A 226,034-nucleotide genomic window follows, 5' to 3' on the forward strand; every position below is an offset into this window, starting at 1 on the left:
CTGTTGTAGTGCTCCGGGTTCAGGCCCACGAGTTCGAGGAGTTCCTGGACGCGGTGTTTGACGCCGCCGGGTGGGGTGATCCGGTTGACCTGCAACGGCATCGTCACGATCCGCCCGACCGTGTGGCGGGGGTTCAGCGACGCGTACGGGTCCTGGAAGATGATCTGCAGGTCCTGCCGCAGTCCGCGCAGCTCACCGCGTTTGGCGTGGGTGATGTCCCGCCCCGCGAACGCGATCGACCCGGCCGTGGGCTCCAGCAGGCGCACCAGCATCCGCCCGGTCGTGGTCTTCCCACACCCCGACTCCCCCACCAGGCCGAGCGTCTCGCCCGGCCGTACGTCGAAGTCCAGCCCGTCGACCGCCCGCACCGCACCCGTGGCGCGCAGGCCCTGCCGGACCGGGAAGTGCTTGGTCAGGCCCCGCACGGACAGCAGCGGCTCGCCCGCGAGCCGGGCGGCGTCGCCCGGGTCGTTTCCCGCCCCGGAGCCGCCCACCACCGGCGCCTGCCCGTTCGCCACCACGTTCATCGGGCCACCCCCACGTGCGCGACCTCGTCGCGGTAGATCCGCTCCCGCGCCGCGACCGGCAGGTGACACGCCGCCAGGTGACCCGCCGCCCCTGCCGCAACCAGCTCAGGCACCTCGGTGCGGGACCGGTCGCCGTTCACCCCGGCCCACCGGCACCGCGGATGAAACGCACACCCCGACGGCAGGTTGATCAGACTGGGCGGGTTACCCGGAATCGGCACCAGATCCGCGTCCGCGTCACCGTGCAACGACGGCACACTCGACAACAACCCCCACGTGTACGGATGCTGCGGCGCCCGCAACACCCGCTGCACACTCCCGTGCTCCACCGCCCGGCCCGCATACATCACCAACACGTCATCAGCCACCTGCGACACCACACCCAGGTCATGGGTGATCAACACGATCGCCGACCGGAACTCCTCCTGCAGATCCGCCAGGAGATCCAAAATCTGCGCCTGCACCGTCACGTCCAGGGCCGTCGTCGGCTCGTCCGCGATCAGCAGGTCAGGGTCGTTGACGAGCGCCATCGCGATCATCGCCCGCTGCCGCATCCCACCCGAGAACTCATGCGGATACTGATCGAACCGCTTGGCCGGCTGCGGAATCCCCACCCGGCCCAACATGTCCACCGCCCGGCTGCGCGCCTCCCGCTTCCCTGCCCTCGGATGATGCACCCGATACGCCTCCGCGATCTGCCTGCCCACCGAGTAGTACGGATGCAACGCCGACAACGGATCCTGGAAGACCATCGCCATGTCCCGGCCCCGCAGCCGCCGCACCTCCTCCTCACCCAGGCCCACCAACTGCCGTCCACCCACCCAGATCTCCCCCGAGATGGTCGTCCGCTTCGCGTTGTGCAGACCCAGAATCGCCAGCGACGTCACACTCTTACCGGAACCGGACTCCCCCACGATCCCCAGCGTGCGACCCCGCTCGACAGCGAACGACACCCCGTCCACGGCCCGCACCACACCGTCCTCGGTGTCGAACCGCACCCGCAGGTCCCTGACCTGGAGATAGGGCCCGTCGCCGGAGCGCTGCTCCGGCACCTCCGGGCGGTCCGGCTCCCCGGACGGCACCGCCTCCGACCTGCCCATTGACCGCCTCCCCTTCGGTGATGAAGAGAACTTACAGGAAATCCCCAGAGGCGAAAATAAGCTACATCGAGCGGCCTGTCAGCGGCCTGAGCGTAACGACTGGGTTTCCGTCTCGCACCCCCGTCACCTGGGACATCCACGCCCGCGACTGGCCGTCGTCGCCTCGTCGCCGCACTTGTGGTGCGACGATGGTCCCGGCGACGAAGGGACGATTCCCGTCGGCACGAGGTGGAGGCGACGATGACCGCGGCGGTGTTCGGCCACGACGGCCCGTGGACCGAAGAGGAGTACCTCGCCCTCGGCGAGACGCGGCAACGCGTCGAACTCTTCGACGGGAGCCTGCACGTGACACCGGCACCGACCCCGCGGCACCAACGAATCCAGCGGAACCTCGGCAACCTGCTGGAGGCCGCGGCCCGGCACGTCGGCCTGGAACTGCTGGAGACGGTGAACGTCCGGCTCCGGCCAGGCCGCATACCGATTCCCGACCTGGTCGTCACCGAGCCGATCGACTTCGACCAGCCGATGATCGAGGCGCGGGACGTACGGCTCGTGTGTGAGGTCATCTCACCGGGCAACGCGGCAACCGACAAGGTGCTCAAGATGCACTACTACGCCGCCGCGGGGATCGAGTGGTACCTGCTGGTGGAGCAGGAGACCGGCACGCTGCACCTGCACCGGCGGCAGGGTCGGCACTACCGCGAGGTGTCGGTGACCAAGCCCGGTTCCGCGCTGGAGCTGACCGAGCCCGTCCGGGCCACGATCCGGCCGGCGGATCTCGTCCCCTGACGGATGTCGGTGCGCTCGCCTAGGGTCGGGCGCATGAGCGAGCGTCGAGCGACCCATCAGGACAGCGCATGAGCGAGTTCGACGCGGCGACCGCCGCCGTCCAGGCCGCTCTCGACGCGGGCGCCCGCTACGCCGACGCCCGGGTCATGCACCGCCGCTACGAGTCGATGTCGGCCCGCAACGGCGACATCGAGGAGCTGAGCCAGGACGAGAGCATCGGGCTGGGCGTACGCGCGCTCGTCGGATCGGGGTGGGGCTTCCACGCCGTACCCGATCTGTCCGACGCCGCGGCCCGCGACGCCGGCCGGCGCGCCGCGGCGATCGCCACCGCGAGCGCGCGGGTGCCCGGCCCGCCGATCGACCTGGTGCCGGCCGAGGCGACGGTGGCGAGCTGGGCCTCGGACTGCGCGGTCGACCCGCTCGGGGTGCCGCTGTCGGACAAGGGCGACCTGCTGGTCCGCGCCACGGCGACGATGCGCGAGCACGGCGCCGACCTGGCCGAGGGGCTCTACCAGATCTGGGACACCTCGAAGTGGTTCGTCTCCAGCGAGGGCCACCGGATCGACCAGCGCATCCGGGAGTGCGGTGGCGGCATCTCGGCGACCTCGATCGGTGCCGGCGAGACGCAGCGGCGGTCCTACCCGAGCTACCGCGGGCAGTACGGCACCACCGGCTGGGAGCTGGTCACCTCGCTCGACCTGGCCGCGCACGCCGCCCGGATCGCCGAGGAGTCCCGCGAGCTGCTCACCGCGCCGCTCTGCCCGTCCGGCGAGACCGATCTGATCCTCGGCGGCGAGCAGCTCGCGTTGCAGATCCACGAGTCCGTCGGGCACGCCATCGAGCTGGACCGCATCCTCGGCTGGGAGGCGGCGTTCGCCGGCACGTCCTGGCTCGACCTGGCCCGTCTCGGCTCGCTGCGGTACGGCTCCGAGCTGATGAACGTGACGATCGACCCGACCATCCCGGGCGCGCTCGGCAGCTTCGGCTTCGACGACGAGGGCTCACCGGCGGTCGCCCGGGACGCGGTCCGCGAGGGGCGGTGGGTCGGGGTGCTCGCCGGCCGTGACTCGGCCGCCGTCGCCGGCCTCGACTACGGCGGCAGCGTACGGGCCGACGGCTGGGCCCGGCTGCCGATGGTGCGGATGACGAACGTGGGCCTGGAGCCCGGCCCGCACACGCTCGACGAGATCATCGAGGCGACCGACGACGGGGTGCTGATGGACATCAACCGGTCCTGGTCGATCGACGACAAGCGGCTCAACTTCCAGTTCGGCTGCGAGGTCGGCTGGGAGGTGAAGAAGGGCCACCGGGGGCGGATGCTGCGCAACCCGACCTACACCGGCATCGGGCCGGTCTTCTGGCGCTCGATGGACATGCTCTCCTCGGAGACGGTCGCCTGGGGCACGCCCAACTGCGGCAAGGGGCAGCCCGGTCAGGTCGGGCACACCGGTCACCCGGCCGCGCCGGCCCGGTTCCGCGGCGTCCGCGTGGGGGTGCGGGCGTGAGCGCCGAGCTGGAGATCGCCACCGGGGTGGTGGACCTGGTCCGGCACACGGCCGGTCCGGGCGCCGAGGCCGAGGTGCTGGTGACCCGCACCGACCTGGCGCTGACCCGGTTCGCCAACTCGTTCATCCACCAGAACGTGTCCGAGACCGGTGTCGCCGTACACCTGCGGTTGCACGTGGACGGGCGGACCGCGACCGGCAGCGGCAGCCGGGTCGACGCCGACGGGCTGGCCGCACTGGTCGAGCGGACCCGGGCCGCGGCCCGGCTCGCGCCGCCCGACCCGGCCTGGCCGGGGCTCACCGCCCCGACGCCGGTGCCGTCCGGCCCGGCCGTCGACGAGGCCACCGCGTTCGCCTCGCCCGACGAGCGGGCCGAGCGGGTACGCGCGTTCGTGGACGCGGTCGACGGGCTGGAGGCGGCCGGCTACTGCCGCACCGCGTACCGGTCGGGGGCGTTCGCCAACTCGGCCGGGCACACGGCTGCGGGCCGGGCGGCCGAGGCGGCGATGGACGGCATCGCCCGCGCCGGCGGCGCCGACGGGGTGGCCCGGCTCTGCGCCGACCGGCTGGCCGATCTCGACGGCGCGGCGCTCGGCGCCCGTGCGGCGGCGAAGGCACGCGCCGCCGCCGACCCGGTCGAGCTGCCGCCCGGGCACTACGAGGTGGTGCTCGAACCGGCGGCCGTCGCCGACCTGCTGCAGAACCTGGCCTGGTACGGCTTCAACGGCAAGCGGTACGCCGAACGGCAGTCCTTCGCCGAGCCGGGGACCGCCCAGTTCGACCCGGCGGTGACGCTGGTGGACGACCCACTGCACGCGAGCACGCTGCCGTTCGACCTGGAGGGCACGCCCCGGCGGGCGCTGCCGCTGGTGCAGGGCGGCAGCACAGGGGCGGTGGCGTACGACAGGCGCGGCGGCGCCGAGGCGGGCACCGGGTCCACCGGCCACGGTATGCCGGGGAGCGCGACGTTCGGGCCGATCCCGCACAACGTCCGCCTGCTGGCGGCCGGCGCTGATGCGGGCGCGGGGTCGGCCGCCGCGGCGGTGAGCGCTGGCGTGACCGGGGCGGTGGGCGACCCGGACACCGCCGCGCTGGTGTCCGGGATGCGGCGCGGGCTGCTGGTGAGCGACTTCTGGTACACCCGGGTGCTGGACCCGAAGCAGCTGGTGGTCACCGGGCTGACCCGCAACGGCGTGTGGCTGGTCGAGGACGGCGGCCCAACCAGCGCGGTGCGCGACTTCCGGTTCACCGAGTCGTACCCCCTGGCGATGGGGCCGGGCCGGGTGCTCGGCCTGGGCCGGACGGCGGTCCGCCAGCCCGCTCGCGTCGACGGCTCCTGGTACGAGACCCCGGCACTGCGGCTGTCCTCCTGGCACTTCACCGGCGGCGCGTCCGGGTGACCCGGGCCGCCGGCGGGCGCGTCACGGCACCGGTCGGCGCACCGTTCGGCCGACCCGCCACATTGATCATGAACTGACTCTTTCCAAGCTGCGGGACACACGGGACACTGCGTTGCGCGGCCGGGCCGTGAAGATCGGCGTAACGTGTGTCACTTAGCCGCACCGGTTCGCCGGTGTGGCCTCGCGCGTGCGCAGGACGTGACAGTGACGTCAGGGAGATGACTCGAATGACAACTACGTCGGCCAGGACGCCGAGACCGCAGCCGCGGGGAGGGCGGGCACGCGCCGCCATCGCGGCGAAGACGTTGCGGACCGACAGATGGTGGATCGCCCCGCTGATCACGGTGGTGGGGCTCAGCGCGTGGGTCATCTACGCGACGGTCCGGGTCTTCATGCACAAGTGGTACTGGGTGGAGCAGTACCACTACCTGACGCCGTTCTACTCCCCCTGCGTCACCGACCGCTGCGTCGAGGGCTCCTCGCACTTCGGCCAGTTCCTGCCCGGCTGGTGGATCATCCCGGACGCGGCGCTCACCCTGCCGTTCCTGCTGCTGTTCCGGCTGACCTGCTACTACTACCGCAAGGCGTACTACCGGTCGTTCTGGCTGTCGCCGCCGGCCTGCGCGGTCCCGGACGGGCACCAGTCGTACAGCGGCGAGACGCGCTTCCCGCTGCTCGGGCAGAACCTGCACCGCTACTTCTTCTACGCCGCCGCGATCATCTCGCTGATCAACACCTGGGACGCGATCCTGGCCTTCCACTCCCCCGAGGGCTTCGGCTTCGGCCTGGGCAACATCATCCTGATCGGCAACGTGGTGATGCTGTGGGCGTACACGATCTCCTGCCACTCCTGCCGGCACATCATCGGCGGGCGGCTCAAGCACTTCTCCAAGCACCCGATGCGCTACAAGGCGTGGACCGGGGTGTCCTGGTTGAACGTCCGGCACATGCAGCTCGCCTGGATCACCCTCGGCACCCTGGCACTCACCGACTTCTACGTGATGGCGGTCGCCGCCGGCTGGATCAACGACCTGCGGTTCATCAACTGAGAGCCTGGACATGACTGAGACGCGAATCGAACGACACCACTACGACGTCGTCGTGATCGGGGCCGGTGGCGCCGGCCTGCGCGCGGCGATCGAGGCCCGGCTGGCCGGCAAGAAGACCGCGATCATCTCGAAGTCGCTGTTCGGCAAGGCGCACACGGTGATGGCCGAGGGCGGCGCCGCCGCCGCGATGGGCAACGTGAACTCGCGCGACAACTGGCAGGTGCACTTCCGGGACACCATGCGCGGCGGCAAGTTCCTCAACAACTTCCGGATGGCCGAGCTGCACGCCAAGGAGGCGCCGCAGCGGATCTGGGAGCTGGAGACGTACGGCGCGCTGTTCGACCGCACCAAGGACGGGAAGATCTCGCAGCGCAACTTCGGCGGCCACGAGTACCCGCGCCTGGCGCACGTCGGCGACCGGACCGGCCTGGAGCTGATCCGTACGCTCCAGCAGAAGATCGTCTCGCTCCAGCAGGAGGACAAGCAGGAGTTCGGCAGCTACGACGCACGGATCCGGGTCTTCTCCGAGACCACGATCACCGAGCTGCTGCTCGACGGCGACCGGGTCGCCGGCGCGTTCGGCTACTACCGCGAGTCCGGCGAGTTCGTCCTGTTCGAGGCGCCCGCGGTGGTGCTCGCGACTGGCGGCGTCGGACGATCCTACAAGGTCACCTCGAACTCGTGGGAGTACACCGGCGACGGGCACGCGCTGGCGCTGCGCGCCGGGGCGACGCTGATCAACATGGAGTTCCTCCAGTTCCACCCGACCGGCATGGTCTGGCCGCCCTCGGTGAAGGGCATCCTGGTCACCGAGTCGGTCCGCGGCGACGGCGGCGTGCTGAAGAACTCCGAGGGCAAGCGGTTCATGTTCGACTACGTCCCGGACGTGTTCCGCAAGCAGTACGCGGAGACCGAGGAGGAGGCGGACCGCTGGTACACCGACCCGGACAACAACAGGCGTCCGCCGGAGCTGCTGCCCCGCGACGAGGTCGCCCGCGCGATCAACAGCGAGGTCAAGGAGGGCCGGGGTACGCCGGCCGGCGGCGTCTACCTGGACATCGCCTCCCGCAAGTCGGCCGAGGAGATCCGCCGCCGCCTCCCGTCGATGTACCACCAGTTCAAGGAACTGGCCGACGTCGACATCACCAAGGAGCCGATGGAGGTCGGCCCGACCTGTCACTACGTGATGGGCGGCGTCGAGGTGGACCCGGACTCCGGCGCGGCGTACGGCACGGTGCGCGGGCTCTACGCCGCCGGTGAGGTGTCCGGCGGCATGCACGGCTCCAACCGGCTCGGCGGCAACTCCCTGTCCGACCTGCTGGTCTTCGGCAAGCGCGCGGGCGGGCACGCGGCCACGTACACCGATCAGCTCACCACCCGCCCGGCGGTGTCGGTGGCGGCGGTCGAGGCCGCCGTGGAGACGGCGCTGGCGCCCCTGCAGCGGGACACCGGCGAGAGCCCCTACCAGCTCCAGCAGGATCTCCAGGCGGTGATGGGCGACCTGGTCGGCATCATCCGCCGGGAGAGCGAGCTGGCGGACGCCATGCGCAGGCTGGCCGAGCTGCGGGAGCGGGTGGCGAAGGTCAGCGCGGCCGGCGGCCGGCGCTACAACCCGGGCTGGCACCTGGCGCTGGACCTGCGCAACATGCTCGTGGTCTCGGAGTGCACCGCGATGGCGGCGCTGGAGCGGCAGGAGTCGCGCGGCGGGCACACCCGGGAGGACTACCCGGCGATGGACCCGAAGTGGCGCCGGGTCAACCTGGTCTGCTCGCTGGACGGGGACGCGGTCCGGCTCACCGAGAAGCCGCTGCCGAAGATGCGGCCGGAGCTGATCGGGCTGTTCGACCGGGCCGAGCTGGCCAAGTACCTGACCGACGAGGAACTCGCCGAGTTCGACGCCCTCACCGAGGAGGCGAACAACTGATGGGAAGTAAGCGCCAGTTCCGCATCTGGCGGGGCGACGAGACCGGCGGCGACCTGAAGGACTACACGGTCGAGGTGAACGAGGGCGAGGTGGTCCTCGACGTGATCCACCGGCTCCAGGCCACCGAGGCGCCCGACCTGGCGTGCCGGTGGAACTGCAAGGCCGGCAAGTGCGGCTCCTGCTCCATGGAGATCAACGGCAAGCCGCGGCTGGGCTGCATGACCCGGATGTCGACGTTCGAGGAGTCCGAGACCGTCACCGTCACCCCGCTGCGCACCTTCCCGGTGATCCGGGACCTGGTCACCGACGTCTCGTTCAACTACGAGAAGGCCCGGGAGACCCCGGCGTTCGCGCCGCCGGCCGACGTGGCGCCGGGCGACTACCGGATGCAGCAGGTCGACGTCGAGCGCTCGCAGGAGTTCCGCAAGTGCATCGAGTGCTTCCTGTGCCAGAACGTCTGCCACGTGATCCGTGACCACGAGGAGAACAAGCCGGCGTTCTCCGGTCCCCGGTTCTTCATCCGGGCGGCCGAGCTGGACATGCACCCGCTCGACGCGCGTACCGACCGCCGGGAGTACGCGCAGTCGGACATGGGGCTCGGGTTCTGCAACATCACCAAGTGCTGCACCGAGGTCTGCCCCGAGCACATCAAGATCACCGACAACGGGATCATCCCCATGAAGGAACGGGTCGTCGACCGCAGGTACGATCCCCTTGTGTGGCTCGGTAACAAGATCTTCCGGAGGGGTCAGGTGCCTCAGACCAGCGCGACCAGCGGGCATTCCAGCGGTGCCGTCACGTCCGGAGGGGCGCAGGGCGGGGCGCACGCGCACGGCGGCGGTTCGCACGCCGGCGGGGTGCACTCGCACGCGGGCGGCTCGCACGACAGTGCCGCCGAGCGTCAGGCGCAGCAGGGCGTCAACTGGCACCGCGAGGTGCCGCACCCGACCGCCCCGGCGGTGGACGCCAACGGCAAGCTGCCGCTGACCGAGCTGACGTTCAACAAGGCCGCCGCGCCGTCGCCGTTCGGCGACGACGTGACGTTCCCGCTGCCGCCCGAGCACCTCAACTTCGCTCACCCGCAGCAGGACGAGCCGAAGCACTGAACAGCAGCGCGACGACGACGGGGGCCAGCGGCACACGCCGCGGGCCCTCGTCCCGTTTCTGCCCGGCTGTCCGGTCGACCGGACGGCCCGGCTCGCGCCGCGATCGTTCAGGGGGCGTCGAGCAGCGGGCGCAGCGCGGCCACGATCGGCACGTCGGCCGGCAGCCAGTCGACGCTGTCCAGCTCGCCGGCGGACAGCCAGCGCAGCTCGGCGTGCTCCAGCGCCTTGGGCTCGTCGCCGTGCAGCAGGCGGGCGGCGTAGACGCGCAGCACGGACCTGCCGTGCGCCATCCGTACGTCCCGGCCGACGCGCGCGCCGACCGCCACCCGTACGCCCAGTTCCTCGGCACACTCCCGGGCCAGCGCGTCGGTCTCGGCCTCACCGGGCTCGACCTTTCCGCCCGGGAACTCCCATCGCCCCGCCACCTCGGGGGGCGCGGAGCGCTCGCACGCCAGCACCCGGCCGCCCTCGATGATCGCCGCCCCGACGACCACCTTCGGCTCCCGCCGGTCGGCCTGCCCGCTTCCGCTAACCCGTTCGGTCCGCACGGGCCACCAGCGTGCCAGATCAATCGGCGGTTTGGGTAGCTGCGTCGACCGTCAGGTCAGCAGAACACGGAAGTGTGGGCGTGGACACACCATCTGAGTGGCGAGAGACTAGAGGGCGTCGACTGGGACACGGGATGGCGACGATTTGGCCACAAGCCGGCAACGACGCCTGGGAGGTGCGGTGATGCGCGTGCTGTTCAGCGGCCGGGCGAAGCACGACTACCTCAGCGACGCGCTCGCCCTGCTGTCCGGATGGACGCGCGAGGGCGAACAGATCCGCCGCACCATCGTCCTCGACGACACCCAGCACGCGGCGCTCACCGAGCGGGTGGCGGTGGTGGCCGACGCGTTGCGGCTGCGCCCCGAGATCAGCCGCCGGGCCGACCGTACCCAGATCCGGCTGGGCCACGGCGACGGCGAGCCACTCACCGAGGGTGAGGTTCTGCTGGCCGCGCGCATCGAGGACGCGGTCCGCGCGGTCACCGAGTCCTGAGCCGCTGGCACGCCCCGCCTACCCTCGGGTGCATGTCTGGCCCCACGTACGACCGCAAGGAACAGTTCCAGCAGATCCAGAGCGGGTTGCTGCCCGGCGAGCAGATCATCGCCGTCTACGACGCGATCGGCACCGGCACCGGCTTCATCGGCCTGACCGACCGGCGCGTGATCGTCCAGGACCGCTCCTTCGTCGGCAAGCGGTACGCGATCACCAGCATCCCGTACTCGAAGATCACCAGCGTGAGCGTGGTGAGCAACAAGTCCTGGGGTGGTTCGTTCTTCTCCACCGGGTCCATCGCGGTGCACGTCGGCACGCACACCTACGAGGTCGAGTTCCGGGGCGCGCAGAAGAGCCACCACGTGCACAACGTGATCCTGCAGTACATCTCCTGACCCGCCTGGCACAATCGCCGCCATGCGAGGGCTGACGGCGCGATGGCGGGCCTGGCGGGGCGACCATCGACGGGCAGTACGCCTGCTCCGCCGCCTCCTGGTGCTCGCCACCGCCGCCGTGGTGCTGCTCGGCGCCGCCACGGTCGCCGGCGCGACCTGGGTCCGCGGCGCCGCCGAGGGCCGCCTGTTCGACGCCGCGGACGCGCCGGAGACGCCGGTGGCCCTCGTGCTGGGCACCAAGGTGGAGCCGGACGGCACGCCGGCGCCGTTCCTGGCCGCCCGGCTGGAGATCGCCCGCCAGTTGTACGCCGCCGGCAAGGTCCGCGTGCTGCTGCTCTCCGGGGACCACATGAACTGGGACTACGACGAACCGGACGCGATGCGGCGCTGGCTCGTCGACCGGGGCGTCCCGGCGGAGAAGACGGTGCTGGACCACGCCGGGTTCGACACGTACGACTCGTGCGTCCGCGCGTACCGCGTCTTCGGGGTCCGGCGGGCCACAGTGGTCACCCAGTCGTTCCATCTGCCGCGCGCGGTGGCCCTCTGCCGGGACGCCGGCATCGACACCGTCGGCGTCGGCGACGACACCGCCCGCCGGTACGCGGGCCAGTGGCGGATCAGCTCCGTCCGCGAGTACGGCGCGTGCGTGAAGGCCGCCGCGGACGTGCTCACCGGGCGAGACCCGGTGCACCTCGGCCGCCGGGAGACCGGTGTGGACGACGCGCTGCGGACGTAATCCGGTTGTCCCTCCGGCACCGTTGCTGGTCTGCTGAACCCCTCGAAGCCGACCGGAGGGAGCACCGCCATGCCACACGCTGCGAAGCCCAGCCGACCCGTCGTCACCCTTTCCGAAACGAGGCTTCGTGTTGTCGTACCCCATTCCGGCGGAGGTCACTGACCTCGCGCCGCGTCGCGTCCCGTCCACCCGGCGGGAGGGCGCGTGATGTCCGTCTTCGACGATCCCGGCCTGTTCGGCCGGCTCTGGGCCGCAACCTACGACGGCCCCGGCAACCCCGACCCGGCCCCGGCCGTCGACTTCCTCGCGCCGCTGGCCGAGGGCGGCCCGGTGCTCGAACTGGCGATCGGCACCGGCCGGGTCGCCCTGCCGCTGGCCGAGCGCGGCCTGACCGTGGAGGGCGTCGAGGCGTCCCCGGAGATGGTCGCGCACCTGCGCGCCAAGCCGGGCGGCGCGGACATGCCCGTCACCGTCGGCGACATGGCGGACGTGCCGGTCGCCGGGCCGTACCGTCTGGTGTTCCTGGTGTTCAACACGCTGTTCAACCTGGTCTCGGAGGAGCGCCAGGCGGCGTGCTTCCGCAACGTCGCCCGGGTGCTCGCGCCCGGCGGGGCGTTCGTCATCGAGACCTTCGTGCCCGACCCGGCGGACTTCGACCGGGACGAGCAGGTCCAGGTGCGGGAGGTGACCGAGGACTCGGCCACCATCCGTATGCATCGGTACGACCGGGCGGCGCAGACGTTCGTGCGCCAGACCGTCACGTTCGACGCCGCCGGCGTGCACCTCAAGCCGTTCGCCATGCGGTACGCCTGGCCGGAACAGATCGACGAGCTCGCGGAGCGGGCCGGGCTGCGGCTCACCGAGCGGTACGCCGACTGGGACCGGTCGCCGTTCGACGCGGACAGCCGCTCGCACATCTCCGTGTACCGGCGGCGGTAGCGCTCACGTCGAGGGGCCGGGCATCACGTCCCGGCCCCTCGGCGCGCGACTACGCTGACGACCGCCGGTACGGGGAGGGGGAACCGATGACAGTCACCGTCGCCGCGATGGACGATGCGCACGCCGACGCCGTGCTGGAGATCTACCGCCTCGGCATCGCCGAGGGCAACGCCACGTTCGAGACCGAGCCGCCGGGCTGGACGCGGTTCACCGCCACCCGGCTGCCCGGCCACCGCTGGGTGGCGCTCGACGAGGCGGGCGACGTGGTCGGCTGGGTGGCCTGCTCGGCGGTCTCCGACCGCTGCGTGTACGCCGGCGTGGTCGAGCACTCCGTCTACGTGCACCCGAGGGGGCGCGGACGCGGGGTCGGGCGGGCCCTGCTGGAGGCACTGATCGCCTCGACCGAGGCGGCCGGGATCTGGACCATCCAGTCCGGTGTCTTCCCGGAGAACACCGCGAGTCTCGCGCTGCACGCGGCGTGCGGCTTCCGCGTCGTCGGCACCCGCGAGCGGGTGGGCCGCCACCACGGCACCTGGCGCGACGTGACCTTGATCGAACGCCGCAGCCCCGAGATCTGACGTTTCCTCCGGGCCACCCTTGCCCCGATGATCAAGGAGTCTGTGTCCGGCCGGGGCGGCCCGGGTGACGCAAACCCCTTGATCACCGGGTTGGTCAGGCGCCGACCAGATGGCGGCGCACCAGGGCGTCCCGCTCCAGGATCAGGTCGACCATCTGCCAGAACTCGGCGAGCCGGGGATGGGCGAGGCCCTCCTCGCGGCTGAGCTTGCGGCCGAAGATCGGGCTGTCCCCCGCGACCTCACCACCGTTGACGAGCGTCGCGGCCGGCCCCGGCGAGCCGGCCACCGGCCCGACCCGGCAGCCGAAGGTGACGTGGTCGTCGAAGTCGTCGCGGCCCCAGCTGCCCAGGATCGCGTCGATCCAGACCTCGTGCACGCCGTCGTGGTGGTAGCAGCTCGCGAAGTAGACGGCCTCCGTCGCGTCGCCGGTGCGGATGTGGGCCCAGGTCCGCTCCGTGGCGGTGTCGCAGCAGCCGCAGACGAACTCCCGTACCTGGCGGGTGCCCTCGTCGATCCTCAGTGTCACGGCGCGAACCTTAGCGAGCACTTGACGGTTCCGCCGCCCGGTGCGATGGCTAGTTACATGAGTAATGAACCAAGGAACCGGGATGGATGACCGCCCTGATGGCCGAGCTGGCCGCGCCCGGCGGCATGGCGGTCGTCTGTGCGACGGTTTCCGGGCTCTCAGCGCCTGGTCTCGTACCTGGCCAGGAGCACGCCACCAGGGAACGTCCGGGTCTCCACCAGGGCCAGGTTCACCCAGTTGTCGAGGGCCGTGAAGAACGGCTTACCGCCACCCACCAGCACCGGATGGGTGACGAGCACGTACTCGTCGATCAGGCCGCCCCGCATGGCCGCCGAGGCGAGGGTGGCGCCACTGATGTCCATCGGACCACCGTCCTCGGCCTTCAGCCGGCTGATCTCGGTGACCGCGTCGCCGGTGACCAGGCGGGTGTTCCAATCGACCGGTCTGGTCGTCGAGGAGAACACCACCTTCGGCATGTCCCGCCAGCGGCGGGCGAACTCGGCGTGCGCAGGTGTGACGTCCGGCTGCTGATCGGCGGTCGGCCAGTGGGAGCTCATCGCCTCCCACAGTCGCCGCCCGTAGAGCGCCGTGCCGGTCGCCGCCACCCGGTCGGACCACCACTGGAACAACTCGTCGCTCGGCACACCCCAGCCGAGATCGTCGCCGGGCGCGGCGACATAGCCGTCCAGGCTCACGTTCATGCCGAAGGTCAGTTTGCGCATCGTGCCCGCCTCCCGTGGGTCGGTACTCGACGTACAGACCAGCACGGCACCGGGAAGACATCGGTCAAGCCACACCGAGGGGCCGGCCCACGAGTGTCCCGCGTCCGAATGCGGGGCGGATGAGCTGAGCGGGCCCATCTCGGGCTCACGCCATTGATCGCTGGTTGCCGACGTCTCACGCTGTCTTGTGCCCCGTGTGTGCCCCAGGACCCGGTAATTGGTTTTCGGGCCGTTGGTACTTCCTGGCGCCTCGGATGCCCGCGCCCGTCAATCCCCCGCCAACTGCGCACAAGGTCGGAGCAGACAAAGGCCAACCAGCTTCGGGCACGTACGGCAAAGTCATGGCGAGCCCGGTGACCGCCATCAGCGCACCGACCATGGCCAAGCGCAGGTACATGAGGCGTCGCCTACGCATCGGACCAGTAGAGCAGGCATCGCCGCCCCGGCCACCAACCAGCTTGTCACCCACCTGTGGCTACGACCGGGTGTCTTCGGGCCGAGGATCCGCCAGGGCGTGGCCCGCCCCACCCGCCACCCTCGCGAGAGTGCGTAGCTTCCGTGCCACAGCGAGGGCGTCCTGCTGGGTGTCCTCCGCGGACCGACCAACGGAGATCGCATCTGCTAGTGCGGTCAACTGGGCGGCCGGGAGCATGGCGTCCCCGAACGCGTCGATGTCCAACGTCAACTCCCTGCCGGACCTCGGGTCAGTGGCAGTCAGGACCGACGATCGGTCGTCGTAGCGGACCGTGGCGAGGCTGAGGTCGACCTGCTCTCTCCGATAAGCGACGAGAAGGATCATCGTCGATCCCCGCAGCCAACCGGAGTACGTGACGTGCGCAAACGCGTAGAACGCGCCGACGCAAAGAATATAGATCGCGACGACAAGCAGCCCGTAGATGAGGACGCCCGCGAAGGCCTGCTGCCACCGCGGCTCACCCCACTGCTGCCAGACGAGAGTTCCAACGAGCACCAGGAACGCCGCAGCTAGCAACGGAATCAGGCCCACGCAACCGAGAAGCACCCTCGCCGTGGGCGGCAGACCGACAGACAGCCGTTTCCTGGCGGGGCGAGCCACACCGTGAAACTAGTTCCCACCGGCAACCTGCGGGAGCCCTGCAGTTCATAGGGCTCGGGCTGCCTGACCATCACGCTGGCGGTCGTCTCGTGCCATCGGTCGGCCCCGAACGGGTTCAGGTTCCCGTCGACGTCCAGGAGGAGTAGGGGCAGACCGATGACACGGCTGCCGCAGTACGGAATGTTGAGTCCCGGCTGCCGTGCCAACGGGTATGTAGCGGGCATGCAGCTCCGGCACCGTCCGGCCGAAGCACCCCGGCCGCGGCCAGCAGGTCAGGGCAAGGCCACCGAGATCACGGCGCCAACAGCTGCGTGACCAGCCGCCGGGAGGCTTCCGGCAGGGCGAACACGCTTTCCGGGTTGCGCGGCGCATACTCCGAGCCAGGCACGCCCGCCGCCCACAGCACGTGTCCCCAGAAGTTCACCTCGTCCGAGACTGCGGCCGCCGCCACTCGCTCAGTGTCTCCGGTTGCGCCGAGCGTGCGCATCGCCGCGGCGAGCAAGGCCACTGCTTCCGGGGTGTCTGCGTCCTTGTCGCCGAACGCAGGGGCGAGAAGCATCAGGGTCTGCGCACGCCGGATCGGGTCGGGCTGGCGTCCGGCGACGGCCACCAGATCCGTCCAGGAGAGTCCGGGGCCGGTCTGGTGCCCGTCCAGTGCGGCGATCTCGATGGCGTCCCGGCCGCCCTCAGGCAGGACCAGGAAGTCGACCCCGCGGTCCTCGTCGAGGTTACGAAACACCACGGCGAGCTCGGCTCCGCCGCCCAGGCCCACTCGCAGCACCTGCCAGGACGCCGAGTCGAGAAGGCCGTCCAGGTCGCCGCCGGTGGCTCCCCAAACCTCGGAGAGCAGGTCGTCCTCGTCGGGAAGCAGGAGTTCTCGCCAGTATTGGGCCCAGAACCCGGGCCGCTCTGCGAGATGCCAGCCGTCCGTGGTGAGCGTGGTGACGTCGACGTCCTCGGGGAATCGATCCTGGTAACCGGGGATGAGCATGACCGCACGGTAGCGGACGGCCGTGGATGATCCCGCCGTCCCGCGAAGCTGTCCGTAGTCATCCCCGCGGAGTGCGATCGATCCGCCGATCGTGCGGGGGGCCGCCTGGTTCTGGGGCACCTGTCACACATCACCTGGCGGATCTGCGCGGCACATCAGCTGTCGAATCACATCGGTTCAGACGTTGAAGCGGAACTCCACTACGTCGCCGTCCTGCATGACGTACTCCTTGCCCTCGATCCGGACCTTGCCGGCGGCCTTGGCCGCCGCCATCGATCCGGCCTCGACCAGGTCGTCGTAGGAGACCACCTCGGCCTTGATGAAGCCCCGCTGGAAGTCGCTGTGGATCACCCCGGCAGCCTCCGGCGCGGTCGCGCCGACCGGGACGGTCCAGGCCCGCGCCTCCTTGGGGCCGGCCGTCAGGTACGTCTGGAGCCCGAGCGTCCGGAAGCCCACCCGGACGAGCTGGTTCAGGCCGGGCTCGGACTGCCCGATCGACTCCAGCAGTTCGCGGGCCTCGTCCTCGGGCAGGTCCACCAGCTCGGACTCGATCTTGGCGTCCATGAAGATCGCCTCGGCGGGCGCGACGAGGCCGCGCAGCTCGTCGAGGAACTCCTCGTTGCCCAGCTCCGCCTCGTCGACGTTGAAGACGTAGAGGAACGGCTTGGTGGTGAGCAGGTGCAGCTCACGCAGGTGTTCCAGCTCGACCTTCGCGGCGGCGGCGCCCGCGTACAGGGTCACGCCGTTGTCGAGGACCTCGACCGCCTTCTTGGCCGCCTCGACCGCGGCGGCCCGGTCCTTGCGGAGCTTGGCCTCCTTCTCCAGCCGGGGAAGCGCCTTCTCCAGCGTCTGGATGTCGGCCAGGATCAGCTCGGTGTTGATCGTCTCGATGTCGTCGGCCGGGGAGACCTTGCCGTCGACGTGCACCACGTTCGGGTCGGAGAAGGCGCGCACCACCTGGCAGATCGCCGAGGCGTCCCGGATGTTGGCGAGGAACGCGTTGCCCCGCCCCTGCCCCTTGGACGCGCCCCGGACCAGGCCGGCGATGTCGACGAACGAGACCGGCGCCGGCAGCACCTTCTGCGAGGAGAAGATCTCGGCCAGCTTGGCCAGCCGCTCGTCGGGCAGCCCGACCACGCCGACGTTCGGCTCGATGGTGGCGAACGGGTAGTTCGCGGCGAGCACGTCGTTCTTGGTCAGCGCGTTGAACAGGGTGCTCTTGCCCACGTTGGGCAGGCCGACGATGCCGATGGTGAGACTCACGACGAACCAGCTTACGCGCTTCGCCGCCCGTGCCGGGCAGGCAGGTCCGCGAAGCCGTTCACTCCGACGCGGCGGACAGCAGGCGCGGCTCGATCCGGGTCTCCCGGGCTGTGCCGTCCTCGGCGCGGACCAGCTCGTATGCGGCCACGCCGGGACGGTCCGCCACCGCCTCGGCCAGCCGGGTGCCCCGGTAGATCAGGCCCACCCCGTCGTCGGTGCAGTGGCTCGCGGGCAGCGTGCCGTCGGCGACCAGCCGGTGCATCAGCGGGCGGCGCTGCTCCTCGCTGTCGTAGTGCACGCCGTTGCCGTACGGGAGCCAGCCCAGCCCTTCGGTGAAGGGCCGCAGCGTCGGGCCGTAGCTGTCGGTGGCGCCGCCGGTGTGCCAGCAGATCGAGCCGGCGGACACTCCGCCGAGCACCACGCCGGCCTGCCAGCACTCGTGCAGGATCTCCGGCAGGCCGTGCACCCGCCAGACCGCGCAGAGGTTCGCCACGCTGCCGCCGCCGACCCAGATGACGTCCTGCGCGAGCAGGTGCGCGCGGATGTCCTCGACGTTGGGCATCGGGTAGAGCGCCAGGTGAGAGGCGCGGAACCGGGTGCCGGCGAAGGCGCCGTAGAAGACGGTGAACCCGGTCGGCTGGTCGCCGGTGGCCTGGCCGAGGTAGCAGACGCGGGGCGCGTCACCGGCCCCGGCCAGGTCGGCCATCAGGTCGAACAGGGCGCTGGGCCGCGCGTCCCAGGGGCCACGGCGACGGCTGGCGAAACCCATGCTGGTGGCGACGATCGTCGGTTCGGTGGCGGGCATGGGCGTCCTTCCGGGCGGTGGCGGTGCCGATCATTGTGCCGGATCCGCGGGCCCGGCCTCGGCCGCCGCGAGCAACGCGCGCAGCAGATCGGCCAGCCGGTCCTGGTCGGCGGGGGGCAGCGCGTCGAGGATCCGCCGCTGCACGGCGAGCCCGGCCTCGGCCGACTCCTCCACCACCCGGCGGCCGGTGTCGGTGAGCGTCACCCGCAGCGCCCGCCGGTCGGCCGGGTCGGGCGAGCGCCGTACCAGGCCGGCCCGTTCGAGCCGGTCGAGCCGCCCGGTCATGCCGCCGGAGGTGAGCATCAGCGAGGCGGCGAGCGCCTTCGGCGCCAGCGTGTACGGCGAGCCGGAGCGCCGCAGCGCTGCGAGCACGTCGAACTCGCCCCGGCCGATGTTCCAGGCCGCGTACACCTTCTCCTGGCCGTCGCCGACCAGGCGGGCCAGCCGGTAGATGCGGCCGAACACGGCCATCGGCTCGGGCCGCATGCCGGGGCGTTCCCGCCGCCACTGCTCGACGATCGCGTCCACCTCGTCGCCTGTCACGGCTGCCGATTGTGCCGCACGTCCCACTTCCCCTTTTCGCTCGACCCTGATTAGCTTAGCACTAAGATACTTAGCGCTGAGAAAGAGGCCGACATGAACCCCCGCTGGACCGACGTCGCGCTCACTGCCGCCGCCCCGATCACCTGGGGCACCACCTACCTGGTCACCGCCGAACTCCTGCCCCCGGACCGGCCGCTCTGGGCCGGGGCGATCCGCGCCCTCCCGGCCGGTCTGCTGCTGCTCACCCTGACCCGCAGACGACCACACGCCCTCTGGTGGGGGCGGGCCGCCGTCCTCGGCGCGCTGAACATCGGGGTGTTCTTCCCGCTGCTGTTCCTCGCCGCGTACCGGCTGCCCGGCGGCACCGCCGCCGTCCTCGGCGCCGCGCAGCCGCTGCTGGTGGCGGTGCTGACGGTCGCACTGCTCCGCGACCGCCCCACCCGGCCGGCGCTGGTCGCCGCCGTGGCCGCCCCGCTCGGCGTCGCCCTCGTGGTGCTGCGGCCGGGCGCCGGCCTCGACCCGCTCGGCGTCGCCGCCGGGCTCGCCGGCGCAGTGGCGATGGCCGCCGGGCTGGTGCTCACCCGCCGCTGGGGCCGGCCGCCCGGCGTGGGCGTCCTCGCCGCGACGAGCTGGCAGCTCGTCGCCGGCGGCCTGATGATCGTGCCGGTCGCCGCCGCCGTCGAGGGCGCGCCACCAGTGCCCGACGGGCCGGCCCTTCTCGGGTACGCGTGGCTCGGGCTGGCCGGCACCGCACTGGCGTACGTGCTGTGGTTCCGGGGCGCGGCGCGACTGCCGGTCTCCCGCGTGTCGGTGCTGGGCGCGTTGAGCCCGCTCACCGCTGCGGCGCTCGGCTGGGTGGTGCTCGGTGAGGCGCTGGACCCGGTCCAGCTCACCGGATTCGCGGTCGCAGTGGCGGCGATGGTGCTGGCCCAGTTGCCGGACCGGGCGGCGATCCAACCCGGCGGTCAGCCGGCTCGCAGCCGGCGCCAGTCGTCCGGCCACGCCTCGGCGGCGACGCCCTCGGGCAGCGCACCGGCCGGTAGCTGCGCCGCTGCCGCGAGCGGAAGCGTGAACCGGTGCGCGGCGGCGGGCCCGGCCGCGTACGACCGGTCGAGCAGCCACCGCACCTCGTCGGCGGTCCAGCCCAGGCCGGAGCGCGCGGCGATCTCGCGGACCAGCCGCAGGCCGACCCGGGTGTCGTCGTCGTAGAAGCGCATGCACCAGTGGTGGGCCCACATGCCGAGCGCGCGCAGCCCGTCCGGGTCGAGGGAGCCGGCCAGCCGCCCGCAGGCGGTGTCCGCGAAGGGGCGACCGGGGTCACCGGCCCGATCACGCTCGATCGCGCCGTACGCGGCCGGCGCCACCACCCGCATCCGCTCGTAGAAGCCCTCCACCACCGCGGCGTCCAACGGTGCTCGCCCCGATCGCATCAGCGGACACCCCGCCCGGCCACGCTCGCCATGCCCCGCACCTCTTCTTGAGTTGGTGGCGGGACGCTACCGACCACTTACGACACTTTCTCGGGTCCGTCGGCCATGATCCACGCCACCTCGGCGGAGTTGCGATGTCCCGGGGCCGGGGATACCGCCACTTCCCCGAGCCGGCGCGACTGCCGCACGTCATGTCTGAATCCCGCCAGCCGAGCCCGGGAGCTGCGAGGCAGGATCGTGGCATGGAACTGGACTTCGAGCGGTGCTACCGAGCCGTCGACAGCCGCGACCCGCGGTTCGACGGCTGGTTCTACACCGGTGTGACGTCGACCGGGATCTACTGCCGGCCGTCCTGTCCGGCGATGACACCCAAACGGCGCAACGTCCGGTTCTTCCCGTCCGCCGCCGCCGCGCAGGGTGCCGGGCTACGGGCGTGCCGCCGGTGCCGGCCGGACGCGGCACCGGGCTCGCCCGAGTGGGACGTCCGGGCCGACCTGGTCGGCCGCGCCATGCGGCTGATCGCCGACGGCGTGGTGGACCGGGACGGGGTGCCCGGGCTGGCCACCCGGCTGGGTTACACCGAGCGGCACCTGCACCGGATGCTCCGGGCCGAACTGGGTGCCGGCCCGCTGGCGCTGGCCCGGGCCCAGCGCGCGCAGACCGCCCGGATCCTGATCGAGACCACCGGCCTCGGCCTCGCCGAGGTGGCCTTCGCCGCCGGGTTCGGCAGCGTCCGGCAGTTCAACGACACGGTCCGCGAGGTCTACGGCGGCACCCCGTCCGAGCTGCGGGCCGGCCGTCGTGGCCCGGCCGCGGCCACCGGTGCGGGCACGCTCTCGCTGCGGCTGGCATACCGGCCCCCGCTGCACGCGGGCGCGCTGCTGGACTTCCTCGCGCTGCGCGCGCTGCCCCGCGTCGAGGTGGTCCGCGACGGCACCTACCACCGGGGGCTGCGCCTGCCGCACGGTCCCGCCACGGTGGCGCTGACCCCCGCCGACGGCCACATCGACGCCACGCTGCGGCTGGCCGACATGCGTGACCTGGCTCCCGCCGTGGCCCGCTGCCGCCGCCTGCTCGACCTGGACGCCGACCCGGTAGCGGTGGACGCCACACTGGCCGCCGACCCGGCGCTGGCCCCGGCCGTCGCGGCCGAGCCCGGCGTCCGGCTGCCGCACGCCGTAGACGGTTTCGAGCTGGCCGTTCGCGCCGTCGCCACCCAGCAGGTCTCGCTGGCCTCGGCACGGACCACGCTCACCCGCCTGCTCTCCGCCACCCGGACGGCGAGCGGGGCGGGTGCCGACGACCCGGCGGACGGCCTGGTGGCGTTCCCCGGTCCGGCGGAGGTGCTCGCGGCGCCGGACACGGCGTTCCGGATGCCGGCGGCCCGCCGGGAGACGCTCCGCGCGCTGGCCCGCGCGGTCGCCGACGGCGAACTCGACCTGGAACCCGGAGGCGACCGGGAGGAGACGGTCCGGCTCCTGGCCGCGGTGCCCGGCATCGGCCCGTGGACCACCGGCTACCTGGCCATGCGCGCACTCGGCGACCCCGATGTCGCGCTCACCACCGACCTGGGCGTGCGCCGTGGCGCAGCAGCGCTCGGCCTGTCCGACGACCCGAAGACCCTGTCCGCGTACGCCGACCGCTGGCGCCCCTGGCGGTCGTACGCGACCATCCGACTCTGGAGAGCAGCATGAGCACTGTGGACAGCACCGTCATCGACACCCCCGCCGGCCCGTTGAGCGTGCTCGCCGGCCCCGACGGGGCGGTACGCGCGGCGGGCTTCACCGCCGACCCGGCGGTCCTGCTGCCGCTGACGCATCCGAGCCTGCGCGGCGAGCTGCGGGAGCGGGCCGACCTCGGTCCGGTGACCGCTGCCGTCCGGGCCTATCTGGACGGTGACCTGGCCGCCATCGACACGGTAGCGGTGGAGCAGCACACCGGCGGCGCGTTCCTGACGCACGCCTGGGAGGTGCTGCGCGACGTGAAGGCCGGCGACCCGGTCACCTACACCGGGTTCGCCGCGCTGGCCGGGCGACCGGCGGCGATCCGGGCCGCCGCGGCAGCCTGCGCGCGCAACGCCGCCGCGCTGTTCGTGCCCTGCCACCGGGTGCTGCGCACCGACGGCACGCTGGGTGGATACCGCTGGGGGCTGGACGTGAAGAAGTGGCTTCTCGGGCATGAGGGACGGGTGACGGCTAGCTGACAGCCGGACTGTCACCCCCGGCGGCTACCGTCGGGTAGTGCCCGCGTCCAGCGACGGCAACCCCGCGGCGCATACCGGCGCCCGGTCCCAGCCGCTGCGCAACCTCTGGCGGCTGCGGCCCTACCTGCGCCCGTACGCGATGGAGTTCGCCTGGCTGCTGATCGCGGCGCTCGCGGCGACCGCGGCGAGCCTCGCCGTTCCGCTGGTGGTGCAGCGGGTGGTGGACGGGCCGGTGGCCCGGCACGACGAGGCCGGGCTGCTCCGGCTCGGCGCGCTGGCGCTGCTGCTCGGTGTGGCCGAGGCGGTCCTCATCTTCATCCGCCGCTGGACGCAGTCGTCGTCCTCGGTCGGCATGGAGGCCGCCATCCGCGCCGACATCTACGCCCACCTGCAACGGCTTCCGGCCGGTTTCCACGACCGCTGGCAGTCCGGCCAGTTGCTGTCCCGGATCACCAGCGACCTGTCGGTGATCCGGCGGTTCCTCTCCTTCGGGCTGCTGTTCCTGGTGCTCAACCTGGTCACCTACGCGGCGGTGGTGGCGCTGCTGATCCGGCTGCACCAGTGGCTGGGGCTGCTGGTCGCGGCGAGCGCCGTACCGCTGTTCCTGATCAGCCGCCGCTTCGCCCGCCACTACCACGCGGCGTCGCGGCGGATGCAGGACCAGCAGGGCGACGTCGCCACGCTGGTCGAGGAGACCGCGCTGGGGTTGCGCACCATGCGGGCGTACGGGCGAGGGCCGGAGCTGGCTGCCCGGTTCGCCGTCGGCGCGCGCCGGCTGCACGACACCGGGATCGGCAAGGCCCGGCTGCTGGCCCGGACCTCCGCGCTGTTCGACCTGGTGCCCAACCTGACGCTCGGCGCGGTCCTGGTGGCCGGCGCCGCGGCGGTCGCCGACGGCGCGCTGTCCATCGGTGAGCTGGTCGCGTTCGTGAGCCTCCAGCTCATGCTGATCTGGCCGGTGCAGTCACTGGGCTGGATCATCGCCAACGGCCAGGAGGCAGCGACCGCCGCCGACCGGATCCAGGAGGTGCTGGACACACCGCCGACCATCGTGGACGCTCCGCACGCCGGGTCGCTCGACCGGGGTGAGGTACGCGGCCGGCTCAGCTTCGAGGGGGTGGGCTTCAGCTACCCCGGCACGTCCGGCCCGGTGCTGCGCGACCTGGATCTGGCGGTCGAGCCGGGCGAGACGATGGCGCTGGTCGGTGCCACCGGGTGCGGCAAGAGCACGCTGCTGTCGCTCGTCCCCCGGCTGCACGAGGTGACCGGCGGCCGGATCACGATCGACGGGTACGACGTACGTGACCTGCGGCTGGACTCGTTGCGCCGGCTGGTCGCCGTGGCGTTCGAGGAGCCGACGCTGTTCTCCATGTCGATCTGGGAGAACCTCACGCTGGGCCGGCCGGACGCGAGCGAGGACGAGGTCCGCGCCGCGCTGACGCTGGCCCAGGCGGACTTCGCGTACGAGCTGCCGTGGGGGCTCGCCACCCGGGTCGGTGAGCAGGGGCTGTCGCTGTCCGGCGGGCAGCGGCAGCGCCTCGCGCTGGCGCGTGCGGTGCTCGGCCGGCCCGCGGTGCTGGTGCTCGACGACCCGCTCTCCGCGCTCGACGTGCACACCGAGGCGCTCGTCGAGGCGGCCCTGCGCCGGGTGCTGCGGGACACCGCGACCACGACCCTGCTGGTGGCGCACCGCCCGTCGACGGTGGCGCTGGCGGACCGGGTGGCCCTGCTCGACGACGGCCGGATCGTCGCCGTCGGTACTCACTCGGAGCTGCTGGCCCGGGTGCCCGCCTACCGGGCGGTGTTGTCCGCCGAGCCGGAGCGCCGGAGCGACGGCGTCGGCCTGGTGCGCTCGTGACCGGCCGCGCGCCGCGGGTACCCAGGCCCCGCGACGCGCGCAGCGGTGCCGGGGCGACCGGCGCGCGCCACGGCGACGGTGACGACCTGTCCCGCTGGCGGGGGCGGGCCACCGACCCGGACGCCGACCGCAGCCGGGCCGAGGACTCGTCCCCGGAGGCGGTGACCCGGCTGCGCGCCCGCAGCCGGCTGCTGCTGCGCCGGCTGCTGCGCCCGCACCGGCGGGCGCTCGGGCTGGCGGTGGCGCTGCTGCTGGCGCAGAACGCCGCCGCGATGTCCGGGCCGTACCTGGTCATGCTCGGCATCGACAGGGGCATCGGGCCGCTGCGGGCCGGTGATCCCGGCCCCCTGGTCGCTGTCGCCGCCGCGTTCGTGGTCGCCACTGCTGTCGAGTACGCGGCCCGGCGCGCGTTCCTCACCCTCGCCGCCCGGATCGGCCAGGCCGTCCTGCTGGACCTGCGCCGCCGGGTGTACGGACACTTCCTGCGCCTCGACGTCGGGTTCCACGAGCGCTACACGTCCGGACGGATGGTGTCCCGGCTGACCAGCGACCTGGAGTCGATCGCCGAGCTGGTCGACGGCGGCATCGACAAACTGGTGATGGCCGGGCTCTCCGTGCTGTCGGTGGCGGGCATCCTGCTCTGGCTGGATCTGCCACTGGCGGCGGTGACGCTGCTCGCCTTCCCGTTCCTGTTCCTGCTGTCGCGCTGGTTCGCCCGCGCGTCGGCCGGGGCGTACCGGCGCACCCGGGAGGCGGTGGCGCTGGTCATCGTGCACTTCGTCGAGTCGCTGCGCGGCATCCGGGCCGTGCAGGCGTACCGGCGGGAGGACCGCAACGACCGCATCTTCGGCGCGGTGAACGACGACTACCGGCGCTCCAGCCTGAGCGCGTTCCGGCTGATCGCGATCTACTCGCCGGGCATCCGGCTGATCGGCAACCTGACCGCGGCGGTGGTGCTCGGCTACGGCGGCTGGCGGGTGCTGGGCGGCGGCGTGGAGGTGGGCGTGCTCGCCGCGTTCCTGCTCTACCTGCGCCGGTTCTTCGAGCCGATGGAGGAGCTGAGCCAGTTCTACAATTCGCTCCAGTCGGCGACCGCAGCGCTGGAGAAGCTGGCCGGGGTGCTGGACGAGCGCCCGGCGGTGGCCGAGCCGGCGCAGCCGGTGCCGCTGCCGGCCGGTCCGCCGCGCGGGGCGGTGACCTTTCGTGCCGTCGACTTCGGCTACCGCCGCCGGACTCCGATCCTGTCCGGCCTCGACCTGACCGTGCCGCCGGGGCAGACAGTGGCGCTGATCGGGCCGACCGGTGCCGGGAAGTCCACTGTCGCGAAGCTCGTCGCCCGATTCCACGACCCGGACGCGGGCACGGTCCGGCTGGACGGGGTGGACCTGCGCGACCTGGCAGACGCCGAGCTGCGCCGGGCTGTGGTGCTGGTGACCCAGGAGACGCACCTGTTCAGCGGTTCCGTGGCCGACAACATCAGGTTCGGCCGTCCCGACGCCGACGACGAGGCGGTGGTGGCGGCGGCGCGGGCGATCGGCGCGCACGACTTCATCGCCGCGCTGCCCGACGGGTACGCCACCGACGTGCACCGGCGCGGCGGGCGGCTGTCCGCCGGGCAGCGGCAACTCGTCGCGTTCGCCCGGGCGTTCCTCGCCGATCCCCGGGTACTGATCCTCGACGAGGCGACCTCGTCGCTCGACGTGCCGACCGAACGGCTGGTGCAGCGGGCCCTGCACAACGTGCTGCGCGACCGCACCGCCCTGGTGATCGCCCATCGGCTGTCCACGGTGGAGACGGCGGATCGGGTGCTGGTGCTCGACGACGGCCGGATCGTGGAGGACGGCCCGCCGGCCGAGCTGATCGCCGCCGACGGCCGCTACGCCGCCCTGCACCGCCAGTGGCGCGACTCCCTCCTCTAGCCCTCTCCCCTCCGACCTCCCTCCGACCTCGTTGATCTTGCACTTGCGGCCCGAGGGATGCCGGGAATGCGGCTTGTGCCGGGGCGGTAAGTGCAAGATCGACGAGGACGCGCAGGGTGGGGAAAGTCGTGGAGTGCGGCCGGGTGGCTGCCTACCATCGGCTGATGACCGACACGACGAGGAGCGCCCGCGGCGGCGTCCCCGAGCGTCCGAGCCTGGACGGCCTCGAGGAGACCTGGGCCCGCCGCTGGCAGTCCGACGGCACGTACGCGTTCGACCGCACGAAGGAGCGGTCGGACGTATACGCGATCGACACTCCCCCGCCGACCGTGTCGGGCGAACTGCACATGGGGCACGTCTTCTCGTACACGCACACCGACACGGTGGCCCGGTTCCAGCGCATGCGCGGGCGGACCGTCTTCTACCCGATGGGCTGGGACGACAACGGGCTGCCCACCGAACGCCGGGTGCAGAACGTGTACGGCGTGCGACCCGATCCGTCGCTGCCGTACGACGGGGACTGGCACCCGCCGTCGGCACCTGTGGACGACGCGGCCCGGAAGAACCCGACGGCGATCTCCCGGCGCAACTTCATCGAGCTGTGCGAACTGCTCACGGTCGAGGACGAGAAGGCGTTCGAGGCGCTCTGGCGGCGGCTCGGGCTGTCGGTGGACTGGTCGCTGACGTACACCACCATCGGGTCGGCGGCCCGCGCGGCGAGCCAGCGCGCGTTCCTGCGCAACCTGGCGCGGGGCGAGGCGTACCAGGCCGAGGCGCCGACGCTGTGGGACGTCGGGTACGGCACCGCCGTCGCACAGGCCGAGCTGGAGGACCGGGAGCGGCCCGGCGCGTACCACCGGCTGCGGTTCACCGGCCCGGACGGCCGCGAGGTGCTCATCGACACCACCCGGCCGGAGCTGCTGCCGGCCTGCGTGGCGCTCGTCTGCCACCCCGACGACGAGCGGTACGCGGACCTGGTCGGCGCCGCTGCGCGTACCCCGGTGTTCGGGGTCGAGGTGCCGGTGCGCGCGCACCCGCTGGCGGACCCGGCCAAGGGCACGGGCATCGCGATGGTCTGCACGTTCGGTGACCTCACCGACGTGACCTGGTGGCGTGAGCTGCGGCTGGACACCCGCGTGGTGATCGGCCGGGACGGACGCCTGCTGCCGGAGCCGCCGGCCGGCGTGCCGGCGGAGCCCTACGCGGCGCTGGCCGGGCAGACGGTGAACGGCGCCCGGCGGACGCTCGTGGAGCTGCTCGCGGACGCGGGTGACCTGGTCGGCGAGCCGCGACCGATCACCCATCCGGTGAAGTTCTACGAGCGCGGCGACCGGCCGCTGGAGATCGTCTCGACCCGGCAGTGGTATCTGCGCAACGGCGGCCGCGACACCGGCCTGCGCGAGGAGCTGCTGGCCCGGGGGCGGGAGCTGCGCTGGGTGCCGGAGCACATGCGGCACCGGTACGAGCACTGGGTGGGTGGTCTCACCGGTGACTGGCTGGTCAGCCGGCAGCGGTTCTTCGGCGTGCCGGTGCCGGTGTGGTACCGGCTCGACGACACTGGCGAGCCGGACTGGTCCCACCCTCTCACACCGGACGAGGCGATGCTCCCGATCGATCCGACGAGCGAGCCGCCGCCCGGATACGAGGAGTCGCAGCGCGGCGTGCCCGGCGGTTTCACCGGCGACCCGGACGTGCTGGACACCTGGGCCACCTCGTCGCTGACCCCGCAGATCGTCGGCGGCTGGGAGACCGACCCGGACCTGTTCACCAGGGTCTTCCCGATGGACCTGCGCCCGCAGGGGCACGACATCATCCGCACCTGGCTGTTCGCCACGGTGGCCCGGTCCCACCTGGAGCACGGCGCGCTGCCGTGGCACACCGCCGTGCTCTCCGGCTGGATCCTCGACCCGGACCGCAAGAAGATGTCGAAGTCCAAGGGCAACGTGGTCACCCCGATGGCGCTGCTGGAGCGCAACGGGTCCGACGCGGTCCGCTACTGGGCCGCGAACGGCAAGCCGGGCATGGACCTCGCCTTCGACCCGGCCCAGGTCAAGGTGGGCCGCCGGCTGGCCACCAAGCTGCTGAACGCGTCGCGGTTCGCGCTCGGGCTGGGCGCCGCCGACGCGCTGCGGGCCGCGGCGACCCAACCGCTCGACACCGCGATGCTCGCCGAACTGTCCGGCGTGGTCGCGACCGCGACCACCGCCTTCGACGGGTACGACCACACGGCCGCCCTGATGGCCACCGAGGCGTTCTTCTGGCGGTTCTGCGACGACTACATCGAGTTGGTGAAGGAGCGCGCCTACGGCACCGGGCCGGCCGCCGACTCGGCCCGGGCGGCGCTGGCGACCGCGTTGTCGGTGCAGTTGCGTCTGTTCGCGCCGGTGCTGCCGTTCGTCACCGAGGAGGTCTGGTCGTGGTGGCGGTACGGCTCGGTGCACCGCTCACCGTGGCCGACCACGTACGAGGTGGGCCGCGCCATGGAGGCGCCGGGTGACCCGGAGCTGCTGCGGCTGGCCGCTGATGCGCTGGGTCAGGTGCGCCGCGCCAAGTCTGAACGGAAGCTGTCGATGAAGGCGGACGTGCCGCTGGCCGAGGCGCTCGGACCGGCGGCGGTGCTCGACCGGCTCGGCACCGTCGCCGACGACCTGCGCGCGGCGGGCCGGATCGCGAAGCTGGACCTGCTACCGGACCGCACCACCGAACTGGTCATCGCCTGCGCGTTCTGACCACCGATGTAAGGAAGGGCCCCTTCTTAACGCCTGGCGTTGTAGAAGGGGCCCTTCTTAACACCTCGAAGGGCCAGCCGGGCCGGCCCTTCGAGGTACGTGCCTCACTCGGCCGCGCAGGCCGCCTTGAGCTTGTCCCGGGCGGCGGTGAGATCCGCCTTGCTCGGTGCCTTACCCGGCGCCTTGGCCCAGGTGTCGGCGAGGTCGGTCATCTCGGTGGCGACCCCCTTCACCGCGGCGTTCACCTCGTCGCTGCTGGTGAAGGCGTGCGTGTAGAGCGTGGCCGCGCCCGCCGAGTACTGGGCGCTGACCGCCGAGTGGCCGGCCGGCGGTCCGATCTTCTCCGCGTCGGCCACCTCCTTCAGGGCTGCCGTGATGTCCTTCTCCGCCGTCGCGCAGGTCTTCCGGGTGGCGTCGTCGAGGCCCGCCGGGGCCGGGGTCACCGGCGGCACGGAGGTGGCGGCGGGGACGGAGGGCGCCGCCGGCCCGGCCGAGGGCTTGTCGTCGCCGTCGCAGCCGGACATGACGATCAGCGCCACCGCGGCCGGGGCCAGCAGGGCGAGTCGAGCTGAACGCAATGTGTCTCCCCGTGTCGGTGTTCGTAGCCGCCGCAAACTAGCAGACCGGACACGGCGGGGCGGAACCCGTTTTCCGGCGTCCACGTCGGAAAACGGGTTCCGCCCCGGGTTCAGCTCGTCTCGCCGGCCACGCTGAACGAGCGCAGGCGGTCGATCGCCAGCACGGTGAACCCGACCGCCACCAGCCCGGTGAGCACCGCCGCGACCGGCACCGAGACGGTGGTGCCGAGCAGCGGCGTCGGCGCCATCCGGTCGGCCAGGGCGATCACCCACTGCTGGATCGACAGCACCCGGGTGCCGCCGACGAACCGGCCCAGCAGCCCCTCCCAGATCAGCACGTAGACCAGGCCGAGCAGCACCGGCCGCCGGGTCACCAGGCTCAGCGCCAGGAACAGCGCCGAGTACGCCAGCGCGCCCGCCGCCGAGGCGGCGACCAGAGCGAGTCCGAGGCGTACCGAATCGGCGAGCACGCCCGCGACGTAGATCGGGACGCCGACGGTGACCGCTGTGACGCCGGCCGCGACCGCCAGCTTCGGCAGCACGATCTGCCAGCGCGGCAGCGGCTTGGTGAGGATGTGCACGACGGTGCCGTCGTCGATCTCCGCGCCGAGTACGCCGGTGCCCACGATCAGCGCCACCACCGGCAGCACCACCGCGAGGCCGAGGCCGACGAGCACCGGCGGCCCCCACTGGCCCGGGTCGACGCCGAGCGACCGGCAGAGCACCGCCAGGCCGATCAGGACCAGCGGCAACGGCAGCAGCATGAGGAACCGGCTCCGGCCGAACAGGCCACGCGCGGTGATCCAGGTGACTGTCGACATCATGCCTCCACCAGATACGAGAAGACGCTCTCCAGCGACTCGTCCTCCGGCAGGAGCTGCCGGACCCGGATGCCGTGCCGGAGCGCGATCCGGGGCAGTGCCCGGGTGAACGCGCCGTAGTCGCCGGCCTTGACGGTCAGGCCGGTGCGGTCCAGTTCGACGCCGGAGACCGACGCCTCGGCCATCAGCGCCACCGCCAGCGCCCGGTCGTCGGTGGAGCGGACCGCGAACACGTGCGGCCGGTTGGTCATCAGGCGGCGGATGGTCCGGTAGTCGCCGGAGGCGGCGAGCCGGCCGGCCACCATCACCTGGACCGTGCCGGAGACCTGTTCGACCTCCTCCAGGATGTGCGAGCTGAACAGGATGGTCCGCCCCGCGTCGCCGAGCCGGTGCAGCAGCGCCATCATGTGCAGCCGCTGGCGCGGGTCCATCCCGTTGAACGGCTCGTCGAGCAGCAGCACCTGCGGGTCGTGCACGAGCGCGGCGGCGACCCGGGTGCGCTGCCGCATTCCCTTGGAGTAGGTGCCGATCCGCCGGGTCTGCGCGTCCTCCATCTCGACCAGCTCGATCGCCCGCTTCGTGGCGGCCTCCGGGTCGGGCAGCCGGTGCAGCCTGGCGCTGGCGAGCACGAACTCGTACGCGCTGAGGAACGTGTGCACCGCCTCGCGCTCGCTGACCAGGCCGAGCCGCCGGTAGACGGCGGGGTTGCGCCAGGTCGGCTCCCCGTCCAGCGTCACCGTGCCGCGCGACGGGGACAGGAAGCCCGCCATCATGTGCAGCAGCGTGGTCTTGCCGGCGCCGTTGGGGCCGAGCAGGCCGGTGACACCGGGACCGAGCCGCATGGTGACGTCGTTGACCGCCACCACGTTGCCGTACCAGCGGGAGACGCCGGCCAGGTCGAGCGTGCTCGTCGCGGCGGCGGGCGCGCCGGCCGTCGACTGGGTGCTGATCGCCGTCATCGGGCGGCCACCTTCCGGTATCGCAGGAGCAGCAGGCTGACGCAGGCGGCGACCAGCAGCACGGCCACCACGGCGTAGACCGGCCCGAAGTCGCCGATCGGCATGCCGCCCCGTCCCTGGGTCAGCCGGTCGCCGAGCGCCCAGTTGCCCACGCCCCCGACGAGCGTCGGCGGGGAGGCCACGAAGGCCAGCTCGTTGATCGTCTGCGAGGGCAGGATGGACAGCACGCCGACCACCGGCGTGGTCATCAGGAAGACCGCAACGATGCCGCCGGCGGCGAACGCGCGCTTGCCGGTGAGCGAGGCGACGAGCAGGGCGATCGAGGCGAACACCACCGCCCACAGCCCGGCGTAGAGCAGCCCGGGCAGCAGGTCGAGCAGTTCGTCCCACACCCCGCCGATACCCCGCTTCGTGGTGAACGCGGCGCCGAGGAACATCACCAGCTGCGGGCCGCCGAGCAGCAGCCAGAGCGCGGTGACCAGCGCCAGCAGCTTGGACAGGGCGTAGTCGCCGCGCGGCAGCGGCCGGGAGAAGTACAGCGGCAGCACGCCGCTGCGCAGGTCGCGGGAGACCAGCTCGGGCGCGGCCACCGCGGCGAAGAAGATGACCAGCCAGCTCATCGCGTCGGCGAACTGGGCGTACGTCATCACCACCTCGCCGATCTGGCTCCGCACCGCGGTGACCCCGGCGGCCACCACTGTGACCACGGAGACGACCAGCCACGGGAAGATCTTGGCCTTGGCGCTGCGGCCCAGCCCGAAGACGGTACGCACGCCGTGCAGGAAGAGCGCGCCGAAGACCTGACGGCGGCCGAGCCGCGGGCCGGTGTAGCGCTGGTAGCCGATGTCGTGGATGACCCCGGTCGCGTCAGACATGGCTGGGCTCCCTCGCGGCGAAGAGTTCGGCCACCCGGTGCCGCCGCTGGTCCAGCCGGTGCAGCGGCAGGTCCAGCTCGGCGACCGCGCCGAGGATCTGGTCGTAGGTGGCGTCGTCGGCGAGCGGGACGAGCAGCAGCCGCCCGTCGCGGGTCACCGGCAGGTCGAGCGCGGCGAGCCGGGCGGCCAGTTCCTCGGTGCCCTCGCTCACCTCGACGGCGAGCACGTCGGTGGCGGTGGTCATGGCGGACACCCGGTCGGCGCGCAGCAGCCGGCCGCCGTCGATGGCGACGAGCGTGTCGCAGATCCGCTCCACCTCGCCGAGCAGGTGCGAGCAGACCACCACCGAGATGCCGAACTCGGTGCCGATCCGGTGGATCAGCGCGAGCATGGCGTCCCGGCCGGCCGGGTCGAGGCCGTTCGTCGGCTCGTCGAGCAACAGCAGATCGGGATCGTGTACGAGCGCCTGGGCGAGCTTGACCCGCTGCTTCATGCCGGTGGAGTAGCCGCCGACGGCCCGGTGCCGCTCCTCGTGCAGACCGACGTGGCGCAGCGCCTCGGAGGCCCGCTCGCGGGCGACGGTGCGCGGCAGCCCGCTGATCCGGCCCAGGTGGGTGACCAGTTCGGCGGCGGACAGGTCGGGCGGGAGGGCGTCGTGCTCGGGCATGTAGCCGACCCGGGCGCGGACCGCGGCGGGATCGGTGGTGGGGTCGAGGCCGAGCACCTGTACCCGGCCGCTGGTCGGCGGGAGCAGACCCAGCAGGATCTTGATCAGAGTGGATTTGCCGGCGCCGTTCGCGCCCACCAGCCCGATGATCCCCGGCTCGACCGACACGGTGAGGTCGGCCAACGCGGTGACCCGGCCTCCGTACGTCTTGGTCAGCGACTCGGTCGCGAGCAGTGTCACGCCGTTCAGCGTAGAACTCCGGTGCCTCGCCGGAGCCTCTCCTGACCCCTGCGATCCCCTGATCCTCGGCCGCCGCAGCCCCTAGGTGGCCGCCGGTCCCGGGGCGGTGGGAGCGGACGACGGGTCCAGGGGCGGACGCTGACCGTCACCGTCGACGGCCACTCGCGCAGCCGTGACGAGCCGCTGCGCCGGGTGGAGGACTCGCGCCGCCTCCCGTCCCGGATCCGTCGCGCGTCCGTCGGGTACGGGACCGGTTGCTCGGCCGGTCGGCGCGCTCCGGCAGCCGTTCGCACGATCGACCGGCGGCGGCCCGCCGGTAAGGATTCGGTGACCCCGGTTCGTCCTCGGCGCGGTCGCCGGACACGCGATCACCGGGAGGCGGGTGGCGCTCTCGACCGATCGCCGGTGGGCTGCGAAACTGTGTGCCGGCCGGCGAGTTGGGGGTTCGATGAGCAACGGGTGGCTGCTGCCCGAGGACGTTCTGCGGGATGCGCCGTCGTACGCGCCCAGATCCGCTGAGCTGGCCGATCTCCAGTTGTTGCTGAGTGGGGCGTACGCACCGCTCACCGGTTTCATGAGCCGGGCCGACCTGGCCTCGCTGAACCGGCGCGGCCGGCTGGCCGACGGCACGCCGTGGCCGGTGCCGGTGACGCTCCAGGTGCCGGCGGCGCTCGCCGACGGCCTGGACCCGGCCGACCCGGCCCGCCGGGCGGTGGTGCTCACCGACGGTGAGGGCGCACCGGTGGCGGCGATGGACGTGACCGACGTCTGGCCGGGCCGTGAGGGCATGGTGGGTGTCGGTGGCGCGGTACGCCGCCTGGGCGACGGCGGCCACGGGCCGTTCCAGCGGCTGCGGCGCGGCCCCGACGAGGTACGCGGACTGCTGCCGCCGGGCCGGGTGCTCGGCGTGTTCGCCGACCGTCCGCTGCACCGGCCGCAGCTGGCGCAGATCGCGCACGCGGCCCGTACGCTCGGCGCGCACCTGCTGGTGATGATCCCGATCGGCGAGGAGTCGATCGCCGGACTGCCGGCCGAGGCGCTGGTGCGCAGCGTGTTCGCCGCGCGCGACCGGATGCCCCCGGCGACGCTGGTGGCGGTGCCGCTGGCCCGGCGGCGCGACGAGATCAGCGACGCGCTGCTGCGGGCGCGGGTCGCCGCCGCGTACGGGGTGACCCACCTGCTGTCCACCGAGGGCATGCTCTCCGGCGCCGGCCTGCGCGTGCTGGTGCCGCGCGAGCTGGCCTACGACAACCGGGACGGGCAGTGGCGCTGGCGTGAGGACATCCCGCCGCGCAACCGGCGGCTGGCGCTGAGCACGCGGGAGATCGACGACCTGCTGGACCGGGGTTTCCCGCTGCCCGAGTGGCACACGCCGCCGGCGGTGGCGAAGGAACTGACCCGGGCGCGCCCGCCGCGGCGGCACCGGGGTCTGGTGATCTTCCTGACCGGCCTGTCCGGCTCGGGCAAGTCGACCATCGCCCGCGGGCTGGCCGACGTGCTCCGCGAGCAGGGCGACCGCACGATCACGCTGCTCGACGGCGACGTGGTGCGGCGGGAACTCTCCGCCGGGCTGGGGTTCAGCAAGGCCGACCGGGATCTCAACGTACGCCGGATCGGCTGGGTGGCCGCGGAGATCGCCCGGCACCGGGGCGTCGGCATCTGCTGCCCGATCGCGCCGTACGCGGCGGCCCGCGCCACCGCCCGGGAGATGGCCGAGACGGCCGGGGCGGGTTTCCTGCTGGTCCACGTGGCGACGCCGCTGGCGGTCTGCGAGCAGCGCGACCGCAAGGGCCTGTACGCCCGCGCCCGGGCCGGCCTGATCACCGGGATGACCGGCATCGACGACCCGTACGAGGAGCCCACCGACGCCGACCTGGTGGTGGACACCTCGGATCTGAGCGTCGAGGAGGCCATCGGGAAGGTGATGGAGCACCTGACCGAGACCGGCTGGGTGGAGCCCCGCCTCCAGCCCGCCTGACCCCCGACCGCCGGACGCGTCCGGCCTGTGCCCACCTCGACCGCCGTCGTCCGGCCTTCCGGACGGCGGCGGTCTCGCATCGCCCGTCGCTGCGCGGTAGTGTTCGTCTTTGTTGGAACACGTTCGACCGCGTGGAGTGCCCGCGCGGTCGGTGAGGCGCGGAGGTGAGCCGGGGATGCTGGCGCGGCAGCGGCAGACGGCGATCCTGGAACGACTGCGCCGCGCCGGCGGCGTCCGGGTCACCGAGTTGGCGGCCGAGTTCGGCGTCTCCGACATGACCATCCGGCGCGACCTGGACACGCTGCACGAGCAGGGACTGCTCGCCAAGGTGCACGGTGGCGCGACGCCGGCCGGTCCCGGCTCGACCGACGAGCCCGGCTTCCACGCCAAGTCCGTCCGCCAGTCCGCCGAGAAGGCCGCCATCGCCGAGTACGCCGCGGGACTGGTCCGGCCCGGCGCCGCCATCGCGCTCTCCGCCGGCACCACCACCGCCGAGCTGGCCCGGCGGCTGGTCGACGTGCCCGGCCTCACCGTGGTCACCAACTCGCTGCCGGTGGCGGAGGCCCTGTACGTCGGCGGGCGGCCGGACCAGACCGTGGTGCTCACCGGCGGCGTCCGCACACCGTCGGACGCGCTCGTCGGCCCGCTCGCCGTGGCCGCGATCGCCGCGCTGCACCTGGACCTGCTCTTCCTGGGCGTACACGGGATCAGCGAACGGGCCGGTTTCACCACCCCCAATCTGATGGAGGCGGACACGAACCGGGCGCTCGTAGCCGCGGCGGACCGGCTCGTGGTGCTCGCCGACCACACCAAGTGGGGCACCGTCGGCATCTCGTCGATCGTGCCGCTGGAGGCGGCGGACGTGCTGGTCACCGACGACCGGTTGGCACCCGAGGCCCGACGGGTACTCGACGACAGGGTGGGTGAGCTGGTGACGGTGCCCACGACGAGGGGGGCGGAGTGAAGCGCACGCAGATCGCGCTGGCCGACGGCCGCGAGCTGATCTACTTCGACGAGCGGGACGACGCGGTCCGCGACCAGCCGGACCGGCGGGATCTGCCCCCTCCCCCGCCCGCCTCGCAACTGCGGTACGACCCGCTGACCGACGAGTGGGTGGCGGTGGCGGTGCACCGGCAGACCCGCACGTTCCTGCCCCCGGCCGACCAGTGCCCGCTCTGCCCGTCCCGGGGCGAGCGGCACAGCGAGATCCCGGCGCCCGACTACGACGTGGTGGTCTTCGAGAACCGGTTCCCGTCGCTGAGCCAGCGGGTGGCCGACGAGCCGGCCGAGATCACGCCGTTCACCCCGGTACGCCCCGGGCGCGGCAGGTGCGAGGTGGTCTGCTTCACCGACGACCACAACGCCTCGTTCGCCCGGCTCTCCCCGCGGCGGGTCCGGACGGTGCTCGACGCGCTCGCCGACCGCACCACGGCGCTGAGCGCGCTGCCCGGCGTGGAGCAGGTCTTCCCGTTCGAGAACCGGGGCGTGGAGATCGGGGTGACGCTGCACCACCCGCACGGGCAGATCTACGCGTACCCGTTCGTCACGCCGCGCACCCGCACCATGCTGGCCGCCGCCCGCCGGTACGCCGACCGCACCGGGGGCAACCTCTACGCCGACGTGCTGGCCACCGAACGCGCCTCCGGGGACCGGGTGGTGACGAGCAACGAGCACTGGACCGCGTACGTCCCGGCGGCGGCGCGCTGGCCGTTCGAGGTGCACGTGGCGCCACACCGGCCGGTGCCGGACATCCCGGCGCTCGACGACGCCGAGCGGGACGCCTTCGGGCCGCTCTACCTGGATCTGCTGCGCCGCTTCGACGGGCTGTTCGACCTGCCGATGCCGTACATCGCGGCGTGGCACCAGGCGCCGGTACGGATCGACAGGGAGCTGGGCCACCTGCACCTTCAGCTGTTCAGCATCCGGCGGGCCAAGGACAAGCTGAAGTACCTGGCCGGGTCGGAGTCCGGCATGGGCGTGTTCATCAACGACATCGCCCCCGAGAGAGCCGCCGAGCTGCTCCGCACCGCGTGAAAGGAAGGGCCCCTTATTAACGCCTGCGGTAGAGGAAGGGCCCCTTCTTAACAGCCGCGACCGGAGCATGGGGCGCGGGGGGCCCGGGACAGGACCCCCCGCAGGGAAGGGACGGCTGGCTGCGCTCAGCAGCCTCGAAGGTCAGCCGGCCGGCGCGCGGCCACGGCCCACCTTCATGGACGCGACTGGCATCTCGTCCACCCTGTCAACGAGGGCGCACCGAACGAGGTCACGCCGTCCCGGCGGGTCTGAGGTGTTAAAAAGGGCCCCTTCTACAACGCGAGGCGTTAAGAAGGGGCCCTTCCTTGCACGTCAGGCGGCGAGCTTGCGCGCCAGGTTCTCGTCGAGCGCGTTCATGAACTCGTCGGTGGTCAGCCACGGGGCGTCCCGCGAGATGAGCAGCGCGAGGTCCTTGGTCATCTGGCCACCCTCGACGGTGTCCACGATGACCTTCTCCAGCGTGTTCGCGAACTCGGTGACCGCCGGCGTGCCGTCCAGCTTGCCCCGGTGGGCCAGGCCCCGGGTCCAGGCGTAGATCGAGGCGATCGGGTTGGTCGAGGTCTTCTCGCCCTTCTGGTACTGCCGGTAGTGCCGGGTGACGGTGCCGTGGGCGGCCTCGGCCTCGACGGTGCGGCCGTCCGGGGAGAGCAGCACCGAGGTCATCAGGCCGAGCGAGCCGAAGCCCTGCGCGACGGTGTCGGACTGCACGTCACCGTCGTAGTTCTTGCAGGCCCAGACGTACCCGCCCTCCCACTTGAGCGCGGCGGCGACCATGTCGTCGATCAGCCGGTGCTCGTAGGTGAGGCCGGCGGCCTCGAACTCGGCCTTGAACTCGTTCTCGAACACCTCGGCGAAGATGTCCTTGAACCGGCCGTCGTACGCCTTGAGGATGGTGTTCTTGGTGGACATGTAGACCGGGTAGTTGCGGTCCAGGCCGTACCGGAACGAGGCGCGGGCGAAGTCCCGGATCGACTCGTCGTAGTTGTACATGCCCATGGCGATGCCGCCGCCGGGGAAGTTGGCGACCTCCATCTCCATCGGGGTGCCGCCGTCGGCCGGGGTGTAGGTGATGGTCACCGTGCCCGGGCCGGGGACGACGAAGTCGGTGGCCTTGTACTGGTCGCCGTGCGCGTGCCGGCCGATGATGATCGGCTTGGTCCAGCCCGGGACGAGCCGCGGCACGTTCGACATGATGATCGGCTCGCGGAAGACCACGCCGCCGAGGATGTTGCGGATGGTGCCGTTCGGCGACCGCCACATCTTCTTCAGGCCGAACTCCTCCACCCGGGCCTCGTCCGGGGTGATGGTGGCGCACTTGACGCCGACGCCGTGCTCCTTGATGGCGTTGGCGGCGTCGACCGTGACCTGGTCGTCGGTGGCGTCACGGTGCTGGATCGACAGGTCGTAGTAGTGCAGGTCGACGTCGAGGTAGGGCAGGATCAGCTGCTCCCGGATCTGCTTCCAGATGATCCGGGTCATCTCGTCGCCGTCGATCTCCACGACCGGGTTGTTTACCTTGATCTTCGCCATCGGCCGGCGCTCCTCTCGGGGGACACGTGCTCAAGCAGTACGAGCGTACTGGAAACTGGCCGGCAGTCCCCAGGCGGCCCGGGTGGGCCGCCGGAAAAGCGGGCTGCGCCGCGCCTCGGGCCGCTGGCATCATCGTCCGATGCCGCGCAGCCGCACCATCGGGTCTATCATGGTCACCGCGCTCTCCGACGGCGAGGGGCCCTTCTTCCAGCCCCGCGGCGAGGCGTTTCCCGGTGCCACCCAGGCGCACTGGGCGGCTGCCGACCGGCTCGATCCGGGTGCCGTCACCGACGACGGCAGGTGGTGGCTGCGGTTCCGCGCGTTCGCGGTGCGGGCCGGCGACGGGCCGGTCACGCTTGTCGACGCCGGTATCGGCCCGGCCGACTCGCTCGCCGCGAGCTGGGCGCCGGTGCCGGGCCGGCTGCCGGCCGAGCTGGCCGCCGCCGGGATCGACCCGGCCGACGTCCGCACCGTGGTCCTCACCCATCTGCACACCGATCACGTGGGCTGGGCCGGCGCGCTGTTCCCGAACGCGGACCACCTGATCCAGCGCGCCGAGGTGGACGCGCTGGAGCTGTTCCACCCGGAACTGCCGGCCCGGCTGCTGACGCCGCTGCGCGCCGCCGGCCGGCTGCGGGTGGTCGACGGCGACACGCCCCTCACCCCGGGGGTACGGCTGCTGCACACGCCCGGCCACACGCCGGGTCACCAGTCGGTGCTCATCGAGGCGGATGACGAGCGCCTCCTGATCACCGGCGACCTGCTGGTGCACGCGATCCAGTTGGTCGACCCGGAGCTGGCATACGCCCACGAGGTGGACCCGGACGAAGCCCGCCACTCCCGCACGACCCTGCTGGCAACCCTCTCCCCCGCCGTCCTGGCCACTCCCCACCTGACCGCTCCCTTCACCCCCCACCCCGGACCGGGTCGATCATGAGGTTGGCGGCGGAATTGGAGATCGAATACGCCGTCAACCTCATGATCGACGGGGAGAGCGGGGGGAGCGGGGGGAACCGTGGCGGGACGGCAGAAGGCCCGCCGGCGGAGCCGGCGGGCCTTTCGACGCTGTGGGACGGGCGTCACATGCTGGCGACGTCGCCCTGCTTGGCGCGGACGGCCTCGGCGGCCTCCTTCAGCGCGGCCAGCTCGTCGGCGTCCAGGTCGGTCTCGACGACCCGCTTCACGCCCTCGGCGCCGATCTCGGCCTCGACGCCCAGGTAGACGCCGGAGATGCCGTACTCGCCGTCGACCCAGGCGCAGACCGGCATGACGGCGCCGGAGTCCTCGGCGACGGCCTTCGCCATCCGGGCCGCGGCGGCGGACGGGGCGTAGTACGCCGAACCGGTCTTGAGCAGCGCGACGACCTCGGCGCCACCGTTGCGGGTCTTGACGACCAGCTCCTCGATCTGCTCGGCCGGCATGACGTCACGCAGCGGCTTGCCGTTCACGGTGCTCTTCGACGGCACCGGGACCATCGTGTCGCCGTGCGAGCCGAGCGTCAGGGTCCGTACCGACTTCACCGGTACGCTCAGCGCCTCGGCGACGAAGTTGGTGAAGCGGGCGGTGTCCAGCATGCCGGCCTGGCCGAGCACCCGGTTCTTCGGGAACTGGGTGGCGAGCTGGGCCAGCGCGGTCATCTCGTCGAGCGGGTTGGACACCACGATGACGACGGCGTTCGGAGCGTACTTGGCGACGTTCTCGGCGACCTGCCGGACGATCTTGGCGTTGGTCTCCAGCAGGTCCATCCGGCTCATGCCCGGCTTGCGCGGCAGGCCGGCGGTGATGACGACGACGTCCGAGCCCTCGATGGCCTCGTAGCCCTCGCCGTTCGGGCCGGTGGTGACGCCCACGACCTTGGTCTCGAAGCCCTCGACCGCGCGGGACTGGTTGAGGTCGAGCGCGAGACCCGCCGGCTTGCCCTCCACGATGTCGGTGATCACGACGGTGTCGAAGACGTCGTACTCGGCCAGGCGCTGTGCGGTGGTCGAGCCGTAGAAGCCGGCGCCGACGACAGTGACCTTCTTACCCATGGTCGTCCCACTCCCTGATACCAGTCGGTTTTCCGGACCGTATCAGCCATCCTGGCACCGATCGGGTCAGGGGCGGACGGTTATGACCTGGGTGGGTGTCAGGCGGTCCGCTCGGCCCGTTCGACCACGTTCGTCAGCAGCATCGCCCGGGTCATCGGACCGACGCCGCCGGGCATCGGCACCAGCTTCCCGGCGACCTCGGCGACTTCCGGGTCCACGTCGCCGGTGTAGCGGCCCTTGCCGTCCTCGCCGATGACCCGCGTGATCCCGACGTCCACCACCGTCGCGCCCGGGTTGATCATGTCGGCGGTGAGCAGCCCGGGCACACCGGCGGCGACGATCACGACGTCGGCGGCGCGGGTGTGCGCGGCCAGGTCGAGCGTGCCGGTGTGGCAGAGCGTCACGGTGGCGTTCTCGCTGCGCCGGGTCAGCAGCAGGCCCAGCGGGCGGCCGACCGTGTTGCCCCGGCCGACGACGGCCACGTTCGCGCCGCGCAGCGGCACGTCGTGCCGGCGCAGCAACTCCACGATGCCGCGCGGGGTGCAGGGCAGCGGCGCGTCGTACCCGAGGACGAGCCGGCCCAGGTTGACCGGGTGCAGCCCGTCGGCGTCCTTGTCCGGGTCGATCGACTCCAGCGCGCGCTGGGTGTCGAGGTGCCCGGGGAGCGGGAGCTGGACGATGTAGCCGTGGCAGGCCGGGTCGGCGTTCAGCTCGGCCAGCGCCGCGTCGAGCTGCTCCTGGGTGGCGTCCGCGGGCAGCGTGACCCGCAGCGAGGCGATGCCGACCTCGGCGCAGTCGCGGTGCTTGCCGTTGACGTACGCCTGGGAGCCGGGATCCTCCCCCACCAGCACGGTGCCGAGGCCGGGGGTGATGCCGCGTTCCGCGAGCGCCTTGACCCGGGCCCGTAGCTCGTCCTTGATCTCCGCCGCGGTGGCCTTGCCGTCCAGGATCGTCGCCGTCACGTCGTGATCGTCTCACGCCCGCGGGCGGGCCCGGACGACGACGGTCGACGATCACGCTCCGCAACGTGCCTTAACTCACGGAGAGTGACCAGTCACCGTGACACGGAGGCCCTGACGCGCCCGGATGGGCAGGGACCGGACAGGCGGGCCGGACGTCGCGGACGCACTCGACCGGGCCTCGAACGGACCACCAGGGGCGAATAAAAGGCCAGGTTGGGGCGGGGTTTAGCACGCGCGGACAGCAGCGGCAAGGCTCGCCGAACACGATCCGTCATCAGTTGACCGCGCATCGGTTGTCGACGGGCCGGATCGCGACCTACCGTTACCGCTCGTTGCGCAGTGTCACCCAACGTCGGGACGACCGCGCAGCGTGAGGAGATGAGGAGACTCCATGCGTGTTCGTAGGCTCGCGGCCTGGGCCGCGCTCCCGCTCGCGGTGACGCTGGGCCTGACGGCCTGCGGCTCGGGCGGTGGCGGCGGCGGTGCCGGCGACTCCGACGCGGCCGTGCGGATCGAGATCGCCGAGCCGCAGCACCTCGTGCCGACAAACACCAACGAGACGAGCGGCTCCCAGGTCCTGTCGGCCCTGTTCAGCCCGCTCGTCGACTACGACGAGGCGAACAAGCCGCACGAGGTGGCAGCCGACTCGGTCACGACGTCCGACAACAAGGTCTGGACGATCAAGCTGAAGCCCGGCTACACGTTCCACAACGGCGAGAAGGTCACCGCCGACAACTACATCGACGCCTGGAACTACGGTGCGTACGCGCCGAACGGCCAGAACTCCAGCTACTTCTTCGAGAAGGTGGCCGGCTACGACGACCTCCAGGGCGAGAACCCGAAGGCGACGACGCTCAGCGGCCTGAAGAAGGTCGACGACCTGACCTTCACCGTGACGCTCAGCCAGCCGTACGTGGACTTCAAGTCGATGCTCGGCTACACCGCCTTCTACCCGCTGCCCAAGGCGGCCTTCTCCGCCCCGGGCGTGCTCGCCGAGGGCTACGAGCAGGCGCCGATCGGCCAGGGCCCGTTCAAGATGAAGGGCAGCTGGCAGCACGACGCCAAGGTCGAGGTGGAGCGCTACGACGCGTTCCCGGGCCAGCAGCCCAAGGTCGGCGGCGTCGAGTTCCGCATCTACCAGCAGCCGACCGCGGCGTACGCGGACGTGCTGTCGGACAACCTCGACGTGATCAAGACGATCCCGACCGAGAACCTGTCGACCGCCGCGACCGACCTGGGCGACCGCTTCCAGCAGAGCCCGGCCTCGTCGCTGCAGGTGCTGGCCTTCCCGACGTTCCAGGAGGAGTTCAGCAAGCCCGAGGTGCGCAAGGCCATCTCGATGGCGATCGACCGGGACGAGATCACCAAGTCGATCTTCAAGGACTCGCAGCAGCCGGCCCGCTCGTTCGTCTCGCCGGTGGTCGCCGGTTACCGGGAGAACACCATCGGCACGGCGGGCGCGTTCGACCCGGTCAAGGCCAAGGCCATGTACGAGGCCGCGGGCGGCCCGAAGAAGATCGAGCTGTCCTACAACGGCGACGGCGGCCACAAGGACTGGATCGACGCCACCTGCAACCAGCTCAAGGCCAACCTGGGCGTGGAGTGCGTGGGCACCGCCGAGCCGAAGTTCGCGGACCTGCTGACCAAGCTCAAGCAGAAGCAGCCGGTCGGCCTGTTCCGGATGGGCTGGGTCATGGACTACCCGTCCATGGAGAACTACCTCGGCCCGCTGTACAGCACCACCGGCTCGTCGAACTACTACGGCTACAGCAACCCGGAGTTCGACAAGCTGCTCGCCGAGGGCGCCCGCGCGGCGACCGAGGACGAGGCGATCAAGAAGTACCAGGCGGCGGAGGACCTGCTCGCGCAGGACATGCCGGTGATCCCGCTGCGGTACGGGCAGAACAACTTCGGCCACTCGACCAAGGTCAAGAACGTCCACGTGGACCTCTTCGACCGGGTGGACCTGCTGAAGATCGAACGCGCCTGACACCCCGCTGACGGGCCGGGCCACCCCCACCGGGTGGCCCGGCCCTCGCATTGGCACGCATTTAGCTCGGTTTCGGCAGACTTGCCAGCATGCTCCGCTTCATCCTGCGGCGACTGCTCCAGATGGTCCTCGCCTTCTTCGGGACCACGCTGATCGTCTACGCGCTGATGTTCGCCGGGCAGGGCGACCCGATCCAGGCCCTCGCCGGGGAGCGGCCGGTGACCGCCGCGCAGCGGGCCTACCTGACCGAGAAGTACCACCTGGACGCGACGGGTGTCGGCGGCTTCTTCTACCGCTACTTCGACTACCTGGGCGGCCTGGTCCAGGGTGACCTCGGGCAGTCGCTGACCGGGCGGCAGATCAGCGACATCCTCGCCGCCGCCTGGCCGGTCACCGTGAAGCTCGCCGTGATCGCGATGGCCGTGACGGTGATCTTCGGGGTCACCGCCGGCGTGATCGCGGCGATCCGCCGCTCCGGCGTGTTCGACCACGCCACGCTCGTGCTCACGCTGCTGGTGCTCGGCATCCCCACCATCGTGCTGGCCCCGCTGGCGCAGTACTTCCTCGGCGTACGCTGGCCGATCTTCCCGCCCACCGCCGGAGCGCAGCCCTCCTTCTACGCGCTGCTGCTCCCCGGCATCGTGCTCGGCTCGTTGTCGCTGGCCACCGCGCTGCGGCTGACCCGTACCTCGGTGACCGAGAACCTGCGCGCCGACTACGTCCGCACCGCCCGCTCCAAGGGCCTGCGGCGACGCCGCATCGTCGGCGTGCACGTGCTGCGCAACTCGCTCATCCCGGTGGTCACCTTCCTCGGCGTCGAGCTGGGCAACCTGATGGGCGGCGCGATCATCACCGAGGGCGTGTTCAACGTCCCGGGCGTCGGCTTCAACCTGTTCCGCGGCATCCGCACCGAGGACGGCCCGCTCGTCGTCGGCATCGTCAGCGTGCTCGTCGTGGTCTACCTGCTGTCCAACCTGGTGGTGGACGTGCTCTACGCCGTACTCGACCCGAGGATCCGCTATGAGTGACTTCGAGACGGTGGCGGCGACCGAGAACCAGGCCGCGCGGCGCGGCGTGTCAGGCGAACCGGGCACGCCCGGGCGGGCCGGGCGGCCGGACCGGGCCCGCAGCCTGGCCGGGGACGCGTGGCGGGATCTGCGCCGCAATCCGGTCTTCTGGATCAGCCTGCTCCTGGTGGTGCTGGTCGCCGCGATGGCCGTGGCGCCGGGACTGTTCGCCGCCAACGACCCGCGCGACTGCGTGCTGTCGCGGCAGCACGCCGGGCCGTCCGGCGGGGCCATCTTCGGGTACGACTTCCAGGGCTGCGACACGTTCGCCCGCGCGGTCTACGGCGCCCGTGCCTCGCTGCTCGTGGGCGCGTTCTCCGCGCTGATCACCGGTGTGATCGCGCTCGTCGTCGGCATGCTCGCCGGCTACTTCGGCGGGTGGGTCGACGCGGTGCTGTCCCGGGTGATCGACATCGTGCTCGGCATCCCGCTGCTGCTCGCCGCGATCGTGCTGCTCAAGCGGGTGAGCACGAGCGGCGAGACGGTACGCCTGTTCGCGGTGATCCTCGTCCTGGCGCTACTCGGGTGGACCACCGCGGCCCGGGTGGTCCGCTCCTCGGTGATCACCGCCCGGGAGCAGGACTACGTGGCGGCCGCCCGGATGCTCGGGGCCGGCAACGGCCGGATCATGTGGCGGCACATCCTGCCGAACGCGCTCGCCCCGGCCATCGTGGTGCTCACCATCGCGCTCGGGTCGTTCATCGCGGCCGAGGCGACGCTGAGCTTCCTCGGCATCGGCCTGAAGGCGCCGACCATCTCCTGGGGCATCGACATCGACGCCGGTCGCGTGCACATGCGGGAGTCGGCGACGCCGCTGATCGTGCCGTCGACGTTCCTCGCCCTGACCGTGCTCGCCTTCATCATGCTCGGCGACGCGATCCGCGACGCCTTCGACCCGAAGCTGCGGTGACAACCCATGACCCAGTCGTCGGTCCGGCCCACGCCGGCCTCACCCACCCCGCCCGGCGGGCACCTGCTGGAGGTACGGGATCTGCACGTCGAGTTCCGTACCCGGGAGGGCGTGGCCCGCGTGATCAACGGGGTGACGTACCACCTGGACGCCGGTGAGACGCTCGCGGTGCTGGGCGAGTCCGGCTCCGGCAAGTCCGTCACCGCCCAGGCGATCATGGGCATCCTGGACACCCCGCCCGCGTACGTGCGCGCCGGGCAGATCCTCTACCAGGGGCGGGATCTGCTCACCCGGCCGGAGGAGGAACGCCGGCAGATCCGCGGCGCCGAGATCGCGATGATCTTCCAGGACGCGCTGTCGGCGTTGAACCCGGTCTTCCCGGTCGGCTGGCAGATCGGCGAGTCGCTGCGCGAGCGGGCCGGGATGTCGCGGGCCGACGCGCGCAGGCGCACCGTCGAACTGATGGACCTGGTCCGGATCCCGGCCGCGGCGAAGCGGCTCGGCGACTACCCGCACCAGTTCTCCGGCGGCATGCGGCAACGCGTCATGATCGCGATGGCGCTGGCGCTGGACCCGAAGGTGCTGATCGCCGACGAGCCGACCACCGCGCTGGACGTCACGGTGCAGGCGCAGATCATGGACCTCCTGGCCGACCTGCGCCGGGATCTCGGCATGGCGCTCGTCCTGATCACCCACGACCTGGGCGTGGTCGCCGGTGTGGCGGACCGGATCGCGGTCATGTACGCGGGCCGCATCGTCGAGCACGCCGACGTGCACGCGCTGTACCGGGCGCCGGCCCACCCGTACACCAAGGGGTTGCTGGAGTCGATCCCGCGCCTGGACGTGCGCGGCCAGGCGCTGTCCAGCATCCGCGGGCTGCCGCCGAACCTGATGGCGATCCCGTCCGGCTGCCCGTTCCACCCCCGGTGCCCGTACGTCCAGCCGGTCTGTGTGGACGAGGTGCCGCACGACCTGGTGCTCGGCGACGGGCGGACCAGCGCGTGCCACTTCGCCCAGGAGGTGCACGATGACCGCGACGGCTGAACCCGCCAAGGTGCGCGGCGAGACGATCCTCGCCGTCGACCAGTTGGTCAAACACTTCCCGATCAGCCAGGGCGTGCTGTTCAAGAAGACAATCGGCCAGGTCAAGGCCGTGGACGGCGTCTCGTTCGAGCTGCGGCGCGGTGAGACACTAGGTGTGGTCGGCGAGTCCGGGTGCGGCAAGTCCACGCTGGCCCGGCTGCTCATGCGCCTGGAGACGCCGACCGCCGGGCGGGTCACGCTGGAGGGGCGCGACCTGCTTCGGGCCGGCGGTGCCGACCTGCGCCGGCTGCGGCGGAACATGCAGATGGTGATGCAGGACCCGTACACCTCGCTGAACCCGCGCATGACTGTCGGCGACATCATCGGCGAGCCGTTCGAGATCCACCCGGAGGCGGCACCGAAGCGCAGCCGGCGGCAGCGGGTGCAGGAGCTGCTGGACGTGGTCGGGCTCAACCCGGAGCACGTCAACCGCTACCCGCACCAGTTCTCCGGCGGTCAGCGGCAGCGCATCGGCATCGCCCGGGCGCTCGCGCTGCGGCCCGAGATCATCGTCTGCGACGAGCCGGTGTCGGCCCTGGACGTCTCCATCCAGGCCCAGGTGATCAACCTGCTGGAGCAGCTCCAGAACGAGCTGGGGCTGTCGTACATCTTCATCGCCCACGACCTGTCGGTGGTGCGGCACATCTCCGACCGGGTCGCGGTGATGTACCTGGGCCGGATCGTGGAGATCGGCACCGAGGAGCAGATCTACCAGCGCGCGACCCACCCGTACACCCAGGCGCTGCTGTCGGCGGTGCCGGTGCCCGACCCGGAGGCCCGCGACCGGCGGACCATCATCCGGCTCACCGGCGACGTGCCGAGTCCGGCCGAGCCGCCGTCCGGCTGCCACTTCCGGACCCGCTGCTGGAAGGCCGAGGAGGTCTGCGCGACGCAGGACCCGCAGGCGGTACCGCGCGCGGCGGATCCGCACCCCAGCGCCTGCCACTTCGCCGAGGTACGCACCGAGGCGTGACGACGAAGGCCCCGTCCCCCGGAGGAAGAGGGGGCGGGGCCTCCGATGCGGGCACGCGTGCGGACGGCGGGCCCGGGGACGAACCCGAGGCGGCCCGGCGGCGTGAGGCGCGCCGCCGTACCGGTGGACGGCAGCTCGCGGCGGAGACCGCCGGGTCGACGCGGCGGTGTCCGGTGCGGCGCGAGCGCGCGTCCCGGTGCGGGCTGCGGGTTCGGTGCGGCTCAGGCGGCCGGCGGGGCACGCGCGGCGAGCGGGCCGCGCGGCGGCAGCGGCACGACACGCGGCCGGGGCGCTGGCACGACGGGCTCCGGCACCGCCGGACCGGCCACGCGCGGGAGCGCGGCCGGGGCCAGGTCGTCCGGTCCGTCGGCGTAGCCGAGACCGCCGCCGTGGTCGTGCCACGGCCCGGCGGCAAGCTCCGACCAGGAGATTCCGGGGTACGCGGCACGCGGCGCGGCCGGGCTCGTTCCGCTCGCCGAGGCGGCGGCCGGCGCGGCGGCGAGCGCTCCGACGGGTGGTGCGACGTCGGGAGCGGCCGGCGCGGCGGCGAGCGCTTCGACGATCGGGGCGACGGCCGGTGCGGTGACGGCGGGTGCGGCTGCCGCTCCCAGTCCGGCCAGGACGAACGCCAGCGTGACGACGACGGCGGTCAACCGGTCGCGAACGCGCATGGCACACCTGCCGGGCTCACAGACAGCGGAGACGCTCGATCGTCGCCGCGCACACGCTAGCAACCGCCTCCCGCGGCGGGCAACGGCCCGGCGTCCGGGTGCGTCAGTCGTGCGGACGACCGACGCACCCGGAGGCTGGACTCGTCAGTGGAAGAAGTGCCGGGTGCCGGTGAGGTACATGGTCACGCCGGCCGCCTTGCAGGCCGCGATGGTCTCCTCGTCCCGGATCGATCCGCCGGGCTGGACGATCGCCCGCACCCCGGCGTCGAGGAGGATCTGCGGGCCGTCGGCGAACGGGAAGAACGCGTCGGAGGCGCAGACCGAGCCGCGGGCCCGCTCGTCTCCGGCCCGGCTGACCGCCAGCCGTGCCGAGTCCACCCGGTTCACCTGTCCCATGCCGACACCGACGGTGGCGCCGTCACGGGCCAGCAGGATCGCGTTGCTCTTGACCGCGCGGACCGCCCGCCAGGCGAACGCCAGGTCGCGCAGTGTCGCCTCGTCGGCCGGGTCGCCGGTCGCGAGCGTCCAGCCGGACGGGTCGTCGCCTGGCGCGTCGACGGCGTCCCGCGTCTGCACCAGCACGCCACCGCTGACCTGCCGCCACTCGGCGGGCCGTACGGCGAACTCGGGCGCCCGCAGCAGGCGGAGGTTCTTCTTCGCCCGCAGCAGCTCCAGTGCGTCCTCGTCGAAGCCGGGCGCCACCAGCACCTCGGTGAAGATCTCCGCGACCTGGCCGGCCATCGCCGCGTCGACCGGCCGGTTCACCGCGATCACGCCGCCGAACGCGGAGACCGGGTCGCAGGCGTGCGCCTTGCGGTGCGCCTCGGCCACGTCCGCGCCGACGGCGATGCCGCACGGGTTGGCGTGCTTGATGATCGCCACCGCCGGCTGGTCCGGGAAGTCGTTGGCGGCCCGCCAGGCGGCGTCCGCGTCGACGTAGTTGTTGTAGGACATCTCCTTGCCGTGCAGCTGCTCGGCCTGGGCCAGCCCGGCCGGTGCGCCCGGGTCGGTGTAGAGCGCCGCCGCCTGGTGCGGGTTCTCGCCGTACCGCAGCACCGCCTGGCGGCGCAGCGCCAGCCCGGCGAACTCCGGCCAGCCGTCCTCGGCCGGCGACACGGTGGTGGCGAACCAGTCGGCCACCGCGACGTCGTAGTCGGCGATGTCGGCGAACGCACGGGCCGCCAGCGCGCGGCGCCGGGCCGGCGTGAAGCCGCCCTCGGCGAGCGCCGCCACCACCGCCGGGTACGCGGCCGGGTCGGTCACCACCGCCACCGAGGCGTGGTTCTTCGCCGCGGCCCGCACCATCGCCGGGCCGCCGATGTCGATCTGCTCGACGCACTCGTCGGTGCCGGCGCCGGAGGCGACGGTGGCCTGGAACGGGTACAGGTTGGAGACCAGCAGGTCGATGCCGGCGATGCCGTGCTCGTCGAGCTGCGCGGTGTGCGCGTCCTTGCGCAGGTCGGCGAGGAGGCCGCCGTGGATCTTCGGGTGCAGCGTCTTGACCCGCCCGTCGAGGATCTCCGGGAAGCCGGTGACCTGCTCGACCGGCGTCACCGGCACCCCGGCGCCGGAGATCGTCGACGCGGTGCTGCCGGTCGACACGATCTCCACGCCGGCCTCGTGCAGGGCGCGGGCCAGCTCGGCGAGGCCGGTCTTGTCGTAGACGCTGACAAGCGCGCGCCGGATCGGGCGGCGGCCGGCGTCCTCAGTGGCGTTCACGGGATGGTGACCTTTCTGCCGGTGATCGTCCAACCTTCACGGACCAGGCGGCCGACCTGCTCGACGAGCTGGCGCCGCTCGGCGGACTTGATGCGCTCGGTGAGCGTGTCCTCGTCGTCGTCGTCCTGCACCGGCACGGCGACCTGGGCCACGATCGGGCCGGTGTCCATGCCCGCGTCGACGAAGAACAGGGTGGCCCCGGTGACCTTCACGCCGTACGCCAGCGCGTCGCGGGGGCCGTGGATGCCGGGGAACGCCGGCAGCAGCGTGTTGTGCGTGTTGAGGTAGCGGTCGCCGAACGCGGCCAGGAACTCCGGGCCGACCAGCTTGAGGAACCCGGCGCTGATGACCAGGTCGGGCCGGTGCTCGGCGACACGCGCGGTGAGCGCCTTGTCCCAGTCGGCGCGGGTGGGGTGGTCCTTGACGCGCTCGACGAAGGACGGCACGCCCGCGGCGGCGGCCCGGTCCAGGCCGGCGATCCCGTCCCGGTCGGCGCCGACCGCGACCACCCGGGCGCCGTACCCGGGGTCGGCGGTGGCGTCCAGCAGCGCCTGGAGGTTGCTGCCGGAGCCGGAGACGAGGACGACGAGGCGGGCGACGGACGCGGGCTCGGTCACCGGGCAACCCTATCGGGCAGGTCAGGCGGCCCGGCCGCGGGGCGGCGGCTCAACGGTTGACCTCCCGGGTGGCGTGATCGCGGTACGCTGCCGGTCGCCCGGTGTCCGGCCTCGCGCCCGGCCCGCACCCCCACGAAGAATCCGGCACGCCGCGTGCCGTCGGACCGAGGAGTACCTCCATGCAGCCCGGATACCCCCCGCAGCAGCCGCAGCAGATCGACAACAACATGACGATGTCCATCGTCGCGATCTTCCTGTTCTGGCCGCTCGCGATCCCGGCCATCATCAACGCGTCGAAGGTCAACCCGCTGATCCAGCAGGGTGACTACGCCGGCGCTCAGGCCGCCGCGGCCGAGTCCAAGAAGTGGTCCAAGTGGGCCCTCATCGTCGGCCTGGTCTGGATCGGCCTCATCGTGGTGTGTTGCCTCTTCGGCGGCCTGGCTGGTCTCGTCGGCGGCAGCAGCACAAACTGACGGACAACCCGAACCGATCTGAGGAGCACCCAGACATGCAGCCCGGTTACCCCGGACAGGACCCGTACGGCCAGCAGCCGAACCAGGACCCGAACGCGCAGCCGCACGACCCGTACGCCCAGCCGCCGCAGGCCCCGCAGTACGGCCAGCCGCCGCAGTACGGGCAGCAGCCGCAGTACGGCCAGCAGCCCACCTCGGGCCAGCCGTACGGCCAGCCCACCTCGGGTCAGCCCGCCTACGGCCAGGACCCGTACGCGCAGCAGCAGCCGTACGGTGCCGCGCCGCAGTACCCGGGTGCCGGCTACCCGGCCGGGGCGGGCCAGGCCCCGAACAACACGCTGGGCCTCGTGTCCATGATCCTCGGTATCGCCTCGATCCCGATGGTCTGCTGCTTCTACCTCGGCATCCCGCTGGGTATCGCGGCGGCGGTCACCGGCTACCTGGGCCGCCAGAAGGCCGCGCAGGGGCTAGCCAACAACGACGGCCAGGCCAAGACCGGTCTGATCTGCGGCGCGATCGGCGCCGGCCTGGGCATCATCCTGATCATCCTGGGCATCGTCGCCAACGTCAGCCTGCCCGCCCAGCCCTGATCGTCCGTCGTCCAGGGGCGTCCACCTTCCGGTGGGCGCCCCTGACGCGTGTCCGGGCCCCGGCGGCGGCGCGTCAGCGGGTGCGGGTCGACGAGTGCGCGTCAGCGGGTGCGGGTCAGCGTGCGGGTGGCGGCGGCGCCGAGCACCGCGCCCACCCCGATCACGAGCGTGGCCACCGCGGCCACCGCCCACGGTGACGGCCCGACCTCGGCCAGCCGGCCACCGCCGAGCGACCCGCCGGAGGCCGCCGCGAACAGCCCCAGCAGCGCGCCCGCGACCGGTCCGGCGAGCGCGGCCGGCAGCAGCAGCGCCGGCCAGCCCACCTCGGCCCGTTCCTCGGCCGCCGCGCGCAGCAGCCGCCGGGCCAGCAGCCAGCCGGCCGCCATCGCGGCCAGCACCGGCACTGCGAGCAGCGCGCCACCCAGCCCGTCCATCGGGCCACGCGGCAGGCCGGCCAGCAGCGGTACGGCCGGCAGCGCACCCACGGAGACCTCGCTCGTCCGCACGGCGGTGTCGGTGCCGACCGCGAACCCGGGACCGAGCAGATAGCTCGCCGACCAGGCGGTCGCGTTCGGCGCGTAGGCGAGGCTGACCAGGGTGATGCCCGCCTGACCGGCCACCCCGGTCCGGTACGCCCCGATCATGTCGGCCGCGTCGCCGCCGCCGGTCGCCACCGCCAGCCCGGCCGCACCGGCACCCGCGCCGCACAGCAGCAGCGCCGCCACCAGTCCGGTACGCAGACCGTCGCGCACCGGCGGTGGGCAGCGCTCGGCCAGCATCGCCCAGACACCTGTGGTGCGCAGCGCGCCGACCAGCGCGGCGGACACGCCGAACGCGGCGAACGTGAGCGCGGCGGTGACCGGGGAGACCCGCAGGCCGCCGGCGTCGACGGCGAACGCGGCGAGTGCGCCGAGCAGCGCGTACGCGATGCCGACGGCGACCGCGACGGTGAGCGCCTGGCGCGGCGAGCCCGCGCCGCGCGCGCCGACGGCCCGGCTGACGTGCACCCCGGCGCGGGTCAACCGCCAGACGGCGAGCGCGCTGAGCGCGAGCGGCGCCAGGCCGAGCGGGCCGGCGGCGGTCTGCAGCGGCACCCCGTGCCCGAGCAGCCACCCGGCCAGGCCGGCGCTCAGCGCGCCGCCGAGCGATCCGGCGTCCTCGCTGAGCTGGGCGAGACCCAGCACGGCGGAGACCGGCAGCCAGGAGGTCAGCGCCGCCCAGAGCGCGGCCACCCCGGCGGCGACCGGCAGCGGAGCCCGGCTGCGGGCGTCGGCACCCGATCGGGGCGCGGGCACGCGCGCGGCCGGGCGGGCACGGCCGGGCGGCCGGGCACCGGCAGGGGGACCGGTGGCCGGACGGCGGGGCTGGTCAGGGGTGACGCGTGACATCGTGTCTACTCTGGCACGCCGCGGGAAGGACGGCAGTCCGATACCGGGTCGGTTGCCTGGCGAGTTCGCCGAACCCCGGCCCGGCGGCGGTGATCCGGTCTAGCCTCGGCCTCAGACGCGACCGTTCCCGTCGCGGTGCCGACCGCTCGGAGGAAGCCGTGCACGCTCCGTATCCGCCGCCCCCGCCGCCACCGGCCGTCGGCCGGGACCGGACCACGCTCTGGGGCGTCCTCGGCATCGTCTTCGGCCTGTTCTGCTGCGGCATCCTGGGCATCGTCTTCGGCGCGCTGTCGATCCGCGACGCCCGGCGCAACGGCAGGTCGCAGTTGCTCGGCTGGCTGGGCATCGCGTTCGGTGTGATCAACATCGTCGCCAGCGCCATCGTGCGCGCCCGGGGCAACTCGTACTACCCGTACTGGTACCGCTGAGCGCGAGGGGGCCGACCGGTTGCCCGGTCGGCCCCCTCGGCGTGTCGCTCGGCCGCTCAGCGGCCGGACATGAGCTCCCGCATCAGGTTGGCGGTCTCGGTCGGGGTCTTGCCGACCTTGACGCCCACCGCCTCCAGCGCCGCCTTCTTGGCGTCGGCGGTGCCCGCCGAGCCCGAGATGATCGCGCCGGCGTGACCCATGGTCTTGCCGGGCGGGGCGGTGAAGCCGGCGATGTAGCCGACCACCGGCTTGGTGACGTTGGCCTTGATGAACTCGGCCGCCCGCTCCTCGGCGTCGCCACCGATCTCACCGATCATGACGATCGCGTCGGTCTCCGGGTCCGCCTCGAAGGCGGCCAGGGCGTCGATGTGGGTGGTGCCGATGATCGGGTCACCGCCGATGCCGACGCAGGTGGAGAACCCGATGTCGCGCAGCTCGTACATCATCTGGTAGGTCAGCGTGCCGCTCTTGCTGACCAGGCCGATCCGGCCGGAGCCGGTGATGTCGGCCGGGATGATGCCGGCGTTCGACGCGCCCGGCGAGGCGATGCCCGGGCAGTTCGGGCCGATGATCCGGGTGCGCTCGCCCTTGGCCTTGTTGTACGCCCAGAACGCGGCGGTGTCGTGCACCGGCACGCCCTCGGTGATCACCACGGCCAGGTCGATGCCGGCGTCGATCGCCTCGACCACGGCGGCCTTGGTGAACTGCGGGGGCACGAAGATGACGGTGACGTCGGCACCGGTGGACTTCATCGCGTCCGCGACGGAGGCGAAGACGGGCAGCTCGGTGCCGTCGAAGTCGACAGTGGTGCCGGCCTTGCGCGGGTTCACGCCACCGACCACGTTGGTGCCGGCGGCGAGCATCCGCCGGGTGTGCTTGGAACCCTCGGAACCGGTCATCCCCTGCACGATGACCTTGGAGTCCTTGGTCAGCCAGATAGCCATTGTCAGACCCCCGCAGCTGCCAGCTCGGCGGCCCGCTCGGCCGCGCCGTCCATGGTGTCGACCCGCTGGATCAGCGGGTTGGCCGCGCCGTCGAGGATCGCCCGGCCGGCCTCGGCGTTGTTGCCGTCGAGGCGCACGACGAGCGGCTTGGTGGCCTTCTCGCCGCGCTGCTCCAGCAGCGCCAGCGCCTGCACGATGCCGTTGGCGACCGCGTCGCAGGCGGTGATGCCGCCGAAGACGTTGACGAAGACGCTCTTGACCGACGGGTCGGACAGGACGATCTCCAGCCCGTTCGCCATCACCTCGGCGCTCGCGCCGCCGCCGATGTCGAGGAAGTTGGCCGGCTTGACGCCGCCGTGCCGCTCACCCGCGTACGCGACCACGTCGAGCGTGGACATGACCAGACCCGCGCCGTTGCCGATGATGCCGACCTCGCCGTCGAGCTTGACGTAGTTGAGGTCCTTGGCCTTCGCGGCCTGCTCCAGCGGGTCCACCGACGCCTGGTCGACCAGGGCCTCGTGGTCCGGGTGCCGGAACCCGGCGTTCTCGTCCAGGGTGACCTTGGCGTCCAGGAGCAGCAGCTTGCCGTCCTTGGTGGTGGCCAGCGGGTTCACCTCGACGAGCGTGGCGTCCTCGGCCACGAACGCCTGCCACAGCTTGACCGCGACCTCGACCACCTGGTCGGCGATCTCGGCCGGGAAGCCGGCCGCGGTGACGATCTCGCGCGCCTTGGCCTCGTCCACGCCGGTGTTGGCGTCGATCGGCGCCTTCACGACCCGCTCCGGGGTCTCGGCCGCGACCTGCTCGATGTCCATGCCGCCGGCCACGCTGGCGATGCAGAGGAAGGTGCGGTTCGCCCGGTCGAGCAGGTACGAGAAGTAGTACTCCTCGGCCACGTCCGCGGTCACGGTGATCATGACCTTGTGGACGGTGTGACCCTTGATGTCCATGCCGAGGATGTCGGTGGCCCGGGCCACCGTCTCCTCCGCGCCCTCGGCCAGCTTCACGCCGCCGGCCTTGCCGCGGCCACCGACCTTCACCTGCGCCTTGACGACCACCCGGCCGCCGAGGCGTTCGGCGATCGCGCGGGCCTCCTCCGGGGTAGTGGCGACGCCGCCGGCGAGCACGGGCAAGCCGTGCCGCTCGAACAGGTCCCGCCCCTGGTACTCGTACAGGTCCACGATTGCGCGTCCCGTCCCGTCTCCGCGGCGCGCCGTCGCGCCGCCACCAGCTTCGGAAAATCAGTTTGACGCCTGTCATCAGATGAGACAGGCCATTTGCCGCAGCCTAACGAGATGGGAACGGGCGGCAACCGAGCGGGTGCGGGGTGTGCGGTAATGCACAGGCCGTCGTCCGGCCGGCCCGGGTACGGCCCGCACCGGCGCGCGCGGGCGTCAGCCGTCCGGGGGATCTCCGGACCGGGGCGTAACCGCCCGTCGGGGGCGTCGTTGAGTGTGATGTCGGCGCGCTGGTCTAGCGCGGCGACGGGAGCGGCCGATGCCCTGTCGGTCGAGGGGTGGCGGCGGGGCATCGTGCATAGAGGGGCCGGGCGTGTGAGGGGTGCGTCCGGCCCCTCCCCCGTGCCCGGAGCCGGGAGCTCGGGGGGCCGGACAGCGAGGGCCGGCGACGCGGCGGGTCAGCCGACCGGCTGGGCGACGTTCTCCCGTACCCACTCGACGATCGACCCGGTGGTGGCACCCGGGGTGAAGATCTTCGCGACGCCGAGCCGCTCCAGCTCCGGGATGTCGGCCTCGGGGATGATACCGCCGCCGAACACCACGATGTCGGTGGCGTCGCGCTCGGTGAGCAGTTCGACGACACGCTTGAACAGCGTCATGTGCGCGCCGGAGAGCACCGACAGGCCGACCGCGTCCGCGTCCTCCTGGATGGCGGTCTCGACGATCTGCTCGGGCGTCTGGTGCAGGCCGGTGTAGATGACCTCCATGCCGGCGTCACGCAGGGCACGGGCGACCACCTTCGCTCCCCGGTCGTGGCCGTCCAGGCCGGGCTTCGCGACGACGACCCGGATACGAGAGCTCATCTGCGCACACCTTTCACCGGCACTCCTGACCTGAACGAACGGTAACCCGGCCGGACCGGAGGCGGGAAGCGGGGCCGGACCTTCCCACAAACGAGCCGACCCCCTACCGCCCTCCCGGGTACGCGGAAAGCCGGACACCTCCGCCGTTCGGTCACTGTCCGCGACGAATGGGCAGTCGACGGGCCATCCGACTGGCGGCACGAGATATGACAAGGCCGGATGGAATTGGACATAACGAATCAGCATTTCGGCGCTTCGGCTTGTGACAGGAGTGGCTGTTGGCTAACGTGTCCACGGTTGTCATCAGGTCCACGGACGGGTGACGACGCGACACCGGAGGTTCGGCAGAGCTTCACCGAACGGTCCGGAGTCGCATCGGATCCCCGACAACGGAGGGTGTGCGTGCGCCAGCGCCTGTCGTCTGAGCCCGATCGCTATCGCGGCCGCCGCCGCGTACCCACCCCCCCGCGGAGCCGCTACGCCGCGGTGGTCACCACCGCGTTCGTCGGCGCCGGCATCGTCGCCATCGGCGCGAACGCGCTCCCCGACGCCAAGAGCGTCAACCCGTCGGTCCTCGACGAGCTCCGGCAGGCCTCGGTCGCCAGCCAGGACGCCGCCGCCCGTGCCGACAGCGCGGACGTCCCCTCCCGTTCCGACCGCTCCGACCGCAAGGCCGTCGAGCAGGACCCGTGGCTCCTGCCACTGCACGGCTACGACTTCAAGTCCCCCTACGGCATGCGCTGGGGCAAGCTGCACACCGGCATCGACCTGGTCGCCCCGGAGGGCACGCCCTACAAGGCGGTCCACGCCGGCACCGTCACCAAGGCCGGCTGGTTCGGCGGCTACGGCTACGCCGTCATCGTCCAGCACTCCGACGGCAGCGAGGCCATCTACGGCCACTCCTCCGCGGTGACGGTCAAGGAGGGCCAGGAGGTGAAGGCCGGCGACCAGCTCGGCCTGGTCGGCAACACCGGCCACTCCTACGGCTCCCACCTGCACCTGGAGATCCATGTCAAGGGCCAGCCGCAGGATCCGGTGGCGTTCCTCAGGGATCGCGGAGTGGACATTCAGCTCGAAGTCGAGGCGGTTTACAGCGACGCAGCCGCATCCTGACGCTCCGTAACGCCTCTTAATCGCCCGGACCGCACGGTCCGGGCGGTTTCGTCTGTGCCGATGTCTGCCACGTCACACCGACGACTGTGAGCGGGAGCACACGCACCGAAGATCGTCTCTTCGGCCGAACCGGTCGGCCGGTGGAGAACCGGACGCGCCGCGACGGTCACGCACCACCGCCTCCGCACCCCCATACCCGCTGCGGCCTGCACCGACACCAGTATTTCGAGGTCACGTGCCCCTCGAAACCGATGAAGGATCCCGTGCAGCACAGCAGCCCCACCCCGGACAACGCCCCCGCCCGGCACCGGCTCCCGCGCCGCGCCCGGCGCACCGTTTACGTGGTCACCGGTGCGGTGGCAGTGCTCGGCCTCGGCATCGGTGGCGTGGTCGTCACCACCGCCCCGTCCGACCCCACCCCGGCCGCCGTCGACCTCGGCGTAGCGGCCCGCGCCGACGACGCCGCCCGCGCCGACCGCTCGGACCGCTCGGACCGTGAGCCGGTCACCCCGTCCGCCGTACCGGCCAGCCCGTCGCCGAGCCCGAGCGCCACCACCCCGGCGCCGAAGAAGACGGCGACCGCGAAGCCCAAGCCGAAGCCCAAGAAGACGACTGTGGCGAAGAAGCCCACCTGGGTCGTCCCGATGAAGGGCGCCGACATCACGTCCTGCTACGGGCCCCGCTGGGGAACCCAGCACGCCGGCATCGACTTCGCCATGCCGGCCGGCACGCCGATCCACGCCGCCGCGGCGGGCACCGTGGTCAAGGCCGGTGACGTGGGCGACGGCTACGGCATCTCGGTCTTCATCGACCACCACAACGGCTACCTGACCCACTACGCCCACCAGAGCCGGCTCGCCGTCGCCGTGGGCGACACGGTCAAGGCCGGTCAGGTCATCGGCTACGAGGGCTCCACCGGCGACTCCACCGGCCCGCACCTGCACTTCGAGGTGCACCAGGGCGCGATGTGGAACCAGATCGACCCGGCGCCGTTCCTGCGTGCCCGGGGCATCGACGTGGCCTGCTGAGGGCGCCACGACAGGAGGAGAGCCCGGCCCGGCCATGAGCCGGACCGGGCCCGCCCGGCGTTCAGAGCTTGTCGATCGGGGCGTGCCGCAGCACCAGCCACATGGTCTGGTCGCCGAAGTCGATCTGCGCCCGGGCACCCGGCCCGGCACCCTCCACCGCCAGCACCCGGCCCAGGCCGTACCGCTGGTGGTTGACCCGGTCGCCCACCGAGACCTTCGGGGCCTGCTTCAGCTCGCTCGCGGTGGCCAGGCGGCTGGCGTCCACGCCCAGCCGCTTCGCCAGTTCGGTCGCCTTGGGCGTGCCGCCGGCGAAGCCGCCGCGGCCCACGCGGTCCGCCCGGCCGCCGACGCCGCCACCACCGCCACCCCACGAGGTGTACGACCCCTCGGTGCGCTCCCAGCGGACCAGCTCCGGCGGCAGCTCCTCCAGGAACCGCGACGGCGGGTTGTAGGCGGGCGCGCCCCAGGCGGACCGGGTCACCGCACGGGACAGGTAGAGGCGCTGGCGGGCCCGGGTGATGCCCACGTACGCCAGCCGCCGCTCCTCCTCCAGCTCGCGGGTGTCGCCGAGCGAGCGCAGGTGCGGGAAGACACCGTCCTCCAGGCCGGTCAGGAAGACCACCGGGAACTCCAGGCCCTTGGCGGTGTGCAGCGTCATCAGCGTGACCACGCCTTGGTGGTCCGGGTCGTCGGACGGGATCTGGTCGGCGTCGGCGACCAGCGCCACCTGCTCCAGGAAACCGGCCAGCGTGGCCCGCTCGTCGTCGGCGCCGAGCGCCTCGATCCGCTCGGTGTACTCCCGGGCGACGCTCACCAGTTCCTGGAGGTTGTCCACCCGTCCGGCGTCCTGCGGGTCGAGGCTCTCCTCCAGCTCGGCCAGGTATCCGGAGCGGGTCAGCACCGCCTCCAGCACCTCCTCCGGGGTGCCGGTGTCGGCCAGCTCCCGTGCCGCGTCGAGCAGCGCGACGAACTCGGCGATGCCGTTCGCCGCGCGGGTCGAGATGCCCGGCGCGTCCTTGGCCCGGCGCAGCGCGGCGCCGAAGGAGATGCGGTCCCGGGCGCTCAGCGCCTCCACGCACGCCTCGGCCCGCTCGCCGATGCCCCGGCGCGGGGTGTTGAGAACCCGGCGCAGGCTCACCGTGTCGTCGTCGTTAACCACCGCGCGCAGATACGCGAGCGCGTCGCGGACCTCCTTGCGTTCGTAGAAGCGCACCCCGCCGACCACCTTGTAGGGCAGGCCGACCCGGATGAACACCTCCTCGAACACGCGGGACATGGCGTTGGTGCGGTAGAACACCGCCACGTCGCCCGGGCGGGTCTCGCCGTCGTCGACCAGCCGGTCGATCTCCCGGGCCACCCAGTCGGCCTCGGCGTGCTCGGTGTCCGCGACGTACCCGACGATCTGCTCGCCGGACCCGGCGTCGCTCCACAGCCGCTTCGGCTTGCGGGAGGTGTTGCGGTCGATCACCGCGTTGGCCGCGTTGAGGATGGTCTGGGTCGAGCGGTAGTTCTGCTCCAGCAGGATCGTGCGGGCGTCGGTGAAGTCCCGCTCGAACTCCAGGATGTTGCGGATGGTCGCGCCACGGAACGCGTAGATCGACTGGTCGGCGTCACCGACCACGCACAGCTCGGCCGGCGGGATCCCCTCGGTGCCGGAGACCAGCTCCTTGATCAGCACGTACTGGGCGTGGTTGGTGTCCTGGTACTCGTCCACCAGCACGTGCCGGAACCGCCGCCGGTAGCTCTCCGCGACATGCGGGTGCGACTGGAGCAGGTGCACCGTCGTCATGATCAGGTCGTCGAAGTCCAGCGCGTGCGCCTCGCGCAGCCGCCGCTGGTAGAGCGTGTACGCCTCGGCCAGCGCCCGCTCGTTCGGCCCCTTGGCCCGGCCGGCGAACTCCTCCGGGTCGACCAGCTCGTTCTTCAGGTTCGACACCTGGGCCGCCAGGCCCCGGGCCGGGTAGCGCTTCGGGTCCAGGTCCAGCTCGCGGGCGACCATCTGCATCAACCGGCGCGAGTCGTCCGCGTCGTAGATCGAGAACGTCGACTTCAGGCCGGCGTGCTCGTGCTCGGCCCGCAGGATGCGTACGCAGGCGGAGTGGAACGTGGAGACCCACATGAGCCGGGCGCGCGGGCCGACCAGCGCGGCCACCCGCTCCTTCATCTCGCCGGCGGCCTTGTTGGTGAAGGTGATCGCGATGATCTCGCCGGGGTGCACGTCGCGGGCGGCGAGCAGATAGGCGATCCGGTTGGTCAGCACCCGGGTCTTGCCGGAGCCGGCGCCGGCCACGATCAGCAGCGGGGAGCCGGCGTGGGTCACCGCGTCCCGTTGGGGGCCGTTGAGGCCGTCGAGGAGGGCGGCCGGATCCGACCCGGCGCCCCCGGGGCGGCGCGGCGGGGCCGGCCGGGACTCCGGCGCGGGCGGGGACTCCGGCGCGGACGGGGATGTGGGAATGTCGAAGAGAGGATGCATCGCAGCCCGAGTCTATGCCGCCGGGCGGACACTTCCCCGCCCGCGCCGCCGCCCGGCGCACGCCGTCACGTCTCACCTGTTGGTGCGTCTTCTTGCGCGCCCGCCCGGGTGGTCGGCATACTCGACGACGTGTTCGATCAGCGCTTCTCCTTTTACTACGGCACCGGGAGTCCGGCAGCCGTGGGTCGCGCCTGATCACAGACCTACGAAACGCCCCGGGCTCCCCAGAGCCCGGGGCGTTTTCGTTCCGGGATCCGGGTACCGGGCCCGAGCCCCGAGAGGGACGACGATGATGACTGACGTGGTGGATGGCAGCCTGGCGCGCGACGGCCGGCCGGCCGGCGGCGACCCGACCGGTGCCGCGGCGGCCCGGACCGGCACCGACGACGCGGCGGCGGCGGAGCGGATCGGTGAGATCCGGCGGCGCATCGACGAGATCGACCGCACCCTCATCGCGCTCTGGCAGGAGCGGGCCGCGCTCTCCCAGGAGGTCGGCGCGACCCGGATGGCCTCCGGCGGCACCCGGCTGGTGCTGTCCCGCGAGCGGGAGATCCTGGAGCGGTTCCGCTCCGAGCTCGGCGCCGACGGCACGCAGCTCGCGCTCCTGCTGCTGCGTGCCGGTCGCGGCCCGCTGTGACGCGGTTACGTCCCCGGATACGACGAACCGCCTGCCGGCGTCGAGCTGACGCCGGCAGGCGGTCCGGAACGGATCAGGCCACCTCGTGGGTGACGACGATCTCCCGCTTCTCCGCGAAGTGGCAGGCGCTCGGGTGGTCCGAGCCCGGCCGGATCTGGAGCAGCGGCACCTCCTGGGCGCAGACGTCCTGCGCCTTCCAGCACCGGGTGCGGAACCGGCAGCCCGAGGGCGGGCTGACCGGCGACGGCACGTCGCCCTGGAGCCGGATGATCGCCTTGCTCTCGCGCACGGTCGGGTCCGGCACCGGCACCGCCGACAGCAGCGCCTGGGTGTACGGGTGGGTCGGCCGCTCGTAGATCTCGTCCTCGGTGCCGATCTCCACCATCTTGCCCAGGTACATCACCGCGACCCGGTCGGAGAGGTGCCGCACCACGGACAGGTCGTGCGCGATGAAGACGTACGACAGCCCGAACTCGGCCTGGAGCTTCTCCAGCAGGTTCATCACCTGAGCCTGGATCGAGACGTCCAGGGCCGACACCGGCTCGTCGCAGACGATCACCTCGGGCCGCAGCGCCAGCGCCCGGGCGATGCCGATGCGCTGCCGCTGACCGCCGGAGAACTGGTGCGGGTACCGGTTGATGTGCTCCGGGTTGAGGCCGACCAGGTCGAGCAACTCCTTGACCTTGCCGCGCCGGCTGCCGCGCGGAGCCACCTCGGGGTGGATCTCGAACGGCTCGCCGATCAGGTCACCCACAGTCATCCGGGGGTTCAGCGAGGTGTACGGGTCCTGCATCACCAGCTGGATCTGCCGGCGCAGCCGCCGCAGCGCGCCACCGGAGAGCTTGGAGATGTCCTGGCCCTTGTAGAGCACCTGACCTGCGGTCGGCTTCTCCAGGTTCATCAGCACCCGGGCCAGCGTCGACTTGCCGCAGCCGGACTCGCCGACCACGCCCAGCGTCTCGCCGGCCTTCAGCTCGAACGAGACGCCGTCGACCGCCTTGACGTGGCCGATGGTCTTCTTGAACACCACACCCCGGGTCACGGGGTAGTGCTTGACCAGGTCACGAACCTCGATGATGTTCTCAGTCACGGTTCACCAGTTCCTCGGCGAAGTGGCAGGCGCTGGCCCGGCCGTTGCCCAGTTGCAGCAGCGGCGGGACCTTCTCCCGGCACACCGGCTGCGCCATCGGGCAGCGCGGGTTGAACGCGCAGCCCGTCGGGATGTTCATCAGGTTCGGCGGGAGGCCCTTGATGGTGCGGAGCTCCTGCCCCTTCTCGTCCATCCGCGGGATCGAGTTGAGCAGGCCGAGCGTGTACGGGTGTCCCGGCTTGCGGTACAGGTCGTAGACGTCGGCTTCCTCGACGATCCGGCCGGCGTACATGACCGCGATCCGGTCCGCGACGTCGGCGACCACGCCGAGGTCGTGGGTGATCAGGATCATGCCCATCTGCCGTTCCCGCTGCAGCTCGCCGAGCAGGTCCATGATCTGGGCCTGCACGGTGACGTCGAGCGCGGTGGTCGGCTCGTCGGCGATCAGCACCTCGGGGTCCAGCGCCAGCGACATGGCGATCATGGCGCGCTGCCGCATACCGCCGGAGAACTGGTGCGGATAGTTGCTGAACCGGCCCTTGGCATTGGGGATCTTCACCTGGTCGAGCATCTCGATCGCGCGCTTCTTGGCGTCCGAGCGGCTCATGCCGCGCCGGATGCGGAACTGCTCGGCGATCTGGAAGCCGACAGTGAAAACCGGGTTGAGGGCCGAGAGCGAGTCCTGGAAGATCATGGCGATGCCCTCGCCCCGGATCCGCCGCCGCTGCTCGGGGGACATGGTGAGCATGTCCTTGCCGTGGAAGCGGACCTTGCCGCCGGTGACGAAGCCGGGCGGGGTGTCCAGGATGCCCATGATGGTCTGCGCGGTGACGCTCTTGCCGGAGCCGGACTCGCCGAGCACGGCGAGGGTCTCCCCCGCGTCGACGTGGTACGTGACTCCGTTGATGACCTTGGCGACGCCGTCCCGGGTGCGGAACTCCACCCGCAGGTCGTCGACCTCGAGCAGGCGGCCCGAGGGGCGGCCGGATCCGTCGGCGCCCGGCGAGGACTGCTCGGACACGAGAATGTCGGACAACTCAGTTCCCCTATCGGAGCTTCGGGTCGAGGGCCTCGCGGACCGCCTCGCCGAGCATGACGAAGCTCAGCACTGCGGTGACGAGGAACGCGGCGGGGAAGAACAGCAGGAACGGCGAGACCCGGATGTAGTTCTGCGCCTCGCTGATCATGATGCCCCAGGAGACCACCGGGTTCTTCAGGCCGATGCCGAGGAACGAGAGCGTGGCCTCCGCGCCGATGAACGAGCCCACCAGGATCGTGCCGTAGACCAGCAGCGGTGCCAGGCAGTTCGGCAGCAGGTGCTTGAGGATGATCCGGCCGGTGCCGGCCCCGAGCGCGCGGGCCGCGACGATGTAGTCGGCCTCCTTGGTGGCCAGCACCGAGGAGCGCATCAGCCGCATCACGACCGGCCAGCTCAGCACGCTCAGGGACAGGATGACCAGGCCCATGATCGTCCACTCGCCGTTGTCGGTGCCGGACCCGTTGAACGTGGTCAGGATGACGATCGAGCCGAGCACGAACGGCAGGCCGAAGAAGATGTCCGCGATGCGGGAGAGCAGCGCGTCCACCCAGCCGCCGCGGTAGCCGGCGATGATGCCCATCGCGCCGCCGACGAACAGCGTCAGGAGGGTGGAGACCACCGCGACCACGATCGAGGCGCGAGCGCCGTAGATGACCCGGGCGTAGACGTCGCGGCCCTGCACGTCGTAGCCGAACCAGGCGGAGGAGGACGGCTCGACCCGGCTGCGCTCCAGCGTGCCGTTGACCGCGTCGCCGGAGGTGAACAGAGACGGGAAGGCGGCCATCAGGATGAACACCAGGATGAACGTCGCCGAGATCCAGAACAGCGGCTTGCGACGCAGGTCGATCCAGGCGTCGCCGAGCAGGCCGCGAGGCTTCTGCTGCTTGGCGTTCTCCGGCAGGCCGGCGTTTGTGGGCGCGCCCGACCCGGCCTCGGTGGGCATGGTCGCGGGCGGCGTCGTCACGATCGACGCGGAACTCGGGTCACTCATGCCCGTACCTCGCTGCGCTCGGCGCGGGCGTGGTTACCCGCGCAGACTGCTGGGACGATTCGTACGCTGCGGCGGTCACTCATAGCGGATCCTCGGGTCGAGGGCGGCGTAGAGCAGGTCGACCACCAGGTTCATGATGAGATAGACGAGCACCAGCACCACCACGATGCCGACAACGGTAGCGCTCTCCTTCGTGACGATCGAGCGGAGCACCTGGCGGCCGATGCCGTTGATGCCGAAGATGCCCTCGGTCACGATCGCGCCACCCATCAGGGCACCGAGGTCGGTGCCGAGCAGGGTGACCACCGGGATGAGCGAGTTGCGCAGCAGGTGCACGCCGACCACGCGGCGCATCGGCAGGCCCTTGGCGATCGCGGTGCGGACGTAGTCGGCACGCCGGTTCTCGGCGATGCTCGTCCGCGCGACCCGCGCCACGTACGCCATCGACACGCTTCCGAGCACGAAGCCCGGCACGATCAGCTCGCTGAACCGCATCTCGTTGGACACGGTCGGGTTGATGATGCCCCACTTCACACCGAGCAGCCACTGCAGCACGAAGCCGATGACGAAGACGGGCAGGGCGATCAGGAAGAGGGTGGAGACCAGGACCAGGTTGTCCAGGAAGCCGTTGCGCCGGAGACCGGTGAGGATGCCCGCGCTGAGGCCGATCACGGCCTCGATGGCGAGGGCTACCACCGCCAGCTTCAGGGTGTTCGGGTACGACGTGGCGATGATGTCGCTGATCTCGCGACCGCCGAACGTGATACCGAAGTCCCCCTGCACGAGGTTCTTCATGTAGCTCGCGTACTGCACCCAGATCGACTCGTCGAGGTTGTACTTCTCGGTCATCATGGCCCGGTAGTTCGGGGGGCAACCGCGGTCGCCGCACTTGCCGGCGAAGGGGTCACCGGGCACGGACCAGACGAGCCAGTAGATCAGGAACGTCGTACCGATGAAGACCGGTACGAGTTGCAGCAGCCGTCTCAAGAGATAACGGCCCATGGGGTGGTCCTCCAGACAGGGAGCGCCGGGTGAGCCGGCGCGGCGGCGACAACGTGCGAGGGGTTCGTTGTACACCCCCTCGCGGAACGGCCCCGGGTCGGGCTCACCGGTAGGCGAGCCCGACCCGGGGTCAGACCGTTCGGATCAGAGCTCGACCGAGGTGATGTCGAGCTCACCGACGTTGGACAGCTCCAGCTTCTTGATCTTCTCCGAGTGGCCGGACTGCTGGCCACCGAAGTAGATCGGCATGGAGGGGACGTCCTGGTCGATCAGCTTGACGGCCTCAGCGAACTTCTTGTGGGCCTCCTCGAGGCTGGGGGCCGCGGAGGCCTCCTTGGCGAGGGCGTCCACCTGCGGGTTGCTGTACTTGCCGTCGTTCGAGGAACCACCGGTGACGTAGAGCGGGTTGATCCAGTTCTCGACGTCCGGGTAGTCCTGCTGCCAACCGGCCCGGTAGGCACCGGTCATCTTGTAGGCGTTGATGTTGGCGCGGAAGACCGCGAAGGTCGGCACGCCGACGGCGACCGCGTCGATGCCCAGGTTGGTCTTGATCTGCTGCGCGACGGCCTCCATCCACTCCTTGTGGCTGGCGTCCGCGTTGTACGACAGGGTCAGCTTGCCCTGGAAGCCACCGGCCTCCTGGAGGAGCTGCTTGGCCTGGGCCACGTCGAACTTGCAGGCGGTGCAGTTGCCCGGCTCGGCGCCCGGGGTCAGCGGGTTGGCCCAGCTGTCGGCCGGCTTGCGGTTACCGAAGAAGATCTTGTCGGTGATCGACTGCCGGTCGATGGACAGCGAGATCGCCTTGCGCAGCTTCGGGTTCTGGAAGCGCTTGTCGTAGATCGGGAAGGCGATGATGCCGGTCGACGGGGTGGTCGACGCCATGGCGCGGTCGCCCAGGTCGGTCTTCCACTTCTCACCGGCCAGCGCGGAGACCGGAACCTGCTGCTGGAAGTCCAGGTTGCCGGCGAGCAGGTCGTTGTACGCCGCCGTGTCGTCCTGGTAGATCTTGACGGTGACGTCCTTGATCTTCATCTTGTCGCGCAGGCTGTAGTCGTCGAAGCGGGTCAGCTTGATCTCGACGTCGTCCTGCCAGGAGACGAGGCTCACCGGGCCGTTACCGATCGGCTTCTTGCCGAAGTCGGCCGGGGTGGACGAGAAGAACGCGTCCGGCAGCGGCATGAAGGCGCTGTAGCCCAGCTTGGTCGGGAACACGGCGGTCGGCGCGGAGAGCGTGACCTCGAAGTTCCAGTCGTCGACGACCTTCAGGCCGGACATCTCCTTGGCCTTCGGCTCCGGGGCCTTCTTCGGGCCCTCCGGGCCGTCCGGGTCCTCGGTGTAGACCTCGTCGAAGCCCTGGATGTCGGAGAAGAACGAGGCGTTCTGCGCGCCGTTCGGGCCGTACGCAGCCCAGTTCCAGGCCTTGACGAAGCTCTCGGCCTTGACGGTGGTGCCGTCGTGGAACTTGGTGTTCTGCTTGATCTTGATCTTGAAGACCTTCGAGTCGCTCGTGTCGATCGACTCGGCGAGCAGGTTCTGCGGCGCCCCACCGTTGTTGGGGTACTCGACCAGGCCGCTCCACACCCAGTCGATGATCTTGCCGCCACCGGTCTCGGTGGTGTTCGCCGGAACCAGGGGGTTCTCCGGCTGGGTGCCGTCGATGACGATGGCGCCGTCCTTGCTGGCGCCGGCGTCGCCACCGTCGTTGTTCCCGCTGGAGCAGCCGGACGCGACGAGCGCGAATGCCGCGCCCACCGCGAGCGCGCCGCTCGCCCGCTTCGAGACTCTCATTCCGAGGGGCCTCCTCTTTCTAACCTGGTTCCGTCGTGAGTTTCACGCACGTCTTTGGGGGTGACACCACCGGCGACCCGAACCGCAGGACACCGGTTTACCGCAGAGGAATTCGGGACACCCCAGGGGTACCGATCCGCCGGGCGCCACACCCTGGACGAGACACCGCGCAGGGTCGGCGGCCACGCAGCGGCGCGAAAGACGGCGTCACGTGGTCGACGGGCCCGACGAGGTGCCTCACACCGGGGGGTGAGGTGCTGCCACTGTGACACCAACCGGCCCTTTCCGTGAAGGTGCCGTTATCAAGCCGTTAGTTGGTCGCCACGTTGCCGATACTTGAGAAAAGATCACAAAGTGCACGGACGATAGGGCCCTGAACAGGCAAGACGGGCATAGAAAGGTCGACAAGCATCCCTGCGGCAGGGAGGTTGTGACGTTCACCGCGCCGGCCTCGGCACCTCCCACGGGCAGGCCACTGCCGCGTTTTTTGTCCGTCCGGATGATGCCATGCCGACTGAGCGGGCGACAGCGGCACCCGGGGGTACGAGGCCGCCGAGGCCCCGCCCCCGGCGGCCTCGGGATTCCTAGACCAGCCGGCGGTCGGCGGCCCAGCGGGACAGCTCGTACCGGTTCGACATCTGGAGCTTGCGCAACACGTTGGAGACGTGCGTCTCGACCGTCTTGATCGAGATGTACAGCTCCTTGGCGATCTCCTTGTACGCGTACCCCCGGGCGAGCAGCCGCAGCACCTCGCGCTCGCGGTTGGTGAGCTGGTCCAGCTCGGGATCGGCCACCGGCGCGTCCGGCCGGGACGCGAACGCGTCGAGCACGAACCCGGCCAGCCGCGGGCTGAACACCGCGTCGCCGTCGGCCACCCGCCGGATCGCGTCGGTCAGCTCCTCCGGCGAGATCGTCTTCGTGACGTACCCCCGCGCGCCGGCGCGGATCAGGCCGATCACGTCCTCGGCCGCGTCGGACACGCTCAGCGCCAGGAACCGCACCTGCGGGTGGGTACGCCGCATCGCCTCCAGCACCGCGCGGCCGCCGCCGTCGGGCATGTGCACGTCGAGCAGCACCACGTCCGGCGCGGTGGCCGCGATCCGGGTCACCGCCTCGGCCACCGAGCTGGCCTCGCCGACCACCTCCACCCGCGCCCCCAGCTCGGCGCGGACGCCGGCCCGGAACATCGCGTGGTCGTCGACGAGGAACACCCGCAGCGGCCCGCGGGGCGCCGCACCCTCGACCGGTTCCTGCTCGGACATGTCACCTGTCCCTTTCCGCCGTGGAGCCGGAGCCGCTGATCGGCAGGATCAGCCGGACCTCGGTCCCTTCCCCCGGCTCGGACCGGATCTCCGCCCGGCCGCCGTGCCGCTTCATCCGTCCGATGATCGAGCCCCGGACGCCGTGCCGGTGATTCTCCACCGTATCCGGGTCGAAGCCCTTGCCCCGGTCCCGGACGAACACGCTCACCTGCTCCGGCTCCACCTCGGCGTACAGCGACACGGTCTGCACACCGGCGTGCCGGGCCGCGTTGACCAGGGCCTCCCGGGCGGCGGCCACGATCGCGCCCACCTTCTCGTCGGTCTCCCGGTCGCCGACCACCACCACCTCGACGGTGATGGCGAACGTGTCCTCCACCTCGGCGGCGGCCTGCTCCAGCGCGGCCGCGAAACGCTCGGTGGGCGAGGCGGTCGGCTTGTAGAGCCAGTTGCGCAGCGAGCGCTCCTGACCGCGGGCCAGCCGCTGGACGGTCTTGACGTCGCTGGCGTTGCGCTGGATCAGGGCCAGCGTGTGCAGCACCTGGTCGTGCACCATCGCGGCCAGTTCGGCGCGCTCCTGCTCGCGGATGCGGCCCTCCCGCTCCGAGCGGAGCTGGTTCCAGGTGCGCCAGAGCACCGGACCGGTGACCACACCCACGCCGGCCAGCCCGACCAGCGCGAAGATCACGCCGTTGAGCACCGCGTCGAAGTTCTGCGCCGGCGAGTAGACGGCCGCCACGCCGATGATGCCCACCGCGACGAGTACGCCGCCGCCGATGAAGCGCAGCACGAACGCGCGCCTGTCGCTCTCCTCCACCACCGCGCCCAGCCAGGGCACGGCCGAGTCACCCCACTGCCGGCGGCGCTCCGGGGCGGACTGGTGCCAGATGACGCCCGCGCCGACCGCGATGATCGCCACGAGCCAGCCGGCCGTGCCGGCCGCGCCCACCGAGTTGAACGCCACCACCTGGAGCAGCAGCACGCCGAGCCCGATCACCACGAACGGCAGCAGCTGGGCCAGGTCGCGGCGGGGCGGGACGGCGGTGTCGCCGGGGCGGGGCGGGACCACCGCCCAGAAGGCGGCGTAGAGCAGCAGCCCGAGCCCGCTCAGCCCGAGCAGCACCATGAACGCCACGCGTACCCGCAGCACCGGGATGCCCAGGTGCTCGGCGATGCCCGCGGCCACGCCGGCGGCCAGCCGGTGCTCGGTGGCCCGGTAGAGGCGCGGGGCGTGCGGGGCGGGGGTGCTGCTGATCGGAGGCTCCCAGGTCGAGGCGGATTTGCCGGCGGCACGCCGACGCTCAGATCGTCACACGGTTGCGACGCCGCGGACCACGGGGACGCCCCGGAGTTTCACCGGCGGTGGATCTCAGGGTGGGGTCAGGGTCGGGTCCGGAGGCTGCTCGGGCGGCCGGGGCAGCAGTATCGAAGGCATGAACGAGGACGCTGCCCGTCCGCCCCGCCCCTGGGCGGCAGCACAGGACGCCCCGCCGCCGCCCCCGCCGGGAGCGGCGCCCACCACCGACCAGGCGAGCCCGCCGCCCGGCGGCGGCACGCCGTTCGCCGGTCCACCACCGGGTGGGTACGCCCCACCGCCCGGCGCCGCCGGCTTCACCACCCGGTACGGCCTGGTACGCCCCCGCGAGGGCCGCTACCTGGCCGGGGTGTGCGCCGCCATCGGCCGGGCCACGAACACCGACCCGGTGCTGTGGCGCGTGCTGCTGGCCGTGCTCGGCTTCTTCGGCGGCATCGGCATCATCGTGTACGTCGCCGGCTGGCTGATCATCCCCGGCGAGGGCGACACCGCCTCCCCGGTGGAGGCCATGCTCGGCCGGGGCCGGTCCAGCATGTCCCCGATCACGGTGATCGTGCTCGGCATCGTGGTGGCGCTCGGCTTCGCCTACGTCGTCACGGACGGGTTCCGGGCGATCCTGCTCGGCGCGGTGATCCTGATCGGCGGCGCGCTCCTGCTCAACCGCGAGCAGCGCGGCCCCGCGCAGCGGCCGGCTCAGCCGGTGCCGCCGCACGTTGCCCCGCCGGGTCCGGTGCCGCCGGTGGCCTGGCCCGCGCCGCCGGCCCCGGCGCCGGGTACGTGGACCGCGGCTCCCCCTGCGGCCCCCTGGACCGGCACACCCGCCGGACCGGCACACCCCGGCGCGGCGCCGTCCGGCGGCCTGCCCGCCGAGCCCGGCTACCCCCCGGCGTCCGCCTCCCCGGTGCCCGCCACCGAGCCGGGCTACCCGCCGGCGTCGGTGTCCGAGCCCGGCTACCCACCGGCGCTCTCGGCCGAGCCCGGTTCCGAGCCGGGGCACCCGGTCACGTCCGACGCGGAGCGCCCCTCCGGCTACCCGACGCTGCCGGCGCCGGGCTGGCCCGCTGCGGCAGGCACCCGGCCGGGCCCGTCCGAGCCGACGACGGTAGGGATGCGGCACGTGACCGGGCCGGTCGCCGACACCGCCGCCTGGCCCGCGTACGGCGGGAACCCGGGCGCGCGCGAGGCCGGTGCCCGGCTGGACGAGCCGGTCGCCGTGCCGCCGCCCGCGCCGGTGGGCGCACCGCTGCCGCCCGGCGGGTACCGGCCGCCGTTCGCACCGCACGGCCCCTACGCCGGATCACCGCCCGTCCCGCCACCGGTCCGGCCGCCGCGACCGCCGAAGCGGCCCAAGGAGCGCTCACCGCTCGGCGCGATCACGTTCTCGCTGATCTTCCTGGCGCTCGGCGTGGTGGCGATGCTCGACCTGCTCGACGTCTTCCCGGTCGGCGCCGCCGGCTACTTCGCCGCGGTGCTCGCGACCATCGGCCTCGGCCTGCTCGTCGGCACCTGGTTCGGCCGGGCCCGCTGGCTGATCGCCCTGGGCCTGGTGACCGCGGCCGCGCTCGGCATCGCCACGGTCGCCGAGTCCTACGACCGGGTACGCGGCATCGACGGCAACGTCACCTGGGCCCCGACCGACCTGCGCGACCTGGCGAACCGGTACGAGAACAACCTCGGTGACGCCACGCTCGACCTGCGCGGGATCGACTTCGACAAGCAGGACGTGCAGGTGACTGTCGACGTGAACCTCGGCAACGCGACAGTGGTCGTACCGCCGGACGTCGACGTGACCACGGTGGCCGACGTGAACGCCGGCGACGCCACCGTCTTCGGCCGGAGCAGCGGCGGGCTCGGCGGTCGTCAGTGGGAGACCACCGACGTCGGCGCCGACGGTCCCGGTGGGGGCAAGCTGCGCCTCTTCGTCCACGTGAACGCCGGCAAGCTGGAGGTGACCCGGTGAAGGCACACCGTACCGACGTCGTGTCGTTCGCTTTCGGACTCGTCTTCCTCGGCCTGTCCGTCTGGTGGCTGCTGGCCCGGATCCTCGGTCTCTCCGTACCGCCGGTCGGCTGGTTCCTGGCCGGTGGGCTGGTGCTGATCGGCCTGCTCGGACTGATCGGCGCGCTGCGCTCGGGCCGTGCACCGGAGCAACCCGCGCCGCCGTCCGCGCCGGACGTCACGGTCTCGGCGCCGTACGGCTCCCCCGCCGCAGGCACGGAGGCGGCCGCCGGCCCCGAGACGCCCGACGGCGCCGACGAGTGGGCCACCGAGGCCACCACGGACTCCGCGGAACCGGCCACCCGCGAACTGCCGGCGCTCGATCCACCGGCCGACGAGGCGGCGCCACAACGCCGTACGCCGGGGGATCCGGCCTGACCGCGCCACTGCGGCGCCCTCCGGACCCGGCCTATGCTGGTCGGCGGAGATCTCGCCTCCGCCGGCCGGCCCCGCCCCCGACCATGCCGGAGCCGCCGGTCGGGTCGCCGGAGCCGCCCCGTCCGTTCGCTATCTCGTCAGGAGCCCGTCCGACATGACCCAGTCCCCCGCCGTGCGCGCCACCGGTCCCACCGGTGCGGTCCGCATCGGCGAGCGCGCCGCCCGCACGCTCGTCAGCGAGTTCGCCCGGCGCAACGACCCGAAGGCCGGCCTGCTGGTCGGCGCGACCCCGGAGTCCGCGGTGCTGGCCGCCGCGATCGAGGCACTGCTGCCCGGCGACCGGCTCACCGTGGTGCCGGCGGAGGGCGCTGCGGCGGCCGCGCTGCGCGACCACGTCACCGCGCAGGGCCGCTGGGTCGCCGACCGGGTACGCGTGGTCGACACCCTCGCCGAGGCGGACGCCGCCGCGGTGGTGGTCGTCGCCGAGCCGTTCACCGGCAGCGCGGACGAGGCGCGCGTCGCGATCGACGGGCTGGCGAAATATCTGGCCGAGGGGGCGGTGCTGAGCGTCGCCGCGCCGCTGTTCCGCACCGGGGGCGCCGACGGTGAGCTGGACCGGCAGGGCGTGCTGCACGGCGTACGCAGCGACCTGGTGCTGCGCAACACCCCGCCGGTACGCGTGCACCACCTGCGGTTCACCCCGGCGCCGGTGGCGCTCGCGGCCTCGCTGTCCCCGGCGTACCGGCCGTCGAGCGTGCCGCTGACCCGGGGCATGCACATCGACTCCAACGGGGTGGCCGCGGCGGGCATCACGCTCGGCCTGGCCGCCCTGGCCCGGGCCGCGCGGCCGAAGTCGAAGCTCTGGCTGGTGCCGGCGCTGGCCGCCGCGCCGGTGGCCGCGTTCTTCCGCGACCCGGAGCGGGACGTGCCGGAGGACCCGTCGGCTGTGGTCGCCTCGGCGGACGGTCAGGTGCTCTCCGTGCAGCGCCTGCAGGACGAGCGCTTCGGCGACGGCGAGTGGCTGCGGATCGCGGTGTTCCTGTCGGTGCTGGACGTGCACGTCAACCGCGCCCCGGTGGCCGGCAAGGTGGTCGACTACTTCGTCGCCGACGGCGGGTTCGTCAACGCCATGAAGCCGGACGCCGAGCACAACGTGGCGGCGTACACGGTGCTGGACACCGACCACGGCACCGTCGTGGTGGCGCAGCGCACCGGGCTGATCGCTCGCCGGATCGTGCAGCGGGCGCCCGTCGGGTCGCTGCTGGCCCGGGGTGAGCGCTTCGGCCTGATCCGGTTCGGCTCCCGTACCGACGTCTACCTGCCGGCCGACGCCGCGGACCCGCTGGTCGGTCCGGGCGACAAGGTGGTCGGCGGCGCGACGGTGATCGCCCGCTGGCGCTGAGCGCCGGACACGAAGAAGGGGCGCCGCTACAGCGGCGCCCCTTCTGTCGTTCTCGGATCAGGCGGTACGGCGCTGGTGCAGCCAGAGCAGCGGCCCGCTGACCAGGTAGCCCACCACCACGAACGCGAAGGTGAGCCGGATGTCGACGAGCGCGCCGATCACCGGGGCCAGCCAGAGCCACGGCGGCAGCTTCAGCAGCCGGGCCAGCTTCGCGTACGGGAAGCTGGACACCATGGCGAAGGCGAGCAGCGCCACGCCGGCCACCATGACCAGGCCGGGGACCGGCACGCCGATCGCCACGGTCAGGGCGAGCACCGCCGCCGCCATGGTGGTCGGCACGCCGCAGAAGAAGCGGCCGTCCTTCGGCGAGACGTTGAACCGGGCGAGCCGGATCGCCGCGCAGGCGGCGACGAGCGCGCAGGAGACCGCGGCGGCCGCCGGGGGCACCGAACCGGCCAGCGAGGCGTAGACCACGACCGGCGCGGCGAGGCCGAACGAGCACATGTCGGCGAGCGAGTCCATCTGCGCGCCGAACGGGCTGGCCACACCGAGCTTGCGGGCCAGCGCGCCGTCGAGGCCGTCGAACGCGACGCACGCGATCAGGCAGATCGCGGCGAGCTGCACGTCACCGCGCATGGCCAGGAAGATGGCCAGCATGCCGAGCATGAGGCTGCTCAGCGTGCACGCGTTGACGAGCGCGAACTTGGCCCGGCGGGCGGCGGTGCGCTCACCCGGCAGGAGCGGGATCGACATCGCCGGGGACTCGTCGTCGACCGGGATGGCCGGGGCGAGCGCCGGGCTCACCGGGCGTACCGCTTCGATGTCGGTGTCGAGCCGGCCGTAGCGGATGCGCTGGCGGTCGGAGTAACGGTGGTCGGGGGTGACCAGGTCGGTCCCCGAGACGGCCGCGCCGTCCCGGCGGCCCACCCGGACCAGCAGCACCTGGCGGGCGAACGTGCTGCTGCGGCGCAACCTGCCCGCCCAGCGACGCCCTGCGGGGCGCGGACTGTCAGTCGTACGACGCCGGCGCCATGGGGCTCTCGGCACGTTTCCTCCATCACCGGATCGGCTGGCCGCCCACGGCGGGGCGGGTGTCCGGCTGTCTCGTGCCGGACCTTTCGAGTCCGGCAGCCCTTTTGCGGAGTACACCATTGCACAGGGGACAGGGGCTTGGCGATAGCTGCCGGCGGTACTTATATCTCCCTTAACCGCGCGAACCGCCCACTCATTCCCATCTCGGGCCTCAACGCCCGTTTTCGTCGGTCAGCCGTACTTCCGACTGTACCGGAGGTCACCCAGGGCGGCTCGGCGAGCGATTCAGCTCACCCGCTGCCCGGTGGCCCGGGCCGCCACGTCGGTCATCGACAGACCGATGACCTGCTCCCTGTCGAACCAGGCGGCCCGCGCGGTCGAGCCGCCGGCCAGCTCGGTCACCACCGCGTCGGTCGGCGCGTCCACCCGTACCCGGTAGATCACCCGGACGCCGTGCCAGTCCAGCGGGCGGCCCTCCGGCCCGAGCGCGGCCGGGTTGTGCAGGTTGTCCACGGCGATCAGGTCGACCACCCGGCCCAGCTGCCCGGCCTCCTCGACCAGCTCGCGCAGCAGCCCGGCGGCGGGCTGCTCACCGTGGTCGGTGCCGCCACCGGGCAGGTGCCAGCGGCCCGCGCCCGGATACCCGTCGGCGATCATGGTGAGCAGCACCCGGTCGGCCGGGTCGGTGACCAGCCCGTACGCGGCGAAGCGCTGCCGGCGGTCGGCGGACGGCCCGGCCGGTCCGGCGGGCAGCGTCCGGGGCAGGCCGGCCGGCAGCGGAGTCACCGGCAGACCGAGCAGCTCGGCGGTGAACGGCATCAGCGGCCGGGCCGCGGCCTCCTCGGGGACGAACCAGCCCACCTCGTCGCTGCCACCGGCCGGCTCGGGCCGCAGCCGCCCGCCGCGCGCCTCGACCTCGAAGATCAGCCGATCGGTGTGCAGCGCGATCCCGAGGTCGGCGAACGCGGCCACGTCGGCCACCGCGGCCCGGATCGCGCCGGGCGCCACGGTCAGGCCGGTCTCCTCGGCGAACTCGCGTACCACGGCGTCGGCCGGGTGCTCCGCGTGCTCGACGCTGCCACCGGGCAGCTGCCACACCCCCGGGTACGGGCACTTCGCCGAGCCACGCGCCAGCAACACCCGCCCCTCGGAGTCCCGCAGCACCCCGTAGGCCCCGACCCGCCGCCGCTGCTCCACCCGCACCACTCCCCCGCACCCGAGCGACCCACTCCGTCGATCATGAGGTTAGCGGTACCGAGGCGGACATTTCGCGCCGTCAACTTCATGATCGCCGGGGCGGGGGCCGGGGTGAGGGCCCGGGGTGGAGGGTCAGAGGAGGTGGGCGGCCTGGACTGCTTCGGCCGTCACCTCGGTGAGGCGGTCGGTGGGCAGGGCGCCCAGTTCCTCGCGGCGGAACCAGCGGGCCTCGCAGGTGGAGCCGCCGATGTCGGCCACGGTGGGCGGCGCGGGCTGGTCGACCACCACCCGGTAGAAGGCGCGTACGCCGTGCCAGTCGATCGGGTAGCCCTCCGGGCCGAGCGAGGCGGCGTCCCGGTGGCTGGCCACCCCGAGCAGCTCGACCAGGCGGCCGGTCTGGCCGGTCTCCTCGACCAGTTCCCGGATCAGCGCCGCGCCCGGCTGCTCGCCGTAGTCGGTGCCGCCGCCGGGCAGGTGCCAGCAGCCGGCGCCGGGGTAGCCGTCGGACACCCGGGTCAGCAGGACGCGCTCGTCCGGGTCGGTCACCACCGCGTACGCGGCGAAGCGCTGCGCCCGGTGCAGCCCGTCCGGGCCGGGGACGGCGTAGAACGAGGGGAACTCGGGCACCTCCTCCGGCACGATGTCGTCGGTGGAGGTGGGCAGGCCCAGGGCGCGTGCGGTGAACGACCGCAGCGGAAGCTCCCGGGCCTCGTCGAGGGTGAACCAGCGGGCCAGGTCGGTCGGCCGGTCGACCCGCTCGGTGAGCGTCCCGCCCCGGACCGACACGGTGTAGAGCAGCCGGTCGGTATGGATCGTGATGCGCCGCTCGGGCAGCGCCCGCATGTCGGCGAGCACGTCCTGGAGGCCGGCGACCGCCACCGAGAGCCCGGTCTCGGCCGCGGTCTCCCGGACGACTGTGTGTTTGGGGTCCTCACCGTGGTCGACCGCGCCTCCGGGGAGCGACCAGGTGCCGGGGGTGCCGGAGCGCTCCGATGCGCGGACCAGCAACACTCGGCCGTTTGAATCAGCACAAACTGCGTATGCCGCGATCCTGCGGAGCGGCTCCAGCGAGGTGGTCACGGGAGCAAATTCTCCCCGGAGCGGGTTACCGACATCGAAAAGAGTCAGATTCCTGACTCTCCGCTGGCGTCTCAGGGACGGTTCAGGGTAGGCGTCCGGGCGGTCACCGAGGTCGGCCGCCGCAGCGCGCGGGACCGTTGACACATGACCTTCCCGAATCCCTCGCAGGCCCCGTACAAGCAGCTCCGCCGACCGGTCAGCGACCGCATGATCGCCGGTGTGGCGAGCGGCCTCGGCCGCTACTTCGCCGCCGACCCCACGCTGATCCGGGTGATCTTCGCGACCGCCACGGTGCTCACCGGCGGGCTCGCCGCGCTCGCGTACCCGATCATGTGGTTCCTGATGCCCGAGGAGCCGGCCGGCGCGCCCGCCTGGCCGCACCCGCCGGGCACCGCGCCCGGGTGGCCGCCGGTCCCGCCGGCTACGCCGGGCGGGCCGCAGGCGCCGGCCGCGCCGGAGGCCGGACCGCAGACGCCGCCGGCGGCCTGAGCCGCGTCACTCCCACTCGATGGTGCCCGGCGGCTTGCTGGTGACGTCCAGGACCACGCGGTTGACCTCGGCGACCTCGTTGGTGATCCGGGTGGAGATCCGGGCCACCACGTCGTAGGGCAGCCGGGACCAGTCGGCGGTCATCGCGTCCTCGCTGGAGACCGGGCGCAGCACCACCGGGTGACCGTAGGTGCGCCCGTCGCCCTGCACCCCGACGCTGCGGACGTCGGCCAGCAGCACCACCGGGAACTGCCAGACGCCCCGGTCCAGACCGGCAGCGGTCAGCTCCTGCCGGGCGATCAGGTCGGCCTTGCGGAGCACGGCGAGGCGCTCCTCGTCGACCGCGCCGATGATCCGGATGGCCAGGCCCGGGCCGGGGAACGGGTGCCGCCACACCATCGCCTCGGGCAGTCCCAGCTCCAGGCCGATCGTGCGGACCTCGTCCTTGAACAGCGTGCGCAGCGGCTCGACCAGGGAGAACTTCAGGTCCTCGGGCAGGCCACCGACGTTGTGGTGGCTCTTGATGTTGGCGGTGCCGGTGCCGCCGCCGGACTCGACCACGTCCGGGTAGAGCGTGCCCTGCACGAGGAATTCCACGTCGCCGTGCGCGGCGATCTCCCGCGCGGCGGCCTCGAAGACGCGGATGAACTCCCGGCCGATGATCTTGCGCTTCTGCTCCGGGTCCGTCACCCCGGCGAGCGCGCCGAGGAACCGCTCCCGCGCGTCGACCACCTTGAGCTTGATGCCGGTCGCCGCGACGTAGTCCTTCTCGACCTGCTCGGCCTCGCCGGCCCGCAGCAGACCGTGGTCCACGAACACGCAGGTGAGCTGGTCGCCCACGGCGCGGTGCACGAGCGCCGCGGCGACCGCCGAGTCGACGCCGCCGGAGAGGCCGCAGATGACCTCCTTGTCGCCCACCTGCTCGCGGATCCGGGCGACCTGCTCGTCGATGATGTTCGAGGGCGTCCAGGTGGGCGCGATGCCGGCGATGTCGTACAGGAAGCGGGTGAGCATCTCCTGGCCGTGCGCGGTGTGCCCGACCTCGGGGTGGAACTGCACGCCGGCGCGGCGTCCCGCCAGGTCCTCGAACGCGGCGACCGGGGCACCCGCCGACTCGGCGGTGACGGTGAAGCCGTCCGGGGCCTCGGTGACGCAGTCGCCGTGGCTCATCCAGACCGGCAGGTCGGCCGGCAGGTCGCGCAGCAGCACGCCGGGCTCGGTCAGGCGCGGGCGCAGCGGGGTGCCGCCGTACTCGCGGTTGCCGGTGCGCGCGACGGTGCCGCCGAGCGCCTGGGCCATGGCCTGGAAGCCGTAGCAGATGCCGAAGACCGGTACGCCGGTCTCGAACATGCCGGCGTCGATCTGCGGGGCACCCGGAGCGTAGACGCTGGACGGGCCGCCGGACAGGATGATCGCGGCCGGGTTCTTCGCCAGCATCTCGGACACCGGCATGGAATGCGGGACGATCTCCGAGTAGACCTTCGCCTCGCGGACACGGCGCGCGATGAGCTGGGCGTACTGGGCTCCGAAGTCCACCACGAGGACGGGGCGAGGCGTGCTCATGTGCGCAAAGCCTACCGACAGTCACCGGGCCGCCGGACGCGCCCCGGCGGTGTGGCGGGGTGAATGTGTTAACAAGGGCCCCTTGCGCTACCGGAGGCGTTAATAAGGGGCCCTTCCTTTCACCGCAGGGCGGCGGGGGCGTGCGCGGGGACGGCAGGGCGCCGCGGCGGGACCGGCGCGACCCGGGTGTACGCCGACCCGAGCGCCGGACGCGGGTCCGCCTCGTCCTTGTTCGGCCAGTACGACATGGCCCGCTCGGCCTGCGCGCTGATCGTCAGCGACGGGTTGACGCCCAGGTTCGCCGAGACCGCCGCGCCGTCCACCACGTGCAGCCCCGGGTGGCCGTACACCCGGTGCCAGGGGTCGATCACGCCCTCGTCCGGGGTGGCGCCGATGACCGCGCCGCCGAGGATGTGCGCGGTCACCGGGATGTTGAACGGCTCGGTCACCGCCCCGCCCGGGGTGCCGCCGATCTCCTCGGCGAGCAGCCGGGCCGCGGTGTTGCCGGCCGGGATCCAGGTCGGGTTGGGCGCGCCGTGGCCGGGGCCGGAGACCAGCCGCCCCCGGCGGTAGCGGGTGGTCAGCGAGTTGTCGACCGACTGCATGACGAGCGCGATCACGGTGCGCTCGGACCACCGGCGCACCGACAGCATCCGCGCCGCCAGCACGGGTTGCCGGACGATGCTGCCCAGCCAGCGCCGGGCCCGGCGGGGACCGCCGTCGACGAGCAGCGACTGGAGCAGGCCCATCGCGTTGGAGCCCTTGCCGTAGCGGACCGGCTCGATGTGGGTCTGCGGGTCGGGGTGGAACGAGCTGGTGATCGCCACCCCCTCGGTGAAGTCGAGGCCGCGCTTCCGGGCCGCGCCGGGCGCCACCGAGGCGCCGAGGATGGCCTCGGAGTTGGTGCGGGTCAGCTCGCCCAGCCGGGGCGAGAGCGCCGGCAGCGCGCCGGTCGCCTTCATCTCGTGCAGCAGCCGCTGGGTGCCGAGCGCGCCGGCCGCGAAGACCACCTGGTCGGCGTGGATCACCTCGCGCCGCTTGCGCAGCCAGGCGCCGGTGCGTTCGGTGTGCACCGCGTAGCCGCCGGCCGGGTCGGGGCGGACGGCGGTCACGGTGGTCAGCGGGTGCACCTGCACGCCGAGGCGCTCGGCCAGCCAGAGGTAGTTCTTCACGAGCGTGTTCTTGGCGCCGTGCCGGCAGCCGGTCATGCACGATCCGCAGTGGCTGCACCCGGTGCGGTCCGGCCCGGCCCCGCCGAAGTACGGGTCGGCCACCCGCTCGCCGGGCCGCCCGATGTGCACCCCGACCGGCGTCGGGTGGTAGGTGTGCGCCACCCCCATCCGCTCGGCCACCGCGCGGACGGCCTGGTCCGCGCGGGTGTCGATCGGGTACGTGGTGACGCCGAGCATCCGTTTCGCCTGGTCGTAGTGGCGGGCCAGCTCGTCGCGCCAGTCGGTGATGTCCCGCCACTGCGGGTCGGCGTAGAACGCGTCGAGCGGCTCGTAGAGCGTGTTCGCGTAGACGAGCGACCCGCCGCCCACCCCGGCGCCGGAGAGCACCAGCACGCCGCCGCCGGCCTTGCGGTCGGCCGAGCGCAGCAGCGTGATCCGCTGGAGCCCGAAGCAGCCGAGCCGGGGCGCCCAGAGGAACCGTCGCGCCCGCCAGGACGTACGCGGGAACTCGTCGTCGGCGAAGCGCCGCCCCGCCTCCAGGACGCCCACCGTGTAGCCCTTCTCGGCCAGCCGGAGCGCGGTGACGCTGCCGCCGAAGCCCGAACCGATGACGAGCACGTCGTAACGCATGAACGCATCATTACCGACCGGTAGCTATGGCGCCAGCGAGTGTTTTTCGCAGATCATGCAGAGCGCTCGATTCGCCGGGATTCCCACCGCTGCAACCTCCGGCGGCTCCCGGCGCGTCGAACACCACGGGGAGGAACGAACGTGACGAGACGACGCCTGCTGGGCCTGGCCGCACTGGTGGCGGCGCTGCTGGTGGCCACCGGAGCGGTGGTGACCACCCGGCTGGTGGCGAACCGCCCGGCCGCCCCGGTCGCCGGCCCGAGCACCGCGCCGCCGCCGGCCTCACCGACGCCCGCCCCGACCACCGCCAGCCCGACACCCCCGCCCGGCGCCGACCTGAAGGGCCCGCTCAACCTGCTGCTCGTCGGCGTGGACACCCGGGTCAGCATCCCCGGCTGGGAGCCGCACGCCGACGCGGTGCTGCTGCTGCACGTGCCGGCCGGGCTGGACCGGGCGTACCTGTTCTCGCTCCCCCGCGACCTGGTCGTGGACATCCCCGCCTACCCGAAGGCCCACTACCCGGGCGGCCGGACCAAGCTCACCCACGCGATGAGCTACGGCAGCCGGGTGCCGGGCGACAAGCGCAACCCCAGCACCGCCCAGGGGTACGAGCTGCTGCGCACCACCGTCTCCCGCTACACCGGGCTGCGCATCGACGCCGGGGCGGTGATCACGTTCGGTGGCTTCGACAAGCTGGTGGACACGCTCGGCGGGGTCGACCTCTACGTGGACCAGCGGGTCGAGTCCCGGCACCGCCGCCCGGACGGCACCATGCGGACGCTGACCGGCGGCGGGTACGTCGGGCCGCAGATGGTCTACCAGAAGGGCACCCGGCACCTGACCGGCTGGCAGGCGCTGGACTACGCGCGGCAGCGCTACACCGCGGGCGGCGACTACACCCGGCAGCGGCACCAGCAGCAACTGCTCCGGGCGCTGGCCCGCAAGATCCTCGACCAGGGCACGGCCCGCGACCCGCAGCGGGTCGAGCAGGTGGTGGCCGCGCTGGGCAAGACCCTGGTGTACGCCGGGGGCGGCCGGAAGCTGATCGACTACGCGTACGTCCTGGGTGGCCTGCCGGCCGACCGGCTCACGCTCGTCGTGCTGCCCGGCGCCGGGGTGAGCAGCGGCGGCACCTACCGGGGTGAGCAGCTCAAGCCGCTCGGCCGCGACTTCCTCACCGCGCTGCGCGGCGGGCGGGCCGACGCGTTCCTGGCCGCCCACCCGGCGCTGCGGGTCAAGAACTGACCCCCTACAAGGGCTTGGGGGCGGGCGGGCGCTCGGTGCCGTACAGCCACGGGTCGAAGACCTTCGCCAGCTTCTTGCCGGATATCCGCTCGGCCAGCGCCACGAAGTCGGCGGTGGTGGCGTTGCCGTTCTTCCGCTCCGCGGCCCAGGTGCGCAGGATCGTGAAGAACGCGGTGTCGCCCACCGCCACCCGCAGCGCGTGCACAGTCATCCCGCCCCGGTCGTAGACCGAGCTGCCGAACAGGTTCGCCACGCCCGGCTTGCCCGGCGGCGTACGCCACACCTGACCGCCGGCGTTCGCGTAATTCTGCTCGAACGCGCGCTGCACCGTGGTCGAGCCGATGTGCTCGGCCCACAGCCACTCGGCGTACGTGGCCAGCCCCTCGTTGAGCCAGATGTCCTGCCAGCGCTGGATCGACACGCTGTTGCCGTACCACTGGTGGGCCAGCTCGTGCGCGACCACGCCGGTGTTGTCGCCCTGCCGGAAGAAGCTCGCCGAGTAGACCGGCCGGCTCTGCGTCTCCAGCGCGTACCGGATCCGCTCGTCGGCGATCACCACGCCGCCGTACGAGTCGAACGGGTACGGCCCGAAGACGCTCTCCAGGTAGTCGGCGACCTCGATCGTGCGCGCGATGGACCGGTCCGGCGCGCCCTCCGCCACCTGGGTGGTGACCGCGTTGTAGACCGGCCGTCCCTTGTGCTGCCCGGTGGTGACCCGGAACTTCCCGATCGCCACTGTGGTCAGGTAGCTGGCCGCCGGGGCGGTCTCCGACCACTTCCAGGTGGTCCAGGCGCCGCTTGTCGTCTTCCCCTTCGGCACGCCGTTGGAGACCGCCGTGAGTCCCTTCGGGACGGTGATCTCCATGTCGTAGGTGGCCTTGTCCGACGGGTGGTCGTTGACCGGGAACCAGGTGCTCGCCGACTCCGGCTGCCCGAGCGCGATCGCCCCGTCGACCGTGTGCAGCCAGCCGCCCTCGCCCAGCGACTCGGTACGCAGCGGCTCCGGCCGGCCGTCGTACCGGATCTCGGCGGTGAACCCGTTGCCCGAGGTCAGCCCGATCGCCGGGGTGATCACCAGCTCGTCCTCGGTGCGGCTGTGCCGGGCGGCGGTGCCGTCCACAGTCACCGAGCGGACGGTCAGCCCGGCCAGGTCCAGGTTGAACGCGGACAGGTCGGCGGTGGCGGTGGCCCGCAGCGTGGTGGTGCCGCTGAGCTTGTCCGTCTCCGGGTCGTAGCGCACCTTCACGGTGTAGTGCGCGACGTCGTACCCGCCGTTGCCGTAGCTCGGGAAGTACGCGTCACCGGCGCCGTCCGCGCCCGGCGCGAAGCTGCGTGAGGCCGCCGGCGTGGGGGCGGCCGGGGACGTCGGGCCGGGGTCCGGCTCGGCCGAACCGCAGCCCGCGACAAGCAGCGTGCCGCAGGTCAGCAAGCCGATCCGTCGTCGTGCGCCGCGCCGCGTCATCGCCTCGATCCCTCCCGGGGCCCGTTCGGCGGCCTCGCCCACGGGCCGCTCCGACCGCGGCAGCCTACCCAGGCGCGGTCACGCGTTCGTCACGGCAGTCCCGGCGGCGTGCCACCGGCCAGCCAGGCGTCCAGCAGCGCCCGCAGCGGACGTCCGGACGTGCGTTCGGCGTACCCGACGAAGTCGGCGATGGTGACGTTGCCGTCGCGGTGCTGCGCCAGCCAGCCGCGCAGCACGCGGTAGAACGTCTCGTCGCCCACCGCGCGGCGCAGCGCGTGCACCGCGAGCGCGCCCCGCTGGTAGACCGCGTCGCCGAACATCCCGGCCCGGCCCGGGTCGACTGTGGGCTTCGACCAGTCGGTGTCCGCGTACCGTTCGGCGACTGTCTGCGCCACTGTGCGCCCGCCGTCGTGCTCGGCCCAGAGCCATTCGGCGTACGTGGCGAAGCCCTCGTTGAGCCAGATGTCGCTCCACCGGGCCACCGAGACGCTGTCGCCGAACCACTGGTGGGCCAGCTCGTGCGCGACCACCTCGGTGTTCGGCAGGCCGTCGCGGAAGAACGCCGGCCCGTAGACCGGCCGGCTCTGCGTCTCCAGCGCGTACCGGATGCGTTCGTCGGCGACCACGACGCCGCCGTACGCCTCGAACGGGTACGGGCCGAAGCGCGCGGCCAGGAAGTCGGCGATCTCGCCGGTGCGGGCCACCGACGCGGCGGCCGGCCCGTCCGGCGGCAGCGCCGCGGCGACGGCGGTGACCAGCGGCTTACCGGCGTGGGTGCCGCTGCTGACCCGGTAGTCGCCGATCACCAGCGTGCTCAGGTAGCTGGCCATCGGCGCGCGCTCGGACCAGCGCCAGGTGGTCCAGCCGCCGCTTGCGGTCTTGCCCTGCGGCACGCCGTTGGACAGCGCGGCGAGCCCGTCCGGCACGGTGACCGCGAGGTCGTAGGTGGCCTTGTCCGACGGGTGGTCGTTCACCGGATACCACGTGCTCGCCGACTCGGGCTGGCCGAGCGCTATCGCACCGTCAGGTGTGGCGTGGAAGCCGCCGTCGCCGAGTTCGGCGTTGGGCAGCGGCTGCGGCACCCCGCCGTACGTCACGTCGATGGTGAACCGTTTTCCCGGCGGCAGGCCGCGCGGCGGCGTGACGATCAGCTCGGCGCCGTCGTGGCGGTGCTTCGCCGCCGCGCCGTCCACCCGCACCCGCTCGACGTCCAGCCCGGCCAGGTCGAGCTGGAACCGGGACAGCGCCCGGGTCGCGGTGACGGTCAGCGTGGCGGTGCCGGTGAGCCGGTCGCTCGCCGGGTCGTAGCGCACGTCCAGCGCGTAGTGGCCCACGTCGTAGCCGCCGTTGCCGGCCCCCGGCACGTACGGGTCACCGGCGTCCGCCGCGCCCGGCCGGAACCCGTTGCCGTCGTCACCGCCGGTGCAGCCGCCCAGCGCGAGCGCCGCCGCCACCAGCCCTGCCGCCCAGACCCGCCCCCGTCTCACCCGGCGAGCCTAGACGCGCGACGGCGCGGGCGGGGCCGGAACAGGTCCGCGCCGCGCGCCCGCGCCGTCATGCCGTGCTCAGCGGTGCTCAGCGGTCGAGGACGAGCCCGACCTTCTGGAACTCCTTGAGGTCGCGGTAGCCGCACTTGGCCATCGCGCGGCGCAGACCGCCGAAGAGGTTGAGCTGGCCGTCCGGCTCGTCGGCCGGGCCGAACAGCAGCTTCTCCATCGAGCCGAGCGGCTCGCCGGCCACCTCGAACGCGCCACGGGGCAGCGACGGGTGGCTGGCCGCGGAGTGCCACCAGGCGCCGCCGGCCGGGGCCTCCTCGCACAGCGACAGCGGCTCCCCGAGCATCACCGCGTCCGCGCCGCAGCCGAGCGCCTTGGCGACGTCGCCGGAGGTCTGCATGTCACCGTCGGCGATCAGGTGCACGTACCGGCCGCCGGTCTCGTCCAGGTAGTCGCGGCGGGCGGCGGCGGCGTCGGCGATGGCGGTGGCCATCGGCACCCGGATGCCGAGCACCGACTCGGTGGTCGACCAGTCGTCGCCGCCGATGCCCACGATCACGCCGGCCGCGCCGGTACGCATCAGGTGCAGCGCGGTCTTGTAGTCGGTGCAGCCGCCGACGACGACAGGCAGGTCGAGGTCGGCGATGAACTCCTTGAGGTTCAGCGGCTCGTCGGTGGTGGAGACGTGCTCGGCCGAGACGAGCGTGCCCTGGATGACCAGGATGTCCACGCCGGCGTCGAGGATCACCGGGGCCAGCGCCAGGGTGTGCTGCGGGGAGACCCGCACCGCCACCGTGCCGCCGCCCTCGCGCAGCTCGCGGACCCGCTCGGCGATCAGGTCGGGGCGGATCGGCTCGGCGTAGACCTCCTGGAGGCGCTTGGTAGCCCGCGCGTCCTCACCGAGACCGGCCAGCTCCTCCAGGATCTTGGCCGGGTTCTCGTACCGGGTCCACAGGCCCTCGACGTTCAGGACGCCGAGGCCGCCGAGCTGGCCGAGCCGGACCGCCGAGGCGGGGCTCATGGTGGCGTCGGAGGGGTGCGCGACGCAGGGGATGCCGAACTGGTACGCGTCGAGCTGCCACGCGGTGGAGACGTCGTCGACGTCCCGGGTGCGGCGGCTCGGCACGATGGCGATGTCGTCCAGGTGGTAGCCGCGCTGCGCGGTCTTGCCCAGCCCGATCTCGACCACGTCACGCATGAGGGACTCCAGGTGGTTGGGGGTGGTGGGTCAGCGGGAGTGGTAGTTGGGCGCCTCGACGGTCATCTGGATGTCGTGCGGGTGGCTCTCCTTGAGCCCGGCCGCGGTGATCCGGATGAGCTGGCCACGCCGGTGCAGCTCCGGGATGCTCTCCGCGCCCACGTACCCCATGGCGGCGCGCAGCCCACCGGTGAGCTGGTGGGCGACGGCGGACAGCGGCCCCCGGTAGGGCACCTGACCCTCGACGCCCTCCGGGACCAGCTTGTCCTCGGCGAGCACGTCCTGCTGGAAGTAGCGGTCCTTGGAGTAGGACTTGCCCTGGCCGCGCGACTGCATCGCGCCGAGCGAGCCCATCCCCCGGTACGCCTTGTACTGCTTGCCGTTGATGAAGATCAGCTCACCGGGGCTCTCCTCGCAGCCCGCGAGCAGGCTGCCGAGCATCACCGTGTCGGCGCCGGCCACCAGGGCCTTGGCGATGTCGCCGGAGTATTGAATGCCGCCGTCGCCGATCACCGGCACGCCGGCCGGGCGGGCGGCACGGGCCGCCTCCATGATCGCGGTGATCTGCGGTACGCCGACCCCGGCCACGATCCGGGTGGTGCAGATGGCGCCCGGGCCGACGCCCACCTTGACGCCGTCCGCGCCGGCCTCGACGAGCGCCTTCGCGCCCGCGTACGTGGCGATGTTGCCGCCCACGATGTCGATGCTGACGTCCCGCTTGAGCCGGGCGACCATCTCCAGCACGGCGCGCTGGTGGCCGTGCGCGGTGTCCACGATGACGACGTCCACGCCGGCGTCGACCAGGGCACGGGCCCGCTTGTAGCCGTCCTCGCCCACGCCCACCGCGGCGGCGACCCGGAGCCGGCCCGCGTCGTCCTTGGTGGCGTTCGGGTACTGCTCGCTCTTGGTGAAGTCCTTGACCGTGATCAGGCCGCGCAGCTTGCCGCCCGCGTCCACGATCGGCAGCTTCTCGATCTTGTGCTGGCGCAGCAGGCCGAGCGCGTCGTCCTTGCTCACGCCGACCGGGGCGGTGATCAGCGGGGTGCGGGTCATGATCTCGCGGACCGGCGTGGCCGGGTCGGAGACGAACCGCATGTCGCGGTTGGTGACGATGCCGACCAACTGGCCCTGCCCGTCCACCACCGGCACGCCGGAGATGCGGTAGCGGCCGCAGAGCGCGTCCACCTCGCGCAGCGTGTCGTCGGGGCTGGCGGTCACCGGGTTGGTGATCATGCCGGACTCGGAACGCTTCACCAGGTCGACCTGGAGCGCCTGGTCCTCGACGGAGAGGTTGCGGTGCAGCACGCCGATGCCGCCCTGGCGGGCCATGGCGATCGCCATCCGCGCCTCGGTGACCGTGTCCATCGCGCTGGACAGCAGCGGCACGGTCAGCTCGATGTTGCGGGTGAGGCGGGTGCGGGTGTTGACGCGGCTGGGGACGACGTCCGACTCGCCCGGCTGCAGCAGGACGTCGTCGAAGGTCAGCCCGAGCGGCACCACGCGGGCCGAACCCGCGGGCAGCTCGGGCAGATGGCCACCCAGCTCCCCGCCGTCGGCGCCGGCCGGGATCTCGGTGCTGGGCGAATTCTCCACGATTGCTCCCCTGAGCTGGTCGAACGGGCTGCAGCGAGGCGGCGCGCGGGGGCACCGGCAGGCGCCGGGTGACGGCGCGTCGCCTCATCGTACCCACCTACCCGCCCCGGCCCGGGCAGCGGCGGGCCCGAGGGTAGGCCGGGCCACAGCACGGGCTGGGGCGGGCTTTCCGGCGGCTCGGGGTCTACGGTGAGGGGGTGCACGACGAGCCCATCGACCCGTTCAACGGCGACCCGGCCGATCCGGCTGCCGGCCTGCACGATCCCGGCGACGACGACGCGCTCGACCCGTTGACCGAGGTCGAGCGCCAGGACGTCCTGGAGGATCTCGCCGATCTGGAGATCTACCAGGCGTTGCTCCAGCCGATCGGCGTACGCGGCCTGGTGATCGAGTGCGAGGACTGCCGCGAGCCGCACTACTTCGACTGGGATCTGCTCCGCGGCAACCTGCGCCACCTGCTCAACTCGGGGCGTCCCCGGGTGCACGAGCCGGCCTACGACCCGGACCCGGACCACTACGTGAGCTGGGACTACGCCCGCGGGTACGCCGACGGTGTGCACGACACGCTCACCGAGGGCACCGACGACTCCGCGCAGGAGTGACAGCCGGGCGAGTCAGGCGACCAGGCCCGCCCGGAACCCGGCCGCGACGGCGTGCGCCCGGTCGCGCGCGCCGAGCTTGCGGAACAGCCGCCGGGCGTGCGTCTTGACCGTGTCCTCGGAGACGAACAGCTCCCGCCCGATCTCCGCGTTGCTCTTGCCCTCGGCCATGCCGAGCAGCACCTGAAGCTCCCGCTCGGTCAGTCCGATCGCGCTGCGCGGCGTCCGCGCCGGTCGCTGGACCGCACCGGCCCGGGGCGCCTCCGCGCCGTCGGCCGCCGCCGGGTCGTCCGGGTCCTCACCCCGCTGCACGGGCACCACTGTGGGCAGGCCCGCGGCGTCCACCGGGGCCGTCGCCGGCCAGCCGGGCCCACCCTGGGTACGCCCCGGCACCGCCGGCCGGGTCGGCCCGCCCACCGCCGCCGCGTCCCGGGCGGTGTCCGCCACCCGGTTCCTGTTGCTCCGCCCGGGGGCGGACAGCAGCAGCAGCGCCTTGGCCACAGCGCTGGTCAGGTCGTGGTCCGCGTTCTGGATCAGGCCCCGCGCTCCGGCGCTGATGGTGGCCGCCGCCGACTCCGACTCCTCGGCGCCGAGCAGCAGCACCGCCGCCTGCGGGGCGCGGGCCAGCACCCGCCGGACGAAGCCGGCGCTGTCCGGGCGGGTCAGCGCGGTGTCGGCGAGCACCACGTCCACCGGACGCTCCGCGAGCCGCAACATCACCTCCGGATCGGAGACGGCCGTCCGGACGACGCCGGACAGCCCGAGCCGCGCCGCCGCGGAGGTCAGATGCTGGGCCGCCAATGGTGTCCGAACGCACACAAGAACACTACGCACAGTGGTCTCCTCTCCGACTCAGAGCAGACCATGCGGAGGTGGGGTCGGGAGGGGGTTCCGGGCAATCATCCGAACTTTTCCGACAGATGGGGCATATGCCGCCTAGTGTCCGACGTTTTCGATCACAGATGTGTGAGGCGCGGACCGCTCGGGTACCGAGGGGTTCATCCGGAACCGGCATCCCGCGCGGACCGCCGCCCGGTAGCTGGCAACGAACATTCTCCGCGGTGCCGCGCGGGAGGAGGGGTGCTGATGTCGAACGTACGTAGGCTGCCTGGACCGATCGACGAGCTCTGGGACTGGCAGCGGCTCGGAGCCTGCCGTGGCCGCGACAGCGCGCAGTTCTTCCACCCGGACGGCGAGCGCGGCTCCTCCCGGCTGCGCCGCGAGACCGGCGCCAAGTCGGTCTGCCGCGCCTGCCCGGTACGCGCCGAGTGCGCCGCCCACGCGCTCTCCGTGCGCGAGCCGTACGGCGTCTGGGGCGGGTTCAGCGAGTCCGAGCGGCTGCGGCTGCTCGCCCTCGGCTGGGAGGACCTGGCCGACCGCCGGCAGACCAAGGTGGACATCGCCCGGCTGGAGGCACGCCTCGGCCGCCCGCACAACACCGCCGTGCCGGACCAGCGCAAGGTCGCCTGACCGGTTCCACGACCCCCGACGCCGCGCCCCGCAACCCCGGGGCGCGGCGTCGTGTCGTCCCGCCCCGGCCCGGCCCTCCGCGTGATCAACACCAACTCGGCGAGGTGGCCATATCACTGAGCCTTTGATGCCACCACGTCGGGGAACTGGTGTTGATCAAGCCCTGGTGGTGGGCTTCCTGTCTGGGGCGGCGGTGGTCAGGCGACGGTGACCCGGACGGTGTGCCAACCCGTTGCGCCGTCCGGGGCGACCGGAGCGCGCTGTTCCGTCTGGGTCTCACCGGTCGTGTCCGTCGCCCGTACCTGGAGCGTGTGCTCGCCCGGCGTCGCGTCCCACCGCCACGACCACTGCACCCAGGTGTCCGCCGACACGGCAGGTGCCAGTGTCGCCTCCTGCCAGGGTCCGCCGTCCACGCGGACCTCCACGCGGCTGATGCCGCGGTGCTGCGCCCACGCCACACCGGCCACCGTCACCGGGCCGGCGGACGGGCGGCTGCGGGGCCGGGGCGTGTCGATCCGGGACTGCGTCTTGATCGGGCCCTGCGCGGACCAGCCGCGCGGCACCCAGTACGCGTCGAAGTCGGCGAAGCTGGTCAGCTCCAGCTCGGTGAGCCACTTGCAGGCCGACACGTACCCGTAGAGCCCCGGCACCACCATCCGCACCGGGAAGCCGTGCTGGATCGGCAGCGGCTCGCCGTTCATGCCGACCGCGAGCAGCGCGTCCCGCCCGTCGCGCAGCACCGAGGTGGGCGTGCCGCAGGTCCAGCCGTCGACCGCGCGCCCCACCACCTGGTCCGCGCCCTCGTCCGGGCCGGCCTCGTCGAGCAGTTCCTTGATCGGTACGCCGAGCCAGCGCGCGTTGCCGATCAGGTCGCCGCCCACCTCGTTGGAGACGCAGGCCAGCGTCACGTACCGCTCGACCATCGGGCGGGCCAGCAGGTCGTCGAAGCTCAGCTCGATCGGGTTGCGTACCCGCCCGTGGATCCGCAGCCGCCAGGTGGCCGGGTCCACCTGCGGCACCACCAGCGCGGTGTCGATCCGGTAGAACTCCCGGTTCGGCGTGACGTACGGCGCGAGCCGGGGCAGCGACAGGTCCGCCCCGGCCGGCACCTGCGGGGCGGGCGCCACCGGGGCGGGCAGCGTCACCGCCTCCCGGGCCGCCGACACGCCACGCCGGCCGGCCAGCCAGTGCCCGCCCAGCCCGGCCACCGCAGCAGCGCCGGTGAGCAGCCCGGCGCCGCGCAGGAACCGCCGCCGCGACTCCGCGTCGTCGTCGTGCCGGACCGGCTCCCAGCCACCCGGGGTCTTCTCCTCCCCCGCGAGCGCGGCGACCGCCGGGGGCGGTGCCGGCTGCGTGGCCACGCCCCGGCCGGGCCCCAGCGGGCCGGCCACGAACGCCCAGAGCGTCAGCGCGCCCAGTCCGCCGCCGACCAGCGAGGGCAGCGCGTCGAACGCGTCCGCGCCGGCCCGGGTCAGCGCGGCGGCGACGCCGAGCACCGTGAACGCGGCGACGCCGGCCAGGCCGATCACCAGCCGCCGGGCCGCCGCCAGGCCGAGCAGCGCCCCGAAGGCGGCCAGCAGCAGCGCCGTCCCGGCCAGCAGGGCGATCTTGTCGTACGTGCCGAAGACGTCGATGGCGAACTGCTTGAGCGGCTCGGGCACCAGGTCGACGACGAGTCCGCCGACGGCGACGAGCGGCGCGGACCGGGGACCGGTCAGGACCGCCACGGGTTCGGCGGTGCCGAGTGCCACCACTGCGGCGACGACACCGGCCGGCGCCGCGCGGCGGCGGGAGAGGGTGCTCACGGCACCCAGTCTGATCGACCCGCCGGTCCGGCTGCCAATTCCGTCAGCGTTCCGTAAGGACATACGCGTCAGGGCACACCACCGGGTCGGCGGTGTGCCCTGACGTCGGGCCGTACTGCTCGTGTCAGAAACCCGGGCCGTGCTGGTGGCCGTGGCCGTGCGAGTGGCCGTGCCCACCGGCGGCCGGCTCCGGCTCGGCCGGCTTCTCCACCACGAGGCTCTCGGTGGTGAGCAGCAGGCCGGCGATCGAGGCGGCGTTGCTGACCGCGTTGCGGGTCACCTTCACCGGGTCGATGATGCCGGACTTGGCCAGGTCGACGTACTCGCCGGTGGCGGCGTCGAGGCCGTGGCCCCAGTCCTGGCCGACGACCTTCTGCACCACCACGTAGCCGTCGTGGCCGGCGTTCTGGGCGATCCAGCGCAGCGGCTCGACGAGCGACTTGCGCACGATCGAGACGCCGACCTTCTCGTCACCGGTGAAGCCCAGGTCGTCGTCGAGCGCCGGCAGGATCTGGGCCAGGGCGGCACCGCCACCCGGGACCGTACCCTCCTCGACCGCGGCCTTGGTCGCGGCGATGGCGTCCTCGATGCGGTGCTTGCGCTCCTTCATCTCGACCTCGGTGGCCGCGCCGACCTTGATCACGGCGATGCCGCCGGAGAGCTTCGCCAGCCGCTCGGCCAGCTTCTCCCGGTCCCACTCGGAGTCGGAGGCCTCGATCTCCTTGCGGATCTGCGCGACCCGGTCGGCGACCTCGGCGGCCTGCCCGCCACCGTCGACGACAGTGGTGTTCTCCTTGTCGACCACGACGCGGCGGGCGGTGCCCAGCACCTCCAGGCCGACCTGGTCGAGCTTGTAGCCCAGCTCCGGGGCGACCAGCTCGGCGCCGGTGAGGATCGCCATGTCCTGGAGCATCGCCTTGCGGCGGTCGCCGAAGCCGGGGGCCTTGACCGCGCAGACCTTGACGGTCTTGCGCAGCGCGTTCACCACGAGCGTCGACAGGGCCTGGCCCTCGACGTCCTCGGCGACGATGAGCAGCGGCTTGTTGTTCTGGAGGACCTTCTCCAGCAGCGGCAGCAGCTCCTCGATCGCCGAGATCTTCTGGGTGGTGATCAGGATGTACGGGTCCTCCAGGACCGCCTCCTGCGCCTCCAGGTCGGTGACGAAGTTCGGGGAGATGAAGCCCTTGTCGAACTGGAGACCCTCGGTCACCTCCAGCTCGGTGGTGAGCGCGGAGCCCTCCTCGACGGTGATGACGCCGTCGCGGCCGACCTTCTCCATCGCCTCGGCGATCAGCTCGCCGATCGCGGCGTCCTGCGCGGAGACGGTCGCGACGTGCGCGATCGACTCCTTGCTGGAGACCTCGACGGCCTTGCCGAGCAGCGCCTCGGAGACCTTGGCGGCCGCCGCGTCGATGCCCCGCTTCAGGCCGGTCGGGTTGGTGCCGGCGGCCACGTTGCGCAGGCCCTCACGGACCATGGCCTGGGCCAGCACGGTGGCGGTGGTGGTCCCGTCGCCGGCGACGTCGTTGGTCTTCGTCGCCACCTCCTTGACCAGCTGCGCGCCGAGGTTCTCGTACGGGTTGGTGAGCTCGATCTCCTTGGCGATGGTCACGCCGTCGTTGGTGATCGTGGGCGCACCGAACTTCTTGTCCAGGACGACGTTGCGCCCGCGCGGGCCGAGGGTGACCTTCACCGCGTCCGCGAGGGCGTTGACACCGTGCTCCAGCAGGTGCCGGGCGTCGTCCGAGAAGCTGAGGATCTTCGCCATCAGTATCCCTTCGAAGCGACGTTGCCCCGGCCCGGCGAGCCGGACCGGGGCAACGACACTGATCGGTTGCTTACTTCTCGATGACCGCGAGGACGTCGCGGGCGGAGAGCACCAGGTACTCCTCGCCGGCGTACTTGACCTCGGTGCCGCCGTACTTCGAGTAGAGGACGGTGTCGCCGACCTTCACGTCGATCGGCACGCGGTTGCCCTTGTCGTCGATCCGGCCCGGGCCGACAGCGAGGACGGTGCCCTCCTGCGGCTTCTCCTTGGCGGTGTCGGGGATCACGATGCCCGAGGCGGTGGTGGTCTCGGCCTCGTTCGCCTGGACCACGATGCGGTCCTCGAGCGGCTTGATCGCAACCTTGGTCGCGGTAGTCACGGGCATACCCTCCCGGGTACTTGGTGTCGTTGCCGGCCGGCACGCCGACCAGCGTCAATCTGCCACATGCCACCGGGCGGGGCCGTCGTCGCGGGTGCCGGTCCGCCTGGCGCTCAACCCCCGGGCACGAGGCTCGGGCGTTGGCACCCTCAGGGTGAGAGTGCTAATCGCAGGTTATTCCTCGGCTAGCACTCCGTCAAGGAGAGTGCCAACGCGTCGCCCTCCGTGTCGCGCCGGAACCGGACCGGGAGAATGAGCGCGTGGATCTCGACCAGCTCGCCGCGCTGCGTACCCCCGAGGGCTCGGCGGCGCTCGCCGCGGCCGAGCGGGTGGCCGGCGGCGACCCGCTGGCGGCGGCGGCCGCGCTGCGCTCGGCCGGCATCCCCGGCGGGCTCGCGGCCGCGGCGCTGACCCAGGCGGAGCTGCGCCGCCGGGCGGCCGGCAAGTTCGGCCCGGTCGCGGCCGGGATGTTCCTCACCCGGGCCGGGCTGGAGCAGGCCACCCGGCGCGCGGTCGCGGACCGGCGCGCCGCACGGCTGCGCGCCGGGGACGTGACCACGCTGGCCGACCTCGGGTGCGGGCTGGGCGCCGACGCGCTCGCCGCGGGCCGCGCCGGCATCCGGGTGTACGCGGTGGAGGCCGACCCGCTCACCGCCGCGATGGCCGCCGCGAACGCCGGGGCGGCCGGGCTCGCCGACCTGGTGACAGTCGAGTGCGGTGACGCCACGGCGTTCGACGTGAGCCCTGTCGACGCGGTGTTCTGCGATCCGGCGCGGCGGCGGGCCGGCACCGGGCGGCGCGTGTTCGACCCGAACGCCTACTCGCCGCCGTGGGACTTCGTCACCGGCCTGGCCGCGCGGGTGCCGCGCACAGTGGTGAAGGTGGCGCCCGGGCTGGACCACGCGCTGATCCCGGCCGGCGCCGAGGCGGAGTGGGTGAGCGTGGACGGCGACCTGGTCGAGGCCGCGCTCTGGTGCGGCGAGCTGGCCGAGGTCCCCCGCCGCGCCACAGTGCTGCGCGAGAAGGAAGGGCCCCTTCTTAACGCCTCCGGTAGTAAAAGGGTCCCCTCCTATCAGCTCACCGGGACCGGGGTGGTCGAGGCACCGGTGGGGGCGGTGCGGCGGTTCCTCTACGACCCGGACCCGGCGGTGGTACGCGCCCACCTGGTCGCCGAGCTGGCCACCGACCTAGACGCCACGCTCGCCGACCCGTCGATCGCCTACCTGTACGCAGACGAGGCCCGGCCCACCCCGTTCGCCCGCTGCCTGGAGATCACCGACGTGCTGCCGTTCTCGCTGAAGCGGCTGCGCGCGCTGCTGCGGGAGCGGCGGGTCGGCCGGGTCGAGATCCGCAAGCGCGGGTCGGCGCTGGAGCCGGAGAAGCTGCGCCGTGACCTGCGGCTCTCCGGCGAGGCGGCGGCCGACCTGGTGCTTACCCGGGTCGCGGGCGACCCCACGGTGCTCGTCTGCCGGCCGGTTCCGGCGGGCGGCTGACCCGCGGCGCGCGGTTTCGGCTCGCGGTGGGCCGACGACCGGGCTAGCTTGATCCGGTGGCGGGCCCTGGCACTCCGGCGATCGCGTTGCTGAGCAAGCGGAAGATCGCCCACAGCACCCACACCTACGACGTCTCGCCGGACGCGCCGAACTACGGCGCGCTCGTGGCGACCGCGCTCGGGGTGGCGCCGGAGCGCGTGTTCAAGTCGCTCGTCACCGAGGTCGACGGCGGGCTGACGGTGGCGGTGGTGCCGGTGACCGGCGAGCTGGACCTGAAGGCGCTCGCCGCCGCGGCCGGCGGCAAGCGGGCGACGATGGCGGAGCGCACGACGGCCGAACGCGCGACCGGATACGTCCGCGGCGGCATCAGCCCGCTGGGGCAGCGCAAGCGGCTACCGACGGTCATCGACGCCTCCGCGCTGGCGCACCCGACCGTGTACGTCTCGGCGGGCCGCCGAGGATTGCAGGTGCAGCTCGCGCCGACCGATCTGGTGGCGCTCACCGGGGCGACGACGGCATCGATCGCCGCCGCCTGAGCGGGCTCGTGACGGTACGTGTGGGAGCGTTCCCGGGGCGCGCTCTCCCGGCGGTGTCCCGCGGGTGACAACCGCGTTGCTGAATTGTTACCGCCGCCAACAAACTTCTGACCTCGGCAGTCTTGCGGTGCATGGGAAGCGGGGAATACGTTGCCGGGCACAACAAAACATCACCACTCCCCCACCTCCGAAAGGACCCTGCACATGCGCAAGGGCTTCCTCACCTTCGCGGCCGTCGGTCTCCTCGCGACCGGCAGCATGGCCGCCTGCGGTGACAACGGCGGTTCTTCCGACGAGGCCGGCGGCTCCAACGCCAAGAAGCCGAAGATCGGCGTGATCCTGCCGGACAGCAAGTCCTCCGCCCGCTGGGAGGGCGCGGACCGCAAGTACCTGAAGGCGGCGTTCGACGCGGCCGGCGTCGAGTCCGACATCCAGAACGCGCAGAACGACAAGACCGCGTTCCAGACCATCGCCGACCAGATGATCACCAACGGCGTCAACGTCCTGATGATCGTCAACCTGGACTCCGGCACCGGCAAGGCCGTGCTCGACAAGGCCAAGTCGCAGGGCGTGGCGACCATCGACTACGACCGGCTGACCCTGGGCGGCTCCGCCCAGTACTACGTCAGCTTCGACAACGAGGCCGTCGGCAAGCTCCAGGGCGAAGGCCTGAGCAAGTGCCTGACCGACAAGGGCGTCAAGAACCCGTCGATCGCGTACCTCAACGGCTCGCCGACCGACAACAACGCCACCCTGTTCAAGAACGGGTACGACTCGGTGCTCAAGCCGAAGTTCGACTCGAAGGAGTACACCAAGGTCGCCGACGACTCGGTGCCGGCCTGGGACAACGCGCAGGCCGCCACGATCTTCGAGCAGCAGCTGACCAAGGCCGGCGGCAAGATCGACGGCGTGCTCGCCGCCAACGACGGTCTCGGCAACGCGGCCATCTCGGTGCTGAAGAAGAACAAGCTCAACGGCAAGGTTCCGGTGACCGGTCAGGACGCCACCAAGGAGGGCCTGCAGAACATCCTCGCCGGTGACCAGTGCATGACGGTCTACAAGGCGGTCAAGAAGGAGGCGGACGCCGCCGCCGAGCTGGCCATCGCGCTCGCCAAGGGTGAGCGGAAGGACACCGGCCAGACGGTCAAGGACCCGGAGGGCGGCCGGGACGTGCCGTCGGTGCTGCTGGAGCCCAAGGCCATCTACAAGGACAACGTCAAGGACGTGGTGGCCGACGGCTACGTCACCAAGGAAGAGCTCTGCACCGGTGCCTTCGCGAAGCTCTGCACCGACGCCGGCGTGAGCTGACCCACCCGCCTCAGGCGGCGCCGCCCGGCACGGGAGAACCCGTGCCGGGCGGCGCCCGCGCCGGACGGGATCCGAGACCTCCCTCCGCCCAAAGGAGAACCCCGTGTCCGCAACCCCCCTGCTGGAGCTACGCGGGATCGACAAGAGCTTCGGTCCCGTCCAGGTGCTGCGTGACGTCGCCTTCGCCGCGCACGCCGGCGAGGTGACCGCGCTCGTCGGTGACAACGGCGCCGGCAAGTCGACCCTCGTCAAGTGCATCAGCGGCATCCACCCCACCGACGCCGGCGAGTTCGTCTTCGACGGCCGGCCGGTCAGCATCAACAGCCCCCGCGACGCCGCCGCGCTCGGCATCGAGGTCGTCTACCAGGATCTCGCGCTCTGCGACAACCTCGACATCGTGCAGAACATGTTCCTCGGCCGGGAGAAGCGCAGCGGCATCGTGCTCGACGAGCCGACCATGGAGCAGATGGCCGCCGAGACGCTCGCCGGCCTGAGTGTGCGCACCGTGAAGTCGCTGCGCCAGCACGTCTCCAGCCTCTCCGGCGGCCAGCGGCAGACAGTCGCCATCGCCAAGGCCGTGCTCTGGAACAGCCGGCTGGTCATCCTGGACGAGCCGACCGCCGCGCTCGGCGTCGCGCAGACCGCCCAGGTGCTGGAGCTGGTGCGCCGGCTGGCCGACAACGGCTTGGCCGTGGTGCTCATCTCGCACAACATGAACGACGTCTTCGCCGTCTCCGACCGGATCGCCGCGCTCTACCTCGGCCAGATGGTCGCCCAGGTGAAGACCACAGACATCACCCACTCGCAGGTGGTCGAGCTGATCACCGCCGGCCGCTCCGGCAGCCTCGGCCTCACCGGCGAGCCGGGCGGCAACGGCGCCGCGCCCGCCGACACCACTCCAGGAGCCGTCCGATGACCGCCACCGTCGTGAAGAAGGAAGGCCCGGCCGGCGTCACCTCGGCACCGACCCTGGGCAGCCACGTCAACAACTACTGGCGCCGGGTACGCGGCGGCGACATCGGTGCGCTCCCCGCCGTGGTCATGCTCGTGGCGCTGGCGGTGGGCTTCTCGATCGCCCGCCCGTCGTTCTTCACCGCCGGCAACCTGGCGAACCTGTTCACCCAGGGCGCGGCGGTCACGCTCATCGCCATGGGCCTGGTCTTCGTCCTGCTGCTCGGCGAGATCGACCTCTCCGCCGGATTCGCCAGCGGCGTCTGCGCCGCGATCCTGGCCAACGTCGTGACGGTACTCGGCTATCCCTGGTACGTGGCGGTGCTCTCCGCCGTCGTCACCGGCGTGGTGATCGGCACCGTGCTGGGCCTGCTGGTCGCCAAGGTCGGCATCCCCTCCTTCGTGGTCACGCTCGCCGGGTTCCTGGCCTTCCAGGGCGTCGTGCTGACGCTCATGGACGAGGGCGCCAACATCGCGGTCCGGGACGACGTGCTCGTGGCGATCGCCAACCGCAACCTCTCGCCCGTGCTGGGCTGGTCGCTCGCTGCCGTCGCCGTCGCCGGGTACGCGGCCGTGCAGTTGCTGCGGCACCGCAACCGGGCCGCCCGCGGCCTGCTCACCGACCCGATCGCGGTGGTCGCCGGCCGGATCGCCGGCCTGGCCGTGATCCTCGGCGTGGCGGTCTACGTGCTCAACCTGGAGCGCAGCCGCAACGTGCTCGTCGTCTCGCTCAAGGGCGTGCCGATCGTGGTGCCGATCATCGCGATCCTGCTCGTCGTCTGGACGTTCGTGCTCCAGCGCACCAGCTACGGGCGGCACATCTACGCGGTCGGCGGCAACGCCGAGGCCGCCCGCCGGGCCGGCATCAACGTCGACCGGATCCGCATCTCGGTGTTCATCATCTGCTCCTCGATGGCCGCGATCGGCGGCATCGTGGCCGCCAGCCGGGCCAACTCGGTCGACCCCAACACCGGTGGCAGTAACGTACTGCTCTACGCCGTCGGCGCGGCGGTGATCGGCGGCACCAGCCTCTTCGGCGGCAAGGGCCGGGTCCTCGACGCCGTGCTCGGTGGCGCGGTGGTGGCGGTCATCGACAACGGTATGGGACTCATGGGATACAGCTCGGGCGTCAAGTTCGTGGTCACCGGCGTGGTGCTGCTCGCCGCGGCGACCATCGACGCGCTGTCGCGTCGGCGGGCCGCCGCCACCGGCACGCGCTGACCCGGGGTACGGGAACACCATGGCACTGGCAATGCGCGCGGGCCCCAGTCAGGACGAGATCCGTCGGCAGAACCTGGGCGCATTGCTCCGCTATGTACACGTCCACGGCGCCACCACCCGGGCCGAGCTGACCACAGCGCTCGGCCTCAACCGCAGCACCATCGGCGCGCTGACCGCGGACCTGGCCGGCGCCGGTCTGGTCAGCGAGGGGACGCCGAAGGAGACCGGCCGGGCCGGACGACCGTCACTCGTCGTCCGGCCCGAGTCGGAGCGGGTCTACGCGTACGCGTACAGCGTCGAGGTGGACCGGCTGCGGGCAGCGCGGGTCGGGCTCGGCGGTGAGGTGCTCGACCGCCGGGAGATGGACCGGCCGCGCAACCTGGTCGCCGGGGAGGCCGCCCCGCTGCTCGCCGGCGCGGTCAAGGAGATGCACCAGTCGGTGCCGACGGACGCGATCTGCGTGGGCGCCGGGCTGGCGGTCTGCGGCATGGTCCGCCGGGAGGACGGGCTGGTCCGGCTCAGCCCGACCACCGGCTGGGTGGACGAGCCGATCGGTGCCGCGCTCGCCGTCGAGCTGGGGATAGACGTACCGATCACGGTGGGCAACGTGGCCGACGTCGCCGCGTACGCCGAGCACGCCCGGGGCGCGGCGGTCGGCTGCGACAACGTCATCTACCTCTACGGCGACGTCGGCGTGGGCGCGGGCATCATCGCCGGGGGCCGGCGGCTGAGAGGGCACGGCGGCTACGGCGGCGAGGTCGGCCACATGGTGGTGGTCCGCGACGGGGTGCGCTGCGACTGCGGCCGGCGCGGCTGCTGGGAGACCGAGATCGGCGAGCACGGGCTGCTGCGCGCCGCCGGCCGGTCCGAGGCGCGCGGCCGGGACGCGCTGCTCGCCGTCTTCGACGCCGCCGACCGCGGTGACGCCCGCGCCCAGACCGCGGTACGGCAGGCCGGCGACTGGCTCGGCTTCGGCGTCGCGAACCTGGTGAACATCTTCAACCCGGAGATGGTCATCTTCGGTGGCACCATGCGTGACCTCTACCTGGCCGCCGCCGCGCAGGTACGCAGCCGGCTCAACTCGAACGGGCTGCCCGCGTGCCTGGAGCACGTGCGGCTGCGTACCCCGAAGCTCGGTGACGACGCGGCGCTGATCGGCGCCGCGGAGCTGGCGTTCGAACGACTCCTCGCCGACCCGCTGAACTGATCGGCCCGCCGATCCGTACCAGTGTGCGGACGGGCGGCCGGCTTGCGCGGCCGTCCACGACCCCGCGTACCGGTCCGGACCGAGGAGGCACCGCAACCATGGCATCGCTGGAATCCGCACGCCGCAAGCTGGCGCACCGGGTGGTACTGCTGCTCGCCGCGCTGGGCGCGGGGATCGGCGTCGTTCCCGGGACGGCGCAGGCCGCACCCAACCCCGGCGTGCAGATGAACGCCGCCGACATGACGCTGCTCAACGGTGTACGGCTGGCCGGGCTGTGGGAGATGCCGGCCGGGCAGATGGCGGCCGAGAAGGGCCAGTCCGCCCGGGTACGCGAGGTCGGCGCGGAGATCGCCAAGCAGCACGCGGAGCTGGACCAGCTGGTGGTCGAGGCGGCCAACAAGCTCGGCGCCACCCTGCCGACGGATCCGACGGCCGAGCAGAAGGGGTGGCTGACCGAGATGCAGAACGCCACCGGTGCCCGGTTCGACCAGATCTTCGTCACCCGGCTGCGGGTCGCCCACGGCAAGATCTTCCCGGTGATCGGCGCGGTCCGGGCCAGCACCCGCGACCCGATCGTCCGCAAGCTGGCCGAGGACGCCAACACGTTCGTCAACGACCACATGACGATGCTGGAGAGCACCGGGCTGGTGCGCTGGCAGCAGTTGCCGCCGGCTGCGCTGCCGCCCGCGCAGAGCGACTCGCTCGTCGCCGCCGCCCAGGCCAACGTGGGCAGCGGCGGTGGACTCCAGGTGGGCACCGGTGTGGTGTGGGCGGTGTTCCTGATCGCGCTCGGCACCGGCGGGTACGCGACCTGGCGGCTGACCCGCCGCGCGTGAGCCCTCCGTCGATCGGGCCCCGGCGGACGCGCCGGGGCCCGTCGCGCGTTCTCAGCCGTGCCAGGAACGCCACAGCGCAGCGTACGAGCCACCGGCCGCGACCAGCTCGTCGTGTGATCCCAGCTCGGTGATCCGCCCGTCGGCGACCACCGCCACGCGGTCCGCGTCGTGCGCGGAGAAGAGCCGGTGCGCGATGGCGATGACGGTACGGCCGTGCAGCACCGCCGCCAGCGACCGCTCCAGGGCCCGGGCCGCCCGCGGGTCGATCAGCGAGGTGGCCTCGTCCAGCACCAGCGTGTGCGGGTCGGCGAGCACCAGCCGGGCCAGCGCGAGTTGCTGCGCCTGCGCGGGGGTGAGCGGGTGGCCGCCCGCGCCGACCGGCGTGTCGAGCCCGTCCGGCAGGGCCAGCGCCCAGTCCAGCGCGTCGACGGCGGCCAGCGCCGCGCGTACCCGCGCCGGGTCGGCGTCCGGCCGGACCATCGCCACGTTGTCGGCGAGCGTGCCGATGAACACGTGGTGCTCCTGACTGACGAGCGCGACGTGGGTACGCAGCTCGGCCAGGGGCATTCCGGCGAGTGGACGGCCGTCCACCGTCACCGTGCCGGCGCGCGGCGCGTGCACGCCGGCCAGCAGCCGGCCCAGCGTCGACTTGCCCGCCCCGGACGGGCCGACCATCGCGAGCCGCTCCCCCGGCCGGGGTTCCAGCGTCACGCCGTGCAGCACGTCGTGACCCGGGCGGTACGCGTACCGGACGTCGTGCGCGGCGAGCCGACCCTCGCCGCCCGTCCGGGCCGGCGCGGCGGGTGCCGGGGAGCGCTCGTCCGGTTCGGCGGCCACCCCGAGCAGCCGGGCCAGCGAGGCGCCGCCGACCTGGAACTCGTCCAGCCAGCCGAGCAGCCGCTCGATCGGGTCGGTGAGCTGCTGGGCGTAGAGCGTGGCGGCGGTGACCTGGCCGAGGCTGGCCCAGCCCTTCAGGTGGAACCAGCCGCCGATGAGCAGGGTCGCCACCATCGGCACCAGGTAGCCGAACTCGGCCACCGGCCAGAACACGGTACGCAGGTAGAGCGTGTAGCGCTCGGCCGCGTACGACCGGCTGATGTCCGCGTCGCCGCGCGCCCGGCGGCGGGCCGCCTGCCGCAGCGCCTCGGTGGTCCGCGCCCCCTCGACCGTCTCGCTGATCCCGTCGGTGATGTCCGAGTAGGCGGCGTTCTCCCGCAGGTAGCCCTGCGGCGCGCGGCGCAGGTACCAGCGGGTGCCGGCCCACAGCACCGGCACCGCCAGCAGGCTGGGCAGCGCCAGCAGCGGACCGGTCAGCAGCAGCGCGCCGAGGATCAGCAGCACGGTCAGCGCCGCGATGAGCGTCTCCGGCCCGGCGAACCGGACCGTACGGGACAGCGCGGCGACGTCCCGCGAGGTGCGGGTGAGCAGGTCGCCGGTGCCGGCCCGCTCGACTGTGGCCAGCGGCAGCGCGAGCACCCGGTCGACGAACTCCTCCCGCAGCTCGGCGAGCACCCGCTCACCGAGCCGGGCCGAGGCCAGGTGCGCGAAGCGGACCAGCACCGCCTGCACCACCACGAACGCGGCGATGGCCGCGACGACCCGGTCCACGGTCGTCGCGGCGATGCCCTGGGAGATCCCCTGCACCAGGTCACCGAGCAGGCGCGGGGCGACGAGCCCGGCCCCGGCGGCGAGCGCGTGCAGGCCGAGCGCGGCGGCCAGGCCACGCGGGTGACGGCGGATCAGCTCGCGCACGTACCGGCGGACCTGGGCGATGTCGGCGACGGGCAGCGCGTTGCTCATCGCTCCTCCTCCCGGCTCACCGTGGCGGCGTAGCGCGGCTCGGCGGCGAGCAGTTCCTCGTGCCGGCCCTCGGCGACGACCTTGCCGTCCTCGACGAAGACCACGTGGTCGGCGTGACCGAGCACCAGCGGGCTGGTGGTGCAGACGAGCGTGGTGCGGCCGTGGCGGGCCGGGCCGAGTCGTTCGGCGATGCGCGCCTCGGTGTGCGCGTCCACCGCGCTGGTCGGCTCGACCAGGATCAACGTCTCCGGGTCGGCGACGAGCGCGCGGGCCAGCCGCAGCCGCTGCCGCTGCCCGCCGGAGAACTCCCGGCCGCGTTCGGCGACCTCGCCGTCCAGGCCGCCGGGCAGCGCCTCGACGATGTCGGTGGCACTCGCCGCGGCCAGCGCCGCCGCCACCGCGCCGGGCTCGGCCCGGTCGTGCGGGTCAAGCTCCGTGCGCAGCACGCCGCTGAACAGCTGCGCGTCGTTGTCGGCCACCAGGATCCGCTCCCGCACCGTCGCCAGCGCCACGTCCCGCAGCGGTACGCCGTGCAGCGTGACGTCCCCGTCGGCGTACCGGCCGAGCCGGTCGGCGATCTCGGTGGCGTCCTGCGGGGTGGCGGCGGCCAGCGCGGTGAGCCGGCCCGGTCGCAGCACCAGTCCGGACCGTACGTCGGCCAGCTCGCCCGGCCCGGCCGGCACCGGCACCGGCGTGGCCGGGTCGGTGAACTCCGGCGCGAGCCGCAGCAACCGGACGACCCGGCGGGCCGCGACGTGTCCCCGGGTCAGCTTGTCGGCCGCCTCGGTGAGGTTGCGCAGCGGGCTGACCAGGAACGCGGTGTAGCCGTAGAACGAGACCAACTCGCCGGCGCTGATCTCGCCGCGCAGCGCGAACCGGGCACCCAGCCAGGTCACCAGCACCACGAAGACGCCGGGCAGCAGGATCTGCGCGGCCTGCAGGAGCGACTCGACCCGGGCCACCCGCAGCCCGTCCGCGCGCAACGCCTGCGACCGTTGCCGGTAGCGCTCGGACAGTACCGGCTCGCCGCCGACACCGCGCAGCACGCGCAGGCCGGAGACGATGTCCGCGGCCCGGGCGGTGAGCCGGCCGGTCGAGTCCCGGTACGCGGCCTGCTGCCGGTGCAGCGGGCGGATCAGCAACGCCACGAGCGCCATCAGCAGCGGCACCCCGAGCACCACCACGAGGCCGAGCGGCTGGGAGGCGTTGAGCAGGATCACCGCGACGGTGACGATGCCGACCACCGAGCCGGCGCCCCGGGCGGTGATGTCGACGGCGCTGCCGATGTGCTCGATGTCGGCGGTGCCGATGCTCACCACCTCGCCCGCCGCGACCCGCCGGGGCAGCGCGGCGCCGAGCCGGTTGGTGGCGTCCACTGTGACCTGCACGGTGCGGTACGCGGCGCCGAGCCAGTTGTGCACCGCGCAGCGGTGGCGCAGGATCCCGGCGACGGCCTGCACCAGACCCAGCCCGAGCAGGGCCAGACTCCAGCGCACCAGCGCGTCCGGGTCGCGTTGGGCCAGGCCGGCTTCCACGGCGCGGCCGAGCACAGCCGGCACCAGCGCCTGGGCCAGCATCCAGATCACGCCGAGCGCGAGACCGGCGCCGAAGATGACGGGGTGCCGCCCGGCGAGCCACACGAGGTATCGGGTGGCCGACCGCGCGTCGGGGGTGCCGGGATCGCCGGCCGGTGAGAAGCGCATGACTCACCGACGCTAGGTGCCGGGGTGATCCGGGCGCCAATCAATTCCGGCCGTCGTGACGACCCTCGCGTCAGCGGTCGACCTGGGTGAAGTCCCAGCTGTGCGGCAGGCGGGCGATCAGCCGGGCCGGCGGCTCGGGCAGTTCCCGGGGGTTGTTGCGCCACTTGGTGATGACCACGAGCCGGTGGTCGGTGGAGGAGAACACCTCGCTGGAGACGTGCATCGGGTCGTGCTCGAACTCGGGCAGCGCGGTCTCGCAGACCCAGGTGATCAGGTCGGCGAAGCCGTACGGCTCGGCCTTGGCCTCCCACATCCGGACGATCATGTCGGTCTCCTCCCCGCTCACACGCTGACCACTGTCAGCGGCATCGCCGAGTCGGCCGGCAGGTCCAGCCGGCTCGGCGCGACGCCCGCGGCCACCAGATGGGAGCCGAGCGCGGCCACCATCGCGCCGTTGTCCGTGCAGAGCTTCGGCCGGGGCGTACGCACCCGGATGCCGTGCCTGCCGGCCCGCTGCTCGGCCATCGCCCGCAGCCGGGAGTTGGCCGCCACACCGCCGCCGATGACAAGCGTGTCGATGCCGCTGGTGCGGCAGGCGTCGATCGCCTTGCCGACCAGCACGTCGCAGACCGCCTCCTGGAAGGACGCGGCCACGTCGGCGACCGGCACCGGCTCACCGGCCCGCTGCCGCGCCTCCACCCAGCGGGCCACAGCCGTCTTCAGGCCGGAGAAGGAGAAGTCGTACCGGTGGCCGACCAGATCCTTCGCGGCGGTCAGCCCGCGTGGGAAGGCGATCGACGCCGGGTCACCGGCGCGCGCCTCGCGGTCGATGTACGGCCCGCCGGGGAACGGCAGCCCGAGCAGCCGGGCCACCTTGTCGAACGCCTCGCCGGCCGCGTCGTCGATGGTGGCGCCGAGTGGGACCACGTCGCGGGCCAGGTCGTCGACGCGCAGCAGCGAGGAGTGCCCGCCGGAGACCAGCAGCGCGATCGCGGGCTCGGGCAGCGGGCCGTGTTCGAGCGTGTCCACCGCGACGTGCGCGGCGAGGTGGTTCACGCCGTACACCGGCTTCTCCGCCGCGACGGCGTACCCCTTGGCGGCGGCGACCCCGACGAGCAGCGCGCCGGCCAGGCCCGGCCCGGAGGTAACGGCGATGGCGTCGATGTCGGCGATGGTGACGCCCGCTTCGCGCAGCGCCCGGTCCATGGTCGGCACGATGGCCTCCAGGTGGGCGCGGCTGGCCACCTCGGGCACCACGCCGCCGAACCGGGCGTGCTCCTCGACGCTGGAGGCGAGCGCGTCGGCGAGCAGTGTGTGCCCGCGCACGATGCCCACGCCGGTCTCGTCGCAGGAGGTCTCGATGCCGAGGATCAGGGGTTCGTCAGCCATGCGCGTCAGTCCTCGTTGCGCTGCATGACCAGCGCGTCGGTGTTGCTCGGTTGGTAGTAGCCGCGCCGCACGCCGATCGGCTCGAAGCCGTAGGTGGCGTAGAGCCGTTGCGCGGGCGCGTTGTCCGCGGCGACCTCCAACAGCGTGCTGCGGGTGCCGCGCCGGGCCGCCTCGGCGAGCAGCGCCTCCAGCAGCAGCCGGCCGATCCCCCGGCGCTGGGCGTCCCGGCGGACCGCGACGTTCTGCACCCACGCCTCGTCGGGCGGGGACACGGCCAGCCCGGCGTAGCCGAGGACGGCGCCGTCGTCGTCGTTGGCGACGAGGTAGAAGTGCCCGTTGGCGAGTTCGTTCCAGAACATGGCCGCCGACCACTGCTCGGCGCCGAAGAGGTCCGCCTCGATGGGCAGCACCTCGTCGATGTGCCACCAGCGGAACCGGCCCAGCCTCATGGCAGGACCGGCTTGTGGCCGGTGGCCGCGACCGCGTCCGGCCGGCGCAGGTAGAGCGGGGTCAGCGTCTCGCCGGGCGCGCCCGCGCGGATCCGCGGCGCGGCGAGCCGGGCCAGCGCCAGCGGGTCCGGGTAGCGCGGCTCGTCGCGGACCGGCAGCCCCAGCACGTCCGCGTACCGGTGCGCGCCGTCGCCGACCGCGACGGTGACCGCCAGGTCGCGCGCCCGCTCCGCGACCACCGCGGGGGCCGCCACCTCCGGGCCGGCCAGGCGCCGGCCGGCGCCGTCGTAGACGGCCCAGTAGATCTCCCGGCGCCGCGCGTCGCTCGCCGCCAGCACCGGCTCGCCGGCGGCCGCCGGGTGGCCGAGCCCGTCCAGCGAGCAGACCCCGTACGTGGGCACGCCGAGCACCTGACCCATGGTGGCGGCGGTGACCAGCCCGACGCGCAGCCCGGTGAAGGGGCCCGGGCCGAGGCCGGCGACGATCGCGGCCAGGTCGGCTGGCCGTGCACCGACGTCCGCCAGCACGGCGTCGACCTGCGGCGCGAGCAGCTCGCCGTGGGCGCGGGCGTCGACGGTGCACCGGGACGCGCGGACCGCGACGCCGTCCGCCGAGACCTCGGCCAGGGCCGCGGTCACCGCGGGCGTCGAGGAGTCCACCAGGAGTACGAGCACGGTAAGCCAGCCTAGCCGTCCGCTCCGTCCGCTCCGTCCGCCCCCGGCACGCCCCCGGCACGCCCTCGCCGCTCGCCCGGTCACGATGCGTAGCGCCCGGATCAAAGAGAAGAGGTGAGAGCCTTATGCCTCTGGGTCATGAATATGACTCAGAGGCATAAGGCTCAGAGGAGGACTGCCATTCTCCGGAGATGACGGAGAGTCGCCTCGGTCGAGAGGTCGCCCGCACTCTGCGGCGGGAACGCGAACAAGCAGGGCTCACCCAGCAGGCGCTGGCCGGCCGGTCCGGGCTCAGTCAGACCGCCATCGCCCGGATCGAACGCGGCGACCGGCTGCCGAGTTTGACCACCGCGGAACGCCTGCTCGCCGCGCTCGGCCGGCAACTGCGGATCGAGGTCGAGCCGTTGGACAGCCACCTGGACGCCGCGCTGGACGAGATGGCCGGGACGGTGCTTGCCGAGCGGATCGAAGTCCTCCGGCTGGATCGGATCATGGAGGCCCTGGGCGACCTGCCGTACGTGCTGTCGGGCGGCACGGCGGCACTGCTGCAGGGCGCGCCACTGCCGGTGGACGCGGTCGAGATCGCGGTGCGCTGGCGGGACTCGCCGCAGTTCAGCGCGCTCCTCGATCGAATCTACGCGCAGCGCTGGAACGCCCGATGGCAGGAGTGGGGCGGCATCCACACGGAGCCCGAGGAGCCGGGCGAGCACCGTTGGCTGACCCGCTACGGCGAGCTGCGGGCCCGGATGTGCGACGAACTGCCCGAGCCCATCGAGGTCCGCCTCGGCGAACGTACGTACCCGGTCGAGCCGCTGGTCGAGGTGGAGGTGACCGACCGGCGCACGGCCGAGCTGCTGTCCCGGTACCGCCGGCGCCTCGCCGCGGCGACGGGCGAGGCGCCGGACGGGTCAGCCGGCTGAGCGTTCCCAGTCGATGGTGGGCAGCCCCGCGTCGGCCAGCGCCTTGTTCGCGGCGCTGAACGGGCGGCTGCCGAGGAAGCCGCGCGGGTTCATCGGGCTCGGGTGCCCGGCCTCCAGCACCACGTGCTGCGGGTTGGTCACCAGCGCCGCCTTCTTGCGCGCGTAGCCGCCCCAGAGCAGGAAGACCACGCGCTGGTCGAGCGCGTCGAGCGCCCGGATGGTGGCGTCGGTGAACTCCTCCCAGCCCTTGTTGGCGTGCGAGCCGGGGGTGGCCTGCCGGACCGTCAACACCGAGTTGAGCAGCAGGACACCCTGCGCGGCCCAGCCGTCGAGGTTGCCGCTACGCGGCTTCGGCACGCCCAGATCCTCGCCCAGTTCCTTGAAGACGTTGCGCAGCGACGGCGGCACCGCAACCCCCTCGCGCACGCTGAAGCTCAGCCCGTGCGCCTGACCCGCCTTGTGGTACGGGTCCTGCCCGAGGATCAGCACCCGGGTGTCGGCCGGCCCGCACAGCCGGTAGGCGGAGAAGAGATCCTCCAGCGGCGGGAAGACCGTGGCGGTCGCGTACTCCCGGGTGACGAACTCGGCCAGCGCCGCGGTGCGGGCCGGGTCCAGGTGCGGGGCGAGCGCCTCCCGCCACGGATCGGGCAGGAGTGCCATCAGGTCGAGGGCGGGGGCGTCGTCGGGCATCGGCAACCTTTCGCAGTCGTCCCCGGGACTCTAGGCAGCGGGTACGACAACGCTCAGCCGAGGGTGGCCAGCCGGGCGGCCCAGTCGCCACCGACCGGCTCCAGCGTGACCGCCCGGGTGTCGTCGTCGCGGCGGTCGATGCGTACCCGCAGGTGCGCGTCGACCAGCTGCTCGACCATCCCCTCGCCCCACTCCACCACGGTGACCGCCTCGTCCACCGAGGCGTCCAGGTCGAGGTCGTCGATCTCCGCGCGCGGGTCGGCGGCCTCACCCAGGCGGTACGCGTCGGCGTGCACGAGCGTCACCCGGCCGCCCCGCGCCGGGTCGGGCCGGTGCACCCGGGCGATGACGAAGGTGGGCGAGGTGATGTCCCCGCGTACGCCGAGGCCGGCGCCGATGCCCTGGGTCAGCGCGGTCTTGCCGGCCCCGAGCGGGCCGCTGAGCAGCAGCAGGTCACCGGCCCGCAGCACATCGGCGAGCCGCCGCCCGAACTCGTGGGTGTCGTCGACCGTCTTCAGCTCCACGACCACTGTCATAGCGAATCCAGGAACCTCTCCAGCGCCGCGTTCACCTCGTCGGCGTGCTCCAGCATCACCACGTGCCCGCTGTCGTTGATCTTCACGAACTCGGCGTGCGGCAGCCGCCGGACGATCTCCTCGGAGTGCGTCACGGGCGTGATCATGTCCTTGTCCCCCACGATCACCAGCACCGGTGTGCCGGCCAGCGCCGCCAGCGCCGGGAACCGGGAGTGGGTGGCGATCGTGCGCAGGTAGCGGGTGACCGTGTCGGCCGAGGTGCGCGAGTTCATCATCTCGACGTACGACACCAGGGCCGGGCTCGGCTTCGACGTGCCGAAGCCGTACTTGCGGGTGAGCAGCCAGGCCACGTTCGAGGTCGACCGGCGCGCCCGGTCGATCACCGTGCCGCCGTACCGGGTGGCGTTGCTCATCATGTAGAGCACCGGCGAGCCGACGCGGCCGAGCAGCGCGGGCGCCACCAGCTTGGTCTCCGCCGCCAGACCGCCCGAGGTCGCCATCAGCACCGTGCCGACCACCCGGTCACCGAACATCTCCGGGTACAGCTCGGCCAGCGCCATGATCGTCATGCCGCCCATCGAGTGCCCGACCAGCACCAGCGGACCTTCCGGGGCCACCTCGTCGAGCACCCGGCGCAGCGTGTGGCCCAGCGCGGTCAGGTCGTACTCGCCGCTCTCCAGCCGGCCGGAACGGCCGTGCCCCGGCTGGTCGTACGCGACCACCCGATAGTCGCCGCGCTCGGCGAGCCGCTTGCGCTGGAAGTGGAACGTGCCCATGTCCAGGCAGAACCCGTGCACGAGCACCACCGTCGGGTGCCCGGCCACCGGGCGGGCCGGCTCGACCACCTCCACGTGGATGTCGGTGCCGTCCGGCATCTCCAGCCGGTACGCCTCGTCGTAGCGCTGCTCGCCGAAGACCTCGTCGGCGTACCTGTCGGTGGGGTCGTTCTTGAGCCGGCGGACCAGCACCCGCTCGCTGACCACGCCCGCCGCGAGCCCGGCGGCGGCCACACCGACGGCGGCGCCGACCAGCCCGGCGACCTTGCCGGCGGCGGTACGCGGTCGCGGCAACCGGACACTCATGCGCGCTCACCGTCGTAGACGCGGGGCACGCGCACGCCGCCGAAGCGGGTCACGATCTCGTAGTTGATGGTGCCGACCGCCTCGGCCCAGTCGTCGGCGGTGGGCTCACCGTCCGCGCCACTGCCGAACAGCGTCACCACGTCGCCGGCGGCCACCTCGTCGTCGCCGCAGTCGACCACGAACTGGTCCATGCAGACGCGCCCGGAGATGGTCCGGCGCTTGCCGGCGAGGTGCACCGGGCCGGTGTTGGAGGCGTGCCGGGGCACGCCGTCGGCGTAACCGAGCGGCACCACCGCGAGGTTGGCCTCCTGCTCGGTCAGGTAGGTGTGCCCGTAGGAGACGCCGGTGCCCGCCGCGACGCGCTTGGTGAGCATCACCCGGGCACGGGCGGTCATGGCGGGACGCAGGCCGAACTGCTCGCCCGCGACCGGCGACAGGCCGTAGACGGCGATGCCGGGCCGGACCAGGTCGAAGTGGGTGTCCGGCCGGGTCAGCGTGGCGGCCGAGTTGGCCAGGTGCCGGTAGCGCGGACGCAGCCCTGCGCGCGTCACCATCTCCAGCCCTTCGCGGAAGACGGCGAGCTGGCGGTCGGTGGTGGGGTGGCCGGGCGAGTCCGCGTACACGAAGTGGCTCCACACGCCGACCACCTCGACCAGGCCGTCGGCCTGGGCCTTCGCGGCGGCCTCCAGCAGCGCCGGCCAGTCGGCGACGGTGGCGCCGCCCCGGGCCAGCCCGGTGTCGATCTTGAGATGCAGCCGGGCCGCGCGGTCCGCCCGGCGACTCGCCTCGATCATCTCGTCGAGCTGGGTGAGGCTGGCGCAGCCGAGGCCGACGCCGACGGTGATCCCGTCGTGCAGCGGCAGGCCGGGGTCGAGCAGCCAGGCCAGCACCGGCGCGGTGATGCCCGCCTCACGCAGCCGCAACGCCTCGTCCAGCGTGCAGACGCCGAGCTGGTCCGCCCCCGCGTCGAGCGCCGCCCGGGCGGCAGGCACCATGCCGTGGCCGTAGCCGTCGCCCTTGACCACGGCCATCATCTCGGCGCTGGTGCCGGCCTTGAGCCGGGTCACGTTCTCCCGGATCGCGTCCAGGTCGACGCGCACCTCCGACTGCCACATGCCCTCAGCCTACTTCCGTCAGTGATCATCAGCGCCGTGAGCCGTGCGGGCGGTGCCCGTCGCCACCGGGCGTCGCCGCCCGGATCAGCCCAGCCGGGCCAGTACCGGACGCAACGCCGCCGCCACGTCGGGCGCGGTCACCGGACCGCCGCGCGCCGCCTCCCGGCCGGCCAGCCCGTGCAGGTACGCCGCGGCGGCCGCCGCCCGCTCCGGCGCGAGCCCGGCGGCGAGCAGCGAGCCCAGCAGCCCGGCCAGCACGTCGCCGGTGCCACCGGTGGCGAGTACCGGGGTGCCGGTCGGGTTCACGTACGCGCGGCCGTCGGGCGTACCGATGATCGTGTGGTCGCCCTTGAGCAGCACCACCGCGTTCATCCAGGCGGCCAGCCGCAGCGCGGCCGCGACCCGGTCCTCCCCCGGCATCTCGCCGCAGAGCCGGGCGTACTCCCGGTCGTGCGGCGTCACCACGATCGGCGCGTCCCGGCCGCGCAGCCGGTCGGCCAGCTTGCCGTCGACGAGCAGCGTCAGCGCGTCCGCGTCGAGCACCACCGGCACCGGCGCGGCCAGCACCGCGCGCAGCTCGGCGGCGGAGTCCTCGCCGGTGCCGAGCCCGGAGCCGCAGACCCACGCCTGCACCCGGCCCGCGTCGGCGACCCGGCCGGTGGCGATCACCGATGGGTGCTGGTGCAGCACCTCGCCCTTGGCGCTTCCGGCGTAGCGGACCAGGCCGGTGGGGCCGGCGAGCGCCCCGGCGACAGAGAGCACCGCGGCGCCGGGGTAGGTGGCCGATCCGGTGGCCACGCCGACCACACCCCTGGTGTACTTCTCCGACGACGCACCCAGCGCCGGCCACCAGCCGGTCACGTCCGTCTGCTCGATCACCTGGAGCGCCGGGGTGCCGCGCAGCCACGGCGTCAGCCCGATGTCGACCAGCTCGACCTCGCCGGCCAGCTCGGCGGCCGGACCGACGACCAGTGCGGGCTTCAGCGCGCCGAACGCGACTGTCACGTCGGCGCGGACCGCCCGGGGCCGCCCGGCGTCGGTGAGCGGGACGTGGCCGGTGTCGACAGCGACGCCGCTCGGCACGTCGACCGCCACCACAGTGGCGGGCGTGCCGTCGCGCCCGCGCTGCCCGGTCAGGCTCGCGGCCAGCTGCTCGGCCGTCTCGCGGAGCCCTCCGGTGCCGCCGATGCCCACGATGCCGTCGAGTACCAGGTCGACCACCGCGGGCGGCCGGTCGGCCACGCGCCCGCCGGCGGCGCGCAGCGCGGCCAGGCCCTCGGCGTGCGCCCGGCCCGGCGTGAGGAGCAGCGCTGTCACCGCCGCGCCCCGGCGGGCCAGGTGCGCGCCCGCGAAGAGGGCGTCGCCACCGTTGTCGCCGGACCCGGCGAGCACCAGCACCCGGGCGCCGTAGACGCCGCCCCGGTCGGCGAGCAGCAACGCGCAGCGGCGGGCCAGCCCGCTCGCGGCCCGCTGCATCAGCGCACCGGATGGGAGGGTGGCCATCAGGCCCGCCTCCGCCGCGCGAACGTCCGCGACCCGCCACACCTGTCTCATGCCACCCCGCCCCGCTCGTCGCGCCGGCTCAGCTTCCGCTCGCGGCTCCCCTGACCACGGCCTCACCCTACCGGCGGCACGCGCCTCGGACCGGTCGGCGGACAAGCCCTGTGGACAACCCGGCGCGTTGTCCACAGGGGTCGGCGACCACCGCCGGGTGCCGCCTAGCGTCCCGGTGTCCGGAGCCGGCCGGTGGCGCCGGGCGAGGGAGGGCATGTGGTGGAGAAACCGTTCGACGTCGATCCGGAGCTGCTGCGATCGGTGGCGCGCGAGCTGGCCGACGACGCGTACCGGCTGGCCCGCGGGCCGGGCGCGGCACCGGAGTCGTTGCTGATGGCGGCGCCGGAAGGCTGGCGATCCGCGATGGCGCTGACCGAGTTGGAGTCGGCGGTGCGGCGCTGGTCCGGCGCCCTCGGCGCCCGGGTGGCCGACACCGCTCAGGCCTTGCGCCGGGGCGCGGACGGCTACGAGGCGGTCGACGAACGCGCCGCCCGCCGCCTCACCGGGGTGCTCCGGTGACCGGCGGGATTGCTGACGCCGCCACGCCGGTCGGCTACGCGCAGCTCTGGCGGGCCGACCCGAGCGCCTGGTCCACCGCCGGGACGGCGTGGCGGAGCCTCACCACGCCGGTACGGCAGCGCGCCGACGCACTGACCGCCCGGATCGGCACGCTCCGTCCCGGGTGGTCGGGTGCCGCCGCGACGGCGGCGCAACGGCGGATCGAGGACCTGCGCACCGACCTCACCGACGTGCTCCCCGCCCTGGTCGAGGTCGACCAGGTGCTCGCCGAGTTCGGTGCCCGGCTGGGCGTGGCGAAGGCCCGGCTCGGCGCCGAGGTGGCCCGCGCCGAGTCGGGTGGCCTGCTCGTCGACCGCACCGGCGCGGTCCGGCCCGACCCGGCGCGGCCGGTGGCGCAGGCCGGACCGGCGGTGGTCCACGCGCGGGCCGGCATCCGGGGCGCACTGACGCTCGCCGGCGCCGCCGACCGGGAGGCGGCCGGCCGGCTGGCGGACCTGACCACCGCTGCGGTACGCGGCTGGGTCAGCGTCCCGCCCGCCTGGCGGCCCGGGCCCGGTGCCGGGCCGGCCGAGGTGAGCCGCTGGTGGGCCGGTCTGAGCGCGGCCGAGCGGCGCTGGCTGGTCGGGCGGGAACCGGGCCGGATCGGGCGTCTCGACGGCGTACCGGCAGGCGCCCGGGACCAGGCCAACCGGTTGCTGCTCGGTGATCGGCGGGAGCGGTTGCTCGTACGGCGGCTCGCGCTGCTGCACCCGCTTCCGGCCGGGCCGTTGGAGGCGTCCCGCCGGGTCCGGCTCGCCGCTGTCGAGGCGGCGCTGCGCGGGCTGGACGGGCTGACCGAGCGGCTGACCGAGGGCGGGGCGCCCCGGGCGTACCTGCTGGGGCTCGACCCGGCCGGCGACGGCCGCGCGGTGGTGGCGCTCGGCAACCCGGACCGCGCCGCCTCGGTGCTCACGTACGTCCCGGGCATGACCTCGGATCTCGCCGACGCGCCGGCTGAGCTGGGCCGCGCGGCCCGGGTGTTGCAGCGCTGCGCGGCACTCGGGCCGGGCGAGGAGGCGGCGGCGGTGCTCTGGCTGGACTACGACGCGCCGGACTTCCTCACCGAGGCGGCGGGCACCCGTCAGGCCGAGGACGCCGGCCCGGCGCTGCACCGGTTCCAGGACGGGCTGCGGGCCGCGCACGAGGGCCCGCCGGCCCGGCAGACGGTGCTCGGGCACAGCTACGGCTCGCTCGTGGTCGGTGCCGCCGCCCGCGACCACGGGTTGAGCGCCGACGCGCTGGTCTTCGTCGGTTCGCCCGGCGTCGGCGTGGACCACGCCGCCGAGCTGCGGATGCCCGCCGGTCAGATCTGGTCGTCGACCGCGCCGGACGACGTCATCCGGCTGGCCCGCCCACCGGACGAGCTGGCCCGCCGCGCGCTGCTCGCGGGTACGCCACTCGGCCCGGCGCTCGCCGTCCTCGACGGGCCCGGCGAGCGGCTCTGGTTCGGCGCCGACCCGAGCGCGCCGGGCTTCGGCGGCCGGCGCTTCCCGAGCGCCCCGCGCGGCCACACCGGCTACTGGGATCCGGACAACCCGGCGCTGGACGGCATGGCCCGGATCGTGCTGGGCCGATGACCGGGCCGGAGACGACGCGGTCCCCCCACCCGTGGTGCGGGCGGAGGGACCGTGGACGAGATCGGCTACTCGACGGTGACCGACTTGGCCAGGTTCCGGGGCTGGTCGACGTCGTGCCCGCGAGCGGCGGCGATCTCGGCGGCCAGCACCTGCAACGGCACCGTGGTCACCAGCGGCGCCAGCAGCGTCGGCGTACGCGGCACGTAGATCAGGTGGTCGGCGTAGCGGACCACCGCCTGGTCGCCCTCCTCGGCGATCACGATGGTGCGGGCGCCGCGGGCGCGTACCTCCTGGATGTTGGAGACGACCTTGTCGTGCAGCATGCCCCGGCCGACCGGCGACGGCACGATGCAGATCACCGGGGTGCCCTGGTCGATCAGCGAGATCGGGCCGTGCTTCAGCTCGCCGGCGGCGAAGCCCTCGGCGTGCATGTACGCCAGTTCCTTGAGCTTCAGCGCGCCCTCCAGCGCCACCGGGTAGCCCACGTGCCGGCCGATGAACAGCACCGTCGGCTCGGACTTCAACTCGCGGCCCAGCTCGCGGACCGGCTCGATCCGGTCCAGCAGCTCCCGCAGCTTGCCCGGCATCTCCTGGAGCTGGGCCACCACCGCGCCCACCTCGTCGGCGAACTTGATGCCGCGCACCTGGGCCAGGTGCAGGCCGATCAGGTAGCAGGCGACGACCTGGGTGAGGAACGCCTTGGTGGAGGCGACAGCGATCTCCGGGCCGCCGTGGGTGTAGAGCACCGCGTCGGACTCGCGCGGGATGGTCGAGCCGTTGGTGTTGCAGATCGCCAGCACGCGGGCCTTCTGCTCCTTGGCGTGGCGCAGCGCCATCAGGGTGTCCATCGTCTCGCCGGACTGCGAGATCACCACGATCAGCGTGGAGCGGTCCAGCACCGGGTCGCGGTAGCGGAACTCACTGGCCAGCTCCACCTCGCAGGGGATGCGGGTCCAGTGCTCGATGGCGTACTTGGCGACCAGGCCAGCGTGGTACGAGGTGCCGCAGGCGACGATGAAGATCTTGTCGACGTCGCGCAGGTCCTGCTCGCTGAGGCGGACCTCGTCGAGGGCGATCTCGCCGGTCTCGGTGAGCCGGCCCAGCAGCGTGTCGGCGATGGCCTGCGGCTGCTCCTCGATCTCCTTGAGCATGAACCAGTCGTAGCCGCCCTTCTCGGCGGCCGACGAGTCCCAGTCGATGTGGAAGTCGGTGCCGCTGGCCGGCTGGCCGTGGAAGTCGGTGATGTCGATGCTGTCCGGGGTGATCAGGACGATCTGGTCCTGCCCCAGCTCGACCGCGTCCCGGGTGTGCTCGATGAACGCGGCGACGTCGCTGGCGAGGTAGTTCTCGCCGTCGCCCCGGCCGACCACGAGCGGCGAGTTGCGCCGGGCGCCGACCACCGCGCCGGGGATGCCGGCGTCAACGGCGAGCAGCGTGAACGCGCCCTCCAGGCGCCCGCAGACCACGCGCATGGCGGCGGCGAGGAGCTGCGGGCTGTCGGTCTCACCGGCCGAGCGCAGGTCGGCCAGCGCGCGGGCGATCAGGTGCGCGGCGCACTCGGTGTCGGTGTCGCTGGCGAACTCGACACCCTCGTCCTCCAGCTCGGCGCGGAGCTTCGCGAAGTTCTCGATGATGCCGTTGTGGATCACCGCGACGCGGCCGTCCGGGGAGAGGTGCGGGTGGGCGTTGCGGTCGGTCGGGCCGCCGTGCGTGGCCCAGCGGGTGTGGCCGATGCCGGTGGTGCCGTCGCCGATGCCGATCGGGCTGGCGGCGCAGTCCTCGGGGTTGTCGGCCGCGCGCTCGGAGAGAACCTTCTCCAGGTTCGCGAGCTTGCCGGCCTTCTTCTCGGTCAGCAGCTCGTCCTCGCAGACCACGGCGACACCGGCCGAGTCGTAGCCGCGGTATTCGAGACGCCGCAGTCCGTCAAGCACGATGCCGAGCGCCGGGCGCGCACCGGCGTAACCCACGATTCCACACATGGTCCGCAGCCTAACCGAGTTTCGCTCATCGTGCGTGCTCGGAAGTGCGGTTAACGATCACTGAATTTGAGCGAACCGAGCGCCAGGGATGCGATTACCGGACAAAGCACCATCCAGGTCGTTCCGCCCGTCCGGACCGGTTCGGGACGCGGGACGCGGAGCGGCGGCCGGTACCGCACGACTGGCCGTCACCGCCTACATTGAGGCCGGGCGCCGTCCCCCGGGCCCACCGTTCCGCGGTCGTCCGCGCCGTACCCCTGTGAGCTGAGCCCATGTCCGAGACGACCCCCTCCCCCGAACCGGCCCCCGGACCGGCCGACCCGACCGCCGCGCCGGCCACGCCGCAGCCCTCCTCCTGGACGCCGCCGGACCCGCTGGCCGCCCCGCAGCCGTGGACACCGCCCGAGCCCTGGTCGCCGCCGCCCGCTCCGAGCCCCTGGGCGGCCACCGGCCCGGAGAGCGCGTCCGCCGGAACCGGTCCGGCCATGCCGTCGAGCGGGACGGGACACCCGGTGGGCGAACCGGGGTGGGCGGCTCCGGCCGACCCGGCCGCCACGCCGCGCCCGCCGGTCCCACCGGCATCGGGCGGCCCGCACGTACCCGGTACGCCCGGGTGGCCGTCCCAGCCCGGCGTGCCCGACCTCCCGGCACAGCCGGCCTGGACACCGGCCGCCTACCCGCCCGGCCCCTACAAAGCCGGGTCCTACCCACCCGGCCCCTACCCGCCGCCGTACGCGTATCCGGGCATGCCGCCGCGCCGCGGTGGCGGCGGTGGCTGGGTGGCCGGCCTGGTGATCGGCCTCGTCACCGTCCTGGCGATCATCGTCTGCGGCTGCGTCGGGCTGTCCTTCCTCGGCCGGGGCCTGGACGACGGGACGGCCTCCGGCGACCGGTACGACGGGCCGCTGTACGGCGAGCCCGACGGGTGGGCCGACGAGCCGACCGCGCCCCCGGCCCGGCCGGCCACCACCCCGTCCGGCGGGCCCGGCAAGTTCACGGTGCTGTACGAGGTGACAGCCACCGACGGCGAGGCCGAGGTGCAGTTCTACGACGCGGACGCGAACTTCCACCAGCCCGGCGCCGTGGACACGCCCTGGCGGCTGAGCTTCACGGCGAACGACCGCGAGCGGGTGCAGATCATCGCCAGCCCGGTCGCGTCCGGCGACGTGACCTGCCGGATCACCGTCAACGGCAATGTCGTCTCCAAGGACTCGGGCGAGTACGGCGCGACCTGCTTCGGCTGGTGAGCGGTCGGCGGCGGGCCGTAGGCTCGCAGCCGTGACGACGACCGATCCCCTGGTGGCCCGGATGCGGCCGTTCGGCACCACCGTCTTCGCCGAGATGTCCGCGCTCGCCGTGCGCACCGGCGCGGTCAACCTCGGGCAGGGCTTCCCGGACACCGACGGCCCGCCGGAGATGCTCGCCGCCGCGGCCGAGGCGCTGCGTACCGGCCACAACCAGTACCCGCCCGGCCCGGGCATCCCCGCGCTGCGCGCCGCCGTCGCCGAGCACCAGCGCCGGTTCTGGGGCCTGGAGTACGACCCGGACGGCGAGATCGTGGTGACCGCCGGGGCGACCGAGGCGATCGCGGCGAGCATCCTCGCGCTGTGCGAGCCGGGTGACGAGGTGATCTGCTTCGAGCCTTACTACGACTCGTACGCCGCCTCGATCGCGCTCGCCGGGGCGGTCCGCCGCCCGGTGACGCTGCGGCCCGGGCCCGACGGCAGGTACGCGTTCGACCCGGACGAGCTGCGCGCCGCGTTCGGGCCGCGTACCCGGCTGGTGCTGCTGAACTCACCGCACAACCCGACCGGCAAGGTCTTCACCGCCGACGAGCTGACGACGGTGGCCGAGCTGTGCCGGGAACACGACGTGTACGCGGTCACCGACGAGGTCTACGAGCACCTGGTGTTCACCGACGCCGCAGCGCCGCACGTGCCGCCGGCCACGCTGCCGGGCATGCGGGAGCGGACGCTGCGCATCTCGTCGGCCGGGAAGACGTTCTCCTGCACCGGCTGGAAGGTCGGCTGGGTGAGCGGCCCCGCGCCGCTGGTGGCGGCGGTGCTGCGGGTGAAGCAGTTCCTGACGTTCGTCAACGCCGGGCCGCTGCAACCGGCGGTGGCGGTGGCGCTCGGGCTGCCGGACGCGTACTTCACCGGGTTCCGGGACGACATGCAACGCCGCCGGGACCAGCTCGCCGCCGGGCTGGCCGACGCCGGGTTCGGCGTGCTCCCGCCGGAGGGCACCTACTTCGTCACCGCCGACGTCACGCCGCTGCGCGGCCGGGACGGGGTGGAGTTCTGCCGGGCGCTGCCGGAGCGCTGCGGCGTGGTGGCGGTGCCCACGCAGGTGTTCTACGACGACGTGGAGGCCGGCCGCCGGCTGATCCGGTTCGCGTTCTGCAAACGGCCGGAGGTGCTGGCCGAGGCGGTTACCCGGCTGCGCCGGCTCCGGGCGGACCGATGAGCGACGAGCAGGCCACGCGGCTACGCCGGTTCACCGCCCAGCGTGGCTGCGACACGATGCTCTCCGGCGTACGCCCGGCCTCCGTACGGGAACAGCTCGCCGCGCTCGGCCCGGCGGCCGGGGACGACCCGCCCGACCTGTACGGCGAGGGCGGACCGGTGGCGGAGCTGGAGCTGCGGGTCGCCGAACTGCTCGGCGCGGACGCCGCCGCGTTCTTCCCGTCGGGCACGATGGCGCAGCAGGTGGCCATGCGTCACGGGGCGGAACTGACCGGCCGCGCCGGTGTCGGCCTGCACCCGCTCAGCCACCCGCTGACGCACGAGCGGGACGCGTACGCGCTGCTCGCCGGCGTACGCGCGGTGCGCACCACGAACGCGCCGCGCAACCCGACTGCCGACGAGGTGGCGGCGCTCGACGAGCCGATCGGCACGCTCTTCCTGGAGTTGCCGCTGCGCGACGCCGGGTTCGTGCTGCCGACCTGGGACGAGCTGGTGGCCGTCGTCGCGGCGGCCCGCGCCGGCGGCGCCCGGGTGCACTTCGACGGGGCCCGGCTCTGGGAGTCGTCAGTCCACCTGGGCTACTCGCCGGCCGAGATCGCGGCGCTGGCCGACAGCACGTACGTCTCGTTCTACAAGTCGCTGGGCGGCATCTCCGGTGCCGCGCTGGCCGGCGACGCGGAGCTGATCCGGTACGCGCGTGCCTGGCGGCACCGCTACGGCGGCACGCTGTTCCAGCAGTGGCCGGCGGCGCTCGCAGCGCTCGCCGGGCTGACCCGGGAGCTGCCCCGCCTCCCCGGATACGTGGCGCACGCGAGGGTGGTGGCCGAGGCGCTGGCCGCCCTGCCCGGCGCCCGGGTGTACCCGGTGCCGCCGCACACCCACCAGTTCCGGTTCTGGCTGCCGTATCCGGCGGCCGTGCTGGACGCGGCGAACCTGGCGCTGGCCGAGGAGGAACGCGCGTGGTTCGTCGGCGGCTGGCGGGACACCGAGGTGCCCGGGCTTGCGCTGGCCGAGGTGACCGTGGCCGGACCGGCGCAGGAGCTGGACGCCGACGCGGTCGCGGACCTGGCCGCCCGCTTCCTGCGCCGGATCCAGGCGAACTGACCGGCGGATCCAGGCGAACTGACCGGCGGGTCCGGGGAGCAGGCGGCCCCGGGTCGGTCAGGCGACCGGGCTGGCGGTACGGACCTGCTCGGCGATGCGCTCGGCGACCTCGCGCGCGGTGTCCTCGGTGGCCGCCTCGACCATGACCCGCACCAGCGGCTCGGTGCCGGACGGGCGAAGCAGCACCCGGCCGGTCTCGCCCAGCTCGGCCTCGGCGCGCTCGACCTCGGCCCGGACGGCCGGTGCGGCGGCGCCGACGGTACGGTCCCCGACCGGCACGTTGATCAGCACCTGGGGCAGCTTGGTGACCACGGCGGCCAGCTCGGCCAGCGAGGTGCCGGTGGCTGCCATCCGCGCCATCAGGTGCAGGCCGGTCAGCACGCCGTCGCCGGTGGTGGCGTACGCGGGCAGCACGATGTGGCCGCTCTGCTCGCCGCCGAGCGCCAGGCCGGAGGCGCGCAGCTCCTCCAGCACGTACCGGTCGCCGACCTTGGTCTCGACCAGCCGGATGCCGTGCTCGGACATGGCCAGGCGGAGACCGAGGTTGCTCATCACGGTGGCGACCAGGGTGTCCTGGGTCAGTTCGCCGGCGTCCCGCATGGCCAGCGCGAGGATCGCCATGACCTGGTCGCCGTCGACCTCGTTCCCGTCGGCGGTGACCGCGACGCAGCGGTCGGCGTCGCCGTCGTGGGCGATGCCGAGGTGGGCGCCGTGCTCGACCACTGCGGCGCGTAGCGCCTCGATGTGGTTCGAGCCGCACTCGTCGTTGATGTTGAGCCCGTCCGGCTCGGCGTGGATGGCGATCACCTCGGCGCCTGCCTCCCGGTAGGCGACCGGGGCGACGTCGGCGGCCGCGCCGTTGGCGCAGTCGACGACGACCTTGATCCCGTCGAGGCGGTGCGGCACGGTGCCGATCAGGTGCTGCACGTAGTGGTCGGCGCCGTCGAGCAGGTCGTGCACGCGGCCGACACCGGCACCGACGGGACGCTTCCAGGCGGTGGTGGCGTTCGCCTTCACCGCCTCCTCGATCCGCATCTCGATCTCGTCGGGCAGCTTGTGCCCACCGGCGGCGAACAGCTTGATGCCGTTGTCCGGCATCGGGTTGTGCGAGGCGGAGAGCATCACGCCCAGGTCGGCCTTTGCCTCCGCGGTGAGGAAGGCCACCGCCGGCGTGGGCAGCACGCCGACCCGGACCACGTTGGCGCCGGCGCTGGTGAGCCCGGCGACCACCGCCGCCTCCAGCATCTCGCCGCTGGCCCGGGTGTCCCGGCCGACCACCGCGAGCGGCGGATGGCTCTTGTCGGTCTCGGCCAGCGTGTGGGCCGCGGCCACCGCGACCGCGAGCGCCAACTCCGGGGTGAGATCCGCGTTCGCCCGCCCGCGTACGCCGTCCGTGCCGAACAACCGGCCCATACCCGCCAACCTCCGTGGAACTGCCGATGAGAGGAGAAACGCGGAACGGCCGGTCCGCCTCCCGGATGGGGGAGGCGAACCGGCCGTCCGTCAGAAGTACAAGACGCTTGTGATGATCAGCGCTTCGAGTACTGAGGAGCCTTGCGGGCCTTCTTGAGGCCGTACTTCTTGCTCTCCTTGACCCGGGCGTCACGGGTCAGGAAGCCGGCCTTCTTCAGGGCCGGGCGGTCGTCGGGCTCGCTGACGATCAGCGCCCGGGCGATGGCGAGCCGCAGCGCGCCGGCCTGGCCGGTGGTGCCGCCGCCACGCAGGTTGGCGATCACGTCGAACGCCTCGGCCTTCTCGGCGGTGACCAGCGGATCCTTGATGAGCTGCTGGTGCACCTTGCTCGGGAAGTAGGCCTCGAGGTCGCGGCCGTTGCAGGTGATCTTGCCGCTGCCCGGGATGATCCGGACCCGGACGATGGCTTCCTTGCGCCGACCCACGGTCTGAATCGGACGGTCACCACGGGGCGCGCGCGCGACGGGCGCCGGCGCCTCGGTGGCCTCGGGGGCGACCTCGGTGGCGGTGATGTCGGTCATGCTGCTTCCTTCGCCCGCGCTCACTGCGCGATCTGCTTGATCTCGAACGGCACCGGCTGCTGCGCGGTGTGCGGGTGCTCGGCACCGGCGTAGACCTTCAGCTTCTTGAGAATCTGACGGCCCAGCTTGTTGTGCGGGAGCATGCCCTTCACGGCCAGCTCGATGGCCCGCTCGGGCCGCTTGGTCAGCAGCTCGTCGTAGCCGACCCGCTTCAGGCCACCCGGGTAACCGGAGTGGCGGTAAGCGACCTTGGTCTGACGCTTGTTGCCGGTCAGCGCGACCTTGCCCGCGTTCACGATGACGACGAAGTCGCCCGTGTCGACGTGCGGCGCGAAAGTCGGCTTGTGCTTGCCACGCAGGAGCGTGGCGGCGTGGGTCGCCAGGCGGCCCAGCACGACATCAGAGGCGTCGATGACGTGCCACTGACGCTCGATCTCACCCGGCTTCGGGCTGTACGTACGCACAGGTCTACCTTGTCTCGTCGTCGGTCTGGGGTCGCGCGCCGAGGTGACCAGGAGTACCCAGCCGGACCAGCGCGCACGAACGACCAAGCGTACCTGATGCGGCACGCCTAAGAATGTCGTACAACAGCAGGCAACGATACCCGGCCGCCCGGCGGCAGGTCAAAACGGGGTCGCGCCGCGCGTGGCCTGCGGGTTCGTCATGGCACAGGTCACACGCCGGCCAGCGTACGCGGCCCGGGGCGCAGGTAGACCACCCAGGTCACCACGAAGCAGAGCGCGTACCAGGCGATGAAGGCCAGGTAGGCGGCGTCGGCCGTACCGGAGGTCAGGAACGACTGCCGGAACGCCACGTTCACCAGCACCCCGCCCGAGGCCCCGACCGCGCCGGCGATCCCGATCACCGCCCCGGACAGGCGCCGGGCCCGCCGCTGCGCCGCCTCCGGGTCGCCGGTCAGCTCGCTCTCCGCGACGGCCCGGGCCCGGAAGATCGCCGGGATCATCTTGTACGTCGAGCCGTTGCCGATGCCGGAGAAGACGAACAGCGCCAGGAACCCGGCCAGGTAGAGCGGGAACGAGCGCTCCCGGGCCGCGTACAGCACCAGCCCGGCACCGGCGGCCATCGCCACGAAGTTCCAGAAAGTGACCCGGGCCCCGCCCAGCCGGTCGGCGAGCTGACCGCCGACGGGCCGGATCAGCGACCCGATCAGCGGGCCGAGGAAGGTCAGCCAGGCCGCGTCGACCGGCGTCGGGAACCGGTCGTGGAACTGGAGCTGGAGCACCTGGCCGAAGGCGAACCCGAAGCCGATGAACGAGCCGAACGTGCCCACGTAGAGCAGCGACATCACCCAGGTGTGCGGGTCGCGGGCCGCCGCGCGCAGCGCGCCCGGCTCGTTGCGCACCCCCGGCACGTTGTCCAGCCAGCGGGCCGCGGCCAGCGCGGCCAGCACGATCAGCGGCAGGTAGACCGCCGGCACCAACCAGGGGTACGCGGCGCCTGCGGTCGCCAGCACCGCCAGCCCCACCAGTTGCACAGCCGGTACGCCCAGGTTGCCGCCGCCGGCGTTGAGCCCCAGCGCCCGGCCCTTGAGCCGCTCCGGGAAGAACAGATTGATGTTCGCCATCGACGAGGCGAAGTTGCCGCCGCCGACGCCGGACAGGCAGGCCAGCACCATCAGCGTGGCGTACGACACCCCGGGCTCGATCAGCACCGCCATCGGCACCGCCGGCACGAGCAGCAGCAGGGCGCTCACGATGGTCCAGTTCCGGCCGCCGAAGCGGGCCACCGCCAGCGTGTACGGCAGCCGCAGCACCGCCCCCAGCGCGGCCGGTACGGCGGTGAGCAGGAACTTCCCGGCCGGGTCGATGCCGTACTCGGGGCCCAGGAACAGCACCGTCACCGACCAGAGGCTCCACACGGAGAAGCCGACGTGTTCGGCGAAGATCGAGACGTACAGGTTGCGCCGGGCCACCCGGGCGCCGCCGGCCGCCCAGAACGCCGGATCCTCCGGCCGCCATTCGGTGAGCCGGCCGGCGGTGGTGGCCGGTGGCGTGGTGGGTGCGGAAACGAGCGTGCTCACTGACGGACTCCTCCTCGTCGATGACGAGGCGACGCTCTCAGCCGGTGGTTTCCCCGGCGTGCCCCGCGCGCGTCGGCGCGGCAACGGAGAGCGCACGTCCGCCGGAGCGCGCCGGTGAGGCGGTCACAGCTCCTGGAGGATCCGCAGCGCCCGGCCGACCCGCTGCATGGTCTCGGTGTCGGCCACGTCCACGCACTCGGTGAACCACTTCTTCATCGGCGAGGAGATCCGGTCGGGCATCACCACGTACGCGCCCATCCGCACGGCGAGCGGCGAGTCGCGCAGCAGTGACTCGTCCACCACCTCGGCCACGATCACGATGGGTACCGCAGTGGCGTTGTAGACGTCGGAGCTGATGACGAGACCGAACCGTTCCCGGGCGCCGGAGATGCGCCAGACCTCGCCCCTACGCAGCACGCGGACGCCCGCCGAACAGGGCGTCGTCGACGAGCGCGGCCTCCTGGGCGTCGGCCAGGGCGGCGGCTTCCAGGTCCAGGCCGGCACGGCCGACCGCGTCGGCGTGCGCGGTGAAGACCTCCCGCAGCGCCTTCTCCCGGGCGGCCTGGTCCATCCAGGCGGAGAGGGAGAGCCCTTCCCGCTTGGCGAACCTGCGCGCCTCCTCGATCGTCTCGTCGGAGAACGACAGTGTCACCTTGGCGGTCATGCCGGGAAGACTACCCATCGGTATGACCACCAGTCATCCTCGTCCCCGCCGATCGCCGAAACGGACAGTGATCAGGGACGCCGGCCGCCGAAGACCGCGAAGCGCCATTCCTTGAAGAAGCAGTCCACGTCCACCAGGCCCGCCTCGGCCAGCCACCGGCACTGGTCGGCCACCGTGGCCGGCCGGTCGTGCCGCATCCGCTCCCGGGCGCCGGCGATCTCCTCGGCGTCGGATCCCAGCTCGGTGATCCGCGCCGTCCACACCTCGTCGTAGCGGCGGTCCAGCGCCGGGGTGGGCCCGGCGACCTGCTCGGCGTTGACGAACATCCCGCCGGGGACGAGCGCGTCGGCGGCCCGCTCGTACAGCGCCCGTTTGCCCTCGTCGTCGAGATGGTGGATGGCCAGCGCGGACACCACCGCGTCGTACCGGCCGGCGGGCAGCGGGCCGGCCAGATCGGCGTGGACGGTGCGGTGCGCCACGCCGCGCTTCTCCAGGTGTGCGGCGGCCACCGCGAGCATGCCGGGGGCGCCGTCCACGAGCGTCAGGCGGACGCCGGGGACGGCCGCGGTCAGCAGCAGGGACAGCAGGCCGGTGCCGGCGCCCAGGTCCAGCACCTCGGGGGTACGCCCGGCGGCGAGCGCGGCGCGCAGCGGGGGTGCGGCCACTTCGACAGCGGTGCCGTAGAAGGCGTCGAAGCAGGGCACCAGGCGGCGTCGGGCCTGGTCGTAGCTGCCGGCCACCGCGTCGAACGCGTCCGCCACGCTCATCATGCCTCCCGTTATATGAGATTTTCGTCCCACATTCTAAGCCCTGCGGAACGTCTCGTCATGGGCGTGCGGTGTGAAGCGCTCGTGACAGGACCGAAACAGAGCAGACCCGGACCGGAAACCGCCCGACGGCACGCTTTTCCGACATGACAGACGGTGCACGCACGGCGACGCGAACGGGGTCACGCCCCGCCGAGGCCGCCACGCACTGCCCGTACTGCGCCTTGCAGTGCGGCATGGTGCTGCGCGCCACCGGTGACGGTGTCGAGGTCGGCGCCCGCGACTTCCCCACCAACCGCGGCGGGCTGTGCCAGAAGGGCTGGACCGCCGCCGACCTGCTCGACCACCCGGACCGGCTCACCACCCCGCTGCTGCGCGACCGGCCCGGCGGCGAGCTGCGTCCGGCGACCTGGGACGAGGCGCTCGATCGGGTCGCCGCCGGGGTCCGGGGCGTGCAGCACCGGCACGGGCCGGACGCGGTGGCGGTCTTCGGCGGCGGCGGCCTCACCAACGAGAAGGCGTACGCGCTGGGCCGCTTCGCCCGGGTGACGCTGCGGACCCGGCACATCGACTACAACGGGCGCTGGTGCATGTCGTCGGCCGCGGCGGCCGGGAACCGGGCGTTCGGGATCGACCGCGGGCTGCCGTTCCCGCTCGGGGATCTCGGCCACGCGGACACGCTGCTGCTGGTCGGCGCGAACCCGGCCGAGACCATGCCGCCGCTGATGCGGCACGTCGCCGACCTGCGGGAACGCGGCGGCCGACTGATCGTGATCGACCCGCGCGCCACCGCCACCGCCCGCCAGGCCGACCTGCACCTGCAACCCCTGCCCGGCACCGACCTCGCGGTGGCGAACGCGCTGCTGCACATCGCGCTCACCGAGGGCTGGCTGGACCGGTCGTACGTGGCGGAGCGGACCACCGGCTTCGACGACGTCCGGCGGACGGTGGCCGGCTACTGGCCGGCGGAGGTGGAACGGCTCTCCGGCGTGCCGGTGGCCGACCTGTACGCGACCGCCCGCGCGCTGGCCACAGTGGACCGCGCGGTCATTCTCACCGCCCGGGGCGCCGAGCAGCACGCCAAGGGCGTCGACACGGTCACCGCCTTCATCAACCTGGCACTCGCCCTGGGCCTGCCCGGCCGCCCCGGCTCGGGTTACGGCTGCCTGACCGGGCAGGGCAACGGGCAGGGTGGGCGGGAACACGGGCAGAAGGCCGACCAGCTCCCCGGCTACCGGCGCATCGACGACCCGGCGGCCCGCGAGCACGTCGCCGGGGTGTGGGGCGTCGAACCGGACTCGCTACCCGGGCCAGGGGTACCGGCCTACCAGCTCCTGGACGCGCTCGGCACGCCGTCCGGCGCGCGGGCGCTGCTGGTGTTCGGCTCCAACCCGGTCGTGTCCGCGCCCCGCGCCGCGCGGGTCGAGTCCCGGCTGCGCGCCCTGGACCTGCTCGTGGTGGCGGACTTCGTCCGTTCCGAGACGGCCGAGCTGGCCGACGTGGTGCTGCCGGTCGCCCAGTGGGCCGAGGAGGACGGCACGATGACCAATCTGGAGGGCCGGGTGCTGCGCCGCCGGGCGCTTCGTGAGCCACCCGCCGGGGTCCGTACCGAGCTGGAGATCCTCGCCGCGCTCGCCGCACGGCTGAGCGGGGGCGGGACGCCGCTGCCGGCCGACCCGCGCGAGGTGTTCGCGGAGCTGGGCCGGGCCTCGGCCGGCGGGCCGGCCGACTACGCCGGGATCACCTGGGACCGGATCGACGCCGACACCGGCGTGTTCTGGCCCTGCCCGGACCGGGACGGCCCGGACACGCCCCGGCTGTTCGCCGACCGCTTCCCCACCCCGGACGGCCGGGCCCGATTCCATCCGGTGACCCACCGGCCGGCCGCCGAGCCGGTGTGCGCCGACTACCCGCTGCACTTCACCACCGGCCGGGTGCTGGCGCAGTACCAGTCCGGCGCGCAGACCCGGCGGGTGGCCGCGCTGCGCCGGGCCGCGCCGGGCGGCTTCGTCGAGCTGCACCCGGACCTGGCAGCACGGATCGGCGTGGCCGAGGGGACACCGGTACGGGTGGTCTCCCGCCGGGGTGAGTTGTGCGCACCGGCCCGGCTCAGCACCGCGATCCGGCCGGACACCGTCTTCGCGCCGTTCCACTGGCCCGGCGCGCAACGCGCCAACTCGGTCACCAACGACGCGCTCGACCCGGTCTCCGGGATGCCCGAGTTCAAGATCTGCGCGGTCAGGGTGGAGCCGGCATGAACGAACGCATCGTCGTCGTCGGCTACGGGATGGCCGGCGCCCGGCTCGCCGCCGAGCTGCACGCACGCGGCGGAAACCGGCGGATCACCGTACTCGGGGCGGAGCCGCACCGCGCGTACAACCGGATCATGCTCTCCACGCTGCTCGCCGGACGCATCGGCGAGCCGGACGTGGAGCTTGTCGAAGCGGTCGGGCCGGGCGTCGAGGTGCGCACCGGCGCGGCGGTCACCGCCGTGGACCGGGCCGCCGGCGAGGTGGTCACCGACGACGGCGAGCGACACGGGTACGACCACCTGGTGCTCGCCACCGGGAGCCGGGCCGTGGTGCCGCCGCTGCCGGGCCTCGCCCCGCTGCCCGAGCGGGTGGTCCCGTTCCGCACGCTCGGCGACTGCCGGCGGATCCTCGCCGCCGCCGAGGGCGCGCGGCGCGTGATCGTGCTCGGCGGCGGGCTGCTGGGTCTGGAGGCGGCCCGAGGGCTGGCCGCCCGAGGTCTCGACGTGACTGTGGTCCACCCGGTCGGGCACCTGATGGAACGTCAGCTCGACCCGCCGGCCGGCGCGGTCCTCGCGGGCACGCTCGCCGGCCTGGGCGTCCGGTCCCGGCTCGGGGTGCCGGCCACCGCCGTGACCGCCGGGGCCGACGGCGTCCGCCTGCACCTCGGCGACGCCGGGACGCTCGACGCCGACCTGCTGGTGCTCTGCTGCGGGGTACGCCCCGACACCGCGCTCGCTGCGGCGGCCGGGCTCACCGTCGAGCGGGGCGTGGTGGTGGACGACCGGATGCGGACGAGCGACAGGCGGATCTCCGCGATCGGCGACTGCGCCCAGCACGACGGGACGCTGACCGGGCTCGTCGCGCCGGCCTGGGCGCAGGCCCGGGTGGTGGCCGACGTGCTGACCGGCGCGGACCCGCTGGCCCGGTACCGGCCCCGGCCGGCGGTGACCCGGCTCAAGGCGGCCGGCATCGACCTGGCCGCGATGGGCGACGTGGACGGTACCGGCGACGGGGACGGGCCGGTCGAGGAGCTGACCTTCGCCGACCCGGCCCGGGGCACCTACGCCCGGCTGCGCATCCGGGACGAGCGGCTGACCGGCGCGATCCTGCTCGGCGACAACCCGGCGGTCGGCACCGTGGTGCAGCTGTTCGACAGGGGCGCGCCGGTGCCGGCGGACCGGCGTTCGCTGCTGCTCGGCCGGGCGTCCGGCGAGGCGCCGGCCGGACCGGCCGCGTCACCGGCGCTGATGCCGGACGCCGCGACAGTGTGCCGGTGCAACGACGTGAGCAAGGGCGCGCTGGTGGCGTGCTGGCGGGCGGGCGCCCGGACGGCGGCGGAGCTGTCCGCGGCGACCCGGGCCGCCACCGGCTGCGGCAGTTGCCGGGACGCGGTGGCCGGCATCGCCGCCTGGCTCGCCGAGGCGGATCCGTCCACAACCGACGAGGTACGCGAGACGGTGGAGGTGGCGTCATGACCGAGCGAATCAGCAGGCTGGTCGTGGTCGGCAACGGCATGGTGGGGCAGCGGTTCGTCGAGGCGCTGCGGGCCCGGGACACCGACGGACGATGGCGGGTCACGGTGCTCGCCGAGGAGCGGCACCCGGCGTACGACAGGGTGCGGCTCTCGGCCGTCTTCGACGGGGTGGACGCCGGCGACCTGAACCTGCACACCCCCGACGCCGGTGTGGACCTGCGACTGGGTGAACCGGCCACCGGCGTCGACCGGGCCCGGCGGGTGGTGACCACTGCGGCCGGCGAGTACCCGTACGACGCGCTGGTGCTGGCCACCGGCTCGTACGCGTTCGTGCCGCCGGTCGACGGCACCGATCTGCCAGGCGTCTTCGTCTACCGGACGCTGGACGACCTGGCCGCGATCCGGGAACACGCCCGGGGCCGCCGTACCGGGGCGGTGATCGGTGGCGGGCTGCTCGGGCTGGAGGCGGCGAACGCGCTGCGGCTGCTCGGGCTCACCACCAGCGTGGTCGAGTTCGCACCCCGGCTCATGCCGGTGCAGGTGGACGAGGCGGGCGGCGCGATGCTCCGCCGCTACGTCGAGGAGCTGGGCGTCACGCCGTACCTCGGGGTGGCCACCACGGCGCTGCGCCCCGGGCCGGACGGCACTGTGGCCGCGCTCGACCTGGCCGACGGCCGTGCGGTCGACGCGGAACTGGTGGTGGTGGCCGCCGGGATCCGGCCGCGCGACGAGCTGGCCCGCGCGGCCGGGCTGCCGCTGGGCCCGCGCGGCGGGGTGCTGGTGGACGCGGCCTGCCGGACCGCCGACGAGCGGATCTGGGCGGTCGGCGAGTGCGCAGCGGTGGACGGGGTCTGCCACGGACTCGTCGCGCCCGGGTACGCCACCGCCGAGGTGGTCGCGGACCGGCTGCTCGGCGGCGCTGCGACGTTCCCCGGCGCGGACACCGCGACGAAGCTCAAGCTGCTCGGCGTGGACGTGGCCTCGTTCGGTGACGCGCACGGTGCCACCCCCGGCTGCCTCGACGTGACGTACACCGACCCGGCCACCCGCTCGTACGCGAAGCTGGTCCTCTCCGACGACGCGCGGACGCTGCTGGGCGGCGTGCTGGTCGGGGACGCGAGCGCGTACCCGGCGTTGCGCGCCAGTGTCGGCGGACCGCTGCCCGCTCCCCCGCTGGCGTTGCTGGCGCCGGCCGGCGGCGCGGGCGCCGGCGCGTTGCCCGTGACCACGCAGGTCTGCTCCTGCAACGCGGTCACCCGGGCCGATCTGGACGCGGCGATCGCCGGCGGGGCGACCGACGTGCCGGCGCTGAAGGCGTGCACCCGCGCCGGTACGAGCTGCGGGTCCTGCGTGCCCATGCTCAAGCAGCTGCTGGACGCCGCCGGGGTACGCCAGTCGACGGCGCTGTGCGAGCACTTCGACCACAGCCGGCAGGAGCTGTTCGACCTGATCCGGGTGCGGGACATCAGCACGTTCTCCCGGCTCGTCGCCGAGCACGGGCGCGGCAGCGGGTGCGACATCTGCAAGCCGGTGGTGGCCTCGATCCTGGCGTCGCTCGGCACCGGGCACGTGCTCGACGGCGAGCAGGCGTCGCTGCAGGACACGAACGACCACTTCCTGGCGAACCTGCAACGCGACGGCAGTTACTCGGTGGTGCCCCGGATTCCCGGCGGGGAGATCACCCCGGAGAAGCTGATCGCGATCGGTGAGGTGGCGCGGGACTTCCGGTTGTACACGAAGATCACCGGCGGGCAGCGGATCGACCTGTTCGGCGCGCGCGTCGACCAGTTGCCGCAGATCTGGCGCCGGCTCGTCGACGCGGGCTTCGAGTCGGGCCACGCGTACGGCAAGGCGCTGCGCACCGTGAAGTCCTGCGTGGGCGACACCTGGTGCCGCTACGGCGTGCAGGACTCGGTGGGGCTCGCGGTCGCGCTGGAGCTGCGCTACCGGGGCCTGCGCGCGCCGCACAAGCTCAAGTCGGCCGTCTCCGGCTGCGCCCGCGAGTGCGCCGAGGCCCGGAGCAAGGACTTCGGCGTCATCGCCACCGAGAGCGGCTGGAACCTCTACGTCGGCGGCAACGGCGGCTTCCGGCCCCGGCACGCGGACCTGTTCGCCACCGACCTGAGCACCGCGGAACTGGTGGCCCTCATCGACCGGTTCCTGATGTACTACATCCGCACCGCCGACCGGTTGCAGCGCACCGCCGCCTGGATCGAGGCCATGGACGGCGGCCTGGACCACCTCCGGTCGGTGCTCGTGGACGACTCGCTCGGGCTCTGCGCCGATCTCGACGCGGCGATGGCCCGGCACGTCGCGAGCTACTCCGACGAGTGGCGCGACGTCCTGGAGGACCCGGACCGGCTGCGCCGCTTCACCTCCTTCGTCAACGCGCCGGACGTACCCGACCCGTCCATCACGTTCACCCAGGAGCGGGGCCAGCCGGTGCCGGCCCGGGGCGCGCCCCCGGACGGCGGACACCGCCGTCAGCCCGTCGTACTGGGTCTGCCGGAGGTACGCCGATGAGCCCCGTCGTCACGCTGGACTGGACCGCGGTCTGCCCGCTCGACCGGCTCGACCCCGGTCGGGGCGTGGCCGCGCTCGTCGACGGCGTCCAGGTGGCGGTCTTCCGCACCGCGGACGGGCTGTACGCGGTGGACAACCTCGACCCGGTCGGCGGCGCGTACGTCATGTCCCGAGGGCTGGTCGGCAGCCGGGGCGGGGTACCCACGCTCGCCTCGCCGCTGCACAAGCAGGTCTACGACCTCACCACGGGGCGGTGCCTGGACCTACCGGGCGTGACGCTGCGCCGGCATCCGGTGCGCTGCCGGGACGGCCTGGTCGAGGTGCGGTTACGGCAGGAGGAATGATGCGGGACGAGCTGGCCGGCTTCACCATCGGGGTCACCGCCGACCGGCGGCGCGACGAACTGGCCGCGCTGCTCCAGCGGCGTGGGGCGCGGGTGGTGCTCGCCCCGGCGCTGCGGATCGTCCCGCTGGCCGACGACACGGACCTGCGTGAGGCCACCCGGGCCTGCCTGGAACAGCCGCCGGACGTACTGATGGCGAACACCGGCATCGGCATGCGCGGCTGGCTGGAGGCGGCCGAGGGCTGGGGGCTGGCCGAGCCGCTGCGCAGCACGCTCGCCCGCGCGTACGTGGTGTCCCGCGGCCCGAAGGCGACCGGCGCGATCCGCGCCGCCGGGCTGCGCGAGCACTGGTCACCGGATTCGGAGAGCTGCGACGAGGTGGTCGAGCACCTGGTCCGGCGCGGGGTGGCCGGCCAGGTCGTGGCGATGCAACTGCACGGCGAGCGGCAGCCCGAGTGCGCCGACGCGCTGGTGGCGGCCGGCGCCACGGTGATCGAGGTACCGGTGTACCGGTGGGCGCCGCCGGCCGACCCGGCGCCGCTGCACCGGCTCATCGACCTGGTGGCCGGGCGTCTCGTCGACGCGGTCACGTTCACCTCCGCTCCGGCGGCGGAGGCGTTGCTGCGGGCGGCTGGGGACCGTACCGAGACGGTGCTGGAGGCGTTGCGCGGCGACGTGCTGGCCGGGTGCGTCGGCACCGTCACCGCCGAGCCGCTGGTCCGCCGCGGGGTGCCGGTGAGCGCGCCGAGCCGGGCCCGGCTGGGCGCGCTGGTCCGCACCATCGTCGAGGAACTGCCCCGGCGTACCGTCTCGGTGAAGGCGGCCGGGCACGTGCTGACGCTGCGCGGGCACGCCGCGGTGGTGGACGGCGAGCTGCGTCAGCTGGCACCGGCGCCGATGGCTGTGCTGCGGGCACTCGCCGCATCACCGGGTAAGGTGCTCTCCCGCACCGCGCTGCTGCGGACGCTGCCGCGCGGCGCCGACGAGCACGCGGTGGAGATGGCTGTCGCCCGCCTGCGGGCCGGGTTGAAGGCGCCCCGCGTGGTGCAGACGGTGGTCAAGCGGGGGTACCGCCTGCGGGTCGACTGACCCGCAGGCGGTCAGCCCACGGAGGCCGGGTAGCCGTGCTCGGCCTGGAGGCGGAGCATGGCGTGCTCCACCACTGTCACCAGCACCTGCTTGACCGAGTCCCGCTGACGGGCGTCGCACAGCACCATCGGCACGTCCGGGGAGATGGCGAGCGCCTCCCGGACCTCCTCCAGCTCGTAGTGCGGCGCGTCGCCGAAGCGGTTCAACGCCACGACGTACGGCAGCTTGCGGTTCTCGAAGTAGTCCAGCGGCGCGAACGCGTCGGTGATCCGGCGGGTGTCCACGAGCACCGCCGCACCCACCGCGCCCCTGATGATCTCGTCCCACATGAACCAGAAGCGGGTCTGGCCCGGTGTGCCGAACAGGTAGAGGATCAGGTCCTCGGCCATGGTGATACGGCCGAAGTCCATGGCGACCGTGGTGGTCTCCTTGCCCGGCACCTTCGACGCGTCGTCGATGCCCACGCCCGCCGCGGTCATCAGCGCCTCGGTGGTCAGCGGCTGGATCTCGGAGATCGCCCCGACGAGCGTGGTCTTTCCCACGCCGAAGCCACCCGCGATCACGATCTTCGCGGAGATGATCTCCCGGCCGCGGTTCACCCCGTCGGGGTCATAGTTCGCGAAGTCCACTTAGCACCCTTCCAAGCAGGTTCATCCGCGCCGCGAAACCCGTCGCGGGAGCGGCAGTGTGTAGCGTCAGCAGGCCCTCGGCCACCATGTCGGCGACCAGCACCCGGGTGACGCCCAGCGGCATCCGGGTGTAAGCGGCGATTTCCGCAAGCGACTGCGCCCGGCCCTCACAGACCGAGGAGATGCGGTACTTGTCGTGCCCGGCGAAGCGCGCCTCGGCCGACTGCGTCGGCGTGCTCGACAGCACCGCTTCGAGCGCGATGTTCTGCAACGGCTCGGTGCGGCCCCGGGTGACCGCGTACGGCCTCACCAGCGCGCCACGTGGATCACGTCGCGGGTCCATCTCGCGATCACCTCCCCTCGTTCGGAGCCGCACCGGCTCCGGTCGTCAGCTCCCCGCTCCGATCAGGACCGGACCGCGTCCCTCGGCAGCGGGACCAGTGCCTGGCCGACCCGCTCCACCAGCAGCGCCATCTCGTAACCCACCTGGCCGACGTCGCAGCTGCGCGCCGCGAGCACGGCCATCGACGAACCGTCACTGATGGACATCAGGAACAGGTAGCCGCTGTCCATCTCGATCACGGTCTGCAGCACCCCGCCGGCGCTGAACATCCGCGCCGCGCCCTCGGTCAGGCTCACCACGCCGGAGGTGATCGCGGCGAGCTGGTCGGCCCGGTCGCCGGGCAGATCCCGGGAGGAGGCGAGCAGCAGCCCGTCCGCGGACACCGCCACCACGTGCGCGATGCCCGCAACGCTGTCGGCGAAGTTGGTGAGAAGCCACCCCATGTCCTGCATGGCCGCCGGCCTGTTCATCGGTTCGTCTCCTTGGTCGAGGTGCTGTTCAGGTCGGCGCCGGCCGTACGGCCCCGCTGGACGCCACGGTGGTAGGCGGAGAGCAGACCGCGTACCTCGTCCGGCGTGCGCCGGCTGCGGTCCCGGCCGCTCTTCGGCTCTATACCGCCGGGCACGAGCTGCGCCTGCGGAACCCGCTTGGGCAGGCCGGAGCGGGTGGTCCCGCCGGTGGTGGGCTCCGCGGCCCGGCTGGCCCGCGACCAGCCCTCGTCGGCCGCCGTACGCCAGGCCTCCGGGTCGATCGGCGGCGCGGGCGCGGGCTCGGCGGCGGGTGGCGCCGGGGGCGGCGTCGCGGCCGCCGGCGGCGTGGACGGGACCTCCGGCGGGCTGTACGCGGGCGGCGTGGTCGACGTGGTCAGCCCCGACGCCTGGGCTCCCGGGGTACGGGTGGGCAGCTTCGGACGCGCCGACGCCGCAGGGGGCGCCGCCGCCGGCTGTGCCGGCGCGGGCGGCTCGTCGAACGTGGGACGGGTGAAGATGGTGGTCTCGTCCTCTCCGTGCGAACGGAACCAGACCGCCTCCATCTCACGGAATATCGGCGCCTCGGCCCGCTGCTCGGGCCGGGCCACCACCGGTGTCGCCGGGGTGCTCTCCACCGCCGGCGCCGCGGCGAGCGGCTGGTAGGCCGGAGGTGCGGCCTGGGTCGCGGGTTGCGCCGACTCGACACCGGGCGTCCGCTTGGGCAGCGGGTCCAGCGCGGGGTACGCCACCGTCGGCCCACCGGCCGACCAGCCCGCTCCGGAGACCGGAGCCGGCGCGGCGGGCGCCGCGGCCACCGGGGCGGGCGCCGCCACGGTCGGCAGCGCGCCGGTCGCCCCACCCAGCTGTACGGCGGGAGTGGTGTCGCGCGTCTCGGCGGGCGTCTGCCACCGGGACGGCGGGGCGGTGGTCGCCCCGCGCCACTGGTCGGCGAGCGTCGCGGTGGCAGCGCCCCGCCCGGCTCCGGCCAGCGCGTCGCCGGCGCCGACCTGGCTGAGCGGGGACTGCTCGACGGCGAGCGGCTGACGCGGCCGGGTCAGCGGGGCCTGGCCCCGGTTGGCCGGCAGCACCACCGTCGAGTTCGGCAGCGTGACCTGGGCGACGGTGCCGCCCTCGACGTTGCGGCGCAGCTCGACGCGGATCCCGTAGCGGGACGCGAGCCGGCTGACCACGGCCAGACCCATCAGCCGGAACGCGGCCACGTCGACGGTCGGCGGCGCGGCCAGTCGCCGGTTGAGCGAGTCGAGCTGGTCGTCGCTGAGGCCCAGTCCCCGGTCCTCGATCTGGATCAGCACGTAGTCGCGGATCCGGCGGCCGTCGGCCACCACTGTGGTGTTGGGTGGCGAGAAGCGGGTGGCGTTGTCGAGCAGCTCGGCGACCAGCCGGACGACGTCGTTGACGGCGTGCGCGGCCACCGAGATGTCGGTGTCGACGGTGCCGAACTCGATCCGGTTGTAGAGCTCGACCTCGGACTGCGCGGCGCGCAGTACGTCGACCAGGAGCGCGTCGTCGCGACGCGGTACGGCCGAGTCGGCGCCGGCGAGCACCAGCAGGTTCTCGTCGTTGCGGCGCATCCGGGTGGCGAGGTGGTCCAGCTCGAACAGCTGCGCCAGCCGCTTCGGATCCTCCTCGGACCGCTCGATCGCGTCCAGCTCGCCGATCATGCGGTCGACGAGGCTCTGCGAGCGGCGGGCCAGGTTGAGGAACATCGCCGAGACGCTCGTCCGCAGCGCGGCCTGTTCGGCCGCGACCCGGACCGCCTCGCGGTGGACCACGTTGAAGGCCACCGCCACCTGACCGACCTCGTCGCGGTTGCTCAGCTTGATCGGATCCCGTACCTGCTGGACGATCTCGTCCACGCCGCCGTCACCGATGGCGTTGACGTTCTGCAGCCGGCTCACCGCGTCCGGCAGGTCGTGGTTGGCCACGGCGAGCGCGCCCTCGCGCAGGCGGCGCAGCGAGTCGTTGAGCGAGCGGGCCAGCACCACGGCGAGCGTCACCGCGACCGCGAGCGTGAGCAGCACGAGCAGGCTCTCCACGATCGCCTGCCGGATCACGTCGGCGCGTGCCTCGTCGGCGTCGGCCAGCATCTCGTCGAGGAGCTGGATCTCGGCCCATCGCATCAGGTCGTCGACCGCGCCGATGGCGGCGGACGCCTCGTCGCGGGTGACCAGCGCCGGACGCCCGATGGACCGGGAGACGTCGCCGGCGACCCGGTCGGCGAGCTGGACGGCGTCACCGGAGACGGTGCGGTCCACCAGGGCCCGCTGGCCCGGCGTCGCGGACCGGGAGAAGGTGAGCAGCGCCTCCTGCTGGCCGGTGAGCGTGGCCACGAAGGACGAGAACTGCTCCTCGTCGACCTGCCCGCCGTCGAGGGCGGTGAAGGCCACCGCCTGCTCCTCGGCCACCTCGGCCTTGGCGTGGGCGAACGCGGCCACCGCGCGGCGGGCGTCGGCCAGGCTGTCCGCGCCCGGCTGCTGGGCCAGCGCGTCGCTGTACGCGACCAGGTCGTCCAGCACGATGCCGTAGCGCAGGCTCGCCTCGGCCACCGGCATCTGCAGCCGGTCCAGCACCTCCTGGCGGGTGCCGTTCAACGTGGACAGGTGGGCGTCGATCACCTTGAGCTGGCTGCTGATCGCGCCGGACACGTCGCCGAGCTTGCCCCGCTCGTCCTGGTACGCCGCGATGCGCTCGTCGGTCTGGCGCACCCGCAGGTTGTACGCGTCCGGCTTCTGGTTCGGGTCGGCCAGGAAGACCGCCGCCGCCATCCGCTCCTTGTGCAGGTCCTGGGTGAGCGCCGCGATGTCGACAGACACCGCGCTCAGCGACCGGACCCGGTCCGCCTCGTACGCGCCCTGACCGACCGAAACGAGTCGGATAGTTGCCAGTGCGATGACAGCTGCGACCGGAACGACCAGGATGAGGGCGAGCTTGGAGCGGATCCGCGCGTCGCGCAGCCTGGGCAGGCGCCGGCGCCGGTTCCGCTGTTCGGCGTTGGGGCTCCCGGGCAGGGTCGTAGGTCCGGTGCTCACGACATCGCCTCCGTCGTTTCTTCCACGCGCGACCCGCTGACCCGTGCCTGGTGCAGCGGCCAGCGCCACGCGCGGCACGGCCGCGATTTCATCAGACGAGATCCTGTTTGGGAAGCCGCAGTGAGGCAGGAAACGGTCGCGGCCGACGCATCCCGGGATCCGATCACCTAATACCTTCTTTTCTCCAACCCCCTGAACAGGGGATGTCACTCCAGAGTGGTCACGCGCATCTGTGCAGTAATTGTCAGTTAATGTTCCGTGTCCCCAGCATGTGGGATGGCTGTCCCGAAACAGCACTCGTCAGCCCGGCTTGACCACAGGCCCCGGCATTGGCAAGGTTTTGCAGGCTTCGCGCACACCGTACGGCAAACCAATCCCGTTCCTCCACTGAGGACGGACGAGCGGCGGTGATCGGGCGTCGGCCCGCGCCGCACCTGGAGGACTGAGTTGAGCCCCATCCGCTCCGCGAGCATCGCGGCGCTCGCATCGGCCGTGCTGGCCACCACGCTCACCGGCTGCGGGATCGGCGGGGAACCGCAGGACACCAGCCCGATCGTGATCGCCGCCGACCTGGAACTCTCCGGCGCGTCGGCGCCGGTCGGCAAGGTCTACCAACGGGCTCTGCAACTGAAGGTCGAGCAGTTGAACGCCTCCGGCGCACTGGGCGGCCGGAAGATCGATCTGCGGGTCAAGGACAACCGCTCGGATGCCGCGGAATCCTTGCGGAACATCAATGATTTCAGCAGTGACTCGCGCGTGAGCGCGGTCATCATGGGCGGCTGCAACGAATGCGCCGTCGGCGCGGCCCGAACGATCGGCGAGAAGCGCATTCCGACGATCGCACTGGGGTCGTCCAGCGAGATCACCGAGCCGGTGGCCGAGCGTCGCTATGTCTTCAAGCTCGCCCCGAACGCCACCGACAGCGCCGCCGCGCTCGCCGCGGAACTGGAGCGGCGCGAGATCCGCAAGGTGGCGCTGCTGCACAGCGCCGAGGGATACGGCCAGGAAGGGCTCGCCGCCCTGCGCCGCGAGCTGAGCAAGACCTCCGTGAAGCTGGTCGCCAACGAGTCGGTGCGGGTCACCGACACCGAGGTCGGCACGCAGATCAACGAGCTGATCGCCCGCAAGCCGCAGGCACTGGTCCTGTGGACCACGCCGGAGCAGGCGATGCTCGCCGCCACCACGGCCCGGCAGAGCAAGTTCCGCGGGTCGCTGTTCTTCGACGCCACGGCCGCCGGTGACCTCTTCCTGGGCCCCTCGGCCCGCTCCACCGACGAGGCCACGCTGATCTTCACCCAGACCATGGTGATCGACGACGTGATCGCGACCACTCCGGCCAAGGCCGCTCGGCGGCAGTGGTTCCAGGACTACACCGCCCGCTTCGGCGGGTACAACGGCTTCTCCTCGTTCGCGGCCGACGCGGTCCAGCTGATCGCCGACGCCGAGCTGCAGGCCGGCGGCGAGCCGGGCAAGGTCGACCGGGACGCGCTGCGCGACGTGCTGGAGACGTCGCAGCTCGACGGGCTGTCCGGGCCGATCCGGATGACGCCGGACAACCACTCCGGGCTGATGCCGCAGGCGTTGACGACGCTCGTGGCTCGTGGTGGTCGTTGGCGGCTCGCTGGTTAGTCACTGTTGGGGGTGTCGCCCCCGGCACAACCGGCTCCGGGCGGTCAGGCTTGATCCCTCCGCCGGTTGCGCCGGGGGCGACACCTGTCGTGGTCGGCCGGCACCCGTGGGTTGAGCTTTCCTTCTGGGTGCTCGGTCGACGTCGGGTTTTCGTCTCGGGGTGTCAGCGGGCTGAGGTGGTGGCCCGCACCCAGGGCAGGGCCAGGCGCTCGACCAGGCTGAGGGCGGCGTAGAGCGCGATGCTCATCAGCGCCACCAGCACGATCGCCGCCCACGCGGTAGCGGTGTCTCCGACGCCGTTGTACTGGAGGATCTGGTAACCCAGGCCCGGGCGGTCCGAGTAGAACTCCCCGATCACCGCGCCGATCGCGGCGAGCGGCATCGCCACCTTGAGACCGACGAAGATCTGCGGCAGCGCCGCCGGGAAGCGCACCTTGCGGAACGACTGCCACCACGAGGCGTTGAGTGACCGGCCCATCTCCGCCAGATCCGCCGGGGTGGTGGTCAGCCCGGTCGCGGTGGAGAGCACGATCGGGAAGAAGCAGAGCAGGAACACCATGGTCAGGATCGGCTTCTGCCCCCAGCCCACGGCCACCACGAGCAGCGGCCCGAACGCGATCTTCGGGACCGCGTTCACCGCCACCAGCAGCGGCGCGAACATCCGTTCCACCCGGCTGGAGGCGGCCAGTGCCATCCCGATCAGCACCCCGGCAACCGACGAGAGCAGGAAGCCGAACACCGTCATCCAGGTGGTGATGCCCAGCGCGGGCAGCAGCACCTCGGTGGTGCCGGCGAGGGACCTCCCCACCGCCTGCGGCGGGGGCAGCGCGGCCGGGTGCACCAGGTCCAGGCCCGAGGTGACCAGCCACCAGGCCGCCACCGCGATCACCAGGCCGAGCGCCGGCAGCCCGACCGCCGCCGGGCGTACGGCGATCCCGCGCCGGACCGCCGGGCGCGGCGGCGCCTCCGGCCGGGCCTCGGTCGACTGTGTCAACGTGTCCTCCTCTCTGCGCCGGTCGGTGTGACCGGCACGCGAAGGGGGTGCGCCCCACCGGGGTGTCCGGCGGGTCGCACCCCCGTTGGCCCGAGCGGGCCGGTCAGGCCTTCGGCGCGAGGTTGAAGTCGATGATCTGGTCCGGGGTGAGGTTCTGCTTCAGCGCACCGGCGCCCTGCAGCAGCGCGATGCTCTTGGCCACCCGGCCACTGTCCAGCGTGCCGATCGCGGTACCGGAGTTGCTCGACCGCACGTACGCGGCCATCAGCTGAAGCTCGGCGGACGCCGCAGCCGGGACGGCGGCCGGCACGTTCTTCTTCAGGATCTCGCCCGCCTCGTCCGGGTTGGCCAGCGAGTACTCCAGGCCCTTGAGCAGCGCGGCGGTGAACTTCTTCACCATCTCCGGCTTCTCCTTGGCGATCTTCGACGAGGTGATCAGCGCGTTGCCGTAGAGGTCCTGCATCACGTTGCTGTACGGCAGGACGACCGGCTTCTTCTTGGTCACCGTCTCCACCGTCGGCTGGCCGACGACGAACTGGCCGATGCCGTCCACCGAGCCCGAGCCGAGCATGCCGATCAGGCCCTGCGCCTCACCGTTGACCCAGGTCACCTTGCTGCCGTCGATGCCGGCGAGCCGTGCGTACGTGGGGAAGAGGTTGCGCACGACGGACGTCGGGGTGTCGGCGAGCTTCTTGCCCTCGAGGTCCTTGGGGGTGGCGATGTTCTTGCCCTCGACCGTGACGATCGCGGCCATGGTGCGCTGCTGGATCGCGGCCACCGCCACGAAGTCCTTCGCCTGGCCGTTGCCGAGCTGGAGGATGCCACCGGTCAGGTCGATCGGGCCGAAGTCGGCCTGGCCGCCGGTGATGGTCTGGATCACGGAGCCGGTGCCCTGACCGGGCTTGATGTCGACGTCGAAACCGGCCTCCTTGAAGAAGCCCTTGTCCTTCGCCACCCAGGCGTAGGAGTCACGCCCGAAGTTGCCGAATGAGGTGAGGTACGTCACCTTCTCCAGCGCCGCGCCGTTGCCGCCGCCGCTCTCGGACTTGTCCGAGTCGCTGCTGCAGCCGCCCACCAGGGCGAGGGCGGTGGCCAGAGCCGCGGCGGCGACCGTACGGGTCAGCCTTCTCATCAGTGCACCATGTCCTTTCCGACCAGGACTTCTTCGCCGGTCGGGTCGTGGGTCCGACGGGGTCGGCACGTGGGTTCGGCCGACTGGACCGTCGTGAGGGGACTCTTCGCGCGCAACAGCGTACGAGAAGCCAGATGACCTGCCGCCGCCGTCCCGGTTGCGGAACGGAAACGAAGTTGCGTGACGGAAAGCGGACTGACGTCCACCCCGGACGGTGCTATAAGCACGGTCCGCTACGCTAGCCCGGCTCGCATTCGGACGACGTGGAAGGGAGCCGGCGGAAGATGATCCGACTGTCCGGGGTGTCCCGCACCTTCGACGGCCGTTCGGGGCGGGTGGAGGCGTTGCGCGGCATCGACCTCGACGTCGCCGAAGGCGAGTTCGTCGCCGTCCTCGGCCGGTCCGGCTGCGGCAAGTCCACGCTGCTGCGCATGATCGCCGGCCTGCTCCCGGTCACCGGCGGTGAGATCACCGTGGGCGGTACGCCGATCACGAAGCCCCGCCGCGACGTCGCGATGCTGTTCCAGCGGCCCGCGCTGCTGCCCTGGCGCTCGGTGCTGGACAACGTGCTGCTGCCGGTGGAGATCTTCGGCTGGCGCCGCGCCGAGCACCGCGACCGGGCCCGCCAGTTGCTGGAGATGGCGGGTCTGGGCGGCTTCGAGAAGCGCCTCCCGCACGAGCTGTCCGGCGGCATGCAGCAGCGCGTGTCGCTGTGCCGGTCGCTGATCGGCTCACCCCGGGTGATGCTCATGGACGAGCCGTTCTCCGCGCTCGACGCGCTCACCCGCGAGGAGCTCTCCGGCGAACTCCAGCGGGTGCACATGGAGACGAAGGCGACGATCGTCTTCGTCACCCACTCGATCGACGAGGCGGTGCTGCTCGCCGACCGGGTCGTCGTGCTCAGCCCGCGCCCCGGCCGCATCCGCGAGGTGGTCGAGGTGAACGTCCCCCGGCCACGCACGCTGGGCCGCCACGAACACCTGGAAGACGTCGCGCGGATCAGCGCCGAGCTGCACGAACTGCTGATGGAGCGAGACGCCTCCGGCGTACCCGTGGGAGGACGGTGACCATGCGGGTCTCGGTGTTCACCGAACCCCACCGCGGTGCGGACTACGACGACCAGCTCCGGTTCGCCCGGCTCGTCGAGGAGACCGGCTTCGAGGGCTTCTTCCGGGCCGACCACTACCGGGCCATGGGGGACGAGCCGGCGCTGCCCGGCCCCACCGACGCCTGGCTGACGCTCGCCGCGCTCGCCCGGGAGACCTCCCGGATCCGGCTCGGCACGCTCGTCACGTCCGCCACGTTCCGGCTCCCCGGGCCGCTCGCCGTCATGGTCGCCCAGGTCGACCGGATGAGCGGCGGCCGGGTCGAGCTGGGCATCGGCGCCGGATGGTACGAGCGCGAGCACACCGCGTACGGCATCCCGTTCCCGCCGGTGAGCGAGCGCTTCGACCGGCTCGCCGAGCAGCTGGAGATCGTCACCGGGCTGTGGCGCACCCCGTCCGACGAGACGTACAGCTTCACCGGTGAGCACTACCGGCTGGTCGACGCGCCCGCGCTGCCCAAGCCGGTGCAGCAGCCCGGCCCGCCGGTGATCGTCGGCGGCCGGGGACCGAAGCGCACCCCCGAGCTGGCCGCCCGCTACGCCGACGAGTTCAACATGCCGTTCAAGAGCGTGGCCGAGACCGCCGCCGCGTACGAGCGGGTACGCGAGGCGTGCGACCGCGCCGGGCGGGACGCCTCCGGCCGCGCGCCGCTGACGCTCTCCGCCGGCATCGTGGTGGCGATCGGGCGCACCGACGCCGAGGCGCAGCGCCGGGCCGCGCCGCTGCACGTCACGAGCGCGCTGCCGCCGGAGGATCCGGTGGTCGGCTCCCCCGCCCAGCTGGTCGACCGGATCGGCGAGTTCGCCGCGATCGGGGCCACCCGGGTGCACCTGCGCCTGATCGACTTCGACGACCTCGACCACGTGGAGCTCATCGCCGCCGAGGTGCTCCCCCGACTGGACGGACCGCGATGACCGAACTCTCCGCCGACCTCGAACTCGGCCCGGTGGGCCAGGAGATCGTGTACGAGAACGACCGCGTACGCGTCTGGCACATCCGGCTCGAGCCGGGTGAGCGCCAGCCGCTGCACCGCCACGACCACCCGTACCTGGTGGTGGCCATCCAGGGCGCCAAGAACGTGGTGCAGACGATCGACGGCACCACCATCGACGCCGACGAGCCGACCGGCGGCGTGGTCTACCGCGACCCGGGCGCGGTGCACATGCTCACCAACGTCGGCGACACCACCTACCTCGCGCGCCTGGTCGAGCTGAAGTAGCCACACCGGCAGGTTCGCCGCGCCGCGCGGCGGCAAGGTGGCGATCGGGGGCACCGGGCCGTAACGTGCCCGACATGGCCTTTCGGACGTGGGGCAGGCTGCTGCTCACGGCGCTCGGGGTGAGCGTACTGGCCGGGGCCGGCCAGTTGGGGATCGCGTACGGCTTCGGAGTCGTACGCCTCGACGGCGCGTTCGTGGACGTCTCGGTCAACCGGTGGCCCGCCCAGCTCGTCTGGGTGGGTTGGTTCGCCGCTGTCGCCACGGTCGCCGGAGCCGTCCTCACCGAGCGCTTCGCCCGCCGTGACGACAGTCCCGGCGGCACCACCGAACTGCTCTCCATCGCCGGCGTCAGCGCGCTGGGCGCGATGGTGGTCGCCCCGCTGTGCATGCAACCGGCCCGCGCGGCCGAGCTGGGCGGATCCGTCGACCCGGTCTGGGCCGCCGGCATCTGCGCCGCCCTCGGCGCGATGGTCGGAGCGGGCGCGGCGATCGCCGTCCTGCTCAAGCCGCCGTTCGGCTGGGGCGTAGCGGTCACCGCCGGCATCGTCTGGCTGCTGGCGCTGCTCTCCGTCGCGCCCACGATCGTCGCCAACCGCCCGCTGGCCACGGTACGGCTCGGCGTCCTCGAACCCTCCTGGCTCGATCCGGAGGCGGCCCAACGCCTGTCCATGCTGCTGCTGCCGGTGCTCGCCCTGCTGGCCGGCGGGGCGGTCGGCGTACTCGCGCGCCGGGCCGAATGGCCGCCGCTTGTCGGCGGCGCGGCCGGGGCGGCCGGTCCGGTGCTCGTCGCGTTCGCCTACCTGACCGCCGGTCCCGGCTCGGCCACCGACCGCTACCAGGTCGCGCCCTACTACGGCGCGCTGATCGCCGTGATCGCCGGCGCGCTCGGCTCGACCGCCACCACAGTGCTGCCCCGCCCGGTCACCGCCACCGGTGACCCCGACGCGGTCGAGGCCACCGACATCCTCGCGCCGCTGCCGCACTCGTCCACTCCGGGCGTCCCGGCCGCCCCGCCCGAGCCGCCGGTGACGAGCGGCGCCGCCGCGCCCGCGCACTGGAACTGGCCGGAGCCCGGCGGCTCGGCCACGGCGACGATTCCGGCCGGTACCGATCTGCCCGCCGCCGGCCGGCCGGCCCTCGCGGATCTGCCCGCCGTCGATCAGCCGGCCGTTGCGGAACGGCCGGTGGGTGAGCGCTCGGCCGTCGCCGACACGAGCCACGGCCAGCCCATGCCGGGTCTGCTGCCCCCGGGCCGCCGGACCTCGGCCATCGACGTCCTCGCCGCGGGCCGCCCCGACCCGGGCACGGGCGCGGGCACGGTCGGGGGTCCAGGCACGGGCACGGCCCACGCGGGCAACACCGGCGAGGCGGCCACCGCGGATCGTGCGACCACTCTCGACCCGGCCGTCGCCGGCTCGGCAGCCGGCACGGTCCATGACACACCGGAGCCGGAAGCGGCGGCAACCACGCCACGGGTGACCCGGCCGCGCCGTACCCGTGCCGGCCGATCCAGCGCGACGACCGACGGGCCGGTGTCACCCGCCGACGGCACAGCACCCCGCCCGGAGGACGACACCTCCCCGAGCGCCGGCGCGGGCACGTCACAGGCCACCGGCGGCACCGCCGACAGCCACGTTCCCGGCCCGCGTACGGACAGCGGCGCCCTCGCCGGACCGGTCACGGCCGACGCGGACAGCGACACCCTCGCCGCGCCCCCGGCCGAAGCCGCTGGAGACACCGGCGCGACGGGCCGTACCACCCGCCCGCGGCGTACCCGCACGCCGAAGGCCCCGCGCGCCACCGGCCCGGCCGCCCCCGACGCCGCGCCGACGACGCCGAGCGGGCGAGCCGACGCCGAGCCGGCAAGCACCGGCGCCGAGGCCGCGACGACGGCGACCGGCGGGCGGACCCGACCCGCCCCGGACGCCACGAACGCCGCCGCGATCCCTCCGGCCACGAACCCGCACCGGGACGACACGGGCATCGACTCGAACGAGGTCGCACCGGCCGGGCGTACCGGACGCGACTTCTTCTTCGACGACCCGGCGCCGGCCCCGTCGCCCCGGCCCCGGTTCCCGATGTTCGAGGACGTGACCGGGGCGCCCGGCGAGGTGCGCCCGGCCTGGCCGATCACCCCGGCGGGCCGCCCGCACCGCGCGACCACCGACCCTGACGCACCGGCCCGGGACGGCGCGGAGGCGACCGCCCCGGCCGAGCCGGCGACGCGTCCCCGGCACCGAGGTCTGCCCGAGCCGGGCGCGAGCACCGGATGGGACGCGCTCGCCACGAACGCCCGCCCGGCGGGGCCGCTCGCCCGGCCCGAGGCGGGGAAGCCTGTCGCCCGGCCCGAGGCGGCGACCGCCGTACCGGGCGAGGCGGGTGCCGCGCTGCCGGACACCACCGCCGCGCTACGGGAGGCCACCGCCGCGGAGACGGAAGCGGACTCCCGGCGCGGGCGGCACGCCGGACCGGACGACGCCGACGCGTCCGGTGGGAAGCCGAAGCCCCGGCGCGGCCTGTTCCGGCGCAACCGGGCCAAGGATGAGCCGGAGCCGGCCGAGCGTACGGCCGAGCCGACCACCGCTGCCGACGACGAGTACGTGGACTGGGTGGCCGGTCTCGCCTCGGACGACAACGCCGACGACGCCCGCTCGCTGCGGACCGGACGGCACCACCGCGACTGAACGACGGCCGGGGCGGACCGGATCGAAACGGCCCGCCCCGGATTCGCTCACGCCAGCGGCAGGTAGACCCGCGATCCGGAGGCGACGAACTCCTCCGACTTGCCGCGCATGCCCCGCGCCGCGTAGTCCTTCAGCTCCTGGGTGATCTTCATGGAGCAGAACTTCGGCCCGCACATCGAGCAGAAGTGCGCGGTCTTGGCGGGCTCGGCGGGCAGCGTCGCGTCGTGGTACGCCCGCGCGGTCTCCGGGTCGAGCGCCAGGTTGAACTGGTCGGACCACCGGAACTCGAACCGGGCCTTGGAGAGCGCGTCGTCCCACGCCTGCGCGCCGGGGTGCCCCTTGGCCAGGTCGGCCGCGTGCGCGGCGATCTTGTACGCGATCACGCCCGCCTTCACGTCGTCGCGGTCGGGCAGTCCGAGGTGCTCCTTCGGCGTGACGTAGCAGAGCATCGCGGTGCCGAACATGCCGATCATCGCCGCGCCGATCGCGGAGGTGATGTGGTCGTACGCGGGCGCGACGTCGGTGGTCAGCGGCCCGAGCGTGTAGAACGGCGCCTCGTGGCACCACTCCTGCTGGAGGTCCACGTTCTCCTTGATCTTGTGCATCGGCACGTGCCCGGGGCCCTCGATCATCACCTGAACGTCGTACTCCCAGGCGATCTTCGTCAGCTCACCGAGCGTGCGCAGCTCGGCGAACTGCGCCTCGTCGTTGGCGTCCGCGATGGAACCGGGGCGCAGCCCGTCGCCGAGGGAGAACGTGACGTCGTACTTCGCGAGCAGCGAACACAGCTCCCGGAAGTTCGTGTAGAGGAAGTTCTCCTCGTGGTGCGCCAGGCACCAGGCCGCCATGATCGAGCCGCCCCGGGACACGATGCCTGTCACCCGGTCCACCGCCAGCGGCACGTACGGCAGCAGCACCCCGGCGTGCACGGTCATGTAGTCGACGCCCTGCTCCGCCTGCTCGATCACCGTCTCGCGGAACACCTCCCAGCTCAGCTTCACCGGGTCGCCGCCGACCTTCTCCAGCGCCTGGTAGATCGGCACCGTGCCGATCGGCACCGGCGCGTTCCGCACGATCGCCTCACGGGTCTCGTGGATGCGTTTGCCGGTGGACAGGTCCATCACGGTGTCCGCGCCCCACCGGGTGGCCCAGGTCAGCTTCTCCACCTCCTCGGCCACCGACGAGGTGACGGCCGAGGTGCCGATGTTCGCGTTGACCTTCACCAGGAACGCCTTGCCGATGACGGCCGGCTCGCACTCGGGGTGGTTCACGTTCAGCGGCAGCACCGCCCGTCCGGCCGCGATCTCGTCCCGGACGAACTCCGGCGCCACCGACTCCCGGACCGCCACGAACTCCATCTCCGGTGTGACGATCCCGGCGCGGGCGTATGCGAGCTGCGTCGGTCGCTTCCCGTCCACACCCGCCAGCGGCGTGCCGGCCCCGCGTACCGGTGCGACGTCACCGCGCTCGGCGATCCACGGTCCGCGCAGCGCGGGCAGCCCCACGTCGGGGTCGGAGCCGGGACCGGAGGTGTCGTAGAGCCGTACCGGAGGGTTGTCCCCGGTCAGCGTCACCTCGGCGAACGGCACCCGGATGTCCGGGCGTGACCCTTCCACGTACACCTTGCGACGTGCCTGCATGACAGCCTCCCTGTCGCTCATGCGGACCAGCCGAAGTGGTCCAGCGGGCCGCGTCCCGCGCCCAGCTCCCAGGTCCGCGCGCCGGTCAGCGCGCGGGTGACGTACTCCTTGGCGGCGGCCACCGCGACCGGCACCGCGTCGCCCGCGGCGAGCCGGACCGCGACGGCGGCCGAGAACGAACAGCCGGTGCCGTGGTTGTGCCGGGTGTCCACCCGGGGCGCGCGCAGCAGGCGCGTAGTTCCGCCGCCGGCGAGCACGTCCACCGACTCGCCATCGGCGTCCACGTCGCCGCCGGTCACCACCACGAACGCCGGTCCGCGCGCCGCCAGCGCCTCGGCCGCCGCCACCATCTCCTCGACCGTGCCCACCGGGCCTCCGGTGAGGGCCGCGGCCTCCGCGCAGTTCGGTGTCGCCACCTCCGCGTACGGCAGCAGCCGCTCGACCGCCTCCACCACGCCGAGCCGGTGCCCGCTCGTGGCGACCAGTACCGGGTCGACGACCAGGTGTGGCAGCCGCCCGGCCCGGGCCGCCTCGGCCACCGCGTCGGCGACCGCCGGGGTGCCGAGCATCCCGGTCTTCACAGCGCGCACGTCGAAGTCGCCGAGCACACTGTCCATCTGGTCGCGCACCGTCTGCGGGGGCAGCGGCAGGACGGCGTCGACACCCCTGGTGCTCTGCGCGGTGACTGCGGTGAGCACGCTCGTGCCGTACGCCCCGAGCGCGGCGAACGTCTTGAGGTCGGCCTGGATGCCCGCCCCTGCTCCGGAGTCGGAGCCGGCGATGCTGAGAACTGTTTTCGGCGTCACTGCTTTCCTCCACCGGTGGTTGCGGTTGAGGGCTGCGGCCGACCGTGCCCACTCCGGGCGGTCAGGCTTGATCCCTGCGTGGTCACGGTCGGCCGCAGCCCTTCTCGTGCGGGCCTTCGTCGGATCGCGCGGGGTGGGTGCGCGCCACACTGGTGGCCGCCTCCTGGAAGGCGCTGCCCAGCGTGGTGGCGGTTTCGGTGGGGTTCTGGGCGCGCATGATTGCTCCCAGGACTGCCACTCCTGTTGCGCCTGCCTCGACGCATGCGTGGACCTGGGCCGGGGTTTCGATGCCGCCCAGTGCGAGCACCGGGACCGGGCTGGCTTTCACCAGCGCGGCGAGTCCGGCCGGTCCCAACGGCGGGCCGTAGCCGGGCTTTGTTCTTGTCTCGTAGACCGGGGACAGCGTGGCGTAGTGCTCGGTGGTGAGCCGGGCCAGTTCGGCGGTGTCGTGGCAGGAGCGGCCGACGAGTCCGACGGCGGGCGGCGGGTACGGGCCGGCGGCGGGCAGGTGCACCGCGTCCCCGTCGAGCGGATCGGGTCCGGCGACGATCAGCGTGCCGCCTGCCTCGGCGAGGATCGCGCGCAGGTCGGCGGCGAGCGCGAGGCGCTCGGCGCGCGGCAGATCCTTCTCCCGCAGCACCACCCAGCGCACTCCCCCACCCACAGCACCCGCCACGACGTCGACGAGCGCCCCCCGAGCGACGCGCCGATCGGTGAGCAGCACGAGCCCACTCGGGCGGCCCTGGATCTCGGTACGCGTCCGCCCCTGCTGGGGCGCCTCCGTACCAGGATCCGCAACGCGTACGGCGGTCACAGGTCGGGCCGTCCCTCGTCCGGGGTGGACGGCAAGGCGTGGAAGCGGCGGGTGATGCGGCCCGCGCCGTACGCCAGGCGGCCGGCCTCGACCGCGTACCGCATCGCCGTGGCCATCGCCACCGGGTCGGCGGCCCGGGTCACAGCGCTCGCCAGCAGCACCGCGTCGCAGCCCAGCTCCATCGCCAGCGCCGCATCCGAGGCGGTGCCGATGCCCGCATCCAGCACCACCGGCACGTTCACCGCCGACCGGATCAGCCGGATGTGGTGCGGGTTGCCGATGCCCAGCCCGGAACCGATCGGCGACCCGGCCGGCATCACCGCCGCGCAGCCCACGTCGGCCAGCCGCCGGGCCAGCACCGGATCGTCCGAGGTGTACGGCAGCACGGTGAACCCGTCGGCCACCAGTTCCTCGGCGGCGCGCAGCAGCTCCACCCCGTCGGGCAGGAGCGTGCGCTCGTCGCCGATCACCTCCAGCTTCACCCAGTCCGTGTCGAACGCCTCCCGGGCCAGGTGCGCCGTCTTCACCGCCTCCACCGCGGTGCGGCAGCCGGCCGTGTTCGGCAGCAGCCGTACGCCGCACCGCTCCACCAGGTCGAGCAGGCCGCCCGACCCGCCGGGCGTGGTGTCCACCCGGCGCAGCGCCAGCGTCACCAGCTCGGTGCCGGAGGCCCGGATCGCCTGTTCCAGCACGTGCAGGTTGGCCGCGCCACCGGTGCCGAGGATGAGCCGGGAGCCGAACGTGACCCCGCCGATCTCCAGCGTGGACATGCCGTTCACCCGCCCTGGGTGGCGCTGAGCACCTCGACCCGGTCGCCGTCGCGCAGGACGCTCGCCGACCAGCCGCCGCGCGGCACCACCTCGCCGTTCACCGCCACCGCGAGCCCGCGCTCCCGGTCGGTGACGGTGCGGACCACCTCGGCGACGGTGACGCCCTCGGGCAGCGTCCGGCCGGTGCCGTTGACGATCAGTTCCACGTGCGTTCCTTCCCGAAGCGGTCCGGGGTGAAGGGGGCGAGCGCGGGATCCGGCTCGCCGGTGACGATCAGCTCGGTGACCAGGTCGGCGGTGACCGGGGTGAGCACGATGCCGTGCCGGTGGTGCCCGGTCGCCGCGAGCACGCCCTGCCGCCCGGGCAGCGGCCCGATGATCGGCGCGTTGTCGGGCGTACCGGGGCGCAGCCCGGCGACTGCTTCCACCAGCTCGTACTCGACGAGTTCCGGCACCAGCTCGGCGGCGGCGCGCAGCAGTGTCAGCACGCCACCGGCGGTGACAGCGGTGTCCGCGCGCTCCTCCACAGTCGCCCCGACCACTACCTCACCGCTGTCCCGCGGCACCAGGTAGACCGGCTCGCTGTCCGCGTACCCCCGGATCACGTGCCGGAAGCCCGGCGGACCGCCACCCGGCGCGCGCAGCCGCAGCACCTGGCCCTTGACCGGGCGGACCGGCAGGCCGGTCAGCGTCGCCGCGCCGCATCCGGCCGCGACCACAGTGAACCTCGCGTCCACCTCGGACAGCGCGCCGACGCGGGCCGGGTGCAGCTCCACGCCGGCGCGTTCCGCAGCGGTGCGCAACGCGGCGACCAGCCGCCGCGGGTCGACCTGGTGGTCGCCGGGCGCGACAGCGCCGCCGCGCACGCGCGGCGCCAACGCCGGTTCGCGGTCGCGCAGCTCCGAGGGACGCAACGGCGTGATCGGCAGTCCCAACCCCTGCTGGTACGACCACAGCCGCCCCGCCTCGGCCAGGTCGTCGGCGGTGAGCCCGACGACGAGCGTGCCCTCGGCGCGGTAGCCGAGGTCGACGCCGCTCGCCCCGGTCAGCTCGGCCGCGAAGCCGGGCCAGCGCGCGGCGGACTCGACGAGCAGGGCGGTCAGCTCGTGCTCACCGAAGTACGCCTCGGCGACCGGCGACAGCATCCCGGCGGCCACCGACGAGGCGCCCGACCCGGGCCGGTCGTCGTGCACCACCACGCGCAGTCCGCGCTGCGCGCACCGCCACGCGATCGCCCACCCGATCGGCCCGCCCCCCACCACCGCCACGTCGGTAAGGAAGGGCCCCCTATTAACGCCTCCGGTAGAGGAAGGGCCCCCTTTTAACACGTCAGGGCCCGCAGCAGCTCAGCGGTGGCGTGCGCGGGATCGGCGGCCAGGCTGAGCGCGCCGACCACCGCCACCCCGTACGCCCCGGCCGCCCGCAACGCCGGCACGCTCGCGGCGGTCACCCCGCCGATCGCGATCACCGGCACGGTCACCGCCTCGGCGACAGCCCGCACCCCGTCAGGGCCGATCGGATCCGGCAGGCCGGGCTTGGTGGTGGTGGCGTGGCACGGGCCCACGCCCAGGTAGCTCGCGCCCGCATCCACCGCCGCGCGGGCGCCGGCCGGCTCGCGGGCGGTCGCGCCGAGCACGGCGTCCGGGCCGAGTACCCGGCGGGCGGCGGCGACCGGCAGGTCGTCCGCGCCGACGTGGCCCCCGGCGGCGTCCACCGCGAGCGCCACGTGCAGCCGGTCATTGACCAGGCACTGTGCTCCGTACGGCCGGCACGCCTCGGCCACCCGGCACGCCAGCTCGTACGCCTCCCGGTCGGTGGCGTCGTCCTCCACGCGCACCTGCACGACGAGGTCGACGCCCGCGACGGGCAGGGCGGCACGCAGTACGGCGAGCGGGTCACGCCCCGGCCGGGTGTCGGTGATGAGATGCAGTCGTCCCAGGGACAGCACGGCAACGCTCCTCCCTGCGCCGGCATTACCCGGATCAGGTTCGACGGTCGGGGGCTCCCAGCCCCCCTCTCAGCCCGGTCCGCACCGGGCTCCCGTGGGTCACTTGCGGCCTACCGTACGACGCCTCCCGCCCGTACGGAAGCCCGGGTGAGGTTTTTCCCAGGAACCGTTCACATGGCGGACCGGGACAGCGGGTGACCGTCCCATCACGACACGCTGCCCGAATGTCCGTTCCCGCCCGCGTTCCGCGCCGCCTGGCGGTCCTGCCGTTCCGGGGCAGCAGTGCCGTCTCCGATGGGCTGCTCACCTGGACGATGCTGCGCGGGCCGGCGTGGATCCGCCTGCTGCCGGACGTGTACGTGCACCGGGACGGATACCGCGCCGGGGACCACGGGATGTGGTGCGAGGCGGTGTCGTTGCGCCTGCCGCCGGATGCCGTGCTTGCCGGGCGCAGCGCCGCCTGGTTGTTCGGCGTGGACGTGCTCACCCGCGACGCGCCGGTGACCGTGGTGCTGCCGACTGCTGCTCGGCTGCGCCCCCATCCGCGGTTGCGCGTGGTCCGGTCACCGCTGGCGGCGCGGGACCGCACCCTCGTCGGCGGGCTGCCGGTCACCACCCCGCTGCGCACCGCGTTCGACCTGGGCCGCCACGGCACCCGCGTCGAGGCGCTCGTCGCCGTCGACGCGCTACTTCACCGCCGGCTGGTGCGGCTACCGGGCCTGCGCGACTTCGCAGCGGCCCGAGCAGGGTGGCCAGGTCTGTCGCTACTGCGGGAGGTGCTGGCGCTGGCCGAGCCGCTGAGCGAGTCCCCGATGGAGACACGGATGCGACTGCTCCTGCTCGACGCCGGCCTCGGCCCGCTCACCGCTCAGCACGAGGTACGCGCCGGCGGGCGTTTCGTGGCCCGGGTGGACCTGGCCTGGCCGGCGCTCCGCCTCGCGGTCGAGTACGACGGCGACCACCACCGCGAGCGGGCGCACTTCCGGCGGGACGTGGCACGCCTGAACGCGCTCCGCGCGGCCGGGTGGGTGGTGCTGCGGTTCACCGCCGACGACGTGCTACGCCGCCCCGACGCCACAGTCGCCCTGGTGCGCCAGGCCCTGGCAGAACGCCGCGCCACCGCAGCAAACCACTGATCCGCGCCCGCACGCCACCCGCCACCCGCCGTGCCGCCCGGCCCGCCGTGCCGCCCGCCGCCCACCCAGCCGGGCCCGCCACCCGCCACCCGCCACCCGCCAGGGTCGCCCGAGACACCACGGGCGTCAGAAGACCACCCGCAGACACCCATGGCGTTCCACTCGCGGCGGAATCTGGCGACGAGTGGAACGCCATGGGTGTCTCAAGGCCCTCTTGACACCCATGGCGTTCCACTCAGAGGCAGCGCTGACGATGGGTGGAACGCCATGGGTGCCTCCGCGTGCGGGCAAGCCCAGGCAGACGCAGGCCCGACGCACGAGCCACGCCGACGCGCGGGAGGGGCGGACGCACGAGTGCACGCCTGACGCGCGGACGGGCTCGCCTGCACCGCGCGGACAGTCAGAGGATGGCGTCGAGGGCGTCCAGGTCCTCGTCGGACGGCTGCCACGTCCCGGCCTCGGCGTTCGACCTCACCTGGGCGGGAGTCGTGGCGCCGGCGATCACGGAGGTCACTGCGGGACGGGCGGCCAGGCCACCGATGGCCACCTGGAGCATGGTGACGCCGCGCTCGGCCGCGTACGCCTCGATCGCCTCGATGACGTCCCAGCGCGCGGCGGCCAGCCGTTCGGCGTACCGGCCGCCACCGGCCAGGCGGCTGCCCGCCGGGGGCGCCTCGCCGCGCTTGTACTTGCCGGTGAGCAGCCCGTTGGCGAGCGGGAAGAACGGCAGCATGCCGAGGCCGAACCGCTCGCAGGCGGGGATCACCTCGTCCTCCACCCCGCGCTCCACCAGCGAGTAGTGGTTCTGCGCGGAGATGAACCGGGTACGCCCCTGCGACGATGCGGTCCAGTCGGCGTCGGCGATCTGCCAGCCGGCGAAGTTGGAGTTGCCGAGGTAGCGCACCTTGCCGGCGGTAACCAGGTCGTCCAGCGCGGCGAGCGTCTCGTCGATCGGGGTGCCCGGGTCGGGCTCGTGCATCTGGTACAGGTCGATGTGGTCGGTGCCGAGCCGGCGCAGCGACGCCTCGACCGCGCGGGCGATGTAGCGGCGGGCGCCCCGGGCACCGTGGTCCGGCCCGTTCGCGCCGTTCATGTCCATGCCGAACTTGGTGGCCACCACCACGTCGTCGCGGCGGCCCTTGAGCGCCTGGCCGAGCAGTTCCTCGGAGGCGCCCTGCGGCTCGCCGTAGATGTCGGCGGTGTCGAAGAAGTTGATCCCGGCGTCGAGCGCGGCGTCCACCACCGCCCGGGTGCCGTCGAGGTCGAGTTTGCGGCCGAAGTTGTTGCAGCCGACACCGACCACTGACACCACGAGCCCGGAGTCGCCCAGCCGGCGATAGGTCATCTCACTCACGAGATCCACCCTATGCCCGCTGCCCGGGTGTCATCCGGGCAGCGGCAACACCTCGGCGGCCAGCGTCCGGGCGACGGCGATCGTCGCCGCCAGTTCGGACGGGGTACGCCCCACCGCGCCCAGCAGCGCCTGCGTCCGCTCGGCGAAGTCCGGCGGCGCACCGGGCAGGCGCCCGGCGGAGGCGATCATGCCCTTCTCGTTGACGAGCCACCGTCCGGCGCGGCCGTGCAGCGCGTGGACCAGCACGCCGACCACTCGGAACAGGCAGCCCGCCACGTAGCCGGCGTCGCCCCCTGCCGCGCCCTTCGCCGCGCCGTCGAGCAGCAGACCGGTCTCCCAGCCGACGGCGACCAGCGCGTCGCCGAGCGCGGGCGGGTAGTCGACGGTCTCGGCCCGCAGCGCGGTCAGCTCACCGGTCGGGTCGCCGAGCACCCGCCCGAGCGCCACCTCCCCGGCGTATGCGTGCGAGTAGAAGCCGAGCGGGTGCCCGGCCTGCGCCTCGACCGTGTAGCGGCCGGCCCGGCAGTCCGCCCACACCCGGTGCACCCGGTCCAGGTCGCGGTAGATCCAGTCCACCGCGACGCCGCCGACACGCAGCCAGCCGCCCCCGTCGACCCACGGTCCCCAGCCGCCCGGTGCGGTGAGGTCCACCGGCCCGTCGGCGATCGAGGCGGCCACCGCGCGCAGCCCGGCTAGGTCCGGCGTACCCCGGTAGTAGAGGCCCAGGTCCCAGTCGGAGTCGGGCCGGTGGTCGCCGCGGGCGCGGCTGCCGCCGAGCGCCACCGCGACCACACCGTCCACCGCGCACAGCCGGTCGGCCAGCTCCTGGTCGATCATCACCCCACGTCCCAGACCGGCTCCGGCGTCTCCACCACGTCGCCGTCGCCCCGGAACAGCACGAACCGGTCGAAGGTACGGGTGAACCACCTGTCGTGTGTCACAGCGACCACAGTCCCCTCGAACGCGGTCAGCCCGGCCTCCAGCGCCTCGGCCGAGGCCAGGTCGAGGTTGTCGGTGGGCTCGTCGAGCAGCAGCAGCGTCGCCCCGGACAGCTCCAGCAGCAGCACCAGAAAGCGGGCCTGCTGCCCACCGGAGAGCGTGCCGAACCGCTGGTCGCCCTGACCGGCGAGCTCGTACCGGGACAGCGCCGCCATCGCCGCGTGCCGGTCCATGCCGGCGCGGTGGTCGTCGCCGCGCCACAGCACCTCGACGAGCGTCTTCGCCATCAGCTCCGGCCGGTCGTGGGTCTGCGAGAAGTGCCCGGGCCGGACCCGCGCGCCGAGCCGGACCACGCCGCCGTGCGCGACAGGTGCGAGCGCGCCGGCGCCGTCGACGGGGGTGTTGCCCGGTTCCGGGTCGGTGCCGCCGCGGGCCAGCAGGCGCAGGAAGTGCGACTTGCCGGTGCCGTTCGCGCCGAGCACCGCGACCCGGTCGCCGTACCAGAGTTCCAGGTCGAACGGGTACGTCAGGCCGTCCAGCTCCAACTGCTCGGCGATCACCGCGCGCTTGCCGGTCCGCCCGCCGGTCAGGCGCATCCGGATGTCCTGGTCCTTCGGGGGTACGGGCGGCGGCCCGGCCTCCTCGAACTTACGCAACCGGGTCTGCGCGGCCTGGTAGCGGGACGCCATCCCGTCGTTGTAGGCGGCCTTCTGCTTGTACATCAGCATCAGCTCGCGCAGCTTCTGGTGTTCCTCGTCCCAGCGTTTGCGCAGCTCGTCGAGGCGGGCGTGCCGGGCTACCCGCGCGGAGTGCCAGCTCGCGAAGCCGCCCGGGTGCACCCAGGCGCTGCCGCCCTCCACCGCGACGACGCGGTCGGCGGTCTGCGCCAGCAGTTCCCGGTCGTGCGAGACGTAGAGCACGGACTTGCCCGACTCGCGCAGGCGCGCCTCCAGCCAGCGTTTGCCCGGTACGTCGAGGAAGTTGTCCGGCTCGTCGAGCAGCAGCACCTCGTCGGGGCCGCGCAGCAGCAGTTCCAGCGCGAAGCGTTTCTGCTGGCCGCCGGAGAGCGTGCGGACCGGCCGTTCCCGGGCGCTGTCCCACGGCAGGTCGAGCACGATGGTGGCGACCGTGTCGAAGAGAACCTCCGCGTCGTACCCGCCGGTCTCGCCCCAGGCGGCCAGCGCCTCGGCGTACGCGAGCTGGGTCTTGGCGGCGGCGGAGCTGTACTTGCCGCGGACCTCGGCCGCCCGCATGGCCGCCTCGGTCTCGGCGAGCCGCCGCCCGGCGTCGCGCAGCGCCGGCGGCGCCAGCGACAGGGCGAGGTCGGCGAGCGTGGACTCGTCGCCGATCATGCCGATGAACTGCCGCATCACGCCCAGCCCACCGGAGCGGGCGATCGCGCCGGTCTTCACCGGCAGGTCACCGGCGACCATCCGCAGCAGCGTGGTCTTGCCGGCGCCGTTCGGGCCGACCAGCGCCACCTTGGCACCCTCGCCGACCCGGAACGACACGTCGCTGAACAGCTCACGCCCGTCCGGGAGGATGTGCCTCACTCCTGCCACGTCCACGTATCCCACGCGGGCATCCTGCCCGAGCCGGGTCGGTGGACGACACCGGATTACCGGGTGACCCGCAGCACCCGGTAGCCCTTCTGGCTGGCGTGCCGCTCGACGGACCAGCCCTGCTCGACCAGCCAGCGGTGCAGCGAGTCGCCGCCGAGGTGCCGGGCGACGACCAGCCAGGCCACGCCGTCCGGGGCGAGCCGGGGCAGCCAGCGCAGCAGCAGGCCGTGCAGTTCCGGTTTGCCGATGTGGATCGGCGGGTTGGACCAGATCTGGGCGAAGGTGACGTCGTCCGGCAGTTCGTCGGGCGCGACGGCGCGTACCCGGTCGGCGGCGCCGACCCTCGCCGCGTTGTCGGTGGTGAGGGCGCGGGCGCGCTCGTTGACGTCCACGGCCCAGACGGTGGCCTTCGGCGCGACAGTGGCGAGGACGCAGGTGATCGGGCCGAAGCCGCAGCCGATGTCGAGCAGCGCGCCGGTGACGTCGGCGGCCGGCAGGTCGGCCTTGCGCAGCAGCACGGCGGTGCCCGGGTCGAGCCGGTCGGCGGAGAAGACGCCACCGGCCGAGCCGAGTGTGTAGTCGCGCCCGGCGACGGTGAACTCGACCTCGCGCGGGCGGGCCGGGGTCGAGGGTTCAGCGGTGAAGTAGTGGTCGCCGGTCACGCAGGCATTCTCGCACCGGGCCGGGGCGGTTCCGGCGACGGTGTCACGGGCGGAGCCGGACGCCACTCCGCCAGAATTTCCCGATATTACCCCTGAAAGGGACAATCAGCCCTACTCTATGCCACATGGTGTACCGGTACGAGTCCGATGAGGACGCCTTCCTGGAGTACCCGAAGCCCGGGTCGGCCCCGAACGGGCCCGCAGCCACGACGCCGCCGCCCGCGGGTCCGTCACGCTCCCGCTTCCCCACGCCGTCACTGCCCCCACCGCCGCGCCCGCAACCGGCGCTGCCGCCGGCCGGCGCGCCGGAGCAGGCCGACCCCGGCGGGCAGGCGGTGGCGGACGACGCCCGCGCCCCGATGCCCGCGCCACCGGCCCCCGCACCCACCCCCGGACGGCCCGCGCCACCACGGGAGCCGTCCCCGGTGCCGCAGCCCGCGCCGCCCATGCCCGCGCCCGTACCGGCGGCGGTGAACCGGCCCACGGTGCCGATCCCGGCCAGCCCCACCACGCGCGCCGCCGACGTCTCCGAGCTGCCCCGGACCCGGCGCGCCGAACGCCGCGGCGGCCGGTTCTGGCAGACACTCGTCGGCGGCGCCGCCGTCCTGCTGCTGCTCTCGCTCACCGGGCTCGCCGTCGCGGCCCTGCTCGACGAACGCACCGCCACACCCCCGGCCGGCCAGCCGACCCCGCAGCCGACCGAGTCCAGCACCCCGTCCGGCGGCACCGACCTGGACTCCCGGGACACCGACCAGGCGTCACTCACCGCCAAGGAGGTCTTCCCGGCAAAGGATCTGGTGGTCACCGACGGGAAGCCCGCGTACCGGGTGCTGAAGACCCAGGCCAGCACGAAGTGCCAGGTAGCGGCCACCGGCGAGATCGCCGACCTGCTGGTCCGGCTCGGCTGCAACCAGGTCGTGCGGGGCACGCTCCGCTCCCCCGACGGCGACCACCTGATCACCGCCGGTCTGTTCAACCTCACCGACGTGGCCACCGCCCAGCGCGTACGCGACCGCATCCGGCCGCTGCTCGACGCGCGCCAGGGACGGTTCCGTGGCATGGCGGCCGGCGACGACACCGAGGCGGTGGAGAAGGCCGCGGCCCGGGTCGCCTGGCAGGTACGCGGACACTACGTCGCCTTCTGCCTGGTCACCCGCGCCGACGGGGAACGCATCCCGAGCGACGACGCGACCGCCCGCGAGATCATGTACGACATGGTCGAGCTGCACCTCAACCGGGGTGTGCTGGACCGTCGCGCAGCGGCCGGAACGGCCGGGCAGCCCGACGCCGAATCGGCCGGGGACAGCGCCGGTCAGCGGGGCACGGACTGAGCCGGGCTCAGCCCTCGGCCACCGGCACCCGCAACCGGCGGGTCGCCTCGGCCCGGCGGGCGTACTCGGCCGGGTCGGCCGGGTAGCCCACAGCGACCAGGGCGAGGCCGTGCGCCGGCGCAACTGTCACCTCGCTGGAGCGCTCACGCCGGGTCAGCAGGCCGGCCGGCCACTGGACCGGCCGCCGCCCGTCGCCGGCCACCAGCATCGCCCCGACCAGGCTGCGCACCATGTTCTGGCAGAACGCGTCGGCCTGCACGGTGGCGACAAGGATCCCGTCCGGGTCGCGCCGCCAGTCCAGCCGGGTCACCTCGCGCAGCGTGGTGGCGTTCTCCTTGCGCCGGCAGTACGCGGCGAAGTCGTGCTCGCCCACCAGCCCTGCGGCGGCGGCGTTCAGGGCCGCCAGGTCCAGCGGCTTGGGCCAGGCCAGGGTGTCCCGGCGGCGCAGCGGCTCGGCACCCCACGGGGCGTCGGTGACCCGGTATTCGTAACGCCGGAACGTGGCCGAGAACCGGGCGTCGAAGTCGGCGGGCACCTCGGTCATCGCGCGTACCCGGGCATCAGGCGGCAGGAGCCGGGCCAGCCGGCGCAGCAGCCGGCCCTCGTGCTCCCGCCACACGGGAGTCGGCAGGTCGAGGTGGCAGACCTGGCCGGTGGCGTGCACCCCGGCGTCGGTACGCCCGGCCACCGTCAGGCCGGTCGCCGTGCCCGCGCCGAGCACCAGGTCCAGCGTCTGCATGAGTACGCCGGCCACGGTGCGCCGGGTCGGCTGGGGCGCCCAGCCGGAGAAGTCGGTGCCGTCGTACGAGACGTCCAGCCGCAGCCGGGTCCGCTCGTCCACCTCGTACCTCCTGTCGACGGCGACGGGCCCGGCACCCCCGAGGGGATGCCGGGCCCGGTCGAGCCTGATGTCAGGCCTTGTCGTTCTCGGTGGCCTCGTCGCTGTCCTCACGGGCGGCGGCGGTGTCACCCGACGCGGAGACCGGCGCCTCGGCGTCCTGGTCACCGGCGCTGGAGCGCGGGGTCTCCTCGGCCGGGGCCAGGGCCTCGACCTTGTCCTGCTGCGCGGCCTTGCGGGCGGCGGTCTTCTTGTTCGCCTTCGGCTCGGCGACCTGAAGCTCCTCCACCAGCTCGATGATCGCCATCGGAGCGGCGTCACCCTTGCGCGGACCGGTCTTCACGATCCGGGTGTAGCCACCGTTGCGGTTGGCGTACCGGGGCGCGATCTGGTCGAACAGGGCGTAGACCACGTCCTTGTCCTTGACGACGCCCAGCACCCGGCGGCGCGAGGCGAGGTCGCCGCGCTTGGCCTTGGTGATGAGCTGCTCGGCCAGCGGACGCAGCCGCCGGGCCTTCGTCTCGGTGGTCTGGATCTTGCCGTGCTGGAACAGCGCGGTGGCCAGGTTGGCCAGCATCAGCCGCTCGTGCGCGGGGCTGCCGCCGAGGCGGGGGCCCTTGGTGGGCGTGGGCATGCTTGGTGCTCCTCAGGTATGGCGGCAGCGCGGACTAGAGCTGCTCGGTCTCGCGGTAGTCGTCGGTGTCGTAGTCCGCCTCGCCGAAGGCGTCCACGACGTGCGCCGGGTCGAAGTTCGGAGCCGAGTCCTTCAGCCCCAGGCCCATCCCGGCGAGCTTCATCTTGACCTCGTCGATCGACTTCTGACCGAAGTTGCGGATGTCGAGGAGGTCGGCCTCGGTACGCCCGATGAGCTCACCAACGGAGTTGATGCCCTCGCGCTTGAGGCAGTTGTAGGAGCGGACGGTGAGGTCCAGCTCCTCGATCGGCAGGGCCAGGTCCGCCGCCAGCTGGGCGTCCTGCGGGGACGGCCCGATGTCGATGCCCTCGGCGGTCTCGTCCAGCTCCCGGGCCAGCCCGAACAGCTCCACCAGCGTCGAGCCGGCCGAGGCGAGCGCGGTACGCGGGCCCATCGACGGCTTGGTCTCGACGTCGATGATGAGCCGGTCGAAGTCGGTCCGCTGCTCGACACGGGTCGCCTCGACCCGGTACGTCACCTTGAGCACCGGCGAGTAGATCGAGTCGACCGGGATCCGGCCGATCTCGGCGCCCGCCTGCTTGTTCTGCGCCGCCGTGACGTAGCCGCGACCCCGCTCGACGGTCAGCTCCATGTCGAGCCGGCCCTTGCCGTTGAGGGTGGCGAGCTTCAGGTCCGGGTTGTGCACCGAGACACCGGCCGGGGGCTGGATGTCACCGGCGGTCACGTCGCCCGGGCCCTGCTTGCGCAGGTACATGCTGACCGGCTCGTCGTGCTCGGAGCTGACGCACAGCTCCTTGATGTTCATGACGAGCTCGACCACGTCCTCCTTGACACCGGGGATCGTGGTGAACTCGTGCAGCACACCGTCGATCTTGATCGAGGTGACCGCCGCACCCGGGATCGAGGACAGCAGCGTACGCCGCAGCGAGTTGCCCAGCGTGTAGCCGAAGCCGGGCTCCAGCGGCTCGATGGTGAACCGGGAGCGGGTCTCGTTGATCGACTCTTCGGAGAGAGACGGTCGCTGGCTGATGAGCATCTTTTCTCTTCTCTTCCGGGGCGCCCGCTATTTGACGCCCACGACACAACTGTTCCGGTGGCCCGCCCCGGAGGACGGGCCACCGCAACGAGCCCTTACTTGGAGTAGAGCTCGACGATCAGCTGCTCCTGGACCTGGGTGTCGATCACCTGGCGGGCCGGGAGCGAGTGCACGAGGATCTTCAGCTGGCTCGGGATCGCCTCCAGCCACGCCGGAACGGTCCGCGAGCCGGCCTCACCCTGCGCCACGAGGAACGGGGTGAGCTCCTTGCTCTTGGCACGCACCTCGACGATGTCGTGCTCCTTGACGCGGTACGACGGGATGTCGACCTTCTTGCCGTTCACCGTGAAGTGGCCGTGCTTGACCAGCTGACGGGCCATGTCCCGGGACTTGGCGTAGCCGGCCCGGTAGACCACGTTGTCCAGCCGCGACTCGAGGATCTGCAGCAGGACCTCACCGGTCTTGGCTTCCTTGCTCACGGCCTCTTCGTAGTAGCCGCGGAACTGCTTCTCCAGCACGCCGTAGACACGACGGGCCTTCTGCTTCTCACGGAGCTGGAGCAGGTACTCCGTCTCCTTCGTGCGGCCGCGGCCGTGCTGCCCGGGCGGGAACGGCCGGGACTCGAACGGGCACTTCGGACCATCGCACTTGCTGCCCTTGAGGAACAGCTTCATCTTCTCCCGCCGGCAACGGCGGCAGTCAGCACCGGTGTAACGAGCCATCTCTCTCTAACCTCTCAGACCCGGCGACGCTTCGGCGGACGGCACCCGTTGTGCGGCTGCGGCGTGACGTCGGAGATCTGCCCGACCTCGAGGCCCACTGCCTGCAGCGAACGGATGGCGGTCTCCCGGCCGGAGCCGGGGCCCTTGACGAACACGTCGACCTTGCGCATGCCGTGCTCCATCGCGCGGCGCGCGGCGGCCTCGGCGGCGAGCTGCGCGGCGAACGGAGTCGACTTGCGGGAGCCCTTGAAGCCGACCTGGCCGGAGGAGGCCCAGGAGATGACCGCACCGGTCGGGTCCGTGATGGACACGATGGTGTTGTTGAAGGTGCTCTTGATGTGCGCCTGCCCGTGGGCGACGTTCTTGCGTTCCTTGCGCCGGACCTTCTTGACGGCGGCTCCGGCACGAGCCTTCGGTGGCATAAGTCTGTGCGCTCCTAGTTACTTCTTGCCGGGCTTCTTCTTGCCGGCCACGGTCCGCTTCGGGCCCTTCCGGGTCCGCGCGTTGGTCTTGGTGCGCTGGCCACGCACGGGCAGACCGCGGCGGTGCCGGATACCGGCGTAGCAGCCGATCTCGACCTTGCGGCGGATGTCAGCGGCGACCTCGCGGCGCAGGTCGCCTTCAACCTTGTAGTTGCCCTCGATGTGGTTCCGGAGCTCGACGAGCTCCTCGTCCGTGAGGTCCCGAACGCGCTTGTCCGGCGAGATGCCGGTCGCGGCGAGCGTCTCCAGGGCGCGGGTGCGACCGACCCCGAAGATGTAGGTGAGCGCGATCTCCATCCGCTTCTCGCGGGGGAGATCCACGCCGACTAGACGTGCCATGTGCGGGCGTACTCCTCGTGATGTTGTGGCGGAGGTGTGGACCCGTCCCACCCCGCTACCGGCCGTCCCTGTCCTTCCGGCGTCAAGAACGCCGGCGACCGGGATCGGTCGCTGCCCGAGCGGGCCCCGGCCTCCGACCGGGGGTCAACCACGAGGGGGTACGCGCTGCGCACCCGACCGCGGCTGGGACGAGCTGGTGATGTGTGGGGCGTCAGCCCTGGCGCTGCTTGTGGCGCGGGTCGGTGCAGATGACCATGACCCGGCCGTGCCGGCGGATCACCCGGCACTTGTTGCAGATCCTCTTGACGCTCGGCTTGACCTTCACGGTTGCCTTACTTCCCATCTGGCCCGGAGCCGCGGCGGTGCGCGATCCGGACGTCGAAGACGGACACGGGTCTCCCGGCCGCCGTCAGGCTTACTTGTAGCGGTAGACGATGCGCCCGCGGGTCAGGTCGTACGGCGAGAGTTCGACGACGACCCGGTCCTCCGGCAGGATGCGGATGTAGTGCTGGCGCATCTTGCCGCTGATGTGAGCGAGCACCTTGTGGCCGTTCGCGAGCTCCACCCGGAACATGGCGTTCGGCAGGGGCTCGATGACCCGACCCTCGATCTCGATTGCTCCGTCTTTTTTCGGCATGTCCTCCGCTGTCCTGACGTCGGTTACTCCGGACGGCCCACAACGTCTTACACGGGTGAACTGACCAAGATCAGGAAACCCGCGCCAGCCGCGGCTCCGACTCCCACCGAAGCGCAGGGTGGGCATGGCGGAGTGGACGCTGTGCGCCGATCAGAAAGTGTACGCCGACCCGCACGTGCTCGCCAAACCGACCGGTGCGACAGTCACCCGGACGGCTCGGATATGACGCAGGTCACGTCTCCGGCAGCTCGCGCTTCGCCTGGCGGCGCGCCTCCCGCTCGACCTGCTTGCGTCGCCGGCGCTCGGCGTCCTTCTCCGGCGCGCCGGACGCCAGCCCCTGGATCGTCTGGTAGAGCACCACAGCGCCCCACGGGCCGAGCACCCAGAGCGGCCAGTAGTCGTCGAACTCGAACTCGCCCTCACCCAGCTGCGAGACGAACCAGATCGCGGTGAGGATCAGGGCCACCTTCAGCCAGGGGCCCCAGACCGCCAGCAGCCAGGCGCTGCGCGCCCCGCTCACGGCCGCGGGGCCCGGGACCGCCACCCCGCCCTCCCCGGCCGCGCGAGGCGCCGGCAGGGGGCGCCCGGCCGGTCCGGTGCCGGGCAGGTCGGTCAGCAGCTCGTCCAGCTCGCCGTAGGTCTTCGACCCGTACGCCCGGCGCAGCCGGTCGTCGTACTCGTGCAGGTCGAGCCGGCCCTCGTTCAACGCCGCCCGGAGTCGCTCCGCGGTGGCGTCACGGTCCGCGTCGGCCGCCCGCATGCGGTTGCGCTCCTCCATGGGAGCAAGCATGTCACCCGATCGCCAGCCCGGCACGGCGTGGCCGGTCATCCGGCACCGCCGAGGGCTTCGATCAGGCCGGGGAGTCCACCGACGTCTGCCGCTTGGTCACCAGGTCGCCCAGACGGGCCCGTCCGCCGTCCTCGGCGGTCAGCACCCACACGCCGTCGTCCAGCAGCGCCATCGAGTGCTCGACGTGCACCGCCATCGACCCGTCCCGGGTCACCACGGTCCAGCCGTCGGACAGCTCGACCGTACGCGGCGAGCCCATCGTGATCATCGGCTCGATGGCGAGCGCCAGGCCCGGCACCAGGCGCGGCCCCTTGCCGGGACGCCCGTGGTTGAGCACGTGCGGGTCCTGGTGCATCTCGGTGCCGATGCCGTGACCGCCGTAGCCGTCGACGATGCCGTACCGGCCGCCCTTGCGGACCGCCGTCTCGACCGCGTGCGAGATGTCGGTGAGCCGGCCCTTGCCGGAGGCCGCCCCGCGCGCCGCGGCGGCGATCCCGGCCCACATGGCGTCCTCGGCCACCGCCGTCATCCTCAGCAGCGCCGGGTCGACCTCGCCGACCGGCACCGTGACCGCCGCGTCGCCGTGCCAGCCGTCCAGCACCGCGCCGCAGTCGATGGAGATCAGGTCGCCCTCGCGCAGCACCTGCTCGGCCGACGGGATGGCGTGCACCACCTGCCGGTTGACCGACGAGCAGATCGACGCCGGGAAGCCGTGGTAGCCCTTGAACGACGGCACGGCGCCCGCCTCGCGGATGGTCGACTCGGCGATCGCGTCCAGGTCGGCCGTCGACACGCCCGGCGCCACCGCCTCCCGCATCCGGCGCAGGGCACGGGCGACGACGAGACCGGCGGCCCGCATCAGCTCGATCTGCTCGGGGGTCTTCAGCTGGATGTCCAGCTGGGGACGGCGCATGGTGGTGGTTACCTTTCGTCACGCGTACGCGGAGCAGCGGGGCACGTCGCACGTACCCCGCTGTTCGCACTCTATCCGCCGGATGGCGGGTGGGACCTCAGCCGCCGTACGAGCGCAGCGCGTCGATGGCGCGGACGGTGACGTCCTCCACCGGGCCGGTCGCGTCGATGCCGACCAGCTTGCCCTGGGCGCCGTAGTAGTCCACGAGCGGCGCGGTCTTCTCGGCGTACTCCCGCAGCCGGGCGGCGATGGTCTCCGGCTTGTCGTCGTCGCGCTGGAACAGCTCGGCGCCGCAGCGGTCGCAGACGCCCTCCCGGCTCGGCGAGTCGAACTCGACGTGCCAGATCTTGCCGCAGCCGCGGCAGGTGCGCCGGCCGGACAGCCGCCGGATCACCTCGTCGTCGTCGACGACGAGCTCCAGCACCAGGTCCAGCGCGGTGCCGAGGTCGGCGAGGAGCTTGTCCAGCGCGGCGGCCTGCGGAGTGGTCCGCGGGAAGCCGTCGAGGAGGAAGCCCTCGCTCGCGTCCGGCTCGGCGAGCCGGTCCCGCACCATGTTGATGGTGACCTCGTCCGGGACCAGCTTGCCGGCGTCCATGTATCGCTTGGCCTCGACCCCCAGCGGCGTGCCCTGGGAGACGTTCGCCCGGAAGATGTCACCGGTCGAGATCTTCGGCACCGAGAGGTGCGCGGCGACGAACTCCGCCTGTGTGCCCTTGCCCGCGCCCGGCGGACCAACCAGAACGAGTCGCATCTACCGCAGGAACCCTTCGTAGTTCCGCTGCATGAGTTGGCTCTCGATCTGCTTCACGGTCTCCAGACCGACGCCGACCATGATGAGCACAGCGGTGCCGCCGAACGGAAAGTTCTGGAACTGCTGGTTGTCGAGCCAGATGAAGAAGAAGTTCGGCAGGATCGCGACGATGCCCAGGTAGAGCGCGCCCGGCAGGGTGATCCGGCTGAGGATGAAGTCGAGGTACTCGGCGGTCGGCTTGCCGGGGCGGATGCCCGGCACGAAGCCGCCGTACTTCTTCATGTTGTCCGCGACCTCGGTCGGGTTGAACGTGATCGACACGTAGAAGTACGTGAAGAAGATGATCAGCAGGAAGTAGATCGCGATGTGCTCCGGCGCGCTCGCCTTCACGATGTGGTTCTGGATCCACGCCTGGACCTTGCCCGGGTCGTTCTGATCGAAGAACTGGAGCGCGAGCTGCGGCAGGTAGAGCAGCGACGAGGCGAAGATGACCGGGATGACACCCGCCTGGTTCACCTTCAGCGGGATGTAGGTCGACGTCCCGCCGTACATCCGCCGGCCGATCATGCGCTTGGCGTACTGCACCGGGATGCGGCGCTGCGCCTGCTCGATGAAGGTGACAGCGGTGATGACCAGCAGCACCAGGGCGATGACGAGGAGGAACATCCCCCAGCCCTTTGTGGTCTTGATCTTCCAGCCCTCGCTGGGGAGCCGGGCCGCGATCGAGGTGAAGATCAGCACGGACATGCCGTTGCCGACGCCCCGGTCGGTGATCAGCTCACCGAGCCACATCACCACGCCGGTGCCGGCGGTCATCGTCATGACCAGGATCGTCAGGGTCAGCCAGTCCGGGATGCCGGTGCCCTGGGGCACGATCGGGAACTGGTCGCACTGGTTGTTGAACAGCTGCCCGGAGCGGGCCAGCGCCACGAACGCCGAGGACTGGAGGATGCCCAGGCCCAGCGTCAGGTAGCGGGTGTACTGCGTGATCTTGGCCTGTCCGGCCTGGCCCTCCTTGCGGAGCTGCTCCAGGCGCGGGATCACCACCGTCAGCAGCTGCAGGATGATCGACGCGGTGATGTAGGGCATGATGCCCAGCGCGAAGACCGAGAGCTGGAGCAGCGCGCCACCGGAGAAGAGATCCAGCAGGTTGAGCACACCGGTGCTGCCACCCTGGATCGTGTCGAGGCACTTCTGCACGTTGCCGTACGAGACGCCCGGGCTGGGCAGCGTGGCGCCCAGCCGGTAGACCGCGATGATGCCTACTGTGAACAGCAGCTTCTTGCGCAGGTCAGGCGTACGGAACGCACTGAGAAAGGCGGACAGCAACTTCTTCCTCCTGCGCGACGCGGGCCGCCGGTGAACGAGTCCCTGGCGGGGCGGGGTGTGGTGCCGGACGGAGTGTCCGGAATCCATGGCTGGGAACGGACTCTAACAGCCCGGTCCCGGTCCGGGCAGATGTGCCCGGCTACATAAACCGAATCCGATGTTACCCGGCGCACACGTCGCCGGTAGACCATGGCGCCCGCCCAGTTGCGAACAACTGAGCGGGCGCCATGAACATCGTCTTACAGCTCGGTGACCGAGCCACCGGCGGCGGTGATCTTCTCCTTGGCCGACGCGCTGAACGCGTGCGCCGACACCTGGAGGGACACGCCGCCGAGGTCGCCGGTGCCGAGCACCTTGACCGGGTGGCCCTTGCGGACCGCACCGGCCTCGACCAGCTCGACCGGGCCGACCTGGCCGCCGTTCGGGAACAGCTCGGCCAGCCGGTCCAGGTTGACCACCTGGAACACGACCTTGAACTTGTTCTTGAAGCCCTTCATCTTCGGCAGGCGCATGTGGATGGGCATCTGCCCACCCTCGAACGCCGGCGAGATGTTCTTGCGGGCCTTGGAACCCTTGGTACCGCGACCGGCCGTCTTGCCCTTCGAGCCCTCACCGCGACCCACACGGGTCTTGTCGGTCTTGGCGCCGGGAGCCGGACGCAGGTGGTGCACCTTGATCGTCATTACTCGACCTCCTCGACCTTCACGAGGTGGTTGACCGTGAAGATCATGCCGCGGATCTCCGGCCGGTCCTCCTTGACCACCACGTCGTTGATCCGCTTGAGACCGAGGGAACGCAGCGAGTCACGCTGGTTCTTCTTGGTCCCGATCTCGGACCGGACCTGGGTGACCTTCAGGCGTGCCATCAGGACGCCACCCCCGCCCGTGACGCCAGCATGGCGGCCGGCGCGACGTCCTCGACCGGCAGACCACGACGGGCCGCGACCTGCTCCGGGGACTCGAGCCCCTTCAGGGCCGCCACCGTGGCGTGCACGATGTTGATCGGGTTGGACGAGCCGAGGCTCTTGGAGAGCACGTCGTGGATGCCCGCGCACTCCAGCACGGCACGCACCGGGCCACCGGCGATGACGCCCGTACCGGCGGAGGCCGGCTTGAGCAGCACCACACCGGCCGCGTCCTCGCCCTGCACCGGGTGCGGGATCGAGGCGCCGATGCGCGGCACCTTGAAGAAGTGCTTCTTGGCCTCCTCGACACCCTTGGCGATCGCCGCGGGCACCTCCTTGGCCTTTCCGTAGCCCACACCGACGGTGCCGTCGCCGTCGCCCACGATCACCAGGGCGGTGAAGCTGAAGCGACGACCACCCTTCACGACCTTGGCGACGCGGTTGATCGCGACGACCCGCTCGAGGTGCGGGGTCTTCTCGACGGGCGCGTTTCCGCGGCCGCCCTCACGGCGGTTGTCGCGGCGACCACCCTCGTTGCCACCGGACCCGCCGCCACGGCGCTGTTGACCTGGCATCAGCAGCCTTCCTTCTCTCTCGTGACGGGGTTTCTAGAACTCGAGCCCGGCTTCGCGGGCGGCGTCGGCAAGCGCGGCGACACGCCCCGCGTACCGGTTGCCACCGCGGTCGAAGACGACCTTCGAGACGCCGGCGGCCTTGGCGCGCTCGGCGAGCAGGGCGCCGACCTTGCCGGCCAGGGCGCTCTTGTCGCCCTCGGCGCCGCGCAGCGAGGCGTCCATGGTCGAGGCCGACGCCAGGGTGTGACCCTTGGTGTCGTCGACGACCTGGGCCACCATGTGCCGCAGGGAGCGGGTGACGACCAGGCGGGGACGCTCGGCGGTGCCGCTGACGTTCTTGCGGACCCGGAAGTGCCGACGCGCACGCCCGACGGCACGCTTGGCGGCGACGCCGCGGCGGCGCTTGAGCAGCGTGGCGCTCACTTCTTACCTGCCTTTCCAGCCTTGCGGCGGATGACCTCGCCCTGGTACTTCACGCCCTTGCCCTTGTAGGGCTCCGGCGGACGGATCTTCCGGATGTTGGCGGCGACCTCGCCGACCTGCTGCTTGTCGATGCCGGCCACGTGGAACAGCGTCGGCTTCTCGACCGTGAAGGTGATGCCCTCCGGCGCCGGCACCAGGACCGGGTGCGAGAACCCGAGCGCGAACTCGAGGTCCTTGCCCTTGGCGGTCACGCGGTAACCGGTACCGGCGATCTCCAGGCTCTTGCGGTAGCCCTCGGTGACACCGACGATCATGTTGGCCACCAGCGTACGGCTCAGGCCGTGCAGCTCCTTGGCCTTGCGCTCGTCGTTGGGCCGGTTGACGTGCAGCTCGCCGTCCTCGCCCCGCTCCGCCGTGATCGGCTCGGCCAGCACGTGGCTCAGTTCGCCCTTGGGGCCCTTGACCTTGACGGTCCGGCCGTCGATCGTGATGTCGACGCCGGCAGGCACCGGGATCGACTTACGTCCAATACGCGACATTTCTACCTGTCTCCCGTTACCAGACGAAGGCGAGGACTTCCCCGCCAACGCTCCGCTTGCGGGCCTGCCGGTCGGTGAGCAGCCCCTGGGACGTCGAAATGATCGCCACGCCCAGCCCGCCGAGCACCCGCGGGAGCCCGTCCGACTTGGCGTACACCCGGAGACCGGGCTTGGACACGCGCTTGATGCCGGCCAGGCTCCGCTCGCGGTTCTGGCCGTACTTCAGCTCGACGACCAGTCGCTTGCCGACGGCGCCCTCCTCGGGCTCCTCGACCGACCAGGTGGCGATGTAACCCTCGGCCTTGAGGACCTCGGCGATGTTCGCCTTGATCTTCGAGTAGGGCATCGTCACCCGGTCGTGGTACGCCTGGTTGGCGTTACGCAGACGCGTGAGCATGTCTGCGATCGGGTCGGTCATCGTCATGAAAACTCGTCAACCTTTCTCGCCGGGGTTCCCCGGGCCAGGCCCGGGGCCTACGGCGAAGAGACAGTTCAGCTGACGCGCCGGAGCGCGCCGGGCTATTACCAGGAAGCCTTGGACACGCCGGGCAGCTCACCGCGGTGGGCCATCTCCCGGATGCACACCCGGCAGAGACCGAACTTGCGGTAGACCGCCTTCGGACGCCCGCACCGCTGGCAGCGGGTGTACGCGCGAACCGAGAACTTCGGCTTCGCGGCCGCCTTGAGGATCAGCGCCTTCTTGGCCATCTCAGTTCTCCTTGAACGGGAAGCCCAGGAGCTTGAGCAGCGCCCGGCCCTCGTCGTCGGTCGTGGCGGTCGTGACCACCGTGATGTCCATGCCCCGCTGGCGATCGATCTTGTCCTGGTCGATCTCGTGGAACACCGACTGCTCGGTCAGGCCGAACGTGTAGTTGCCGTGCCCGTCGAGCTTGCGCCCGTCCAGGCCGCGGAAGTCACGGATACGCGGCAGCGCGATCGAGAGCAGCCGGTCCAGGAACTCCCACATCCGGTCGCCGCGCAGGGTGACCTTCGCGCCGATCGGCATGCCCTCGCGGAGCTTGAACTGCGCGATGGACTTGGTGGCCCGCCGGACCTGCGGCTTCTGGCCGGTGATGGTGGCCAGGTCGCGGACGGCCCCGTCGATCAGCTTGGCGTCGCGAGCGGCCTCGCCGACACCCATGTTGACGACGATCTTGACCAGCCGCGGCACCTGCATCGGGTTGGCGAACTCGAACTGCTTCTGCAGCTCGCCCACGATCTCGTTGCGGTACCGCTCCTTGAGGCGCGGCAGGGTCTTGGTTTCGGTAGCCGTGGTCATCAGAGGTCCTTACCGGTGCTACGCGCGATGCGGACCTTCTGGCCGTTGTCGTCGATCCGGTAGCCGACGCGGGTCGGCTTGCCGTCGGAGTCCAGGACCATCACGTTCGAGACGTGGATCGGGGCCTCCTGGGTGACGATGCCACCGGTCTTGGCGCCACGCTGGGTGGTGCTGATGCGGGTGTGCTTCTTGACCCGGTTCACGCCCTCGACCAGGACCTTGTCCTGCCGCGGGTAGGCCGCGATGACCTTGCCCTTGGCACCCTTGTCCTTGCCGGCGATGACGACGACCGTGTCGCCCTTCTTGACCTTCACGGTCACAACACCTCCGGCGCGAGAGAGATGATCTTCATGAACCGCTTGTCCCGCAGCTCCCGGCCCACCGGGCCGAAGATGCGGGTACCGCGCGGGTCCCCGCCGTCCTTGATGATGACGGCGGCGTTCTCGTCGAAGCGGATGTACGACCCGTCCGGCCGCCGCTTCTCCTTGGCGGTCCGAACGACGACGGCCTTGACGACGTCGCCCTTCTTCACGCCGGCACCGGGGATCGCGTCCTTGACGGTCGCCACGATGACGTCGCCGATGCTCGCGTAGCGCCGACCGGAGCCACCGAGCACCCGGATGCACAGGATCTCCCGGGCACCCGTGTTGTCGGCGACGCGCAGTCGCGACTCCTGCTGAATCACGTCTATCTCCTATGTCTGCCGGTTCTCCGGCCGCTCGGGGCGGCCGGAGCCTGGCGGAACCTGCGCCCGACCGAGACCGGCCGAGCTCGAGCCTTCGCTACTTGGCCTTCTCGAGGATCTCCACGAGCCGCCAGCGCTTGGTGGCGGACAGCGGCCGGGTCTCCATGATCAGGACCCGGTCGCCGATGCCGGCCGAGTTCTGCTCGTCGTGGACCTTCAGCTTGCTCGTACGGCGCATGATCTTGCCGTACAGCGCGTGCTTGACGCGGTCCTCGACCTCGACCACGACGGTCTTGTCCATCTTGTCGCTGACCACGAGGCCCTCGCGAACCTTGCGGCGGGCCCGCGCGGGGGCGGTGGTGTTCTCACTCATGATGCAGTCACCTCAGTCGGCGCGGCCGAGAGACCCAGCTCACGCTCACGCATGATCGTGTAGATCCGGGCGATCTCCCGACGGATGACCTGCAGCCGCCGGTTGTTGTCCAGCTGCCCGGTTGCGGCCTGCACGCGGAGGTTGAACAGCTCCGCCTTCGCCTCGCGCAACTTCGTGACCAGCTCCTCCTCGGAGAGCTCACGCAGCTCGGAGGGCTTGACGCCCGCTGCCATCAGGATTCACCCACTTCGCGCGTAACAATGCGGCACTTCATCGGGAGCTTGTGGATCGCGCGACGCATCGCCTCTCGCGCGATCTGCTCGTTGGGGAAGGACATCTCGAAGAGGACCCGCCCCGGCTTCACGTTGGCGACCCACCACTCGGGCGAACCCTTACCGGAACCCATCCGGGTCTCGGCCGGCTTCTTGGTGAGGGCCTGGTCCGGGAAGATCGTGATCCAGACCTTGCCGCCACGCTTGATGTGACGGGTCATCGCGATACGCGCCGACTCGATCTGGCGGTTGGTCACGTACGCCGGCTCGAGAGCCTGGATCCCGAACTCGCCGAACACCACCCGGTTACCACCCTTGGACGCGCCACTGCGGTCCGGGTGGTGCGGCTTGCGGAAGCCCTTCGGGGGCTTGCGCGGCATCAGCATCTGTCAGCCCTCCTGCTGCTGTTCTGCCGGCTGGGTCGCGGCTGCCGCCACGGCGCCGGCGTCGACCGGGTCACCGGCCGGCGTCTCCGCCTGCTGCGCGATGGTGGTCGCGGCAGCCCGGCCGGCCTCGGTGCCACCGGCGGTCGTACCGGACGAGCCCGAGCGGCCACGGCGCGGCCGGTCCGGCCGGTCGCCACGGTCACGGCGCGGGCCGCGCGACGGGGCGGCCTCGGCCGGGGCCTCGCGGCCCGGGACGGCGTCGCCCTTGTAGATCCAGACCTTCACGCCGATCCGGCCGAAGGTGGTACGGGCCTCGAAGAAGCCGTACTCGATGTTGGCCCGCAGCGTGTGCAGCGGAACCCGGCCCTCGCGGTAGAACTCGGTCCGGCTCATCTCGGCGCCGCCCAGACGGCCCGAGACCTGAACCCGGATGCCCTTGCAGGCGGGGTTCTTCATGGCGGACTGCATCGCCTTGCGCATGGCCCGGCGGAAGCTGACCCGGCTGGACAGCTGCTCGGCGACGCCCTGGGCGACCAGCTGCGCGTCCGACTCGGGGTTCTTCACCTCGATGATGTTCAGCTGGACCTGCTTGCCGGTGAGCTTCTCCAGCTCGCCGCGGATCCGGTCGGCCTCCGCACCCTTACGGCCGATGACGATGCCCGGCCGGGCGGTGTGGATGTCGACGCGGACCCGGTCACGGGTGCGCTCGATGTCGACCTTGGAGATGCCGGCGCGCTCGAGGCCCTTGGACATCATCCGGCGGATCTTGACGTCCTCGCCGATGTAGTCCTTGTAGAGCTTGTCCGCGAACCAGCGGGACTTCCAGTCGGTCGAGATGCCGAGCCGGAACCCGGTCGGGTGAACCTTCTGACCCATTACTCGGCACCCTCCGTCGTGCTCTGCTCCTCAGCGGCCGGCTTGGCCGGAGCGGCCTTCTTCGCCGACTTCTTCGGCGTGGCCGCCGCGACCGCCTCGACCGCCACGGTGATGTGGCACGTGCGCTTGCGGATCCGGTACGCCCGGCCCTGCGCCCGCGGCCGGAACCGCTTCATGGTCGGGCCCTCGTCGACGAACGCCTCGCTGACGAGCAGCGCGTCGGGGTCCAGCCGCTCGTTGTTCTCCGCGTTGGCGATCGCGCTCGCGAGCACCTTGTACACCTGCTCGCTCGCAGCCTGCGGCGCGAACTGCAGCACCGTGAGCGCCTCCTTCGCGGGCAGGCCGCGGACGAGGTTGACCACCCGGCGCGCCTTCATCGGCGAGATGCGCACGTGCCGCGCAACCGCCCGCGCGCCCGGAAGCACCGGAGCGTCGCCCTTTCCTGGCATCGCTGTAACCCCTTGTTCCTCTATCCGTATGCCCGCGGCGTCAGCGCCGGCGGCTCTTCCGGTCGTCCTTCTCGTGACCCTTGAACGTGCGGGTCAGCGCGAACTCGCCGAGCTTGTGCCCGACCATGGCCTCGGTCACGAAGACCGGGACGTGCTTGCGTCCGTCGTGCACGGCGATCGTGTGACCCAGCATCTCCGGGATGATCGTCGAGCGGCGCGACCAGGTCTTGATGACGTTCTTCGAGCCCTTGTCGTTCTGCGTCTCCACCTTCTTGAGCAGGTGGTCGTCGACGAACGGGCCCTTCTTCAGGCTGCGAGGCATGTCTTATCTCCCTCAGCCGCGCTTACGCGTGGCGTAGCGGCGGCGGACGATCAGCCGGTCGCTCGGCTGGCCCTTACGACGGGTGCGGCCCTCGGGCTTACCCTGCGGGTTGACCGGGTGGCGACCACCGGAGGTCTTACCCTCACCACCACCGTGCGGGTGGTCGACCGGGTTCATCGCGACACCACGGACGGTCGGGCGCTTGCCCTTCCACCGCATACGGCCGGCCTTACCCCAGTTGATGTTCGACTGGTCGGCGTTGCCGATCTCGCCGATGCTGGCGCGGCAGCGCACGTCCACACGCCGGATCTCACCGGACGGCATACGCAGGGTCGCGTACGCGCCCTCACGGCCGAGCAGCTGGATGCCGACGCCGGCCGAGCGGGCCAGCTTGGCGCCGCCACCCGGACGCAGCTCCACGTTGTGGATGGTGGTACCGACCGGGATGTTGCGCAGCGGCAGGTTGTTACCCGGCTTGATGTCGGCGCCCGGACCGGACTCGACGCGGTCGCCCTGCTTCAGGTCCTTCGGCGCGATGATGTAGCGCTTCTCGCCGTCGGCGTAGTGCAGCAGCGCGATGCGCGCGGTGCGGTTCGGGTCGTACTCGATGTGAGCGACCTTCGCCGGCACGCCGTCCTTGTCGACCCGCTTGAAGTCGATCAGACGGTACTGGCGCTTGTGGCCGCCACCGTGGTGCCGCGTGGTGATCCGGCCGTGGGCGTTGCGTCCGCCCTTCTTCGGCAGCGGAGCCAGCAGCGACTTCTCGGGCGTCGACCGGGTGATCTCGGCGAAGTCGGCAACGCTCGAGCCACGCCGGCCCGGCGTCGTCGGCTTGTACTTACGGATAGCCATTGTCTACACCCCTCAGCTGACCGGGCCGCCGAAGGCCTCGATACGGTCACCGTCAGCCAGCTTCACCATCGCGCGCTTGGTGTCCTTGCGCTTGCCGAACCCGGTACGGGTCCGCTTGCGCTTGCCCTCGCGGTTGAGCGTGTTGACCGTCAGGACGCGGACGTTGAAGATCTGCTGGATAGCGATCTTGATCTCGGTCTTGTTGGCGTCCGGGTGCACCAGGAAGGTGTACCAGTTGCGGTTCAGCTCGCTGTAGCTCTTCTCCGAGACGACCGGCGCGACGATGACGTCACGCGGATCGGCGATCGTGCTCACTTGCCATCCTCCTCGGTGGTCTCGGCGGGAACGCCCAGGAACTCGTCCAGGGCCTCCTTGGTGAAGACCACGTCGTCGGCCACCAGCACGTCGTAGGTGTTGAGCTGGCCGGCCTCGATCAGGTGCACCCGGCTGTCCCGCGCGTTGCGCAGGTTCCGCAGCGACACCCAGTTCAGCTCGTCGGTGCTGCTCAGCACGACCAGGACCCGACGGGCCTCGGTGAGCTTGGTCAGCGTGGCCAGGGCCGCCTTGGTGGACGGCTTCTCGCCGGAGACGAACGCCTCGACGACGTGCACCTGGCCGGCGCGGGCCCGGTCGGAGAGGGCGCCACGCAGGGCGGCGGCCTTCATCTTCTTCGGGGTGCGCTGGCTGTAGTCGCGCGGCACCGGGCCGTGGACCACGCCACCGCCGGCGAACTGCGGCGCGCGGGTCGAGCCCTGGCGGGCACGACCGGTGCCCTTCTGCTTGTACGGCTTCTTGCCTCCACCGGAGACCTCGCCGCGGGTCTTCGTCTTGTGCGTACCCTGACGGGCCGCCGCGAGCTGGGCCACCACGACCTGGTGCATCAGGGCGATGTTGGCCTGCGCGTCGAAGATGTCGGCCGGCAGCTCGACGGAGCCGCTCTTGGCGCCTTCGACGTTGATGACGTCAACGGTGGTCACTTGGCCGCACCGCCCTTCTTCACCTTCGCCTTGGCCGCAGTGCGGACCAGGACCAGCGCGCCCTTCGGGCCGGGGATGGCGCCGCGGACGAGCAGGAGGTTGTTCTCGGTGTCGACCGCCTGGACGGTCAGGTTCTGGACGGTGTAGCGCACGCCACCCATCCGGCCCGCCATCCGGGTGCCCTTGAAGACGCGACCCGGGGTCGCGCAGGCGCCGATCGAGCCGGGCGAGCGGTGCTTGCGCTCGACACCGTGGCTGGCACGCAGACCGTGGAAGCCGTGCCGCTTCATCGGGCCGGCGTAGCCCTTGCCCTTGGTCTTGCCGGTCACGTCGATCACGACGCCGGCCGGGAACTCCTCGACCGTGACCTCCTGGCCCGGCGCGTAGTCCGCGGCGTCGGAGGTGCGCAGCTCGACGATGTGCCGACGCGGCGCGACGTCCGCCTTGGCGTAGTGCCCGGCGATCGGCTTCTTGACCTTGCGCGGGTCGATGACCCCGTACGCCAGCTGGACCGCGGAGTAGCCGTCCTTGTCGGCGCTACGAACCTGGCTCACGACGCACGGGCCGGCCTGAACCACGGTCACGGGCACAACCTTGTTGTTGTCCCAGACCTGGGTCATGCCGAGCTTGGCGCCCAGGATCCCCTTGACTTGCCTGTCCATTTGTCCGGTCCCTACAGCTTGATCTCGATGTCGACGCCAGCCGGCAGGTCGAGGCGCATGAGCGAGTCGACCGTCTTCGGGGTCGGGTCGATGATGTCGATCAGACGCTTGTGCGTACGCATCTCGAAGTGCTCGCGCGAGTCCTTGTACTTGTGCGGCGAGCGGATGACGCAGAAACGGTTGATCTCCGTGGGCAGCGGCACCGGGCCAGCGACCTGCGCCCCGGTACGCGTCACCGTCTCGACGATCTTCCGAGCCGAGGAGTCGACGACCTCGTGGTCATAGGCCTTGAGCCGGATGCGGATCTTCTGTCCCGCCATGGTGGCTTCTGTTCCTTCTCTCGATGCCGCTGTGTTGCGGGCGCCTGTACCGGCTGGCACAGGCCCACTTCCGCCGACCCCCGCGGTCGGGCGTGTCGCGCCCGTGGGCCAGGCTCCGCCCCGGGACTCCGGAGCGATTCTCTGACCACGCGGTGGGTCATGGCGCCGATCGCGGGACCGCGACCTGGACGCCGCGCGAGGGTGGTTGACCGCCGATGGCGATCAACCACCCTACGCGAGACAGCCTGACTCCCGGAGGTCCAGCGTTAACCGGACGCAGGCGACCGACTGTCGTTACGCAACCTGACTAGTATGCCGCACGACCGGCGGCGACGCTAATCGGGGTTACCCAGCTCACTTGATGATCTTGGTGACGCGACCCGCGCCGACCGTACGACCACCCTCGCGGATCGCGAACTTCAGGTTCTCCTCCATGGCGATGGGCTGGATCAGCTTCACCGTCATCGAGGTGTTGTCGCCCGGCATGACCATCTCGGTGCCCTCGGGCAGCGTGACGACGCCGGTGACGTCCGTGGTCCGGAAGTAGAACTGCGGGCGGTAGTTCTGGAAGAACGGGGTGTGCCGGCCGCCCTCCTCCTTGGAGAGGATGTAGACCGTCGCCTCGAACTCCGTGTGCGGGGTCGTGGTGCCCGGCTTGATGACGACCATGCCGCGCTCGACGTCCTCGCGCTTGATGCCGCGCAGCAGCAGACCGACGTTCTCACCCGCGCGGGCCTCGTCGAGCAGCTTGCGGAACATCTCGATGCCGGTGCAGGTGGTCTTCATCGACTTCTCGCGGATGCCGACGATCTCCACCTCCTCGTTCGGCTTGAGGATGCCGCGCTCGGCGCGACCGGTGACCACGGTGCCGCGACCGGTGATCGTGAAGACGTCCTCGATGGGCATGAGGAACGGCTTCTCGGTCTCGCGCTCCGGCTGCGGGATCGCGGTGTCCACGGCGTTCATCAGGTCCAGGAGCTTCCCGGTCCACTCCGGGTCGCCCTCGAGGGCCTTCAGCGCCGAGACCCGGACGACCGGCAGGTCGTCACCCGGGTACTCCTGCGAGGAGAGCAGCTCACGGACCTCGAGCTCGACGAGCTCGAGGAGCTCCTCGTCGTCGACCATGTCGCTCTTGTTGAGCGCCACGACGATGTACGGCACACCGACCTGACGGGCCAGCAGCACGTGCTCGCGGGTCTGCGGCATCGGGCCGTCGGTCGCCGCCACCACCAGGATCGCGCCGTCCATCTGCGCGGCACCGGTGATCATGTTCTTGATGTAGTCGGCGTGACCGGGGCAGTCGACGTGCGCGTAGTGACGCGCCTCGGTCTGGTACTCGACGTGCGCGATGGAGATCGTGATGCCGCGGGCCTTCTCCTCCGGCGCCTTGTCGATCTCGTCGAACGGCGTGTACGGGTTCAGGTCCGGGTACTGGTCGTGCAGGACCTTGGTGATGGCCGCCGTCAGCGTCGTCTTACCGTGGTCGATGTGACCAATGGTGCCGATGTTGACGTGCGGCTTAGTCCGCTCGAACTTCGCCTTCGCCACTGGTGTCCTCCTGTGGACTTTCTTGGTTCGTTCGCCCCGGCGCGCCGTTCGGCGCTTAGGACTCTGTCGACAGCCTTTCCGGCCGGAAGGCCGGAGAGCTTTTGTGGGTTCTGCGGCGATGAAGCCTACAGGCCCGGTCTCACGCAACCCGATCGAGGTGGCCGCGGGCGGGAGAACCCTCCCGCGACCGCCCTCGCGTCATCGGATCAGCCGATGGTGAGTGTCACTCACCCGTCGACTTGGCGATGATCTCCTTGGCCACCGAGGCCGGAACCTCGGCGTAGGAGTCGAACTGCATGCTGTAGCTAGCCCGGCCCTGGGTCTTCGACCGCAGGTCGCCGACGTAGCCGAACATCTCCGACAGCGGCACCAGAGCCCGGACGACGCGAGCGCCGCTGCGCTCCTCCATCGCCTGGATGATGCCACGCCGGGAGTTGAGGTCGCCGATGACGTCACCCATGTTCTCCTCCGGAGTGGTGACCTCAACGGCCATCATCGGCTCGAGGAGAGCGGGGTCGGCCTTGCGGGCCGCCTCCTTCATCGCCATCGAGCCGGCGATCTTGAACGCCATCTCCGACGAGTCGACCTCGTGGTACTGGCCGTCCACCAGGGTGAGCTTGACGCCCACCAGGGGGAAGCCGGCGAGGATGCCGTACTGCATGGCGTCCTGCGCACCCGCGTCCACCGAGGGGATGAACTCCCGGGGGATGCGGCCACCGGTCACCGCGTTGGCGAACTCGTACGTCGGGGCGTCGTTGCCCAGCGGCAGCGGCTCCACGCTGATGATCACGCGGGCGTACTGGCCGGAACCACCGGTCTGCTTCTTGTGGGTGTACTCGACCTTCTCCACCTTGCGGCGGATGGTCTCGCGGTACGCCACCTGCGGCTTACCGATGTTCGCCTCGACGTTGAACTCGCGGCGCATCCGGTCGACCAGGATGTCCAGGTGCAGCTCGCCCATACCGGAGATGACCGTCTGACCGGTCTGGTCGTCCAGCTTGACGCGGAAGGTCGGGTCCTCCTCGGCCAGCCGCTGGATGGCGGTGCTGAGCTTCTCCTGGTCGGCCTTGGTCTTCGGCTCGATGGCCACCTCGATGACCGGCTCCGGGAAGGTCATCGACTCCAAAATGACCGGGTTCGCCGGGTCGCACAGCGTGTCACCGGTGGTGGTCTGCTTCAGACCCTGCACCGCGATGATGTCGCCGGCCTGGGCGGAGCTGCGCTCCTCCCGCTTGTTGGCGTGCATCTGGTAGATCTTGCCGATCCGCTCCTTGCGGTCCTTGGTGGAGTTGATCACCTGAGAACCGGACTCGAGCGTGCCGGAGTAGATCCGGACGTACGTCAGCTTGCCGAGGTGCTTGTCGGTCTGGATCTTGAAGGCCAGGCCGGAGAACGGCTCGGAGACCGAGGGCTTCCGCTGCAGCGGGGTCTCGCCGTCGGTGGCCGTACCCTCGATCGCCGGGATGTCCAGCGGCGAGGGCAGGTACGCGACGACCGCGTCCAGCATCGGCTGGATGCCCTTGTTCTTGAAGGCGGTACCGGTGAGGACCGGGTTGGCCTTGCCGGCGATGGTGGCCCGGCGGATGGCGGCCTTGATCTCGTCGACCGAGATCTCCTCGCCCTCGAGGTACTTCTCCATCACCGAGTCGTCGACGTCGGCGAGGGTCTCCATCAGCTTCTCGCGCCACTCGGCGGCCGAGTCGGCGAGGTCGGCCGGGATGTCCTCGACCGCGTAGTCCTCACCCTTCTGGGTCTCGCCGCGCCAGGTCAGCGCACGCATCTCGACCAGGTCGACCACGCCGATGAAGTCGGACTCGGCGCCGATCGGGATCTGGAGGACCAGCGGCGTGGCGTTGAGCCGGTCGATCATCATCTGCACGCAGCGGAAGAAGTCGGCGCCGGTCCGGTCGAGCTTGTTGACGAAGCACATCCGGGGGACGTTGTACTTGTCCGCCTGCCGCCAGACGTTCTCCGTCTGGGGCTCCACGCCGGCCACGCCGTCGTAGACCGCGACCGCACCGTCCAGAACACGCAGCGACCGCTCGACCTCGACCGTGAAGTCGACGTGGCCGGGCGTGTCGATGATCTGGATCGTGTGGCCCTTCCACTCGCACTTGGTGGCGGCGGAAGTGATGGTGATACCGCGCTCCTGCTCCTGCTCCATCCAGTCCATGACGGCGGCGCCCTCGTGGACCTCACCGATCTTGTACGTGATGCCGGTGTAGAACAGGATTCGCTCGGTGGTAGTGGTCTTACCGGCATCGATGTGGGCCATGATGCCGATGTTGCGTACGTTGGCGAGCGCGTCTGCGGCGGCCACTTCAATCCCTACTTATCGTCGTCTCGACACAACTGGTGGCGGTTCCGGCGCCGGTGGGCGCCGGAACCTCAGGTGTTACCAGCGGTAGTGCGCGAAGGCCTTGTTGGACTCGGCCATCTTGTGCGTGTCCTCACGCCGCTTGACGGCGGCGCCGAGGCCGTTGCTCGCGTCCAGCAGCTCGTTCATCAGCCGCTCGACCATGGTCTTCTCGCGCCGCGCCCGGGAGTAGGTCACCAGCCAGCGCAGACCGAGCGTGGTCGCGCGGGACGGCCGGACCTCGACCGGAACCTGGTAGGTGGCGCCACCGACACGGCGGCTGCGCACCTCGAGGGTCGGCTTGACGTTGTCCATCGCGCGCTTGAGCGTGACGACGGGGTCGGTGCCGGACTTCTCGCGGCAGCCCTCCAGGGCGGCGTACACGATGCGCTCGGCGAGCTGACGCTTGCCGCGCAGCAGGATCTTGTTCACCAGCTGGGTGACCAGGGGCGAGTTGTACACCGGGTCAGCGACCAGCGGCTTCCGCGGAGCGGGTCCCTTACGCGGCATGTCAGCTCTTCTCCTTCTTCGCGCCGTAGCGGCTGCGAGCCTGCTTGCGGTTGCGGACACCCTGGGTGTCCAGCGAACCGCGCACGATCTTGTACCGCACGCCCGGGAGGTCCTTCACACGACCGCCGCGCACGAGCACGATCGAGTGCTCCTGGAGGTTGTGGCCGACGCCCGGGATGTAGGCGGTCACCTCGATCTGGCTGCTGAGCTTGACACGAGCGACCTTGCGCAGCGCCGAGTTCGGCTTCTTCGGGGTGGTGGTGTACACACGGGTGCACACGCCGCGCCGCTGGGGAGACCCCTTGAGCGCCGGGGTCTTGGTCTTGGTCGTCTTGGCCTGACGGCCCTTTCGGACCAACTGCTGAATGGTGGGCACCGGGTTTCTCCGCTCCCTTCGGCCGCTGCGAGGCGACCGCGCCGTCTGCTCCAGCCGTCCGGATGGGCGGCTCTCCTACATTCCAACCAGGGCCGCCTGACGGCTCCCCAGCACCCGCGGTCGGGCGTGTCGCCCGAGTCACGGTTCCGGTGCCGGCCGCTGACGCGTCGTACCGGATCTTCTGGTCTTGGTGGTGCGACCGCGCGATCACCGGCTGACCGGTTCCAGCGCACGCACGCATTGCCCGGGCGGGCCCGGGCACAAGGGGAAAGAGTACCTACCACAGCCGCGCCGGTCAAAACGGATGGGCCGGGAAGGACCGCTGTGCGGTCCGCCGCCCGGTCTCCGGGTCGCCGATGCGCCGGTGATGGGCACCTACAGTGACGAGTGTACCGGCTCGTCCGCCGCGCGACCCGGCGGCCCCGACACCGCCCGGCCTTCGGGCACCCGGACAAACCGCACGACCCAGGTCACCGGCCGCAGGCGTCGCAGACGCGACGTCACGTGATCTGCACCACGAGGGCCAGCGCGAGCCCGATCAGGCCGAACAGCAGGCCCGCCGCCCCGCAGGAGATCCCCGCCACGGCAAGGCCGGCGCCGGTGAAACGCACCGACGGCGGCGGCGCCGGCCGCCGGATCTGCCGCCGGGCGAGCAGCCCGGCCACCATCGCGCCGACGCCGATCAGCCCGCCGAGCACGGTGAACGCGCCCGCCGCCCAGGCGCCGCCGACGTTGCGGCCGGCCAGGCCGAAGCACAACACCAGCAGCGACACCCCGATCGCGGCGATGCCTGCGACGAGCGACCCGATGGCCAGGCCCGAGGTGACCGGCGGCACGTCGAGGTGCACCACGCCGAACGGCGTGCCCGGCACCGCGTCGACCCGCTTCGGCGGCCGCGGTGTCTCAGCCGGCGGAGGCGGAAGCGCCGGCCCGCCGTGCGGACCCCAGCCGCCGTGGCCGGGCACACTCCCCGGCGCCGGCCACCCGCCGCCGTGCACCGGCTGACTCCCCGGGTACGGCCCGTGCGCCGGCGCGGACGCCGGACCCGGCGGGTACGGCCCGGGGCGGGTCGGGTCGCCTCCCGGCGCGGCCGGTTCCGTCACGGGATCCTCCTGTCCACACGCCCGCCGCGCGGCGGACACCGGCCAGGCTACCGCCGCCGATCATCGCGAGGTGGGCGGGCGCGGGCCCGCTCCCCCACCGGGTCAGTCGAAGTTCGGCGCGAAGTCGTGGCCGAACGAGGCGTCCGCGGCCCGGACCACGCCGATCACCACCGCCGCGACCACCGCGGCGGCGGTCAGCACCAGGCCGGTCCGCGCCATCTGCTCGCCACGCCGCAGCCAGTCCGCGCCGGTGAGATAACCACCCGACGCGTACGCCTCCCGGCGGGCCTGCCGGGCGAGCACGAGCGCGATGGTGGCCGGCACCGCCCCGCCGATGAAGAACCCGGTGAGCGCGCCGATCAGCCCGAGCGCGAAGACGGCGCGGGCCTTCGTGGAGCGGACCGGTTCCGGATCGTGCGGATGGCGGTACGCCTGCGGCACGACGGGCGCCTGCCCGGGCACGGTCGTCATGCCCCCATCATGCCCCGGATCCGGTCCCCCGGTCCCGGCACTCCGGACGCGACGAGGCCCCCGGCGGATGCCGGGGGCCTCGTCGTTGCCTACTGCTTAGCGGTACGACCCGAAGTCGAAGTCGTCCAGCGGAACCGCCTGGCCGCTGGCCGGCCCGAAGCCGTAGTCGGTCTCCGGGTAGCCGGTCATCGAGTAGACCTTGGCCTTCGCCTCCTCGGTCGGCTCGACCCGGACGTTGCGGTACTTGCTGATGCCCGTACCGGCCGGGATGAGCTTTCCGATGATCACGTTCTCCTTGAGGCCGATCAGCGAGTCGCTGCGGGCGTGGATCGCCGCGTCCGTCAGCACCCGGGTGGTCTCCTGGAAGGAGGCCGCCGACAGCCAGGAGTCAGTGGCCAGCGAGGCCTTGGTGATACCCATCAGCACCGGGCGACCGGCGGCGGGCTCGCCACCCTCGCCGACGAGCCGGCGGTTCTCCGACTCGAACAGCGCCCGGTCGACCAGCACACCCGGCAGGAACTCGGTCGAGCCGGAGTCGATGACCGTCACCCGCTTGAGCATCTGGCGGATGATGATCTCGATGTGCTTGTCGTGGATGAGCACACCCTGCGAGCGGTAGACCTCCTGGACCTCCTGGGTCAGGTGGACCTGGACCGCGCGCGGGCCGAGGATGCGCAGCAGCTCGTGCGGGTCGATGGTGCCCTCGGTGAGCTTCTCGCCGACCTCGACGTGGTCGCCGTCGTGCGCCCGGAGCCGGACCCGCTTCGAGATCTTGTCGTAGACGATCTCGTCGCTGCCGTCGTCCGGGATGACCACGATCTTGCGGGACCGCTCGCCGTCCTCGATCCGGATGCGACCCGGGGTGTCGGCGATGGGCGCCTTACCCTTCGGCACCCGGGCCTCGAAGATCTCCTGGACACGGGGCAGACCCTGGGTGATGTCCTCACCCGCGACACCACCGGTGTGGAAGGTACGCATCGTCAGCTGCGTACCCGGCTCACCGATCGACTGGGCGGCGATGATGCCGACCGCCTCGCCGACGTCCACGGTCTTGCCGGTCGGCAGCGAGCGGCCGTAGCACGCACCGCAGACGCCCAGCTTCGACTCGCAGGTGAGCACGCTGCGCACCCGCACCGTCTCCACGCCGGCGGCGACGATCGCGTCGACCCCGATGGAGTTGATGTCCTGGCCGCGGTGGGCCACCACGGTGCCGTCCGGGCCCTTGATGTCGTCGGCGAGCGTCCGGGCGTGCACGCTGGTCTCGGCGTGCTCGTGCACGACCAGCTTGCCGTCGATGCGCTCACCGATCTGCATCGGGATGGCACGGTCGGTGCCGCAGTCCTCCTCGCGGATGATGACGTCCTGCGAGACGTCCACCAGACGCCGGGTCAGGTAACCCGAGTCGGCGGTACGCAGGGCGGTGTCCGCGAGACCCTTACGGGCACCGTGCGTGGAGATGAAGTACTCCAGCACGGACAGACCCTCCCGGTAGCTGGCCTTGATCGGCCGCGGGATGATCTCGCCCTTCGGGTTGGCCACCAGACCACGGATCGCCGCGATCTGCCGGAGCTGGAGCAGGTTACCGCGGGCACCCGAGTTGATCATCTTCCACAGCGGGTTCTCCTGCGGCAGCGCGGTGTCCATCTCCTTGGCGACCTCGTTCGTCGCCTTGGTCCAGATCTCGATGAGCTCGCCGCGGCGCTCCTCGGCGGTCATCAGACCACGCTGGTACTGCTTGTCGATCCGGTCGGCTTCCTTCTCGTACCGCTCCAGGATCTCCCGCTTGCGCGGCGGAGCGATGACGTCCTCCATGCCGATGGTGACGCCGGACCAGGTGGCCCAGTGGAAACCGGCCTCCTTGAGCCCGTCCAGGGTGGCCGCCAGGGCCACCTTCGGGAAGCGCTCGGCGAGGTCGTTGACGATCGCGGAGAGCTGGCCCTTGCGGATCTCGTAGTTCACGAAGCGGTAGCCCGGGGGCAGCGTCTCGTTGAACAGGACCCGGCCCAGCGTGGTCTCCACGGTCACCGGCTCGCCCTCGGTCCACCCCTCGGGGGCGGTCCACGGCTCGGCGCCGGCGCCGTTGTCCACACCGACCACGTCGCGCAGCCGGATCCGGACCGGAGCCTGCAGGTGCAGCTCGCCGTTGTCGTACGCCATCCGCGCCTCGGCGTCCGAGCTGAACGCCCGGCCCTCGCCCTTGCCACCCGGAGTGAGGTGGGTCAGGTGGTAGAGACCGATGACCATGTCCTGGGTGGGCATGGTGACCGGCTTGCCGTCGGCCGGCTTGAGGATGTTGTTCGACGACAGCATCAGGATCCGCGCCTCGGCCTGGGCCTCGGCGGACAGCGGCACGTGGACCGCCATCTGGTCACCGTCGAAGTCGGCGTTGAACGCGGTGCAGACCAGCGGGTGGATCTGGATGGCCTTGCCCTCGACCAGCTGCGGCTCGAAGGCCTGGATGCCCAGACGGTGCAGGGTCGGCGCGCGGTTCAGCAGCACCGGGTGCTCGCCGATGACCTCTTCCAGCACGTCCCACACGACCGGCCGCTGCCGCTCGACCATCCGCTTGGCGGACTTGATGTTCTGCGCGTGGTTGAGGTCGACCAGCCGCTTCATCACGAACGGCTTGAACAGCTCCAGCGCCATCTGCTTGGGCAGGCCGCACTGGTGCAGCTTGAGCTTCGGGCCGACCACGATGACCGAACGGCCGGAGTAGTCGACGCGCTTGCCCAGCAGGTTCTGGCGGAACCGGCCCTGCTTGCCCTTGAGCATGTCGGACAGCGACTTCAACGGCCGGTTACCCGGGCCGGTGACCGGACGACCACGACGGCCGTTGTCGAACAGCGCGTCGACGGCCTCCTGGAGCATCCGCTTCTCGTTGTTGACGATGATCTCGGGCGCGCCGAGGTCGATCAGCCGCTTGAGGCGGTTGTTCCGGTTGATCACACGCCGGTACAGGTCGTTCAGGTCGGAGGTCGCGAAGCGGCCACCGTCGAGCTGCACCATCGGGCGCAGGTCCGGCGGGATGACCGGGACGCAGTCCAGCACCATGCCGAGCGGCGAGTTGCGGGTGTTCTGGAACGCCGCGACGACCTTCAGCCGCTTGAGCGCCCGGATCTTCCGCTGGCCCTTGCCGGAGCGGATGGTCTCGCGCAGGTTCTCCGCCTCGGCCTCCAGGTCCATGTTCTGGACCAGGGCCTTGATCGCCTCGGCGCCCATGCTGCCGGTGAAGTACTCACCGAAGCGGTCGCGCAGCTCGCGGTAGAGCAGCTCGTCGGTGACCAGCTGCTTCGGCTCCAGCTTGCGGAAGGTGTCGAGAACCTCGTCGAGGCGGTCGATCTCGCGCTGGGCCCGGTCGCGGATCTGGCGCATCTCGCGCTCTCCGCCCTCCTTGACCTTGCGCCGGACGTCCGCCTTCGCGCCCTCGGCCTCCAGCTCGGCCAGGTCGGCCTCCAGCTTGGCGGCCCGCTTCTCGATCTCCGAGTCGCGGCTGTTCTCGGCCTGCCGCTTCTCGGCCAGGATCTCGTTCTCGATGGTCGAGAGGTCGCGGTGACGCGCTTCGGCGTCCACGCTCGTCACGACGTACGAGGCGAAGTAGATGATCTTCTCGAGGTCCTTCGGGGCGAGGTCCAGCAGGTAGCCCAGCCGGCTCGGCACGCCCTTGAAGTACCAGATGTGGGTCACCGGAGCGGCCAGCTCGATGTGACCCATCCGCTCCCGGCGAACCTTGGAGCGGGTCACCTCGACGCCGCAGCGCTCGCAGATGATGCCCTTGAAGCGGACCCGCTTGTACTTACCGCAGTAGCACTCCCAGTCCCGCTGCGGACCGAAGATCTTCTCGCAGAAGAGCCCGTCCTTCTCCGGCTTGAGGGTGCGGTAGTTGATGGTCTCGGGCTTCTTGACCTCGCCGTGGGACCACTGACGGATGTCGTCAGCGGTGGCGAGGCCGATGCGCAGCTCGTCGAAGAAGTTGACGTCGAGCACTATGTCCCCTATGTCGTCGTCTTTACAGCTAGATCATGGGCGGGGTCGGGGGCCGGCCGGCCCGCGTCGGGATCAAGCCTGACCGCCCAGAGCGGGCCGGTCGGCCCCCGACCTCACCACTTACACCTCTTCGACCGAGCTCGGCTCGCGCCGGGACAGGTCGATGCCCAGCTCCTCCGCCGCCCGGAACACCTCGTCGTCGGTCTCGCGCATCTCCAGGGCCACACCGTCGCTGGAGAGCACCTCGACGTTGAGGCACAGCGACTGCAGCTCCTTGAGCAGCACCTTGAACGACTCCGGGATGCCCGGCTCGGGGATGTTCTCGCCCTTGACGATCGCCTCGTAGACCTTGACCCGGCCCAGGACGTCGTCGGACTTGATGGTCAGCAGCTCCTGCAGGGCGTAGGCGGCGCCGTACGCCTGCATGGCCCAGCACTCCATCTCACCGAAGCGCTGGCCACCGAACTGCGCCTTACCACCCAGCGGCTGCTGCGTGATCATCGAGTACGGGCCGGTCGACCGGGCGTGGATCTTGTCGTCGACCAGGTGGTTGAGCTTCAGGATGTAGACGTAGCCGACCGCGATCGGGTCGGGCAGCGGCTCGCCGGAACGACCGTCGAACAGCTGCGCCTTGCCGCTGCCGCCGATGAGCTGGTTGCCGTCCCGGTTGGGCAGGGTCGACGCCAGCAGACCGGAGATCTCCTCCTCGCGGGCACCGTCGAAGACCGGAGTGGCCACGTTGGTGTCCGGCTCGGACTCGTGCGCGTTGATCGAGCGGAGCTGGCGCTTCCACTCGGCGTCGTCGCCGTCCACGCTCCAGCCGGTCTTGGCCACCCACCCGAGGTGGGTCTCCAGGACCTGGCCGATGTTCATCCGGGACGGCACACCGAGCGGGTTCAGCACGATGTCGACCGGGGTGCCGTCCTCAAGGAACGGCATGTCCTCGATCGGCAGGATCTTGGAGATGACGCCCTTGTTGCCGTGGCGGCCCGCGAGCTTGTCACCGTCCTGGATCTTGCGCTTCTGGGCCACGTAGACCCGGACCAGCTCGTTCACGCCCGGGGGCAGCTCGTCGCCGTCCTCGCGGGAGAAGGTACGCACACCGATGACCGTGCCGGTCTCGCCGTGCGGCACCTTCAGCGAGGTGTCCCGGACCTCGCGCGCCTTCTCGCCGAAGATCGCGCGGAGCAGCCGCTCCTCGGGGGTCAGCTCGGTCTCACCCTTCGGGGTGACCTTGCCGACCAGGATGTCGCCGGGGACGACCTCGGCACCGATCCGGATGATGCCGCGCTCGTCGAGGTCGGCGAGCATCTCCTCGCTGACGTTCGGGATGTCGCGGGTGATCTCCTCCGGGCCGAGCTTGGTGTCCCGGGCGTCGACCTCGTGCTCCTCGATGTGGATCGAGGTGAGCACGTCCTGCTGCACGAGGCGCTGCGACAGGATGATCGCGTCCTCGTAGTTGTGGCCCTCCCAGCACATGAACGCCACCAGCAGGTTGCGTCCGAGCGCCATCTCGCCCTCGTCGGTGCACGGACCGTCGGCGATGACCTGACCGGCCTCGACGCGGTCGCCCTCGAAGACGACCGGCTTCTGGTTGACGCAGGAGCCGGCGTTGGAGCGGCGGAACTTGTGCAGCAGGTACGTCCGGCGGTGGCCGTCGTCCTGGTGGACGGTGATGTAGTCCGCGCACAGGTCCTCGACCACACCGCCGACCTCGGCGACGACGACGTCACCGGCGTCGACCGCGGCGCGGTACTCCATGCCCGTACCGACCAGCGGGGCCTCGGCCTTGACCAGCGGCACCGCCTGACGCTGCATGTTCGCGCCCATGAGCGCGCGGTTGGCGTCGTCGTGCTCCAGGAACGGGATCATCGCGGTGGCGACCGAGGTCATCTGCCGCGGCGACACGTCCATGTAGTCCACGGCGCCCGGCGCGACGTCCTCGGTCTCGCCGCCCTTACGGCGGACCAGGACGCGGTCCTCGGCGAAGGTGCCGTCCGACTTCAGCGGGGCGTTCGCCTGCGCCTTGACGAACCGGTCCTCCTCGTCCGCGGTCAGGTAGTCGATCTGGTCGGTGACCCGGCCGTCGATGACCTTCCGGTACGGCGTCTCGATGAAGCCGAACGGGTTGACCCGGGCGAACGTGGACAGCGCGCCGATCAGGCCGATGTTCGGGCCTTCCGGCGTCTCGATCGGGCACATCCGGCCGTAGTGGGACGGGTGCACGTCGCGGACCTCGAAGCCGGCCCGCTCGCGGGACAGACCACCAGGGCCGAGCGCGCTCAGCCGGCGCCGGTGGGTCAGGCCCGCCAGCGGGTTGGTCTGGTCCATGAACTGGGACAGCTGCGACGTACCGAAGAACTCCTTGATCGCCGCCACCACCGGGCGGATGTTGATCAGGGTCTGCGGCGTGATCGCCTCGACGTCCTGGGTGGTCATCCGCTCGCGGACGACCCGCTCCATCCGGGAGAGACCCACCCGGACCTGGTTCTGGATCAGCTCGCCCACGGTACGCAGGCGACGATTGCCGAAGTGGTCGATGTCGTCGGCCTCGTAGCCCTCCTCACCGGCGTGCAGCCGGCAGAGGTATTCCACGGTGGCGACGATGTCGTCCTCGGTGAGCGTGCCGGTGGTGATCGGCACGTCCAGCTCGAGCTTCTTGTTGAACTTGTAGCGCCCGACCTTGGCGACGTCGTACCGCTTCGGGTTGAAGAAGAGGTTGTCGAGCAGGGTCTGGGCGTTCTCACGGGTCGGCGGCTCGCCAGGGCGGAGCTTCCGGTAGATGTCGAGCAGGGCCTCGTCCTGGCCGGCGATGTGGTCCTTCTCGAGCGTGGTCATCATGAGCTCGGACCAGCCGAACTTCTCACGGATGCGCTCGGCGGACCACCCGATGGCCTTGAGCAGGACGGTGACGGCCTGGCGGCGCTTGCGGTCGATGCGAACGCCGACCGTGTCGCGCTTGTCGATGTCGAACTCCAGCCAGGCACCCCGGCTCGGGATGACCTTGACGCTGGAGAGGTCGCGGTCGGAGGTCTTGTCCGGCTGCTTGTCGAAGTACACGCCCGGCGAGCGGACGAGCTGGCTGACCACGACGCGCTCGGTGCCGTTGATGATGAAGGTGCCCTTCGGCGTCATCATCGGGAAGTCACCCATGAACACCGTCTGGCTCTTGATCTCGCCAGTGGTGTTGTTGGTGAACTCCGCGGTCACGAACAGCGGCGCGCAGTAGGTCAGGTCCTTCTCCTTGCACTCCTCGATCGAGGCCTTGACCTCGTCGAAGCGCGGAGCCGAGAAGGAGAGCGACATGGTGCCGGAGAAGTCCTCAATGGGACTGATCTCGTCGAGGATCTCCGCGAGACCCGAGCGTGCGTGCGGGTCGTCCGCCGACCGGCCCTGCCAAGCCTCGTTGCCGACGAGCCAGTCGAAGGACTCGTTCTGAATGGCGAGGAGGTTGGGGACCTCGAGGTGTTCGGTGATCCGACCGAAAGAAACTCGGCGGGGCGCGAATGCGCTCGACGTACGACTGGTCTTCGCAGGGCGGGAAGCTGCCAAGATGCGTCCTTCCGAGGACCGGTGCTGCAGAACGGCTGGTACGCGTGCACTCCAATGACCCCACCAGAAATATCCACAATCGGACATTTCCGAGCAGGGGTCAAGTCGGAAGGCAGCGCAAACTAGCAGTGTAGCCGAGAGGCTAACCGCTGTCCAGCCCAACCCGCAGGTCGTCGCGGAACAAGCCCTGGAACCTCGGAAAACCGGGTCGACCGGGCCGCTCGGAACGCGACGCTCCTGCCGGTCCGCTCGGGAGCCGCGGCGGCGGTGCTGCCGTTGCCCTTACCCGAGAGGCGGCCGTTGCAAGCGCGGAAGGTCTTGCTGATGTTCAGCGTGCCTGGCAGGCCGGTGCCGCGTCAAGGGCCGGTTACCGCTCGGGGTGTCTTTCCCACCGACGGGCTACCGACAGACGTCGCTGACCGGCCGATGAGAGGACGCTGTACGCCCTGCTCACGCCGTTCGCCGGCGGGTGGCACCAACACGGCGGGCGGTGACCCGGTCTCCCGGATCACCGCCCGCCGCGACGCGATGTGCCCCGGCTCACGTGAGCCGGACGCGCGTCAGGTGGAGCAAGGTCACTTGAGGGTGACCTTGGCGCCCTCGCCCTCGAGCTTGGCCTTGGCCTTCTCGGCGGTCTCCTTGTTGGCCTTCTCCAGGACGGCCTTCGGAGCGGCCTCGACCAGGTCCTTGGCCTCCTTGAGGCCCAGGCCGGTCAGCTCGCGCACGACCTTGATGACCTGGATCTTCTTGCCACCGTCGGCGTCGAGGATGACGTCGAACTCGTCCTTCTCCGGCTCGGCCTCGGCGGCCGGGGCACCCGGACCGGCCGGGCCGGCCATGGCGACCGGAGCGGCGGCGGTGACCTCGAAGGTGTCCTCGAACTGCTTCACGAACTCGGAGAGCTCGATCAGCGTCATCTCCTTGAACGCGTCGAGCAGCTCGTCGGTGCTGAGCTTCGCCATGTCTGGCGTCCTTTCTCGCAATGAAAACTAAGAACGTGGGTGCGCCGGGTGGCCTCAGGCCGCCTCGGCGCCCTCCTTCTCGCGCTTGTCCTGCAGGGCGGCCGCCAGACGCGCGGTCTTGGCGAGCGGAGCCTGGAACAGGGCCGCGGCCTTGCTCAGGTTGCCCTTCATGGCGCCGGCCAGCTTCGCCAGCAGCACCTCGCGGGACTCCAGGTCGGCGAGCTTCGTGACCTCGGCCGCGGAAATGGCCTTGCCCTCGAAGACACCGCCCTTGATGACGAGCTTCGGGTTGGCCTTCGCGAAGTCGCGAAGCCCCTTCGCCGCCTCGACGACGTCGCCCGAAACGAAAGTCAGCGCGGTAGGACCGGAGAACAGCTCGTCGAGCCCGGAGATGCCCGCATCGGCCGCGGCACGCTTGGCCAGCGTGTTCTTCGCGACCGTGTAGCTGGTCTCCTTGCCGAGCGAGCGCCGCAGCTGGGTGAGCTGCGAAACCGTGAGCCCGCGGTACTCGGTCAGCACGGTCGCTCCCGCGTTGCGGAAGCTCTCGGTCAGCTCGGCGACGGCCGTGGCCTTGTCGGCCCGGATCGGCTTGTCCGCCATGTCCCTCCTCTCTCGTTGCTCGGAGCTGGTACGCCGGCGGCGAGCCGAGGCTCGACGACGGCGGCGGAGGCATCACGACAACGAAAAAGCCCCGGCGCAGGGCGCACGGGGCGAGGGCCGGGACACGGGCACAGTCGGCGGACCGTGCGTGACACCGAGTTTCGCTTACCGCCCTGCGCGGGTCGCCCGTCGTCGCGGGACCTTCGACCGTGCCGGAGCACGGTGACCAGCGGTCTTTGGGTGGAACTACCGCACCAGGTTACGCGACGTACGCCGCAGCACCAAATCGCGCCGAGTGCTCCCGGTCACCCGTCGCTCAGGCCCGGGTACGCCGCGCCCAGGCGTACCCGGTCAGCGCCACCGCCGCCCAGAGCGCCGCCCAGCCGGTCAGCAGCAGGCCCTCGCCGGCCGCGACCGGCCCGGTGAGCGCCCGCGCGGTCGCCATCACCGGCGGGGCCAGCCACGGCACGACCGAGCCGGACAGCCCGAGCACCACGACCCCGACCGCGCCGGTGACCAGCACCGCCACCCCGTAACCGGCGCTGCGCGTCACCGCCCGGCTGCCGAGCGCGCCGAGCGCCACCGCAGCCGGCAGCGCGAGCAGGTGCGCCCAGAGCCCCAGGGCCACCCCGGCGAGCACCGGCCGCTCCCCCGGCCCGACGGCAGCGGTGACCCCGCCCAGCGGCCACGGCAGCGCCAGCGCGAGCAGCACCACGGCGAGCCCCGCCACCAGCGCCGCGATCAGCCCGGCCGCCCGTTCCCGGGCCGGGCCGGCCACCACCCGGGCCATCCGGCGCTGCACGTCGGGTTCCACGTCCAGCAGGATCTTGGTCTGCCAGGCCAGCACCGGGAACAACACCACTGCGGAGACGCCGTAGGCCTCCGCCGGCCGGGCCCGGCCACCGCCGTAGAGGACACCGAGAACGAGCAGGCCGGCCAGGACCGGCGCCAGCGCCCGTCCGGTACGCACGAAGCCGGCCAGCCGCAGCCGGACCAGCGCGATCACCTGGTCACCTCGGGCGCCGGCCCGGGCCGGGCGGAGCCCCCGGCCTCGGCACCGGCCTGGTCCGGGGAACCAGCGGCGGACGCGCCGTCCGGCCCGCCGGTGCCCGACCGGCCGGCGGAGGCCGGCACCGGGTGCGTGGCCGCGGGCGGGACGGCGTGTTCGCGTACCCGAAGGATCTGGTGGCCGTCGGCGCGCAGGCGGGCGACGGCGGCGGCCAGCCCGGCGGCCGGCACCGCCAGCTCGACCACGGCGACGGCCGCGCCGCCCGGCGACGCCTCCTCGGTCACCGTGCCGTCGGTGACCGACAGGTGCCGGGCGCCCGGGAGCCGGACCGTCTCGCCCCGGTGGTCGCTGACCAGCACCGTGCCGCCGCCGGCCAGCACCTCGCCGATGATCTCGGGGACCGCCTCGCGGGCGGTGGCGTCCAGCCCCTCCCAGGGCTCGTCGAGCACCAGCAGGCCGGGCGGACGCAGCAGCGCCTGCGCCAGGCCGACCTTCTGCGCGGTGCCCTTGGACAGCCGCGGCAGGCGTACGTCGTGGAAGGGAGTCAGGCCCAGCCGCTCCACCCAGTGGCGCACCGCCCGGTCGGCGGCGGGGCCGGGCAGGCCGGCGACGCGGCCCATCGCGGACAGGTAGGCCCCGACGGTGAACGGCTGGTCGGCGGGGAAGCGCTCCGGCACCCAGCCGACGACCGGCGGCCGGTCGGTGACCCGGCCCCGGCTCGGGCGCAGCACCCCGGCGGCGAGCTGGAGCAACGTGGACTTGCCGGCGCCGTTGCGGCCCAGCACCACCGCCGCCTCACCCGGGCCGGCCGCGACGTCGACCTGCCGCAGCACCCACGGGCCGTGCCGGTGGTAGCGGAGCCAGACGCCGTCGAGCCGCATGCGCCCGAGCGTGCCACACCGGACAGACGGACGGGGCCCCGCCACGGCGTGGTGGCGGGGCCCCGTCCGGGAGTACGCGTGCTCAGCCCTCGGCCGAGCCCTCCTGGAAGTTCTTCACGACCTTCGGGTCGACCGGGACGCCCGGGCCCATCGTGGTGGTGAGGGTGACCTTCTTGAGGTACGTGCCCTTGGCCGCGGACGGCTTGGCCCGCAGCACCTCGTCCAGCACCGCGGCGTAGTTGTCCACCAGCTGGTTCTCCGAGAAGGAGGCCTTGCCGATGATCAGGTGCAGGTTGGAGTGCTTGTCCACCCGGAAGGTGATCTTGCCGCCCTTGATGTCCGAGACGGCCTTGGTGACGTCCATGGTCACGGTGCCGGTCTTCGGGTTCGGCATCAGACCGCGCGGGCCCAGGATCCGCGCGATCCGGCCGATCTTGGCCATCTGGTCGGGCGTGGCGATCGCCGCGTCGAAGTCCAGCCAACCGCCCTGGATACGGGCGACCAGCTCGTCGGTGCCCACCTCGTCCGCACCCGCGGCGACGGCCTCCTCGGCCTTCGCGCCGGCGGCGAAGACGATCACGCGGGCGGTCTTACCGGTGCCGTGCGGCAGGTTGACCGTGCCGCGGACCATCTGGTCCGCCTTGCGGGGGTCGACGCCGAGGCGCATGGCGACCTCGACCGTGGCGTCGAACTTGGTGTTGGTGGTGTCCTTGGCCAGCTTGACGGCCTCGACCGGGGTGTAGAGCTTCGACCGGTCGATGACCTCGGCGGCCTTGCGGTAGCTCTTGCTGCGCTGCATTTCTGGTGACTCCTGTGGTCTCTGGCGGGCGCGCGGCGTGCGCGGCCCTCCCACGAACAGAAAGATCGGGTGGAGCGGTGGAGCGAGATCAGTCGGCGACGGTCAGGCCCATCGACCGGGCGGTACCGGCGATGATCTTCTCGGCCTGGTCGATGTCGTTGGCGTTGAGGTCGGCCATCTTCTTCTCGGCGATCTCACGCAGCTGGGCGCGGGTGACCGAGCCGACCTTCTCCTTGTGCGGGACGCCCGAGCCCTTCTGCACGCCGGCGGCCTTGATCAGCAGCCGGGCGGCGGGCGGGGTCTTCAGCACGAAGGTGAACGTGCGGTCCTCGTAGACGCTGATCTCGGCGGGGACGATGTCGCCCCGCTGGGACTCGGTCTGCGCGTTGTAGGACTTGCAGAACTCCATGATGTTCACGCCGTGCTGGCCGAGCGCGGGGCCGACCGGCGGCGCCGGGGTGGCCTGGCCCGCCGGGAGCTGAAGCGTGAACGTCTTGACGAGCTTCTTCTTCGGAGGCATGTCTCTTCCTGGGGCTTGGAACTGGGATTCTCGCCGGTCCGCGGGCGCGCACGGTCAGCGCGGTGCGGACAGCCGACGTTCTAGGGTAGCGCAGCCGTCGGCCACCCTCCGCGCCGAGGTCGGCGGACGGCGAAACGGCGCACCGGCGGCCACCCCCGGAGGGGCGGGCCGCCGGTGCCGACGTACGTCAGATCTTGGCGACCTGGTTGAAGTTCAGCTCGACCGGCGTCTCCCGGCCGAAGATCGACACCAGCACCTTGAGCTTCTGCTGGTCGGCGTTGATCTCGCTGATCGTCGCCGGCAGCGACGCGAACGCGCCGTCGGTGACGGTGACCGAGTCGCCGACCTCGAAGTCGAGAACCTTGACCTCGGGCTTGGCCTTCTTCTGCTCGGTCTCGACCGCCGGGGCCAGCCACTTGAGAACCTCGTCGAGGCTCAGCGGCGCCGGCCGGTCGGCCCGGTCGGTGGCGCCGACGAAGCCGGTGACCCCCGGGGTGTTCCGGACGCAGGAGTAGGACTCGGCGGTCAGCTCCATCCGGACCAGGATGTAGCCCGGGAAGACCTTCGCCTGGACCTGCGACCGCTTGCCGTTCTTGACCTCGACCTCTTCCCGGGTCGGCACCTCGACCTGGTAGATGAAGTCCTCCATGTCGAGGGAGGTGATCCGGGTCTCGAGGTTGGTCTTGACCTTGTTCTCGTAGCCGGCGTACGAGTGCACCACGTACCAGTCGCCGGGCGCGTAGCGCAGCTTCTGGCGCAGCTCGGCGACCGGGTCGAAGTCCTCGTCCGGGGCCGGCTCGGTGGTCGGGAACTCCGGCTCGCTGGCGGCCTCGACCGACTCGTTGTTGGCCGCCGTCGCCACCGTGGACTGGTCGTCCGGGGTTCCGGCGGTCTCGTCGTACTCAGGCACGCTCGCTCACTTCCGTCAGTATCGCTGTCCGCTGGTCAGCTGGGCTCGCCGAAGACCCACAGCACCGCCTTGGCGAAGCCGTAGTCCAGGCCGGCCACGATCGCCAGCATCACCGCGACGAAGGTGACCACCACGGCCGTGTAGGTCAGCAGCTCCTTGCGGGTCGGCCAGATGACCTTACGCAGCTCTGCCACGACCTCGCGGAAGAACCGCGCGATGCGGGCGAACAGCCCGATCCGCTCGGTGTCCTTGCGGGTCTTCCGGCCCTCGGCCGGCTCGGCCTGCGCCCGCTTGCGGGTCGCCGTGCCGCCCCGGGAGACCGGCTCGTCCGCGTCGGTGGCGTCGTCGTCGGCCACGTCGTCGACGGTCGCGTCGTCGTTCAGACGCTCGTCGCCGTCGTCCTCGCCGCGGCGCTTGCTCTCGGCCACTTCGCCCTCCGTGCGGGTATGGGGTCGCACGCCGGGCGGCGTGCGCGGCGTGTTGGTCACGCCGGCCGGACCAACCGTCCCGCGACGGGCCGCGGCCGGCGGACCGGCCGGGAGGGCCCGAACGCCTCGGAACCACCCCACCGATGCCACCACCACGGGCCGGACGCCACCGGTGAGGGCGGCGCGACCCACGGAACGGTCAGGCCTGAGGCGCAGGGGTGACAGGACTTGAACCTGCAGCCTGCGGTTTTGGAGACCGCTGCTCTGCCAATTGAGCTACACCCCTGTGCGGCAACTCACCTCCACTCGGACACGCTGTGCCGAGCGGGGGTCACTTGCCCCACGGCGGACCAGTGTACGGGTAGTCGTGCGACTTTCCCAACCGGTCTGCCCCTCGCGCGTCGGGCGAACCCTCAGCGCGTCGTGCGGATCAGAGCCCGAGCCTGCGACAGCACCTTCTCGCCCTGGCAGGTGGCGGTGATGTCGAGCCTGGTCAGGCCCGCATCGGTGACCTCCTTGACCACCGCCGACACCTCGATCTCGGTGCCCTCGTCGGTGTCCGGGACGACCACCGGGCGGGTGAACCGGACGCCGAAGTCGACCACCGCGTCCGGCGCGCCGGCCCAGCCGGCCACCGCCCGGCCGACCAGCGCCATGGTGAACATGCCGTGGGCGATGACGCCCGGCAGGCCCACGCCGGTGGCGGTGCGGTCGCTCCAGTGGATCGGGTTGAAGTCGCCCGAGGCGCCCGCGTAGCGGACCAGGTCCGCGCGGGTCACCCGGTACGTCTGGGTGGGCAGCTCCATGTCCTCAGCCCTCTCCGCGTACGACGATCTTGGACCACACGGCGACCACCGGCTCACCGCCCACGGTGCTCACGTCCGTGCGGGTGGTCAGGAAGCCGTGCCCGCCCCGGGTGGTGACCTCCTCGATGGTGTTCACGCACACCAGCTCGTCCCCGGCCACCACCGGCCGGGTGTACGCGAACCGCTGGTCGCCGTGCACCACACGGCTGTAGTCGACGCCGAGCGCCGGATCCTCGACGATCTGCCGGTTCGCCGCCATCGTGACGACCACGGGGAACGTCGGGGGCGCCACCACGTCGCGGTGGCCCAGCGCCCGGGCCGCCTCGGGGTCGTGGTGGGCCGGTTCGGTGGCACCGACGGCGGTGGCGAACTCGCGGATCTTTTCTCGGCCCACCTGATAGGGGGCGGTCGGCGGGTACGTCCGGCCGACGAAGGACGGGTCCAGGGACATGCCGCCGAACCTACACGGAAAACACGAACGCCGATCCGCCCGGTCGGGCGGCCCGGAGGCCACCCGTCAGGTGGATCGGCGTTCGAGAAGCTGCTGCGACCGGCTGCGCCGGCAGCGGTCAGCGGGTCTCGCGGTGGACGGTGTGCTTGCCGTCCCGGGGGCAGAACTTCTTCAGCTCGATGCGGTCCGGGTCGTTACGGCGGTTCTTGCGCGTGATGTAGTTGCGCTCCTTGCACTCCACACACGCCAAAGTGATCTTCGGCCGAACATCGGTCGCCTTCGCCACGGCGGAGTGCCTTCCTCGCTCACGGAACAACTACAGCGCGTCAGCCTACGCGCTGACGACGCGGACATGCAAAGTGGGCGCCTGTGGCGCCCGTCCCACCGGCCACCGGGCTGGGCCCGGAGGACGAGAGTAGCGGTGGCCGGACTTGAACCGGCGACACAGCGATTATGAGCCGCTTGCTCTGCCATCTGAGCTACACCGCCGTGGCGGGTCCAGCCGGACCCTCTGAGCCCCCTTACGGAATCGAACCGTAGACCTTCTCCTTACCATGGAGACGCTCTGCCGACTGAGCTAAGGGGGCCTGCCCGATCACCCCGGGGGGTGTCGCGCAGGGGAAACAGTACACGACCGCGTCGCGCAGGTGAAATCGGATCCCCCAGGCGCGTGTCCGCCCTGGTCAGGGCACCACTCGCAGGCGCGGCAGCTCCCCCGCGACCACCGTCTCCGGGTCGACCTGAGCGCCGAACCAGGCCTCCAGCCGCTCGTACGGCAGAGGGCGGCTGAACAGGAAACCCTGGCCGATCTCGCAGCCGATGTCCTGGAGCAGCTCCAGCGTCAGCTCGCTCTCCACGCCCTCGGCCACCACCGCCAGGCCGAACTGCTGGGACAGCGTCACCACCGCGTTGACGATCGCCAGGTCGCCCGGATCGGTCGCCATGCCCTGCACGAACGACCGGTCCACCTTCACCTCGTGCACCGGCAGCCGGCGCAGTTGCGCCAGCGACGAGTTACCGGTGCCGAAGTCGTCCACCGAGAGCCGGACACCGAGGTCACGGAGGCTGCGCAGGGTCGGTATGGGACGTTCGGTGCCGTCCAGGACGCCCGCCTCGGTGACCTCCAGCGTCAGCCGCTGCGGCGGTACGCCGTACTCGGCCAGCAGGTCGCGTACCAGCGCCGGGAAGTGCTGGTCGGTGAGCGTACGCGCGGCGAGGTTGACCGCGACGGACAGCGGCTGTTCGCCGTGGCTCCAGTCGCGGCTGCGCCGCAGGCTCTCCCGGAGCACGAACTCGGTGAGCCGGCCGAGCTGGCCGGTGTGCTCGGCCACCGCCACGAAGTCGTCGGGGGCGACAGTGCCGTGCGCCGGGTGCTCCCACCGGGCCAGGCACTCCACACCCACCAGGCGGCGGTCCCGCAGCGTGACCTTGGGCTGGAAGTAGACCTCCAGCTCACCCTCGTCCAGCGCGCGTTGCAGGTCGCCGGCGAGGCCGAGCCGGCGCAGCGACCGGGACTCCAGCGCCGGACTGTAGAGCTGGACGCTGCCCGGCACCGACTTGGCCGCGGTTGCCGCCAGGTCGACGCGTTGCAGCAGCGCCACCGCGTCGCTGCCGTGGTCCGGGTGGACGGCCACCCCGACGACAGTGTCGACGTCCAGGGTCAGCGAGTCGAAGACCATCTCGTCGCGGATCTGCTCCCGCAGCTGGGCCGCCAGCTCCAGGGCCGCATCGGTGCTCTCCAGCCGGAGCGTCACCAGGAACTCGTCCCCGCCGGCCCGGCCGACGAGCGCCGAGGAGGGCGCGCACGCGCGCAGCCGCTCGGCCACCTCCATGAGCACCTTGTCACCGGCGGCGTGGCCCAGCGACTCGTTGACCTGGCGGAGCCGGTCGACGTCGAAGAGCAGCAGCGCCACCACCTCGCCCGGCGCGCGGATCTTGACCGCCTCCGCCACCGACGAGGTGAGGCGCCGCCGGTTGGGCAGCCCGGTGAGCGCGTCGTGGTCGGCGTCGTGCCGCAGCCGGTCGACCAGGCGGGAGTTCTCCAGCGCCACCGCGGCGTGCGCGGCGACCGTCTCGAAGACGGGGATGTCGCCGGGGGCGAAGTGGCCGATGTCGCTGAGCCGGTTGGTCACCTCCAGCGTGCCGATCACGGCCTGGCCGGAGCGCAGCGGCACCACGATGGCGTCCTTGACCCGCTCCTCCCCCGCGGCCTGCCGCAACGCCGGATCTCCGCCGAGCCAGCGGCCGATCGAGAGGGTACGACCCTTCTTGTGCACCTGCTGGCGCAGGCTCGCCGGGGTTGGCGCCAGGTCCAGCAGGCCCGGCGTGTCCACCCGGGCGGTGAGCAGCACCTCGGGATGCCGCCCCTGGGCGGGCAGCCAGAGCGTGGCGTACTCGGCCTGCATCAGCGCGCGTACCCGGTCGAGCAGGATGTCGGCGAGCGACCGCTCGGTGCCGGAGGCGAGGAGACGGGTCAGCTCGTACATCCCGGCCAGCGTCCGGTGCTGCCGGAAGAACTGGGAGTAGGAGCGGTAGACCAGGACCAGGCCGCTGAAGAGGGCGGCGAGCAGCAGTGCCGACCACCACGTCGTCTTCAGGGCGATCAGGACGAGCAGGCCGATCGCCACGTTGATGCCGGCGGTGAGCAGAGCCGTCGGCATGCTGCGCAGCGCGTCCCGCCCGGCCTGCCAGCCCTGGAGCAGCACGTGCACACCGACCACGCTCACGAGGCTGACCAGCGTGACCACACAGACGGCGAGGAACAGCGAGCCCCAGGTGCCCGGCCCGACGTTCTTCAGCGGCGGCAGTGCCAGGAGCACGAGGCTCGCCAGCGAGGTGGCGGCGGCGGCCTTGGCGACGTTGAACCAGAGCTTCGCCGCACCGAAGCGATGCGAGGCGCTCCAGATCAGCACCGAGAGCGTATAGATCAGGACGACGCTCAACGGGGGCAGGAAGTAGAGCGCCACGATCAGTGGCACCTCGGTGAGCGTCACGCCCACCGACTGGCGCCGGACGTAGACGTTCAGCACCGCGAAGCTGATCCCCGCCATGACGACGAAGAACACGAAGGCGAGCGGCCACTTGCCGAACGGGTGGTCCGCCACCAGGGCGATGCACGTGCTGAAGACCACCGCCAGCAGCGCCAGAGGGGCGGTGACGAGCCAGGCACGTTCCGTTGACCTACGAGGTCGGCCCTGGCTTGCCATGCCCCTCCTACCCGAGACGTCGTCCGCCGGCTAGCGGACGACTCGATGATTCAGCGCGGGGTGTCCATCGTCCAGACGATGTCGGCGAGTTGCACCGCACCGGTACCGGGAAGGATGCCGAAGGCACCTGCGACGGCGGCGAGCACGAGGAGCGAGCCAAGCAGCCGGCCCAGCGTTCGACCAGACATGATTGCTCCTGTCGGGAGATTGCCACAGGGATGGTGAAGGTTTCCCGATCGTGCCACAAGCCTGAGGGGCAGAAAAGCGGAGAGGACCCGCCCAGCCCGAGTAGCTGTCAGGTTCCGCCGTTCGGCCCGGCCACCCACGACACGCAGCCAGGTCATGGGGGTGAAGGGACATCCGCCGCTTCGTCCACTGCGGATTCCCACCTTCACCCACGAAGGGGATCAAGTCACGCGAAACCCCACCCCACCAACCCCGGGCCACCCGGCCGGCTCCGCCTGGCCGATCCGTCCGGTGGATCGCCACCGGACCCGCGGGCATTGACCACCATACCTGCCCCTGTCATGAACGCCAGAGGATGATTCCCTCATTCACGCCCGAACAGCTCAGGGTGCACCAGACGGCCGCCAGGGCCCCGGGCCCGGGTTGTCGCCGGACGGCAGGCGGTGACCGATATCGGGATGACCGGTCCGGCTCCGGCGGCGGACCATGTGCCGGTGCCCGTCGACGACCCGCTCACTCGCCTCCAGGACGCCACCGCCCTCTGGAGCATCCGCCAGGGCACGGCGGCCGACGTGATCGAGGCCGCCTGTGACTGCCTCGTGGCAGGCGTCGACAGCCCGTCGCTGCGAATCCTGGCCGGCGTCTCGCCCTCGGCCGGCAGTCAGGAACTGATCCAGTGGCTCGAACCGACCCTCGACGAACTCGGCCTGACCTACTTTCCCGAAGGCGGTCAGGAGGGTGAGGACGCTGCCGTACGCGTCATGGCGACCAGGCTCCTCGCCGGCGCTCTCTCCCCGCGCGAGCCGGCACGGTGGGCCCACTCGGTGATCGGACACGACGGCACACCGCTCGCGGAAGAGCTGGTGATGCTCGACGACCTCTACGACACGCTGGAGTACGGCGAGGAGACCGAAGCGGACATCGATGCACGCGTTCGCGCCGAAGCGCGGCACTTGACCGCTTCTGCGCCGTCGCGGCGTCAACAGCTCAGCAGGGCAAGCAGACCGCAAGATCGACCGCCACCCTCTGGCGATCATAGTTAGTTGTCGGCGGCTGGGCCCTGCACACTAACGACGACGGCCCCGAGTCAGCATTCCTGCCGTCCAGCCCGGCTGGTGACACACGTTCACGCAGTAGGCATACGTAGCCCTTCCGGCGGATTCCCGTCCGGCCATTGGTCGAATTTCGGCGGCACGTCCAACCGCGCATTGTCGAAGGACACCTCGCCACCGGTGAACATCGCCCGGTCGAAGGACACCTCGCCGCCCGTGAACATGGCCCGGTCGAAGGACACCTCGCCGCCGACGAACTTCGCTCCCTCGAAGGACGCGATCCCGCCGCTGAACGTCGCTCCCTCGAAGGACACCACTCCGCCGCTGAACGTCGCCCCGCCGCCGAAGATCGAATCCCCGTCGAAGGACACCCGCCCGCCGCTGAACTTCGCCCACTCGAAGTACACCCGCGTTCCGCTGAACGTCGCCCGCTCGAACGACACCACACCGCCACTGAACGACGCCCCGCCGAAGGACACCACCCCACCACTGAACGTCGCCCCGCCACCGAAGAACAGATCCCCGCCAAAGGACACCCGCCCGCCGCTGAACTTTCCCCGCTCGAACGACACTGCTCCACCACTGAATGTCGCCCCGCCGAAGGACACCACCCCGCCGCTGAACGACGCCCCGTCGAAGGACACCCGCCCACCGTTGAACATCGCCCTATCGAAGTACACCGTTCCGCCGCTGAACGTCACCCCCTCGAAGGACACCGCCCCGCCGCTGAACGTCGCGCCGCCGAAGGACACCACCCCGCCACTGAACGTGGCGCCAGAAAGGTCACCACCGTCGAGAACCGCGCCGGTGAAGTCGAAGTCGAAGCCGCGCCATGAGGTCGGATCTTCCTCTGGAAGACGCAAGCGCCTGCCGATGAGTCGAATGACGGTATGACGTACCTCCCTCTCCTCGCGAGCGACCCGAGCAGCCTCCGTGGTCGCCGTCGACGCTTCGTCGTCGGCCTGCGTCGCAGCTCCGCCTGGCGCCTCCGACGGCGGGGTGTAGGGCATACGGAGGTAGGCACAGAGGACATCGATGCAGGTATGCCGACCATCTCGCCAGTCGTCTGCGAGCACGGCCATCGCGTACACCCCGGCCAACCGCACCGCCGCCTTGTCCGAGCCGAGTTGTTCGGACGCCTTGGCGAATCGCTCGTTGAACAGCCGAATGCCGTTACGGTCGGTTTCGACATCGGCGCGACCCTCGGCCGCCTCGGCGCGGAGATCGGCGGCATGCGCCAACCGGTGGGCGAACTCGGCCAGTTCGTTCGCGTGCTCCGCAACGCGCTGCCGTCGGTACGCCACCACGAGGGCTGCGACGCCCCCGACACCCGCCACCACGGAGAAGACCAGCTTCAGAAGGTCGAACAACGTGGCCGCCGTGACGGTGTCGTCCCGACGGAGGCTGGGCCAACCGGCGTACCAGAACGCTCCGGCAACCAATGGCTCCAACGACCAGCACCGCAGCCACGATCACCAGGGCCATCGACCGGCGGATGCTCCAAAGCCGGAGCGCCGGCACCGGACCATCAGCTGGTGCGACTGGTGGAACCCCAACGGTGGCAGGCACCGGGGGCAGAGATCGACCTTCAGGCTCCACGCTCACCTTGGTAACCGATTGGAGCAAGCAGCCGATTCACGTTCCCAAACAGGCCGTTGTCTCAGGTCAGCGAACCTTGATCGGTCCGACGTCCGGCTGGACTCAGCCGAACTCCTCCGGGCAGATGACAACGGCCCCCGATCAGCATTCCTGCTGGTCAGGGGCCGCATCTGCACCTGGTGGCGGGTAGAGGATTCGAACCTCTGTAGCTTTCGCGACGGATTTACAGAGCGCCAAACGCAAGTCTTTGACCAGCACAAACACGGAGCGACGAAGACGCGGCGACACAGATGTGACACAGGGCCGACCTCTGCGGACACAGGCGGCCCGCCCGGAGGGGATGGCCCTGCCTCCCCTCCGGCCTCCATCACGAACAGCCGGGAGGCCCCGGCGCGCGGGCGGAGCGAGGACTTAACTAGTGCGGACAAGCGACGAAAAGGACTCGTAAAGTGGCCGGTTGGCCGTCCCCGTAGCCTCAATCAAGCTTTGGAAAGTTTGAATGGCCTGCCGCACCTTCTCCGCATTTTGAAGGTTTCTGTCAGCTGCGTCGCTCAAGCGATCGCAGAACGGCAGACACGCCTGCACCACCGGCGACCAGCGTACGATCGCGTCTTTCGGAGAGCATCCCGTGCCGAAAGACAGCCCGAAACGGTCCACTACTGCGTAGCCGAGGATTGCTTCCATGCTCTCAGCAACAGCAGCAACGAAGAGCTGGATAGCACCACGTTGGCGGAAGAAGCTAATCTGCCGCTGCTGCGATTGCGTCCGGACTTTTTCATCCAGGTCAGCAATTTCCTTCTTAGCCGCTTCTACCGCTCTCAGCAAAGCGTAGGTGAAGACGATGTGCCTCGCCGATGTACGCTCATTGAAGAGGTCTGCATACGTGCCATCGTCATCCCAGATTCGCCGCGTGTCGTTATAGGCTAGGTTAGGCCGACCGTGGAAGGCGGCGAGCGACTGAGCTACTGCACCATCGGCGACAAGGTTCTTTTGCCGCTCAATCGCATCGCTAACGCCGCCGCGCCGCCCTCCCCTATAAGTGGCCTCAGGGATTTCGGAAAACTCCGCTCGCAGGCGCTCTTGCACAACATCCTTGCTGCGGAAATCTGCTGCTTCAACCTTGTTCTGAGTGTTGTTATAGCGCACGATTTCGGCGAGGATGGCCGGGCTATCACACTTAACGAACCTGGCCATCACGTTGAGGCTTTCGATTCCCTCTGCCTCAGCATCAGCCAGGGTGCCGATCGACCCAGTGGTCTGAGCGCCGTTGACGATGCCAATCCCGGTAATCTCCAGGTCCTGAGCATCATCCCTGTCCAACGAGGGAACGAGGCGAAAGTCATTCACAAGGATCGTTAGCCCGTTGTTGTAGATCCAGAATTGGTTTGGATCTTGCCGGGCAGTCGACTTGATGCCGAAGTTAATGTTCCGCTCGGCTTTGACAATCCCCAGGTAGTCGCGGACGTTTGGCGACAGCAAATTCGTCTCGTGTTCCTTCCAGACGCTTCGCAGCCAAGATCCGGGGACCGATGTGCAGAAAGCTCTCCAATGTTCGGCACTGATCGTGAAGCCCCCCGATACGGGAACCCGAAAGCTATCCGATACGGCGATAGGCGCTCGCGTCCTTTTATAAAGCTCGGCAAGGGTGGCTTGTCCGATCTCACGGCCTACGATCGAAGTCACTTGGGCGTCGGGGAAGCCGGAAGTGACGATACTCTTCGCCGTCCTAGCGGCCTGCTGCAACTCATCCCGCACGTTTGTGGATTCGTTCTGGTTATGTACATACCAGAGATCAATCTCTCGGATCGTCTGGTCAGAAATAGCGCCTCTTACATGCAGAGCTGCCGATTTTAGGTTGTCGGGCAAGCCATTCACGTCGCCGCTCAAAAGCCAAGCCACTGCCGTGTTGAGATCGCTAGCCTTCGACGCCGGAGCTGTCCTAGTTCCCGGCGACTGCGCCTCGTAACCTTGTGCGACGACAAGCCGGCCACGGTCGCGATCCACATAGACCAGGTCGCACTTCTTGTCGTTGTTGCCGTCGGTCAGCGCGTCTGCCGCCACGGACTCAATGTCGTCCATCCCGAACTGCAACTGGAGGGCGAATAGGAGCAATCCGTTACTCCCATAAGCCGCGAGATCGTCACGCTTGCCGTACGCCGCCAGAGCCGGGTTGCTCACCTGAGTCTCCTCGTTCAAAGAATCGTCGCGAGTGTAGCGGTAGCCACGGCGACACGCGCGCCCCAATCCCCGCGCCTCCCAGGTGGCGAGGGAGATGAAGGCATCTCACTCACTGGACAGGGCGATCAGCACTTCCGCTATCGCGCCCATGCTGGTGACCACCGCGTCCGCCCCGGCGAGCCGGAAGGCGTCGACTTTGGCTGGCCGATTCGCGTAGCCGATCACCGCGACCCCGGCGGCCCTCGCTCCCTCGATGTCCGAGAGCGAGTCCCCGATCAGCACGCACCGGGCCACCGGCTCGCCGAGGGAGCGCACGGCTTGCAGGATCGGTTCGGGGTTGGGCTTCATCCGGTCCGGCTCGGCGTACGCCCGGCCGACGACCGGCGACACGTGCTCGGCGAGCCGGTGCGCCGCGAGGTAGGCCGTCACCGCGCCGGCTGAGTTGTTGCTCACCGCCGCCACCGGCATCCCGGCCTGCCGGGCCGCCACGATGACCTCCCGGCCGTACGGCGTCGGCGCCGCAGTCTCGACGGCTCGGCGCTCGGCCTCGCAGAGCGCATCCTCTACGGCCCGCGTGACGCCGTGGTTGCCGCCCGCGCCCGCCCGGCGGAGCACTTCGAGCGGGTCCGGCTCGCTGGCAAGCTCCGGTGACACGTCGACCCCGTGCCGCCGCAACACGTCCACAAGTTCGGCCGCGACCTGCGGCGCGGGATACCCGGCGAAGATGCTGCACACCGGCCCGTCGAAATCGAGCAGCACCGCGCCGACCTCGCCGAGCAGGTGGCCAAGGTCGGCGCTCATCCGTCGTACCGGTAGGCGATGGTCGACCACACCGAGTCGAACCACTGGCGGGACGCTTCCACGAACTGTGTGCCGTGAGACGTGTCGTCGTCGGTCACGGCGTAGTGGAACAGCGGCACGTCCTTGCCCATCAGGTCGTAGATCGCCATGGGCTCACCCTTGATCGAGACCGTGCGCTCAACGACCGGGTAGAAGCCGTAGAAGACCTCTTCCCCGTTCAGGATGTAGAGCTTGAACAGGGGCGACGCTCGGTGCATCCGGACCTCTACGGTGGTCGACCGGATCAGGCCGAGGTCGCCCAGCTCGGCTACCTGGTCGATGATGCCGTCTGCCGCCCGGCGCGTGATGCGCTCGGCTCGCTCTCGCACCGCCGGATCATCCGCCTGAGTCTCGGCCCGAGCCGGCAGCGCCATGGGCACCGTCATGTCGGAGATCAGGACCCGTACCGCGATCGTCTCCGGCGCGAGCCTGCCAACTCGCACCTTATCGAGCGCCTCGGCGAGCGCATCTCGCAGCGTCTCGCCGGAGAATCCGGCGAAGTCGATGGTGACGTGCGGCCTCTCGAATGAGGCTTCGATGTGTGGCCGCAGCTCCACGGCCCTCTGCGTCTGTGCGCGGACGAACGCCCCGCTGCCCTGCCGAGACACGATCAGCCGCTCTGCCCGGAGCAGGTCCAAGGCTCGCTTGACCGTTTCCCGCGCCACGCCGTAACGGGCGGCTAGGTCAGGCTGCGACGGCAGCTTGTCACCGGGTGCGAGTCGACGCGTGAGGATGGCCGCCCGCAGCTTGTTCGCGATCTGCTGCGAGGCCTGTTTGGGGTCGTCGGGATCTAGCTCGCCGAGAAAGTCAAGGTTCTCACTCACCCGCTCACGGTAGCGCTGACTAGCCAAGTTGGGAAAGTTCGCCGCGCCCTCTTGACCTGACTAGCCAAGCCGGCTTACGTTCGTCGCGTTGGACCTGGCTAGCCAGGTACTACAAGCCGAGCGGAAGCCGGGGAAGGCAGCGCCTGCGCTGCGCGCCCACGGGCCGGTCGTGTGGTCGTTCATTCAGAACTGAACAGCAGAAGCGCCGCGTAGATCCGTCTGCGGCATCCCCGCCTTGAGCCACACGGTGGCCGACCCCGGTGTCTTCCCGGGCGAGCGGGGCGAGCGGGCCGGATCCGGCGCGCGGCATGGACTTCTGCCTCTTGATTTCTGTTCGTCCCGGGGTGCCGCCGGTCTGGTCGCACCCCGGGGCTTTCCCGACTTCAGCGATTCTCCCGGAGGTTTCTCGTGAGGAAGCACCTTGCCCCCGTGGCCGCCGAGCCGACCGCCGCCGACCTGGCCGCGATCGACACGGAGTGGCCGCTGATCGCCGCCGAACTGGACGTACTCGACGCCGAGATCACGATGCTCTACGCCGAGGACCACGGCGGCCCCTCGCCGCTGGACTGGCGGCGGTTGCGCCGGGCCGAGGCCCGCGTCACCCGCGCCGCCGCCGACCTGAACACCCGCACCAACCCGCACCGCGCGGCCTGATGTCCCGCATCCGCGCCGCCTTTCACGATCCGGACGGGGCGCGGTACGGCATCCCCACCTACTGGTGGCGAGGTGCCCCGCCCGGCTACGCCACCCGCCGCCAACTGACCGCCGCCGGCCTACGCCCCGGCGGTCAGCCGATCGCCGCTCAAGTGCTCTGGCGCGGCATCGGCGGCACCCGCACCGCCTACCTCTACCGGCTCGACCTGGCCCGCCCGAAGCGCAGCGCCACACCCGCCCAACTCCGCGCGGTCCGCGCCGCGCTGCTCGCCCGCCGCACCTGCCCGACCTGCCGGCAGGTACGCGGCTACTACATCCCGCGCTCGCTCGGCGAATGCCTCGCGTGCGCCTATCCGTTGGAGGACGCAGCATGACCGCCCCCACGATCAACGGCACCCGCTACCCGCAGCCCATCGAAGACCTGTTGCCCGCCGCCCGAGGGCTGGACCTGCCCGAGGGGCAGCGGTTCCCGTCCCGGAACCGGCTGATGCGCGAGTTCCGCATCGGCGCACCCAAGGCCGGTGAACTCCTGGCCCTGCTCAGGGCCGAGCCCGCGACCCCGCCGGCCGACAGCACCGCCCCGGACGCCACGGACCCGGCCGACGCACCGACCGTGCCCGAGCCCGCCGCACCCGTCGCCCCGGAGGCGGTGGACCCGACGCCCGTTCCGAAGATCACGCCGTCTGAGCCGGACGACGAGGCCACGCCGGTCAGTCGCCCGGACACGCCCACCCCGCCCCTGACGCCCGCGCCGGTGCGTTCGGCGGTGGTGTGGCCGGTGGTGCTGCTCGCGCTTCCGGCATTCGTGGCGATCTGGTCCGGGTGGGTCGGACTCGGAGGACTCACCGGATTCGGCGTGGTGCACCCGCTGCCGGGAATCTGGGACAGCTTCTCCATCAACTCCGCGATCACCCTGCCGATCGGGGTGGAGACCTACGGCGCGTACGCGCTGTACGTGTGGCTGTCCGGCCGGGTGCCGCAGCGGGCGCGCCGCTTCGCGAAGTGGTCCGCCATCGCCTCACTCCTGGTCGGCGCGCTCGGCCAGGTCGCCTACCACCTCTTGGAAGCCGCCGGCGTCACCTCGGCCCCGTGGTGGATCACCACCGCCGTCGCCTGCCTCCCGGTCGCGGTACTCGGCATGGGCGCCGCACTCGCACACCTCGTCCGCACCCACGACTAGCGCCGCCCGGCGGCACGGCCCTGGCCTGCAAACCGATGCCGTGCCGCCGGTCCTCCACCCCTCAGCCAATCGACCTCAAGGAGAGACCACCCATGTTCGCAGACCCGACCGGCGCGCGTGCTGCCGTGTTCGCCGCCGTGTTCGCCGCTCTCTACGTTGCGCATCAGGTCGCCGATCACTGGGTCCAGACCCAGTGGCAGGCCGACTGCAAGAGCGAGCCGGGGTGGCTGGGCCGCCTCGCCTGCGCCGCGCACGTGGCCACCTACACCCTCACCGCCGCCGTCACCCTCACCACCGTCGTTCTGGCGACCGGGCTGCGCCTGGACCTGTGGGGCGTCGGGGTCGGGCTGGCGGTGTCGGCGGTGTCGCACTACATCGCCGACCGGCGTACCCCGCTGCGCCGCCTGGCCGAGGTGCTCGGCAAAGACCCGCACTGGCTGACCCGAGGCGGCGGCATGTACGCCCTCGACCAGTCCTGGCACTACGGCTTCCTGTTCATCGCCGCCCTGTTCTGCGCCGCCTAACCCACCCCCGCCGGCAGCCCACCCCGCGAAGGAGACACCCCTGATGGCACGCATCTCGATCGGCCGATCCACCGGCCGCATCACCACCGGCACCTCCACGCTGTGGTGCCCGCCCTGCGGCAACGACAGCAACTGGCGCGACATCACCACCGACAACCAGCGCACCCACGCCACCTGCGGCGACTGCGGCAACCGCGTCTCCGTCAAGAACTGACCCCCACGCCCGGCGGCACGGCCCTGGCCTCGCAAACCGCGCCGTGCCGCCGGACCCACCCGATCCATGACCGGAGGAACCCCCATCATGACTGCCCCCGATGACGACCGTTTCGACTGGCACGCCGCCGAGCGTGACCTGACCGACCCCACCACCACCGGGCCGGATGCGGAGGTGGTCGACCTGGACGACGCCCGCGCCCGCCGCACGCCCCGGCCGCGTCCCCCGGCCGACAACGACGCCCCGGACGCCGACGCCGACGATGCGGAGAGTGTGGACGACGGGCCGGACCGCGACGGCGGCCCGGTCGACACCGCCGACGACATTCCCCGTGAGGTGCTGGCCCGGCAGCGGGACCGCCGGCCGATCCTGGCCGACTGGGCCAGGTCGTGGCGTGCTCTGCGGGCCGCTGCCCGGCATCAGGTCAAGGACGCCGGCTACGTCACCGCCTACCACGGAGTCAGGCTGCCGAAGTACGCGGCGAAGACGGCCGTGTACGCGCCGCTGGGCCTGTTCCGGGGTGCCGGGCGGGCGCTGCACTGGGCCAGCGCCGAGGAAGGCAACTGGCACCTACGGCAGGCCGCCGCGTCCCGAGGGGACGCGGACACGTGGATGAAGCTCGACGCCCGCCGCCAGCGGCAGACCGTGTGGCGGTGGTGGGTGCTCGCCGCTGGTGCAGGTGCCACTGTGGCCGGTGCGGTGGTGCTGGCGCTTGGCCCGGTGTGGTGGCGTTACGCCGCGCTGCTGGCTCTGGTGCCGTTGCTGGCCACGCTCGGCCGTCCGGCGGACAAGCCGCTCACTGACCGGGTGACCGAGGGCACCCGCTACCGCAAGCTCACCGCCGACCTCGTGCGGCGGGCGCTCACGTCGCTGCAAATGAGCGGCATCAACTCGGCGGTCGCCAAAGACCCCAAGGCCATCTCGTTCCCGGTGGACATCCACCGAGACGGCCCCGGCCACCTGGCCGTGGTCGACCTGCCCTACGGGGTGGAGGCCGCCGAGGTGGTCGCCCGCCGAGGCAAGCTCGCCTCGGCCATGCGGCTTCCGCTGGATCAGGTGTGGCCCGAACCGGCCGCCGGTCACACCGGGCGGCTGGCGTTGTGGGTCGGCTACGAGCCTGCGTCGCAGATGAAGCAGCCCCCGTGGCCGCTGCTGTCGGCCTCGGCGAAGGTGGACGTGTTCAAGGCGTTCCCGTTCGCCACCACCCCGCGCCTGGACACGGTGGCGGTGGATCTGATGTTCCGCAACTTCCTGTTCGGCGGTCAGCCCGGCAGCGGGAAGACGTTCGCTTTGCGGGATCTGATCCTGGCCGCCGCTCTCGACCCGCGCGCCGAGATCCGAGGCTACGAACTCAAGGGCGTCGGGGACTTCGCCGTCCTTGAGCCGGTGATGGCCGAGTACGGCAACGGCTTCGATGACGAGACCCTCGCCCGCTGCTTCGGCTTCATCGAGTGGCTGTACGAGGAGTGCCGCCGCCGCTCCAAGCGCATCGAGCACTACGCCCGCCTCGGCCAGGCCCCGGAGAACAAGGTCACGCCCGAGCTGGCGTCGCTCAAGGGGTCCGGGCTGCACCCGCTCGTGGCGTGGTTCGATGAGCTGCAAGAGCTGATGACCAGCAAGTACGGCAAGGACGCAGGCGAACTCCTGGAAAAGGTCATCAAGCTCGGCCGGGCGCTCGGCGTGATCATCATGATCGGCACGCAGATCCCCGACAAGGACAGCCTCCCGACCGGCATCACCCGCAACGTCAACAGCCGCTTCTGCCTCTCCGTCGCCGACCAGACCGCCAACGACATGATCCTCGGCACGTCGGCCTACAAGAACGGCTACCGCGCCACGGTGTTCCAGCCGGTCATTGAGGCCGGGTGGGGCATCCTGCGCGGGTTCGGTCCGAAGGCGTCGGCGGTGCGCTCGTTCTACGTCGACACCACCGCCGCCGCCCGCATCGTCACCCGCGCCGTCGCCCTGCGACAGACCGCCGGGACGCTGCCCAAGCCGGACGAGCAGACCCGCGACATCGCGCCCGTGGCGGACGTGCTCGGCGACCTGGCGCGCGTGTGGCCGGGCGACGACAAGGCCGCGTGGAACGAGACCCTGTGCGGCCTCCTGGCCGAGCTGCGGCCCGACGTCTACGGGGGTTGGGAGGCGGCGCAGCTCACCACCGCGCTCAAGCCCCACCCGGCGGTGAAGGTCGCGGACGTGGGTCGGCGCATCGACGGCAAGCCGGTCACCCGGCGCGGCATCAAGCACACCGACGTGCTCGCCGCGATTGCGGAGCGTGACCGGAAGCGGTCCGCCGGATAGCCCGTCGCGTGGGTGCTAGCGCTAGCGGCCCGTGCTGCTAGCGCTAGCACCCCCGCTAGCACCCGATCCGAATCATGAGCTGCCCGCTAGTAGCTAGCAGCTCACGGCCGTTCACACCCGAAAACCGGCCCGGGAGGCACTTGTGGACCCTCTGCTCACCCTCGCTAGCGTCACCGCCGCCATCCTCGCCCTGGTCACGCTCGGTTACGCCGGGCTGTGCTGGGTCATCCCCTTCAAAACCTGCAAGCGGTGCGCCGGCACCGGCCACACCACCACCCGCATCCTCCACCGGCCGCGCGCCTGCCGCCGCTGCGACCGAGGCATGCGACTGCGCCTCGGACGGCGCGTCTACAACGTCTTGCACCGGCTGCGCGCCGAGGCGCACCGATGAACCGCCGTCGCCCCGACGTCCACACCCCGTGGTGTGGACGGGACCACCGCTGCGGCCTCGGCGAGCACCGCTCACCAGAAATCGTGGTCGACATTCCCGGTCACGCCCGCGCCGTGCTGGTGCGCGTCCGGACCGCTGCCGGGCGGGAGCACGCCGAGGTGCGCGTCAGGGTCGCCCTCGCCCCGGGCGATCTGGCCGCCCGCCGCCAGTTGGTCGGGCTGCTCGGCGACCTGCGCGAGGCCGTCACCCGTGCCGCGATCACCGCGCGGCCTCGTCCGAGGCGGGCCGCGCGGTGAGCGGCACGCGCCGCGACGGCGCGTCACCGCGCGATCCGCGTCTGTCCGGTGCGGAGGTGTGGCTCACCGGCACCCCGGCCGAGCTGGACGCCCTCACCGCCGCCCTGACCGCTGCCGGGCACCTCACCCAACGCGGCGCCCGCCGGGCGCTGACCGGCGCGGACGCCGGTCGCCACCGCCTGTATCTGCGGCTGACTGTCACCGCCGTCGCCAAGCGGCCCGCACGCGGCCCGGAGCCGGGCGGCGCGCTGATCGACCTTGACGCTGCCCGCGCTCACCGCCGACCCGCCTAGGAGACGCCCTATGTCTGACCTGCTCACCGCCGCCCTCGGCCACGCCGCCAGGGGGTGGCGCGTCTTCCCGCTGCGCCCGGACGACAAGCGGCCCGCGTTCCCCGACCATGCGGCCGACGACTGCACCGGCCGTGACCCGCGCTGCCGGGCCGGTCACGTCGGGTGGGAGGCCCGCGCGACCACCGACCCCGACCGCATCCGCCGAGCGTGGTCGGCCCGCCCGTACGGCATCGGCCTCGCGTGCGGGCCGTCCGGCCTGGTGGTGGTCGATCTGGACGTGCGCAAGCCCGGACAGACCATGCCGCCCGGCTACGAGGGATGCCCGCACGGGCTGCGAACGCTCGCCGAGCTGGCCGCCGCGCACGCCGCCACGATCGACCCGACCTACACCGTGACCACCGGCCGGGGCGGCACCCACCTGTACTACCGGCACCCCGACACCGGTCCGGCGCTGCGTAACACCGCCGGGACGCTCGGCCCGATGGTCGACACCCGCGCCCACGGCGGCTACGTCGTCGCTGCTGGCTCCACCGTGGCCGGGCGGCCGTACGCCGTCGACCTGGACACCGACCCCGCGCCGCTGCCCGGGTGGCTCGCCGCGCTGCTGGCACCCGCGCCGCTGCCGCCGCAACGCCCGGTGGTGGTCGACCTGCCCGCCGACCGCACAGGGGCGTACGTGCGGGCCGCGATCGACCGGGAGACGGCACGGGTCACCGGCGCTCCGGCGGGGGAGCGCAACCGGTCGCTGTACATCGCCGCCGTGGCTCTCGGTCAGCTCGCCGCCGGGGGCGCGCTCACCAAGGCCGACGCGCAAAGCGTGCTGGAACAAGCCGCAGCATCCGCCGGGCTCGGCCGCGTCGAGACCGCACGCACCATCCGATCCGGGCTAGCCGCTGGCTCCCGCCGACCCCGAAAGGTGGCCGCATGAGCACCGCCCGCCTCCACCTCGTCACCAACCACCCGGACGCCACCGAACCGGAAGCCGCGGGCGCCCCGTTGTGGGATGTTCCAGTGCCCCTGACCAGCGCGAACACCGCGCCGCCGCCGTTCCCGGTCGACGTCTTCCCCCGCTGGCTCGGCGACATGGTGACCGGCGTCGCCCGGTTCACCGCTACCGATCCCGCGATGGCCGGCACGCTCGCCGTCGCCGTGCTGTCCGCCTGCGCGGGCGGACGCCTCGAAGTGGAGCCGGTGGCCGGGTGGCGGGAGCCGGTGAACATCTTCGCCGCTGTCATCGCCGGTCCCGGCGAGCGCAAGTCACCCGTTCACCGGGCGATGACCGCGCCGCTGTTCGCCGCCCAATCCACCCTGGCCGACGCCATGCGCCCGCGCATCGCCGAGGCCGCCGCGCTGCGCGACATCGCCGACCGGCAAGCCGAACAGGCCAAAGCGGCAGCGGCGAAGGCCACCGACCCGCACAAGCGCGACGACGCCGCCGCCGAAGCCGTGGCCGCCGCCATCGCCGCCGAAGCCATCACCGTGCCCGGCCTCCCGAGGCTGATCGTGGACGACGCCACCCCCGAAGCCCTCATCGGCCTGATGGCCGCCAACGGCGGACGCATGGCCATCATCAGCGACGAGGGCGGCATCTTCGACACCCTCGCCGGCCGCTACTCCGGTGCCCCCAACCTCGACCCCTACCTCAAAGGCCACGCCGGGCAGCCGATGAGCAACGAACGGCAGACCCGCGAGGGCGCGTCGATCGACAAGCCCGCGCTGACCGTGTGCGTGATGGCGCAACCGGTGGTGCTGCGCCAGTTCGGCGGCAACGCCGGGCTTGCCGGACGAGGGCTCCCGGCCCGGTTCCTGTTCGCGCTGCCCGCGTCGATGGCCGGTTACCGGCCTGTTGACACACCCCCGGTGCCCGAGCAGGTCACCGCCGGGTACCGGCACCGCGTGCACGACCTGGCCGCCACCTTCGCCGAATGGACCGATCCCGCCGTCGTCGTCCTCACCGACGACGCCCGCCAGGTGCGCCGGGCCGCCGCCGAGCAGGTCGAAGCCGAGCTACGCCCCGGCGGCAGCCTGCACGACATGCGCGAGTGGGGCAACAAGCTCTCCGGCGCGACCCTGCGCCTGGCCGGGCTGCTGCACGTCGCCCACCACCCCGCCGACGCCTGGCGGCAACCCATCGACGCCGACCGCATGGCCGACGCCGTGTGCCTCGCCGAGTTCTTCGCCGCGCACTACCGGACCGCCGTCGCCGCGATCACCGCCGACACCGCCACCGAAACCGCCCGCCGCGTCCTCGCGATCGTCACCGCCAAGGGCATGACCACCTTCACCCGCCGCGAGCTGCACCGCCGCTGCCACCGGCAGCTACCCCGCGCCGCCGACGTGACCGCCGTTCTGGACGTGCTCACCGCCCACGGCTGGATCAGAGGCACCGACAGCGGCTACGAAGTCCACCCCCGCGCCGCGCAACTCGCCGCCGGGAGCGGTGACACGGTGACAACCGGCCCGGACAGCAGCGTTTCCGCAGCTCACACCCCCTGAACCACTGTCACCGACACCCGGTGACAGGGCGGTGACAGCGGTGACACACCCGGACCGCTGTCACCGCTGTCACCACCTGTCACCACCACTCGGTGACAGCACAAACGGCGGTCTGACCAGTGCAAACACCCGCCCGACCGCCCGGCTGTCACCGTGTCACCGCCTCCCGGCCCTCTCCCGCCGCACCCGACCCACGGCAGCCCGCCAACAGCCCCCGAAACGGCCCACTGAGAGCCACACAGACGGATCTGCCCTATGCCTTACACCAACCCTGCACGGATCTTGCGTCTCCGTGGCTCTCATCGGGCCGCTCTGCGCCGTCCTGCCGCACCACCACCCCCACCCTCCACACGCGACCCGCACCGACCGGAAGGCGCTCACCGTGCGAATCAGGCTGCACGGCACCCCCGCTGAAACAGCCGCAGCGCTCGCCGCCATCGCCCAAGTGCTGCACATCCAGCAGGTCAGCCGCCCCTACCCCGACCGCCGATCCCCGATGTTCCAGCGCATCTACCTCCACGCCACCCCGAGGGAGGACACCCGCCCATGACCACCGCCCGCCGCACCCTCACCGGGAACCTGCTCACCCTCGCCGAAGTCCTGGACGAACTGCGCGTACCCCGCTCGACCTTCTTCCGCTGGAAGGCCACCGGCCGCGCTCCCCGAACGATCAAGTACCCGAACGGCAGCCTGTACGTCCGCCGCCGCGACTTGGACAACTGGCTCAACGACCACGAAGAGGCAGCATGAGCACCTACGACGTACGGGTGTACAGCATTCAGAAACGGCAGCTCACCAAGGGTTTCTCCTACGGCGTGCGCTGGAAGGTGGCCGGCAGGCCGTTCCGTGACACGTTCGCCACTCGGGCACTGGCCGAGAGCTTCCGATCCAAGCTGGTGGTGTCTCAGCGGGAAGGCGTCGCCTTCGATGAGGCCAGCGGTCTACCCGAGCCGATGGCGCGCGCGCTCAACGCCCGTTCGTGGTACGAGCACGCAGTGGCCTACGTCGACATGAAATGGCCGCGCGCGTCGGCGAAGCACCGCAAGGGCATCGCCGAGACGCTGGCCACCGTTACTCCGGCGCTTCTGGCGACCGACCGGGGCATGCCGAGCGACAAGGCGATACGGACCGCGCTCTACGGGTGGGTCTTCAACAAGGCTCGCCGAGACGGTGGCGAGCCGCCCGCCCACCTGGACGCCGCCGTGCGCTGGCTCAAGGCCAACACCGTCGACCTGACGGCGCTCACCGACGCTGCCCTGGTGCGGAAGGCGCTCGACATGCTTGCCCTGCGGATGGACGGAGCACCCGCCTCGCCCAGCACGATCGCCCGCAAGCGGGCCGTCTTCTCCGGTGCTCTCAAGTACGCCGTTGAGCTGCGGCTACTCGACGCGCACCCGATGTCCCTGGTGAGCTGGACCGCGCCGAAGATGGCCGATGAGGTCGACCGGGGAGCGGTAGTCAACCCCGATCAAGCGCGGGCGCTGCTTGCCGAGGTGGGGCGGAGCGTGCCCGAGCTGGAAGCGTTCTTCGGGTGCATGTACTACGCCGCGCTGCGACCCGAGGAAGTGCTTCACCTGCGTGAAGACGAGTACGAGCGACCCGCCCAGCCTGGGGGGTGGGGTGTGCTGCACCTAACCGGCTCGACGGTGGCCGTAGGTCGGGACTGGGGCGACGGAGACGACACCACCGAGGACCGAGGGCTCAAGCATCGGGCGAAGGCCGCGACCCGAGACGTGCCTGTTGCGCCACCGCTGGTGCGGCTACTCGACCACCACCTCAAGGAGTACCCGCCGGGATCGAACGGCAAGCTATTCGTCACCCGACGCGGCCCCGGCGGGCGGTACGTGCCCACCGCCGGCCAACCGATCCCGAACAACACCTACGGGAAGGCGTGGCGCGACGCGCGGGCAAAGGTGCTCACCCCGGCTCAACAGCGCTCACCGCTGGCCCGGCGGCCGTACGACCTGCGGCACGCCGCTGTGTCGCTCTGGCTCAATGCGGGGGTGCCGGCTACCCAGGTCGCCGAGTGGGCCGGACACAGCGTCCACGTCCTCATGCGGGTCTATGCGAAGTGCGTCTACGGTCAGGAGGAGGCAGCTCGTCGCCGGGTAGAGGCGGCATTAAGAGGAGAGCTAGGAGGCGCACCGTGCGCAGGGGATGGAGTCTGATGAGAGGTCTTTGTGCATTGCTGCGATGACCTTCGAGAACACCCGTTCCGGGAGCGGTCGGCTGGCCGAGATGGAACAAATTTCGTCAATAACGTCGTACACCGCTTGAGCCACTTCTAACCCAGCAACTACCGCAACCTCAGCAGCCACTAGCCCTACCGTCAACAACTGCGCCTTGCGCTTCTCGAACGCCTCGTCCGCCTCCGTGAAGCCGTCTTCAAGCGTGAAGCCCTTCTCCTCAAAATTCCGATGCCGTACGGAAGCCTCAGCGAAGGCCATCAACTCACCTAGAGCTCTGGCGTACAGGGCTCGCTTCTCTGCGCGGATCTCTCGCCGCGCCTCGCCGTCAGCCTGGCGGTGTAGCAACTCAGCCTGGCTCTTGCGCCCCTCTGATGCGGTCCAAGCACCACCCGCGATTCCCGCCACGCCGACCGCAGCGGTCAACAGAGGCGACACCCACTCCCACGCCATCCGACCATGGTGAGGGCAACCGCCAGGCCCGGCCAGCCGGTGACACGTATGTGACACAGCCAGCGAGATTCAGTGGGTACGAGCGGGACCGAGCGAGACTCACGAAAGAGGCCCCTGACCGGCGTTCTCGCTGGTCAGGGGCCTCTTTGTGCACCTGGTGGCGGGTAGAGGATTCGAACCTCTGTAGCTTTCGCGACGGATTTACAGTCCGCTCCCATTGGCCGCTCGGGCAACCCGCCAGGGCACACCACCGCGTCGCAACGCGGCGGCGGAAGCAAGGATAGCGGTTGCCCCCGGCACTGCCGCAACCGGGTACCGTCAGGAGGTCCCACGCTGGTCAGCGCGGGACGGACCAGGACAGACCGCCGGACAGCAGGAGCATGAGCATGGCAGCGAACCCGTCGTTCGACATCGTGAGCAAGGTCGACCGGCAGGAGGTCGACAACGCCCTCCGCCAGTCGGAGAAGGAGCTCTCGACGCGGTTCGACTTCCGCGGCACCGGTGCCGAGATCACCTGGTCGGGAGAGGAGGCGATCAGCCTCCAGGCGGAGACCGAGGAGCGGGTCCGGGCCGCTCTGGACGTCTTCAAGGAGAAGCTGGTCAAGCGGAACATCTCGCTGAAGTCGCTCGACGCCGGCGAGCCCCGCCAGTCGGGCAAGATCTTCAAGATCGACGCCAAGGTGGTTCAGGGCATCGACTCGGACAAGGCGAAGGCGATCAGCAAGAAGATCCGCGACGAGGGCCCGAAGGGCGTGCAGGCGCAGATCCAGGGCGACCAGCTCCGCGTCACCGGCAAGAAGAAGGACGACCTCCAGGCCGTCATCACCCTGCTCAAGGGCGAGGACTTCGGGCTGGCGCTCCAGTTCACCAACTACAGGTAAGGCTCGATCACTCTGACAGGTCAGAGCATCGGTCACGCCGTCTGGCCTCGCGGGCCTCGTCGCCACTGGTCGTCGTTCGTCACTACTGTGTGGCGACCGACGGCCGGGCGGCGGTCTCGCACCCACCCGCTCAGGCAACCGTGGAGTAGAAGCGATGCGGAGATCCACGTTCGGCTAGCGGACTGGATCACCGCTTGCTGTACGGCGGGTCGCGCGCAACCGCGCTGCCTCAGTACGGGCAGCTTCCGCCTCTCCGCGAGCAGCGCCGCGATCCGCCTCGAACGGCAGCACCCGGGCCAGATCGTCCAACGCCTTCGCCATGGCTTCCCGCCACTCGGCCAGGTCACCGGGATCCGCAGGATCAGCGGGCCGCATCGAGCGCACCCGGCGAAGCTCCCGCGTAGCGGCCTTCAGAGGACCAGGAACCACTAGGTTTCTTCTCTCATCGCAACAGCGACCCCGCAAGATCGTGTCAACAAGCTAGACCAACCGCCAGAACACGTGGTGGAACCAGACACCCCGGCAGCCGGTGCCGGGCACCACTTGATGAGCGCCCGCTGGCGGGGAGGTTCTTGACTCTCGACCCGGTCGAGGGCTGACCCTTCCTGGATGACGTCCGAAGAGCCCGCCCAGCAATCAGTCCCGCTCGCGATCGACCTGGAGATGCTGCGGCCGGTACTGCGCAGCGGCTGGGGAGCGGATACCTGCGACCCGCACGATGTTCAGGATTGGCACGCCGGCAACCCAGCCCGTGGTCAATGCGGAGTGACCGCCCTGATCATTCAGGACTTGCTGGGTGGAGAGCTGATCCTGGGCGAGGTCCTCGCCGGGGACGCCAAGATCGGCTACCACTACTGGAATCGGCTGGCCGACGGCCACGAGGTCGATCTGACGGCCGACCAGTTCCAGCCGCCGGAGGTCGTCGCCGGCGGTCAGGTCCAGCAACGCCCGCCGGGCCCACCTGGGCGATGCCGCCGGCAGTACGAGATCCTGCGGCACCGCGTCTTCGCAGCTCTCTACGGCGGCGAACCGACCCGGCCCGCTCAACCGTGACGGCGACGTCGCGACAGACCGCGGTGCAGCCACGACCGGCGGGCCGGAACGCCACGGCCCTCTTCGGCCGTCGGGCGACTTCCTCGGGTACGGGCCGGGCATGAGGTCGGGTGGGAGCCATGACCCCCGCGATGCTCCGCCCCTACCGCCCGGTCCTCGGTCAACCGGTACGACGGACTCGCTCTTGTCGCGGTGACCTGGCCGGCCCTGCAACTCGCCCCGGCCCGGGTCGGCCGGTCGCTTCACGCTCGTGCCGGAGCTTCTGCCGCAGCGGCACCACCTGGCCGCGGCCGTTCGTGACCGAGCAGCCCGGCCCACAGACGACGGGTCCGCACGACCAGCAGGGCCGGGTGAAGGCGCCGGATCGGGTACGACCCGGAGCGCTCTGATCCGGCTGCAACCGGCGGAGCCGCATCGGGGTGTCGTGTGGTGAGAGCGGACACGGGAGGTGGGCATGGACGGCCCCGAGGACTTCGACGCCTTCTACGCGGCGACCGCGCGGCGGGTCGTGCACCACGTCTACGCCCTCTGCGGCGACCTGGCCGAGGCCCAGGACGTGACGCAGGAGGCGTACGCGCGGGCCTGGCAGCGCTGGTCGCGCGTCGGGGCGTACGAGGATCCGGAGGGCTGGGTGCGGACGGTGGCCTGGCGCCTGACGGCCAACCGGTGGCGCGGCCTGCGGCGCTGGTTCGCCGCGCGGGCCCGGCTGGGCCGGGAGACTCCGGCGCCCGGCCCCAACCCGGACCGGGTGGCGTTGCTGGCGGCGTTACGGCGACTGCCCGACGCGCAACGGCTGGTCGTCGTCCTGCACCACCTCCACGACCTGCCGGTGGCGGAGATCGCCCGGACCACAGGCATGCCGGAGGGGACTGTCAAGTCGTACCTGTCCCGGGGCCGCGCCGCGCTCGCCGTTCTACTGACCGACGACAAGGAGGAAGTCGATGTCGGCACGCATTGGTGAGGCTCTGCGGGAGTTGGAGCAGGACATGACCGGGCTGCGGCTCAGCCCGGCGGCCGAGGTGCGCGCACGGGGGCGCGCCAGGAGCCGGCGACGGGCCGCGGTTCTGGCGGGGGTGGCCGCGGTGACCGTCACCGGCGGCGCCGCGACCATGGCGGCGCTGTCCGGACCGGCGACGCCGATGCCGGCCGCCGGCGGCGCGGTCACCCCGTCCGCCACGGCGCCGGCCGCGTGTCAGGCCGACCCTCCGGTACGGCTGGACGTCGTCCTCCGGCCGGGCGCCGGGTCGTCGCAGATCGGGGAGGTCGACTACCGGATCGGGCAGGCGCGCGGGGACACCGGGCTGCGCTGCGGTGGCAGGACTGTCGCGGCCCGGCCGGACGGCGACGGCCGGGTCGTCCTGTCGGTGCTGCTGGCGCAGGGTGAGGATCCGGCGCCGATCCGGGCCGCCGTGGAGAGGCTGCCCGGGGTGGAGCGGGTGGTGACCGCCGGCGGGTGAGCGGTCAGGCGGCGAGCGTCTGCTCGGCGCGTACCGCTGTGGCTTCGGCCCGGGCGATCGGGCCGCCGGGTAGCGCGGCGACCGCGGCCCCGACGGCGACCGCCACCCCGGCGAAGACGAACGCCCAGGGGACGCCGCCGGCGTGGTCGATGATCAGGCCGGCGATCGAGCCGCCGGCGGCGCTCGCCGCGACCGACATGGTCACCACCCAGGTGTACGCCTCGTTCAGCATGCCGGCCGGGGTGATCCGCCCGACGAGCGTGTTCTCCAGGGTGAGCGCGGGGGCGATGGCCGCGCCGCCGAGCACCAGCGCGACGCCCAGCGCCATCGGGTCGGGGATGAACGCGAAGACGATGAGGCTGCCCGCGACGGTGCCGAGCAGCCAGGCGAACTGGCGGGTCATGTTGGCGGCGGGCTTGCGTACGCCGAACCAGAAACCGCCGATGGCGCTGCCGATGCCCCAGACGGCGAGCAGCACGCCGGCCAGGCTCTCCGGGTCGTCGGCGCCGGAGTTCCCGGCGAAGGCCGGGACGATGACGCCGGAGGCGCCGAACGCGATGCCGAGGCTCGCCACGCAGAGCAGCAGCGCGGGGAAGCCGCCGAGCCGCAGCGGGCCGAGGCCCCGGGCGTGGTGCTCGCGCGGGTGCGGACGCCAGCCGCGCATGACCCGGCCGAGCGCGACGGTGCCGGTGCCGACCAGGGTGACCACCGCGGCGCCGACGAGCGCGGCGGAGGCGTCGGCGAGCAGTACGAAGCCGGCCACCAGCAGCGGGCCGATCACGAACACGACCTCGAAGAGGGTGGTCTCGGCGGCGAGCGCGGTGTTGCGCAGGTGCGCCCGGCCGGTGGCGGGGGCGGTGAGGTCGTTCCAGGCGCCCCGGATCGCGGCGGTGAGCGGCGGGTACGTGGCTCCGGCGACGCCCGAGGCCAGGTAGATCAGTCCGAGGTTGCCGCTGTCGGAGCGGGTGGCGACGAGCAACCCGATCAGGGCGAGCGGGTGGGTGACCGCGGTGAGCAGCAGGACGGGGGTGGGGCCGACCCGGTCGGCGATCCGGCCGGCGACCGGGCTGAGCGCGGCGCCGGAGAGCGCGTAGATGCCGCCGGCGACGGCGGCCAGGGAGTACCGGCCGGTGACCTGCTCGACGACGAGCAGCAGCGCCAGCGGGGTCATGCCGATCCCGAGCCGGCCGAT

General features: G+C 71.9%; 224 protein-coding genes, 4 tRNA genes, 2 pseudogenes and 1 riboswitch (1 of these 231 only partly in view). Of the genes and pseudogenes, 83 read left to right on the forward strand and 147 right to left on the reverse strand.

Annotated elements, in window-relative coordinates; all coding sequences use genetic code 11:
* Together NMK34_RS26235 and NMK34_RS26240 are read right to left on the reverse strand one after the other, a co-directional pair.
* On the reverse strand, positions 1 to 527 hold a 527-nt coding region (locus NMK34_RS26235), incomplete at its 3' end, for an ATP-binding cassette domain-containing protein (RefSeq protein WP_318335618.1).
* Positions 524 to 1,627, reverse strand: a complete 1,104-nt coding sequence (locus NMK34_RS26240) for an ABC transporter ATP-binding protein (RefSeq protein ID WP_318335619.1) — start codon at positions 1,625 to 1,627, stop codon at positions 524 to 526. The genes NMK34_RS26240 and NMK34_RS26235, both read right to left, overlap by 4 nt.
* Before the next feature lie 240 nt (positions 1,628 to 1,867).
* Here NMK34_RS26240 and NMK34_RS26245 point away from each other — a divergent pair, with 240 nt between their 5' ends.
* From NMK34_RS26245 to NMK34_RS26270, 6 genes are all read left to right on the forward strand, one after another.
* On the forward strand, positions 1,868 to 2,416 hold the full coding sequence (locus NMK34_RS26245; protein WP_091332145.1) for a Uma2 family endonuclease: 549 nt from the start codon (positions 1,868 to 1,870) through the stop codon (positions 2,414 to 2,416).
* Positions 2,417 to 2,484: 68 nt separating this feature from the next.
* Entirely contained in the window at positions 2,485 to 3,921 is a 1,437-nt protein-coding gene (locus NMK34_RS26250; RefSeq protein WP_318335620.1) for a TldD/PmbA family protein, read from the forward strand.
* A complete protein-coding gene (locus tag NMK34_RS26255) occupies positions 3,918 to 5,321 on the forward strand; it encodes a TldD/PmbA family protein (RefSeq protein ID WP_318335621.1) in 1,404 nt (467 codons plus the stop codon). The genes NMK34_RS26250 and NMK34_RS26255 overlap by 4 nt, the downstream gene beginning before the upstream one ends.
* A gap of 227 nt (positions 5,322 to 5,548) precedes the next feature.
* Complete coding sequence (locus NMK34_RS26260) at positions 5,549 to 6,370, forward strand: hypothetical protein (RefSeq protein WP_013288449.1); 822 nt, start codon at positions 5,549 to 5,551, stop codon at positions 6,368 to 6,370.
* A 10-nt stretch (positions 6,371 to 6,380) separates the two neighbouring features.
* On the forward strand, positions 6,381 to 8,294 hold the full coding sequence (locus NMK34_RS26265; RefSeq protein WP_318335622.1) for a fumarate reductase/succinate dehydrogenase flavoprotein subunit: 1,914 nt from the start codon (positions 6,381 to 6,383) through the stop codon (positions 8,292 to 8,294).
* On the forward strand, positions 8,294 to 9,400 hold the full coding sequence (locus tag NMK34_RS26270; protein ID WP_318335623.1) for a succinate dehydrogenase/fumarate reductase iron-sulfur subunit: 1,107 nt from the start codon (positions 8,294 to 8,296) through the stop codon (positions 9,398 to 9,400). Before NMK34_RS26265 ends, NMK34_RS26270 begins: the two co-directional genes overlap by 1 nt.
* A 107-nt stretch (positions 9,401 to 9,507) precedes the next feature.
* Here NMK34_RS26270 and NMK34_RS26275 read toward each other — a convergent pair whose 3' ends face one another.
* Positions 9,508 to 9,948, reverse strand: coding sequence for a (deoxy)nucleoside triphosphate pyrophosphohydrolase (locus NMK34_RS26275; RefSeq protein ID WP_318335624.1), 441 nt, complete (start codon positions 9,946 to 9,948; stop codon positions 9,508 to 9,510).
* 184 nt (positions 9,949 to 10,132) lie between these two features.
* Between NMK34_RS26275 and NMK34_RS26280 the strand changes: the two genes are divergently transcribed.
* The 5 genes from NMK34_RS26280 (at position 10,133) to NMK34_RS26300 (ending at position 13,089) form a co-directional block, all read left to right on the forward strand.
* Positions 10,133 to 10,441, forward strand: a complete 309-nt coding sequence (locus NMK34_RS26280; protein WP_128137280.1) for a 4a-hydroxytetrahydrobiopterin dehydratase — start codon at positions 10,133 to 10,135, stop codon at positions 10,439 to 10,441.
* A gap of 32 nt (positions 10,442 to 10,473) precedes the next feature.
* Positions 10,474 to 10,836, forward strand: a complete 363-nt coding sequence (locus NMK34_RS26285; RefSeq protein ID WP_135241958.1) for a PH domain-containing protein — start codon at positions 10,474 to 10,476, stop codon at positions 10,834 to 10,836.
* 22 nt (positions 10,837 to 10,858) lie between these two features.
* Positions 10,859 to 11,572, forward strand: coding sequence for a vancomycin high temperature exclusion protein (locus NMK34_RS26290; protein ID WP_318335625.1), 714 nt, complete (start codon positions 10,859 to 10,861; stop codon positions 11,570 to 11,572).
* 207 nt (positions 11,573 to 11,779) lie between these two features.
* Positions 11,780 to 12,511 (forward strand): class I SAM-dependent methyltransferase, encoded by a 732-nt coding sequence (locus NMK34_RS26295; RefSeq protein ID WP_318335626.1) that lies wholly within the window; start codon positions 11,780 to 11,782, stop codon positions 12,509 to 12,511.
* Between the two features lie 86 nt (positions 12,512 to 12,597).
* Positions 12,598 to 13,089 (forward strand): GNAT family N-acetyltransferase, encoded by a 492-nt coding sequence (locus tag NMK34_RS26300; RefSeq protein ID WP_318335627.1) that lies wholly within the window; start codon positions 12,598 to 12,600, stop codon positions 13,087 to 13,089.
* Positions 13,090 to 13,183: 94 nt separating this feature from the next.
* Here NMK34_RS26300 and NMK34_RS26305 read toward each other — a convergent pair whose 3' ends face one another.
* The 7 genes from NMK34_RS26305 to NMK34_RS26335 form a co-directional block, all read right to left on the reverse strand.
* Complete coding sequence (locus NMK34_RS26305; protein ID WP_318335628.1) at positions 13,184 to 13,615, reverse strand: hypothetical protein; 432 nt, start codon at positions 13,613 to 13,615, stop codon at positions 13,184 to 13,186.
* Positions 13,616 to 13,773: 158 nt separating this feature from the next.
* Complete coding sequence (locus tag NMK34_RS26310) at positions 13,774 to 14,337, reverse strand: dihydrofolate reductase family protein (RefSeq protein WP_318335629.1); 564 nt, start codon at positions 14,335 to 14,337, stop codon at positions 13,774 to 13,776.
* 475 nt (positions 14,338 to 14,812) lie between these two features.
* On the reverse strand, positions 14,813 to 15,343 hold the full coding sequence (locus tag NMK34_RS26315) for a hypothetical protein (protein WP_318335630.1): 531 nt from the start codon (positions 15,341 to 15,343) through the stop codon (positions 14,813 to 14,815).
* A gap of 361 nt (positions 15,344 to 15,704) precedes the next feature.
* Positions 15,705 to 16,403, reverse strand: coding sequence for a hypothetical protein (locus tag NMK34_RS26320; RefSeq protein WP_318335631.1), 699 nt, complete (start codon positions 16,401 to 16,403; stop codon positions 15,705 to 15,707).
* A gap of 177 nt (positions 16,404 to 16,580) precedes the next feature.
* The gene (gene ychF, locus NMK34_RS26325) at positions 16,581 to 17,666 is read right to left on the reverse strand and encodes a redox-regulated ATPase YchF (protein WP_018784691.1); all 1,086 of its coding nucleotides are present in this window, start codon (positions 17,664 to 17,666) and stop codon (positions 16,581 to 16,583) included.
* A gap of 58 nt (positions 17,667 to 17,724) precedes the next feature.
* Positions 17,725 to 18,471 (reverse strand): peptidase E, encoded by a 747-nt coding sequence (locus NMK34_RS26330; RefSeq protein ID WP_318335632.1) that lies wholly within the window; start codon positions 18,469 to 18,471, stop codon positions 17,725 to 17,727.
* 30 nt (positions 18,472 to 18,501) lie between these two features.
* Positions 18,502 to 19,014, reverse strand: coding sequence for a MarR family transcriptional regulator (locus NMK34_RS26335; RefSeq protein ID WP_318335633.1), 513 nt, complete (start codon positions 19,012 to 19,014; stop codon positions 18,502 to 18,504).
* A 93-nt stretch (positions 19,015 to 19,107) separates the two neighbouring features.
* On the opposite strand from NMK34_RS26335, the pseudogene NMK34_RS26340 reads away from it, so the two are divergent.
* A pseudogene (locus tag NMK34_RS26340) lies at positions 19,108 to 19,929 on the forward strand (EamA family transporter); the annotation flags it as partial.
* A gap of 50 nt (positions 19,930 to 19,979) precedes the next feature.
* Here NMK34_RS26340 and NMK34_RS26345 read toward each other — a convergent pair.
* Complete coding sequence (locus NMK34_RS26345; RefSeq protein WP_269704116.1) at positions 19,980 to 20,444, reverse strand: hypothetical protein; 465 nt, start codon at positions 20,442 to 20,444, stop codon at positions 19,980 to 19,982.
* Between the two features lie 242 nt (positions 20,445 to 20,686).
* Here NMK34_RS26345 and NMK34_RS26350 point away from each other — a divergent pair, with 242 nt between their 5' ends.
* From NMK34_RS26350 to valS, 5 genes are all read left to right on the forward strand, one after another.
* On the forward strand, positions 20,687 to 22,138 hold the full coding sequence (locus tag NMK34_RS26350; RefSeq protein WP_318335634.1) for an AlkA N-terminal domain-containing protein: 1,452 nt from the start codon (positions 20,687 to 20,689) through the stop codon (positions 22,136 to 22,138).
* Positions 22,135 to 22,647 (forward strand): methylated-DNA--[protein]-cysteine S-methyltransferase, encoded by a 513-nt coding sequence (locus NMK34_RS26355; RefSeq protein ID WP_318335635.1) that lies wholly within the window; start codon positions 22,135 to 22,137, stop codon positions 22,645 to 22,647. The genes NMK34_RS26350 and NMK34_RS26355 overlap by 4 nt, the downstream gene beginning before the upstream one ends.
* 37 nt (positions 22,648 to 22,684) lie before the next feature.
* A complete protein-coding gene (locus NMK34_RS26360; RefSeq protein WP_318335636.1) occupies positions 22,685 to 24,505 on the forward strand; it encodes an ABC transporter ATP-binding protein in 1,821 nt (606 codons plus the stop codon).
* On the forward strand, positions 24,502 to 26,424 hold the full coding sequence (locus NMK34_RS26365) for an ABC transporter ATP-binding protein (RefSeq protein WP_412098922.1): 1,923 nt from the start codon (positions 24,502 to 24,504) through the stop codon (positions 26,422 to 26,424). The genes NMK34_RS26360 and NMK34_RS26365 overlap by 4 nt, the downstream gene beginning before the upstream one ends.
* A 164-nt stretch (positions 26,425 to 26,588) precedes the next feature.
* Positions 26,589 to 29,153: a valine--tRNA ligase gene (valS, locus tag NMK34_RS26370; protein ID WP_318335637.1), complete on the forward strand. Its 2,565-nt coding sequence runs from the start codon at positions 26,589 to 26,591 to the stop codon at positions 29,151 to 29,153.
* A gap of 104 nt (positions 29,154 to 29,257) precedes the next feature.
* Here the strand turns inward: valS and NMK34_RS26375 are convergent, their stop codons facing one another.
* The 5 genes from NMK34_RS26375 to NMK34_RS26395 all read right to left on the reverse strand — a co-directional run bounded on the left by NMK34_RS26375 (position 29,258) and on the right by NMK34_RS26395 (position 33,293).
* Positions 29,258 to 29,692: a hypothetical protein gene (locus tag NMK34_RS26375; protein WP_318336431.1), complete on the reverse strand. Its 435-nt coding sequence runs from the start codon at positions 29,690 to 29,692 to the stop codon at positions 29,258 to 29,260.
* 149 nt (positions 29,693 to 29,841) lie between these two features.
* Positions 29,842 to 30,552 carry an ABC transporter permease subunit gene (locus NMK34_RS26380; protein ID WP_262015876.1) on the reverse strand — a complete coding sequence of 237 codons (711 nt, stop codon included), beginning with the start codon at positions 30,550 to 30,552 and terminating at the stop codon, positions 29,842 to 29,844.
* Positions 30,552 to 31,511 carry an ABC transporter ATP-binding protein gene (locus NMK34_RS26385; protein WP_318335638.1) on the reverse strand — a complete coding sequence of 320 codons (960 nt, stop codon included), beginning with the start codon at positions 31,509 to 31,511 and terminating at the stop codon, positions 30,552 to 30,554. The genes NMK34_RS26380 and NMK34_RS26385 overlap by 1 nt, the downstream gene beginning before the upstream one ends.
* Positions 31,508 to 32,386 (reverse strand): ABC transporter permease, encoded by an 879-nt coding sequence (locus NMK34_RS26390; RefSeq protein ID WP_318335639.1) that lies wholly within the window; start codon positions 32,384 to 32,386, stop codon positions 31,508 to 31,510. Before NMK34_RS26390 ends, NMK34_RS26385 begins: the two co-directional genes overlap by 4 nt.
* A complete protein-coding gene (locus NMK34_RS26395) occupies positions 32,379 to 33,293 on the reverse strand; it encodes an ABC transporter ATP-binding protein (RefSeq protein ID WP_091426126.1) in 915 nt (304 codons plus the stop codon). The genes NMK34_RS26390 and NMK34_RS26395 overlap by 8 nt, the downstream gene beginning before the upstream one ends.
* A gap of 448 nt (positions 33,294 to 33,741) precedes the next feature.
* Between NMK34_RS26395 and cysC the strand changes: the two genes are divergently transcribed.
* The 3 genes from cysC to galT all read left to right on the forward strand — a co-directional run bounded on the left by cysC (position 33,742) and on the right by galT (position 37,305).
* Positions 33,742 to 35,271 (forward strand): adenylyl-sulfate kinase, encoded by a 1,530-nt coding sequence (cysC, locus tag NMK34_RS26400; protein WP_318335640.1) that lies wholly within the window; start codon positions 33,742 to 33,744, stop codon positions 35,269 to 35,271.
* A 175-nt stretch (positions 35,272 to 35,446) separates the two neighbouring features.
* Positions 35,447 to 36,235: a DeoR/GlpR family DNA-binding transcription regulator gene (locus NMK34_RS26405; protein WP_318335641.1), complete on the forward strand. Its 789-nt coding sequence runs from the start codon at positions 35,447 to 35,449 to the stop codon at positions 36,233 to 36,235.
* Positions 36,232 to 37,305, forward strand: coding sequence for a galactose-1-phosphate uridylyltransferase (gene galT / locus NMK34_RS26410; RefSeq protein ID WP_318335642.1), 1,074 nt, complete (start codon positions 36,232 to 36,234; stop codon positions 37,303 to 37,305). The genes NMK34_RS26405 and galT overlap by 4 nt, the downstream gene beginning before the upstream one ends.
* A 312-nt stretch (positions 37,306 to 37,617) precedes the next feature.
* Here galT and NMK34_RS26415 read toward each other — a convergent pair whose 3' ends face one another.
* Positions 37,618 to 38,835, reverse strand: coding sequence for an NADP-dependent isocitrate dehydrogenase (locus tag NMK34_RS26415; RefSeq protein WP_174535075.1), 1,218 nt, complete (start codon positions 38,833 to 38,835; stop codon positions 37,618 to 37,620).
* 139 nt (positions 38,836 to 38,974) lie between these two features.
* On the opposite strand from NMK34_RS26415, the gene NMK34_RS26420 reads away from it, so the two are divergent.
* Positions 38,975 to 39,772, forward strand: coding sequence for an MBL fold metallo-hydrolase (locus NMK34_RS26420; protein ID WP_318335643.1), 798 nt, complete (start codon positions 38,975 to 38,977; stop codon positions 39,770 to 39,772).
* Positions 39,773 to 39,914: 142 nt separating this feature from the next.
* Here the strand turns inward: NMK34_RS26420 and mdh are convergent, their stop codons facing one another.
* Both mdh and NMK34_RS26430 read right to left on the reverse strand, forming a co-directional pair.
* Entirely contained in the window at positions 39,915 to 40,865 is a 951-nt protein-coding gene (gene mdh / locus NMK34_RS26425) for a malate dehydrogenase (RefSeq protein WP_013288499.1), read from the reverse strand.
* A 98-nt stretch (positions 40,866 to 40,963) separates the two neighbouring features.
* The gene (locus tag NMK34_RS26430; protein ID WP_318335644.1) at positions 40,964 to 41,827 is read right to left on the reverse strand and encodes a bifunctional methylenetetrahydrofolate dehydrogenase/methenyltetrahydrofolate cyclohydrolase; all 864 of its coding nucleotides are present in this window, start codon (positions 41,825 to 41,827) and stop codon (positions 40,964 to 40,966) included.
* Positions 41,828 to 42,218: 391 nt separating this feature from the next.
* On the opposite strand from NMK34_RS26430, the gene NMK34_RS26435 reads away from it, so the two are divergent.
* The 5 genes from NMK34_RS26435 to NMK34_RS26455 all read left to right on the forward strand — a co-directional run bounded on the left by NMK34_RS26435 (position 42,219) and on the right by NMK34_RS26455 (position 47,850).
* Positions 42,219 to 43,817, forward strand: a complete 1,599-nt coding sequence (locus tag NMK34_RS26435) for an ABC transporter substrate-binding protein (protein ID WP_318335645.1) — start codon at positions 42,219 to 42,221, stop codon at positions 43,815 to 43,817.
* Between the two features lie 89 nt (positions 43,818 to 43,906).
* Positions 43,907 to 44,845 (forward strand): ABC transporter permease, encoded by a 939-nt coding sequence (locus NMK34_RS26440; protein WP_135241983.1) that lies wholly within the window; start codon positions 43,907 to 43,909, stop codon positions 44,843 to 44,845.
* Positions 44,838 to 45,794: an ABC transporter permease gene (locus NMK34_RS26445; protein ID WP_030269431.1), complete on the forward strand. Its 957-nt coding sequence runs from the start codon at positions 44,838 to 44,840 to the stop codon at positions 45,792 to 45,794. The genes NMK34_RS26440 and NMK34_RS26445 overlap by 8 nt, the downstream gene beginning before the upstream one ends.
* Positions 45,795 to 45,800: 6 nt before the next feature.
* Entirely contained in the window at positions 45,801 to 46,838 is a 1,038-nt protein-coding gene (locus NMK34_RS26450) for an ABC transporter ATP-binding protein (protein ID WP_318335646.1), read from the forward strand.
* Entirely contained in the window at positions 46,822 to 47,850 is a 1,029-nt protein-coding gene (locus NMK34_RS26455; RefSeq protein ID WP_318335647.1) for a dipeptide ABC transporter ATP-binding protein, read from the forward strand. The genes NMK34_RS26450 and NMK34_RS26455 overlap by 17 nt, the downstream gene beginning before the upstream one ends.
* 221 nt (positions 47,851 to 48,071) lie before the next feature.
* Here NMK34_RS26455 and NMK34_RS26460 read toward each other — a convergent pair whose 3' ends face one another.
* The 3 genes from NMK34_RS26460 to purN form a co-directional block, all read right to left on the reverse strand.
* Positions 48,072 to 48,521, reverse strand: a complete 450-nt coding sequence (locus NMK34_RS26460; protein WP_318335648.1) for a hypothetical protein — start codon at positions 48,519 to 48,521, stop codon at positions 48,072 to 48,074.
* A 144-nt stretch (positions 48,522 to 48,665) separates the two neighbouring features.
* Positions 48,666 to 50,240, reverse strand: coding sequence for a bifunctional phosphoribosylaminoimidazolecarboxamide formyltransferase/IMP cyclohydrolase (gene purH / locus NMK34_RS26465; RefSeq protein ID WP_318335649.1), 1,575 nt, complete (start codon positions 50,238 to 50,240; stop codon positions 48,666 to 48,668).
* The gene (gene purN / locus NMK34_RS26470) at positions 50,237 to 50,857 is read right to left on the reverse strand and encodes a phosphoribosylglycinamide formyltransferase (RefSeq protein ID WP_135241989.1); all 621 of its coding nucleotides are present in this window, start codon (positions 50,855 to 50,857) and stop codon (positions 50,237 to 50,239) included. The genes purH and purN overlap by 4 nt, the downstream gene beginning before the upstream one ends.
* A gap of 179 nt (positions 50,858 to 51,036) precedes the next feature.
* Here purN and NMK34_RS26475 point away from each other — a divergent pair, with 179 nt between their 5' ends.
* Complete coding sequence (locus NMK34_RS26475; protein WP_194801347.1) at positions 51,037 to 51,330, forward strand: CD225/dispanin family protein; 294 nt, start codon at positions 51,037 to 51,039, stop codon at positions 51,328 to 51,330.
* Between the two features lie 35 nt (positions 51,331 to 51,365).
* Positions 51,366 to 51,920, forward strand: a complete 555-nt coding sequence (locus NMK34_RS26480) for a DUF4190 domain-containing protein (protein WP_318335650.1) — start codon at positions 51,366 to 51,368, stop codon at positions 51,918 to 51,920.
* A 101-nt stretch (positions 51,921 to 52,021) separates the two neighbouring features.
* Here NMK34_RS26480 and NMK34_RS26485 read toward each other — a convergent pair whose 3' ends face one another.
* Entirely contained in the window at positions 52,022 to 53,308 is a 1,287-nt protein-coding gene (locus tag NMK34_RS26485; protein ID WP_318335651.1) for a DUF6350 family protein, read from the reverse strand.
* 158 nt (positions 53,309 to 53,466) lie between these two features.
* On the opposite strand from NMK34_RS26485, the gene NMK34_RS26490 reads away from it, so the two are divergent.
* Positions 53,467 to 53,736 carry a DUF4190 domain-containing protein gene (locus NMK34_RS26490; RefSeq protein ID WP_135241993.1) on the forward strand — a complete coding sequence of 90 codons (270 nt, stop codon included), beginning with the start codon at positions 53,467 to 53,469 and terminating at the stop codon, positions 53,734 to 53,736.
* A gap of 56 nt (positions 53,737 to 53,792) precedes the next feature.
* Here the strand turns inward: NMK34_RS26490 and sucD are convergent, their stop codons facing one another.
* The 3 genes from sucD to NMK34_RS26505 form a co-directional block, all read right to left on the reverse strand.
* Complete coding sequence (sucD, locus tag NMK34_RS26495; protein ID WP_194801350.1) at positions 53,793 to 54,680, reverse strand: succinate--CoA ligase subunit alpha; 888 nt, start codon at positions 54,678 to 54,680, stop codon at positions 53,793 to 53,795.
* A 2-nt stretch (positions 54,681 to 54,682) separates the two neighbouring features.
* The gene (sucC, locus tag NMK34_RS26500) at positions 54,683 to 55,861 is read right to left on the reverse strand and encodes an ADP-forming succinate--CoA ligase subunit beta (protein ID WP_013288514.1); all 1,179 of its coding nucleotides are present in this window, start codon (positions 55,859 to 55,861) and stop codon (positions 54,683 to 54,685) included.
* A 455-nt stretch (positions 55,862 to 56,316) separates the two neighbouring features.
* Complete coding sequence (locus tag NMK34_RS26505) at positions 56,317 to 56,721, reverse strand: cobalamin B12-binding domain-containing protein (RefSeq protein ID WP_013288515.1); 405 nt, start codon at positions 56,719 to 56,721, stop codon at positions 56,317 to 56,319.
* A 402-nt stretch (positions 56,722 to 57,123) separates the two neighbouring features.
* On the opposite strand from NMK34_RS26505, the gene NMK34_RS26510 reads away from it, so the two are divergent.
* Together NMK34_RS26510 and NMK34_RS26515 are read left to right on the forward strand one after the other, a co-directional pair.
* On the forward strand, positions 57,124 to 57,834 hold the full coding sequence (locus NMK34_RS26510; RefSeq protein ID WP_318335652.1) for a M23 family metallopeptidase: 711 nt from the start codon (positions 57,124 to 57,126) through the stop codon (positions 57,832 to 57,834).
* 251 nt (positions 57,835 to 58,085) lie between these two features.
* Positions 58,086 to 58,862 (forward strand): M23 family metallopeptidase, encoded by a 777-nt coding sequence (locus NMK34_RS26515; RefSeq protein WP_318335653.1) that lies wholly within the window; start codon positions 58,086 to 58,088, stop codon positions 58,860 to 58,862.
* A 61-nt stretch (positions 58,863 to 58,923) separates the two neighbouring features.
* Here NMK34_RS26515 and pcrA read toward each other — a convergent pair whose 3' ends face one another.
* Positions 58,924 to 61,335 (reverse strand): DNA helicase PcrA, encoded by a 2,412-nt coding sequence (gene pcrA / locus NMK34_RS26520; RefSeq protein ID WP_318335654.1) that lies wholly within the window; start codon positions 61,333 to 61,335, stop codon positions 58,924 to 58,926.
* A gap of 289 nt (positions 61,336 to 61,624) precedes the next feature.
* Between pcrA and NMK34_RS26525 the strand changes: the two genes are divergently transcribed.
* A complete protein-coding gene (locus NMK34_RS26525) occupies positions 61,625 to 61,972 on the forward strand; it encodes a chorismate mutase (RefSeq protein WP_318335655.1) in 348 nt (115 codons plus the stop codon).
* Between the two features lie 73 nt (positions 61,973 to 62,045).
* Here NMK34_RS26525 and NMK34_RS26530 read toward each other — a convergent pair whose 3' ends face one another.
* The 7 genes from NMK34_RS26530 to NMK34_RS26560 all read right to left on the reverse strand — a co-directional run bounded on the left by NMK34_RS26530 (position 62,046) and on the right by NMK34_RS26560 (position 70,396).
* Positions 62,046 to 63,062, reverse strand: a complete 1,017-nt coding sequence (locus NMK34_RS26530; RefSeq protein WP_318335656.1) for a dipeptide ABC transporter ATP-binding protein — start codon at positions 63,060 to 63,062, stop codon at positions 62,046 to 62,048.
* A complete protein-coding gene (locus NMK34_RS26535) occupies positions 63,055 to 64,083 on the reverse strand; it encodes an ABC transporter ATP-binding protein (RefSeq protein ID WP_194801533.1) in 1,029 nt (342 codons plus the stop codon). Before NMK34_RS26535 ends, NMK34_RS26530 begins: the two co-directional genes overlap by 8 nt.
* A gap of 25 nt (positions 64,084 to 64,108) precedes the next feature.
* Positions 64,109 to 65,092: an ABC transporter permease gene (locus NMK34_RS26540; RefSeq protein WP_318335657.1), complete on the reverse strand. Its 984-nt coding sequence runs from the start codon at positions 65,090 to 65,092 to the stop codon at positions 64,109 to 64,111.
* 75 nt (positions 65,093 to 65,167) lie between these two features.
* Complete coding sequence (locus NMK34_RS26545) at positions 65,168 to 66,094, reverse strand: ABC transporter permease (protein ID WP_318335658.1); 927 nt, start codon at positions 66,092 to 66,094, stop codon at positions 65,168 to 65,170.
* A 144-nt stretch (positions 66,095 to 66,238) separates the two neighbouring features.
* Positions 66,239 to 67,882, reverse strand: coding sequence for an ABC transporter substrate-binding protein (locus tag NMK34_RS26550; RefSeq protein WP_318335659.1), 1,644 nt, complete (start codon positions 67,880 to 67,882; stop codon positions 66,239 to 66,241).
* Between the two features lie 584 nt (positions 67,883 to 68,466).
* Positions 68,467 to 69,144, reverse strand: a complete 678-nt coding sequence (locus NMK34_RS26555) for a response regulator transcription factor (RefSeq protein WP_318335660.1) — start codon at positions 69,142 to 69,144, stop codon at positions 68,467 to 68,469.
* Position 69,145: 1 nt separating this feature from the next.
* Positions 69,146 to 70,396, reverse strand: coding sequence for a PspC domain-containing protein (locus tag NMK34_RS26560; protein WP_318336432.1), 1,251 nt, complete (start codon positions 70,394 to 70,396; stop codon positions 69,146 to 69,148).
* A gap of 178 nt (positions 70,397 to 70,574) precedes the next feature.
* Between NMK34_RS26560 and NMK34_RS26565 the strand changes: the two genes are divergently transcribed.
* The 3 genes from NMK34_RS26565 to NMK34_RS26575 all read left to right on the forward strand — a co-directional run bounded on the left by NMK34_RS26565 (position 70,575) and on the right by NMK34_RS26575 (position 74,234).
* Positions 70,575 to 72,416, forward strand: coding sequence for a PspC domain-containing protein (locus tag NMK34_RS26565; protein WP_318335661.1), 1,842 nt, complete (start codon positions 70,575 to 70,577; stop codon positions 72,414 to 72,416).
* Positions 72,417 to 72,436: 20 nt separating this feature from the next.
* Entirely contained in the window at positions 72,437 to 72,832 is a 396-nt protein-coding gene (locus NMK34_RS26570; protein ID WP_318336474.1) for a hypothetical protein, read from the forward strand.
* A gap of 154 nt (positions 72,833 to 72,986) precedes the next feature.
* Entirely contained in the window at positions 72,987 to 74,234 is a 1,248-nt protein-coding gene (locus tag NMK34_RS26575; RefSeq protein ID WP_318335662.1) for a phosphatidylserine decarboxylase, read from the forward strand.
* Between the two features lie 57 nt (positions 74,235 to 74,291).
* Here the strand turns inward: NMK34_RS26575 and NMK34_RS26580 are convergent, their stop codons facing one another.
* The 3 genes from NMK34_RS26580 to NMK34_RS26590 all read right to left on the reverse strand — a co-directional run bounded on the left by NMK34_RS26580 (position 74,292) and on the right by NMK34_RS26590 (position 77,543).
* On the reverse strand, positions 74,292 to 75,206 hold the full coding sequence (locus tag NMK34_RS26580) for a CDP-alcohol phosphatidyltransferase family protein (protein ID WP_281600090.1): 915 nt from the start codon (positions 75,204 to 75,206) through the stop codon (positions 74,292 to 74,294).
* 345 nt (positions 75,207 to 75,551) lie between these two features.
* On the reverse strand, positions 75,552 to 76,463 hold the full coding sequence (locus NMK34_RS26585) for an NUDIX hydrolase (RefSeq protein ID WP_318335663.1): 912 nt from the start codon (positions 76,461 to 76,463) through the stop codon (positions 75,552 to 75,554).
* A gap of 132 nt (positions 76,464 to 76,595) precedes the next feature.
* Entirely contained in the window at positions 76,596 to 77,543 is a 948-nt protein-coding gene (locus NMK34_RS26590) for an NUDIX hydrolase (RefSeq protein ID WP_318335664.1), read from the reverse strand.
* A 144-nt stretch (positions 77,544 to 77,687) separates the two neighbouring features.
* Between NMK34_RS26590 and NMK34_RS26595 the strand changes: the two genes are divergently transcribed.
* Positions 77,688 to 78,032, forward strand: a complete 345-nt coding sequence (locus NMK34_RS26595) for a PspC domain-containing protein (RefSeq protein ID WP_318335665.1) — start codon at positions 77,688 to 77,690, stop codon at positions 78,030 to 78,032.
* A 6-nt stretch (positions 78,033 to 78,038) separates the two neighbouring features.
* On the opposite strand, the gene guaA is transcribed toward NMK34_RS26595, so the two are convergent.
* Together guaA and NMK34_RS26605 are read right to left on the reverse strand one after the other, a co-directional pair.
* On the reverse strand, positions 78,039 to 79,595 hold the full coding sequence (gene guaA / locus NMK34_RS26600; protein ID WP_318335666.1) for a glutamine-hydrolyzing GMP synthase: 1,557 nt from the start codon (positions 79,593 to 79,595) through the stop codon (positions 78,039 to 78,041).
* Between the two features lie 119 nt (positions 79,596 to 79,714).
* Positions 79,715 to 81,397, reverse strand: a complete 1,683-nt coding sequence (locus NMK34_RS26605) for a GMC family oxidoreductase (RefSeq protein ID WP_318335667.1) — start codon at positions 81,395 to 81,397, stop codon at positions 79,715 to 79,717.
* 141 nt (positions 81,398 to 81,538) lie between these two features.
* Between NMK34_RS26605 and NMK34_RS26610 the strand changes: the two genes are divergently transcribed.
* On the forward strand, positions 81,539 to 82,642 hold the full coding sequence (locus tag NMK34_RS26610; protein ID WP_318335668.1) for an LCP family protein: 1,104 nt from the start codon (positions 81,539 to 81,541) through the stop codon (positions 82,640 to 82,642).
* 4 nt (positions 82,643 to 82,646) lie between these two features.
* Here NMK34_RS26610 and NMK34_RS26615 read toward each other — a convergent pair whose 3' ends face one another.
* From NMK34_RS26615 to guaB, 4 genes are all read right to left on the reverse strand, one after another.
* The gene (locus NMK34_RS26615) at positions 82,647 to 84,104 is read right to left on the reverse strand and encodes a M1 family metallopeptidase (protein ID WP_318335669.1); all 1,458 of its coding nucleotides are present in this window, start codon (positions 84,102 to 84,104) and stop codon (positions 82,647 to 82,649) included.
* A gap of 89 nt (positions 84,105 to 84,193) precedes the next feature.
* On the reverse strand, positions 84,194 to 85,591 hold the full coding sequence (locus NMK34_RS26620) for a M1 family metallopeptidase (protein WP_412098923.1): 1,398 nt from the start codon (positions 85,589 to 85,591) through the stop codon (positions 84,194 to 84,196).
* A gap of 88 nt (positions 85,592 to 85,679) precedes the next feature.
* The gene (locus NMK34_RS26625) at positions 85,680 to 86,798 is read right to left on the reverse strand and encodes a GuaB3 family IMP dehydrogenase-related protein (RefSeq protein ID WP_318335670.1); all 1,119 of its coding nucleotides are present in this window, start codon (positions 86,796 to 86,798) and stop codon (positions 85,680 to 85,682) included.
* 30 nt (positions 86,799 to 86,828) lie between these two features.
* Positions 86,829 to 88,391: an IMP dehydrogenase gene (gene guaB, locus NMK34_RS26630; protein ID WP_318335671.1), complete on the reverse strand. Its 1,563-nt coding sequence runs from the start codon at positions 88,389 to 88,391 to the stop codon at positions 86,829 to 86,831.
* Between the two features lie 197 nt (positions 88,392 to 88,588).
* Here guaB and NMK34_RS26635 point away from each other — a divergent pair, with 197 nt between their 5' ends.
* Positions 88,589 to 88,993 carry a DUF5319 domain-containing protein gene (locus tag NMK34_RS26635; protein WP_194801374.1) on the forward strand — a complete coding sequence of 135 codons (405 nt, stop codon included), beginning with the start codon at positions 88,589 to 88,591 and terminating at the stop codon, positions 88,991 to 88,993.
* Between the two features lie 12 nt (positions 88,994 to 89,005).
* Here NMK34_RS26635 and NMK34_RS26640 read toward each other — a convergent pair whose 3' ends face one another.
* Positions 89,006 to 89,824 (reverse strand): response regulator transcription factor, encoded by an 819-nt coding sequence (locus NMK34_RS26640; RefSeq protein WP_318335672.1) that lies wholly within the window; start codon positions 89,822 to 89,824, stop codon positions 89,006 to 89,008.
* 252 nt (positions 89,825 to 90,076) lie between these two features.
* On the opposite strand from NMK34_RS26640, the gene NMK34_RS26645 reads away from it, so the two are divergent.
* Entirely contained in the window at positions 90,077 to 90,460 is a 384-nt protein-coding gene (locus tag NMK34_RS26645; protein ID WP_194801376.1) for a WhiB family transcriptional regulator, read from the forward strand.
* A 197-nt stretch (positions 90,461 to 90,657) separates the two neighbouring features.
* Here the strand turns inward: NMK34_RS26645 and NMK34_RS26650 are convergent, their stop codons facing one another.
* From NMK34_RS26650 to groES, 3 genes are all read right to left on the reverse strand, one after another.
* Positions 90,658 to 92,328, reverse strand: coding sequence for a sulfite oxidase (locus NMK34_RS26650; RefSeq protein WP_412098924.1), 1,671 nt, complete (start codon positions 92,326 to 92,328; stop codon positions 90,658 to 90,660).
* Between the two features lie 61 nt (positions 92,329 to 92,389).
* Positions 92,390 to 94,033 (reverse strand): chaperonin GroEL, encoded by a 1,644-nt coding sequence (gene groL, locus NMK34_RS26655; RefSeq protein WP_318335674.1) that lies wholly within the window; start codon positions 94,031 to 94,033, stop codon positions 92,390 to 92,392.
* Positions 94,034 to 94,103: 70 nt separating this feature from the next.
* A complete protein-coding gene (groES, locus tag NMK34_RS26660) occupies positions 94,104 to 94,418 on the reverse strand; it encodes a co-chaperone GroES (RefSeq protein ID WP_018222648.1) in 315 nt (104 codons plus the stop codon).
* Between the two features lie 254 nt (positions 94,419 to 94,672).
* On the opposite strand from groES, the gene NMK34_RS26665 reads away from it, so the two are divergent.
* The 7 genes from NMK34_RS26665 to NMK34_RS26695 all read left to right on the forward strand — a co-directional run bounded on the left by NMK34_RS26665 (position 94,673) and on the right by NMK34_RS26695 (position 101,964).
* The gene (locus NMK34_RS26665; protein ID WP_318335675.1) at positions 94,673 to 95,905 is read left to right on the forward strand and encodes a class I SAM-dependent methyltransferase; all 1,233 of its coding nucleotides are present in this window, start codon (positions 94,673 to 94,675) and stop codon (positions 95,903 to 95,905) included.
* 56 nt (positions 95,906 to 95,961) lie between these two features.
* Positions 95,962 to 96,441, forward strand: coding sequence for a Cys-tRNA(Pro) deacylase (gene ybaK, locus NMK34_RS26670; protein ID WP_318335676.1), 480 nt, complete (start codon positions 95,962 to 95,964; stop codon positions 96,439 to 96,441).
* A gap of 204 nt (positions 96,442 to 96,645) precedes the next feature.
* On the forward strand, positions 96,646 to 97,749 hold the full coding sequence (locus NMK34_RS26675) for a sugar ABC transporter substrate-binding protein (RefSeq protein WP_013473650.1): 1,104 nt from the start codon (positions 96,646 to 96,648) through the stop codon (positions 97,747 to 97,749).
* Positions 97,750 to 97,852: 103 nt separating this feature from the next.
* On the forward strand, positions 97,853 to 98,665 hold the full coding sequence (locus tag NMK34_RS26680) for an ATP-binding cassette domain-containing protein (RefSeq protein WP_018784623.1): 813 nt from the start codon (positions 97,853 to 97,855) through the stop codon (positions 98,663 to 98,665).
* Positions 98,662 to 99,921: an ABC transporter permease subunit gene (locus tag NMK34_RS26685; RefSeq protein ID WP_318335677.1), complete on the forward strand. Its 1,260-nt coding sequence runs from the start codon at positions 98,662 to 98,664 to the stop codon at positions 99,919 to 99,921. Before NMK34_RS26680 ends, NMK34_RS26685 begins: the two co-directional genes overlap by 4 nt.
* Before the next feature lie 31 nt (positions 99,922 to 99,952).
* On the forward strand, positions 99,953 to 101,128 hold the full coding sequence (locus NMK34_RS26690; protein ID WP_318336434.1) for an ROK family protein: 1,176 nt from the start codon (positions 99,953 to 99,955) through the stop codon (positions 101,126 to 101,128).
* 98 nt (positions 101,129 to 101,226) lie between these two features.
* Positions 101,227 to 101,964, forward strand: a complete 738-nt coding sequence (locus NMK34_RS26695; protein WP_318335678.1) for a DUF4142 domain-containing protein — start codon at positions 101,227 to 101,229, stop codon at positions 101,962 to 101,964.
* 51 nt (positions 101,965 to 102,015) lie between these two features.
* Here NMK34_RS26695 and NMK34_RS26700 read toward each other — a convergent pair whose 3' ends face one another.
* From NMK34_RS26700 to tsaB, 6 genes are all read right to left on the reverse strand, one after another.
* The gene (locus tag NMK34_RS26700) at positions 102,016 to 103,764 is read right to left on the reverse strand and encodes an ABC transporter ATP-binding protein (RefSeq protein WP_318335679.1); all 1,749 of its coding nucleotides are present in this window, start codon (positions 103,762 to 103,764) and stop codon (positions 102,016 to 102,018) included.
* Entirely contained in the window at positions 103,761 to 105,467 is a 1,707-nt protein-coding gene (locus tag NMK34_RS26705) for an ABC transporter ATP-binding protein (protein WP_318335680.1), read from the reverse strand. The genes NMK34_RS26700 and NMK34_RS26705 overlap by 4 nt, the downstream gene beginning before the upstream one ends.
* 70 nt (positions 105,468 to 105,537) lie before the next feature.
* Positions 105,538 to 105,792 (reverse strand): hypothetical protein, encoded by a 255-nt coding sequence (locus tag NMK34_RS26710; RefSeq protein WP_318335681.1) that lies wholly within the window; start codon positions 105,790 to 105,792, stop codon positions 105,538 to 105,540.
* Positions 105,793 to 105,809: 17 nt separating this feature from the next.
* Complete coding sequence (tsaD, locus tag NMK34_RS26715; protein ID WP_135242032.1) at positions 105,810 to 106,856, reverse strand: tRNA (adenosine(37)-N6)-threonylcarbamoyltransferase complex transferase subunit TsaD; 1,047 nt, start codon at positions 106,854 to 106,856, stop codon at positions 105,810 to 105,812.
* A gap of 5 nt (positions 106,857 to 106,861) precedes the next feature.
* Positions 106,862 to 107,305 (reverse strand): ribosomal protein S18-alanine N-acetyltransferase, encoded by a 444-nt coding sequence (gene rimI / locus NMK34_RS26720; protein ID WP_318335682.1) that lies wholly within the window; start codon positions 107,303 to 107,305, stop codon positions 106,862 to 106,864.
* Entirely contained in the window at positions 107,302 to 107,979 is a 678-nt protein-coding gene (gene tsaB, locus NMK34_RS26725) for a tRNA (adenosine(37)-N6)-threonylcarbamoyltransferase complex dimerization subunit type 1 TsaB (protein ID WP_318335683.1), read from the reverse strand. The genes rimI and tsaB overlap by 4 nt, the downstream gene beginning before the upstream one ends.
* A gap of 191 nt (positions 107,980 to 108,170) precedes the next feature.
* On the opposite strand from tsaB, the gene NMK34_RS26730 reads away from it, so the two are divergent.
* On the forward strand, positions 108,171 to 108,899 hold the full coding sequence (locus NMK34_RS26730) for a helix-turn-helix domain-containing protein (protein WP_318335684.1): 729 nt from the start codon (positions 108,171 to 108,173) through the stop codon (positions 108,897 to 108,899).
* On the opposite strand, the gene ung is transcribed toward NMK34_RS26730, so the two are convergent.
* From ung to NMK34_RS26755, 5 genes are all read right to left on the reverse strand, one after another.
* Complete coding sequence (ung, locus tag NMK34_RS26735; protein WP_318335685.1) at positions 108,888 to 109,589, reverse strand: uracil-DNA glycosylase; 702 nt, start codon at positions 109,587 to 109,589, stop codon at positions 108,888 to 108,890. The two genes, NMK34_RS26730 and ung, sit on opposite strands and share 12 nt — an antisense overlap.
* A gap of 53 nt (positions 109,590 to 109,642) precedes the next feature.
* Complete coding sequence (gene tsaE, locus NMK34_RS26740) at positions 109,643 to 110,125, reverse strand: tRNA (adenosine(37)-N6)-threonylcarbamoyltransferase complex ATPase subunit type 1 TsaE (protein WP_318335686.1); 483 nt, start codon at positions 110,123 to 110,125, stop codon at positions 109,643 to 109,645.
* Complete coding sequence (locus NMK34_RS26745) at positions 110,122 to 111,207, reverse strand: alpha/beta hydrolase (RefSeq protein WP_318335687.1); 1,086 nt, start codon at positions 111,205 to 111,207, stop codon at positions 110,122 to 110,124. Before NMK34_RS26745 ends, tsaE begins: the two co-directional genes overlap by 4 nt.
* Positions 111,204 to 112,322: an alanine racemase gene (gene alr, locus NMK34_RS26750; RefSeq protein ID WP_318335688.1), complete on the reverse strand. Its 1,119-nt coding sequence runs from the start codon at positions 112,320 to 112,322 to the stop codon at positions 111,204 to 111,206. The genes NMK34_RS26745 and alr overlap by 4 nt, the downstream gene beginning before the upstream one ends.
* An 84-nt stretch (positions 112,323 to 112,406) precedes the next feature.
* Complete coding sequence (locus NMK34_RS26755; protein WP_318335689.1) at positions 112,407 to 113,876, reverse strand: NAD(P)H-hydrate dehydratase; 1,470 nt, start codon at positions 113,874 to 113,876, stop codon at positions 112,407 to 112,409.
* 219 nt (positions 113,877 to 114,095) lie between these two features.
* Between NMK34_RS26755 and NMK34_RS26760 the strand changes: the two genes are divergently transcribed.
* Positions 114,096 to 114,395, forward strand: coding sequence for a type VII secretion target (locus NMK34_RS26760; protein WP_318335690.1), 300 nt, complete (start codon positions 114,096 to 114,098; stop codon positions 114,393 to 114,395).
* Entirely contained in the window at positions 114,392 to 116,011 is a 1,620-nt protein-coding gene (locus NMK34_RS26765; protein ID WP_318335691.1) for an alpha/beta hydrolase, read from the forward strand. The genes NMK34_RS26760 and NMK34_RS26765 overlap by 4 nt, the downstream gene beginning before the upstream one ends.
* A 65-nt stretch (positions 116,012 to 116,076) precedes the next feature.
* Here the strand turns inward: NMK34_RS26765 and glmS are convergent, their stop codons facing one another.
* Complete coding sequence (gene glmS, locus NMK34_RS26770; RefSeq protein WP_135242042.1) at positions 116,077 to 117,990, reverse strand: glutamine--fructose-6-phosphate transaminase (isomerizing); 1,914 nt, start codon at positions 117,988 to 117,990, stop codon at positions 116,077 to 116,079.
* Positions 117,991 to 118,262: 272 nt separating this feature from the next.
* Between glmS and NMK34_RS26775 the strand changes: the two genes are divergently transcribed.
* From NMK34_RS26775 to NMK34_RS26785, 3 genes are read left to right on the forward strand one after another with little or no spacing between them, the layout of a single operon-like run.
* On the forward strand, positions 118,263 to 119,237 hold the full coding sequence (locus NMK34_RS26775) for an MmpS family transport accessory protein (RefSeq protein WP_318335692.1): 975 nt from the start codon (positions 118,263 to 118,265) through the stop codon (positions 119,235 to 119,237).
* Between the two features lie 31 nt (positions 119,238 to 119,268).
* The gene (locus NMK34_RS26780; RefSeq protein ID WP_318335693.1) at positions 119,269 to 120,456 is read left to right on the forward strand and encodes a pyridoxal phosphate-dependent aminotransferase; all 1,188 of its coding nucleotides are present in this window, start codon (positions 119,269 to 119,271) and stop codon (positions 120,454 to 120,456) included.
* Positions 120,453 to 121,559 carry a threonine aldolase family protein gene (locus NMK34_RS26785; protein WP_318335694.1) on the forward strand — a complete coding sequence of 369 codons (1,107 nt, stop codon included), beginning with the start codon at positions 120,453 to 120,455 and terminating at the stop codon, positions 121,557 to 121,559. Before NMK34_RS26780 ends, NMK34_RS26785 begins: the two co-directional genes overlap by 4 nt.
* 57 nt (positions 121,560 to 121,616) lie before the next feature.
* On the opposite strand, the gene glmM is transcribed toward NMK34_RS26785, so the two are convergent.
* The 7 genes from glmM to NMK34_RS26820 form a co-directional block, all read right to left on the reverse strand.
* Positions 121,617 to 122,972, reverse strand: a complete 1,356-nt coding sequence (gene glmM / locus NMK34_RS26790; protein WP_318335695.1) for a phosphoglucosamine mutase — start codon at positions 122,970 to 122,972, stop codon at positions 121,617 to 121,619.
* Positions 122,973 to 123,088: 116 nt separating this feature from the next.
* A complete protein-coding gene (rpsI, locus tag NMK34_RS26795; RefSeq protein ID WP_318335696.1) occupies positions 123,089 to 123,553 on the reverse strand; it encodes a 30S ribosomal protein S9 in 465 nt (154 codons plus the stop codon).
* 20 nt (positions 123,554 to 123,573) lie between these two features.
* Positions 123,574 to 124,017 carry a 50S ribosomal protein L13 gene (rplM, locus tag NMK34_RS26800; protein ID WP_018784601.1) on the reverse strand — a complete coding sequence of 148 codons (444 nt, stop codon included), beginning with the start codon at positions 124,015 to 124,017 and terminating at the stop codon, positions 123,574 to 123,576.
* A 209-nt stretch (positions 124,018 to 124,226) separates the two neighbouring features.
* Positions 124,227 to 125,594 (reverse strand): nitrate/nitrite transporter, encoded by a 1,368-nt coding sequence (locus NMK34_RS26805; protein WP_318335697.1) that lies wholly within the window; start codon positions 125,592 to 125,594, stop codon positions 124,227 to 124,229.
* A 123-nt stretch (positions 125,595 to 125,717) separates the two neighbouring features.
* Positions 125,718 to 126,011: a type II toxin-antitoxin system PemK/MazF family toxin gene (locus NMK34_RS26810; RefSeq protein WP_318335698.1), complete on the reverse strand. Its 294-nt coding sequence runs from the start codon at positions 126,009 to 126,011 to the stop codon at positions 125,718 to 125,720.
* A complete protein-coding gene (locus NMK34_RS26815; RefSeq protein ID WP_030501570.1) occupies positions 126,001 to 126,258 on the reverse strand; it encodes a DUF6364 family protein in 258 nt (85 codons plus the stop codon). Before NMK34_RS26815 ends, NMK34_RS26810 begins: the two co-directional genes overlap by 11 nt.
* Before the next feature lie 71 nt (positions 126,259 to 126,329).
* The gene (locus NMK34_RS26820; RefSeq protein ID WP_318335699.1) at positions 126,330 to 127,028 is read right to left on the reverse strand and encodes a class I SAM-dependent methyltransferase; all 699 of its coding nucleotides are present in this window, start codon (positions 127,026 to 127,028) and stop codon (positions 126,330 to 126,332) included.
* A 143-nt stretch (positions 127,029 to 127,171) separates the two neighbouring features.
* Here NMK34_RS26820 and NMK34_RS26825 point away from each other — a divergent pair, with 143 nt between their 5' ends.
* From NMK34_RS26825 to NMK34_RS26845, 5 genes are read left to right on the forward strand one after another with little or no spacing between them, the layout of a single operon-like run.
* Positions 127,172 to 129,283 (forward strand): molybdopterin oxidoreductase family protein, encoded by a 2,112-nt coding sequence (locus tag NMK34_RS26825; protein ID WP_318335700.1) that lies wholly within the window; start codon positions 127,172 to 127,174, stop codon positions 129,281 to 129,283.
* Entirely contained in the window at positions 129,280 to 130,752 is a 1,473-nt protein-coding gene (locus tag NMK34_RS26830; protein WP_318335701.1) for an FAD-dependent oxidoreductase, read from the forward strand. Before NMK34_RS26825 ends, NMK34_RS26830 begins: the two co-directional genes overlap by 4 nt.
* On the forward strand, positions 130,749 to 133,274 hold the full coding sequence (nirB, locus tag NMK34_RS26835) for a nitrite reductase large subunit NirB (protein WP_318335702.1): 2,526 nt from the start codon (positions 130,749 to 130,751) through the stop codon (positions 133,272 to 133,274). The genes NMK34_RS26830 and nirB overlap by 4 nt, the downstream gene beginning before the upstream one ends.
* Positions 133,271 to 133,618, forward strand: coding sequence for a nitrite reductase small subunit NirD (gene nirD, locus NMK34_RS26840; protein ID WP_318335703.1), 348 nt, complete (start codon positions 133,271 to 133,273; stop codon positions 133,616 to 133,618). The genes nirB and nirD overlap by 4 nt, the downstream gene beginning before the upstream one ends.
* Positions 133,618 to 134,706 (forward strand): uroporphyrinogen-III synthase, encoded by a 1,089-nt coding sequence (locus NMK34_RS26845; RefSeq protein WP_194801405.1) that lies wholly within the window; start codon positions 133,618 to 133,620, stop codon positions 134,704 to 134,706. The genes nirD and NMK34_RS26845 overlap by 1 nt, the downstream gene beginning before the upstream one ends.
* Positions 134,707 to 134,717: 11 nt before the next feature.
* Here the strand turns inward: NMK34_RS26845 and NMK34_RS26850 are convergent, their stop codons facing one another.
* The 4 genes from NMK34_RS26850 to NMK34_RS26865 form a co-directional block, all read right to left on the reverse strand.
* Complete coding sequence (locus tag NMK34_RS26850; RefSeq protein WP_013288586.1) at positions 134,718 to 135,335, reverse strand: GTP-binding protein; 618 nt, start codon at positions 135,333 to 135,335, stop codon at positions 134,718 to 134,720.
* Positions 135,316 to 135,678 (reverse strand): DUF742 domain-containing protein, encoded by a 363-nt coding sequence (locus tag NMK34_RS26855; RefSeq protein ID WP_013288587.1) that lies wholly within the window; start codon positions 135,676 to 135,678, stop codon positions 135,316 to 135,318. Before NMK34_RS26855 ends, NMK34_RS26850 begins: the two co-directional genes overlap by 20 nt.
* A gap of 62 nt (positions 135,679 to 135,740) precedes the next feature.
* Positions 135,741 to 136,148, reverse strand: a complete 408-nt coding sequence (locus NMK34_RS26860) for a roadblock/LC7 domain-containing protein (protein WP_013288588.1) — start codon at positions 136,146 to 136,148, stop codon at positions 135,741 to 135,743.
* A complete protein-coding gene (locus NMK34_RS26865) occupies positions 136,145 to 139,198 on the reverse strand; it encodes a nitrate- and nitrite sensing domain-containing protein (RefSeq protein ID WP_318335704.1) in 3,054 nt (1,017 codons plus the stop codon). Before NMK34_RS26865 ends, NMK34_RS26860 begins: the two co-directional genes overlap by 4 nt.
* Before the next feature lie 447 nt (positions 139,199 to 139,645).
* Here NMK34_RS26865 and NMK34_RS26870 point away from each other — a divergent pair, with 447 nt between their 5' ends.
* Positions 139,646 to 140,827: an ABC transporter substrate-binding protein gene (locus NMK34_RS26870; protein WP_318335705.1), complete on the forward strand. Its 1,182-nt coding sequence runs from the start codon at positions 139,646 to 139,648 to the stop codon at positions 140,825 to 140,827.
* Between the two features lie 163 nt (positions 140,828 to 140,990).
* On the opposite strand, the gene NMK34_RS26875 is transcribed toward NMK34_RS26870, so the two are convergent.
* Positions 140,991 to 141,821 carry an ABC transporter permease gene (locus NMK34_RS26875; RefSeq protein ID WP_412098925.1) on the reverse strand — a complete coding sequence of 277 codons (831 nt, stop codon included), beginning with the start codon at positions 141,819 to 141,821 and terminating at the stop codon, positions 140,991 to 140,993.
* A gap of 103 nt (positions 141,822 to 141,924) precedes the next feature.
* Positions 141,925 to 142,953: an ABC transporter substrate-binding protein gene (locus tag NMK34_RS26880; protein ID WP_318335706.1), complete on the reverse strand. Its 1,029-nt coding sequence runs from the start codon at positions 142,951 to 142,953 to the stop codon at positions 141,925 to 141,927.
* 284 nt (positions 142,954 to 143,237) lie between these two features.
* Between NMK34_RS26880 and NMK34_RS26885 the strand changes: the two genes are divergently transcribed.
* The 4 genes from NMK34_RS26885 to NMK34_RS26900 all read left to right on the forward strand — a co-directional run bounded on the left by NMK34_RS26885 (position 143,238) and on the right by NMK34_RS26900 (position 147,962).
* Positions 143,238 to 144,020 carry an ABC transporter ATP-binding protein gene (locus NMK34_RS26885; protein ID WP_318335707.1) on the forward strand — a complete coding sequence of 261 codons (783 nt, stop codon included), beginning with the start codon at positions 143,238 to 143,240 and terminating at the stop codon, positions 144,018 to 144,020.
* A gap of 2 nt (positions 144,021 to 144,022) precedes the next feature.
* Positions 144,023 to 144,973 (forward strand): LLM class F420-dependent oxidoreductase, encoded by a 951-nt coding sequence (locus NMK34_RS26890; RefSeq protein ID WP_013288594.1) that lies wholly within the window; start codon positions 144,023 to 144,025, stop codon positions 144,971 to 144,973.
* Complete coding sequence (locus tag NMK34_RS26895; protein ID WP_013288595.1) at positions 144,970 to 145,278, forward strand: cupin; 309 nt, start codon at positions 144,970 to 144,972, stop codon at positions 145,276 to 145,278. The genes NMK34_RS26890 and NMK34_RS26895 overlap by 4 nt, the downstream gene beginning before the upstream one ends.
* A 74-nt stretch (positions 145,279 to 145,352) precedes the next feature.
* Positions 145,353 to 147,962, forward strand: coding sequence for a hypothetical protein (locus NMK34_RS26900; RefSeq protein ID WP_318335708.1), 2,610 nt, complete (start codon positions 145,353 to 145,355; stop codon positions 147,960 to 147,962).
* Positions 147,963 to 148,009: 47 nt separating this feature from the next.
* Here the strand turns inward: NMK34_RS26900 and thiC are convergent, their stop codons facing one another.
* The 7 genes from thiC to thiE form a co-directional block, all read right to left on the reverse strand.
* Positions 148,010 to 149,602, reverse strand: a complete 1,593-nt coding sequence (gene thiC / locus NMK34_RS26905; protein WP_318335709.1) for a phosphomethylpyrimidine synthase ThiC — start codon at positions 149,600 to 149,602, stop codon at positions 148,010 to 148,012.
* A gap of 17 nt (positions 149,603 to 149,619) precedes the next feature.
* Entirely contained in the window at positions 149,620 to 150,408 is a 789-nt protein-coding gene (gene thiD, locus NMK34_RS26910; protein ID WP_091332138.1) for a bifunctional hydroxymethylpyrimidine kinase/phosphomethylpyrimidine kinase, read from the reverse strand.
* An 82-nt stretch (positions 150,409 to 150,490) separates the two neighbouring features.
* Complete coding sequence (locus NMK34_RS26915) at positions 150,491 to 151,156, reverse strand: thiamine phosphate synthase (RefSeq protein WP_318336436.1); 666 nt, start codon at positions 151,154 to 151,156, stop codon at positions 150,491 to 150,493.
* A gap of 62 nt (positions 151,157 to 151,218) precedes the next feature.
* Positions 151,219 to 151,992 (reverse strand): thiazole synthase, encoded by a 774-nt coding sequence (locus tag NMK34_RS26920; RefSeq protein ID WP_412098926.1) that lies wholly within the window; start codon positions 151,990 to 151,992, stop codon positions 151,219 to 151,221.
* Positions 151,993 to 151,997: 5 nt separating this feature from the next.
* Positions 151,998 to 152,198 carry a sulfur carrier protein ThiS gene (thiS, locus tag NMK34_RS26925; protein ID WP_013288601.1) on the reverse strand — a complete coding sequence of 67 codons (201 nt, stop codon included), beginning with the start codon at positions 152,196 to 152,198 and terminating at the stop codon, positions 151,998 to 152,000.
* Complete coding sequence (gene thiO, locus NMK34_RS26930) at positions 152,189 to 153,319, reverse strand: glycine oxidase ThiO (RefSeq protein WP_318335711.1); 1,131 nt, start codon at positions 153,317 to 153,319, stop codon at positions 152,189 to 152,191. The genes thiS and thiO overlap by 10 nt, the downstream gene beginning before the upstream one ends.
* Positions 153,313 to 153,939, reverse strand: a complete 627-nt coding sequence (gene thiE / locus NMK34_RS26935) for a thiamine phosphate synthase (protein WP_318335712.1) — start codon at positions 153,937 to 153,939, stop codon at positions 153,313 to 153,315. Before thiE ends, thiO begins: the two co-directional genes overlap by 7 nt.
* Positions 153,934 to 154,045: riboswitch (TPP riboswitch) on the reverse strand. Its footprint overlaps the gene before it by 6 nt.
* A gap of 118 nt (positions 154,046 to 154,163) precedes the next feature.
* Here thiE and NMK34_RS26940 point away from each other — a divergent pair.
* Positions 154,164 to 155,075: a DUF559 domain-containing protein gene (locus NMK34_RS26940; RefSeq protein WP_318335713.1), complete on the forward strand. Its 912-nt coding sequence runs from the start codon at positions 154,164 to 154,166 to the stop codon at positions 155,073 to 155,075.
* A gap of 400 nt (positions 155,076 to 155,475) precedes the next feature.
* Here the strand turns inward: NMK34_RS26940 and NMK34_RS26945 are convergent, their stop codons facing one another.
* The 4 genes from NMK34_RS26945 to NMK34_RS26960 are packed head-to-tail and all read right to left on the reverse strand — an operon-like array spanning position 155,476 to position 159,592.
* Entirely contained in the window at positions 155,476 to 156,438 is a 963-nt protein-coding gene (locus NMK34_RS26945; protein WP_318335714.1) for an aldo/keto reductase, read from the reverse strand.
* 21 nt (positions 156,439 to 156,459) lie between these two features.
* Positions 156,460 to 157,266 (reverse strand): nucleotidyltransferase domain-containing protein, encoded by an 807-nt coding sequence (locus NMK34_RS26950; RefSeq protein WP_318335715.1) that lies wholly within the window; start codon positions 157,264 to 157,266, stop codon positions 156,460 to 156,462.
* Positions 157,266 to 158,945, reverse strand: a complete 1,680-nt coding sequence (locus tag NMK34_RS26955; protein WP_318335716.1) for an ABC-F family ATP-binding cassette domain-containing protein — start codon at positions 158,943 to 158,945, stop codon at positions 157,266 to 157,268. The genes NMK34_RS26950 and NMK34_RS26955 overlap by 1 nt, the downstream gene beginning before the upstream one ends.
* Before the next feature lie 41 nt (positions 158,946 to 158,986).
* Positions 158,987 to 159,592 carry a class I SAM-dependent methyltransferase gene (locus NMK34_RS26960; protein ID WP_318335717.1) on the reverse strand — a complete coding sequence of 202 codons (606 nt, stop codon included), beginning with the start codon at positions 159,590 to 159,592 and terminating at the stop codon, positions 158,987 to 158,989.
* A gap of 125 nt (positions 159,593 to 159,717) precedes the next feature.
* Between NMK34_RS26960 and NMK34_RS26965 the strand changes: the two genes are divergently transcribed.
* Positions 159,718 to 160,923, forward strand: a complete 1,206-nt coding sequence (locus tag NMK34_RS26965) for a hypothetical protein (protein ID WP_318335718.1) — start codon at positions 159,718 to 159,720, stop codon at positions 160,921 to 160,923.
* Between the two features lie 7 nt (positions 160,924 to 160,930).
* On the opposite strand, the gene truA is transcribed toward NMK34_RS26965, so the two are convergent.
* The 57 genes from truA to NMK34_RS27250 all read right to left on the reverse strand — a co-directional run bounded on the left by truA (position 160,931) and on the right by NMK34_RS27250 (position 203,969).
* Positions 160,931 to 161,764, reverse strand: coding sequence for a tRNA pseudouridine(38-40) synthase TruA (gene truA / locus NMK34_RS26970; RefSeq protein ID WP_269697664.1), 834 nt, complete (start codon positions 161,762 to 161,764; stop codon positions 160,931 to 160,933).
* A 70-nt stretch (positions 161,765 to 161,834) separates the two neighbouring features.
* Entirely contained in the window at positions 161,835 to 162,395 is a 561-nt protein-coding gene (gene rplQ, locus NMK34_RS26975) for a 50S ribosomal protein L17 (RefSeq protein WP_013288611.1), read from the reverse strand.
* Between the two features lie 34 nt (positions 162,396 to 162,429).
* Positions 162,430 to 163,452 carry a DNA-directed RNA polymerase subunit alpha gene (locus NMK34_RS26980; protein ID WP_007073009.1) on the reverse strand — a complete coding sequence of 341 codons (1,023 nt, stop codon included), beginning with the start codon at positions 163,450 to 163,452 and terminating at the stop codon, positions 162,430 to 162,432.
* A 95-nt stretch (positions 163,453 to 163,547) separates the two neighbouring features.
* Complete coding sequence (gene rpsD, locus NMK34_RS26985) at positions 163,548 to 164,174, reverse strand: 30S ribosomal protein S4 (protein ID WP_018784565.1); 627 nt, start codon at positions 164,172 to 164,174, stop codon at positions 163,548 to 163,550.
* A 14-nt stretch (positions 164,175 to 164,188) separates the two neighbouring features.
* Complete coding sequence (gene rpsK / locus NMK34_RS26990) at positions 164,189 to 164,596, reverse strand: 30S ribosomal protein S11 (RefSeq protein WP_013288613.1); 408 nt, start codon at positions 164,594 to 164,596, stop codon at positions 164,189 to 164,191.
* 18 nt (positions 164,597 to 164,614) lie between these two features.
* The gene (gene rpsM, locus NMK34_RS26995) at positions 164,615 to 164,995 is read right to left on the reverse strand and encodes a 30S ribosomal protein S13 (protein WP_013288614.1); all 381 of its coding nucleotides are present in this window, start codon (positions 164,993 to 164,995) and stop codon (positions 164,615 to 164,617) included.
* Between the two features lie 211 nt (positions 164,996 to 165,206).
* Complete coding sequence (rpmJ, locus tag NMK34_RS27000) at positions 165,207 to 165,320, reverse strand: 50S ribosomal protein L36 (protein ID WP_012184307.1); 114 nt, start codon at positions 165,318 to 165,320, stop codon at positions 165,207 to 165,209.
* 90 nt (positions 165,321 to 165,410) lie between these two features.
* Positions 165,411 to 165,632: a translation initiation factor IF-1 gene (gene infA / locus NMK34_RS27005; RefSeq protein ID WP_007073013.1), complete on the reverse strand. Its 222-nt coding sequence runs from the start codon at positions 165,630 to 165,632 to the stop codon at positions 165,411 to 165,413.
* A 232-nt stretch (positions 165,633 to 165,864) separates the two neighbouring features.
* Complete coding sequence (locus NMK34_RS27010) at positions 165,865 to 166,410, reverse strand: DUF1707 domain-containing protein (protein ID WP_396883397.1); 546 nt, start codon at positions 166,408 to 166,410, stop codon at positions 165,865 to 165,867.
* A gap of 73 nt (positions 166,411 to 166,483) precedes the next feature.
* Positions 166,484 to 167,335: a type I methionyl aminopeptidase gene (map, locus tag NMK34_RS27015; RefSeq protein ID WP_013288617.1), complete on the reverse strand. Its 852-nt coding sequence runs from the start codon at positions 167,333 to 167,335 to the stop codon at positions 166,484 to 166,486.
* 97 nt (positions 167,336 to 167,432) lie between these two features.
* Positions 167,433 to 168,086 carry an adenylate kinase gene (locus tag NMK34_RS27020; RefSeq protein ID WP_013288618.1) on the reverse strand — a complete coding sequence of 218 codons (654 nt, stop codon included), beginning with the start codon at positions 168,084 to 168,086 and terminating at the stop codon, positions 167,433 to 167,435.
* Complete coding sequence (gene secY, locus NMK34_RS27025) at positions 168,087 to 169,415, reverse strand: preprotein translocase subunit SecY (protein WP_194801423.1); 1,329 nt, start codon at positions 169,413 to 169,415, stop codon at positions 168,087 to 168,089. It abuts the gene before it with no gap.
* A 239-nt stretch (positions 169,416 to 169,654) separates the two neighbouring features.
* Positions 169,655 to 170,098 carry a 50S ribosomal protein L15 gene (rplO, locus tag NMK34_RS27030; protein WP_018784561.1) on the reverse strand — a complete coding sequence of 148 codons (444 nt, stop codon included), beginning with the start codon at positions 170,096 to 170,098 and terminating at the stop codon, positions 169,655 to 169,657.
* Complete coding sequence (gene rpmD, locus NMK34_RS27035; protein ID WP_013473693.1) at positions 170,098 to 170,280, reverse strand: 50S ribosomal protein L30; 183 nt, start codon at positions 170,278 to 170,280, stop codon at positions 170,098 to 170,100. The genes rplO and rpmD overlap by 1 nt, the downstream gene beginning before the upstream one ends.
* Positions 170,280 to 170,894, reverse strand: a complete 615-nt coding sequence (gene rpsE, locus NMK34_RS27040; protein ID WP_088987583.1) for a 30S ribosomal protein S5 — start codon at positions 170,892 to 170,894, stop codon at positions 170,280 to 170,282. Before rpsE ends, rpmD begins: the two co-directional genes overlap by 1 nt.
* A 33-nt stretch (positions 170,895 to 170,927) precedes the next feature.
* Positions 170,928 to 171,317 (reverse strand): 50S ribosomal protein L18, encoded by a 390-nt coding sequence (gene rplR / locus NMK34_RS27045; protein WP_030501605.1) that lies wholly within the window; start codon positions 171,315 to 171,317, stop codon positions 170,928 to 170,930.
* Positions 171,314 to 171,856 (reverse strand): 50S ribosomal protein L6, encoded by a 543-nt coding sequence (rplF, locus tag NMK34_RS27050; protein ID WP_013288623.1) that lies wholly within the window; start codon positions 171,854 to 171,856, stop codon positions 171,314 to 171,316. The genes rplR and rplF overlap by 4 nt, the downstream gene beginning before the upstream one ends.
* 16 nt (positions 171,857 to 171,872) lie before the next feature.
* On the reverse strand, positions 171,873 to 172,280 hold the full coding sequence (gene rpsH, locus NMK34_RS27055; RefSeq protein WP_013288624.1) for a 30S ribosomal protein S8: 408 nt from the start codon (positions 172,278 to 172,280) through the stop codon (positions 171,873 to 171,875).
* A gap of 98 nt (positions 172,281 to 172,378) precedes the next feature.
* The gene (locus NMK34_RS27060) at positions 172,379 to 172,564 is read right to left on the reverse strand and encodes a type Z 30S ribosomal protein S14 (RefSeq protein ID WP_007073023.1); all 186 of its coding nucleotides are present in this window, start codon (positions 172,562 to 172,564) and stop codon (positions 172,379 to 172,381) included.
* Position 172,565: 1 nt separating this feature from the next.
* Positions 172,566 to 173,135, reverse strand: a complete 570-nt coding sequence (rplE, locus tag NMK34_RS27065) for a 50S ribosomal protein L5 (protein ID WP_013288625.1) — start codon at positions 173,133 to 173,135, stop codon at positions 172,566 to 172,568.
* On the reverse strand, positions 173,135 to 173,455 hold the full coding sequence (rplX, locus tag NMK34_RS27070; RefSeq protein ID WP_013288626.1) for a 50S ribosomal protein L24: 321 nt from the start codon (positions 173,453 to 173,455) through the stop codon (positions 173,135 to 173,137). Before rplX ends, rplE begins: the two co-directional genes overlap by 1 nt.
* Positions 173,452 to 173,820: a 50S ribosomal protein L14 gene (rplN, locus tag NMK34_RS27075; RefSeq protein WP_007073026.1), complete on the reverse strand. Its 369-nt coding sequence runs from the start codon at positions 173,818 to 173,820 to the stop codon at positions 173,452 to 173,454. The genes rplX and rplN overlap by 4 nt, the downstream gene beginning before the upstream one ends.
* A gap of 97 nt (positions 173,821 to 173,917) precedes the next feature.
* A complete protein-coding gene (gene rpsQ, locus NMK34_RS27080; protein WP_030501606.1) occupies positions 173,918 to 174,193 on the reverse strand; it encodes a 30S ribosomal protein S17 in 276 nt (91 codons plus the stop codon).
* Entirely contained in the window at positions 174,190 to 174,426 is a 237-nt protein-coding gene (gene rpmC / locus NMK34_RS27085) for a 50S ribosomal protein L29 (protein WP_013288628.1), read from the reverse strand. The genes rpsQ and rpmC overlap by 4 nt, the downstream gene beginning before the upstream one ends.
* Positions 174,426 to 174,851 (reverse strand): 50S ribosomal protein L16, encoded by a 426-nt coding sequence (gene rplP, locus NMK34_RS27090; RefSeq protein ID WP_007465292.1) that lies wholly within the window; start codon positions 174,849 to 174,851, stop codon positions 174,426 to 174,428. The genes rpmC and rplP overlap by 1 nt, the downstream gene beginning before the upstream one ends.
* 3 nt (positions 174,852 to 174,854) lie before the next feature.
* On the reverse strand, positions 174,855 to 175,727 hold the full coding sequence (gene rpsC / locus NMK34_RS27095; RefSeq protein WP_318335719.1) for a 30S ribosomal protein S3: 873 nt from the start codon (positions 175,725 to 175,727) through the stop codon (positions 174,855 to 174,857).
* Positions 175,727 to 176,176 (reverse strand): 50S ribosomal protein L22, encoded by a 450-nt coding sequence (gene rplV / locus NMK34_RS27100; protein WP_013288630.1) that lies wholly within the window; start codon positions 176,174 to 176,176, stop codon positions 175,727 to 175,729. The genes rpsC and rplV overlap by 1 nt, the downstream gene beginning before the upstream one ends.
* Before the next feature lie 40 nt (positions 176,177 to 176,216).
* Entirely contained in the window at positions 176,217 to 176,498 is a 282-nt protein-coding gene (gene rpsS, locus NMK34_RS27105; RefSeq protein WP_007073032.1) for a 30S ribosomal protein S19, read from the reverse strand.
* 12 nt (positions 176,499 to 176,510) lie between these two features.
* Positions 176,511 to 177,350, reverse strand: a complete 840-nt coding sequence (gene rplB, locus NMK34_RS27110; protein ID WP_013288631.1) for a 50S ribosomal protein L2 — start codon at positions 177,348 to 177,350, stop codon at positions 176,511 to 176,513.
* A gap of 12 nt (positions 177,351 to 177,362) precedes the next feature.
* Positions 177,363 to 177,665, reverse strand: a complete 303-nt coding sequence (gene rplW / locus NMK34_RS27115) for a 50S ribosomal protein L23 (RefSeq protein ID WP_013288632.1) — start codon at positions 177,663 to 177,665, stop codon at positions 177,363 to 177,365.
* Positions 177,662 to 178,327, reverse strand: coding sequence for a 50S ribosomal protein L4 (gene rplD, locus NMK34_RS27120; protein WP_135242074.1), 666 nt, complete (start codon positions 178,325 to 178,327; stop codon positions 177,662 to 177,664). The genes rplW and rplD overlap by 4 nt, the downstream gene beginning before the upstream one ends.
* Positions 178,324 to 178,989 carry a 50S ribosomal protein L3 gene (gene rplC, locus NMK34_RS27125; protein WP_013288634.1) on the reverse strand — a complete coding sequence of 222 codons (666 nt, stop codon included), beginning with the start codon at positions 178,987 to 178,989 and terminating at the stop codon, positions 178,324 to 178,326. The genes rplD and rplC overlap by 4 nt, the downstream gene beginning before the upstream one ends.
* Before the next feature lie 11 nt (positions 178,990 to 179,000).
* A complete protein-coding gene (gene rpsJ / locus NMK34_RS27130) occupies positions 179,001 to 179,309 on the reverse strand; it encodes a 30S ribosomal protein S10 (protein ID WP_007073037.1) in 309 nt (102 codons plus the stop codon).
* 354 nt (positions 179,310 to 179,663) lie between these two features.
* Positions 179,664 to 180,857, reverse strand: a complete 1,194-nt coding sequence (gene tuf, locus NMK34_RS27135; RefSeq protein WP_013288635.1) for an elongation factor Tu — start codon at positions 180,855 to 180,857, stop codon at positions 179,664 to 179,666.
* Between the two features lie 223 nt (positions 180,858 to 181,080).
* Entirely contained in the window at positions 181,081 to 183,177 is a 2,097-nt protein-coding gene (fusA, locus tag NMK34_RS27140; protein ID WP_194801425.1) for an elongation factor G, read from the reverse strand.
* 75 nt (positions 183,178 to 183,252) lie between these two features.
* Positions 183,253 to 183,723 (reverse strand): 30S ribosomal protein S7, encoded by a 471-nt coding sequence (gene rpsG / locus NMK34_RS27145; RefSeq protein ID WP_013288637.1) that lies wholly within the window; start codon positions 183,721 to 183,723, stop codon positions 183,253 to 183,255.
* 1 nt (position 183,724) lies between these two features.
* Positions 183,725 to 184,099 carry a 30S ribosomal protein S12 gene (rpsL, locus tag NMK34_RS27150; protein ID WP_007465318.1) on the reverse strand — a complete coding sequence of 125 codons (375 nt, stop codon included), beginning with the start codon at positions 184,097 to 184,099 and terminating at the stop codon, positions 183,725 to 183,727.
* Positions 184,100 to 184,599: 500 nt separating this feature from the next.
* Positions 184,600 to 184,971 (reverse strand): hypothetical protein, encoded by a 372-nt coding sequence (locus NMK34_RS27155; RefSeq protein WP_194801541.1) that lies wholly within the window; start codon positions 184,969 to 184,971, stop codon positions 184,600 to 184,602.
* A 333-nt stretch (positions 184,972 to 185,304) separates the two neighbouring features.
* Positions 185,305 to 185,673 carry a hypothetical protein gene (locus NMK34_RS27160; RefSeq protein WP_167796934.1) on the reverse strand — a complete coding sequence of 123 codons (369 nt, stop codon included), beginning with the start codon at positions 185,671 to 185,673 and terminating at the stop codon, positions 185,305 to 185,307.
* Between the two features lie 96 nt (positions 185,674 to 185,769).
* Positions 185,770 to 189,657, reverse strand: coding sequence for a DNA-directed RNA polymerase subunit beta' (locus NMK34_RS27165; RefSeq protein ID WP_194801427.1), 3,888 nt, complete (start codon positions 189,655 to 189,657; stop codon positions 185,770 to 185,772).
* Positions 189,658 to 189,777: 120 nt separating this feature from the next.
* Complete coding sequence (locus NMK34_RS27170; protein ID WP_013288641.1) at positions 189,778 to 193,209, reverse strand: DNA-directed RNA polymerase subunit beta; 3,432 nt, start codon at positions 193,207 to 193,209, stop codon at positions 189,778 to 189,780.
* 575 nt (positions 193,210 to 193,784) lie between these two features.
* Positions 193,785 to 194,171 (reverse strand): 50S ribosomal protein L7/L12, encoded by a 387-nt coding sequence (gene rplL, locus NMK34_RS27175; RefSeq protein ID WP_318335720.1) that lies wholly within the window; start codon positions 194,169 to 194,171, stop codon positions 193,785 to 193,787.
* 54 nt (positions 194,172 to 194,225) lie between these two features.
* Entirely contained in the window at positions 194,226 to 194,771 is a 546-nt protein-coding gene (gene rplJ, locus NMK34_RS27180; protein ID WP_018784544.1) for a 50S ribosomal protein L10, read from the reverse strand.
* 316 nt (positions 194,772 to 195,087) lie between these two features.
* A complete protein-coding gene (locus tag NMK34_RS27185; protein WP_318335721.1) occupies positions 195,088 to 195,777 on the reverse strand; it encodes a hypothetical protein in 690 nt (229 codons plus the stop codon).
* Positions 195,774 to 196,661, reverse strand: coding sequence for an ATP-binding cassette domain-containing protein (locus NMK34_RS27190; RefSeq protein ID WP_318335722.1), 888 nt, complete (start codon positions 196,659 to 196,661; stop codon positions 195,774 to 195,776). The genes NMK34_RS27185 and NMK34_RS27190 overlap by 4 nt, the downstream gene beginning before the upstream one ends.
* A gap of 82 nt (positions 196,662 to 196,743) precedes the next feature.
* Positions 196,744 to 197,460, reverse strand: coding sequence for a 50S ribosomal protein L1 (rplA, locus tag NMK34_RS27195; RefSeq protein ID WP_135242081.1), 717 nt, complete (start codon positions 197,458 to 197,460; stop codon positions 196,744 to 196,746).
* An 88-nt stretch (positions 197,461 to 197,548) separates the two neighbouring features.
* A complete protein-coding gene (gene rplK, locus NMK34_RS27200; protein ID WP_013288647.1) occupies positions 197,549 to 197,980 on the reverse strand; it encodes a 50S ribosomal protein L11 in 432 nt (143 codons plus the stop codon).
* A gap of 187 nt (positions 197,981 to 198,167) precedes the next feature.
* On the reverse strand, positions 198,168 to 198,890 hold the full coding sequence (nusG, locus tag NMK34_RS27205; RefSeq protein WP_030501618.1) for a transcription termination/antitermination protein NusG: 723 nt from the start codon (positions 198,888 to 198,890) through the stop codon (positions 198,168 to 198,170).
* 35 nt (positions 198,891 to 198,925) lie between these two features.
* Positions 198,926 to 199,318 carry a preprotein translocase subunit SecE gene (secE, locus tag NMK34_RS27210; protein WP_269697666.1) on the reverse strand — a complete coding sequence of 131 codons (393 nt, stop codon included), beginning with the start codon at positions 199,316 to 199,318 and terminating at the stop codon, positions 198,926 to 198,928.
* A gap of 213 nt (positions 199,319 to 199,531) precedes the next feature.
* Positions 199,532 to 199,604, reverse strand: a tRNA-Trp gene (locus NMK34_RS27215).
* Positions 199,605 to 199,731: 127 nt separating this feature from the next.
* A complete protein-coding gene (locus NMK34_RS27220) occupies positions 199,732 to 200,124 on the reverse strand; it encodes a MaoC family dehydratase (protein ID WP_262013098.1) in 393 nt (130 codons plus the stop codon).
* 4 nt (positions 200,125 to 200,128) lie between these two features.
* Positions 200,129 to 200,575: a MaoC family dehydratase N-terminal domain-containing protein gene (locus NMK34_RS27225; protein WP_318335723.1), complete on the reverse strand. Its 447-nt coding sequence runs from the start codon at positions 200,573 to 200,575 to the stop codon at positions 200,129 to 200,131.
* A 118-nt stretch (positions 200,576 to 200,693) separates the two neighbouring features.
* Entirely contained in the window at positions 200,694 to 200,861 is a 168-nt protein-coding gene (gene rpmG, locus NMK34_RS27230) for a 50S ribosomal protein L33 (protein ID WP_013288652.1), read from the reverse strand.
* Between the two features lie 130 nt (positions 200,862 to 200,991).
* Positions 200,992 to 201,064, reverse strand: a tRNA-Met gene (locus NMK34_RS27235).
* A gap of 25 nt (positions 201,065 to 201,089) precedes the next feature.
* Positions 201,090 to 201,162 (reverse strand) — tRNA-Thr (locus NMK34_RS27240).
* Between the two features lie 96 nt (positions 201,163 to 201,258).
* Complete coding sequence (locus NMK34_RS27245; protein WP_318335724.1) at positions 201,259 to 203,781, reverse strand: bifunctional diguanylate cyclase/phosphodiesterase; 2,523 nt, start codon at positions 203,779 to 203,781, stop codon at positions 201,259 to 201,261.
* 50 nt (positions 203,782 to 203,831) lie between these two features.
* On the reverse strand, positions 203,832 to 203,969 hold the full coding sequence (locus NMK34_RS27250; RefSeq protein WP_175438858.1) for a hypothetical protein: 138 nt from the start codon (positions 203,967 to 203,969) through the stop codon (positions 203,832 to 203,834).
* A 492-nt stretch (positions 203,970 to 204,461) separates the two neighbouring features.
* On the opposite strand from NMK34_RS27250, the gene NMK34_RS27255 reads away from it, so the two are divergent.
* Positions 204,462 to 205,010: a hypothetical protein gene (locus tag NMK34_RS27255; protein ID WP_318335725.1), complete on the forward strand. Its 549-nt coding sequence runs from the start codon at positions 204,462 to 204,464 to the stop codon at positions 205,008 to 205,010.
* A gap of 83 nt (positions 205,011 to 205,093) precedes the next feature.
* On the opposite strand, the gene NMK34_RS27260 is transcribed toward NMK34_RS27255, so the two are convergent.
* From NMK34_RS27260 to NMK34_RS27275, 4 genes are all read right to left on the reverse strand, one after another.
* Entirely contained in the window at positions 205,094 to 206,389 is a 1,296-nt protein-coding gene (locus NMK34_RS27260; protein WP_318335726.1) for a pentapeptide repeat-containing protein, read from the reverse strand.
* 640 nt (positions 206,390 to 207,029) lie between these two features.
* Positions 207,030 to 208,796 (reverse strand): AIPR family protein, encoded by a 1,767-nt coding sequence (locus NMK34_RS27265; protein WP_318335727.1) that lies wholly within the window; start codon positions 208,794 to 208,796, stop codon positions 207,030 to 207,032.
* Between the two features lie 105 nt (positions 208,797 to 208,901).
* Positions 208,902 to 209,597, reverse strand: a complete 696-nt coding sequence (locus tag NMK34_RS27270) for an HAD family phosphatase (protein WP_318335728.1) — start codon at positions 209,595 to 209,597, stop codon at positions 208,902 to 208,904.
* A complete protein-coding gene (locus NMK34_RS27275) occupies positions 209,594 to 210,460 on the reverse strand; it encodes a GntR family transcriptional regulator (protein WP_318335729.1) in 867 nt (288 codons plus the stop codon). The genes NMK34_RS27270 and NMK34_RS27275 overlap by 4 nt, the downstream gene beginning before the upstream one ends.
* 408 nt (positions 210,461 to 210,868) lie before the next feature.
* Here NMK34_RS27275 and NMK34_RS27280 point away from each other — a divergent pair, with 408 nt between their 5' ends.
* The 14 genes and pseudogenes from NMK34_RS27280 (at position 210,869) to NMK34_RS27345 (ending at position 220,980) form a co-directional block, all read left to right on the forward strand.
* Positions 210,869 to 211,114 carry a DUF6284 family protein gene (locus NMK34_RS27280; protein ID WP_318335730.1) on the forward strand — a complete coding sequence of 82 codons (246 nt, stop codon included), beginning with the start codon at positions 210,869 to 210,871 and terminating at the stop codon, positions 211,112 to 211,114.
* The gene (locus NMK34_RS27285) at positions 211,114 to 211,488 is read left to right on the forward strand and encodes an RRQRL motif-containing zinc-binding protein (RefSeq protein WP_318335731.1); all 375 of its coding nucleotides are present in this window, start codon (positions 211,114 to 211,116) and stop codon (positions 211,486 to 211,488) included. The genes NMK34_RS27280 and NMK34_RS27285 overlap by 1 nt, the downstream gene beginning before the upstream one ends.
* A complete protein-coding gene (locus tag NMK34_RS27290; protein WP_318335732.1) occupies positions 211,485 to 212,294 on the forward strand; it encodes an ABC transporter permease in 810 nt (269 codons plus the stop codon). Before NMK34_RS27285 ends, NMK34_RS27290 begins: the two co-directional genes overlap by 4 nt.
* A 92-nt stretch (positions 212,295 to 212,386) precedes the next feature.
* Positions 212,387 to 212,818: a helix-turn-helix transcriptional regulator gene (locus NMK34_RS27295; RefSeq protein WP_318335733.1), complete on the forward strand. Its 432-nt coding sequence runs from the start codon at positions 212,387 to 212,389 to the stop codon at positions 212,816 to 212,818.
* Between the two features lie 43 nt (positions 212,819 to 212,861).
* On the forward strand, positions 212,862 to 213,032 hold the full coding sequence (locus tag NMK34_RS27300) for a hypothetical protein (protein ID WP_318335734.1): 171 nt from the start codon (positions 212,862 to 212,864) through the stop codon (positions 213,030 to 213,032).
* 87 nt (positions 213,033 to 213,119) lie between these two features.
* Positions 213,120 to 215,336, forward strand: coding sequence for a cell division protein FtsK (locus tag NMK34_RS27305; protein WP_318335735.1), 2,217 nt, complete (start codon positions 213,120 to 213,122; stop codon positions 215,334 to 215,336).
* A gap of 142 nt (positions 215,337 to 215,478) precedes the next feature.
* Positions 215,479 to 215,727 (forward strand): hypothetical protein, encoded by a 249-nt coding sequence (locus NMK34_RS27310; RefSeq protein ID WP_318335736.1) that lies wholly within the window; start codon positions 215,479 to 215,481, stop codon positions 215,725 to 215,727.
* The gene (locus NMK34_RS27315; protein ID WP_318335737.1) at positions 215,724 to 216,023 is read left to right on the forward strand and encodes a hypothetical protein; all 300 of its coding nucleotides are present in this window, start codon (positions 215,724 to 215,726) and stop codon (positions 216,021 to 216,023) included. Before NMK34_RS27310 ends, NMK34_RS27315 begins: the two co-directional genes overlap by 4 nt.
* Positions 216,020 to 216,316, forward strand: coding sequence for a hypothetical protein (locus NMK34_RS27320; RefSeq protein WP_318335738.1), 297 nt, complete (start codon positions 216,020 to 216,022; stop codon positions 216,314 to 216,316). Before NMK34_RS27315 ends, NMK34_RS27320 begins: the two co-directional genes overlap by 4 nt.
* Positions 216,300 to 217,244, forward strand: a pseudogene (locus tag NMK34_RS27325) (bifunctional DNA primase/polymerase); the annotation flags it as partial. The gene NMK34_RS27320 and the pseudogene NMK34_RS27325, both read left to right, overlap by 17 nt.
* Positions 217,241 to 218,812 carry a YfjI family protein gene (locus NMK34_RS27330; RefSeq protein ID WP_318335740.1) on the forward strand — a complete coding sequence of 524 codons (1,572 nt, stop codon included), beginning with the start codon at positions 217,241 to 217,243 and terminating at the stop codon, positions 218,810 to 218,812. The pseudogene NMK34_RS27325 and the gene NMK34_RS27330, both read left to right, overlap by 4 nt.
* Positions 218,813 to 219,194: 382 nt before the next feature.
* Entirely contained in the window at positions 219,195 to 219,362 is a 168-nt protein-coding gene (locus NMK34_RS27335; RefSeq protein WP_318335741.1) for a hypothetical protein, read from the forward strand.
* Entirely contained in the window at positions 219,359 to 219,562 is a 204-nt protein-coding gene (locus tag NMK34_RS27340; RefSeq protein WP_318335742.1) for a helix-turn-helix domain-containing protein, read from the forward strand. The genes NMK34_RS27335 and NMK34_RS27340 overlap by 4 nt, the downstream gene beginning before the upstream one ends.
* Positions 219,559 to 220,980, forward strand: a complete 1,422-nt coding sequence (locus NMK34_RS27345) for an integrase (RefSeq protein WP_318335743.1) — start codon at positions 219,559 to 219,561, stop codon at positions 220,978 to 220,980. The genes NMK34_RS27340 and NMK34_RS27345 overlap by 4 nt, the downstream gene beginning before the upstream one ends.
* On the opposite strand, the gene NMK34_RS27350 is transcribed toward NMK34_RS27345, so the two are convergent.
* A complete protein-coding gene (locus tag NMK34_RS27350) occupies positions 220,945 to 221,451 on the reverse strand; it encodes a hypothetical protein (protein ID WP_318335744.1) in 507 nt (168 codons plus the stop codon). The genes NMK34_RS27345 and NMK34_RS27350 overlap by 36 nt on opposite strands.
* A gap of 155 nt (positions 221,452 to 221,606) precedes the next feature.
* Positions 221,607 to 221,690, reverse strand: a tRNA-Tyr gene (locus NMK34_RS27355).
* Between the two features lie 147 nt (positions 221,691 to 221,837).
* Here NMK34_RS27355 and NMK34_RS27360 point away from each other — a divergent pair.
* From NMK34_RS27360 to NMK34_RS27375, 4 genes are all read left to right on the forward strand, one after another.
* The gene (locus NMK34_RS27360; protein WP_318335745.1) at positions 221,838 to 222,332 is read left to right on the forward strand and encodes a YajQ family cyclic di-GMP-binding protein; all 495 of its coding nucleotides are present in this window, start codon (positions 221,838 to 221,840) and stop codon (positions 222,330 to 222,332) included.
* A gap of 609 nt (positions 222,333 to 222,941) precedes the next feature.
* A complete protein-coding gene (locus tag NMK34_RS27365) occupies positions 222,942 to 223,385 on the forward strand; it encodes a hypothetical protein (protein WP_318335746.1) in 444 nt (147 codons plus the stop codon).
* 454 nt (positions 223,386 to 223,839) lie between these two features.
* On the forward strand, positions 223,840 to 224,346 hold the full coding sequence (locus NMK34_RS27370) for a SigE family RNA polymerase sigma factor (RefSeq protein WP_318335747.1): 507 nt from the start codon (positions 223,840 to 223,842) through the stop codon (positions 224,344 to 224,346).
* Complete coding sequence (locus NMK34_RS27375; protein ID WP_318335748.1) at positions 224,327 to 224,842, forward strand: hypothetical protein; 516 nt, start codon at positions 224,327 to 224,329, stop codon at positions 224,840 to 224,842. Before NMK34_RS27370 ends, NMK34_RS27375 begins: the two co-directional genes overlap by 20 nt.
* 4 nt (positions 224,843 to 224,846) lie before the next feature.
* On the opposite strand, the gene NMK34_RS27380 is transcribed toward NMK34_RS27375, so the two are convergent.
* A protein-coding gene (locus NMK34_RS27380; RefSeq protein WP_318335749.1) for an MFS transporter crosses the window boundary here: on the reverse strand, positions 224,847 to 226,034 show its 3' portion. The gene runs 72 nt beyond the window's last position; 1,188 of the gene's 1,260 nt are visible here — the last part of the coding sequence; the start codon falls outside the window, past its right edge; it ends in the stop codon at positions 224,847 to 224,849.

This window comes from Micromonospora sp. BRA006-A, from assembly GCF_033433935.1.
In the GTDB taxonomy this organism is placed as follows: Bacteria; Actinomycetota; Actinomycetes; order Mycobacteriales; family Micromonosporaceae; genus Micromonospora; species Micromonospora aurantiaca.

Coding starts and splice junctions, on each gene's coding strand:
- NMK34_RS26240 (WP_318335619.1), bottom strand. CDS start 1,627: ATGGGCAGGTCGGAGGCGGTGCCGTCCGGGGAGCCGGACCGCCCGGAG.
- NMK34_RS26245 (WP_091332145.1), top strand. CDS start 1,868: ATGACCGCGGCGGTGTTCGGCCACGACGGCCCGTGGACCGAAGAGGAG.
- NMK34_RS26250 (WP_318335620.1), top strand. CDS start 2,485: ATGAGCGAGTTCGACGCGGCGACCGCCGCCGTCCAGGCCGCTCTCGAC.
- NMK34_RS26260 (WP_013288449.1), top strand. CDS start 5,549: ATGACAACTACGTCGGCCAGGACGCCGAGACCGCAGCCGCGGGGAGGG.
- NMK34_RS26265 (WP_318335622.1), top strand. CDS start 6,381: ATGACTGAGACGCGAATCGAACGACACCACTACGACGTCGTCGTGATC.
- NMK34_RS26270 (WP_318335623.1), top strand. CDS start 8,294: ATGGGAAGTAAGCGCCAGTTCCGCATCTGGCGGGGCGACGAGACCGGC.
- NMK34_RS26280 (WP_128137280.1), top strand. CDS start 10,133: ATGCGCGTGCTGTTCAGCGGCCGGGCGAAGCACGACTACCTCAGCGAC.
- NMK34_RS26285 (WP_135241958.1), top strand. CDS start 10,474: ATGTCTGGCCCCACGTACGACCGCAAGGAACAGTTCCAGCAGATCCAG.
- NMK34_RS26290 (WP_318335625.1), top strand. CDS start 10,859: ATGCGAGGGCTGACGGCGCGATGGCGGGCCTGGCGGGGCGACCATCGA.
- NMK34_RS26295 (WP_318335626.1), top strand. CDS start 11,780: ATGTCCGTCTTCGACGATCCCGGCCTGTTCGGCCGGCTCTGGGCCGCA.
- NMK34_RS26300 (WP_318335627.1), top strand. CDS start 12,598: ATGACAGTCACCGTCGCCGCGATGGACGATGCGCACGCCGACGCCGTG.
- NMK34_RS26310 (WP_318335629.1), bottom strand. CDS start 14,337: ATGCGCAAACTGACCTTCGGCATGAACGTGAGCCTGGACGGCTATGTC.
- NMK34_RS26320 (WP_318335631.1), bottom strand. CDS start 16,403: ATGCTCATCCCCGGTTACCAGGATCGATTCCCCGAGGACGTCGACGTC.
- NMK34_RS26330 (WP_318335632.1), bottom strand. CDS start 18,471: ATGCCCGCCACCGAACCGACGATCGTCGCCACCAGCATGGGTTTCGCC.
- NMK34_RS26345 (WP_269704116.1), bottom strand. CDS start 20,444: ATGCGATCGGGGCGAGCACCGTTGGACGCCGCGGTGGTGGAGGGCTTC.
- NMK34_RS26350 (WP_318335634.1), top strand. CDS start 20,687: ATGGAACTGGACTTCGAGCGGTGCTACCGAGCCGTCGACAGCCGCGAC.
- NMK34_RS26355 (WP_318335635.1), top strand. CDS start 22,135: ATGAGCACTGTGGACAGCACCGTCATCGACACCCCCGCCGGCCCGTTG.
- valS (WP_318335637.1), top strand. CDS start 26,589: ATGACCGACACGACGAGGAGCGCCCGCGGCGGCGTCCCCGAGCGTCCG.
- NMK34_RS26380 (WP_262015876.1), bottom strand. CDS start 30,552: ATGTCGACAGTCACCTGGATCACCGCGCGTGGCCTGTTCGGCCGGAGC.
- NMK34_RS26385 (WP_318335638.1), bottom strand. CDS start 31,511: ATGACGGCGATCAGCACCCAGTCGACGGCCGGCGCGCCCGCCGCCGCG.
- NMK34_RS26390 (WP_318335639.1), bottom strand. CDS start 32,386: ATGTCTGACGCGACCGGGGTCATCCACGACATCGGCTACCAGCGCTAC.
- cysC (WP_318335640.1), top strand. CDS start 33,742: ATGAGCAACGGGTGGCTGCTGCCCGAGGACGTTCTGCGGGATGCGCCG.
- NMK34_RS26405 (WP_318335641.1), top strand. CDS start 35,447: ATGCTGGCGCGGCAGCGGCAGACGGCGATCCTGGAACGACTGCGCCGC.
- NMK34_RS26415 (WP_174535075.1), bottom strand. CDS start 38,835: ATGGCGAAGATCAAGGTAAACAACCCGGTCGTGGAGATCGACGGCGAC.
- NMK34_RS26420 (WP_318335643.1), top strand. CDS start 38,975: ATGCCGCGCAGCCGCACCATCGGGTCTATCATGGTCACCGCGCTCTCC.
- mdh (WP_013288499.1), bottom strand. CDS start 40,865: ATGGGTAAGAAGGTCACTGTCGTCGGCGCCGGCTTCTACGGCTCGACC.
- NMK34_RS26435 (WP_318335645.1), top strand. CDS start 42,219: ATGCGTGTTCGTAGGCTCGCGGCCTGGGCCGCGCTCCCGCTCGCGGTG.
- NMK34_RS26440 (WP_135241983.1), top strand. CDS start 43,907: ATGCTCCGCTTCATCCTGCGGCGACTGCTCCAGATGGTCCTCGCCTTC.
- NMK34_RS26445 (WP_030269431.1), top strand. CDS start 44,838: ATGAGTGACTTCGAGACGGTGGCGGCGACCGAGAACCAGGCCGCGCGG.
- NMK34_RS26450 (WP_318335646.1), top strand. CDS start 45,801: ATGACCCAGTCGTCGGTCCGGCCCACGCCGGCCTCACCCACCCCGCCC.
- NMK34_RS26455 (WP_318335647.1), top strand. CDS start 46,822: ATGACCGCGACGGCTGAACCCGCCAAGGTGCGCGGCGAGACGATCCTC.
- NMK34_RS26460 (WP_318335648.1), bottom strand. CDS start 48,521: ATGCGCGTTCGCGACCGGTTGACCGCCGTCGTCGTCACGCTGGCGTTC.
- NMK34_RS26475 (WP_194801347.1), top strand. CDS start 51,037: ATGCAGCCCGGATACCCCCCGCAGCAGCCGCAGCAGATCGACAACAAC.
- NMK34_RS26480 (WP_318335650.1), top strand. CDS start 51,366: ATGCAGCCCGGTTACCCCGGACAGGACCCGTACGGCCAGCAGCCGAAC.
- NMK34_RS26485 (WP_318335651.1), bottom strand. CDS start 53,308: ATGTCACGCGTCACCCCTGACCAGCCCCGCCGTCCGGCCACCGGTCCC.
- sucD (WP_194801350.1), bottom strand. CDS start 54,680: ATGGCTATCTGGCTGACCAAGGACTCCAAGGTCATCGTGCAGGGGATG.
- NMK34_RS26505 (WP_013288515.1), bottom strand. CDS start 56,721: ATGAGCTCTCGTATCCGGGTCGTCGTCGCGAAGCCCGGCCTGGACGGC.
- NMK34_RS26515 (WP_318335653.1), top strand. CDS start 58,086: ATGAAGGATCCCGTGCAGCACAGCAGCCCCACCCCGGACAACGCCCCC.
- pcrA (WP_318335654.1), bottom strand. CDS start 61,335: ATGCATCCTCTCTTCGACATTCCCACATCCCCGTCCGCGCCGGAGTCC.
- NMK34_RS26525 (WP_318335655.1), top strand. CDS start 61,625: ATGATGACTGACGTGGTGGATGGCAGCCTGGCGCGCGACGGCCGGCCG.
- NMK34_RS26540 (WP_318335657.1), bottom strand. CDS start 65,092: ATGAGTGACCCGAGTTCCGCGTCGATCGTGACGACGCCGCCCGCGACC.
- NMK34_RS26545 (WP_318335658.1), bottom strand. CDS start 66,094: ATGGGCCGTTATCTCTTGAGACGGCTGCTGCAACTCGTACCGGTCTTC.
- NMK34_RS26550 (WP_318335659.1), bottom strand. CDS start 67,882: ATGAGAGTCTCGAAGCGGGCGAGCGGCGCGCTCGCGGTGGGCGCGGCA.
- NMK34_RS26555 (WP_318335660.1), bottom strand. CDS start 69,144: ATGTCCGAGCAGGAACCGGTCGAGGGTGCGGCGCCCCGCGGGCCGCTG.
- NMK34_RS26565 (WP_318335661.1), top strand. CDS start 70,575: ATGAACGAGGACGCTGCCCGTCCGCCCCGCCCCTGGGCGGCAGCACAG.
- NMK34_RS26575 (WP_318335662.1), top strand. CDS start 72,987: ATGACCCAGTCCCCCGCCGTGCGCGCCACCGGTCCCACCGGTGCGGTC.
- NMK34_RS26595 (WP_318335665.1), top strand. CDS start 77,688: ATGACCTTCCCGAATCCCTCGCAGGCCCCGTACAAGCAGCTCCGCCGA.
- guaA (WP_318335666.1), bottom strand. CDS start 79,595: ATGAGCACGCCTCGCCCCGTCCTCGTGGTGGACTTCGGAGCCCAGTAC.
- NMK34_RS26605 (WP_318335667.1), bottom strand. CDS start 81,397: ATGCGTTACGACGTGCTCGTCATCGGTTCGGGCTTCGGCGGCAGCGTC.
- NMK34_RS26615 (WP_318335669.1), bottom strand. CDS start 84,104: ATGACGCGGCGCGGCGCACGACGACGGATCGGCTTGCTGACCTGCGGC.
- NMK34_RS26625 (WP_318335670.1), bottom strand. CDS start 86,798: ATGCGTGACGTGGTCGAGATCGGGCTGGGCAAGACCGCGCAGCGCGGC.
- NMK34_RS26645 (WP_194801376.1), top strand. CDS start 90,077: ATGTCGAACGTACGTAGGCTGCCTGGACCGATCGACGAGCTCTGGGAC.
- NMK34_RS26650 (WP_412098924.1), bottom strand. CDS start 92,328: ATGTCCTTACGGAACGCTGACGGAATTGGCAGCCGGACCGGCGGGTCG.
- groL (WP_318335674.1), bottom strand. CDS start 94,033: ATGGCGAAGATCCTCAGCTTCTCGGACGACGCCCGGCACCTGCTGGAG.
- groES (WP_018222648.1), bottom strand. CDS start 94,418: ATGCCCGTGACTACCGCGACCAAGGTTGCGATCAAGCCGCTCGAGGAC.
- NMK34_RS26675 (WP_013473650.1), top strand. CDS start 96,646: ATGCGCAAGGGCTTCCTCACCTTCGCGGCCGTCGGTCTCCTCGCGACC.
- NMK34_RS26685 (WP_318335677.1), top strand. CDS start 98,662: ATGACCGCCACCGTCGTGAAGAAGGAAGGCCCGGCCGGCGTCACCTCG.
- NMK34_RS26690 (WP_318336434.1), top strand. CDS start 99,953: ATGCGCGCGGGCCCCAGTCAGGACGAGATCCGTCGGCAGAACCTGGGC.
- NMK34_RS26695 (WP_318335678.1), top strand. CDS start 101,227: ATGGCATCGCTGGAATCCGCACGCCGCAAGCTGGCGCACCGGGTGGTA.
- NMK34_RS26700 (WP_318335679.1), bottom strand. CDS start 103,764: ATGAGCAACGCGCTGCCCGTCGCCGACATCGCCCAGGTCCGCCGGTAC.
- NMK34_RS26705 (WP_318335680.1), bottom strand. CDS start 105,467: ATGCGCTTCTCACCGGCCGGCGATCCCGGCACCCCCGACGCGCGGTCG.
- NMK34_RS26710 (WP_318335681.1), bottom strand. CDS start 105,792: ATGATCGTCCGGATGTGGGAGGCCAAGGCCGAGCCGTACGGCTTCGCC.
- tsaD (WP_135242032.1), bottom strand. CDS start 106,856: ATGGCTGACGAACCCCTGATCCTCGGCATCGAGACCTCCTGCGACGAG.
- rimI (WP_318335682.1), bottom strand. CDS start 107,305: ATGAGGCTGGGCCGGTTCCGCTGGTGGCACATCGACGAGGTGCTGCCC.
- NMK34_RS26730 (WP_318335684.1), top strand. CDS start 108,171: ATGACGGAGAGTCGCCTCGGTCGAGAGGTCGCCCGCACTCTGCGGCGG.
- ung (WP_318335685.1), bottom strand. CDS start 109,589: ATGCCCGACGACGCCCCCGCCCTCGACCTGATGGCACTCCTGCCCGAT.
- tsaE (WP_318335686.1), bottom strand. CDS start 110,125: ATGACAGTGGTCGTGGAGCTGAAGACGGTCGACGACACCCACGAGTTC.
- NMK34_RS26745 (WP_318335687.1), bottom strand. CDS start 111,207: ATGAGTGTCCGGTTGCCGCGACCGCGTACCGCCGCCGGCAAGGTCGCC.
- alr (WP_318335688.1), bottom strand. CDS start 112,322: ATGTGGCAGTCGGAGGTGCGCGTCGACCTGGACGCGATCCGGGAGAAC.
- NMK34_RS26755 (WP_318335689.1), bottom strand. CDS start 113,876: ATGAGACAGGTGTGGCGGGTCGCGGACGTTCGCGCGGCGGAGGCGGGC.
- glmS (WP_135242042.1), bottom strand. CDS start 117,990: ATGTGTGGAATCGTGGGTTACGCCGGTGCGCGCCCGGCGCTCGGCATC.
- NMK34_RS26775 (WP_318335692.1), top strand. CDS start 118,263: ATGTCCGAGACGACCCCCTCCCCCGAACCGGCCCCCGGACCGGCCGAC.
- NMK34_RS26785 (WP_318335694.1), top strand. CDS start 120,453: ATGAGCGACGAGCAGGCCACGCGGCTACGCCGGTTCACCGCCCAGCGT.
- glmM (WP_318335695.1), bottom strand. CDS start 122,972: ATGGGCCGGTTGTTCGGCACGGACGGCGTACGCGGGCGGGCGAACGCG.
- rpsI (WP_318335696.1), bottom strand. CDS start 123,553: ATGACCGACATCACCGCCACCGAGGTCGCCCCCGAGGCCACCGAGGCG.
- NMK34_RS26815 (WP_030501570.1), bottom strand. CDS start 126,258: ATGACCGCCAAGGTGACACTGTCGTTCTCCGACGAGACGATCGAGGAG.
- NMK34_RS26820 (WP_318335699.1), bottom strand. CDS start 127,028: ATGATGAGCGTGGCGGACGCGTTCGACGCGGTGGCCGGCAGCTACGAC.
- NMK34_RS26825 (WP_318335700.1), top strand. CDS start 127,172: ATGACAGACGGTGCACGCACGGCGACGCGAACGGGGTCACGCCCCGCC.
- NMK34_RS26830 (WP_318335701.1), top strand. CDS start 129,280: ATGAACGAACGCATCGTCGTCGTCGGCTACGGGATGGCCGGCGCCCGG.
- nirB (WP_318335702.1), top strand. CDS start 130,749: ATGACCGAGCGAATCAGCAGGCTGGTCGTGGTCGGCAACGGCATGGTG.
- nirD (WP_318335703.1), top strand. CDS start 133,271: ATGAGCCCCGTCGTCACGCTGGACTGGACCGCGGTCTGCCCGCTCGAC.
- NMK34_RS26845 (WP_194801405.1), top strand. CDS start 133,618: ATGCGGGACGAGCTGGCCGGCTTCACCATCGGGGTCACCGCCGACCGG.
- NMK34_RS26855 (WP_013288587.1), bottom strand. CDS start 135,678: ATGGACCCGCGACGTGATCCACGTGGCGCGCTGGTGAGGCCGTACGCG.
- NMK34_RS26860 (WP_013288588.1), bottom strand. CDS start 136,148: ATGAACAGGCCGGCGGCCATGCAGGACATGGGGTGGCTTCTCACCAAC.
- NMK34_RS26880 (WP_318335706.1), bottom strand. CDS start 142,953: ATGAGAAGGCTGACCCGTACGGTCGCCGCCGCGGCTCTGGCCACCGCC.
- NMK34_RS26885 (WP_318335707.1), top strand. CDS start 143,238: ATGATCCGACTGTCCGGGGTGTCCCGCACCTTCGACGGCCGTTCGGGG.
- NMK34_RS26890 (WP_013288594.1), top strand. CDS start 144,023: ATGCGGGTCTCGGTGTTCACCGAACCCCACCGCGGTGCGGACTACGAC.
- NMK34_RS26895 (WP_013288595.1), top strand. CDS start 144,970: ATGACCGAACTCTCCGCCGACCTCGAACTCGGCCCGGTGGGCCAGGAG.
- NMK34_RS26900 (WP_318335708.1), top strand. CDS start 145,353: ATGGCCTTTCGGACGTGGGGCAGGCTGCTGCTCACGGCGCTCGGGGTG.
- thiC (WP_318335709.1), bottom strand. CDS start 149,602: ATGCAGGCACGTCGCAAGGTGTACGTGGAAGGGTCACGCCCGGACATC.
- NMK34_RS26920 (WP_412098926.1), bottom strand. CDS start 151,992: ATGTCCACGCTGGAGATCGGCGGGGTCACGTTCGGCTCCCGGCTCATC.
- NMK34_RS26940 (WP_318335713.1), top strand. CDS start 154,164: ATGTCCGTTCCCGCCCGCGTTCCGCGCCGCCTGGCGGTCCTGCCGTTC.
- NMK34_RS26950 (WP_318335715.1), bottom strand. CDS start 157,266: ATGATCGACCAGGAGCTGGCCGACCGGCTGTGCGCGGTGGACGGTGTG.
- NMK34_RS26965 (WP_318335718.1), top strand. CDS start 159,718: ATGGTGTACCGGTACGAGTCCGATGAGGACGCCTTCCTGGAGTACCCG.
- rplQ (WP_013288611.1), bottom strand. CDS start 162,395: ATGCCCACGCCCACCAAGGGCCCCCGCCTCGGCGGCAGCCCCGCGCAC.
- NMK34_RS26980 (WP_007073009.1), bottom strand. CDS start 163,452: ATGCTCATCAGCCAGCGACCGTCTCTCTCCGAAGAGTCGATCAACGAG.
- rpsD (WP_018784565.1), bottom strand. CDS start 164,174: ATGGCTCGTTACACCGGTGCTGACTGCCGCCGTTGCCGGCGGGAGAAG.
- rpsK (WP_013288613.1), bottom strand. CDS start 164,596: ATGCCACCGAAGGCTCGTGCCGGAGCCGCCGTCAAGAAGGTCCGGCGC.
- rpsM (WP_013288614.1), bottom strand. CDS start 164,995: ATGGCACGTCTAGTCGGCGTGGATCTCCCCCGCGAGAAGCGGATGGAG.
- infA (WP_007073013.1), bottom strand. CDS start 165,632: ATGCCGAAAAAAGACGGAGCAATCGAGATCGAGGGTCGGGTCATCGAG.
- NMK34_RS27010 (WP_396883397.1), bottom strand. CDS start 166,410: ATGGAGGAGCGCAACCGCATGCGGGCGGCCGACGCGGACCGTGACGCC.
- map (WP_013288617.1), bottom strand. CDS start 167,335: ATGCGCCGTCCCCAGCTGGACATCCAGCTGAAGACCCCCGAGCAGATC.
- NMK34_RS27020 (WP_013288618.1), bottom strand. CDS start 168,086: ATGCGACTCGTTCTGGTTGGTCCGCCGGGCGCGGGCAAGGGCACACAG.
- rplO (WP_018784561.1), bottom strand. CDS start 170,098: ATGACGATCAAGGTGCACCACCTGCGTCCGGCTCCCGGCGCCAAGACC.
- rpmD (WP_013473693.1), bottom strand. CDS start 170,280: ATGGCACGCCTGAAGGTCACCCAGGTCCGGTCCGAGATCGGGACCAAG.
- rpsE (WP_088987583.1), bottom strand. CDS start 170,894: ATGCCAGGTCAACAGCGCCGTGGCGGCGGGTCCGGTGGCAACGAGGGT.
- rplF (WP_013288623.1), bottom strand. CDS start 171,856: ATGTCGCGTATTGGACGTAAGTCGATCCCGGTGCCTGCCGGCGTCGAC.
- rpsH (WP_013288624.1), bottom strand. CDS start 172,280: ATGACGATGACCGACCCGATCGCAGACATGCTCACGCGTCTGCGTAAC.
- NMK34_RS27060 (WP_007073023.1), bottom strand. CDS start 172,564: ATGGCCAAGAAGGCGCTGATCCTCAAGGCGGCCGCGAAGCCGAAGTTC.
- rplE (WP_013288625.1), bottom strand. CDS start 173,135: ATGACCACGGCTACCGAAACCAAGACCCTGCCGCGCCTCAAGGAGCGG.
- rpsQ (WP_030501606.1), bottom strand. CDS start 174,193: ATGAGTGAGAACACCACCGCCCCCGCGCGGGCCCGCCGCAAGGTTCGC.
- rpmC (WP_013288628.1), bottom strand. CDS start 174,426: ATGGCAGCGGGCGTCAAGCCCTCCGAGCTGCGTGAGCTCTCCGAGGAG.
- rplP (WP_007465292.1), bottom strand. CDS start 174,851: ATGCTGATGCCGCGCAAGCCCCCGAAGGGCTTCCGCAAGCCGCACCAC.
- rpsC (WP_318335719.1), bottom strand. CDS start 175,727: ATGGGTCAGAAGGTTCACCCGACCGGGTTCCGGCTCGGCATCTCGACC.
- rplV (WP_013288630.1), bottom strand. CDS start 176,176: ATGCCAGGAAAGGGCGACGCTCCGGTGCTTCCGGGCGCGCGGGCGGTT.
- rpsS (WP_007073032.1), bottom strand. CDS start 176,498: ATGCCTCGCAGCCTGAAGAAGGGCCCGTTCGTCGACGACCACCTGCTC.
- rplB (WP_013288631.1), bottom strand. CDS start 177,350: ATGGCTATCCGTAAGTACAAGCCGACGACGCCGGGCCGGCGTGGCTCG.
- rplC (WP_013288634.1), bottom strand. CDS start 178,989: ATGGACAGGCAAGTCAAGGGGATCCTGGGCGCCAAGCTCGGCATGACC.
- rpsJ (WP_007073037.1), bottom strand. CDS start 179,309: ATGGCGGGACAGAAGATCCGCATCCGGCTCAAGGCCTATGACCACGAG.
- rpsG (WP_013288637.1), bottom strand. CDS start 183,723: ATGCCGCGTAAGGGACCCGCTCCGCGGAAGCCGCTGGTCGCTGACCCG.
- NMK34_RS27160 (WP_167796934.1), bottom strand. CDS start 185,673: ATGACGACCGTGCCCGGGCAGGCGCCCGTCGTGCCGCAGGCGTACCGC.
- rplL (WP_318335720.1), bottom strand. CDS start 194,171: ATGGCGAAGCTCAGCACCGACGAGCTGCTCGACGCGTTCAAGGAGATG.
- rplJ (WP_018784544.1), bottom strand. CDS start 194,771: ATGGCGGACAAGCCGATCCGGGCCGACAAGGCCACGGCCGTCGCCGAG.
- NMK34_RS27190 (WP_318335722.1), bottom strand. CDS start 196,661: ATGCGGCTCGACGGCGTCTGGCTCCGCTACCACCGGCACGGCCCGTGG.
- rplA (WP_135242081.1), bottom strand. CDS start 197,460: ATGCAGCGCAGCAAGAGCTACCGCAAGGCCGCCGAGGTCATCGACCGG.
- rplK (WP_013288647.1), bottom strand. CDS start 197,980: ATGCCTCCGAAGAAGAAGCTCGTCAAGACGTTCACGCTTCAGCTCCCG.
- NMK34_RS27220 (WP_262013098.1), bottom strand. CDS start 200,124: ATGGAGCTGCCCACCCAGACGTACCGGGTGACCCGCGCGGACCTGGTC.
- NMK34_RS27225 (WP_318335723.1), bottom strand. CDS start 200,575: ATGTCCCTGGACCCGTCCTTCGTCGGCCGGACGTACCCGCCGACCGCC.
- NMK34_RS27245 (WP_318335724.1), bottom strand. CDS start 203,781: ATGGCAAGCCAGGGCCGACCTCGTAGGTCAACGGAACGTGCCTGGCTC.
- NMK34_RS27250 (WP_175438858.1), bottom strand. CDS start 203,969: ATGTCTGGTCGAACGCTGGGCCGGCTGCTTGGCTCGCTCCTCGTGCTC.
- NMK34_RS27270 (WP_318335728.1), bottom strand. CDS start 209,597: ATGAGCGCCGACCTTGGCCACCTGCTCGGCGAGGTCGGCGCGGTGCTG.
- NMK34_RS27285 (WP_318335731.1), top strand. CDS start 211,114: ATGTCCCGCATCCGCGCCGCCTTTCACGATCCGGACGGGGCGCGGTAC.
- NMK34_RS27290 (WP_318335732.1), top strand. CDS start 211,485: ATGACCGCCCCCACGATCAACGGCACCCGCTACCCGCAGCCCATCGAA.
- NMK34_RS27295 (WP_318335733.1), top strand. CDS start 212,387: ATGTTCGCAGACCCGACCGGCGCGCGTGCTGCCGTGTTCGCCGCCGTG.
- NMK34_RS27300 (WP_318335734.1), top strand. CDS start 212,862: ATGGCACGCATCTCGATCGGCCGATCCACCGGCCGCATCACCACCGGC.
- NMK34_RS27305 (WP_318335735.1), top strand. CDS start 213,120: ATGACTGCCCCCGATGACGACCGTTTCGACTGGCACGCCGCCGAGCGT.
- NMK34_RS27315 (WP_318335737.1), top strand. CDS start 215,724: ATGAACCGCCGTCGCCCCGACGTCCACACCCCGTGGTGTGGACGGGAC.
- NMK34_RS27330 (WP_318335740.1), top strand. CDS start 217,241: ATGAGCACCGCCCGCCTCCACCTCGTCACCAACCACCCGGACGCCACC.
- NMK34_RS27340 (WP_318335742.1), top strand. CDS start 219,359: ATGACCACCGCCCGCCGCACCCTCACCGGGAACCTGCTCACCCTCGCC.
- NMK34_RS27345 (WP_318335743.1), top strand. CDS start 219,559: ATGAGCACCTACGACGTACGGGTGTACAGCATTCAGAAACGGCAGCTC.
- NMK34_RS27350 (WP_318335744.1), bottom strand. CDS start 221,451: ATGGCGTGGGAGTGGGTGTCGCCTCTGTTGACCGCTGCGGTCGGCGTG.
- NMK34_RS27360 (WP_318335745.1), top strand. CDS start 221,838: ATGGCAGCGAACCCGTCGTTCGACATCGTGAGCAAGGTCGACCGGCAG.
- NMK34_RS27365 (WP_318335746.1), top strand. CDS start 222,942: ATGACGTCCGAAGAGCCCGCCCAGCAATCAGTCCCGCTCGCGATCGAC.
- NMK34_RS27370 (WP_318335747.1), top strand. CDS start 223,840: ATGGACGGCCCCGAGGACTTCGACGCCTTCTACGCGGCGACCGCGCGG.
- NMK34_RS27375 (WP_318335748.1), top strand. CDS start 224,327: ATGTCGGCACGCATTGGTGAGGCTCTGCGGGAGTTGGAGCAGGACATG.